At 69.1% G+C, this 166704-nt stretch carries 147 protein-coding genes and 2 riboswitches; of the genes, 51 read left to right on the forward strand and 96 right to left on the reverse strand.

Features of this window, described 5'->3' with window-relative positions:
* The 9 genes from AC07OH_RS23930 to AC07OH_RS23970 all read right to left on the reverse strand — a co-directional run.
* A partial coding sequence (locus AC07OH_RS23930) for a patatin-like phospholipase family protein (RefSeq protein ID WP_495302367.1) occupies positions 1-3672 on the reverse strand: 3672 nt, incomplete at its 3' end.
* Positions 3673-3705: 33 nt separating this feature from the next.
* On the reverse strand, positions 3706-4551 hold the full coding sequence (locus AC07OH_RS23935) for an N-acetylmuramoyl-L-alanine amidase (protein WP_495302368.1): 846 nt from the start codon (positions 4549-4551) through the stop codon (positions 3706-3708).
* 11 nt (positions 4552-4562) lie between these two features.
* Positions 4563-5096 (reverse strand): hypothetical protein, encoded by a 534-nt coding sequence (locus tag AC07OH_RS23940; RefSeq protein WP_495302369.1) that lies wholly within the window; start codon positions 5094-5096, stop codon positions 4563-4565.
* Positions 5097-5202: 106 nt separating this feature from the next.
* Complete coding sequence (locus AC07OH_RS23945) at positions 5203-5985, reverse strand: SDR family NAD(P)-dependent oxidoreductase (protein WP_062478161.1); 783 nt, start codon at positions 5983-5985, stop codon at positions 5203-5205.
* A 59-nt stretch (positions 5986-6044) separates the two neighbouring features.
* Entirely contained in the window at positions 6045-8195 is a 2151-nt protein-coding gene (gene fadB / locus AC07OH_RS23950; RefSeq protein ID WP_495302370.1) for a fatty acid oxidation complex subunit alpha FadB, read from the reverse strand.
* Between the two features lie 89 nt (positions 8196-8284).
* Positions 8285-8701, reverse strand: coding sequence for an EthD domain-containing protein (locus AC07OH_RS23955; protein ID WP_495302371.1), 417 nt, complete (start codon positions 8699-8701; stop codon positions 8285-8287).
* Positions 8698-9525, reverse strand: a complete 828-nt coding sequence (locus tag AC07OH_RS23960) for an acyl-CoA thioesterase (RefSeq protein ID WP_495302372.1) — start codon at positions 9523-9525, stop codon at positions 8698-8700. Before AC07OH_RS23960 ends, AC07OH_RS23955 begins: the two co-directional genes overlap by 4 nt.
* Entirely contained in the window at positions 9522-10934 is a 1413-nt protein-coding gene (locus tag AC07OH_RS23965) for an enoyl-CoA hydratase-related protein (protein WP_495302373.1), read from the reverse strand. The genes AC07OH_RS23960 and AC07OH_RS23965 overlap by 4 nt, the downstream gene beginning before the upstream one ends.
* A gap of 29 nt (positions 10935-10963) precedes the next feature.
* Complete coding sequence (locus tag AC07OH_RS23970; protein ID WP_495302374.1) at positions 10964-12172, reverse strand: acetyl-CoA C-acetyltransferase; 1209 nt, start codon at positions 12170-12172, stop codon at positions 10964-10966.
* A 138-nt stretch (positions 12173-12310) separates the two neighbouring features.
* On the opposite strand from AC07OH_RS23970, the gene AC07OH_RS23975 reads away from it, so the two are divergent.
* Positions 12311-15049, forward strand: coding sequence for a winged helix-turn-helix domain-containing protein (locus AC07OH_RS23975; RefSeq protein ID WP_062478179.1), 2739 nt, complete (start codon positions 12311-12313; stop codon positions 15047-15049).
* A 60-nt stretch (positions 15050-15109) separates the two neighbouring features.
* Here AC07OH_RS23975 and AC07OH_RS23980 read toward each other — a convergent pair whose 3' ends face one another.
* The 13 genes from AC07OH_RS23980 to AC07OH_RS24040 form a co-directional block, all read right to left on the reverse strand.
* Positions 15110-18943: an autotransporter domain-containing protein gene (locus AC07OH_RS23980; protein ID WP_495302375.1), complete on the reverse strand. Its 3834-nt coding sequence runs from the start codon at positions 18941-18943 to the stop codon at positions 15110-15112.
* Between the two features lie 203 nt (positions 18944-19146).
* Positions 19147-20040, reverse strand: coding sequence for an SDR family oxidoreductase (locus tag AC07OH_RS23985; protein WP_095746851.1), 894 nt, complete (start codon positions 20038-20040; stop codon positions 19147-19149).
* Positions 20041-20081: 41 nt separating this feature from the next.
* Positions 20082-20873, reverse strand: coding sequence for an enoyl-CoA hydratase/isomerase family protein (locus tag AC07OH_RS23990; RefSeq protein WP_495302452.1), 792 nt, complete (start codon positions 20871-20873; stop codon positions 20082-20084).
* 5 nt (positions 20874-20878) lie between these two features.
* Positions 20879-22030, reverse strand: coding sequence for an acyl-CoA dehydrogenase family protein (locus AC07OH_RS23995; protein WP_139704386.1), 1152 nt, complete (start codon positions 22028-22030; stop codon positions 20879-20881).
* Positions 22031-22203: 173 nt separating this feature from the next.
* Positions 22204-23763 carry a long-chain-fatty-acid--CoA ligase gene (locus tag AC07OH_RS24000; RefSeq protein ID WP_492698720.1) on the reverse strand — a complete coding sequence of 520 codons (1560 nt, stop codon included), beginning with the start codon at positions 23761-23763 and terminating at the stop codon, positions 22204-22206.
* 27 nt (positions 23764-23790) lie between these two features.
* A complete protein-coding gene (locus tag AC07OH_RS24005; protein ID WP_495302376.1) occupies positions 23791-25368 on the reverse strand; it encodes an acyl-CoA synthetase in 1578 nt (525 codons plus the stop codon).
* Between the two features lie 73 nt (positions 25369-25441).
* Positions 25442-26545 (reverse strand): CaiB/BaiF CoA transferase family protein, encoded by a 1104-nt coding sequence (locus tag AC07OH_RS24010; protein ID WP_495302377.1) that lies wholly within the window; start codon positions 26543-26545, stop codon positions 25442-25444.
* A 106-nt stretch (positions 26546-26651) separates the two neighbouring features.
* Positions 26652-27479 carry an enoyl-CoA hydratase/isomerase family protein gene (locus tag AC07OH_RS24015; protein WP_495302378.1) on the reverse strand — a complete coding sequence of 276 codons (828 nt, stop codon included), beginning with the start codon at positions 27477-27479 and terminating at the stop codon, positions 26652-26654.
* Positions 27480-27496: 17 nt separating this feature from the next.
* On the reverse strand, positions 27497-28276 hold the full coding sequence (locus tag AC07OH_RS24020) for an enoyl-CoA hydratase-related protein (RefSeq protein ID WP_495302379.1): 780 nt from the start codon (positions 28274-28276) through the stop codon (positions 27497-27499).
* A complete protein-coding gene (locus AC07OH_RS24025) occupies positions 28273-29787 on the reverse strand; it encodes an acetyl-CoA acetyltransferase (RefSeq protein WP_495302380.1) in 1515 nt (504 codons plus the stop codon). The genes AC07OH_RS24020 and AC07OH_RS24025 overlap by 4 nt, the downstream gene beginning before the upstream one ends.
* A 4-nt stretch (positions 29788-29791) precedes the next feature.
* Positions 29792-30943 carry an acyl-CoA dehydrogenase family protein gene (locus tag AC07OH_RS24030; RefSeq protein ID WP_495302381.1) on the reverse strand — a complete coding sequence of 384 codons (1152 nt, stop codon included), beginning with the start codon at positions 30941-30943 and terminating at the stop codon, positions 29792-29794.
* Between the two features lie 12 nt (positions 30944-30955).
* Entirely contained in the window at positions 30956-32158 is a 1203-nt protein-coding gene (locus AC07OH_RS24035; RefSeq protein ID WP_495302382.1) for an acyl-CoA dehydrogenase family protein, read from the reverse strand.
* A gap of 141 nt (positions 32159-32299) precedes the next feature.
* On the reverse strand, positions 32300-33169 hold the full coding sequence (locus AC07OH_RS24040) for a UDP-2,3-diacylglucosamine diphosphatase (protein ID WP_101490432.1): 870 nt from the start codon (positions 33167-33169) through the stop codon (positions 32300-32302).
* A gap of 94 nt (positions 33170-33263) precedes the next feature.
* On the opposite strand from AC07OH_RS24040, the gene AC07OH_RS24045 reads away from it, so the two are divergent.
* Complete coding sequence (locus AC07OH_RS24045; RefSeq protein ID WP_495302383.1) at positions 33264-35012, forward strand: lysoplasmalogenase family protein; 1749 nt, start codon at positions 33264-33266, stop codon at positions 35010-35012.
* Positions 35013-35040: 28 nt separating this feature from the next.
* Here AC07OH_RS24045 and AC07OH_RS24050 read toward each other — a convergent pair whose 3' ends face one another.
* Genes AC07OH_RS24050 through ruvB form a run of 3 tightly spaced genes read right to left on the reverse strand, consistent with a single transcriptional unit; the run spans position 35041 to position 37472 of the window.
* Positions 35041-35418, reverse strand: a complete 378-nt coding sequence (locus tag AC07OH_RS24050) for a nuclear transport factor 2 family protein (protein ID WP_495302384.1) — start codon at positions 35416-35418, stop codon at positions 35041-35043.
* A gap of 37 nt (positions 35419-35455) precedes the next feature.
* Positions 35456-36397 carry a CDF family Co(II)/Ni(II) efflux transporter DmeF gene (gene dmeF, locus AC07OH_RS24055; RefSeq protein WP_495302385.1) on the reverse strand — a complete coding sequence of 314 codons (942 nt, stop codon included), beginning with the start codon at positions 36395-36397 and terminating at the stop codon, positions 35456-35458.
* 10 nt (positions 36398-36407) lie between these two features.
* Complete coding sequence (gene ruvB, locus AC07OH_RS24060) at positions 36408-37472, reverse strand: Holliday junction branch migration DNA helicase RuvB (RefSeq protein ID WP_062482092.1); 1065 nt, start codon at positions 37470-37472, stop codon at positions 36408-36410.
* Positions 37473-37560: 88 nt separating this feature from the next.
* Between ruvB and AC07OH_RS24065 the strand changes: the two genes are divergently transcribed.
* The 7 genes from AC07OH_RS24065 to AC07OH_RS24095 all read left to right on the forward strand — a co-directional run bounded on the left by AC07OH_RS24065 (position 37561) and on the right by AC07OH_RS24095 (position 44063).
* The gene (locus AC07OH_RS24065; protein WP_492679944.1) at positions 37561-38175 is read left to right on the forward strand and encodes a CDP-alcohol phosphatidyltransferase family protein; all 615 of its coding nucleotides are present in this window, start codon (positions 37561-37563) and stop codon (positions 38173-38175) included.
* Between the two features lie 38 nt (positions 38176-38213).
* Positions 38214-39980, forward strand: coding sequence for a bifunctional alpha/beta hydrolase/class I SAM-dependent methyltransferase (locus tag AC07OH_RS24070; RefSeq protein WP_495302386.1), 1767 nt, complete (start codon positions 38214-38216; stop codon positions 39978-39980).
* Positions 39977-41323, forward strand: coding sequence for a phosphatase PAP2/dual specificity phosphatase family protein (locus AC07OH_RS24075; RefSeq protein ID WP_495302387.1), 1347 nt, complete (start codon positions 39977-39979; stop codon positions 41321-41323). The genes AC07OH_RS24070 and AC07OH_RS24075 overlap by 4 nt, the downstream gene beginning before the upstream one ends.
* On the forward strand, positions 41316-41756 hold the full coding sequence (locus AC07OH_RS24080) for a hypothetical protein (RefSeq protein WP_062482724.1): 441 nt from the start codon (positions 41316-41318) through the stop codon (positions 41754-41756). Before AC07OH_RS24075 ends, AC07OH_RS24080 begins: the two co-directional genes overlap by 8 nt.
* A 77-nt stretch (positions 41757-41833) precedes the next feature.
* Entirely contained in the window at positions 41834-42499 is a 666-nt protein-coding gene (locus tag AC07OH_RS24085; protein ID WP_495302453.1) for a lysophospholipid acyltransferase family protein, read from the forward strand.
* A 5-nt stretch (positions 42500-42504) separates the two neighbouring features.
* Positions 42505-43452 carry a phosphatidate cytidylyltransferase gene (locus AC07OH_RS24090; RefSeq protein ID WP_495302454.1) on the forward strand — a complete coding sequence of 316 codons (948 nt, stop codon included), beginning with the start codon at positions 42505-42507 and terminating at the stop codon, positions 43450-43452.
* Positions 43449-44063, forward strand: a complete 615-nt coding sequence (locus tag AC07OH_RS24095; protein ID WP_495302388.1) for a YdeI/OmpD-associated family protein — start codon at positions 43449-43451, stop codon at positions 44061-44063. Before AC07OH_RS24090 ends, AC07OH_RS24095 begins: the two co-directional genes overlap by 4 nt.
* 25 nt (positions 44064-44088) lie before the next feature.
* Here the strand turns inward: AC07OH_RS24095 and AC07OH_RS24100 are convergent, their stop codons facing one another.
* Positions 44089-44712, reverse strand: a complete 624-nt coding sequence (locus tag AC07OH_RS24100) for a Crp/Fnr family transcriptional regulator (RefSeq protein WP_223301435.1) — start codon at positions 44710-44712, stop codon at positions 44089-44091.
* A gap of 262 nt (positions 44713-44974) precedes the next feature.
* Here AC07OH_RS24100 and AC07OH_RS24105 point away from each other — a divergent pair, with 262 nt between their 5' ends.
* The 10 genes from AC07OH_RS24105 (at position 44975) to AC07OH_RS24150 (ending at position 58871) form a co-directional block, all read left to right on the forward strand.
* Positions 44975-46021 carry a porin gene (locus AC07OH_RS24105; RefSeq protein WP_495302389.1) on the forward strand — a complete coding sequence of 349 codons (1047 nt, stop codon included), beginning with the start codon at positions 44975-44977 and terminating at the stop codon, positions 46019-46021.
* 23 nt (positions 46022-46044) lie between these two features.
* Positions 46045-48156, forward strand: coding sequence for an acetate--CoA ligase family protein (locus AC07OH_RS24110; protein WP_495302455.1), 2112 nt, complete (start codon positions 46045-46047; stop codon positions 48154-48156).
* Between the two features lie 29 nt (positions 48157-48185).
* A complete protein-coding gene (locus AC07OH_RS24115; RefSeq protein ID WP_495302390.1) occupies positions 48186-49184 on the forward strand; it encodes a Bug family tripartite tricarboxylate transporter substrate binding protein in 999 nt (332 codons plus the stop codon).
* A 44-nt stretch (positions 49185-49228) separates the two neighbouring features.
* Positions 49229-50620 carry a DUF1254 domain-containing protein gene (locus AC07OH_RS24120; protein ID WP_495302391.1) on the forward strand — a complete coding sequence of 464 codons (1392 nt, stop codon included), beginning with the start codon at positions 49229-49231 and terminating at the stop codon, positions 50618-50620.
* 5 nt (positions 50621-50625) lie between these two features.
* The gene (locus AC07OH_RS24125) at positions 50626-51963 is read left to right on the forward strand and encodes a DUF1254 domain-containing protein (RefSeq protein ID WP_495302392.1); all 1338 of its coding nucleotides are present in this window, start codon (positions 50626-50628) and stop codon (positions 51961-51963) included.
* Positions 51960-53234: an alkyl sulfatase dimerization domain-containing protein gene (locus AC07OH_RS24130; protein WP_495267009.1), complete on the forward strand. Its 1275-nt coding sequence runs from the start codon at positions 51960-51962 to the stop codon at positions 53232-53234. The genes AC07OH_RS24125 and AC07OH_RS24130 overlap by 4 nt, the downstream gene beginning before the upstream one ends.
* Before the next feature lie 25 nt (positions 53235-53259).
* On the forward strand, positions 53260-54255 hold the full coding sequence (locus AC07OH_RS24135; protein WP_495302393.1) for a Bug family tripartite tricarboxylate transporter substrate binding protein: 996 nt from the start codon (positions 53260-53262) through the stop codon (positions 54253-54255).
* A gap of 126 nt (positions 54256-54381) precedes the next feature.
* Positions 54382-55344, forward strand: a complete 963-nt coding sequence (locus AC07OH_RS24140; RefSeq protein ID WP_489062549.1) for a helix-turn-helix domain-containing protein — start codon at positions 54382-54384, stop codon at positions 55342-55344.
* A gap of 69 nt (positions 55345-55413) precedes the next feature.
* On the forward strand, positions 55414-57720 hold the full coding sequence (gene tynA / locus AC07OH_RS24145) for a primary-amine oxidase (RefSeq protein WP_495302394.1): 2307 nt from the start codon (positions 55414-55416) through the stop codon (positions 57718-57720).
* Complete coding sequence (locus AC07OH_RS24150; protein WP_495302395.1) at positions 57717-58871, forward strand: serine hydrolase domain-containing protein; 1155 nt, start codon at positions 57717-57719, stop codon at positions 58869-58871. Before tynA ends, AC07OH_RS24150 begins: the two co-directional genes overlap by 4 nt.
* A 34-nt stretch (positions 58872-58905) precedes the next feature.
* Here the strand turns inward: AC07OH_RS24150 and AC07OH_RS24155 are convergent, their stop codons facing one another.
* The 4 genes from AC07OH_RS24155 to ruvA form a co-directional block, all read right to left on the reverse strand.
* The gene (locus AC07OH_RS24155) at positions 58906-60312 is read right to left on the reverse strand and encodes an aldehyde dehydrogenase family protein (RefSeq protein WP_495302396.1); all 1407 of its coding nucleotides are present in this window, start codon (positions 60310-60312) and stop codon (positions 58906-58908) included.
* Positions 60313-60436: 124 nt separating this feature from the next.
* On the reverse strand, positions 60437-61429 hold the full coding sequence (locus AC07OH_RS24160; RefSeq protein WP_095947951.1) for a helix-turn-helix domain-containing protein: 993 nt from the start codon (positions 61427-61429) through the stop codon (positions 60437-60439).
* Positions 61430-61464: 35 nt separating this feature from the next.
* Entirely contained in the window at positions 61465-62361 is an 897-nt protein-coding gene (locus tag AC07OH_RS24165) for a hypothetical protein (protein ID WP_495302397.1), read from the reverse strand.
* On the reverse strand, positions 62358-62930 hold the full coding sequence (gene ruvA, locus AC07OH_RS24170) for a Holliday junction branch migration protein RuvA (protein WP_056577514.1): 573 nt from the start codon (positions 62928-62930) through the stop codon (positions 62358-62360). The genes AC07OH_RS24165 and ruvA overlap by 4 nt, the downstream gene beginning before the upstream one ends.
* A gap of 168 nt (positions 62931-63098) precedes the next feature.
* Between ruvA and AC07OH_RS24175 the strand changes: the two genes are divergently transcribed.
* From AC07OH_RS24175 to AC07OH_RS24185, 3 genes are read left to right on the forward strand one after another with little or no spacing between them, the layout of a single operon-like run.
* A complete protein-coding gene (locus tag AC07OH_RS24175; RefSeq protein ID WP_062479248.1) occupies positions 63099-64040 on the forward strand; it encodes a PhoH family protein in 942 nt (313 codons plus the stop codon).
* Position 64041: 1 nt separating this feature from the next.
* A complete protein-coding gene (gene ybeY / locus AC07OH_RS24180) occupies positions 64042-64509 on the forward strand; it encodes an rRNA maturation RNase YbeY (protein ID WP_495302398.1) in 468 nt (155 codons plus the stop codon).
* Positions 64510-64521: 12 nt separating this feature from the next.
* On the forward strand, positions 64522-65148 hold the full coding sequence (locus AC07OH_RS24185) for a class I SAM-dependent methyltransferase (RefSeq protein WP_495302399.1): 627 nt from the start codon (positions 64522-64524) through the stop codon (positions 65146-65148).
* Here AC07OH_RS24185 and dtd read toward each other — a convergent pair.
* Together dtd and AC07OH_RS24195 are read right to left on the reverse strand one after the other, a co-directional pair.
* Positions 65120-65563 (reverse strand): D-aminoacyl-tRNA deacylase, encoded by a 444-nt coding sequence (gene dtd, locus AC07OH_RS24190; protein ID WP_495302400.1) that lies wholly within the window; start codon positions 65561-65563, stop codon positions 65120-65122. The two genes, AC07OH_RS24185 and dtd, sit on opposite strands and share 29 nt — an antisense overlap.
* Positions 65560-66474, reverse strand: coding sequence for a cation diffusion facilitator family transporter (locus tag AC07OH_RS24195; protein WP_489062541.1), 915 nt, complete (start codon positions 66472-66474; stop codon positions 65560-65562). Before AC07OH_RS24195 ends, dtd begins: the two co-directional genes overlap by 4 nt.
* Before the next feature lie 148 nt (positions 66475-66622).
* Between AC07OH_RS24195 and AC07OH_RS24200 the strand changes: the two genes are divergently transcribed.
* Together AC07OH_RS24200 and AC07OH_RS24205 are read left to right on the forward strand one after the other, a co-directional pair.
* On the forward strand, positions 66623-67108 hold the full coding sequence (locus tag AC07OH_RS24200) for a FecR family protein (protein ID WP_370870093.1): 486 nt from the start codon (positions 66623-66625) through the stop codon (positions 67106-67108).
* 4 nt (positions 67109-67112) lie between these two features.
* Positions 67113-67727, forward strand: coding sequence for an OmpA family protein (locus AC07OH_RS24205; protein ID WP_159279413.1), 615 nt, complete (start codon positions 67113-67115; stop codon positions 67725-67727).
* 55 nt (positions 67728-67782) lie between these two features.
* Here the strand turns inward: AC07OH_RS24205 and tyrS are convergent, their stop codons facing one another.
* Positions 67783-69015: a tyrosine--tRNA ligase gene (tyrS, locus tag AC07OH_RS24210; protein WP_495302401.1), complete on the reverse strand. Its 1233-nt coding sequence runs from the start codon at positions 69013-69015 to the stop codon at positions 67783-67785.
* Positions 69016-69176: 161 nt separating this feature from the next.
* Here tyrS and AC07OH_RS24215 point away from each other — a divergent pair, with 161 nt between their 5' ends.
* Both AC07OH_RS24215 and AC07OH_RS24220 read left to right on the forward strand, forming a co-directional pair.
* A complete protein-coding gene (locus tag AC07OH_RS24215) occupies positions 69177-70523 on the forward strand; it encodes a M23 family metallopeptidase (protein WP_495302402.1) in 1347 nt (448 codons plus the stop codon).
* A gap of 17 nt (positions 70524-70540) precedes the next feature.
* Positions 70541-71689 (forward strand): anhydro-N-acetylmuramic acid kinase, encoded by a 1149-nt coding sequence (locus AC07OH_RS24220; RefSeq protein WP_495302403.1) that lies wholly within the window; start codon positions 70541-70543, stop codon positions 71687-71689.
* Between the two features lie 6 nt (positions 71690-71695).
* Here AC07OH_RS24220 and mdtD read toward each other — a convergent pair whose 3' ends face one another.
* The 6 genes from mdtD to AC07OH_RS24250 form a co-directional block, all read right to left on the reverse strand.
* Positions 71696-73129: a multidrug transporter subunit MdtD gene (gene mdtD / locus AC07OH_RS24225; RefSeq protein WP_495302404.1), complete on the reverse strand. Its 1434-nt coding sequence runs from the start codon at positions 73127-73129 to the stop codon at positions 71696-71698.
* Positions 73130-73223: 94 nt separating this feature from the next.
* Positions 73224-73589 carry an iron-sulfur cluster insertion protein ErpA gene (gene erpA, locus AC07OH_RS24230; protein WP_056577477.1) on the reverse strand — a complete coding sequence of 122 codons (366 nt, stop codon included), beginning with the start codon at positions 73587-73589 and terminating at the stop codon, positions 73224-73226.
* A 197-nt stretch (positions 73590-73786) separates the two neighbouring features.
* Positions 73787-74179 (reverse strand): 30S ribosomal protein S9, encoded by a 393-nt coding sequence (rpsI, locus tag AC07OH_RS24235; RefSeq protein ID WP_062479216.1) that lies wholly within the window; start codon positions 74177-74179, stop codon positions 73787-73789.
* A gap of 12 nt (positions 74180-74191) precedes the next feature.
* Positions 74192-74623, reverse strand: coding sequence for a 50S ribosomal protein L13 (rplM, locus tag AC07OH_RS24240; protein ID WP_056577471.1), 432 nt, complete (start codon positions 74621-74623; stop codon positions 74192-74194).
* A gap of 206 nt (positions 74624-74829) precedes the next feature.
* Complete coding sequence (locus tag AC07OH_RS24245; RefSeq protein ID WP_495302405.1) at positions 74830-76107, reverse strand: S1C family serine protease; 1278 nt, start codon at positions 76105-76107, stop codon at positions 74830-74832.
* The gene (locus AC07OH_RS24250; RefSeq protein ID WP_495302406.1) at positions 76104-76739 is read right to left on the reverse strand and encodes a hypothetical protein; all 636 of its coding nucleotides are present in this window, start codon (positions 76737-76739) and stop codon (positions 76104-76106) included. The genes AC07OH_RS24245 and AC07OH_RS24250 overlap by 4 nt, the downstream gene beginning before the upstream one ends.
* A 135-nt stretch (positions 76740-76874) precedes the next feature.
* On the opposite strand from AC07OH_RS24250, the gene AC07OH_RS24255 reads away from it, so the two are divergent.
* On the forward strand, positions 76875-77834 hold the full coding sequence (locus AC07OH_RS24255; protein ID WP_447747322.1) for a 23S rRNA (adenine(2030)-N(6))-methyltransferase RlmJ: 960 nt from the start codon (positions 76875-76877) through the stop codon (positions 77832-77834).
* Positions 77835-77844: 10 nt separating this feature from the next.
* Here AC07OH_RS24255 and AC07OH_RS24260 read toward each other — a convergent pair whose 3' ends face one another.
* From AC07OH_RS24260 to ahcY, 4 genes are read right to left on the reverse strand one after another with little or no spacing between them, the layout of a single operon-like run.
* The gene (locus tag AC07OH_RS24260) at positions 77845-78483 is read right to left on the reverse strand and encodes a septal ring lytic transglycosylase RlpA family protein (protein ID WP_495302407.1); all 639 of its coding nucleotides are present in this window, start codon (positions 78481-78483) and stop codon (positions 77845-77847) included.
* Positions 78484-78536: 53 nt separating this feature from the next.
* Positions 78537-79361: a methylenetetrahydrofolate reductase [NAD(P)H] gene (gene metF, locus AC07OH_RS24265; protein ID WP_492698784.1), complete on the reverse strand. Its 825-nt coding sequence runs from the start codon at positions 79359-79361 to the stop codon at positions 78537-78539.
* A 10-nt stretch (positions 79362-79371) separates the two neighbouring features.
* On the reverse strand, positions 79372-80205 hold the full coding sequence (locus AC07OH_RS24270; RefSeq protein WP_495302408.1) for a TlyA family RNA methyltransferase: 834 nt from the start codon (positions 80203-80205) through the stop codon (positions 79372-79374).
* Between the two features lie 5 nt (positions 80206-80210).
* Entirely contained in the window at positions 80211-81650 is a 1440-nt protein-coding gene (gene ahcY, locus AC07OH_RS24275; protein WP_062482353.1) for an adenosylhomocysteinase, read from the reverse strand.
* Positions 81651-81715: 65 nt separating this feature from the next.
* Positions 81716-81784, reverse strand: a riboswitch (S-adenosyl-L-homocysteine riboswitch).
* A gap of 251 nt (positions 81785-82035) precedes the next feature.
* Between ahcY and phaP the strand changes: the two genes are divergently transcribed.
* The 8 genes from phaP (at position 82036) to AC07OH_RS24315 (ending at position 90118) form a co-directional block, all read left to right on the forward strand.
* Positions 82036-82533, forward strand: coding sequence for a TIGR01841 family phasin (gene phaP, locus AC07OH_RS24280; protein ID WP_062482351.1), 498 nt, complete (start codon positions 82036-82038; stop codon positions 82531-82533).
* A 22-nt stretch (positions 82534-82555) separates the two neighbouring features.
* Complete coding sequence (locus AC07OH_RS24285; protein ID WP_495302409.1) at positions 82556-83485, forward strand: alpha/beta fold hydrolase; 930 nt, start codon at positions 82556-82558, stop codon at positions 83483-83485.
* A gap of 45 nt (positions 83486-83530) precedes the next feature.
* Positions 83531-83974: a hypothetical protein gene (locus AC07OH_RS24290; protein WP_495302410.1), complete on the forward strand. Its 444-nt coding sequence runs from the start codon at positions 83531-83533 to the stop codon at positions 83972-83974.
* A complete protein-coding gene (locus tag AC07OH_RS24295) occupies positions 83971-85044 on the forward strand; it encodes an alpha/beta fold hydrolase (RefSeq protein ID WP_062482906.1) in 1074 nt (357 codons plus the stop codon). The genes AC07OH_RS24290 and AC07OH_RS24295 overlap by 4 nt, the downstream gene beginning before the upstream one ends.
* 25 nt (positions 85045-85069) lie before the next feature.
* Positions 85070-85663 (forward strand): GNAT family N-acetyltransferase, encoded by a 594-nt coding sequence (locus tag AC07OH_RS24300; protein WP_495302411.1) that lies wholly within the window; start codon positions 85070-85072, stop codon positions 85661-85663.
* Between the two features lie 124 nt (positions 85664-85787).
* Entirely contained in the window at positions 85788-86414 is a 627-nt protein-coding gene (locus AC07OH_RS24305; RefSeq protein ID WP_495302412.1) for a class I SAM-dependent methyltransferase, read from the forward strand.
* Between the two features lie 74 nt (positions 86415-86488).
* Entirely contained in the window at positions 86489-88384 is a 1896-nt protein-coding gene (locus tag AC07OH_RS24310) for a glycosyltransferase family A protein (protein WP_495302413.1), read from the forward strand.
* A gap of 105 nt (positions 88385-88489) precedes the next feature.
* Positions 88490-90118: a peptide chain release factor 3 gene (locus tag AC07OH_RS24315; RefSeq protein ID WP_095947934.1), complete on the forward strand. Its 1629-nt coding sequence runs from the start codon at positions 88490-88492 to the stop codon at positions 90116-90118.
* Here the strand turns inward: AC07OH_RS24315 and AC07OH_RS24320 are convergent, their stop codons facing one another.
* The 3 genes from AC07OH_RS24320 to AC07OH_RS24330 are packed head-to-tail and all read right to left on the reverse strand — an operon-like array spanning position 90119 to position 92776.
* Complete coding sequence (locus AC07OH_RS24320) at positions 90119-90922, reverse strand: ABC transporter permease (protein WP_489062521.1); 804 nt, start codon at positions 90920-90922, stop codon at positions 90119-90121. It abuts the gene before it with no gap.
* A 7-nt stretch (positions 90923-90929) separates the two neighbouring features.
* On the reverse strand, positions 90930-91772 hold the full coding sequence (locus AC07OH_RS24325; protein WP_495302414.1) for an ABC transporter permease: 843 nt from the start codon (positions 91770-91772) through the stop codon (positions 90930-90932).
* Positions 91773-91780: 8 nt separating this feature from the next.
* Complete coding sequence (locus AC07OH_RS24330; protein ID WP_495302415.1) at positions 91781-92776, reverse strand: ABC transporter ATP-binding protein; 996 nt, start codon at positions 92774-92776, stop codon at positions 91781-91783.
* Between the two features lie 96 nt (positions 92777-92872).
* Here AC07OH_RS24330 and AC07OH_RS24335 point away from each other — a divergent pair, with 96 nt between their 5' ends.
* Positions 92873-93697, forward strand: a complete 825-nt coding sequence (locus AC07OH_RS24335; RefSeq protein WP_495302416.1) for an HAD-IIB family hydrolase — start codon at positions 92873-92875, stop codon at positions 93695-93697.
* A gap of 130 nt (positions 93698-93827) precedes the next feature.
* On the opposite strand, the gene AC07OH_RS24340 is transcribed toward AC07OH_RS24335, so the two are convergent.
* From AC07OH_RS24340 to uvrA, 5 genes are all read right to left on the reverse strand, one after another.
* Positions 93828-95024, reverse strand: a complete 1197-nt coding sequence (locus tag AC07OH_RS24340) for a porin (RefSeq protein WP_495302417.1) — start codon at positions 95022-95024, stop codon at positions 93828-93830.
* Between the two features lie 226 nt (positions 95025-95250).
* Positions 95251-96219 carry a Bug family tripartite tricarboxylate transporter substrate binding protein gene (locus AC07OH_RS24345; protein WP_062477370.1) on the reverse strand — a complete coding sequence of 323 codons (969 nt, stop codon included), beginning with the start codon at positions 96217-96219 and terminating at the stop codon, positions 95251-95253.
* 106 nt (positions 96220-96325) lie between these two features.
* A complete protein-coding gene (locus tag AC07OH_RS24350) occupies positions 96326-97372 on the reverse strand; it encodes a histone deacetylase family protein (protein WP_495302418.1) in 1047 nt (348 codons plus the stop codon).
* Between the two features lie 34 nt (positions 97373-97406).
* On the reverse strand, positions 97407-98456 hold the full coding sequence (ocd, locus tag AC07OH_RS24355; protein ID WP_307638102.1) for an ornithine cyclodeaminase: 1050 nt from the start codon (positions 98454-98456) through the stop codon (positions 97407-97409).
* A gap of 116 nt (positions 98457-98572) precedes the next feature.
* Positions 98573-104323, reverse strand: coding sequence for an excinuclease ABC subunit UvrA (uvrA, locus tag AC07OH_RS24360; RefSeq protein ID WP_495302456.1), 5751 nt, complete (start codon positions 104321-104323; stop codon positions 98573-98575).
* A 185-nt stretch (positions 104324-104508) separates the two neighbouring features.
* On the opposite strand from uvrA, the gene AC07OH_RS24365 reads away from it, so the two are divergent.
* Positions 104509-105639: an ABC transporter substrate-binding protein gene (locus tag AC07OH_RS24365; protein ID WP_062477357.1), complete on the forward strand. Its 1131-nt coding sequence runs from the start codon at positions 104509-104511 to the stop codon at positions 105637-105639.
* 16 nt (positions 105640-105655) lie between these two features.
* Here AC07OH_RS24365 and AC07OH_RS24370 read toward each other — a convergent pair whose 3' ends face one another.
* The 14 genes from AC07OH_RS24370 to AC07OH_RS24435 all read right to left on the reverse strand — a co-directional run bounded on the left by AC07OH_RS24370 (position 105656) and on the right by AC07OH_RS24435 (position 117053).
* The gene (locus tag AC07OH_RS24370; RefSeq protein ID WP_495302419.1) at positions 105656-105844 is read right to left on the reverse strand and encodes a hypothetical protein; all 189 of its coding nucleotides are present in this window, start codon (positions 105842-105844) and stop codon (positions 105656-105658) included.
* A 138-nt stretch (positions 105845-105982) separates the two neighbouring features.
* Positions 105983-107677: an MFS transporter gene (locus AC07OH_RS24375; RefSeq protein WP_489062511.1), complete on the reverse strand. Its 1695-nt coding sequence runs from the start codon at positions 107675-107677 to the stop codon at positions 105983-105985.
* A 190-nt stretch (positions 107678-107867) separates the two neighbouring features.
* Positions 107868-108512 carry a 2-hydroxychromene-2-carboxylate isomerase gene (locus tag AC07OH_RS24380; RefSeq protein WP_495302420.1) on the reverse strand — a complete coding sequence of 215 codons (645 nt, stop codon included), beginning with the start codon at positions 108510-108512 and terminating at the stop codon, positions 107868-107870.
* Positions 108509-108778 carry a DUF1289 domain-containing protein gene (locus AC07OH_RS24385; RefSeq protein ID WP_495302421.1) on the reverse strand — a complete coding sequence of 90 codons (270 nt, stop codon included), beginning with the start codon at positions 108776-108778 and terminating at the stop codon, positions 108509-108511. The genes AC07OH_RS24380 and AC07OH_RS24385 overlap by 4 nt, the downstream gene beginning before the upstream one ends.
* Entirely contained in the window at positions 108775-109263 is a 489-nt protein-coding gene (locus AC07OH_RS24390; RefSeq protein WP_056577405.1) for a YbaK/EbsC family protein, read from the reverse strand. Before AC07OH_RS24390 ends, AC07OH_RS24385 begins: the two co-directional genes overlap by 4 nt.
* Before the next feature lie 36 nt (positions 109264-109299).
* Positions 109300-109938, reverse strand: a complete 639-nt coding sequence (gene rhtB / locus AC07OH_RS24395) for a homoserine/homoserine lactone efflux protein (protein ID WP_495302422.1) — start codon at positions 109936-109938, stop codon at positions 109300-109302.
* Positions 109939-109963: 25 nt separating this feature from the next.
* Complete coding sequence (locus AC07OH_RS24400) at positions 109964-110884, reverse strand: hydroxymethylglutaryl-CoA lyase (protein WP_495302423.1); 921 nt, start codon at positions 110882-110884, stop codon at positions 109964-109966.
* A gap of 161 nt (positions 110885-111045) precedes the next feature.
* Positions 111046-111342, reverse strand: a complete 297-nt coding sequence (locus AC07OH_RS24405; RefSeq protein ID WP_495302424.1) for an acylphosphatase — start codon at positions 111340-111342, stop codon at positions 111046-111048.
* 10 nt (positions 111343-111352) lie between these two features.
* On the reverse strand, positions 111353-112522 hold the full coding sequence (locus tag AC07OH_RS24410) for an acyl-CoA dehydrogenase family protein (protein ID WP_495302425.1): 1170 nt from the start codon (positions 112520-112522) through the stop codon (positions 111353-111355).
* A complete protein-coding gene (locus AC07OH_RS24415; protein ID WP_495302426.1) occupies positions 112519-113745 on the reverse strand; it encodes a CaiB/BaiF CoA transferase family protein in 1227 nt (408 codons plus the stop codon). The genes AC07OH_RS24410 and AC07OH_RS24415 overlap by 4 nt, the downstream gene beginning before the upstream one ends.
* 124 nt (positions 113746-113869) lie before the next feature.
* Positions 113870-114883, reverse strand: a complete 1014-nt coding sequence (locus AC07OH_RS24420) for a Bug family tripartite tricarboxylate transporter substrate binding protein (RefSeq protein WP_495302427.1) — start codon at positions 114881-114883, stop codon at positions 113870-113872.
* A gap of 23 nt (positions 114884-114906) precedes the next feature.
* A complete protein-coding gene (locus tag AC07OH_RS24425) occupies positions 114907-115296 on the reverse strand; it encodes a cupin domain-containing protein (protein WP_062477320.1) in 390 nt (129 codons plus the stop codon).
* The gene (locus tag AC07OH_RS24430) at positions 115293-116042 is read right to left on the reverse strand and encodes an IclR family transcriptional regulator (RefSeq protein WP_062477316.1); all 750 of its coding nucleotides are present in this window, start codon (positions 116040-116042) and stop codon (positions 115293-115295) included. The genes AC07OH_RS24425 and AC07OH_RS24430 overlap by 4 nt, the downstream gene beginning before the upstream one ends.
* A 90-nt stretch (positions 116043-116132) precedes the next feature.
* The gene (locus AC07OH_RS24435; protein ID WP_101491266.1) at positions 116133-117053 is read right to left on the reverse strand and encodes a 2-hydroxyacid dehydrogenase; all 921 of its coding nucleotides are present in this window, start codon (positions 117051-117053) and stop codon (positions 116133-116135) included.
* Between the two features lie 87 nt (positions 117054-117140).
* Here AC07OH_RS24435 and AC07OH_RS24440 point away from each other — a divergent pair, with 87 nt between their 5' ends.
* Complete coding sequence (locus AC07OH_RS24440) at positions 117141-117455, forward strand: EthD family reductase (RefSeq protein ID WP_062477314.1); 315 nt, start codon at positions 117141-117143, stop codon at positions 117453-117455.
* A gap of 25 nt (positions 117456-117480) precedes the next feature.
* Here the strand turns inward: AC07OH_RS24440 and AC07OH_RS24445 are convergent, their stop codons facing one another.
* From AC07OH_RS24445 to AC07OH_RS24475, 7 genes are all read right to left on the reverse strand, one after another.
* Positions 117481-118455, reverse strand: coding sequence for a DUF4349 domain-containing protein (locus tag AC07OH_RS24445; protein WP_495302428.1), 975 nt, complete (start codon positions 118453-118455; stop codon positions 117481-117483).
* Positions 118456-118514: 59 nt separating this feature from the next.
* Entirely contained in the window at positions 118515-120515 is a 2001-nt protein-coding gene (locus tag AC07OH_RS24450) for an acetyl/propionyl/methylcrotonyl-CoA carboxylase subunit alpha (RefSeq protein ID WP_495302429.1), read from the reverse strand.
* Positions 120508-121179: a DUF4126 domain-containing protein gene (locus tag AC07OH_RS24455; protein WP_095947914.1), complete on the reverse strand. Its 672-nt coding sequence runs from the start codon at positions 121177-121179 to the stop codon at positions 120508-120510. Before AC07OH_RS24455 ends, AC07OH_RS24450 begins: the two co-directional genes overlap by 8 nt.
* A gap of 19 nt (positions 121180-121198) precedes the next feature.
* Complete coding sequence (locus AC07OH_RS24460; protein ID WP_495302430.1) at positions 121199-121993, reverse strand: enoyl-CoA hydratase/isomerase family protein; 795 nt, start codon at positions 121991-121993, stop codon at positions 121199-121201.
* A 13-nt stretch (positions 121994-122006) separates the two neighbouring features.
* Positions 122007-123629, reverse strand: coding sequence for a carboxyl transferase domain-containing protein (locus AC07OH_RS24465; protein WP_495302431.1), 1623 nt, complete (start codon positions 123627-123629; stop codon positions 122007-122009).
* A complete protein-coding gene (locus AC07OH_RS24470; protein WP_495302432.1) occupies positions 123626-125293 on the reverse strand; it encodes an AMP-binding protein in 1668 nt (555 codons plus the stop codon). The genes AC07OH_RS24465 and AC07OH_RS24470 overlap by 4 nt, the downstream gene beginning before the upstream one ends.
* Positions 125294-125361: 68 nt before the next feature.
* On the reverse strand, positions 125362-126534 hold the full coding sequence (locus tag AC07OH_RS24475; protein ID WP_062478706.1) for an isovaleryl-CoA dehydrogenase: 1173 nt from the start codon (positions 126532-126534) through the stop codon (positions 125362-125364).
* Between the two features lie 127 nt (positions 126535-126661).
* Between AC07OH_RS24475 and AC07OH_RS24480 the strand changes: the two genes are divergently transcribed.
* Positions 126662-127702, forward strand: coding sequence for an AraC family transcriptional regulator (locus AC07OH_RS24480; RefSeq protein ID WP_095746925.1), 1041 nt, complete (start codon positions 126662-126664; stop codon positions 127700-127702).
* A gap of 37 nt (positions 127703-127739) precedes the next feature.
* Here AC07OH_RS24480 and AC07OH_RS24485 read toward each other — a convergent pair whose 3' ends face one another.
* From AC07OH_RS24485 to AC07OH_RS24545, 13 genes are all read right to left on the reverse strand, one after another.
* Entirely contained in the window at positions 127740-128066 is a 327-nt protein-coding gene (locus tag AC07OH_RS24485; RefSeq protein ID WP_095746926.1) for a thioredoxin family protein, read from the reverse strand.
* Positions 128067-128152: 86 nt separating this feature from the next.
* Complete coding sequence (locus AC07OH_RS24490) at positions 128153-128845, reverse strand: HAD family hydrolase (protein WP_062478714.1); 693 nt, start codon at positions 128843-128845, stop codon at positions 128153-128155.
* A 92-nt stretch (positions 128846-128937) separates the two neighbouring features.
* The gene (gene thiC / locus AC07OH_RS24495) at positions 128938-130821 is read right to left on the reverse strand and encodes a phosphomethylpyrimidine synthase ThiC (protein WP_099793213.1); all 1884 of its coding nucleotides are present in this window, start codon (positions 130819-130821) and stop codon (positions 128938-128940) included.
* A gap of 93 nt (positions 130822-130914) precedes the next feature.
* Positions 130915-131020: riboswitch (TPP riboswitch) on the reverse strand.
* Between the two features lie 27 nt (positions 131021-131047).
* Positions 131048-131479, reverse strand: coding sequence for a YchJ family protein (locus AC07OH_RS24500; RefSeq protein ID WP_095746929.1), 432 nt, complete (start codon positions 131477-131479; stop codon positions 131048-131050).
* 714 nt (positions 131480-132193) lie between these two features.
* On the reverse strand, positions 132194-132829 hold the full coding sequence (locus AC07OH_RS24505) for a GIY-YIG nuclease family protein (RefSeq protein ID WP_101490521.1): 636 nt from the start codon (positions 132827-132829) through the stop codon (positions 132194-132196).
* A 124-nt stretch (positions 132830-132953) separates the two neighbouring features.
* A complete protein-coding gene (locus tag AC07OH_RS24510) occupies positions 132954-133235 on the reverse strand; it encodes a hypothetical protein (protein WP_495302433.1) in 282 nt (93 codons plus the stop codon).
* 361 nt (positions 133236-133596) lie between these two features.
* Complete coding sequence (locus AC07OH_RS24515) at positions 133597-134433, reverse strand: metallophosphoesterase (RefSeq protein ID WP_495302434.1); 837 nt, start codon at positions 134431-134433, stop codon at positions 133597-133599.
* A gap of 8 nt (positions 134434-134441) precedes the next feature.
* Positions 134442-135572 (reverse strand): acyl-CoA dehydrogenase family protein, encoded by a 1131-nt coding sequence (locus AC07OH_RS24520; protein WP_495302435.1) that lies wholly within the window; start codon positions 135570-135572, stop codon positions 134442-134444.
* A 40-nt stretch (positions 135573-135612) separates the two neighbouring features.
* On the reverse strand, positions 135613-136860 hold the full coding sequence (locus AC07OH_RS24525) for a glutamate carboxypeptidase (RefSeq protein WP_095947901.1): 1248 nt from the start codon (positions 136858-136860) through the stop codon (positions 135613-135615).
* A gap of 91 nt (positions 136861-136951) precedes the next feature.
* Positions 136952-138136, reverse strand: coding sequence for an acetyl-CoA C-acyltransferase (locus AC07OH_RS24530; RefSeq protein ID WP_495302436.1), 1185 nt, complete (start codon positions 138134-138136; stop codon positions 136952-136954).
* Between the two features lie 69 nt (positions 138137-138205).
* Complete coding sequence (gene aceK, locus AC07OH_RS24535) at positions 138206-140026, reverse strand: bifunctional isocitrate dehydrogenase kinase/phosphatase (protein WP_495302437.1); 1821 nt, start codon at positions 140024-140026, stop codon at positions 138206-138208.
* A gap of 35 nt (positions 140027-140061) precedes the next feature.
* Positions 140062-140796 (reverse strand): carbonate dehydratase, encoded by a 735-nt coding sequence (gene can, locus AC07OH_RS24540; RefSeq protein ID WP_495302438.1) that lies wholly within the window; start codon positions 140794-140796, stop codon positions 140062-140064.
* A 6-nt stretch (positions 140797-140802) separates the two neighbouring features.
* Complete coding sequence (locus tag AC07OH_RS24545; RefSeq protein ID WP_489062936.1) at positions 140803-141243, reverse strand: MerR family transcriptional regulator; 441 nt, start codon at positions 141241-141243, stop codon at positions 140803-140805.
* A 94-nt stretch (positions 141244-141337) separates the two neighbouring features.
* Between AC07OH_RS24545 and AC07OH_RS24550 the strand changes: the two genes are divergently transcribed.
* The 4 genes from AC07OH_RS24550 to AC07OH_RS24565 all read left to right on the forward strand — a co-directional run bounded on the left by AC07OH_RS24550 (position 141338) and on the right by AC07OH_RS24565 (position 145609).
* On the forward strand, positions 141338-142396 hold the full coding sequence (locus tag AC07OH_RS24550; protein WP_062478751.1) for an MBL fold metallo-hydrolase: 1059 nt from the start codon (positions 141338-141340) through the stop codon (positions 142394-142396).
* Between the two features lie 111 nt (positions 142397-142507).
* A complete protein-coding gene (locus tag AC07OH_RS24555) occupies positions 142508-143824 on the forward strand; it encodes a leucine-rich repeat-containing protein kinase family protein (RefSeq protein WP_495302457.1) in 1317 nt (438 codons plus the stop codon).
* Positions 143821-144750, forward strand: a complete 930-nt coding sequence (locus AC07OH_RS24560; RefSeq protein ID WP_495302439.1) for a pseudouridine synthase — start codon at positions 143821-143823, stop codon at positions 144748-144750. The genes AC07OH_RS24555 and AC07OH_RS24560 overlap by 4 nt, the downstream gene beginning before the upstream one ends.
* A gap of 88 nt (positions 144751-144838) precedes the next feature.
* Positions 144839-145609, forward strand: coding sequence for an SDR family oxidoreductase (locus tag AC07OH_RS24565; protein ID WP_062478757.1), 771 nt, complete (start codon positions 144839-144841; stop codon positions 145607-145609).
* Positions 145610-146290: 681 nt separating this feature from the next.
* Here AC07OH_RS24565 and AC07OH_RS24570 read toward each other — a convergent pair.
* From AC07OH_RS24570 to glyQ, 5 genes are read right to left on the reverse strand one after another with little or no spacing between them, the layout of a single operon-like run.
* Positions 146291-147262, reverse strand: a complete 972-nt coding sequence (locus AC07OH_RS24570) for a M48 family metallopeptidase (RefSeq protein ID WP_492683824.1) — start codon at positions 147260-147262, stop codon at positions 146291-146293.
* Positions 147263-147288: 26 nt separating this feature from the next.
* Positions 147289-148068, reverse strand: coding sequence for a lysophospholipid acyltransferase family protein (locus tag AC07OH_RS24575; RefSeq protein ID WP_495302440.1), 780 nt, complete (start codon positions 148066-148068; stop codon positions 147289-147291).
* Positions 148068-148646: a D-glycero-beta-D-manno-heptose 1,7-bisphosphate 7-phosphatase gene (gmhB, locus tag AC07OH_RS24580; protein ID WP_070062939.1), complete on the reverse strand. Its 579-nt coding sequence runs from the start codon at positions 148644-148646 to the stop codon at positions 148068-148070. Before gmhB ends, AC07OH_RS24575 begins: the two co-directional genes overlap by 1 nt.
* Positions 148647-148683: 37 nt before the next feature.
* Positions 148684-150819, reverse strand: coding sequence for a glycine--tRNA ligase subunit beta (gene glyS, locus AC07OH_RS24585; RefSeq protein WP_489062945.1), 2136 nt, complete (start codon positions 150817-150819; stop codon positions 148684-148686).
* A gap of 15 nt (positions 150820-150834) precedes the next feature.
* Complete coding sequence (gene glyQ / locus AC07OH_RS24590; RefSeq protein ID WP_062481784.1) at positions 150835-151743, reverse strand: glycine--tRNA ligase subunit alpha; 909 nt, start codon at positions 151741-151743, stop codon at positions 150835-150837.
* A 227-nt stretch (positions 151744-151970) separates the two neighbouring features.
* Here glyQ and AC07OH_RS24595 point away from each other — a divergent pair, with 227 nt between their 5' ends.
* From AC07OH_RS24595 to AC07OH_RS24605, 3 genes are read left to right on the forward strand one after another with little or no spacing between them, the layout of a single operon-like run.
* Positions 151971-152939, forward strand: a complete 969-nt coding sequence (locus tag AC07OH_RS24595; RefSeq protein ID WP_495302441.1) for a diacylglycerol/lipid kinase family protein — start codon at positions 151971-151973, stop codon at positions 152937-152939.
* Positions 152936-153763, forward strand: a complete 828-nt coding sequence (locus tag AC07OH_RS24600; RefSeq protein WP_495302442.1) for a metallophosphoesterase family protein — start codon at positions 152936-152938, stop codon at positions 153761-153763. The genes AC07OH_RS24595 and AC07OH_RS24600 overlap by 4 nt, the downstream gene beginning before the upstream one ends.
* Before the next feature lie 53 nt (positions 153764-153816).
* A complete protein-coding gene (locus AC07OH_RS24605; RefSeq protein ID WP_495302443.1) occupies positions 153817-154611 on the forward strand; it encodes a phosphatase PAP2 family protein in 795 nt (264 codons plus the stop codon).
* A 7-nt stretch (positions 154612-154618) separates the two neighbouring features.
* Here the strand turns inward: AC07OH_RS24605 and AC07OH_RS24610 are convergent, their stop codons facing one another.
* The 6 genes from AC07OH_RS24610 to AC07OH_RS24635 all read right to left on the reverse strand — a co-directional run bounded on the left by AC07OH_RS24610 (position 154619) and on the right by AC07OH_RS24635 (position 160993).
* A complete protein-coding gene (locus tag AC07OH_RS24610) occupies positions 154619-155689 on the reverse strand; it encodes an asparaginase (RefSeq protein WP_495302444.1) in 1071 nt (356 codons plus the stop codon).
* Between the two features lie 111 nt (positions 155690-155800).
* Positions 155801-157048: a chromate efflux transporter gene (gene chrA, locus AC07OH_RS24615; RefSeq protein ID WP_495302445.1), complete on the reverse strand. Its 1248-nt coding sequence runs from the start codon at positions 157046-157048 to the stop codon at positions 155801-155803.
* Between the two features lie 36 nt (positions 157049-157084).
* A complete protein-coding gene (gene lnt / locus AC07OH_RS24620) occupies positions 157085-158713 on the reverse strand; it encodes an apolipoprotein N-acyltransferase (protein WP_495302446.1) in 1629 nt (542 codons plus the stop codon).
* Positions 158713-159591, reverse strand: a complete 879-nt coding sequence (locus AC07OH_RS24625) for a CorC family transporter (RefSeq protein ID WP_062482253.1) — start codon at positions 159589-159591, stop codon at positions 158713-158715. The genes lnt and AC07OH_RS24625 overlap by 1 nt, the downstream gene beginning before the upstream one ends.
* Positions 159592-159681: 90 nt before the next feature.
* Positions 159682-160410, reverse strand: a complete 729-nt coding sequence (locus AC07OH_RS24630; protein WP_489062908.1) for a GNAT family N-acetyltransferase — start codon at positions 160408-160410, stop codon at positions 159682-159684.
* 109 nt (positions 160411-160519) lie between these two features.
* Positions 160520-160993, reverse strand: a complete 474-nt coding sequence (locus AC07OH_RS24635) for an Lrp/AsnC family transcriptional regulator (protein WP_070062947.1) — start codon at positions 160991-160993, stop codon at positions 160520-160522.
* Between the two features lie 157 nt (positions 160994-161150).
* Between AC07OH_RS24635 and hppD the strand changes: the two genes are divergently transcribed.
* The 5 genes from hppD to AC07OH_RS24660 all read left to right on the forward strand — a co-directional run.
* Positions 161151-162278 (forward strand): 4-hydroxyphenylpyruvate dioxygenase, encoded by a 1128-nt coding sequence (gene hppD, locus AC07OH_RS24640; protein ID WP_070062948.1) that lies wholly within the window; start codon positions 161151-161153, stop codon positions 162276-162278.
* Between the two features lie 29 nt (positions 162279-162307).
* Positions 162308-163120 (forward strand): transporter substrate-binding domain-containing protein, encoded by an 813-nt coding sequence (locus AC07OH_RS24645; protein ID WP_070062949.1) that lies wholly within the window; start codon positions 162308-162310, stop codon positions 163118-163120.
* 20 nt (positions 163121-163140) lie between these two features.
* Positions 163141-164013, forward strand: a complete 873-nt coding sequence (gene phhA / locus AC07OH_RS24650) for a phenylalanine 4-monooxygenase (protein ID WP_495302447.1) — start codon at positions 163141-163143, stop codon at positions 164011-164013.
* Between the two features lie 129 nt (positions 164014-164142).
* Positions 164143-165834, forward strand: a complete 1692-nt coding sequence (locus AC07OH_RS24655) for an AMP-binding protein (RefSeq protein WP_495302448.1) — start codon at positions 164143-164145, stop codon at positions 165832-165834.
* On the forward strand, positions 165827-166704 hold an 878-nt coding region (locus AC07OH_RS24660; protein ID WP_495302449.1), incomplete at its 3' end, for an MBL fold metallo-hydrolase. The genes AC07OH_RS24655 and AC07OH_RS24660, both read left to right, overlap by 8 nt.

The following is a 166704-nucleotide window of genomic DNA, read 5'->3' on the forward strand; positions in this document are numbered from 1 at the left end:
CGCCGCAGGTGCTGGTGCCGCCGCAGGTGCTGGTGCCGCCGCAGGTGCTGGCACCGCCGCAGGTGCTGGCACCGCCGCTGGTGCTGGCACTGCCGCAGGTGCTGGTGCCGCCGCGGGTGCTGGCACTGCCGCAGGTGCTGGTGCTGGTGCAGGTGCTGGTGCTGGTGCTGGTGCTGGTGCTGGTGCTGGTGCTGGTGCTGGTGCTGGTGCTGGTGCGGGGGCCTTTGTAGGCACCGGTGCCGCAGTAGGCGCGGCTGCCTTTGCGGGTGCCGGTGCCGCTGTAAGCGCTGGTGCCTTTGCAGGTGCGGGTGGCACTTCTTTTGGCAAGTTCGCAGCGCGCTCCTCTACAAGCTTCTCTCGCGCATCTGGAGGGCATGCGCGTTGCGTGGCACGACCGTCCTTGCCCGCGTTGCCCTCGGGGAACAGCGCCTCCCGGTCGTAGGTTTCCTGGTACTTTCGGCGAGCGCTCAGGGAGTCCTTTCGAATGGAGCTGCAAGGATGCATGCCATCGATCGGTGCCACGGCCGAATAGTCGTAGCCCCAATAGCGCGGAAGTGGCTCTTTGCTGCGCGTCTCCTTCCGCGGGTTGAGGCAGGCCGCCAGCGGACTCTGTGCCTCCGGGTTGTATGACTCCACAAGCCCCTTGCAGCCGCGGCTGAACGCATACGGCAAGGCCTTGCTGCACGCGCTGACTGCATCCGAATGGATGCGCACGGCGAGCATGGAATGCCCGAACCAGCCAGCCTCGCCCGCCGGACACAACGTGTCCGCGGTTTTCAGGAGTTCGGCCGCCAGCGCATCGAGTTCAGGAGAGACCTTTTCCGACTGCTCGCCCCGGACGTCGGAGGGTGGCAGCTTGATCCAGAGGTCGGTCAACTCGTCCAATGCCTGGCGTTCCCGCTGCACGCGGCTGGCGCCAGCGACTTTCACGGTATCGATCGCCTGCCACGCCGAAACCCCCAGCGTCGCCGCCGCCCCCAACCCGATCGACGCCCCCACAGCGGTGGCCCCCACGCTGCCGATGAGGCGCCCGCGCGTCGCTTTTTCCTCGCCATTCAGCACAGCGCCCGACAGCGCCACCGCGCAGTCGTCGAGAACAAAATGCGCCGGCGCGTCCTTGACGCAATCCTGGCACAGGGCTTCGATGAACACCGGACTCAGGTCCTGCGCCAGGACCTGGCCGAGCCGGAAGTAGCTCTCCCACTGCGCCTCCGAGAAGAACTGGTCGGCGGTGGTCTCCTGCGGAAAGGTCGGTGCCGCGCGTTTGAAGTTCTGCAGATCGATCGGCAGACCCTTGCACATGTTCGGTTTGACGATCAGCAGGATGGCGCGCTCCCGCGCTCGCGGTGGTTCACCCTCCACGGCTTCTTCTCTGTCGGCATAGGTGACACGGGCCACCGCCAGGCAGGCGTTGCTCGCGTTGGAGGCCAGTTCCTGCAGCGAACCGAATGCGTGCAACGCGCCATAGAAGCCCTCGGGCTCCAATGCCAGTCCGCGCGGGATCTCGTCCGGCAGTGCGCGCCGGGGCCGCAGGAACTCGATCTCGGCCTGCAGGTCGATGCGCGCCTTGCGCACCAGGTTCTCGATATCGCCGAAGGTGTAGTCGGGGTCGGCCCCGCAGTCCGCCACGACGATGACCTCTGCACGCTCCGCGAGCAGTGCATAGGCGCCGGTGTTCTCGAAATGCCCGCCGTCCGTCATGAACCAGTCACGGCCTTGCCTGCCCTCGAAGATTGCCAGCGTCTCGCGCATCAGGCCCAGGGACTTGGTGAGGGAGACCGGCCAGCGCCTCTTCTTTCTATCCTTCTTGAACTTGCTTTTTTTCTCCTCCTCTTCTTCCTTCGGCGGTGGTGGCTGGCGCCACCAGTAACCCAGCCGCACGCCCGCAAACACGAGCAGCGCCGCCACGCCGCCGCGCGTGAGCTTGCCCAGGCCCGGTGCCACGGCGGCACCCGACACCGCCATCCAGCTGCCGAGCGTCATCGGCTCGTCGCTGCGGTCGAGCGCCTTCCAGTTCTCCTGCGCCACCCGCATGAAGCCGCCCGATGCGACGGTCACCAACAGGCCGCGGCGGTCCTGGTTGAAGAGTTGCCCCCTTGGGTCCTTGGTCTGGTTGAGGCACACATTGAGCAGGTGAACCGGCCCTCCGAGGGCCTGTGGCCGGTAGTTCGCAAGAGACACGTCGTCGTCGGGGACGATCGCGTCGACCGGCGCCGTGTTCAGCGTGCGCGACAGCACGGCCGGCACGGGGTCCAGCGCGCCCAGCGGGCCGTGCGCCACGGTTCCGTTGAAGCGTTGCGCGTTGGCCGCTCCCAGGTAGCTGCGGGTCAACCGTGCCCGATAGAAGGCATGCAGCGACGAGAGGTTCAGGAATTCCGGTGTCTTTCCCGTGACCCAGAGATAGCCCACCACTGGCACCAGCAACAGCGCCCAGATGAGCCAGGCATCGCAAAAGTCCAGGTCAGCGGTCGGCACGAAGAGCCCACCCAGCACGGCCTTGTAGACCAGCGACACCCACCAGGCAAACAGCAGGAAGGCCAGCACATAGCCCAGCAGATGCGCAATGGCCAGCAGGCTCTTCGATGTCGGCCGCCCCGGCACCAGGCTCGATGCAAGCGGCAACACCGTTCGCAGCACCGCCGCCGCCATTGCGAGATAAAGACCCGCGCTCGCCAGCCCCATCTGCTGGAACGCCACATGCCACGCCAGCCGGTCGGCCAACCCGACGATCAGCACGATCACCAGGACGCGGAAACTGCCGGCGAGCTTTTCCGTCAGCTGATTGCGCGCCTCGTCGGACTGCAACGAAGGCGACCCCGAGTCCTCGCACTCCTTCAGCACGCCATTCGCCACCCGCACGCCGAGGAACCAGACAGCGACCAAGACAGCGCAGCCGCCCCAGAGAAATTGGCGAAGGTCCTCGCCGGCTTCGCTACGGAGATTGCCGAAGCTCCAGGCCACCCCGAGCAGCAGTGCACTCACGACCAGCACGCCCAGGCAGTTCCTCCAGAATTTGCCGTCTTCGCATGTGGTTTTCACCCAAGGCACCGCCCAGTAGGCCGATGCATGGACCAGCACAAACACCCCGACCACCGGCAGCCCCAGCCAGACCACCGAGGCCCACGACGGCAGCCACTTGGCCAGCCACGGAAAGTAGCCTGCAATCCCGGGCAGGTACCCCACTTCCGCCATGCCCCACCAGACCAGCAGATTCGCCCCGGCCAACGCGAGTCCCGCCAGCACGGACACCAGCGCCAGTTCCACGTGCACGCCGATCAGGTTGCGCACGTACAGCGCCACGGCAAAGGTCCGGTCGAGTGGCCCGCGCGGAATCAGGTAGCGACCGTTCGCACGCAGCCACCAGATGAACCAGCTCGCCCCCGCCTTGCCCACTTCGTCCTGGATGCGGTCGAGGTCCGCACGCTTCTGCGCTCGGCTGAAGAGCCGCCCGAGCATCGAGGCGGCGTAGCCACCACCCGATACCGAGGACATCAGGTCGAAACGCAGCAGCGCGCCGCGCCGCGCGAGCGCGCTCAAAACACCGAGGCAGAAGGTGGCGCTGCGAATGCCGCCGCCGGACAGCGCCAGACCCCACTTGCGGCCTGAGCCGGTGAGCGCGGGATCGCCCAGGGCCGCGCGGCGCTGCTCCACCTGCTCGTCGATCTTGCTCATGGCTGTCTCCTCCTGCGCCCGATGCGGCGTCGGCTACATCGCGGCGGCCTGTGTGTACTCCGCCAGCACCCATCCTGCGCGCGCACCCGATGCGGACGCCACGTCCACGCGAATCCATCCGCCCTCGCGCGCCTGCACGACGAGCTTGGAATGCATCACCAGGGGTTCCCCTGCAAGCGCGTGGCCAACGCCGGGGCCCTGGCGCAGGTTGAGGCGCTTCACGCCCACGTACCGCACCTCGTCGCTGTCGTTCGCGACGTCTCGCCCCAGCGCCTTGCCGCGAATGCCGAGCGACGGAAAGGCGGGACCCGGGTCCTGTTTGCGATCGGGGGCGATGTCGTCGTGCCCCACCACGTCGCTCAGGCCGTAGCGCTGGGTCAGCAGCACCGCCAGCTGCTCGCAGGTCTCGACCTGGGCCGGGGTGTAGGCCTGCCAATACCGATAGGGCAGCCTGGCGTTCTTGTGTCGCGCTTCGACGACCTCGTCTGGATCGAAAGGCAGCGGCTTGCCGTTGCCGAGCCGGAACGCACCCGAGGCCATCTTGAGCAAATAGCCGAAGTTGACGACCTCGATGCCGATCGAATGGGTGTTGATGTCGTGCAGGTCGCCCCAACTGCTTTCGCCGGCGTGCCAGGCGCGCCGGTTGAAGGGCACGAACTGGGTCACGGCGCCGTCGGTGTCCACCAGCAGGTGCGCCGAGACCCGGTTGCTTCCGGTCGTCGACAGAAACGTGGCCTTGGCCGCCGCAAAGTTGCAGGCCGTGTAGTGAAACACCAGCAGTTTGGGCGCAATGGCGCCGCCGTGGTTGGGGCTGGGTGCGGCGCCGACGGCCTGGCCCTGGATCTCGCCACTCAACAGGTCGTTCGCGATGTTCAACATGGCGTCCCCCTTCAGCCGAGGGCCGGCTCGTCACTGGCGAGCGCTGTGCGCGTGCCGCTCCAGGGAGTCGAGCTTGCAGCCACGCCAGCTGCCAAGCCGGTGGCAGCGGCCGTCAGGGCGGCGCCGGCGGTGGCGACGGTGCCTGCCGCGCTGGTGAGTCGCTCGGTGGCCGCAGTGGATGTCGGCGGCGACGCGCCAGCCGGCTCCGAGGCACCCGGCATGAACTTGCCCGCCACCCCCTCGATGAAATCGGCGCCGGTGTAGCCCGCTGCGGCAATGCCCAGGATGGTGGAAATCTCCACGCCCTTGGTCGGGTCCACCGGGTACAGCGATCCCATCATGGCCAGGGCGGCGGCAGCGCCCGCCACACCACCGATCACGAGGCCCACCACCAACGTCGACACCTTGAAGGCCTCGACCTCGGCGGTCGCTCGCTCCCGGTTGCGTCGGGCGATGCCGGAGATCGATCGAACAAGCTGCCCGATGGCGCCGACGAGCGCGCCCAGCAAGACAGCGCCCGTCCACTGCGAAACCGAATAGGCCATGGCGAATCCCTCCATTGGGCTGTGAATTCAACCCAATGGCGCCCGCCCGCGCATCCCCCGTTTGGGTGAGGGCGCCGCCGAAGCCGCGCCGCTCACCCGTTCGCCATCAGCGCGGCGCCATCCGGATCGCGCCGTCCAGCCGCACACTCTCGCCGTTGAAGTAGCCGTTGGTGATCATCAGCTCGGCCAGCGTCGCGTACTCGGCCGGGTTGCCCAGGCGCTTGGGGAACGGCACCGAGGCGGCCAGCGCGGCCTTCACGTTGTCGGGCGCGCCCTGCAGCAGCGGCGTGTTGAAGATGCCCGGCAGGATGGTGTTCACGCGAATGCCCTCGCCCATGAGGTCGCGCGCGATGGGCAGCGTCATGCCGACCACGCCGGCCTTCGAGGCGGTGTAGGCGGCCTGGCCCATCTGGCCGTCCTGCGCCGCGACCGAGGCGGTGTTGACGATGGCGCCGCGCTCGCCGTCTTCCAGCGCATCGAGCGTGAGCATGCCGGCCGCCGACTTGGCGATGCAGCGGAAGGTGCCCACGAGGTTGATCTGGATGATGCGGTCGAAGTTGGCGAGCGGAAAGTGCTTGATCTCGCCCGAGGCCTTGTCGCGGCTCGCGGTCTTCACCGCGTTGCCGGTGCCGGCGCAGTTGACCAGCACGCGCTCTTGCCCATGTGCCGCGCGCGCCTTGGCAAAGGCCGCGTCGACCTGCTCTTCCGACGTGACATCGACCTTGCAGAACACGCCGCCCAGCTCCTTGGCCAGGGCCTCGCCCTGCTCCACGTTGAGGTCGAACAGCGCGACCTTCACGCCGTGGCTGGCCAGGCGGCGCGCGGTGGCGGCCCCGAGGCCCGAGGCGCCGCCCGTGACGACGGCGGCAATGCTGGAATCGAGTTGCATCTCTTGTTGTCCTTGGATAGAGAGAGAAAGGAAGAAAGAAAACCGAAAACGCCTGCCGTTCAGACCGGGTAGTAGCGCAACTTGCGCGCCGCCATCTCGCGCATGCGCGCCGTGGGCACATACGGCGCGCCGAGCGCCGCATGTTTGTCGCACAGCGCGACCACGCGGTCCAGCCCCAGCCAGTCGGCGTACTTGAGCCCGCCGCCCGCGTAGGCCGGGAAGCCCACGCCGAGCAGCAGCGCCATGTCGAGCTCGGCCGGCGTGGCGACCACGCCGTCTTCGAGCGCGTGCGCGGCCTCGACGACCATCGGCAGCATCATGCGTTCGACGATCTCCGCGTCCGCGAAGTCGCGCCGCCCTTGCGGCTGCAGCGTGGCGACCAATGCATGTGCCTCGGGCGCGGCCGACTTGCGCGGGCGGCCCGTGGGGTCGTTCTCGTAGCGGTAGAAGCCGGCGCCGTTCTTCTGGCCGTAGCGCTTGTTCGCCACCATCAGCTTCACGGCGTTGCGTTCGATGGCCGGCATGCGCTGCGGGTAGCCCGCGGCGATCACGTCGCCCACGTGCGCGCCCACGTCCATGCCCACCACGTCCTGCAGGTAGGCCGGGCCCATGGGCCAGCCGAAGGCTTCCATCGAGCGGTCGACCGCCTCGAAGTCGGCGCCATCGGCCACCAGCTGCACGAAGGCATTGATGTACGGCGTGAGGATGCGGTTGACCAGGAAGCCCGGGCAGTCCTTCACCACGATGGGCGTCTTGCCCATGGCCACGGCATAGCCCACGGCGGTGGACACGGCGGCGTCGCGCGTCTTCGCGCCCTGGATCACTTCCACCAGCTGCATCACCGGCACGGGGTTGAAGAAGTGCATGCCGACAAAATCTTCGGGCCGCGCGAGCGGCTGGGCGATGTCGTCGATGCGCAGGCTCGAGGTGTTCGAAGCGATCACGGTGCCGGGCTTCACACTGCCTTCCAGCGCGGCCAGCACCTTGCGCTTGACCTCGAGGTTCTCGACCACGGCCTCGACCACGCAGTCCACCGTATCGAAGCCGGCCTCGTCGAGCTGCGGCACGATCGACGCTTGAATGGCATCGGCCTTGGCCTGCGCGAGCCGGCCGTTCTTCACCTGCTTGGCGAGCTGCTTGCCGGCCTCGGCCATGCCCAGGTCGAGTTGCGGCTGCGCGATGTCCTTCATGCGCACCGGCGTGCCGCGCAGCGCGCTGGTGTAGGCGATGCCGCCGCCCATGATGCCGGCGCCGAGAACGGCCGCCTGCTTCACCGGACGGCCTTCGCGCGCGTGGCGCTTGTAGAGCTTCTTGAGCGCTTGGTCGTTGAGAAAGGCCTGCACCAGCGAGGCGGCGGCCTGCGTCTTCGCGACGCGGCCGAAGGCGGCCGACTCGAGGTCGAGCGCGCCCGCGCGGTCGCGGCCGGCGGCCTCGGCCATCATCTCGAGCGCGATGAGGGCTGCAGGCTGGTGCTTGCCGCTGCGCGCCGCCACCTGCGTGCGCGCGGCCTCGACCAGCGCGCCCGCCTCTTGCTTCGACAGCGCCAGCGGCGCGCGCTTGCGTTGCTGCGCCGCCTGCCAGTCGATCTCGCCGCGCACCGCACGCTGCAGCAGCGCGAGCGCGCGCTCGCGCAGGGCCTCGGGCGCGGCGACCTCGTCGGTCACGCCCGCGGCCAGCGCGGCCGGCGCCTTGGCTGGCTTGCCGCTCGCCACCCAGTCGATGGCCGTGGCCAGGCCCGCCAGGCGCGACAGCCGCACCGTGCCGCCGAAGCCGGGGAATAGCCCGAGCTTCACCTCGGGCACGCCGACCTGGGCCATGTCGGCCATCACGCGCAGCGGCGCGAGCATCGCCAGCTCCAGCCCGCCGCCGAGTGCGAAGCCGTTGATGGCGACCACGCTGGGCACGCTCAGGTCCTCGAAGGCGTTGAACAGCTCGTTGCTGGCGCGCACACCGCGCGCAATGTCGGCCTCGGCCTGCTGGAAGGTGGCACCGAACTCGGTGATGTCGGCACCGACGATGAACACGTCTTTCGCGCTCGTCACGAGCACGCCGCGCACGGCGGGCGAGGCCGCGATGCGCTCGGTGGCCTGGCGGAACTCGTCGACGGTGCGCGCGTCGAGCTTGTTGATGGCCTCGCCGCGCCGGTCGAAGCGCAGCTCCACCAGACCGTCCTGCAACGGCAGGACTTCGATACTTTCGCCTTGGAACAAAGGGGGTCTCCTCGCGGCCGGCGACGCGCCAGCCTGTGGGAAAAAGTTTAGGGACGCGCCCTGCGCGCAGGCATCGTCCGAAGCGACGATTACAGGCGGCCGCGTGCCTGCAGGTAGTCGCGCACCGCCTCGGCGGCGGGGTCGCCGACCACGGCGAACTCGTCGGTGAAGAAGATCGGCGAGGCGGCCAGGTCGATGAAGCGGCGCTCATCCGCCAGCAGCTCGGCGCTCGCACGGCGGGCTTCTTCGCGCCGCGCGCCGGTGCGCGCTTCGAGGCTGTCCCACCACAGCTCGGCCACGCCGTCGAAGGGCGCGGGGCTGCCGCGCGGCACGGCCAGCGGCTGCACGAGCGCATCGTCGAGCGTGTGCGACTGCACGTAGCGCCGCAGGCCCAGCACCACGGCGCGTTCGGCGACGAGCGGTGCATGCACGTCTCGCCAGTGGTGCTGGAACTGCGCGCGGTCCAGGTGCGGCAGCCGCCGCAGGCAGAAGACGAGCTTGATCATCGGCGCACCCGGATCAGCCCTTCCTGCGCGACCGAAGCCACGAGCCGGCCGGCGCGGTCGAACAGCGCGCCGCGGCAGAAGCCGCGCGCATGCTCGGCCGAGGGCGAGTCGGCGTCGTACAGCAGCCAGTCGTCGCAGCGGAAGTCGCGGTGGAACCACATCGCGTGGTCCAGGCTCACGCCCTGCACGCCCGGTTGCTGAAACGCCAGGCCGTGCGGCTGCATCGCCACGCCCATGAAGCTGTAATCGGAGGCATAGGCCAGCATGGCCTGGTGCAGCAGCGGGTCGTCGGGCAGCGCGTCGGCGGTGCGCAGCCAGAGCTGGCTCTTCGGCGGGCGCGGGCCGGCCGTGACCGGGTCGCGCGGATCGACGTAGCGGAACTCGATCGGTCCTTCGACGCGCACGCGCGGGCCGGCGCGCGGCGTGAGGTCTTCCGGTGGTGGCGCCTCGGGCATGGCGCACTGGTGCGACACGCCCGCCTCGCGCCGGTGGAACGAGGCCGACATATGGAAGATCGGCTCGCCATGCTGGATGGCGACCACGCGCCGCGTGGTGAAGCTCGCGCCGTCGCGGATGCGGTCGACGTCGTAGACGATGGGCGCGGCCTTGTCGCCCGCGCGCAGGAAGTAGCCGTGCAGCGAGTGCGCCGCATGCCCATCGACCGTGCGGGCCGCCGCCATCAGCGCCTGCCCGAGCACCTGGCCGCCGAAGACGGCGGGCGCGCCGATGTCGGTGCTGGTGCCGCGAAACAGGTTCTTCTCGAGCTGTTCGAGCTGCAGTTGGGCGACCAGCGACTGCAGCGCCTGCGCGCGGCCTGGGCTCACGCGGCGTGCTCCGTGGAATAGAACGGCGTGTTCGATTGCGCGCGTTGGCGCAACGCGGCCGTGGGCTTGAAGCGCTCGCCGTGGCGCTGTGCGAGTGCATCGCAGCGCGCGACGAAAGCCGCGAGGCCGACGGTCTCGATGTACGAGAGCGTGCCGCCGGTCCAGTCGGGGTAGCCCAGCGCGAGCACGGCGCCGAGGTCGGCCTCGACCGGCTGCTTCAGCACGCCTTCTTCGAGGCAGCGCACCGCTTCGATCGCGAGCAGCGACAGCAGGCGTTCGCCGACGGCGCGTGCGTCGGGCTGCGATGCAGTGGCTTGTGCCGCCGTTGCATCGGCAGCCAGCGGACTCTCGCCCAACCCCGCCTGCCGCGCGGCGTTCGCGATGAGCGCAGGCGACACGCCCTCGCTCAACAGCGCCGCACCTTCACTTCGGTACAGCTGCCGCAACCGCTCGACATACGCAACGTTGATCGCACTCAGGTCGCCCTTGCGCCGCAGCGCCGCGCCCCGGTTCACGAACAGCGTGCGCATCAGGTTGCGCGCCACCGGGCCGGCCAGCAAGGGGCCGAAGCACTGCGCCTCGACCGCCAAGCCCGCGTCCATCGGCAGCTGCGTGCCTTCGTACACGGCCGACAGGATGGCCAGCGGCGCGGGCAACTGGTCGTGCGTGTCGCGCCGCACCTGCGCCAGCGTGGCGCCGAAGCTCGCGCCCGCGTGCGGCGCCAGCGCGCCCGCGCCGCCCGGCACCTGGAAGCCCTTCACGTCCCACGGCTGCTGGCCGGCGTCGGGGTGGTCGAGCACCCAGCGACGGGCCACGGCCACGAGCTGGTCGACCGGCGCGAGCGCATCGACCATGCCCAGCGCCAGCGCCTCGGCCGGCGCCACATGCCGGCCCGACAGCAGCAGCGGCAGCGCACGCGCAATGCCGATCAGGCGCGGCAGCCGTTGCGTGCCGCCGCCCACGGGCAGCAGGCCGACCGTGACTTCGGGCAGCCCGACCACCGCGCGCGGCTCGTCGAGCAGCACGCGGTGATGGCAGGCCAGCGCGAGCTCGAAGCCGCCGCCCAGCGCCACGCCGTTGATGGCCACCGCCACGGGCTTGCCGCAGCGCTCCAGTTCGCGCAGCGCGCGCCCGCCGGGTGCGATCGCCTCGATGGCCTCGGCCGCGCCGCCGCCCGTGGCATGGAAGCCCACGAGGTCCTTCAGGTCGGCCCCGGCCATGAAGCCGCTGGCCTTGCCCGAGGTGATGACGGCGCCGCGCACGTCGGCGCGCTGCGCGATCTGCGCCACGGCTTCGCGCAGGTCGGCCGTGAAGCCGGGCGTGAACACGTTCATCGGCCGCTCGGGCACGTCGAGGGTGAGGAGCGCGACGCCGTCGGCATCGACCTCGAATCGGATGTGGGAAGGCATAGGAAAAAAGGAAAGAGAAGACGTGCTGCTCAGACGCGCTCGATCACCAGCGCGGTCGACTGCCCCGCCGCGGCGCACAGCGTGACCAGGCCCAGGCCTGCATCGCGCCGTTCCAGCTCGTCGAGCAGCGTGCCCGTGAGGATCGCGCCGGTCGCGCCCAGCGGGTGGCCCAGCGCGATGGCCCCGCCGTTCACGTTGATGCGCGCGGGGTCGATGTCGAAATGGCGCGCATAGCGCATCGGCACCACCGAGAAGGCCTCGTTCACTTCGAACAGGTCGATGTCGCCGATGCTCAGGCCGCAGCGCGCCAGCAGGCGCTCGGTGGCGGGCATCGGGCCGCCCAGGCTCAGCAGCGGCTCGTCGGCGCACGAGGCGCTGCCGACGATGCGCGCGCGCGGCACGAGGCCGTTGCGCGTGCCGTAGGCGCGGTTGCCCAGCAGCACCGCGCAGGCGCCGTCGACGATGCCGCTCGAATTGCCGCCCGTGTGGATCGGCGCGATGTGCGACAGCTGCGGATAGCGCTGCAGCAGGATGGCTTCGTAGCCCTGCGCGGCCACGCCCGCGAAGGCGGGCTTGAGCTTGGCCAGGTCGGCCATCGTGGTGCCGGGGCGGTTGGCCTCGTCTTTCGCGAGCACGGTGCGGCCGAGCCGGTCGCGCACGGGCACGAGCGAGCGGTCGAAGCGGCCCTCGGCCTGTGCCACGGCGGCGCGGCGCTGGCTTTCCACGGCGTAGGCATCGACCGCCTCGCGGTCCACGCCGTCGAGCATGGCCATGAGGTCGGCCGCCACGCCGTTGGGGATGTAGGGGTAGCGCTGGCCCACGGCGGGGTCGGTGTAGACCGCGCCGCCGTCGCTGCCGATGGTCACGCGCGACATCGACTCCACGCCGCCGCCGATCACCGCGTCGGCCTGGCCCGAGGCCACGAGGCCGAAGCCCATCCTGAGCGTGTCGAGCGCCGAGGTGCAGAAGCGGTTGAGCTGGAAGCCCACCACGCTGTCGCCGTAGCCGGCCGACAGCAGCGCGACGCGCGCGATGTCGGCGCCCTGCTCGCCCACCGGCATCACCACGCCCAGGCCCACGTCCTCGATCTGCGCGGGGTCGAGTGCATGGCGTTCGCGCAGCGCCTGCAGCACCTGCGTGGCCAGCTGCACCGGCGTGATGGGATGCAGCGCACCGTCGGCGCGGCCCTTGCCGCGCGGCGTGCGCACGTGGTCGTAGATGAAAACGTCGTCGGTCATGGGCAGGGCGCTGCCCGGGTGCGCAGGGCCACCGGATGCAGGGGAATTCAGTTTGTCTGCGGCCAGTTTAGGAAGCAGAATCGGTTGCCGGAATCGTCGGAAGCGACGGAATTTCCAGGCACTCACTCCCCCTTCGCGATGCCTGCTCCAGCCCCCGTTCCCCCTTCTTCGCTCCGGATTCTCGAGACCAAGCTGAACCCGCCGGCCTTCGTGGCCACGCAGGTGCCGCGCACCGCCATCAGCGAAGAGATCGCCGCCGCCACCGTCAAGCTCGTGCTGGTGCGCGCGCCCGCCGGCTTCGGCAAGACCACCGCCATGGCGCAGATCCGCGAGCGCATGGACGCGCAGGGCATCGCCACCGCCTGGCTCACGCTCGACCGCGCCGACAACGACGTGTCGCGCTTTCTCAACTGCCTGGCCGAGGCCGTGCAGCGCATCGGCGTGGACGAGCCCGCAAGCCACGCGCCCTTCGACGCCGTGGCCGCATTGGCTGCGCACGACTCGCCCTTCACGCTCTTTCTCGACGACTTCGAGGTGGTGCAGGAACCCGCCGTTCTCGGCCTCGTGCGCGAGCTGGTCGAGCACCTGCCGCGGCGCGGCCAGATCGTGATCGGCTCACGCAGCCTGCCCGACCTGGGCCTGGGCCGGCTGCGCGCGCGCGGCCAGCTCATCGAGATCGACACCGACCGCCTGCGCTTTTCGCTGGAAGAAACCAGCGCCTTCATCGGCCTGCGCCAGGCGCATGCGCCGCACGCCGCCGCGCAGCCGCCGCAGGCGCTGCCGGCCGACCTGCTCTCGCAGCTGCACCGCAAGACCGAAGGCTGGGTGGCGGCCATCTGGCTGGCGTCGATGGCGCTGGAGCGGCACGGCATCGAGACCGGCTTCATCGAGCGCTTCTCGGGCTCCGACCGCGCCGTGGCCGACTACCTGGCCGAAGACGTGCTCGCGCACCAGCCGCCCGAGATCCACGACTTTCTGCTGCGCACCAGCATCCTGCGCCAGCTCGACGCCTCGGTGTGCCAGGCGCTCAACCCGCGCGGCGACAGCGCCGTCATCCTCGAGCAGCTGGCCGCCGCCAACCTGTTCCTCACGCCCGTGAGCGGCGATGCCGGCGGCGAGGTGCGCGCGTGGCGCTACCACAGCCTCTTTGCCGATTTCCTGCGCGCGCAGCTGGCGCGCGAGCGGCCCGGCGAACTCGCGCGGCTGCACCTCGCGGCCTCGGGCTGGTACGAATCGCACGGCCGGCCCGTGCCCGCCATCGACCACGCCATCGAGGGCGGCGACCATCCGCACGCGCTCACGCTGCTCGACAGCTACGCCGAGCAGTTCCTCGAGCAGGGCCGCATGCGCATGCTGGCGCGCTGGTTCTCGGCGATTCCCGAACATCAACTGCGCGAACATCCGTTCCTGCAGCTCATCGCGCTGTGGGCCACCTGCTTCACGCACGGCCCGTGGGACGCCATGCGGCTGCTCGAACAGTCGGGCTGCCTCGACAGCCCCATTCCCGAGGTGCGTGCCAACGCCCACACGCTCATTCCGCTGCTGCTGGCGATGGAAGACCAGCACGACGCCGCGTACGAAGCCGGCCGCGAAAGCCTCGCGCGCCTGCCCACCGGCCTCGCCTTTGCCGAGGGCGTGCTGCTCAACGCGATGGCCCACATCCTCGCGGTGCGCGGCGACCAGCGCGAGGCGCAGCGCCTGCTCGAGGCCGCGCGGCGCGAGCAGGGCAACAGCACCTTCAACCGCATGTACACCGAGTCGCTCGCGGGCCTGTTCGACCTCACCGAAGGCCGGCTGCGCCAGGCCACCGCGCGGCTGCGCATGGCGGTCGATTCGACGCATGCCGTGTCGTACAACCACAGCCACGGCAACGCCTGGGCCGGCGTGCTGTATGCGGGCGCCGTGTACGAGACCAACCAGCTGGTGCAGGCCGAGCACCTGCTGAACGTGTACCTGCCGCTGGCGCGCGACGTGGGCCTGCCCGACCACATGATCCTGAGCCACGTCATGCGCTCGCGCATCGCGTTCCACGCGGGCGACATCGACGCCGCGTTCCAGGCGCTCACCGAACTCGAGTACCTGGGCCACCACCGCCAGCTGCCGCGCGTGGTCGCGGGCGCCAAGCTGGAGCGCGCCCACATGCTGCTGCTGCAGGGCAACGGCCCCGCCTCGCGCGACGAGCTGCAGCGCGCCGACGATCCCGAGCTGTGGGAGCGCGAGCGCCGCCAGCGCCTGCCCGCGCACGACCTCGACTACCTCGCGCTGGCGCGGGCGCGCTGGGACATCGCCTTCGGCGACGCGCGCGCGGCCCTCACCGTGCTCGACGCCGAGCTGCACGCCGCCGTCGCCGCCAACCGCAACCGCCGCGCCCTCAAGCTGCGCGTGCTGCGTGCGCTGGCGCTGCAGCGCGCGGGCGACCTCGCCACCGCCATCGAAGAGATCGGCGCCGTGCTGCAGGCCGCGAGCCAGGAAGGCTTCGTGCGGCTGATCCTCGACGAAGGCCCGGCCGTGGGCACGCTGGTGCACCGCTATGCCGCCGCCATGCAGCAGGAAGCGGGTGCCGTGGCGCCCGTGCTGCGCAGCGACCCGATCCTGGCCGACTACCTGCAGCGACTGCTGCAGGTGCTGGGCCCGCCGCCCTCGCCGATCGACGCCGAGGCGCCCTCGGGCGACGCCACCAAGGAGCCGCTCACGCGCAAGGAGATCCGCGTGCTGCAGCTCCTGGCCGAGGGCTACTCGAACAACGCGATGGGCGAGAAGCTGTTCGTGTCGGAGAGCACGGTGCGCACGCACCTGCGCAACATCCACATGAAGCTGGGCGCGAAGCGGCGCACGGAGGCAGTGGCGATTGCGCGCAAGCTGGGCGTGATCCGCTAGCCAAAAAAAAAGGGCCCGCCCGCCGACACATGGCAGACGGGCCCAAACCCTCGCCTTTCGTCAGAACGACACGTTCAGATTCGCCTTCACCGACTGGTCGCGCGCCTTGCCGCCGAACTGCCCGCCATACGACACGCCGAAGGTCGCGCGCGGCGAGAACGCGAAGTCCAGGCCGAGTTGCAGCACCGCTGCGTTCTTTGCGACCGCGACACCCGCGATGTCCGAGAAGCCCGTGGCGCCCGGCAATGCGACGCTGGTGAACGGCGTCAGGTCCCCGTAGGCGCGGCGCCAGCCGACCATGCCCTTGAGCGTGGCGTCGACGCTGCCCAGGCGCACCGCGGTCGATGCGCGCAGGCCCAGCGTCGACAGGCCGACGTTCGCGCTGCTGCTGCGCGCCTGCAATGCCGCCCACGTGCCGCGCTCCGAGAACGCGTCGGTGTGCAGCGTGACGTGCGCCAGGTTGGCGAAGGGCTCCAGCGCCACGTCGCCGGCGGCCAGGCTGTAGCCCACTTCGCCGAAGACCTGCGTGGTCGATGCGTCGTGGTTGCTCTTGAGCGAATCCGACAGGCCCGCCACGCGCGCCTGGCGCGTGGTGTCCACGTCGTGCCGCGCATAGGCCGCGCCGGCGCGCAGGGCCCACGGGCCGAGCGTGGTGCCGCCGTACAGGCCCAGGTGGTAGCTGGTGGCATCGCCCGAAGATGAGCGCGCGTCCACGTCGACCTTGCTGCGGCTGTAGCCGCCGGTCACACCCAGGCGCGCGTTGTCGCCCACGCGCACGTCGCCGCCCATCAGCAGGCCGTCGACCGAGCGATCGAGGCGCGCGGCGTTGCCGTCGCCGCGCGCACGGCCGGTCGAGTGCAGGGCCTGGCTCCAGAAGACGGTCTCGCCCGTGGTCGGGGCGGCCATGTGCGACTGGCCGGCGCCGTCGTTGATCTTGACCGGCGCCGTGGACGCGCCCGCCGTACCGGCCGAGGCGCGCAGGCGTTCCAGCGCCGCTTCGCGCACGAAGCGGCTGTCCTCGATGAGCGCCGTCTTCGCGGACGCATGCACTTCGCCCGACAGGCTGTCGAAGGCCGCGCGCGCGGCCGGCACGCTCTCCAGCTGCAACGCCGCGGCCAGCGCGGGGCTCCAGGCGGCCGCGCCATCGAGGTTCACGCCCATCGCACGCTGGTTGCCCGACTGCGCGACCGATGCGAACGACACGCTGTTGCGCATGGCTTCCGTGTAGACCTGCGTCGCGGTGTAGCCCAGCTTCGGCGAGAGAAAGAGGTAGTCCTTGGCCACGCTGAAGTCGGCGAAGGTGCCGCTCACGCCGCCTTCGGCGTTCAGCAGCGTGTAGCGCGCACCGAGAACGTAGCCGCCGAGCACGCGTACCGTGCCGCCGTCGAGCGTGGCGTGGCCGCTGACATCGAGCCGGTCGGCCTGCGCATCGGTGCCGCTCAGTTCGGCTTCGAAGGTCGCGCCCGGCGCGAAGCGTGCGTGGCCGGCCACGTGCAGCGTGCCGATGGAATTGCCCGGCGCCACGACACCGCCCGCCGCGATGGTGGTGCTGCCGACCGTGCCGGTGCCCTGCAAACGCCCGCCCGACAGCACGGCCATCGTGCCGCCCAGCGTGCCGTTGACCGACAGCATGCCCTGCGCCACCGAGGTCCTGCCCGTGAAGGCGCCCGAGTCGCCAATGAGCTCGAAGCGGCCCGCGCCCGCCTTCACGAGGCCGCCGCTGCCGCTGAAGCGGCCCGCGAACTGCGTCGAACGGTCGTTGCCGCCGGTGGTCAGCGTGCCGGTGCCCACGGCGACGTCGCCCACGCCGGCCAGCGAGCCGATGGTGGCGTCGAAGCCGTTGAGGTCGAGCTTCGCCTTGCCGGCCACCGTGAACGCGCTGGCGCCCGACAGGCCGGTGGCCGAGCCCGCACGCAGCGTGCCGCCCTGCACCCAGGTCGCGCCGGCGTAGCTGTTAACGCCGCTCAGCGTGATGACGCCTTCGCCGTTCGTGCCGCCCGTGGTGCGCAGGTCGCCCGCGCCGGTGATGTTGTAGGCGAAGTCGTAGGCATCGCTTCGGTCGATGGCGAAGCTGGCGCCCGCGTCGATGGCCACGTGGCTGGTGATGGAACCGGTGGTGCCGCCCTCGCCCAACGCGAGCTCGCCGGCCTGGATGCGCGTGTCGCCCGAGTAGGTGTTGGTGCCCGTGAGCACCAGCCGCCCGGCGCCGGCCTTCACGAGGCTGCCGCGGTAGTCTTCGTCGGTCTTGCTGCGCAGGTGGGTCAGGCGGTCCCAGTCGACGTTGGCCGTCCTCGCCTTGGTTTCGGCGTCGGCGGCGATATCGTCTTCGGGCACCATCAAGAGATTCGGGAGGTAAGGCCAATACTCGTGTCCCGGGCCGATGTCCCGACGTACCCTCTCGAATCGCTCGGCACTGCTCTTCGCCATCGGATTGGCCTTCGCGGCGGCCAGCGCGTCGGCGTAATCGACGCCGGACAGTATGGCCGTGCGCAGAGCCTGGAGCAGCGCGACGGCCTCCTGGCCCAAGGGCTTGAAGGCGTCCAGGGCCACCGGCCCTTTCACGAGCGCACCCAGGCGTGCGATCTCGGCGGCCTCTTCCTGCTTGCGCTGGACCAGCCCCGTTTCCGAGATGTCGTTGCGCCACGTGTCGGACGCACCGCCGGGCATGTCGATGACCGTGCGCTTGAGCAGCTGGCCCGGCCCCTTCATGGCGTTCTCGAGGTTGACGAGGCCCCAGCCGATCACCGCGTCGGGCGCCACCTGGCGCGTGCCGTCGAGCTTCGTGGCCGTGGTGAGCAGCACCTGCAGCGCCTGCTCGTTGGTCATGTACGGAAAGCGCTCCATGATGATGCCCAGGGCCCCCGTGGCATGCGGCGCCGCCATCGAGGTGCCGGTGTAGGTCCCGTAGGCCCCGTCGAACACCGTGCTCGTGATGTCGGCCCCCGGGGTGGCCACGCACCAGTACTTGGCGATGCCGCACTTGTTGAGGGAGCTGTGCTGCTCGTAGCCCGTCCACGTTTTTCTGACCCCCGTCACCGTCAGCCAATGCCCCTCCACGTCGGGCCTGAAATACGGCAGCGCCCCGCGCGCCGCCGGATTGGCCTGCCCCTGGTTGTCGGCGGCGAACACCTGGATGACCCCTTCCTTGCCATCGGCCTGGGGCTTCGTCGCGTCGATCGCGGCATCGACCCAGGACAGCCCGCGCAGGTACTGCAGGTAGTCGGCAGTGACCCTTTCCGTGGTGCTGAAATTCCGATTGCTCGGATTGCCCCAGCTGTTGTTGACGACCCGCACGCCCGCGTCGCGCATCCCCTGGTAGAGGTTGCGGAAGTTCTCGGTGGTGGCGTGGGTATAGCGGTCGGGACTCAGCCCCGCACTCGAACTCAGCGCGTCGGGCGCATTGGTGTTGCCCACGAACACGTTGGCATTGAACGCCACGCCGTGCATGTTGTTCTGGATGTCCTGCCCGTCCCGGCTGGCGCCCACGGTGCCGGACACGTGCGTGCCGTGGAAACCGTAGCCCGCGTCCTTGCTGTTCAGCACGGAACCATCCGCCGCGAACTCGCTGTACGCCCCGTTGGACGTCGCCGTCACCAGCGCCGTGAAGCGCGTGAGCGGCAGCTCGCGCGCGTGGCGCAGGTCGAACCCGGAGTCGATCACGCCCAGCTTCACGCCCTTGCCGGTGAAGCCCGCCGCGTAGGCGTACTCGGTCTTCATCGCCCCGAGCCCCCAGTCGGCCAGGAACTCCTTCGTGCGCCAGCTGGCCGGGTTGCCGATCATGCCGGGGTCGCCCGGATAGGCCTGCGCACCGGCCGCGGAGGCCAGCATCGAACCCAGCACGCACACGGCGGCGCGGGCCACGGCCCGGCGCTTGAACTTCGGTGATCTCGTCATGACGGAACGAACCCTCTTTTGTCTTGGAATGGAATGAAAAGACCGTCGCCCCGCCGGTGAAGCCATGTCGGGAAGACATCGCGCACGGGCCGGTTAACGGTCGTTAAATTCTGGAAAGAGGGGTCGTTCTTTGTGATCTCGTCGGGGCTTGTTCCGATACTTTGAAATCCTGACGCTGGAGTTTTTCCCTAGGTTGCGGCGCTTCAGGCCGCCAGCCGCTGCCGCTTGTCCTGCGCGTCGCGCCCCGCGATGTGCTCGCGCGCGCGTTTCCAGTCCTCGTCCTGCCACTGCGACATGCGCGAGAAATTCCCGCCCGTGGCCTGGAACTGCGCGCCGTCGATGGCGATGGTCTGGCCGTTGACGTACTCCGAGCCCGGGCCCAGCAGGTAGGCCGCGAGGTTGGCCAGCTCGGGCATGCGGCCGTTGCGCTCCATCGGGTTGCGCTCGGCCTTGTGCTCGCCGCCACCGGGGTTCAGCCGCGCGCTCATGCCCTCGGTGGGGAACAGGCCCGGCGCGATGGCGTTGAAGCGGATGCCGCGCCCCGCCCACTCGACCGCGAGCGACTGCGTCATGGCATGCAGCCCGGCCTTCGACATGGCCGAGGGCACGGTGAAGGGCGAGCCGTTCCACACCCAGGTGGTGAGGATCGACAGCACCGACGCGGCCTTGCCTTCGGCCAGCCAGCGCTTGCCGCATTCGAGCGTCATGCAGAAGCTGCCGCGAAAGACGATGCTCGAGATGGCGTCGAAGGCGCGCGGCGACAGGTCTTCGGTGCGGCTCACGAAGTTGCCCGCGGCGTTGTTGACCAGGCCGTCGAGCGCGCCGCCGTCGGCCCAGATTTCATCGAGCATCTCGGTGATCTGCGTGTCGTGGCGGATGTCGCAGGTCTTGGGCGTCACGCGCCCGCCGTGCAGGTGCATCAGCTCGGCCGCGGTTTCTTCGAGCACGGGCGCGCGGCGCCCGCAGATGTAGACGTGGGCGCCGAGCAGCAGCAGCGCCTCGCTCATCACGCGGCCCAGGCCGCTGCCGCCGCCGGTCACGAGGTAGCGGCGGCCGGCCAGCAGGCCGGGCTTGAACATCAGGTCGTCGAGGGTCATGGGAATCCTTGTGTGCGGTCCGTTGAAGTTCGGAATGAAGCTCAGCGCCCCGTGTAGACGGGCGCGCGCTTCTCGAGGAAGGCGGTCATGCCTTCGCGGAAATCGCGGGTCTGGGTGCACAGCACCTGGTTGCGGTCTTCCATGGCGACGACCGCTTCCATGCTGCCGGCGTCCACGGCGATGCCGAGCGCCTCCTTGGTCAGGCGCAGCGCCACGGGCGTCGCGTTGAGCATGTCGTCGGCCAGCGCCTGCGCCTCGGCCTGCAGCGCGGGCAGCGCATCGACGCGGCTCACGAGGCCCAGCGCGTACGCGCGCTGCGCGTCCATGAAGCGGCCGGTGAGCATGTACTCGGCCGCGACCGAGCTGCCAACCATGCGCGGCAGGAAGTAGCTCACACCCACGTCGCAGGCCGACAGGCCGATGCGGATGAAGGCGGCGTTCATGCGCGCGTCGGGCGTGGCCAGGCGCACGTCGGACGCCAGCGCGAGCGCAAAGCCGCCGCCGCTGGCCGCGCCCTGCACCACGCTGACGATGGGCTGTGGGCAGCGCCGCATGGCCAGCATGATGTCGCGGATGCCCTTCTGCTGTTCGAGCATGTCGGCCACGCCGAGGTCTTCGCCGCCCACCTGCTCCTTCAGGTCGAGCCCGGCGCAGAAGGCACGGCCCGCGCCCTGCAGCACGACCACACGCTCGGGGCTGCGTGCATTGAGCCCTTCGAAGTAGTCGCGCAGCGCGCGCACCAGTGCCGGGTCGAGCGCGTTCAGGCGCTCGGGGCGGTTCATCGTGAGCCAGGCGACCTCGCCGCGCCGCTCGACCTGCAGCACCTCGTTCATCGCCGTCACAGCGCGCGCGAGATCACTTCTTTCATGATCTCGTTGGTGCCGCCGTAGATGCGCTGCACGCGCCCGTCGGCGTACATGCGCGCGACCATGTACTCGGTCATGAAGCCGTAGCCGCCAAAGAGCTGCAGGCATTCGTCGACCACGCGGCCCTGCGTCTCGGAGCCCCAGAGCTTGGCCATGGAGGCGGTGGCGGTGTCGAGCTTGCCGGCCACGAGGTCTTCCACGCAGCGGTCGATGAAGGCGCGGCCGACCTTGATCTGCGTGGCGATCTCGGCCAGCTTGAACTTGGTGTTCTGGAAGTCGGCGATCGGCTTGCCGAAGGCCTTGCGGTCGCGCACGTAGTCGAGCGTGGCCTGGTAGGCGCCTTCCATGGTGGCCAGCGCGTTCACGCCGATGATGGTGCGCTCGTACGGCAGGTCGCTCATGAGCTGGAAGAAGCCCTGCCCTTCCTGGCCGCCGAGCAGCGCGTCGGCCGGCACGTGCACGTCGTCGAAGAAAAGCTCGGAGGTGTCCTGCGCCTTCATGCCGATCTTGTCGAGCACGCGGCCCACGCGGTAGCCCTCGCAGCCCTCGGTCTCGACGATGAGGATGGAGGTGCCCTTGGCGCCCTGCGTCGGGTCGGTCTTGGCCACGACCAGCACCACGCCCGCGAGAAAGCCGTTGGTGATGAAGGTCTTGGAGCCTCGGATGCGGTAGCTGCCGTCGGGCTGCTTCTCGGCGCGCGTGCGCACGCCCTGCAGGTCGGAGCCGGCGCCGGGCTCGGTCATGGCGATGGCGCCGACCAGCTCGCCGCGCGCCATGCGCGGCAGATAGCGTTGCTTCTGCTCCTCGGTGCCGTGGTTCAGGAAGTAGTGCGCCACGATGGTGTGCACCGAGCTGGCCATGCCGGTCAACGCGCGGCGCGCCTTCTCCTCGTAGAACACGGCCTCGTGGCGGAAGTCGCCGCCGGCGCCGCCGTAGGCCTCGGGGATGTCGGAACACAGCAGGCCGAGCGCGCCGGCCTTGCGCCACACCTCGTGGCCCACGTGGCCGCGCTTGCGCGCCTCTTCGTCGTGGGGCACGACTTCGGTCTCGACGAAACGCACGACGTTGTCGCGGTACAGCTCCAGTTCTTCGTCGCTCCACGAGCGGCGGAAATCGATGGGCATGGGAATCCTTCTTTCTTGGGGTCTGTCTGGTTGTTTCTTGAGGTGGCGCGGAGAAGGGGTGAAGAAACCGTAGCGAGCGCCCCGAGGTCGCGTCGAGGACCGGAGCCGTACACCCGTACGGTGAGGACCGCAGATGCGAGATCGGGGCGCGCAGTAGGTTTATTCGCCCCTTCTCAGCCGACGCGGCGTTCTTTGCCAGCCCAGAAGGGCTCGCGCAGCTGGAACTTCTGCAGCTTGCCGGCGGCCGACAGCGGCAGCGCATCGCGGAACTCCACGCTGCGCGGGCACTTGTAGTTGGCGATCTGGTCGCGGCAATGGGCGATGACGTCGTCGGCCGTGAGCGGCATGCCTTCGCGCAACACGATCACGGCATGCACGCGCTCGCCCCACTTGTCGTCGGGCACGCCGATGACGGCGGACATGAGCACCTGCGGCATCTGGGCGATGGCGTTCTCGACCTCGGCCGAGTACACGTTCTCGCCGCCGCTCACGATCATGTCCTTCATGCGGTCGACCACGAACAGCAGGCCGTGCTCGTCCATGTAGCCGCCGTCGCCGGTGTGCATCCAGCCGCCGCGCAGCGCGGCCTCGGTCTCGGCGGGCTTGTTCCAGTAGCCCTTCATGACCATCGGGCCGCGCGCGACGATCTCGCCGACCTGGCCGGGGGGCAGCTCGTTGTCCTCGCCGTCGACGATGCGGATCTCGGCCACGGGCACCGGCGTGCCGGCCGCGCGCAGCAGGCGGTTGCGGTCGGGCCCGGGCAGGTGGAAGTGCGGCATCAGCACGGCCACGGTGGGCGACAGCTCGGTCATGCCGTAGGCCTGCGAGAAACTCGTGGCGGGCAGCGCGGCCATGGCCTGCTCGAGCAGCGCCACGTCGATGGGCGCGGCGCCGTACAGCAGCATCTGCAGGCTCGACAGGTCGAACTCGGCAAAGCGCGGGTGCTCGATCACGCGCTTGATCATGGTGGGCACCAGGAACATCTCGGTGGCGCGCGCGGCCTGGATGGCCTGCAGGATCGCCACCTCGTCGAACATGGGCACCACGTGCTGCGGCACCAGCCGCAGGATGCTCTGCAGCGACAGCCCGCAGCCGGCCACGTGGAACATGGGCACGGCGATGACCACGGCGGCGTTGCGCGTCTCGCGCGGCACCGCGGCCACCGAGCTCAGCGCGTTGATGTAGAGGCTGCCATGCGTGAGCATCACGCCCTTGGGCCGGCCGGTGGTGCCGCCGGTGTACATGATGGCGGCCAGCTCGTCGGCGCTGTGCGGTGCGTCGTCGATGGGCTGCGCGTCGGCCAGCAGCGCCTCGTAGCCGACCATGCCCTCGGGCACGGGGCCGTCGCCGCAGTACACCACGGTGCGCAGCGAGGTCGAAAGCTTGCGCAGCTCGCCGGCCATGGGCGCGAACAGGTCGTCGACCAGCAGGATGCGCGTGTCGCAGTCGTCCAGTGAGTAGGCGACCTCCTTCGGGTTCCAGCGGATGTTCACCGGATTGATGACGCCGCCGCCCCACCAGGTGCCGAAGAAGAACTCGACGAAGCGGTGCGAGTTGAGGCTCATCATGCCGACGCGGTCGCCGCGCGCCATGCCGAGCTGCTGCAGCACGGCGCCCAGGCGCGCCACGCGGTCGGTGAGGGTCGCGAAGTCCAGGCGGTGGTTGCCGCAGACCACGGCGGTTTCGCGGGCCTTCTCGCGGCGGCCTTTGTGCAGGGGCTGGGTGAGGAACATGGTGTCGTCTCCTTGGTGGTTTTTTTGTCAGGCAACCCGGCGTGCGTGGCCGGCCCAGTGCGGCTCGCGCAGGCGGTACTTCATGACCTTGCCGGCGCCCGAGATCGGCAGCGCGTCGACGAACGCGACGCTGCGCGGGCACTTGTAGCCGGCGATCAAATCGCGGCAGTGGGCGATGAGCGCGTCGGCATCGGCATCGCTGCCAGGCTTGCGCACCACCACCGCATGCACGGCCTCGCCCCATCGCTCATCGGGCACGCCGATGACGGCGGCGGCGGCCACGGCGGGGTGGCGCGCGAGGGCGCCCTCGACCTCGGCGCAGTAGATGTTCTCGCCACCGCTCACGATCATGTCCTTGTAGCGGTCGACGATGAAGACGAAGCCGTCGTCGTCCATGCGGGCGGCGTCGCCGGTGTGCATCCAGCCATCGCACAGCGCGGCGGCCGTCTGCTCGGGCAGGTTCCAGTAGCCCTGCATCACGCACGGGCTGCGCACGGTGAGTTCGCCGACGGTGCCGCGCGGCACCTCGCGGCCGTCGCCGTCGCACACGCGCAGGTCGATGCCCGAGAGCGCCTGCCCGGCCGAGGCCAGCTTGCCGAGCTTGCGGCCTTCGGGCGAGTGGTAGTGGCGCGTGAGGTAGCTCACGCCGGCCGACAGCTCGGTCATGCCGTAGCCCTGCGCGAACTCGGCCTGGGGAAAGGTCGCGAAGGCGCGCTCCAGCAGCGCCTCGGTGATCGGCGAGGCGCCGTAGCCCACGAAGCGCACGCTCGACAGGTCGGCCTGCGCGGTGCGCGGGTCGTCCACCAGCATCTGCAGCATGGCGGGCACGGCCATGAGGTTGGTGGCGCGGTCGCGCTCGATGGCGGCGAGCATGCCGTCCACCGAGAAGCCCGGCAGGATGATCTGCGCGCAGCCCATGAGCACGCCGCGCAGCAGGAACGACAGCCCCGCCAGGTGAAAGAGCGGCGCCACCTGCAACAGCCGCGCGCTGTCGTCGAAGAAGGCGCCGAGCATCGACACCTGCGCATTGATCACCAGCGCCGCGTGGCTGAGCATCACGCCCTTGGGCCGGCCGGTGGTGCCGCCGGTGTAGAACACGCCGGCCAGGTCGTCGCCGCCACGCAGCGCGTCGGGCACGGGCTCGCTCTCGCGGACCAGCGCTTCGTAATCGGTCATGCCCGTGGGCGTCTGGCGCTCGCCCATGTAGACCCAGGTGGTGACGGCGCGCGCGGCGGCGCGCAGTTCGTCCGCCGTCGCCAGGAACTGGTCGTCCACGAACAGGATGTGCGTCGCGCAGTCGTCGAGCGAGTGCGCCATCTCGGCCACGCTCCAGCGCGTGTTGACCGGGTTGACCACGCCGCCGGCCCACCACACGGCCAGGTAGTACTCCAGCGTGCGATCGGCGTTGAGCGCGAGCACGCCCACGCGGTCGCCGGGCTGCACGCCCAGGCGGCGCAGCCCGCCTGCCAGGCGCGCGACGCGCTCGCCGAGCTCGCCGTACGTGCGCGTGCGGCCCTGGAACACGGTGGCGACGGCGCGCGGGCTGCACTGCATGGCGCGGTGCAGGGCCTGCGTGAGGTACAGCGGCGGTGGCGTGGTGGGCATGGACAAGGCTCCTGTCGGTGCGGTGCGGAAATGCCATGCATGCGCGAACGCGCATGCCCGGGACACAAGGACGTCAGCGTGCTTCGGCCACGGGCGCAGCCACGCCCCAGCGCTTGAGCAGCGCCGGCCCGTCGTCCGGCGACACGGCCGGCGGCACGACCGGCGCGGTGCGGCTGAAGCGCGGCGCGGGCGCGGGCTGCACCACGCCGCCCACGGTGGCGAAGGTGCCGCGCGCCACGTTGTGCGGGTGCTGCGGGGCCTCGTCCCAGTCGAGCACGGGGGCGAAGCAGGCGTCGCTGCCTTCGAGCAGCACGCACCACTCGTCGCGCGTGCGGGTGCGGAACACGTCGGCCAGGCGCAGCTTGAGCAGCGGCCAGCGGTCGGCGTCCATCTGGGCGTCGAAGGCGGGGTCGTCGACCAGGCCGCAGCGCTCGCGCAGCAGCGCGTAGAACTGCGGCTCGATGGAACCGATGGCCACGTACTTGCCGTCGGCGCAGGCGTAGGTGTCGTAGAAGTGGGCGCCGCCGTCGAGCAGGTTTTCGCCGCGCTGGTTGCTCCACTGGCCGGCCGACTTGAAGCCGTACATCATGGCCGACAGCAGGGCGGCGCCGTCGGTCATGGCGGCGTCGACCACCTGGCCCTGGCCCGAGGCCTTGACCTCGTGCAGCGCGGCCAGCAGGCCGAAGGCCAGCAGCATGGCGCCGCCGCCGAAGTCGCCCACGTAGTTCAGCGGCGGCACGGGCGCCTCGCCCGAGCGGCCGATGGCGTGCAGCGCGCCGCTGATGGCGATGTAGTTGATGTCGTGGCCGGCCGCGTGCGCCAGCGGGCCGTGCTGGCCCCAGCCGGTCATGCGGCCATAGACCAGGCGCGGGTTGCGCGCGAGGCATTCGGCCGGGCCCAGGCCCAGGCGCTCCATCACGCCGGGGCGGAAGCCCTCGATGAGGATGTCGGCGCGCGCGATGGCGTCGAGCACCGGCGCGGCGGCGTCGGGGGCGCGCAGGTCGACCTCCCAGGTGCTGCGCCCGCGCGCCAGGATGTCGTGGGGGTCGCGCCGCGTGCCGGGGCGCGCGATGCGCAGCACCTCCGCGCCCATGTCGGCGAACAGCATCGCGCAAAAGGGGCCGGGGCCGATGCCGGCCATCTCGACGACCCGAAGTCCTTTCAGGGGTCCTGCCATGTGTGTCTCCTCTGGCGCGCACCCGGCGGCCTGTTGTGTGAAGGCATCTTGGCGCGCGGGCGCCAGCGTCGCATCGTCGGAAGCGACGAAAGCGCGGAAAGACGGTTCAGCGCCCCGTGAAGACGGGCGCGCGCTTGGCCGCGAAGGCCGCGGCGGCCTCGCGGAAATCCTCTGTTTTCAGCGCCAGCACCTGGGCGCGGTTCTCCACCTCGAGCGCGGCGTCGAGGCTCGGGGCCTCGAGGTTGGTCCACATGAGCTGCTTGGTGTGGCGCGTGGCGTAGGGGCTGTTGCGCAGCACGTCGGCGGCCAGGGCGAGCGCGCGCGGCAGCAGGGCCTCGTCGTCCACCAGCGCGGCGACCAGGCCGATGCGCTCGGCTTCGTCGGCCGGCACGGGTCGGCCCGTGAGCATGAGCTCGAAGGCGCGCGAGGCGCCCACCAGCCGCGGCAGGTGGTAGCTGATGCCGCACTCGCCGGCCGTGAGGCCGATGCGCACCGCGCCCACATGGAACGACGCCGAGCGCGCGGCCACGCGGATGTCGGCGCCCAGCGTGAGCGCAAAGCCCGCGCCCACGGCCACGCCGTTGACGGCGGCGATCACCACCTTGTCGAGCGCGCGCAGCCGCCGCACCATGCCGGCGAACAGCTCCTGCCCCGCCATCAGGTCGGCCACCGAGGGCTCGCCGTCGAGCGGCTGGTCGTCGCGGCGCGTGAGCGGCGTCGTGAGGTCCCAGCCGGCGCAGAAGCCGCGCCCGGCGCCGGTGAGCACCAGCACGCGCACGTTGTCGTCCTGCGCCAGTGCGTCGAGCGCTGCACACAAGCGCCGCACCGTGGGCTGGCTCAGTGCGTTGAGGCGCGCCGGGCGGTTCAGCGTGAGCAGTGCGATGCCGGCGCGGCTGCGGTCGATGAGGATGTCGTCTGCTTCGCTGTCGGGCATGGCGGTCTCTTCCTTGTTCAGCGACCAGTCCAACGCGGTGCGCGCTTCTCGATGAAGGCGCGCGGACCTTCCTTGAAGTCTTCGCTCGCGGCCACGCGCTCGAAGGCGTCGCGCGTGAGGGCGCGCAGCGCGGCCTCGTCGAGCCCGCTGTTCGCCTCGCGCGCCACGCGCAGGCTCTGGCGCACCGCCACCGGGCCGTTGCGCGCGATCTCGGCGGCCAGCGCCGGCGCGGCTTCGCGCAGCCCCTCGACGTCGGGCACGAGGCGGTTGACCAGGCCGAAGCCGTGGGCGCGCTCGGCATCGAGCTGGCCCGCCGTGAGGATCAGTTCGAGCGCGATGTTCGGCGGAATGGCGCGCGGCAGCCGGTACAGCCCGCCCGCCGCGGCGATCAGCCCGCGCAGCACCTCGGGCAGGCCGAAGGCGGCCTGCCGCACGGCCACGACGAGGTCGCAGGCCAGCACGAGCTCGGTGCCGCCGGCCAGCGCCTTGCCGTTGACGGCGGCGATCCACGGCTTGCTGCGCTCGCGGTACACGAAGCCCGCGAAGCCGCCACGCTCGGTGCGCAGCGCGCTGCCGCGGCCGGCCGACACTTCCTTCAGGTCGGCGCCCGCGCAGAAGGCCTCGCGGCCGGCGCCCGTGAGCACCACGGCGCGGATGTCGTCGTCGGCCTCGGTGGCATCGACGGCGGCTTCGAGGCCCGAGGCCACATCGCCGTTGACGGCGTTGCGCGCCTCGGGGCGGTCGATGGTGACGAGGGCGACGTGGCCCGGCAGGCGTTCGACAGTGACTGCGCTCATGACACGCTCCAGTTCAAGAGTTCATCGGTACCCGCTGTCACCATGCCGCCGCAACCGACGGGGCTGCGGTCCAGGTCGGTCAGCACCTTCAGCGAGGCCGTGTCCGTGGCCTCGACGCGCGCCATGAGCCGTTCGCCGGCCGGCGTGCGCGCGATCACGATGCCCTGCGAAGGCTGGCCGTCGCGGCCGTAGACCACGGTGAAGGTCTCCAGCGTGGCGGCGCCCGTGTACTGCAGCACCAGCGGCGGCACCGGCCCGCGCCGCGCATCGGCGGCGGCCTGCACGTCGTAGTCGGGCTTCGGAAGCCCCTGCGGCGGCGGGCTGGAGCCCAGCACCAGCGCGTGGTGCTTGGTGACGTACTCGCCCTGCCCGTAGAGCAGCGCGGCCTTGCCCTTCGGCGCGGCGCGCAGCGCGCGCACCAGGCCGGCGGCGGCGTGCGTCATGTAGTCGTTGAGCGGCGCGCCGAAGAAGCTCAGGCCGCCGGTTGAGGTCATGCGCGCCTCGGGCGCCAGGCCCAGCGTGCGGCGCGCCATCTTGGGCACGATGGGGAAGCAGCTGTACAGCTCCAGCATCTCGAAGGCCGAGGCGTCGCCGCCGACCTGCGCGAGCACGGTTTCCATCACCAGGTCCTGCGCGTGCGAGCGGTGGTACTGGTCGCGCTGCAGGTAGTCGCGCGGCTCGCGCGCGGCGGCGCCGTCCCACACGTAGACCCAGCGGTCTTCGGGAATGCCCAGTTCGCGCGCGTGGCCCACGCTGGTGAGCAGCACGGCCGCGCCCATGTTGACCAGCGGGTTGGCCACCATGTGCTTGGTGTAGGGCCAGGCGATGAGGCGGTTGGCCGCGTCGACGCGCGCGATGTCTTCGGGCGTGAAGGGCTTGCGCAGCCAGGCATAGGGGTTGGCGGCGGCCACTTCGGAATAGCGCGCCCACAGGCGCGACGACTCGTCCTGCGCCTGGCGCGGCGTCTGGCCCCAGTGCGCGAGCGCGGCGTTCTCGTAGAACGGGTAGATGGTGGTCGGCATGGCCGCACCGAGCTGGATCGCCACCGGGTGACAGATGTCGGTGCCGCGCACCAGCTTCACGCTGTCGTCGCGCGGGGTCCAGTCGAGCGGAATGCCGAGCTTGGCGGCGGCGTCCACCGTGTAGCGCGCCTCGGCGCCGGTGATGGCCGCCACTTTGCTCTCGCCGCGCGCGATGCGCAGCGCGGCTTCGTGGATGTAGCGCACCGGCGCTTCGCCACCGGTGACGCCGTAGACGCTGCGCGCCGGGTTGCAGCCCAGGCGCGCGTTGAGCAGCGCGGGCGCGTCGGTGTAGGGCCACGAGTACTCGCAGACGACGTCGAGCGAATCGAGGCCGGCCAGCAGCGCGGCGGCGCCGCTGTCCTGTGCGGCCGCGCGCATGGCGCGCGCCATCAGCTCGATGGGTTCGAGGCCTTCGGCGGCCTCCTTGGTGCGGTGTGTGATCTCGCCGACGCCGACGATGACCGGCGTGCGGTCGTCCAGTGCTGTCATGGGGTTAGTGCTGTGAGAGGGTTTGTTGTTGCTGCAGCTGCGCCACGCGGCGCAGGTGCCACGCGGGCGGGCCGAACTGGCCTTCGATGAGGGTGGCGCGGCGCACGTAGTGGCCGACGGCGAGTTCTTCGGTCATGCCCATGCCGCCATGCAGCTGCACCGCGCCCTGCCCCACGGCGCGGCAGGCCTCGGCGACCGCGACCTTGGCGGACGAGACGGCGCGTGCGCGCTCGGATGCGGTCGTTCCCGTGCCGAGCGCCTCACCCACGCTGGCGGTGAGCGCGTCGGCCTGCTCGAGCGCCATGTGCATGTCGGCCAGCCGGTGCTGCAGCACCTGGAAGCTGGAGATCGGCACGCCGAACTGCTTGCGCTGGCGCACGTAGTCGAGCGTGTCGCGCATCAGCCGGCGCAGGATGCCGATGGATTCGGCGCAGACCGCGAGCGTGGCTTCGTCGAGCGCCTGCTCGATCTGCGGCAGCGCTGCGCCTTCCTCGCCGAGCAAGGCATCGGCGTTCAGGCGCACTGCGTCGAAGGCGATGTCGGCCGCGCGGCCGCCGTCGCGCGTGCGGTAGACACGCAGCTGCACGCCGGGCGCATCCTTGGGCACGACCAGCAACGACAGGCCCTTGTCGCTGCGCGCCGTGACGATGACATGGCTGGCCCAGGGCGCGGCCTGCACCACGGCCTTGCGGCCGTCGAGCCGCAGCCGGCCGTCGGCCTCGCGCACGAGCCTCGTGCGCACGTCGTCGCGCGCATGGCGGCTGTGCGGCTCGTCGTGCGCGAAGGCCAGCACGGCCTGCCCCGCGACGACGCGCGCGAGCAGCGCATCGGCCATCGCGCCGGGGTGGCTCTGCAACAGGCCGGCGCCGATCACCAGCGTGGAAATGTACGGCTCGGCCGCGAGCGCGCCACCCAGCGTGGGCAGCAGCGCGAGGTGCGCGGCCAGGCCGAGGCCCAGGCCGCCCTGCGCTTCGGGCAGGGCCGCGCCCAGCAGGCCGAGGTCACTTGCCAGGCCTTGCCAGAACGGCGGCGGTGCGTCGTCGGCGGCGGCCAGCGCATGAAGTCGCTGCTCGAAGCCGTGCTGGTCGTCGAGGTAGCGCGCGAGGCTGTCGCGCAGCATCGCGAGGGTGTCGTCTTGGTCGGTGAGGGTGGTCATGGCAAGCGGGCCTCAGCGGGATTGCAGGAGCTGCGCGGCGATGATGTTGCGCTGCACTTCGTTGGAGCCGGCATAGATCGACGCGGCGCGGTCGTTGAGGTAGGCCGACATCGAGAACACCGCCTCCTCGGGCACGGCCAGCGCGCCCTGCAGGCTGTCGTCCAGCGGCAGGTCGGCCGCCGCGTAGTGGGCGGCGATCTCCACGCCGAGTTCGGTCAGGCGCTGGCGCAACTCGGAGCCCATCACCTTGCCCATCGAAGGCCGGATGCCGTGCGGCTCGCCGCGCGCCTGGGCCCGCAGCGACTGCAGCTCGGTGGCCTCGACCGCATCGATGGCGCAGTCCATCTCGGCCAGGCGCAGCGCCATTTCGCGCGCCTCGTCGGCGGCGGTGTCGCTCGCGGCGGCAAAGGCGCTGTCTGCCGCGGCGCGCAGCCGGCGCAGACGCGCGCGCAGCATCGGCGCCCAGGCCCCGCCGCGCTCGTGCTGCAGCAGGTACTTGGCCACCGTCCAGCCCTGGTTCTCCTCGCCGATGAGGCCACTGGCGGGCACGCGCACGTCGTCGAAGAACACCTGGTTGAGCTCGTGGTCGCCCGAGATGCTGATGATCGGGCGGATGGTCAGGCCCGCCTGGGGAATGTCGAAGCACAGGAAGCTGATGCCCTGCTGCGCCTTGCCGCCCGAGGCGGTGCGCACGAGGCAGAACATGCGGTTGGCGTACTGCGCGTGGGTGGTCCAGATCTTGGTGCCGTTGATGACGTAGTCGTCGCCGTCGCGCACCGCCTTGCACTGCAGCGAAGCCAGGTCGGAGCCCGACTGCGGCTCGGAGTAGCCCTGGCACCAGTAGTCCTCACCCGAACGGATGCCCGGCAGCCAGGCCTGCTTCTGCGCCTCGGTGCCGAAGGCGATGATCACCGGCGCGACCATGCCGGGGCCCATGGGCGCGCGCGGCGGCGCGTCGGCCGCGGCCAGTTCGCTCGCGAAGAGGTAGTGCTGCATCGGCGTCCAGCCGGTGCCGCCGTGCTCCACCGGCCAGTGCGGCACGCTCCAGCCGCGCCGGGCCAGCACGCGGTGCCAGCGGTTGCCGTCCGCGTAGTCGGTGAAGATGCCGGAGCAGCGGCGCCCTGCGGCACGCAGCTCAGGCGTCAGCTCGCGCGCGAGAAAGTCGCGAACCTCGTCGCGAAACGCGGTCTCCGCCGCGCTGAGGGTCCAGGCCATGGTGTTGTCTCACAGGGTTCACACCCGGCAAGTGTGCGGCGCGCGCGCCGGCGCGGCATCGTCGGATCGGACGAACGTGGGCGCCCCGCCGCGGCGGTGAGCGCTTTTTTCTTCAGTTGAGACCGGTGCAGGGCCGAACGCTCAGGCCGCGACCGCTTCGCGCGCCGGCACCGCTTGCGTCCCGACGGGCATGTGCTGCGCCCAGTCGATGATCTCGAGCGTGCCGTCGGCATGCTCGGCCAGCGCGGTGAGGCTTTCCACCCAGTCGCCGTCGTTGCAGTACAGGATGCCGTCGATGTCGCGCATCTCGGCGTGGTGGATGTGGCCGCACACCACGCCCTGCGCGCCGCGGTTGCGGGCCTCTCGGGCCACGGCGTTCTCGAAGTCGCCCACGTAGCTCACGGCACGCTTGACCTTGCCCTTGAGGTACTTCGAGAGCGACCAGTACGGCAGCCCCATGCGCGCGCGCAGCGAGTTGAGGTGGCGATTCAGCTTGAGCGTGAACTCGTAGAGCGAGTCGCCCACGTAGGCCAGCCACTTGGCGCACTGGATCACGCCGTCGAACAGGTCGCCGTGGATGATCCACAGCTTGCGGCCGTCGGCCGTCTCGTGGATCCATTCGTCGGCCACGTCGATGCCGCCGAAGTTGTGGTTCAGGTACTTGCGGGCGAACTCGTCGTGGTTGCCCGGAATGAAGATCACGCGCGTGCCCTTGCGCGCCTTGCGCAGCAGCTTCTGGATCACGTCGTTGTGCGCCTGCGGCCAGTACCAGTGGCGCTTGAGCTGCCAGCCGTCGATGATGTCGCCGACCAGGAACAGGGTCTCGCACTCGGTGTACTTGAGAAAGTCGAGCAGTGCCCGCGCCTGGCAGCCGGGCGTGCCCAGGTGCAGGTCGGAGATCCAGAGGGTGCGATAGCGCAGCGCCGGACGCGCCGCATCGTCGTCCTCCGGCTCGGGAGGCTGGATCGCGGTGTCGCGCCAGGCGCGAAGGAAAGCGTCGTCGCGTTGCATGGTCCGGCAGGTTCGCATCCGCGCATGACCGCGCGATGGCGACTCCGTGACATCCCGGTGACGCGTGGCACCGGGGCAACGCCACAATCGGACGATGCGCTCTGGCCAGATCATCGTTCTCGTGTCCCCCGTGTTCTTTTTGCTGATCGCGATCGAGTTCGCGGTCGGCCGCGCACGCGCCCGGCGCGGCACCGGGCAGGACACCTACCGCCTGGCCGATGCCGTGAACAGCATCGGACTGGGCATGCTCAGCCAGATCAGCGCGGTGCTCACGGGGCTGTTGCGCGTCGGCATCTACACCGCCGTGTATTCGGCGGTGGCGCTCTTTCCGCAAGAGGCGGCGCGCGAGTTCTGGACCACCTGGTACGGCTGGCTGCTGGCGCTGGTGTTCTACGACTTCTGCTACTACTGGCTGCACCGCATGGGCCACGAGTCGGCCGTGCTGTGGGCCGCGCACGTGGTGCACCACCAGAGCCAGCACTACAACCTGTCGACCGCGCTGCGCCAGACCTCGAGCGGCGCGCTGCTGGGCTGGATCTTCTACCTGCCGATGGCCGCGGCCGGCGTGCCGCCGCTGGTGTTCGTCGTGGTGTCGCTCATCGACCTGCTCTACCAGTTCTGGGTGCACACCGAACAGGTCGGCAAGCTCGGCTGGTTCGACCGCTGGTTCTGCTCGCCCTCGAACCACCGCGTGCACCACGCGGTGAACGACACGTACCTGGACCGCAACTACGGCGGCGTGCTGATCGTGTGGGACCGCCTCTTCGGCACCTTCCGCGAGGAGGACGAGCGCTGCGTGTACGGCACGCGCGGCGAGCTGAAAAGCTGGGACCCGCTGTGGGCCAACGCCGAGGTCTACTGGGCGCTCGCGAAGGATTCATGGCATGCGCGCCGCTGGTCCGACAAGCTGCGCGTGTGGTTCAAGCCGCCCGGCTGGCGCCCGGACGACGTGGCGGCGCGCTACCCCAAGCCGGCCTTCGACATCGCGAAGGTCACGCGCTACGAGCCCGTGGTGAGCCGCGGCGTGCAATGGTTCGCGGGCCTGCAGTTCCTCGCGCTGCTGGCCGGCGTGACGGTGTTCCTCTGGTACTCCGACGCCGTGCCGCTGCCGCAGGCCGCCGTCTGGCTGGCCGCGCTGACGGCCGGGTTGTGGGCGGTCGGCGCGGTGCTGCAGGGGCGGCTCTCGGTCACCGAGGTGCTGCTGGTCGAGGCCGCCGCGCTGGCCACGGCGAGCGCGGCCTTGGGCATCGGCTGGCTGCACCTCGTCTTCAAGCCATTGGCGCTGGCCATCGCCATCGCCTTCGCGGCCCGCCGCGCGCAACGCCAGCCCGGCGGCATCGCGCGCTTCGATGCGCTGCTGTTGACTGGCCTGGTCTTCTCGCTCGCGGGCGACGTGCTGCTGATGGGGCCGGCGAACCTCTTCGTGCCCGGGCTCGTGTGCTTCCTGCTCGCGCACCTGGCGTACATCGCGCTGTTCCGCATCGGCGTCGGGCTGTTCCCGCGGCCACGCGCGCTGGCAGCCACCTTGCTGATCGGCGCGGGCATGTACGCCTTCCTGTGGCAGGGCGGCCTGCCGGTGGCGCTGCGCATTCCGGTCGGCTTCTACGTGGTGGTGATCGCCTGCATGGCGGCGCAGGCCATCGGGCGCGCAGCAGTGCTGCGTTCCAGCGACCCGGCCGCGCTGTGGGTGGCGGTGGGCGCCTGCTTCTTCATGCTGAGCGACGCGCTGCTGGCGATCAACCGGTTCGTGTCGCCGCTGCCGCTGGCGTCGCTGTGGGTACTCGCGACGTACTACACGGCGCAGATGCTGATCGTGCGGCACGTCCGGCGGCCGACGCCTTGACTGGCTGCCGAAGGCACAGCCCGGCCTGCTAGTCGGCCGGGCGCCCCATCGCCGGCGGGCCAATCTCGAACGATGCCGTCTGGATGAGGCCCTGGCGGACCACATAGACGCACACCATCTCCACGGTGCCGATCCCTTCCGGGAAGTTGCGCGTCACCACCTCGTGATCGACAACGACATGCCCCATGACCGAGCGCTGCAACAGGCGTGCATGAAGGTCAGGCTCGGCAAAGCGAATCGCGGTCCGGGCGCGCAACTCGGCATGACCGGCCGCCAGCAGCTTGCCTGCCAGTTCGAATTGCCTGGCGTCCTCGGCGTAGGTGGCCAGCCACGCCTCGAGATCCCTGGCGTTGTAGGCGGCCAGCTGGCGCTGCACCACGGCTTCGGGGGATACATCGAGGGTCATGGATTCCAGCCTTGGTTCGACAAAGCAACCCGGCGTCTCAGTCCGCGCAGCGCTGGATTTCGACCGTCGAGTGCCGGATCTCCTCATGCATCGAGAAGCACGCCCGCACCTGATCTGCGGTGAGCGTGGGCGAGTGCGTCACCACCGTGAGCGCGCAGGCGTACGCATCGCGGCCGACGCGCCAGACGTGCAGGTCGGCCACGCAGGTTTCGGAATCGGCCAGCATCGTCTCGACGCCTTCGCGGATTTCGGCGGTGACGGGGTGGTCCATCTCGCGGTCGAGCAGGACCTTGCCGGTTTCCTTCAGCAGGCCCTTGGCCCAGACGGCGACGAGCACGGCGCCGACGATGCCCATGGCCGGGTCGAGCCAGGACCAGCCGTAGAACCAGCCACCCAACAGCGCCGCGATGGCGAGCACCGAGGTGGCGGCGTCGGCCACCACGTGCAGGTAGGCGGAGCGCAGGTTGAGGTCGTGGCCGTGATCGTGATGGTCATGACCGTGGTGGTCGTGTCCATGGTGATCGTGCGAATGCCCCAAGAGCCGCGCGCAGACCAGGTTCACCACCAGGCCCAGCACCGCGATCGAGATGGCTTCGGGGTAGTGGATGGCCACGGGCGACCACAGCCGCTCCAGCGAGCCGATCACCATGAGCGCGGCGACGCCGAGCAGCAGCAGCGCGCTCGCGAAGCCGCCGAGCACCTCGATCTTCCAGGTGCCGAAGGCAAAGCGCGGGTCGCGGGCGTAGCGCCGCGCGGCGGCGTAGGCAAAGGCGCTCAGGCCGATGGCCAGCGCGTGCGAGCTCATGTGCCAGCCGTCGGCCAAAAGCGCCATGGAGTTGAACCACCAGCCGGCGCCGATCTCGATGACCATCATGGCGGCGGTGATCCACATCACGAGGCGGGTGCTGCGTTCGGCGGCGGCATTGCCGGCGCCGAAATGGTGGTCGTGCTGCCAGGCGCTCAGGTCGTGGGTGTGCATGGTTTTCTCTTCAGGCGCCGAACAGGTCCGGGCCGTCGGCGCGGCCCGAGGGCGGCACCACGCCCAGGTGGCGGTAGGCCGCGAGCGTGGCGATGCGCCCGCGCGGCGTGCGTTGCAGGTAGCCCTGCTGGATGAGGTAGGGCTCGATCACGTCCTCGATGGTGTCGCGCTCTTCGCCGATGCTGGCGGCCACGTTGTCCAGGCCGACCGGGCCGCCGTCGAAGCGGTGGATGACGGCCTCGAGCAGCTTGCGGTCCATGAGGTCGAAGCCCTGCGGGTCGACGTCGAGCATGGCCAGCGCCTTGTGCGCGATGTCCTCGGTGATGCGGCCGTTGCCCTTGACCTCGGCGTAGTCGCGCACGCGGCGCAGCAGGCGGTTGGCGATGCGGGGCGTGCCGCGCGAACGGCGCGCGATCTCGAAGCCGCCGGCGGCGTCGGTCTCGACCTTGAGCAGGCCGGCGCTGCGGCGCACGATGAGCGCCAGTTCTTCGGGCGTGTAGAACTCCAGCCGCGCCACGATGCCGAAGCGGTCGCGCAGCGGGTTGGTCAGCATGCCGGCGCGGGTGGTGGCGCCCACCAGCGTGAAGGGCTGCAGGTCGAGCTTGATGCTGCGCGCCGCGGGGCCCTCGCCGATCATGATGTCGATCTGGTAGTCCTCCAGCGCGGGGTACAGGATTTCCTCGACGACCGGGCTCAGGCGGTGGATCTCGTCGATGAAGAGCACGTCGTTGGGCTCGAGGTTGGTCAGCAGCGCCGCCAGGTCCTTGGGCTTTTCGAGCACGGGGCCCGAGGTCTGGCGCAGGTTGACGCCCAGCTCGGCCGCGATGATGTGCGACAGCGTGGTCTTGCCCAGGCCCGGCGGGCCGAACAGCAGCACGTGGTCGAGCGCCTCTTTGCGCTTGCGCGCCGCGCCGATGAAGATCTCGAGCTGCTCGCGCACCTTGGCCTGGCCGACGTACTCGTCGAGCAGCTTGGGCCGCAGCGCCCGCTCGATCGCCTCCTCGTTGGGCGAGGCGGGGGCGGCGGACACCACGCGTTGCGGGGCGGGGGCGAAATCGTCGGTCTGGATGGTCATTGGAGGTGGGTCTTCGGCGATGAGTTTAGTCCTTGGCCACGCTGGCAGAATGATCGGCTAATACAACAAAACGAGGGGAAGGTCAGGCGTGTCCATCTACGAACTGAAACCGCGTTTCCAGGCACTGCTGCGACCGCTCGTGGTCCGGCTGCATGCGATGGGCGTGACGGCCAACCAGGTGACGCTGGCGGCCTGCGCGGTGTCGGTCGGGCTCGGACTCTGGCTGTTCTTCGCCGCGCCCTCGCTGGCGGCCTTCGGCCTGATCCCCGCCTGGATGTTCCTGCGCATGGCCTTCAACGCCATCGACGGCATGCTGGCGCGCGAACACCACCAGCAAAGCAAGCTGGGCGCCTTCCTCAACGAACTCACCGACGTGGTCTCCGACGCCGCGCTCTACCTGCCCTTCGCGCTGGTGGCGCCGTTCGCGCCGTTCTGGGTCGGCACGGTCATCGTGCTGGCCGGGCTGAGCGAATTCGCCGGCGCGCTAGGCCCCACGGTGGGCGCCTCGCGCCGCTACGACGGGCCGATGGGCAAGAGCGACCGGGCCTTCGTGTTCGGCGCGCTCGGGTTGTATGTCGCCCTCGGCGGGCCGCTGCCGGGCTGGACCGCCCTGCTGATGCCGCTGGTGGCCGCGCTGGTGGCCTGGACGGTCGTCAATCGCATCCGCCGCGCCTTGGCCGAAGCTGAAGCGCCCGCCGCCTGAAACACCCCCATACAAATAAATAAAGAAGAACCTTCTTCATGACCCCTTCCACACCCCGCGTCGCCGCCGAACAGCACTTCCGCACGCACGACGGCGAATCGCTGTTCTACCGCCACTGGCCGGCCACCGGCGCCGCGCGGCGCGGTGCCGTGCTGCTGTTCCACCGCGGCCACGAGCACGGCGCGCGCATGGCGCACCTGGTCGACGAGCTGAACCTGCCCGACTTCGACTTCTTCGCCTGGGACGCGCGCGGCCACGGCCTGTCGCCGGGCCAGCGCGGCTACAGCCCCAGCTTCGGCACCTCGGTGCGCGACGTGCAGACCTTCGTGCAGCACATCGCCGCCGCCCACGGCGTGCCCGAACACGACATCCACGTGGTCGCGCAGAGCGTGGGCGCAGTGCTGATCGCCACCTGGGCGCACGACTACGCCCCCAAGGTGCGCGGCCTCACGCTGGCCTCGCCGGCCTTCAAGGTCAAGCTCTACGTGCCGTTCGCGCGGCCGGGGCTGGCGCTCATGCATAAGCTGCGCGGGCTGTTCTTCGTGAACAGCTACGTGAAGCCGAAGTTCCTCACCCACGACCCCGAACGCATCGAGAGCTACAAGAACGACCCGCTGATCTCGCGCCCGATCGCCGTCAACATCCTGCTGGGCCTGTACGAGGCGGCCGACCGCGTGGTGGCCGACGCCAACGCGATCACGCTGCCGGTGCAGCTGCTCATCTCGGGCGCCGACTGGGTGGTGCACCACAAGCCGCAGCACCAGTTCTTCGATCGGCTGGGCAGCGCCGTGAAGACGAAGACGGTGCTGCCGGGCTTCTTCCACGACACGCTGGGCGAGAAGGACCGGGCACCCGCGGTGGCGTCGATCCGCGAATTCATCCTGCAGCGCTTCGACGAGCCGGCCGTGCCGGTCGACCTGCGCGAGGCGCACCTGCGCGGCAACACCGCCGACGAGTCGCGCGCGCTGGCCGAACCGCTCTCGCCCCTGTCGCCGCGCGGCGCCTACTGGGCGATCACGCGCGGCGGGCTGCGCGTGGGCGGCGCGCTCTCCAGCGGCATCGCGCTGGGCCACGCCACGGGCTTCGACTCGGGCAGCACGCTCGACTACGTCTACCGCAACCAGCCGCAGGGCAAGGGCGCGCTGGGCCGCTCGGTCGACCGCACCTACCTGGACTCCATCGGCTGGCGCGGCATCCGCCAGCGCAAGATCCACGTCGAGGAGCTGCTGCGTATTGCGATGGAGCGGCTGGTCGAGATGCACCGCGAGGTGCGGCTCATGGACATCGCGGCCGGCCACGGCCGCTACGTGCTCGACGCGGTGCTGGCCAGCCCGGTGAAGGCCAGCTCGGTCCTGCTGCGCGACTACAGTGACATCAACGTGCGCGACGGCACGGCCCTCATCGCCGAGAAGGGCCTGGAAGACGTCGCGCAGTTCGTGCAGGCCGACGCCTTCGACCGCATCAGCCTGGCCAGCGTGACGCCGCGGCCCACGCTGGCCGTGGTGTCGGGCCTGTACGAGCTGTTCCCCGACAACGAGATGGTGCGCCGCTCGCTCGCGGGCGTGGGCGACGCGGTGGAAGACCGGGGCTACCTGGTCTACACCGGCCAGCCCTGGCACCCGCAGCTCGAAATGATCGCCCGCGCGCTCACCAGCCACCGCCAGGGCGAAGCCTGGGTGATGCGCCGGCGCACGCAGGCCGAGATGGACCAGCTGGTCGAGGAGGCGGGCTTCCGCAAGATCGACCAGCGGGTGGACGAGTGGGGCATCTTCACGGTGTCGCTGGCGGTGCGCGTCGCGCAATGACCGCCCGGCGCGCGCCCCGGCCGTGGAAACGCGCCGCCGCGTGGCTGGTGCTGCTGGGGCCGCTGTTCTACGCCACGTATGGCTTCGCCAACTGGTGGGCCACCACGCGCGCCAGCGTGCCCTCGATGGCCTTCGACTGGGAGCGGCAGGTGCCCTTCTGGGCCTGGACGATTTTTCCGTACTGGACCATCAACGTCTTCTACGCGCTGTCGCTGTTCCTGGCGCGCGACCGCCACACGCTCGACCGGCATGCGCTGCGGCTGGTGAGCGCCACGCTCATCGCCTGCACCTGCTTCATCCTCTGGCCGCTGCACTTCAGCTTCGGCCAGCCGCCGGTGGAGGGCGCGCCGGCCTTCCTGTTCAACGCGCTGCGCGGCTTCGACCAGCCCTACAACCAGGCGCCCTCGCTGCACATCGCGCTGGCCGTGATCCTGTGGGACTGGTACCGGCGCTTCATCCGGCCGCTGTGGGCGCGGCTCGTGCTGCATGTGTGGGCCTTCGCGATCTGCGCCTCGGTGCTCACGACCTGGCAGCACCACTTCATCGACATCCCGACCGGCGCGCTGCTGGGCATCTTCTGCGTCTGGCTGTGGCCGATGGCGCGCCGGGTGTCGATGCTGCGCGCGTGGCGCCTGGCGCGCGATCCGCAGCGGCTGAAGCTCGCGGGCTTCTACGCCGTGGGCGCGGCGCTGTGCCTGTTCGCGGCGCTGGCGACCGGCGGCGTGGCGCTGTGGCTGGCGTGGCCGGCGGCGGCGCTCGCGCTGGTGGCGCTCAATTACCTCGGTTTCGGCGCGCGCGGCTTCCAGATGGACGGCCACGGCCGCATGGGCTGGGCGGCGCGCTGGCTGTTCGCGCCCTACCGCCTGGCCGCGGCCTTCAATGTGTGGCTCTGGACGCGCAAGCTGCCGGCCTCGGTCGAGGTGGTGCCCGGCCTGCGCCTGGGCCGTCGCCCCACGCAGGCCGAATGGCTCGCCGCCGGCCAGCCCCGGCTCGTGAGCCTGTGCGCCGAGCTGCAACTGCCGGCCGGCGTGCCGCCCGCCCGTGCGCGCTGCGTGCCGCTGCTCGACCTCGTGGTGCCGCCACCCGTGCGCCTGCGCCGCGCCGCGGCCGTCATCGAAGGCCAGCGCCGCGCGGCGGTGGCCGACGGTTCGGCCGTGTGGGTCTGCTGCGCGCTGGGCTTCTCGCGCAGCGCCGCCGCCGTGATCGCCTGGCTGGGCCGTGACCACGGCCTGGCACAGGCCGAAGACGCCGTGCGCCGCGCCCGCCCGCAGATCGTGCTGCACGCCGCCTGGCGTGCAGCGCTCGCCCCCATGCCTGACTCAGCCCCTTCGCGCCATGACTGACAACGAACGCGCCACCTGCACCACCCTGGCCGGCCTGCTGCGCGCGGCGGCCATGCTCGCCCTGTGGGGCTTCGCGCTCACCTGCATCGCCGCCCTGGTGCTGGCGCTCACGCTGCGCGGGCTCTCGAACACCGCCATCCTGGCCTTTGCCGCGGTGATGGTGCTGGGCGTGCTCGAACGCTACTTCGCCTTCCGGCTGCGGCTGGACCAGGCGCTGTTCGAAGGCCTGGCCAACGGCCAGATCGCCTCGCTGGGCGCGATGGACAACGCCCTGTCGGTGCTCGGGCTGCGCGACCCGCCGCCGCAGCCCAACGCCCGCGCGCTCGCCGACCGCGTCCAGGGAACCCGCCAACTGATGCAGCGCCACGCCATCGTGATCGCCTGCCAGAACGCGCTCTTCCTGCTCGCCCTCATGACACAGGAACTCGCTTGAACAACGACAACGGCAACAACAAGAACGACAGCAGCAGCAGCAGCAGCGACGACAACGACAGCGCCCGCCCCGGCGCCATCGTGCGCCGCGGGCTCGCGGTGGTGGCGGGCCAGCTCATCATCGGCGCGGCCGGCCTTTTGACCGGCGTGCGCGCCATCTGGTCGGGCACCACGCCCAAGGCCGAGCAAACGCTGTACTTCGCCAACCACACGAGCCACGGCGACTTCGTGCTGCTGTGGGCCACGCTGCCCTCCGACCTGCGCGCGCTCACGCGGCCCGTGGCGGGCCAGGACTACTGGGAGGCCTCGAAGCTGCGCAACTTCATCGGCAAGGACGTGTTCAACGCGCTCATGATCCGCCGCGACGGCTCGGGCCAGGGCGGCAACCCGGTCGACCAGATGAAGGAGGCGCTGGAAGGCGGCGACTCGCTCATCATGTTCCCCGAGGGCACGCGCAACACGGGCGACGACATCCTGCTGCCGCTGAAAAGCGGCCTCTTCCACCTGGCGCGCGCCTGCCCCACCGTGCGGCTGGTGCCGGTGTGGATCGAGAACCTCAAGCGCGTGCTGCCCAAGGGCACGCTGGTGCCGATCCCGCTGGCCTGCACGGTGCGCTTCGGCGCGCCGATCCAGCTCGAGGAAGACGAAGACAAGGTCGCCTTCCTTGCCCGCGCCCGCACGGCCATGCTCGACCTGCGCCCCGAGTACGACCGCATCGAACAAAACGGAGGGACCGCCTCGTGATCGAAATGTCCCCCTTCGCCTGGACCACCTTCAAGCTCTTCGGCGGCGTCTTCGGCGTGCTCGTGCTGGCCTCGGCCATCGGCGCGCTGCTCAAGTGGCGCGTGGCGCACGGCCAGCCGCACTCGGTGATCGACAACCTCAACTCGCGCGTCAATGCGTGGTGGGTGATGGTGGCGGTGATCGGCCTGGCCTTTGCCTTCGGCAAGGGCGGCGTGATCGTGCTGTTCTACCTGATCTCGTTCTATGCGCTGCGCGAGTTCATCAGCCTGGCCTACACGCGGCGCGGCGACCACGGCGCCATTGCGCTGGCCTTCTTCGTGGCGCTGCCGGGCCAGTACTTCCTGATCTGGATCGACTGGTACGGGCTGTATTCGATCTACATCCCGGTCTACGCCTTCCTGCTGCTGCCCATCCTGGCGGCCGTGGGCGGCGACACGCAGCGCTTCCTGGAGCGCACCTCGAAGATCCAGTGGGGCCTGATGGTGTGCGTGTTCTGCATCAGCCACGTGCCGGCGCTGCTCACGCTGCAGATCCCGGGCTTCGAGGGCCGCAACCTGCTGCTCATCGCCTTCCTGGTCATCGTGGTGCAGGGCAGCGACGTGCTGCAGTACGTGTGGGGCAAGCTCTTCGGCAAGCGCAAGGTGGCGCCCGCGCTGTCGCCCTCCAAGACCTGGGAAGGCCTGATCGGCGGCGTGGCCAGCGCCACCGCGATGGGCGCGGCGCTGTACTGGGCCACGCCCTTCAACCCGTGGCAGGCAGCGCTCATGGCCTTCATGATCTGCCTCTTGGGCTTCTTCGGCGGATTGGTGATGTCGGCCATCAAGCGCGACCGCGGCGTGAAGGACTGGGGCTCCATGATCGAAGGCCACGGCGGCATGCTCGACCGGCTCGACTCGGTGATCTTCGCGGCGCCGATCTACTTCCACGCGCTGCGCTACTGGTGGGTGCCATGAGCCCGGCGGCGAAGAAGACCGCGGTCAAAATTGACCGCATCGTCGACGACACGCCGCTGGAATGCGCCGACGCCGCCGCGCTGCTGCGTTGGTACAAGAAACACCATGCGAGCCACGCCGGCGTCTGGCTGCGCATCGCGAAGAAGGCCAGCGGCATCGCCTCCGTCGACCACCCCGAGGCGCTGGAGATCGCGCTGTGCTTCGGCTGGATCGACGGCCAGCGCAAGAGCCAGGACGCGCAGTTCTTCCTGCAGCGCTTCACGCCGCGCACCGCGCGCAGCATCTGGTCGAAGATCAACCGCGACAAGGCCCTGAAGCTCATCGACGACGGCCGCATGCAGCCCGGCGGCCTGGCCGAGGTGGCGCGCGCCCGCGCCGACGGCCGCTGGGAGGCGGCCTACGACGCCCCGAGCGTGGCCACCGTGCCGCCCGACCTGCAGGCCGCGCTCGACGCGAACCGCAAGGCCAAGGCCTTCTTCGCCACGCTCGATGCGCGCAACCGCTTCGCCGTGCTGTTCCGCACCCAGGGCGCGAAGAAGCCCGAGACGCGCGCCCGGCGCATCGCGCAGTTCGTCGAGATGCTCGCCAAGGGCGAGAAGATCCACCCCTGAGCCTGCGCGCTGCGGTGCGCGCCGCTCACTGCGGCCCGGTGCCGGTCGCGATGACCGCGAGCTGGTCGGGGTCCACGATGCGGATGCGCTTGTAGCTCATGTCGATCACGCCTTCCGCGACCAGCCGTCCCAGCTCCTTGTTGATGGTCTGGCGCGACAGCCCCAGCATCGCCGCGAGGTCGTTCTGCGACAGCCGCACCGGCAGGCTCGCGGCCGCCTCCACCTGCATGCCGTAGAAGTGGATCACGCTCATCAGCGTGGCCGCCACGCGCCCGCGCACCGAGTTCAGCATCTGGTTCTGCAGCAGCACCACGCTCAGTCGCTGGCGCTTCAGGCCCAGCCGGGCCACGCCGCGCCACAGCGCGGGCTCGGCGTCGAGCACCGCGATCACGGCGTCGCTGGGCAGGTGGACGATCACCGAGTCTTCGTGCGCGTGGTAGTCGTAGGGCAGCGGCACGTCCTCGAGCAGGCGCACCAGCGGCGCCACCTGGCCGGGCCCGAGCAGCGCGTTGACGTACTTGCGCCCCTGCGGGCTCATGCTGCTGATCTCCAGGCAGCCTGACACCACCGCCAGCAGCTCGCGCTTGTGGCGGTCGCGTGCCAGCACCTGCGTGCGGCGGCGGTAGCGCACCAGCCGCGCCGACTTCATGAGCTCGGCACGGCGCGCGTCGGGCCATTGGGAAAACAGCTCGTTCCAGCGCAGCGCGCGGTCGAGCAGCTCGGCGCTGTCTTCGGCGTCGGGGGGGGTGGTTGCAGGTGGTCGGGTCAGCGGGTTCTCCCTGCCCTGGTGTTCACGAATCTGTCAAAGCGTTGACAGATTCGGGGGCCCTTCATTTCTATCGTAAGCCCCGGACATCGACAAGCACACAGGCGGCACCGCCTTGCGGCTCGCCACACCGGAGACAACCCAAATGAAGAAGACAGCCACCGCGGCCCTCGCGCTCGCGGCCTGCGCCCTTGCGTCCGCGCAAAGCACCGTGAGCGTCTACGGCACGCTCGACCTGTACGTGGCACACGCCAAGTCGGGCCCCGCCTCCTCCATGCGGCTGGAGGACGGCGGCCAGACCGCCTCGCGCATCGGCTTTCGCGGCACCGAAGACCTGGGCGGCGGCCTGGGCGCGCACTTCACGCTGGAGAGCGGCTTTGCGCCCGACACCGGCAACGGCACGCTGCCCGGCCCCGCGATGTCGTTCAGCCGGCAGTCCTTCGTCGGGTTCTCGGCGCCGTGGGGGCAGATCGACGCGGGCCGCATGTACACGCCGATGTTCTACGCGCTGTTCAAGGCCGACCCCTACGGCCTGAACTCGGTGTTCTCGCCCATCAACCTGGTGGCCGCCACCGACGCGCAACCGGGCCTCACGCCCTTCGCGGCCCGCGCCAGCAACATGGTGCGCTACCGCACGCCGGCCAGCATGGAGTTCTTCGCCGACCTGGCCTACGCGCCCGGCGAATCGAGCGCGCCGAGCCACCAGAGCGGCAACATCGGCTGGGCGCGCAAGCCCTACTACATCGCCTACGCCTTCCAGCGCGCGCGCTCGGGCTCGGCGGCGGCGCCCGTGGCCTCGCCCGCCACCACGACCTACCAGACGCTGACCGGCTCCTACGAGCTGCCCTCGATCGGCCTGCAGCTGTACGCCAGCTACGTGCGCAACGCCTCGAGCCTGCCCAACGTGCCGACCGCGAAGCTCGTGAACCTGGGCGCCACCTACAACGTGACGCCGGCCTCGAACCTGATCTTCGGCGCCACGCAGCGCAAGGTGGCCGAGAGCGAACGCTCGCAGCTGGCCTGGACGCTGGGCTACGACTACTACCTGAGCAAGCGCACCGTGGTCTATGCGCGCTGGCTGCGCCTGCTGAACCGGCACGGCGCCTCGGCCTCGCTCGCGACCATTCCGGTGATCGCCAACAGCGGCAACGACGTGCGCGTGCTCGCCACCGGCATCCGCCACAACTTCTGACTTCCGACACCTCCGCCATGCCCATGGACTTCTTCTCTTCGCAAACCGAATCCCTGTCGGCGCTGTTCGCGCCGCGCGCCATCGCGGTGGTCGGCGCCTCGTCCAACGCGCAGAAGATCGGCGGCATTCCCGTCGACTACCAGCGCCGCTTCGGCTTCGAGGGCACGCTCTACCCAGTCAACCCGAACGCCGACCGCATCCAGGACCTGCCCGCCTTCCCCAGCCTGCGCGCCATCGGCCAGCCGGTGGACCTGGCCATCCTCGCCGTGCCGTCGGCGCTGGTCGACGGCGCGCTCGACGACGCCATCGCGGCGGGCGTGAAGGGCGTGGTGCTGTTCTCCTCGGGCTTCGCCGAAGTGGGCGCCGAGGGCGCGGCGGCGCAGGCGCGGCTGGGCGACAAGGCGCGTGCCGCCGGCGTGCGGCTGGTCGGCCCCAACTGCCTGGGCTTCATGAACATCGCGCGCCACGTGTACGCCACCTTCTCGCCGGCGCCCGGCGTGGGCCGCGTGATGCCGGGGCGCATCGGACTGGTGAGCCAGTCGGGCGCGTTCGGCGCCTATGCGTATGCGATGGCGCGGGCGCGCGGCGTCGGCCTGTCGCTGTGGGCCACCACCGGCAACGAGGCCGACGTGCAGGTCGCCGACTGCCTGGCCTGGCTCGCGCAGGACCCCGACACCGACGTGATCATGGCCTACATGGAAGGCTGCCGCGACGGCCCCCGCCTGCGCGCCGCGCTGGCCCTGGCGCAGGCCAATGGCAAGCCGGTGGTGATGGTCAAGGTCGGGCGCACCGCACTCGGCGCCGAGGCCGCGGCCTCGCACACCGCCGCGCTGGCGGGCGACGACGCGGTGTACGACGCCGTGTTCCGCCAGTACGGCGTGCTGCGCGCGCGCAACCTCACGGAGTTCTTCGACCTGGCCCACAGTGCCGCCGTGGCGGGCCGCCCGCGCGACCGCTCGATCGGCCTGTTCACGCTCTCGGGCGGCGTCGGCGCGCTGATGGCCGACGAGGCCTCGGCGCAGGGCCTGGACGCCCGGCCGCTGAGCGAGGCCGCGCAGGACACGCTGCGCCGCTGGGTGCCCTTCGCGGCGCCGCGCAACCCGGTCGACATCACGGGCCAGGTCACCAACGACATGACGCTGATCGATCGCACGGCGCGCGTGATGCTGGACGACCAGGGCTTCGCGTCGTGGATGGGCTTCCTGGCCGCCGCGGGCGCGTCGGACGCGTTCTGGCCCGTGCTGCGCTCGTTGGTGAGCTCGCTGCGCGAGGCGTATCCCGACACGCTGCTGGCGGTGAGCACGCTGCTGTCGCCCGAACGTCGCGCCGAGCTCGAAGCGATGCGCTGCCTGGTGTTCGCCGACCCGTCGGACGGCATCCGCACGATCGCTGCGCTGGCGGGGCTGAAGCCTGCGGCGGCGGTGGCTGCGGCGCCCGCGTCGATCCAGGCGCCGTTGACGCTCGCGCCCGGCACGATGTCCGAGCCCGACGCGCTCGCGCTGCTGGCCGATGCCGGCGTGCCCGTGGTCGCGCACCGCGTGGTGCGCAGCGCCGACGAGGCTGCTTCCGCCGCCGAGGCGCTCGGCGAGGCGGTGGTGGTGAAGATCGTCAGCGCCGACATCCCGCACAAGTCGGACGTCGGCGGCGTGGCGCTCGGGCTGCGCGGCGCGGCGCAGGCGCGCGCGGCCTTCGAGCGCACGCGCGACCTCGCGCTCACCGCACGGCCCGAGGCGCGGCTCGACGGCGCGCTGGTGGCACGCATGCTGGGCGGCGGCGTCGAATGCATCGCGGGCGTGCACCGCGACCCGGTGTTCGGACCGGTGCTGATGTTCGGGCTGGGCGGCATCCACGTCGAGACGCTGCGCGACGTGTCGCTGCGCGCGCTGCCGATCACGCGCGACGACGCGCTGGCCATGGTGCGCGAACTGCGCGCCTTCGCGATCCTGAACGGCGCACGCGGCCGGCCGCCGGTCGACCTCGATTCGATCGCCGATGCGCTGTGCGCGCTGGCCGACTTCGCGCAGCGCGCGGGCGACTCGCTCGACAGCGCCGAGATCAACCCGCTGATCGCACGCCCGCAGGCCGAGGGCGGCTGCGTGGCGGTCGACGCGCTGGTCGTCGGCCGCGCGCCCTGAAGCACAACAACAACCACCGGAGACATCGCATGACGACGACATCGAAGAACGGACTCGGGCGCGCACTCGGCGCGGGCGCGGCACTGGTGCTCGCGGCAGGCGCGGCGACGGCCACGGAGGCGCCCTTCCCCTCCAAGCCCGTGCGCATCATCGTGCAGTACCAGGCGGGCGGCTCGACCGACATCCTCGCGCGGCTCGTGGCCGAGGGCCTGTCGAAACGGCTGGGCCAGCCGGTGGTGGTCGAGAACCGCAGCGGCGCGGGCGGCATCATCGGCACCGACTACGTCGCCAAGAGCCCGCCCGACGGCCACACGCTGCTGCTCACGGTGCCGGGCCCCGTCACGGCGAACCTGGTGCTCTACAGCAAGCTGCCCTACGACCCGCGCACCGACCTGCGCATGGTGTCGGACATCGCCACCACGCGCACCGTGCTGGCGGTGCACCCTTCGGTGCCGGCCACCGACTTCAAGAGCCTGATCGCCGCCGCCAAGGCCGCGCCCGGCAAGTACTCGATGGGCTCGTGGGGCCCGGGCACGCAGCCGCACCAGGTGCAGGTCTACATGGACAAGGCCTACGGCCTGCAGACGATGCACGTGCCCTACAAGGGCGAGAGCCCGATGGCGATCGACCTGATCGGCGGCGTGATCCAGATGACCGTGGGCTCGGTCACCACGCTGCAGCCGTACATCAAGGCCGGCAAGCTGCGCCCGCTGGCCGTGGCCGGCCCCCGGCGCGCCCGCGCGCTGCCCGACGTGCCCACCTTCGCCGAGCAGGGCTATGCCGACGAGGTCTACGCCATGACCGGCCCGACCTCGCTGATGGCGCCGGCCAGGACGCCCGACGCCATCGTCGAGCGCCTGGGCCGCGAGGTCAGCGCGGTGGTGCACCAGCCCGAGGTGAGCCGGCGCATCGAAGAGCTCGGCGCCGAGCCCGTGGGCAACCTACCGCCCGAGGCCGCCGCGGCCTACAAGGCCTTCCTGCCCGTGACGCTGAAGCTCACGCAGGCCACGGGCGTGAAGCTCGACTGAACCGCCTTCCCCCTCCCCTTTTTTCGAACCCCGAGGTCTTTCCCATGAACGCTCCCGCTCCCGTGCCCGACATCGCCGCCGCCCGCAAGGCGCTCGCCCGTTCCATCGGCCTGGCCGCCTTCGTCTACGGCTATCCGCTCACCGAGACCTACCGCACCTGCGCCCTGCAGACCGCGCCGCGCGCCGAACGCCGCAGCGGCGCCTCGGCCGGCTCCGACGTGCGCGCGCCGCTGAACACGCTGCACCACGCGCCGCGCCCGTCCACCCACGAAGACCGCGACGTGGTCACGCCCGCCAACGACCTGCTCTACACCATGGCCTGGCTGCACCTGGCGCACGGGCCGATGCTGCTCACGGTGCCCGCGTCGGCGCGGCATCCGGGGCGCTACTTCGTGCTGCCGCTGTACGACGCCTACACCGAGAACTTCGAGAACCTGGGCCCGCGCAACTGCAACCCCGAGGGCGAGACCGTGGTGCTCGTGGGCCCCGGCGGCACGGTGCCGGAATCGCTCGCCGCCGCCCACCGCGTGGTGCGCTGCCCGACCGACTTGGTCTGGCTCATCGGCCGCATCCTGGTGGGTGATGAAAGCGACTGGCCGGCCGCGCGCGCGCTGCAGTCGGAGATCCAACTGAAGCCCGCGCCCGGCACCGTGCTGCAGGGCCGCCCGGCCGCCATCGAACAGTGGGCCGGTCCGCACGAGGACGCCATGGCCGCCGCCTTCGAGCACGGCGAGCCGGCCGCGCAGGTGGCGCCGCGCTTCTTCACCAACGTGTGCCATGCGCTGGCCGAGGCGCCGGGCCGCGTGGAAGACCGCGGCCTCGTGGCGTGGTTCGGCCAGGGCGGGCTGCTGGCGAACGCCGCGTTCTCGTGGGACGCACTCGAAGCACCGCTGCGCGAAGGCCTGATCGAAGGCTTCGCCGAGGGCGTGCAGCTGGTGGGCGCGGTAGGCCGCAACCGCCGGCCCAAGCCCTGGTCGATGACGCCGGCCACCGGCCGCTACGGCAACGAGTTCCTCGGCCGCGCGCGCACCGCCTACCTGGGCCTGGGCGCGCTGGCCACCAGCGAGGCGGTGTATGCCGCCGCGCACCACGACGTCACGCAGGAACCGCTGGACGGCCAGCGCCGCTACACGATGCGCTTCGAGGCCGGCGACCTGCCGCCCGCCGACGCCTTCTGGTCGGTCACGCTGTACGACACCGACCGTTTTCTCTACCCCAACGACATCCGCCGCCACGCCATCGGCGACCGCACGCCCGGGCTGAAGCGCAACGCCGACGGCAGCCTCGAACTGGTGGTGAGCCACGCGCGCCCCGCCGACGCCGCCAACTGGCTGCCCGCGCCGGCCGGGCGCTTCTACCTGATCCTGCGCATGTACTACCCGCGCGAAGGCGTGCAGAGCTGGCGCATCCCGGCGCTGCAGGCACAACAGGGCTGAGCACGATGCAACCGCACACCGACGCCACCCTGCAAGCCCTGGCCGAAGAGGCCGTGGTCTACGCCTACCCGCTGTACGAGATGTGCCGCATGCGCGCGGCCACCTCGCCGCAGCGCACCGACGCCGCCGGCGAGGCGCCCAAGCCGCTGCGCTGGTGCAACGTGTTCACGCACGCGCGCCAGCTGCTGGGCGCGGGCAAGAGCCGCGTCGTCACGCCGAACAACGACACGCTCTACACCAACGCCTGGCTCGACCTGGGCGAGGGCCCGCTCGTGATCGACGTGCCCGACACGGCCGGGCGCTACTACGTGCTGGGCCTGCTCGACTTCTTCACCAACCCCTTCGCCCACCTGGGGCAGCGCCTCACGGGCACGGCGGCGCGCGCCTTCGTGGTCACGCCGCCGGGATGGCGCGGCACACTGCCCGCGGCCTTCGATGCACCGGGCGCGCGCATCGAGGCGCCCACGCGCTGGCTGTGGATCATCGGACGCCTGCTGGTCGACGGCCCGCAGGACGTGCCGGCCGTCAACGCACTGCAGGACGGCTTTCTCGTGCGCACGCTGGCCGACTGGGAGGCCGGCCGCCGCTCGGCGCCGCGCGCCTTCGATCCGGCCTGCGACCCGAAGGCGCCGCTCACGGCCGAACACTTCGCCGCACAGGTGAACGCGGCGCTGCGCGACAACGCACCGCCGGCTGGCGATGCGGCGCGGCTCGCGCGCTATGCGGCGCTCGGGATCAGCCCCGGCGCGGGCGCGCTCGACGACGGCCAGCGCGCCGCGCTGCAGGCCGCGCTCGACACCGTGCTGCCGCGGCTGCGCGAGGCGCAGTCGGGCCGCACCACGGCCTCGGGCTGGGTGCAGATGCCGCTCGTGGAAGGTTCCTTCGGCGACGACCACCTGGCGCGCGCGCTGATCGCGCTCAAGTACATCGGCATGCTCGAAAGCCGCGAGGCCACCTACCCCATGGCCTGGCACGACGCCGCAGGCGAGCCGCTCACCGGCCAGCGCCGCTACACGCTGCGCTTCGCGCCCGACGCGCTGCCGCCGGTCGATGCCTTCTGGTCGCTCACGATGTACGACACGCGCGACTACATGCTGGTCGACAACCCGATCGACCGCTACGCCGTCGGCGACCGCACGCCGGGGCTGCGGCGCGATGCGGACGGCGGGCTCACGCTGCACATCCAGCATGCGCGCCCCGACGGCGAGGCCGCGCTCGCGAACTGGCTGCCGGCGCCCGAAGGCAGCTTCTACCTGTGCCTGCGCGCCTACGTGCCGCGCGCCGAACTGCTCGACGGCCGCTACCAGCTGCCGCCCCTCACCGTCACCAAGGATTCCGCATGAGCGCCACCGCTGAAAAACCCCAGGCAACCGAAGAAGAAAAGCCCTTCCTCATCGTCGGCACCGGCACCGAGACCGTGGCGCCCGGCCTGCACATCCTGCGCGGGCAGGGCCAATCGTTCGTGGCCGAGACCAACGTGGGCCTGGTCGTGATCGACGCCGGCCCGGGCGGCTCGGTGACGCAGGGCATGATCGACGCGCTGCGCCAGCTCAGCGACGCGCCGGTGCATGCGCTGTGCTTCAGCCACGGCCACATCGGCTACAACGCCGGCGTGCCGATGTGGCTGGCCCATGCCGCCGCGCGCGGCGATGCGCCGCCGCGCATCATTGCGCACCGCAACGTGCCGCGCCGCCTGGCGCGCTACCGCGAGACGCTGGCCCTGCAGCACCGCATGGCCGAGATCCAGTTCAACCGCCCCGCCGGCTTCTTCGACCACCGGCTGGTGACGCACCCGCCCACCGAGACCTTCGACGACGTGCTGCAGATCGGCAGCGGCGAGCGTCGCATCGAGCTGCGCTGGGCGCCCTCGGAAACCGACGACGCGATCGCGCTGTGGAGCCCGGCGCAGCGCGTGCTGTACGGCGGCGCGGCGCTGATCGACTCCATTCCCAACATCGGCACGCCCTTTCGCACGATGCGCGACACGGTGCGCTGGGCCGACACGCTGGAGGCGCTGGCGGCGTTGAAGCCGCGCAAGGCGGTGCGCGAATTCGGCGCCACGCTCGAGGGCGAAGACCAGGTGCAGCACGTGCTCGTGCACACGGCCCGCGCGCTGCGCTGGGTGCGCGCCGAGGTGGTGCGGCTCATGAACGAGGGGCTCAACGAGCGCGACATCCTGGCGCGCATCCGCTTTCCCGACGAGCTGTTCGCGGTCGAGTGGATGAAGCCCACCTACGGCGACCCGGGTTACATCGTGCGCGACATCTACCGCTCGGAGAACGGCTGGTGGGACCGCAACCCGACCTCGCTGCATCCGGCCGCGCCCGAGGCCATCGGCCGCGCGGTGGCCGACGCCATCACCGACAAGCGCGGCGTGATCGACCAGGCACGCGCGCTGGCTGCTGGCAAGCAGTGGCAGCTCGCGCTGCACGTGATCGACCTGCTGGCCACCGCCGAGGGCGAAGCCACCGAGATCGCCGAGGCGCGCTCGCTCAAGGCCGAATGGCTGCGCGAGCGGGCACGCGAAGTGCCCAGTTACGTCTCGCGCAACCTGTATCGCGTGGGCGCGGACATGATCGAACAGGGCACGCAGGCGCGCTTCGGCATCCGCTGAGGCCTTTCCATCGGAGACACGGACCATGACAACGACAACACCATTCCGCTTCGGCCTGCGCATGCTCGCCGCCTGTTCCCTGGCCACGCTGGCCGTTGCCAGCCACGCGCAGGGCGACAGCAGCTACCCCGACAAGCCCGTGACGCTGGTGGTGCCCACCGCGGCGGCCGGCGGCACCGACACCATCGCGCGGATCATCGGCGACGGCCTCGGCAAGATCCTGAAGCAGCCCTTCGTGGTCGACAACCGCCCGGGCGCCAACGGCATCCTCGGCAGCGAGGTGGTGGCGCGTTCCACGCCCGACGGCTACCGGCTGCTGTTCACCTACGCCGCGACGATGGTGGTGAACCCCAGCCTCTACAAGAAGCTGCCCTACGACCCGCTGAAGGACTTCATGCCCATCGCCCAGGTCGGGCGCGGCGGCAACCTGCTGCTGGTGCGCAAGGACCTGCCGGTGAAGACGATCCAGGAGTTCGTCGCCTACGCCAAGGCGCGGCCCGACAAGCTCAGCTACTGCTCATGGGGCAACGGCTCGGGCGGCCACCTGGCGATGGAAAGCCTGAAGAAGCAGGCCGGCCTCGTCATGACGCACGTGCCCTACAAGGGCAGCGGCCCCTGCGTGCAGGACCTCGTGGGCGGCCAGGTCGATGCGGCCTTCGCCGACATCTCCTCGACCGTGGAGATCGTGCGCGCCGGCCGCATCCGCGCGCTGGCCAACAGCGGCCCCTCGCGCATCCCGATGCTGCCCGACGTGCCGACCATGACCGAGAGCGGCTACCCCTTCACCACCTACGCCTGGTACGGCCTGCTGGCGCCGGCCAAGACGCCGCCGGCGATCGTGAAGAAGCTCAACGAGGCCGTGAACCAGGTGCTGCGCGACCCCGCGGTGGTGCGCCGCATGTACGAGCTGAACTTCAACGACCTGCCGCAGAACACGCCCGAGCAGTTCACCGCCACCATCCGCAGCGACCTGCGCGACTGGGGCGCGCTGGTGAAGGACATCGGCCTGACGCTCGAATGAGCACCTGAGCGGACCCGACCAAGGGTAAGCAACATGGTCGGCCGGCGGCGCTTCCCACACACTGCGCCGTGACAGGCACGGTTTCTGCTCATCGGTGGGGCGATGGCAACTGCGCCAGCGCGCACCATGACCGAGCTTCTTCATTTCAGCCGACAACTCACCGCCGAAGCCCAGGCCCAAGCCTCGGGCGTGGGCACCTGGAAGCAGCACTACGAGCAGCTGTCGAACGGCCGCTTCGAGGGGCTGTCCGAAGACCTGCACCTGGACTTCGTGCAGGTGTTCCACGAACACGCCAACCAGACGGTGCTGCAGCACGGCCACGGCCGCCCGGGCGCCCTGTGCCTGGCCGTGATCGACGTGACGGCCCCCGGCAGCTGGTACTGCGGCCACGACCTCGACGGGCGGCGGCTCATCGCGCTGTCGCCGCAGCGCGAGTTCGAGCTGCTGGCCGGCGCCGGCATGGACCTGATGGCCGTGTGCGTCGACACCGAACCGCTGGCGAAGCTGGCCACCACCCTGTTCGGCCCCGACTTCGCGCTGCGCATGCCGGCGCCCGCGCCGGTGCAGCACCCCGGCTTCGACGAAACCGCCTTCACCCGCCTGCTGGGCGCCGCCCTGTCGCTGGCACGCGACAACCTCGCGCAGCTGGAGCAGCCGGCCGCGCGCCACATGCTGTCGCTGTCGCTGGCCGACGCGGTGCTGCAGTGCATGGGCTCCGAGGCCTTCGAGGCCCGGCTGCCCGCCAGTTCGGCGGCGCGGCGCCACATCGTGGCCAAGGCGCGCGAGTACATGCAGGCGCACGCCGACGAGCCCATCAGCGTGCCCGACCTGTGCGCGGCCACCGGCGTGTCGCGCCGCTCGCTGCAGTACGCCTTCGAGGACGTGCTGCACCTGAGCCCCGTCACCTACCTGCGCGTGATGCGCCTGAACCGCGTGCGCTGCGAGATGCAGGCCTGCCGCGACGACACCATCGGCGACATCGCCGCGCGCTGGGGCTTCTGGCACCTGTCGCGCTTTGCCATCGACTACGCGCGCCTGTTCGGCGAGCTGCCGTCCGCCACGCGCGCGCGGTGGTTTGCCAAATCTTGATAACGCCCGCGCCGGCGGCGCTCTTACCTTCGCGGTTGTCCACCACCACACGCGAAGAAGGATGCAGCCATGCGCAGCAGCTACCACCGAACGCCCGGCCGCGGCGCCGCACGGCGTCTCCTGGGCACCGCCCTGGCCTCTGCCCTGGCGCTCGCCCTCGGCCCCCTGAGCACTGAGCCGGCCCGGGCCCACGGCGGCGCGGCCCACATGGTGCCGCTGAAGAAGACGGTGGAAGACTTCGGCGGCACGCTGCGCTGGGACAGCTTTGCCAACGTGTTCACCGTGGCGCGCAACGGCACGCTGGTGCGCCTGAAGCCCGGCTCGAAGACGGCGCTGGTCAACGGCCAGCCGATGCAGCTCGACGTGCCCGTGACCATGCGCAAGGGCGCGGCCTACGTGCCGCACGATTTCGTGAACCAGGTGTTCCAGTCCAGCCTGGACAAGACCTTCGTGGTCGAGCGCGTGCCCAACCCGATGAACCCGCTCACCGAAGCCGAGATCCAGGCCACGCTCGAGGTGCTGAAGGCCTCGGGGCGCTACAAGACGGGCCTGCGCTTCACCGAGATCAGCGTGAAGCGCCCGCCCAAGGACGAGGTCTGGAACTTCGCGCTCACCGGCCAGCCCGTGCGCGCGCCGCGCCAGGCGGCCTTCGTGGCGCTGGACGGCAAGAAGGTCATCGAAGGCACGGTCGACCTCGCGGCGCGCACGCTCACCGCATGGAAGCCGATCGAAGGCGCGCACGGCATGGTGCTGCTGGACGACTTCGCCACCGTGCAGAGCGCCATCGAGGCCAGCCCCGACTACGCCAAGGCGCTCGCCACGCGCGGCATCGCCGACGTGAAGAAGGTGGTGGCCACGCCGCTCACCGTGGGCTACTTCGACGGCAAGGATTCGCTGCGCCAGGAAGACCGCCTGCTGAAGGTGGTGAGCTACCTGGACGTGGGCGACGGCAACTACTGGGCGCACCCCATCGAGGGCCTGGTGGCAGTGGTCGACCTGGAACAGAAGAAGGTCATCAAGATCGAGGACGGCGGCCTGGTGCCCGTGCCGCTCAAGCCCACGCCCTACGACGGGCGCGACCGCGCGGCCACGCCCGCGCCCAAGCCGCTGGAGATCACCGAGCCCGAGGGCAAGAACTACACGATCACCGGCCACACGATGCACTGGCGCAACTGGGACTTCCACGTGCGGCTCGACTCGCGCGTGGGCCTGGTGCTGTCCACCGTCACCTACAACGACAAGGGCACGAAGCGCAAGGTGATGTACGAAGGCTCGCTGGGCGGCATGATCGTGCCCTACGGCGACCCCGACACCGGCTGGTACTTCAAGGCCTACCTCGACTCGGGCGAGTACGGCATGGGCACGCTCACCTCGCCCATCGAGCCGAACAAGGACGCTCCGCAGAACGCCGTGCTGCTGGACGCCACGCTGGCCGACTACACCGGCGCCCCCACCAAGGTGCCGCGCGCCATCGCCGTCTTCGAGCGCTATGCCGACCCCGAGTTCAAGCACCAGGAGATGGGCAAGCCCAACATCAGCACCGAGCGGCGCGAGCTGGTGGTGCGCTGGATCAGCACGGTGGGCAACTACGACTACCTGTTCGACTGGGTGTTCGCCGAGAACGGCACCATCGGCATCCACGCCGGCGCCACCGGCATCGAAGCCGTGAAGGGCGTGAAGGCGCGCACCATGCAGGACCCCACGGCCGCCGAGGACACGCGCTACGGCACGCTGCTGGACCACCACATCGTCGGCACCACGCACCAGCACATCTACAACTTCCGCCTCGACCTCGATGTGGACGGCGAGCAGAACACGCTCACCGAGGTCGACCCCGTGGTGCTGCCCAACACGCGCGGCGGCCCGCGCACCAGCACCATGCAGTCGGTGCAGCGCACGGTGCGCACCGAGCAGCAGGCGGCGCAGAAGTTCGACCCCTCGACCATCCGCCTGCTGAGCAACCCGGCGAAGAACAACAAGGTCGGCAACCCGATCTCGTACCAGCTCATTCCGTACGCGGGCGGCACGCACCCGATTGCCAAGGGCGCCAACTTCGCGAAGGACGAGTGGATCAACCACCGCCTGAGCTTCATGGACCGCCAGCTCTGGGTGACGCGCTACGACCCCGAGGAGCTGTTCCCCGAAGGCAAGTACCCGAACCGCTCCAACAAGGACACGGGCCTGGGCCAGTTCACGGCCGACAACCAGGAGATCGTGAACACCGACAACGTGGTGTGGCTCACCACCGGCACCACGCACGTCGCGCGCGCCGAGGAGTGGCCGATCATGCCGACCGAGTGGGTGCATGCGCTGCTCAAGCCCTGGAACTTCTTCGACGAGACGCCGACGCTGGGGCTGAACCGGCCTGCGAAATGACCGCCGCAAGCAACGAGGCTATCGGCCGCTACGAAGACCTGATGACGCTGGCGCCCGCGCTGCAGGCGCCGACCTACCGCCAGATGGACCGGCTCTACGCGACGCGCGCGATCCGGCGCGGCACGCAGGTGCATCCGCTGCCCGAGGGCACGCCGGTCGATGCGCAGCGCTTCGGCATCGACGGCTTCATGGCGCGCAACCACACGGCCGGGCTGCTGGTGATCAAGGACGGCCATGTCGTGCTCGAGCGCTACGCCATGGGCAACGACGCGGCGACGAAGTGGCTGTCGTTCTCCGTCGCGAAATCGCTGACCTCCACGCTGGTTGGCGCGGCCGTGAAAGATGGCCACATCGCCAGCCTCGACGACCCGGTGGTGCGCTACCTGCCCGCGCTGCGCGGTTCGGCCTACGACGACGTGACGGTGAAGCAGGTGCTGCAGATGAGCTCGGGCGTGGCCTGGAACGAGGACTACCTCGACGCCGACTCCGACCGGCGCCAGCTGATGCGCGTGCAGCTCACGCGCGAAAAAGGCGCGGTGCTGGCGTTCATGGCGAAGCGCCCGCGCGTGGCACCGGCGGGCACGCGCTTCAACTACAGCACCGGCGAGACCTGCCTGGTCGGTGAGATCCTGGCCAGCGCGATCCGCCGGCCGATCAGCGACTACCTCTCGGAAAAAATCTGGGCGCCCTTCGGCATGGAGGCCGACGCTTACTGGCAGCTCGATGCGGTCGACGGCCAGGAGTTCACCGGCAGCGGCGTGAACGCCACGCTGCGCGACTTCGGGCGCTTCGGCCTGTTCGTGCTCGGCGGCGGCGTGGCCGGCGGCCAGCGGGTGCTGCCCGACGGCTGGGTGGCCGACGCCACGCGCGTCGATGCAACCAGCCACCTCGCGCCCGGCACGCTCGCGGGCTTCGAACCGATGGGGTACGGCTACCAGTGGTGGACCTTCCCGACCGGCGCGAAGGCGCTGCCCGAACTCGACGGCGGCCTGTTCGCCGCGCTCGGCATCTTCGGCCAGCAGGTCTACATCCACCCGAAGGAACGGCTCGTGGTCGCGATCCACAGCACCTGGCCGGCGCCGATCCATCCGCCGAGCCTGGTCGAGACCGATGCGCTGCTCGGCGCACTGACCGCCGCGCTGCGCAACTGACCAGAGCGTGGCGCGCGCCACGCTCTGCAACGCGTCAGGAGAAGATCACCTGCGCGTCGGTGTACTCCTTCAGCCCTTCTTCCGCGAACTCCACGCCGAGCCCCGAGGCCTTCACGCCGCCGAAGGGCGCGTTGGGCTGGATGGCGCCGTGCTTGTTGATCCACACCGAGCCGCACTCCAGGCGTGAGGCGATGCGCTTCGCGTGTTCGATGTCCTTCGACCACACGGAACCGCCCAGACCGTTCTCGCTGTCGTTGGCGGCGCGGATGGCCTCTTCGACATCGGTGTAGCGGATGACGGGCAACGCGGGCCCGAACTGTTCTTCGTCGACCAGCGCATCGCCGTTCTTCAGGCCCGCGACGATGGTCGCGGGGAAGAACAGGCCCTCGCCCGGTTCGCCGCCCGTGAGCACCTGGCCCTTCTTTTTCGCGTCGGCCACGAGCCGCGCAACCTTGTCGAACTGCATGCGGTTCTGCACCGGGCCGAGCACGTTCTTCTCGTCCATGCCGTCGCCCATCGGCACCTGCTTCGCGAAGGCCGCGAGGTGCTCGCACACCTCGTCGTGGATGCTGGCGTGCACGTACAGGCGCTTCATGGCCGCGCAGGTCTGGCCGTTGTTGAGGAACGCGCCCCAGAACAGGCCTTCGGCGATGGCCTTGGGGTCGGCGTCGGGCAGCACGATGCCGGCGTCGTTGCCGCCGAGTTCGAGCGTGAGGCGCTTCATGGTGCTGGCGGCCGACTGCATCACCTTCTTGCCGGTGGCGCAGGAGCCGGTGAACACGATCTTGCGGATGACCGGGTCGCTCGCCATGTCGGCGCCGAGGTTGGAGGTGCGGTCGTCGCAGCTCACGCTGTTGACCACGCCTTCGGGCAGCACCTCGTTGAGCAGCTCGACAAAGCGCAGCGTGGCCAGCGGCGTGTAGGGCGAGGGCTTGATGACGACCGTGTTGCCCGTGCGCAGCGCCGGCAGCACGTGCCACACGGCGATCAGCACGGGGAAGTTCCACGGCGTGATCGAGCCGACCACGCCCACGGGCTTGCGGAAGATCTCGACATGGCCCTGCGCGTTGTCCTGCAGCACGCGCGGCGGCAGCGACAGCGCCGCGGTGGCGCCGGCCCAGGCCGCGGCGCCGCCCAGCTCCCAGCGCGAGCCCAGGCCGTTGAGCGGCTTGCCCTGCTCCAGCGTGAGCAGGCGCGCCAGCTCTTCGGCGTGCGCGCCGATCTTCTCGGTCACGGCGCGGCAGGCGACGGCCAGTTCGTCGTCGGACTTGCGCGACCAGCTCGTGAAGGCGTTCTGCGCGGCGGCCACGGCGGCGGCGAGGTCGTCGCGCGAACCGTTCGGCGCGGTGCCGATCACCTGGCCGTTGGCGGGGTTGCGCACTTCGAAGGAGGCCGTGCCTGGCACCGCGCGACCGCCGATCGTCATTCTTGTCTCTTGCATTGCTTTGTCCTGGTTGGGTTGACGCTGGCGCGCGCCGCCGCAGGGCGGGCGCGCCGGGTCACTTTAGGAAAAGCAGGGGCCGGCGTCTTGGAGCCAGGCGTCAGCGAATGGACTCAGGCGTCAGTCAGTGCGTCAGGGGTCCAAGCGCCAGGCGCCCCGGCGGCACGCCGTAGCGCTTGCGGAACTCGCGGTAGAAGAACGACAGGTCGTTGAAGCCGCAGTCGTAGGCGACCACCGCGATGGCCGGCGCGGGGCCGCCCTGCCGGGCCGCCGCATCGAGCGCGGCACGCGCCGCCGCCAGCCGGGTGTCGAGGATGTGGCGGCTCGGCGAAACGCCCAAGGCCTCGAAGGCCCGCTGCAGCAGCCGTGGCGACACGCCCAGGTGCCGCGCCAGTTCGCCCGCATGGAAGGCCGGGTCGTGGAACTGCAGCGCCACGTGGTCCATCGCGCGGCGCAACACGCCCTCGCCGGCGTTGCGCGACAGCAGCGCCGGCGCCTGCCGCGCGCGCTCGACCAGCACCGAGCCGAACACGCCGAGAAAGGCCTCGACCAGGTGTGCGTCGTCGGACTGCCCGCTGTCGAGCAGCCGCGCGAGGATGGCGCGCATCGCGAAGCCCAGCGCGTCGCCGCGCCGCACGCACACGCCGCCCTGCAGCGTGGGGCCGAAGCGCGCGAGCATGTCGGCGCGCGGCAGATGCACCGACACCTGCTGCGAGCTGGCGCCGTCGTAGACGAACTCCGAGGGCCGCGCCGAATCGATCAGCACGATGTCGCCGGCCTGCACCGCGATCTGCTGCGCGCCCTGGCACATGAGCGCGCCGCCGTGGTCCTGGAACACGAGGAAGAAATGCTCGCGGTCGTCGCGCCGGATGGCCTGCGCATCGCGGTGCACGCGCTGCAGGTTCTGGCCGATGAGCGCCACGTCGACCCCGCCGGCGCGCCGCACCTCGATGCCGCCCGACACGGTCTGCTGGCGCGGCATGGGCACGGGCGTGAAGTTGCCGCACACGGCCTGCAGACGCGGGCCGACGAGCTCGAACGGCATCTCGGCGCGCATCCGCGGCGTCAGCGGGCCGCCGCTCAGGTGCGCGGGCGAATCGAAGAAAGAAGCGCTCACAGAGGGTGTCTCCTTGCAGGGCGCCGGGCCAGCGCTCAGTCCTCGTCCATGACCCGCGAGCGGCCGAACCAGAAGCCGAGCACCAGGCCGACCGTGCCGGCACCGATGCCGCCCCACAGGCTCAGGAAAGTGTAGACGTTGTAGCGCCCCGGATGCTGCGCGAGCGCACTCGCCAGTGCGGGTTCATTGAGGCCGCCGAGCCCGCGCGCGGCGGCGTAGTCGAAGCCGGCGGCGCCCAGGAAATGCGGTGCCACGAGGATCGGCAGCGCCGTGAAGAACGGAAACCAAGCGCCGCGCATCCGGCGCCAGCGCATGAAGATCGCCGCGACGAGCAGCACCGCGCCGACCGCGACGGTGCCGAGCGCGAAGGGCTGGCGCGCGAGCGGCAGCAACCAGGGCCAGATCCACGGCAGCGGGTACAGCGGCCATTCGGCGAGCGGCGCCAACCCACCCGGCCGCGCGACGACCGACCAGCCCAGCGTGTCGAGGCCGCTGAACACCAGCGCCGACACGCAGGCCACGGCCGCGACGAGCAGGCACACGCTGCGAAACGGCGAGGCGCTGCCCTGCAGGAAGCCGGGAGAGGGCTCGGGCGGCAACGCCGGCGACCGGGGCCAGCCCGACTGCCAGTGCCGCACGACGATCGACGGCGGCACCGGCGGCGGCGCCACGTCGCCGCGCACCAGCCAGTCGATGAACAGGATGCCGACCGCGAAAGCCATGACCGCCGTGAGCCATGCGCAGACGCCCGGCATGTCGACGAAGCCGGCCGGCGTCAGCATCGGCAACTGGCCGTAGGCCACGCCCGCAAAGCCGTAGAGCCAGATGATCGGCACCGACAAGGCCATGGCCGTGTGCATGAGCACGGCGTCGGTTTCGGCCGACTCGTGGCGCAGCGCCTGCGCGCGCGACCACGCCTCCCGCCAACTCACTTCGCCAGGGCTTTCAGTGCCATCTTGATGCCGTCGCTCACGCTCGCGTCCTTCGGCAGCGCCTTCAGCGCGAGCGCGGCTTCCTTGTCGCTGTAGCCCAGCGCCACCAGCGCCTGCAGGATGTCGGCCTGCGCGTCGGACGCGGCATGCGCCGGCAGGCCGATGTCGGCGCCCAGCTTGCCCTTGAGCTCCAGCAGCAGCCGCTCGGCGGTCTTCTTGCCGATGCCCGGGATCTTCACGAGCCGGCCCAGCTCCTGCGTGGTGATGGCCTGCGCCAGCTCGCCCACGCTCATGCCCGAGAGCAGGCCCAGCGCGGTGCGCGGGCCCACGCCGGTGATCTTGATGAGCTGGCGGAACGCCGCCCGCTCCTCGGCGGTGCCGAAGCCGTAGAGAATCTGCGCGTCCTCGCGCACGACGAAGTGCGTGAGCAGCGACACCTTCGCGCCGACGTTGGGCAGGTTGTAGAACGTGCTCATCGGCACGTCGACCTCGTAGCCGACGCCGTTGCAGTCCACCACCACCTGCGGGGGGTTGCGCTCTGCGAGCGTGCCGGTCAGTTTGCCTATCATTGGCTCCCCCCCGTTGCTTGCTCACTTCGTGTAGCCGCTTCCCCCCTCAAGGGGGCAACACCGGCGGCCCGGCAAAGCCGGTTCCGCGGTGTTACCCGCCTTGGATTGCGTTTTTTCGAGCGTGGCTGGTCTTGCATGGGCTGCCAATTAGATGGAAATGGATACCGCGTGATTCTGCGACACACCTTTACCCCCCTGAACAATTCGCGCCTCGGCCACCTGTGCGGCCCGCTGGATGCGCACCTGCGCCGCATCGAGGACGCCCTGGGCGTGAAGATCGCGCACCGCCACGAGCAGTTCAAGGTCGACGGCCCCAAGGCCCCGGCGCAGCGCGCCATGGAGGTGCTGCAGGCGCTGTACGAGATCGCCCAGCGCGCCATCGACCCGGCCGTGGTGCAGCTCACGCTGGCCGGCGACGGCTCGATGAGCGACGAGGACGCGGCCATGCTCGTCACCCGCCGCGCCGACCTGCGCGCGCGCACGCCCACGCAGGCGCTGTACCTGGACAACATCGCCAAGCACGACATCACCTTCGGCATCGGCCCGGCCGGCACCGGCAAGACCTACCTGGCGGTGGCCTGCGCGGTCGATGCGCTGGAGCGCGCGGCGGTGCAGCGCATCGTGCTCACACGCCCGGCCGTGGAAGCAGGCGAGCGCCTGGGCTTTTTGCCGGGCGACCTGACGCAGAAGGTCGACCCCTACCTGCGCCCGCTGTACGACGCGCTGTACGACCTCATGGGCTACGAGAAGGTGCAGAAAGCCTTCGAGCGCAACGTGCTCGAGATTGCGCCGCTGGCCTTCATGCGCGGGCGCACGCTGAACAACGCCTTCGTGATCCTCGACGAGGCGCAGAACACCTCGGTGGAGCAGATGAAGATGTTCCTCACACGCATCGGCTTCGGCGCCAAGGCGGTGGTGACGGGCGACGTGAGCCAGATCGACCTGCCCAAGCAGCAGCTCAGCGGCCTGATCGACGCCGAGCGCGTGCTCAAGCGCGTGGCCGGCATCGCGACCACGCACTTCACGAGCGCCGACGTGGTGCGCCACCCGCTGGTGGCGAAGATCGTCGACGCCTACGACGGGCAGCGCAAGCGCTCGGGAGGCCACTGACATGGCGGCCTCCTTGCTTCCGGCCCTGTCGCTGTCACTGCAGTTCGGGCGCTTCAAGGGCGTGGAGCGCCACCGCGCCGCGCTGCCGCGCCACAGCGTGAACCGCTGGATTCGTCATGCGCTGGACATCGACGGTGAGATCACCGTGCGCATCGTCGATGCCGACGAGGGCCAGCGCCTGAACCGCGAGTTCCGCGGCAAGGACTACGCCACCAACGTGCTCACCTTCGACTATGCGCAGGGCCCGGTCGTGATGGCCGACCTGGTGCTGTGCGCGCCCGTGGTGGCACGCGAGGCCAGGGAAAACCGCAAGACGCTCGCCGCACACTACGCGCACCTGCTGGTGCACGGCACGCTGCACGCGCAGGGCTGGGACCACGAGACCAGCGACGCCGACGCGGACGAGATGGAAGCGTACGAAATCGAGATCCTCGCGGGCCTGGGCATCCGCAGCCCGTACGGGCGCTGAGCAGAGGCCACGATGGCGTCGGACACCGATCCCTGGCTGCCGCGCTGGCTGCCGCTGCTGCGCGCATGTGCCGGCGACGGGCCGGTGCTCGAACTGGGCTGTGCGGCCGGTCGCGACACCGCCACGCTGGTCGACGCCGGCTTGCGGGTGGTGGCGGTCGAGCTGTCGTCCGACGCGCTGGCGCAGGCGCGGCAGCGCGTGCCCGCAGGGGCCGAGTTCCACTGCGGCGATTTCCGCGAGACGTGGCCGCTGGCGGAGGGCGCCACGGTCGGTGCCGTGCTCGCGAGCCTGTCGCTGCACTACTTCGCATGGGACGAAACGCTGGCGCTGGTGCGGCGCATCCACCGCGTGCTGCGGCCCAGTGGCGTGCTGCTGTGCCGCCTCAATTCGGTCAACGACCTGCACCACGGCGCACGCGGCCCGTCGGCCAGCGGGCGGGACGAGGATTTTTTCTACACGGTGGACGGCTTCCCCAAGCGCTTCTTCGACCGCGCCGCGGTCGAGCGGCTGTTTGCCGACGGCTGGCAGCTGCAGCACCTCGAGGAGGTGCGTGTGCTGCGCTACGACGAACCGAAGGTGGCGTGGGAAGCGGTGCTTCGCCCTGCGCCGTTCACGCCGTCATCTGCAGCGGGATCGTGACGGGCCCGTCGTTCAGCAGGTGCACCTGCATGTCGGCGCCGAACTCGCCCGTCGCCACCACCGGGTGCGCGCCGCGCGCCTGCGCCACGAAGTACTCGTAGAGCCGGCGGCCCTCGTCGGGCGGCGCCGCGAGCGTGAAGCTGGGGCGGTTGCCGCCGCTCACGTCGGCGGCCAGCGTGAACTGGCTCACGACCAGCAGGCCGCCGCCGATGTCCTGCACGCTGCGGTTCATCTTGCCGGCGTCGTCCGAGAAGATGCGCAGCTTGAGGATCTTGGCGAGCAGGCGATCGGCCACGCTGTCGCCGTCGCCGCGTTCGGCGCACAACAGCACCAGCAGGCCGGCCTCGATGGCGCCGACGGTCTGGCCGGCAATGTCGACGCGGGCGTGCGCCACGCGCTGGAGCATGGCTTTCATGAATGATGGTCCTCGAGTCGGGTGGCGCGCGCTTCCATGGTGAGCGGCAGCAGTTGAATGGTCACGCGCAGGCCGGGCACGGCGTCCATGAGCGACTGCTCCAGTTCGTCGCGCAGGTGGGCGGCTCGCTGCAGGGTCCAGTCGCCGGGCACGTGCATGTGCAGGTCGGCAAAGCGGCGCTGGCCGGCGCCGCGCGTCACCATGTCGTCGAAGCGCAGCCGGTCGCCCTCGGCATGGTTGGCGGCGAAGGCGTCGAGCGTGGCGCGCACGGTGGCGAGCGTCTCGGCATCGAGCGCCTCGTCCATCAGGCCCTGCGACGAGCGCCACACGAGCTTGAAGCCCTCGCGCACGATGTTGAGCGCCACGCCGATGGCGATCAGCGGGTCGAGCCAGAGCCAGCCGCTGAAATGCACGGCCACGATGCCGACCAGCACGCCGACCGAGGTCCAGACGTCGGTCATCAGGTGGCGCCCGTCGGCCTCCAGCGCAATGGAGCGGTGCGCGCGCGCCGCGCGGAACAGCACGAACGCCAGCGCCGCGTTGAAGCCCGAGCTGATCACCGACAGCGCCAGGCCCCAGCCCAGCTGCTCGAGCGGCTGCGGCGCCATCAACCGCAGCACCGACACCCACAGGATGGCGATGGCGGCGGCCACGATCAGCAGGCCCTCGAAGCCGGACGAGAAGTACTCGGCCTTGTGGTGGCCGTAGGGGTGGTCTTCGTCGGCCGGGCGCTCGGCGATGGTGACCATCGCCAGCGCAAACATGGCGCTCGCGAGGTTGACGCAGGACTCCATGGCGTCCGAAATCAGGCCCATCGAGTTCGTCAGGTAGCCGGCCCATCCCTTCAGGAGGATGGTGAGCAGGGCCACCGCGACGGAGACGCGAAGCAGCGTTTTAGGGGTCAACGTCATGCAGAAAGAACAAGATCAGGTAAAAAGGGCCTCTGCGCGCGGGCATTACGTCGCAGGAATCGACTGAATTATCAGCCGCGTGACCATATGTAACGCCTTCGGCTTAATATTTGCGCTCATTGCGAAGCAATCAGTCACAGAGAGGCAAATGATGAAGAAATTTTTGACCGCCGCCCTCGGGCTCGCCATCGTCGGCGCCGCCACCCTGGCCCAGGCCCAGGCACCCGCTGCGGCAGCCCCGGCAACACCCCCGCAGGCCGGGTTCGTGAAGTCGGTGCGCGGCAGCGTCCAGCTGCTCGACGCCGCCGGCGCCACGCGCAACGCGGCCCCCGGCGACGCGCTGGGCGCGGTCGATCGCATCGTGACCGGTCCGGATTCTTCCGCAGCCGTCGTGCTGCGCGACAACACCACGCTGATGGTCGGCCCGTCCTCGCGCATGGACCTCAAGGAATTCCACTTCGACGGCACCACCCGCGACGGCGGCATGCTGGTGTCGCTGCTGCGCGGCTCGATGCGCATGATCACCGGCCTCATCGGCAAGACCAACCCCGACGCCGTGCGCGTCGAAACCCAGACCGCCACCATCGGCATTCGGGGCACGGACTTCATCGTGCAGACCGACGGCCAACCCTGAAAAGATGCAGACACTGTTACGCCGCTCCTCCCTTCTTCTCGCGACCACGGTCGCCCTGCTCCTGGCCGCCTGCTCCTCGCCGGGCACGCGCGTGGTGCTGCTGCCCCAGGCTGACGGCACGCCCTCCGCTGTGGTGGTGCGCGCCAAGGACGGTGAAGAAGTGCTCTCCAAGCCCTACCAGCGCGCCACGGCCGCAGTAGGCGCGAGCGGCGCACCGGTGGTCGACCAGGCCGACGCGGCCAAGGTCCAGGCCGAGAACAAGCCCCTGTTCGACATGCGCCCGCCGCTTCCGCAGCGCTACACGGTGTTCTTCGAAGTGGGCACCACCACGCTGACGGCGGCGTCGCAGCAAATCATGACCGAGGCATTGACCGCCGCGCTGGCCCGCAGCGGCGGCGACATCGTGGTGACCGGCCACACCGACACCAAGGGTGCCGGCGAGCAGAACGACCAGCTGTCGCGCCGCCGCGCACAGGAAGTGGCCCAGCTCTTCGTGGAGCGCCAGTTCCCGGCCGCCCGCATCGAGGCCGTGGGCCGCGGCGAACGCGACCTGGCCGTGCCGACCGCCGACGAGGTGGACGAGCCCCGCAACCGGCGCGTGACCATCGAGGTCCGCTGATCCCTTACGCAGGCTCCCATTGAAAAAGGCCCCGAGGGGCCTTTTTTTCTTGCGATCAGCTCAGGGTCACCCGCGCAAACTTGCGCTTGCCGACCTGCACCACATAACTGCCCGCGGGCAGTTTCAGGCCCTTGTCGGACACCACGACCGAATCGATGCGCACGCCGCCGCCGTCGATCAGGCGGTTGCCCTCCCCGGACGACGACGCCAGGTTGGCCTGCTTGAGCAGCTGGCCGATGCCCAGCGGGGCGCCGCCGAGCGCCACCTCGGGAATCTCGTCGGGCACGCCGCCCTTGCTGCGGTTGATGAAGTCCTGCTCCGCCGCATCGGCCGCCGCCGCGCTGTGGAAGCGCGCGGTGATTTCCTTGGCCAGTGCCACCTTGGCGTCCTTCGGGTTGCGGCCACCGGCGATCTCGGCCTTCAGCGCCTCGATCTGCGCCACCGACTGGAAGCTCAGCAGCGTGTACCAGCGCCACATCAGCGTGTCGGAGATCGACAGCACCTTGGCGAACATGCTGTTGGCGTCTTCGCTGATGCCGATGTAGTTGCCCTTGCTCTTGGACATCTTCTCGACGCCATCGAGCCCTTCGAGCAGCGGCATAGTAAGTATGCACTGCGGCTCCTGGCCGTATTCCTGCTGGAGGTGACGACCGACGAGCAGGTTGAACTTCTGGTCCGTGCCGCCCAGTTCCAGGTCGCTTTCGAGCGCCACCGAGTCGTAGCCCTGCATCAGCGGGTACAGGAACTCGTGCACCGAGATCGACTGGCCGGCCTTGAAGCGCTTGTTGAAGTCGTCGCGCTCCATCATGCGCGCCACCGTGTACTTGGCCGCCAGCTGGATCATGCCGCGCGCGCCCAGCGGGTCGCTCCACTCCGAGTTGTAGCGGATCTCGGTCTTCGACTCGTCCAGCACCAGCTTGGCCTGGGCGAAGTAGGTCTCGGCGTTGGCCCGGATCTGCTCGGCCGTGAGCGGCGGGCGGGTGCTGTTGCGGCCCGAGGGGTCGCCGATCAGCGAGGTGAAGTCGCCGATCAGGAAGATCACGCGGTGCCCCAGGTCCTGGAGCTGGCGCATCTTGTTGAGCACCACCGTGTGTCCGATATGAATATCCGGTGCGGTCGGGTCCAGGCCCAGCTTGATGCGCAGCGGCTTGCCGCTGGTTTCCGCCTTCTGGAGCTTCTTGACCCACTCGTCCTGCGGCAGCAGCTCGTCAGCGCCGCGGAGGGAGATTTCGAGGGCTTGTCTTACACCATCGGAGAGGCTGGTGGATGTAACAGATTCGGCGTTCATGGGCTTTTTTGGCGGTTTTTCCGGTGGCCGAAGCTATACTCAGCCCGACTTTTCAAGCGCCGGATTCTAAGCGGCGCTTTTTTTCCGCACCGTCTCCTGCCGCCCTGAACGCACTGGGCCTTGCAGCACGGACCTGCAGAACCTGAGTTGGAATCCACAGTTTGATCAACGGCATTCTCGCCGCCGAGGAGCTTCTCGCTTCCCGCGTGGCCTACACATTCCGGACGTACCCCAAGCAGATCACCGCAGCGATCGCTGCGATGCTGCTCAGCGCCGGCACCCTCGCGGTCGCCTCGCTCGGTCCCGACGCGTCCGACCTCCCCATCCAGCAAGTGCTCGAAGCCACCGCGCCGGTGTCTTTCGCCGACCAGTCGGCGTCGCTCGAGAACTTCAGCTTCACGCTGTTCCGCACCGACGTCTCGCGCTCCAGCGACACGGCCGACACGCTGATGAAGCGCCTGGGCATTTCCGACCCCGCCGCCACCGCCTTCGTGCGCGGCAACGCCGAAGCGCGCATGGCGCTGTTCGCGCGCGTGGGCCGCACCGTGACGGCCGAAGCCACGCAGGAAAACCAGCTGCAAAAGCTCAGCGCCCGCTGGATTCCCGACGCCGACGGCGGCTTCAAGCGTTTCGTCGTCGAGCGCACGCCCACCGGCTTCGTGGCTCGCACCGAGCGCGACATGCTGACGCCGGGCACGCGCCTGGCCAGCGGCACCATCCGCAGCTCGCTGTTCGCCGCCACCGACGACTCGCGCATTCCGGACGCCGTGGCCAGCCAGCTGGCCGACATCTTCGCGGGCGACGTCGACGTGCGCTCGCTGCGCAAGGGCGACCGCTTCGCCGTGGTCTACGAGACCTTCGAAGCCGACGGCCAGGCGCTGCGCAGCGGCCGCGTGCTCTCGGCCGAGTTCGAGAACAACGGCAAGGTCCACCAGGCCGTCTGGTTCCAGCCCCCGGGCGCGGGCCAGAAGGGCAGCTACTACCGCCCGAACGGCGACAGCCTGCGCAAGGCCTACCTGGCCACGCCCGTCGAGTTCTCGCGCGTGTCCAGCGGTTTCGCGATGCGCATGCACCCGATCCTGAACAGCTGGCGCCAGCACAACGGCATCGACTACGCGGCGCCCACGGGCACCGCAGTGCGCACGGTCGGTGATGGCACGGTCGATTTCGCCGGCACGCAAAGCGGCTACGGCAACATCGTCATCATCAACCACCGCAACAACCAGCAGACGGCCTACGCCCACCTGAGCCGCATCAACGTGAAGGCCGGCGAGAGCGTGAGCCAGGGCCAGACCATCGGCGCCGTCGGCTCGACCGGCTGGGCCACGGGCCCGCACCTGCATTTCGAATACCGCGTCGCCGGGGCCTACCAGGACCCGACCACGATCGCGCAAGAAGGCGGCGCACCGATCACCGCCGCCCTGCGCCCGGCCTTCGAACGCATCGCCGTGGGCGCCCGCACCGAGCTGGCTGCCGCCTTCTCGGTGATCCAGGCCAGCGCCGACTGAGCCTCGCGCCCCAAGGCATGGCCGCCGCACCGCAGCCGCCGCAGCAACGCTTCATCGGCCTGATGTCGGGCACCTCGCTCGACGGGGTCGACGGCGTCATTGCCGATTTCTCCGACGACGGCCACCTCGCGGTGATCGGCCACGCCAGCGCCGACTTTCCCGCCCCGCTGCGCGCCGAGCTGATGGCGCTCAACACCCCCGGCGACAACGAACTGCACCGCGCAGCCCTGGCTGGCAACGGCCTGGCACGGGTGTATGCCGACGTGGTCGCACAGCTGCTGGCCAGCACCGGCACGGCCCCGGGCGCCGTCACCGCCATCGGCGCCCACGGCCAGACCGTGCGCCACCAGCCGCTCGCGTTCGACGGCACGGGCTACACGCTGCAGGTCAACAACCCCTCGCTGCTGGCCGAGCTGTGCGGCATCGACGTGGTCGCCGACTTCCGCAGCCGCGACCTCGCGGCCGGCGGTCAGGGCGCCCCGCTGGTGCCGGCCTTTCACCGGGCGCTGTTCGCCCGGCCCGACGCGCCCGTCGCCGTGCTGAACCTCGGCGGCATCTCCAACCTGAGCCTGCTGCCCGCCACGAACGCGCCGGCGGGCACTGCGCCCCTGCTGGGCTTCGATTGCGGCCCCGCCAACGCGCTGATGGACCACTGGTGCCAGCGCCACCTCGGCCAGCCCTTCGACCGGGGCGGCCAGTGGGCCGCCAGCGGGCGCGTGCTGCCCGAGCTGCTCTCGCGGCTGCAGGCCGAACCGTATTTCGCCAAGGCGCCGCCGAAGAGCACGGGGCGCGATTTATTCCATCCGGACTGGCTTACGGGCCATCTGGGCACGGCCACCTGGGCGCCCGCCGACGTGCAGGCCACGCTGGCCGAACTGACCGCCAGCACCTGCGCGGCAGCGCTGCGAAGCTATCAAAAAGAGAGCGCCTTGCTGATCGTCTGCGGCGGCGGCGCACTCAACGACCACCTCATGGGTCGCCTGCGCGCCCTGCTGCCCGGCGTGCAGGTGCAGGCCTCATCCGAACACGGCCTGCCGCCCCAGCAGGTCGAGGCCGCCGCCTTTGCGTGGCTGGCCCGACGCACCGTCCGGCGCGAACCCGGCAACCTCGCGAGCGTGACCGGCGCGCGCGGGGCGCGGGTGCTTGGCGCAATCTACCCCGCCTGAAACCTGTCAGCCCTGGCCGGAGACTTCCGGCTGTGCAGGCTGCGCCGCCCGAACTTCCGCGGGCAAATGCCAGAAGATCAGCGCAGAAGCCACCGTGATGAGCCCCATGGTCGCGAAGGTGGCCTGGAATGCATCGAGCGTCTGCACCGGCGTTGCCGTGCCGAACACGCCGTTGTAGCCCGCCAGCACCGCGCCGGCGGCGGCCACGCCCAGGCTCATCGCCAGCATCTGCACCATCGACAGCAGGCTGTTGCCGCTGCTGGCCATGCCGCCGTCGAGGTCCTTCAGGGTGATGGTGTTCATCGCCGTGAACTGCAGCGAGTTGACCGCGCCGAACACCAGCAGCTGCAGCAGGTGCAGCGCCACCGGCTGCCCCGGCGCCGTGAGGCCGAAGCTGGCCATGGTGCAGCCGACCAGCACCGTGTTGGCCACGAGCACGCGGCGGTAGCCGTGGCGCGTGATCAGCGGCGTGGCAAAGCGCTTCATGGCCATGCCGGCCAGCGCGACCGGCAGCATCATCAGCCCGGCGCGAACCGGCGAATAGCCCATCGACACCTGCAGCAGCAGCGGCACCAGGAAGGGCATGCAGCTGCTGCCCAGGCGCGAGAACAGGTTGCCCAGCAGGCCGATGCTCAGCGTCGGAATGCCGAACAGCGCGGGCGAGAACAGCGGCTCGGGCGTGCGCGCCGCGCGCAGCCAGTAGGCGACCACGGCGGCGAAGCCGAAGATCAGCACCGCCATCACCCCGCCCTGGCGCAGTCCGAGCCCCGACACGCCGTCGACCGCCAGCGAGATCGCCACCATGCCGAAGGCCAGCAGCCCATAGCCGACGCTGTCGAAGCGCTTCTGGATGGCACCGCGCAGGTCCGGCATGTAGCGCAGCGTGGCGATGCAGCCCGCCAGCCCCACCGGCACGTTGATCAGGAAGATCCAGTGCCAGGAGGCGTACTGCACCAGCCAGCCGCCCAGCGTGGGCCCCAGCAGCGGCCCGATGAGCCCCGGAATGGCCACGAAGCTCATCGCCTGCAGGAACTCGCCGCGCGGCACCGTGCGCAACAGCGCCAGACGCCCCACAGGCAGCAGCAGCGCCCCGCCCAGGCCCTGCACCACCCGCGCCGCCACGAGCTGCCCCAGCCCCTGCGAGAGCGCGCACAGCACCGAGCCGGCCGCGAACAGCACGATGGCGCAGAAGAAGATGCGCCGCGTGCCGAAGCGGTCGGCGATCCAGCCCGAGGCCGGGATCAGCATCGCCATCGTGAGCGCATAGGCCACCACCACCGACTGCATGCGCAGCGGGCTCTCGCCCAGGCTGGCGGCCATCGCGGGCAGCGCCGTGTTGATGATGGTGGCGTCCAGCGTCTGCATGAAGAAGCCCACGGCCACGAGCCACAACAGGCTCTTGCGGGAGGGATCGACGGGGACGGCGGTGTCGGAGCTCATCGGGAAAGCGCGGATTCAGAAGGAAAAACGACAGGCAGCAAAAAGCCGCCCGGAGGCGGCTTTTTCGAGGGGGCTGGTCAGCAGCATCCAGGCATCAGGCCGAGAAGCTGGAGCCGCAGCCGCAGGTGCTGGTGGCGTTCGGGTTCTTGATGACGAACTGGGCGCCCTGCAGGTCTTCCTTGTAGTCGATCTCGGCGCCGAGCAGGTACTGGTAGCTCATGGCGTCGATCAGCAGCGACACACCGTTCTTGGTCATGGTGGTGTCGTCTTCGTTGGTGATCTCGTCGAAGGTGAAACCGTACTGGAAACCCGAGCACCCGCCGCCCTGCACGAACACGCGCAGCTTCAGGTCGGGATTGCCCTCTTCGGCGATCAGGTCGGCGACCTTGGCGGCCGCGCTGTCGGTGAAGACGATCGGCTCGGGCATCTGGGTCTGGATGTTTTCGGCAACAGCGCTCATGGGGTGAAACTCCTTGGGGGGCCGCTTGGGCGGCCAATGGGACGGATGCTACTGCAATGCCGCAATCTCGGCAGGCCGACTGTGGCGAGCACCCATCGCAAGTGGGGTCGGGCGCCGCATCCGCCAAGAGCACCTGGGGGACGCGGCCACGAAAAAGCCGCCCGAGGGCGGCTTCTTGTCTCGCAACGAGCAGGGGATCAGCGCTTGCTGAACTGCTTGCGGCGACGGGCGGAGTGCAGACCGACCTTCTTACGTTCGACTTCACGTGCGTCACGCGTCACGAAGCCGGCTTGGCTCAGGACGGGCTTCAGCGAAGCGTCGTAGTCGATCAGGGCACGGGTGATGCCGTGGCGCGTGGCGCCGGCTTGACCCGATTCGCCGCCGCCGTTCACGTTGACCATCACGTCGAAAGCTTCGAGGTTGTTGGTCAGCGCCAGGGGCTGCTTGGCGATCATGATCGAGGTTTCACGGCCGAAGAACGCTTGGATGTCCTTGCCGTTGACCGTGATCTTGCCGGTGCCTTTTTTCAGAAACACACGGGCGACGCTGGATTTGCGACGGCCGGTGCCATTGTTCCATTCACCAATCATTCTCAAGGCTCCTTACAGTTCCAGCACTTTGGGCTGTTGGGCGGTATGCGGGTGCTCAGCACCACCGTACACCTTGAGTTTCTTGATCATCGCGTAACCAAGCGGGCCCTTGGGCAGCATGCCCTTGACAGCCTTTTCCAGGGCACGGCCCGGGAACTTGTTCTGCATGTCGCGGAAGTTCGTCGCCGTGATACCGCCCGGGTAGCCCGAGTGACGGTAGTACACCTTGTCGATCGACTTGGCGCCGGTGACGCGCAGTTGCGCGGCGTTGATGATGACGATGTAGTCACCGGTATCGACGTGAGGCGTGTAAATGGCCTTGTGTTTGCCGCGCAAACGGAGAGCAACTTCGCTGGCTACTCGTCCGAGGACCTTGTCGGTCGCGTCAATCACAAACCACTCGTGCGTCACGTCAGCGGGCTTGGCGCTGAACGTTTTGGTCATGAGTTTTTCTCTTGAAAGAGGGTTTGGCGAGCCCTTTTCCACGGTCGGCGTTCCTCTGCTGGGAATCTCTTAGGTGGGTTTTCACGCCTGCCTGCCCAGTGATGAGCAGGTGAACATGCCTTCGCCGCGGGGCTACAAAAACGCTGCGAAGCCCGCGATTATATGAAGAAATGGCCAAACGGCCAATTTCCGGGCTTCCGGGGGCCTCAGCGCTGGATGCGGACCAGCTCCAGGCTCTCGTTGGCCCCCGAGGAGACCCCGCGCTGGTATTCGCCCTCGAAACGGACGACCCGGCCCAGTTCGGGGCTGTACCAGGCGGCGCCCCGAAAGCGCGTGCTGGCGCCGGTCAGCGGCAAGCTGGTGGTGCTGGAGGCGAAGATCCAGCCCTCGTAGCCGATGCGCATCACGTTCAACTCCACCCCGTCCACACGCATCGTCTGCTCGCCGCCCACCGAGGCGGTAAGTTCATGCCGCAGCCGGTCGCCGGTGGTCGTCACGTAGTCGAGCTGCCAGCGCATGCCGGGCTGGATGTCGTCCTTGCGCAATGCCCAGCCGCCCGGCGGCGACGCGGTGTCGAACAGGCCGCCGGCCGGCGACGTGATGGAGACCACCTGCCCGTTGGTCTTCTCGATCCGGCTGCCGGCATTGAACGACACCTCGTCGCCGCTGACCCGGTCCACCCGGTAGATCACCGGCGCCCGGTTTCCCGTCAGCCGGTCCGTGCGCACGTACTCGAGCGCGTCGCCGGCGCGCAGCGGCTCGGTCAGCGGGATGCCCGCCCCACCGGCGTCGGCCACCCGGCGGGCGGCAGTGTCCGCAGGCTCCCGGGCCCGCGCCGCCAGCTGCGCCTGGGCGCGGGCCGGCAGTTCCGCCAGGAACTCGGCCGGCATGGCGAAATTCAGGTTGCCGCCGTCGCGAGCAGAGAAGGTGGTGATGCCCAGCAGGCGGCCTTCGCTGTCGAACAGCCCGCCGCCGCTCGATCCCGGGGCGATGGCGGCCGTGGTCTGCAGCAGCCGGGCCTCGCCGTCGCCGCCGCGCAGGCCCGACAGCAGGCCTTCGCTGAGCGTGTTTTCCAGCCCGCGCGGGTTGCCGATGGCGTACACGCGCTGCCCCACCCGCGCACCGCCGGCGGGCGCCAGGGTCACCGGGGTTGCCGTGAAGTTGGCGACCTTGATCTGGCACAGGTCACGCCCTGGGTCCGGGTATTCGAGCGTGGCGCCGTAGGTGACGTTGTCGCGCTTGACCACGAAATTGCTGGCCTTGGCGAGCACGTGGCAGTTGGTGACGAGGCGACCGGGCGCGATCACCACGGCGCTGCCGGCGCGCAGCGGACGCTCCTGCGCGTCGAAGGTGCGCACGGCCCAGACGCTGCCCGTCAGCTTGGCGAACAGGGCATCGGGCTCCAGCGCGGCGGCGTGGCCTGCGGCCAGCAGGGCGCCTGCGGCACACAGCCACGGCGCGGGGTTCGTCCAGACCGGCTTCACGGCTTGGCAGGCAGCAGGCCGCGCAGGTCGTCCATCGAGACCCGGGCGTCAGGCGCAGCGGGCGGCGCGGCTGGCGCGGGACGCGCTGGAGCGGCCGGTGCGACCGCCACGGGAGGAGAAGGAGGTGGAGGAGGCGCCACCACAGCCGGCGCAGGCGCGGGCACAGGGGCTGCGGCGGTCTTCGGCGCCGGCGCGGCTGCCATCTCGGTCGTGCCGATCTTCATGCCGACCGTCGCCTCGTCGCCGGTCTGCGCGCTGCGGTCGAAACTGCGCACCTCGCCGAAGATCAGCCGGATCCAGCTCGGGTAGTTGAAGCCCGCCCCGGTGCCGGTGTCGATCGCCACGCCGATCAGGCCGCCGATCATCACGTTGCCGACCAGGCCCACGTTGGCGCGCGAAATCGCCTGGCCGCGGGCCGGCGGCTGGCCGGCCTGGGTGCATTCGATGCTCAGGTTCTCGCCCGAGCGCCGCACCGGCAGGGTCAGGCCGGAGCGCACCACCGCGTCATTGCGGTCGTTGGAGACCCGGCAGCGGGCGCCGTCGACCACCTTGCCCTCGGGCGAAAGGGTCTCGATCTTCACGTTCTGCGTGGTGCCGTGGGTGACCGAGGCGCAGCCCGTCAAAATAGACAAAACGCCCGCGCCGACGCACAGGCCCCAAAATCGCCATCCGGCTCCTCGCATTGCTGCCCCTCGTTGTGTTTTGTAAATCAATGTAGCGCCGCGCGAGTCTAGCGCTCCCCTTTTCACTTTTTCAGGCCTCATTCCATGTTCAGTTACCGCCACGCGTTCCATGCCGGCAACCACGCCGACGTGCTCAAGCACACGGTCCTGATTGCCACCCTCGACCACCTGCTTGAAAAAGACGCCGCGCTTACCGTCGTCGACACGCACGCCGGCGCCGGCCTGTACCGGCTCGACGGCGACTATGCCGGCACCAGCGGCGAAGCGGCCGACGGCGTGCTGCGCTTCTTCCCCGCGCCGACAAAAGCGGCCGAAACGCCCGCGCCAGCCACGAAAACGGCTGGCAAGAAAGCGGCAGCCCCCGCCGAGGAAAAGCCGGTTGCCGAAGCCATCGCCCGCTACCTCAGCGTGATCCACGACTTCAACCCCAAGGGCGGCGCCCGCGTCTACCCCGGCTCGCCGTTCATCGTGCAGCACCTGCTGCGCGACCACGACAAGCTCAAGCTGTTCGAGCTGCACCCGACCGATTCGCGCACGCTCGGCGCCAACATCGCGCAGCTCGAAGCCGGCCGGCAGATCGCCGTGTTGACCGAAGACGGCTTCGGCAGCGCCACCAAGTTCCTGCCGCCGCCCTCGCGCCGCGCGCTGGTGCTGATGGACCCGAGCTACGAAATGAAGACCGACTACGGCCGCGTGCTCGACTTCGCGGCCGAGGCGCTCAAGCGCTTCGCCACCGGCACCTACGCCGTCTGGTACCCGATCATTCCGCGCCCCGAGGCGCACGACCTGCCGCGCCGCCTGAAGACGATGGCGACCAAGGCCGGCAAGTCGTGGCTGCACGCCACGCTGACCGTCAAGTCGAGCAAGATCACGAAGGACGCCGCCTCGGGCGAAACGCAGCGCCCGGGCCTGCCGGCCAGCGGGATGTTCCTGATCAACCCGCCCTACACGCTGAAGGCGCAACTGGCCGAGGCACTGCCCCAGCTGGCCGAGCGCCTGGCGCAAGACCGCAACGCGGCCTACTCTCTCGAGAGCGGCGGCTGAGGCAAGCCGCTCAGCGGCGCTTGCGCGGCGGCACGATCACCCGCTTGCGCGCAGGTGCCGGCGCGCGAACGCGCGAGGTCGGCGCCTCGGGCAACAGCGCGGGCTGCAGATCTTCCGCCGCCACGGCCTGGCCGCCGCAGCGCATGCCCTCGCGGTCGATGACCGACAGCGCCACCTGCTTGATGCCCATGCTCGTGAGACCGATGCGGTCGGCCGCGGCGCGGCTCAGGTCGATGATGCGGCCCGGCGTGAAGGGCCCGCGGTCGTTGACGCGCACCAGCACCTCGCTGCCGTTGACCAGGCTGCGCACGCACACGCGCGTGTTGAAGGGCAGCGTCTTGTGGGCCGCCGTCATGGCGCCCATGTCGAAGCGCTCGCCGTTGGCGGTCTTGCGCTGATGGAACTGGATGCCGTACCACGAGGCCCCGCCGCGCTCGAAGATCTCGCGCGGTTCATCGCCGGGCACGCCGTCGTCCAGCGACTCGCCGGTGCCCGACACCGCGAGGTCGTAGCGCACCGACGGCACGGCCGAGCGCGGCGCCGCGCCGGGCGGCACGGCCAGGCCGCGTCCCAGCGGCTGCAGCCGCTTGCCGGCCGCTGCCGGCGTGGCGGCGGTGTCCGCGTCTTTCTCCTGCGTGGCAGGCGGCATGGTGCATCCTGCGAGCACGCAGGAGACCGCGACGGCGACCGCGCGCAGCCCTCTCAATCCAGGCGCTCCAGGATCGCCAGCGTGGCCGCCGACTGGTTCATCGTGTAGAAGTGGATCGCGGGTGCGCCGCCCTTTTGCAGGCGCTCGCACAGGTCGGTCACCACGTCCAGGCCGAAGGCCTTGATCGAGGCTGTGTCGTCGCCGAAGCCTTGAAGGCGCAGGCGAATCCAGCGCGGAATCTCGGCGCCGCAGGCGTCCGAGAAGCGCATGAGCTGCGTCGAGCTGGTGATGGGCATGATGCCCGGCACGATCGGCGTGTCGAGCCCCAGCTTGCGCGCGTCGTCGACGAAGCGGAAGTAGGCCTCGGGGCTGAAGAAATACTGCGTGATGGCCGAGTCGGCCCCGGCCTTCACCTTGGTCGCGAAGGCCTGCAGGTCGGCTTCGGGCGAGCGCGCCTGCGGGTGAATTTCGGGGTAGCAGGCCACCTCGATGTGGAAGTCGCGGCCGGTCTCTTCGCGGATGAAGGCAACGAGGTCGCTCGCGTACTGGAACTCGCCGCCGATGCCGTAGCCGCTGGGCAGGTCGCCGCGCAGCGCGACCAGGCGCTTGACGCCCATGGCCTTCAGCTCGGCCAGCTGCTCGCGCACGGTGGCGCGCGTGGCGCCGATGCACGAGAAGTGGCTGGCGGCGTCCACGCCCTCGGCCAGGATCTCCTGCACCGCACCGAAAGTACCCTGGTGCGTGGAGCCGCCCGCGCCGTAGGTGACCGAGCAGAACTGCGGCTTGCGCACATACAGCTGCTGGCGCACGGCGCGCAGCTTGACCGCGCCTTCGGGCGTCTTGGTCGGGAAGAATTCGAAACTCAGCGGAAGGCGCACCTGCGTCTCCTTAGGAACCGTCGCCCGCCTTGGCAGCAGCACGAACGGCGTGAATGAAAAACTCGCGGTTGCCGTCGCCCCCGGCGATCGGGCTGTCGAACCAGCGCAGCACCTTCAGCTCGAGCGCCGCGCAGGCGTCGTGCAGGCGCTTCTCGACCACAGGGTACATCGCCTCGTCGCGCACGATGCCACCCTTGCCGACCTGGCCGGGCTGCAACTCGAACTGCGGCTTGACCAGCATCAGCAACTGGCCGTCGTCGGCCAGGAACTGCACCACGGCCGGCAGCACCAGCGTGAGCGAGATGAACGACAGGTCGCCGACGATGAGGTCGAAGCGCGGCTCGGCCGGGGCTTCGACGACTTCGAGCGCCTCGCCAGCTTCTGCGTCTTCTTCATCGTCCACCTGCAGATCGGCCGGCGACAGCGCCCGCGCATTGACGCCTTCGATGGCGACCACGCGTGCGTCCTCGCGCATGCGCGGATGCAGCTGCCCATGGCCCACGTCGACGCCCACCACCTTGGCGGCGCCATGCTGCAACAGGCAGTCGGTGAAGCCGCCGGTCGACTGGCCGACGTCCAGGCAGAGCTTGCCCGTCGGGTCCACGCCGCTGGTCTTCAGCGCGCCTTCGAGCTTGAGGCCGCCGCGCGACACGTAGCGTGCCTCGGCGGCATCGGCGAGCTCGAGCTCGGCCGACTCGGGCACTTCGTCCTTGTTCTTGGCGACGTTGCGCCACGCATCGCCCGTGCCCGCGTCACGCCAGCGCATGCCGCCGGCGATGAGCCGCACGGCTTGCGAACGCGACGCGGCCAGGCCGCGCTCTACCAACAGTTGATCGGCGCGCACGCGGATCAATAGCGGTAGGTGTCCGGCTTGTAAGGGCCGTTCTTGTCCACGCCGATGTAGGCGGCTTGCGAGTCGGTCAGCTCGGTGAGCATGGCGCCGACCTTCTTCAGGTGCAGGCGCGCGACCTTCTCGTCCAGGTGCTTGGGCAGCACGTAGACCTTGCCGGCCTGGTAGGCGTCGGGCTTGGTGAACAGCTCGATCTGGGCGATGGTCTGGTTGGCGAACGACGACGACATCACGAAGCTCGGGTGGCCCGTGCCGCAGCCCAGGTTCACGAGGCGGCCCTTGGCCAGCAGGATGATCTTCTTGCCGTCCGGGAAGGTGATGTGGTCCACCTGCGGCTTGATCTCTTCCCACTCGTACTTCTCGATCGACGCGACGTCGATCTCGTTGTCGAAGTGGCCGATGTTGCAGACGATGGCCTGGTCCTTCATCTTGACCATGGTGTCGTGCGTGATGACGTCCTTGTTGCCGGTGGTGGTCACGAAGATGTCGGCCTTGTCGGCGGCGTACTCCATGGTCACGACCTTATAGCCTTCCATGGCAGCCTGCAGGGCGTTGATGGGGTCGATTTCGGTGACCCACACCTGCGCCGACAGTGCACGCAGGGCCTGGGCCGAGCCCTTGCCCACGTCGCCGTAGCCGGCCACGCAGGCCACCTTGCCGGCGATCATCACGTCGGTCGCGCGCTTGATGCCGTCCACCAGCGATTCGCGGCAGCCGTACAGGTTGTCGAACTTGCTCTTGGTGACCGAGTCGTTCACGTTGATGGCGCGGAACAGCAGCGTGCCCTTGGCGCTCATCTCGTTGAGGCGGTGCACGCCGGTGGTCGTCTCTTCGGTCACGCCGATGATCTCGGCCGACTTGCGGGTGTACCAGGTGTCGTCCACGGCCAGCTTGGCCTTGATGGCGGCGTAAAGAATGCGCTCTTCTTCGCTGGTCGGGTTGGCGAGCACGCCCAGGTCTTTTTCGGCGCGCTGGCCCAGATGCATGAGCAGCGTGGCGTCGCCGCCGTCGTCCAGGATCATGTTCGGGCCTTCGCCCTTCGAGCCCTTGGGACCGAAGTCGAAGATGGCGTGGGTGTAGTCCCAGTAGTCCTTCAGCGACTCGCCCTTGATGGCGAACACCGGCGTGCCGGCGGCGGCGATGGCGGCAGCGGCGTGGTCCTGCGTCGAGAAGATGTTGCACGAGGCCCAGCGCACTTCGGCGCCCAGGGCTTGCAGCGTCTCGATCAGCACGGCCGTCTGGATGGTCATGTGCAGCGAGCCCGTGATGCGCGCGCCCTTCAGGGCCTGGCCCTTCGAGAACTCTTCACGGATGGCCATGAGGCCGGGCATCTCGGTTTCGGCGATCTTGATTTCCTTGCGGCCCCAGGCGGCAAGGGACAGGTCGGCAATCGCCTGGTCGGCGGTCGAGACGGGGGTGGGCTTGAGTACAGCGCTCATGAGAACTCCAAAACTGGTTTGAAAGATGCCACTGCGTACGGGGAAGAAAAACTCACCGCGAGAACAGCGGGTGAGCGTGGTTGCGATGTGGTCCGAGCCTCACGCCTGACGGCGCTGCAACGCTCCTCGGAGCGGCGGATTGTAGTCGCGGCCGCCCGGCCCGCCAATCGACCGGGGCATCCCACATCACGGAAAGCGCCGGCGACCGCCAGGCCGGGCCGGGCGGCGCGGGCCACCCCGGGAAACTCCGCAGGCAAATCCGCGCTTGGAGCGCCCTGAGCCGCGTCGGCCCGGCGTATCGTGGCGGCGGGCCCCGGCCGCCCGGCCGCTGCCTGCATCCACCCGTTCGATTGTTTTCATCACCCGACACAGGAGATTCCGCACCATGGCCACTGCCAAGAAAGCCGCCGCGAAAAAAACCACCGCCAGCAGCGCCGGCGCGAAGCAGGCGGCGCCGTCCGCCGCGGACATGCTCGATCCGATGAAGAACCTCAAGGGCATGGCCGAGCGCCTGCAGAACCTGAACCTCACCGGCGGCGCCGGCAAGCTGCTCGACAGCGGCCGCAAGGACCTGCAGGCGCTGATGCAGGCCAACGAGAAGTCCTACCAGGGCCTGCAGACCGTGGTACAGCGACAGACCGAGATGATCAAGACGGCCATCGCCGAATGGCAGACCGCCGCCAAGGCGATGCCGGGCAAGGACCCGAAGGAAAACCTGGCCAAGCTCGACGAGCTGGGCCGCCAATCGTTCCAGCGCGCCGTCGACGACATCAAGGAGCTGGCTACTCTGGCCGCCAAGTCGCAGGCCGACGCCTTCGACGTGGTGCGCCAGCGCATCCAGGCCAACGTGGACGAGGTCACGAAGCTGCTGCAGCGCAAGTAACAAGAAGAAAAGAAAGGCCCGCATGACCGCCGTCGCGCCCCGCACCGAACGGCGCACCCGCGCCAACGGCATCGAACTGGCCTGGGACAGCTTCGGCGACCCCGAGGCGCCGCCGCTGTTGCTGGTCATGGGCCTCGGCGCCCAGATGGTCGCGTGGGACGACGCGTTCTGCGCCGCCCTGGCGCAGGCCGGCGGCCACCACGTGATCCGCTTCGACAACCGCGACATCGGCCACTCCACCCACCTGCCGCACGCCGGCGTGCCCGACATCCAGGCGCTGATGCTGCAGGCCATGGCGGGGCGGCCGCTGCAGGTGCCCTACACGCTGCGCGACATGGCCGGCGACTGCGCCGGCCTGCTCGACGCGCTGGGCATCGCGCGCGCCCACGTCGTGGGCGCGTCGATGGGCGGCGCCATCGGGCAAGAGATGGCCATCCACCACCCGGGGCGGATGCGCTCGCTCACCAGCATCATGTCGAGCACCGGCGACCCGGCCCTGCCGCCGCCCACGCCCGAGGCGCTGGCGGTGCTGTTCGCGCCCGCGCCGACCAGCTTCGAGGCCTACCTGCCGCACCACGCCAAGCTGTGGCGCGTGCTGCGCGGCCCCGACGCCTTTCCGCTCGACGAGGCGCGCGACGCCGAACGCGCGCAACTGGCCTTCCTGCGCGGCCTCAACCCGGGCGGCGTGGCGCGGCAGCTGGCGGCCGTGTTCGCGTCGGGCAACCGCAAGCCGGCGCTGCGCGCGGTGCAGGTGCCCACGCTGGTGATCCACGGCGATGTCGATCCGCTGGTGCCCGTGGCCTGCGGCATCGACGTGGCCGAGGCCATTCCCGGCGCGACGCTGCTGCGCATTCCGCGCATGGGCCATGCGCTGCCGATCGCGATGTGGCCGCAGATCATCGGGGCCATCGCCGCGCACACCGCACGGGCGGCGCGGCGCGACGATCACTGAAGAAAAAAACAGACACAACAACGAACCCAGACGGAGGTGTTTTTCATGAGCCAGTTTCCGTCCCTCGATCCCATGGCCCTGTGGCGCGAGCTCACGGCCCAGTGGGAAAAAAGCACCAACGAATTCGCCAACGAAGCCATGGCCTCGGACCCGTTCCGCCAGGGCATGCACGGCGGCATGAACGCCTCGCTCACCGCGCAGAAGGCAGTGGGCGACCTGATGGCGCGCTACCTCACGCTGCTGAACCTGCCCACACGCGGCGACCTGCAGGCGCTGGGCGAGCAGTTGCACCGCATCGACGACCACCTGGCGGGCATCCGCCGCGCGCTGGAAGGCGGAGCCGGGCCTGCCGCGCGAACCGCCGATGCAGCTGCTGCCCCGCCCCGGCCGCGCCGCACCAAGCAGCCGCCCACGGCGGCGGCAGCGCCTGCACCGGCAGCCAAGACCGCCGCCCCCAAGAAACGCCCCGCCGGAAAGCGCCGCCCATGAGCGCGCCGCCCGACACCTTCCAGCTGCCCGACATCCGAGGCGAGATCGAGCGCACGATCCAGCGCAACATCAAGGGGCTGGACTTCCTGACGTCGACCGCGCCCGCCGTCGGCCTCACGCCCAAGGACGAGATCCACCGGCGCGGCACGCTGAGCCTGTACCACTACCGCCCGATGGTCGACGAGATCTACCGCGTGCCGGTGCTCATGGTGATGGCCACCACCAACCGCGCCTACATCTTCGACCTCGCGCCGGGCCAGAGCATGGTCGAGTACCTGCTGCTCAAGGGCTACGACGTCTACGTGATGGACTGGAACGCGCCGCGCCCCGACGAGAAGCGCCTGCGCATCGAGGACTACGTGCTCGACTTCATTCCTGATTCGATCCGCCGCGTGCAGGAAGACTCGGGCGAGGACGACGTGACCATCGCCGGCTACTGCATGGGCGGCGTGCTCTCCACGCTGTACGCGGCGCTGCACCCCGGCGGGCCGATGAAGAACCTGGCGCTCTTCACCACGCCGATCGACTTCAGCCGCATGAAGCTCTTTCATGCGTGGTCCGACCGGCGCTACTTCGACGTCGACCGCCTCATCGACACCGTGGGCAACGTGCCGCCCGAGATGCTGTTCGCCTCCTTCGACATGCTGCGCCCCGCCGGGCGCGGTGCCGGTCTGGTGCAGCTGTGGGACAACATGGCCAACGACGAGTTCGTCAAGTCGTACCGCATGTTCGACCGCTGGGGCGCCGAGATGCTGCCGCTGGCCGGCGAGTACTTCCGCCAGACGGTGAAGGAGCTCATGTGGGACAACAAGCTCCACAAGGGCGAGCTGGTGCTCGGCGGGCGCCCCGTGCTGCTGAAGAACATCACGGTGCCGGTGCTGCACGCGCTGGCGCAGCACGACCACATCGTGCCCTACGAAGCGGGGCAGCCGCTGATTGCCGGCATCGGCTCCACCGACAAGGAAGAGGTGGTGCTCAAGGGCGGCCACGTGAGCCTGGCGGCCGGCACCAACGCCGTGCGGCGGCTGTGGCCCAAGCTCGACGAGTGGCTGGGCGTGCGCTCCACCTGACGAACACAACCATCCCCCTACGCTCATGACCGCATCTTCTTCCCGCACCTACCCGCGCACCGTTTCCCACGCGGACGGCGACATCGCCCTGCGCCTGATGACCGGCGCCGACGCCCCCGCCGTGCTGGCCTTCGCGCAGGCGCTGCCGGCGCACGACCTGCTCTTCCTGCCGCGCGACATCACCGAGCCCAAGGTGATGGCCGCCTGGGTCCGCGCCATCGAGCGCGGCGACATCGACAGCGTGCTCGCCGTGCGCAATGGCGCCGTGCTGGGCTGCGCCGCCGTCATCCGCGACCCGCATTCGTGGTCGGGCCACGTGGCCGAGCTGCGCGTGCTGGTGTCGCCCACGCTGCGCGGCGGCGGCCTGGGCCAGCAGCTGGCGCAGGAGGGCTGCGCGCTGGCCTTCGCCCACGGGCAGGAAAAGATCGTCGCCCAGATGACCGTCGACCAGCGCGGCGCCATCGCCGTCTTCCAGGCCCTGGGCTTCCGGCCCGAGGCCCTGCTCACGCGCCACGTGAAGGACCGCGAGGGCAAGGCGCACGACCTCGTGGTGCTGAGCCAGGATGCGGCGCAGGTCGAGGCGCAGATGCGGGCGTACGGGGTGACGGAGGCGTTTTAGCCAGCGCTCGGGACGGCGCGGATTCGTGCGTGCAGCGGTGCCGCCGCCCAGTGGCGGGCTGGCTATGATCGCGTCCGCATACATTTGTTCACACCTTCGTCCACCCGCACTCACCGGAAACCTCATGTCGCATCCGCAGCAGTTGTTCTTTGTCGGCGCCGTCAAACAGTTTCTGGGAGGCTACTTTCAAGGGACGAAAGTCCTCGAGATCGGCAGCCTGAACATCAACGGGTCGGTGCGCCAGTTCTTCGAGGGCGGCGAGTACCTCGGGCTCGACATCGGTGAAGGCAAGGACGTCGACCTAGTGTGCCATGGCGAAGACTACGGCGGCAAGTGCAACGACTTCGATGTCGTCATTTCCTGCGAAGCCATGGAGCACAACCCCGCGTGGCGCAAGACCTGGCTCAACATGCTGCGACTGGTCAAGGAATCGGGCCTCGTCGTCATGACCTGCGCAACCACCGGCCGACGCCAGCACGGGACCGTCGAGTACGCCCCCAACGATTCGCCGCTGACGATCCAGAACCATCAGAACTACTACAAGAACCTGACCGAGGAAGACTTCAAGGCGCTGATTCCCTGCGACAGCTGGTTCTCGGTCTGGACCTTCGCCTATGACCACACCAGCCACGACCTCTATTTCTTCGGTGTGGGGCTGGATGCGCCCGAGGAAACGAAGCAGAAAGCCATCGAGCTGCGGGCGGCGGTCGCCGACCACTACTACAGGAACAACATCCTGGGGATTCAGTAAGCAGCGTCCGCCAGGACAAGACCCTGTCTCGAACCGGACCGTCAGCACCGCCCCCTCCAGCCGTCGTCGCAGCCGTGCGCCCCCATCTGCACTTCACCTCCGCCGCGGCACGCGGCATCTGCGACGACGTCGTCGAGAGCTATCGGCTGGCCGCGCAGAGGCTGGGATACCCGACCAGCTACGCGCATGCCACCATCCGCCCAGGCGTGATCAATGTGCTGATGTTCGTCTGGGGCTCCGCCTGGGACGCCATCGCGCCGCTGCACCCCGACTGCATCGTCGTCAACTTCGAGCCGATGGTTCCCGGTGCCACTGCCTGGAATGCCGACTACCTGGGGCTGCTCAAGCGGTGCTACCTGTGGGAGTACAGCAAGAGCAACTTCCATCGCCACGCCCGGGGCGAGGTGAACGTCGTCGACTACGTCCCGCTGGCGTACGAACCGGAGGCGGACCACGACACGCCGCTGGCGGACATCCTGCCCGACGCCGCGCAAGACATCGACGTGGTGTTCTTCGGCGCACTGAGCCAGCGGCGGCGCGACGTCCTGAACGCCCTGCGCGCCCTGGGGCTGCGCGTCGTCCACAACGACGACGGCCAGGTCTGGCCCGTGCAGGAACGCGACGACTACCTGCGCCGGGCCAAGCTCGTGCTCAACCTGCACACCTGGGACAACTCGCGCGTGGTGGAAATCCCGCGGCTGGCCATCCTGTTCCGGCGTCGCAAGGCGATCGTGTGCGAGCTCTACCCGGACAGCGAAATTGCGCCCGCCCTGCGCGACGCGGTCGCGGGCGCGCCCTATGACCGGCTCGTCGAGACCGTGCAGGCCCTGCTGGCCGACCCCGCGAAACGCGCAGCACTCGAGCGCACGGGGCTGGACACCTTCAGCCGCCAGAGCCAGGCGACCCTGCTCGAACCCGCGCTGGAACGCTTCATCGCCTGGCGCGCCTGCCAGGTCGAACACCGCCACGACGCACCGGACGCAAACGATCCATTGCCCCGCGTGACCGTTTGCATGGCGATCACCGGCGCCCAGGTGTCTTCGCTGGCCGACAGCCTTCGGGCCTGGACGGCCCAGCACGGCGTGGCGCTGGACATCGTGCTTGCCGTGCGCGACAGCCTGTCGGAGGTCCGCGCAGCACTCCCCGCGGACATCGATGCGGCCTCGCTGCAGGTCATTGCACTGCCGGTCGCCTGCAACCGTGCGACGGCGCTCAATTTCGCGTTCGCGCAAGCCCAGGGGGCCTGCGTCGTGTTCTGCGAAGCCGGCGATCTCCCGGCGCCCGAGCGGCTGCGGCGTCAGTCGACGTTGCTGGCCGCACAGCCCGATCTCGATGTCGTGGGATGCAGGGTCCAGGGAGCGAACGGCCTTGTCCCGACGGCGCAACGCCATCACGACATCCTGGCCGAGCTGTTCGGACCGACGCCGTTGCCGCTGAGCGCTTGCCTGGTGCGCAAGTCATTTCTTCAGGCGCACCACCTCCTGCATGACCCCGCGTTCGATGCACACGACGACCTGCACTTTCTTTGCAGGGCCGCCGCCTCGGGCGCACGGCTGGCCGCCATCACGGAAGTGCTGCACCAGACCGCGCCTGCGCTGCCGGTGGCCGACCCGGTCGCCGTCGCGGCATGGCGCGCACAGGCGCGACTGCCGGTGCTGGGACAGTGCCTGCCCCACGCCACCCATGCCCAGACGCAACAGATCGCCCGACTCTACGACCACCTGTGGCCGCCGGAGCCGGCCTTTGCCGCCAGCCTCCTACAGACATTGGGACGTTCGTGCGCGCACGCCGCGCTGGAAGGCGATGCCGGGCACGAAGCACTGGTGCGCGCGCTGCGCCATGAAGCCATCCGCCTGCTGCGGATCTTCTCGGATGCCCGCCTGATCGATTCGCACTGGCTTCAGGCGCAGTTCACCGACACCGCGGTCGCGGCCTTTCTGGCACCGGCGCGGGACCAGCTGCCGGTGTAGCCCGCCCGGGCCGCGTGCGGAGTTTCCAGGGGGCATCCGGGTCCCGAAAGCCCTCGGCCGGGGCGGCCTCCTAAAATCGGGGGATTCCCCTGCAGATTGCCCACCTTGTCTTTTCTCGCCGAAACCCGCCGCCGTCGCACCTTCGCGATCATTTCCCACCCTGACGCCGGCAAGACCACGCTGACCGAAAAACTGCTGCTGTTCTCGGGCGCGATCCAGATCGCCGGCTCGGTGAAGGCCCGCAAGGCCTCGCGCCACGCCACCTCCGACTGGATGGAAATCGAGAAGCAGCGCGGCATCTCGGTGGCCTCGTCGGTGATGCAGATGGTGTACCGCGAGCACGTGATCAACCTGCTCGACACGCCCGGCCACAAGGACTTCTCGGAAGACACCTACCGCGTGCTCACCGCCGTCGACTCGGCGCTGATGGTGATCGACGCGGCCAACGGCGTGGAAGCGCAGACGCGTCGGCTGATCGAGGTCTGCCGCCAGCGCGACACGCCCATCATCACCTTCGTCAACAAGATGGACCGCGAAGTGCGCGAGCCGCTGGACATCCTGGACGAGGTGGAGCGCGAACTCGGCATGCCCTGCGTGCCCATGACCTGGCCCGTGGGCCAGGGCAAGAGCTTCCGCGGCATCATGAACCTGCGCACGCAGGCGATGACGGTGTTCGAGTCGGGCAGCGAGCGGCTGCCGCACGACTTCGAGACCATTCCGCTGAGCGAACGCGACACGCTCGTCAAGCGCTTCGGCGCCGACTTCGAGCACGCCATGGAAAGCATGGAACTGGCCACCGGCGCCTCGCCCACCTGGGACCGCGAGGCCTTCCTGGCCGGCAAGCAGACGCCGGTGTTCTTCGGCTCGGGCGTGAACAACTTCGGCGTGATGGAAGTGCTCGACGCGCTGGTCGACTTGGCGCCCTCGCCGCAGTCGCGCACCAGCACCACGCTGGTCAATCGCCAGCCGGTGGTGAAGGAGATCCAGCCCGAGGACAAGGACTTCGCGGGCGTGGTCTTCAAGGTGCAGGCCAACATGGACGCCAACCACCGCGACCGCATCGCCTTCGTGCGCATGGCTTCGGGCAAGTACACACCGGGCATGAAGCTGAAGGTGCAGCGCACGTCGAAAGAGCTGCGCCCCACCAGCGTCGTGACCTTCATGAGCCAGCGCCGCGAGGCGGTGGAAGAGGCCTACGCCGGCGACATCGTGGGCTTCACCACGCACGGCGGCGTGCAGCTGGGCGACACCATCACCGACGGCGCGAACCTGCAGTTCACCGGGCTGCCCTTCTTCGCGCCCGAGCTGTTCATGACCGTGATCCTGAAGAACCCGCTGCGCACCAAGCAGCTGCAGCAGGGCCTGGCCCAGCTGGGCGAGGAAGGCGCGATCCAGGTGTTCCGCCCCGAGGTCGGCGGCCCGATGCTCTTGGGCGCGGTCGGCCAGCTGCAGTTCGAAGTGGTGCAGCACCGCCTGAAGGCCGAGTACGACGCCGACGTGCGCCTCGAAGGCTGCCAGTACACGGGCGCGCGCTGGATCACGGCCGACACCCCGGCCGAGCTGCGCGAGTTCGTCCACGCCTACCCGGTGCGCATGGCCAAGGACGCGGCCGACACGCTGGCTTTCCTGTGCACCTCGCCGTACGACGTGCGGCTGGCGCAAGAGCGTTTTCCGAAGATCCACTTCCATCCGCTGCGCGAGCACGCGGGCTTGGCGCTGCAGAGCGCCGGCTGATCAGCTGCCCGACGAGGTGTAGTGGCGCAGCCCGAGGCGCCACGCACCGAACGCCGCCGCGAGGAACACGAAGCCCGCGAGCGGCGACACCCACCCCACCCAGGCCGGCGCGCCCAGCGGATCGGGCTTGCCCAGGATCGCCAGCACGGGGTAGTACGCCACGCAGGCCAGCGGCACGATGAAGGTCAGCACGCGGCGGAACCACTGCGCATAGAGCGCCAGCGGGTACTGCGCCGCCTGCACGCCGCCGTAGGTGAGCACGTTGGCGATCTCCAGGCTTTCGACGGTCCAGAACGACAGCGTGCCCTGCAGCACGAGGATGCCGAGGAACAGCGCGATACCGCCGGCCAGGGCGAACATGGCGATTGCCACGGCGCTGGGGGTCCATGCGATGTCGGCCTGCACGGTCGCGAAGGCCAGCACGAGCAGGCCCTGCAGCAGACGGCCCAGGCGGCTGATGCGCACGTCGTGGCCCATGAGCTGCAACGCGAGCGGGCGCGGGCGCAGCAGCAGCCGGTCGAAGGTGCCGGTGCGCAGGAATTCGGTGCCCAGCACGTCGAAGCCGCGGCCCAGTGCGTCGGCGAGGGCGAACATGCAGTTCACCAGGCCGTAGAACAGCGCGACCTCGCCGATGCCCCAGCCCTGCACTTCGCCGAAGCGATGGAACAGCGCCCAGACGGCGACGACCTCGATGCCTGTGCCGAGGAACTGGCCGAGGGTCAGCAGCAGCGCGGACGCGGGGTACCTGGCCTGGCCGCTCACCGAAGCAGCCATGAGGCGGAAAAAAAGAGAGAGCGACCCCATGCGCACCCTAGCCCCCCTGCACCTGCAGGCTGCGCATCGTGCGCCCCATCGTCACCCGCCCGAACGCGACCAGCGCGACGATCCAGAAGCACTGCAGCCCCAGCGCGCCCAGCGCATGCCAGCCGCCCAACTGCCCGAAGTACAGCCGCGCCGGAATATCGAAAAGCCCCGCCAGCGGCTGCACCAGCAGCGCGGTCTGCCAGGCGTCGGGCAGCAGCGCCAGCGGCAGCAGGTTGCCCGAGAACACGATGACCACGGGCGTCGCCACCGCTTGGATGCCGCGCTCGTTGAGCGCCGCCGTGGTCGCCACGTTGAGCAGCATCACCATCGCGGTCGAGAGCAACAGGCCGAGCCCCACCGACAGCAGGAACGCCGTGCCGGCCACCGCGTTCGCGGGCAACTGCCAGGCCCAGTCGCCCAGCCCCACCAGAGGCAGCGCGACCGCCGCGAAGGCCGCCATCAGCGCCACGCGCGGCAGCAGGCGCGCAGCGATCCAGCCGGCCGTGCGCGCGAACCACAGCGCGTAGGCGTCCACCGGGCGCAGCCGGTCGTAGGCGACGGCGCCGGTGCGCGCGGCCTGCGCCACTTCCGGGTCGCCGAGCCAGGGCATCAGCACCAACAAACCTTGCGCGAGCCAGGTGTAGGTGATGGCCTGGGCCAGCGACATCGACGAGGCCGCGCCCGCGATGGCGCTGCCGCTGTAGAACGCAGCGAACACCATCACCTTGATGCCGCCCCACCAGCACTGCGTGGCAAAGCCCGCGAGCGCCGCGGTGCGGTACTGCAGCATCTGCAGGAAGCGCGAGACGAACGCCGCGACATACGGCCGGGCGAGGTCGCGCGGGCCCATGGCCGGCCTCACGCCTCGGCCGCTCCGTGCATGGCGTAGAAGCGCGCGATCACGGCTTCGATCGCGAGGCCTTCGAGGCGGATGTCTTCCACGGCGTGCGCGCCGGCGATGCGGGCGATGAGCGCGGGCGCGGGCGTCTGCTTGGGGTCGAAGTCGAGCACCAGCGTCTGGCCGTCGCGCGAATGCACGGTGGCGCCGTCGACCTGCGCGGGCAGCGTGGCATCTTGTGCAAAGTCGACCACCAGCCGGCGCTCGGCCATCACCTGCGCGCGCAGCGCCTCGACCGGGCTGTCGGCCAGCACGCGGCCGTGGCCGATGACGATCACGCGCTGGGCCAGGGCCTCGATGTCGTGCATGTCGTGCGTGGTCAGCAGCACGGTGGTGCCGCGCTCGCGGTTGGCGCGGCGCACGAAGTCGCGCACGGCGAGCTTCGAAGGCGCATCGAGGCCGATGGTCGGCTCGTCGAGGAACAGGATGTCGGGCTCGTGCAGCAGCGCCGCCGCAATCTCGGCGCGCATGCGCTGGCCCAGCGAGAGCTGGCGCACCGGCTGGTCGAGCACGCGCTCCAGGTGCAGCAGCGCGACCAGCTCGTCGCGCGTGCGGCGGTAGCGCTGCGGGTCGACGCGGTAGATGTCGCGCAGCAGGTCGAAGCCGTCGCCCACGGGCAGGTCCCACCACAGCTGCGTGCGCTGGCCGAAGACCACGCCGATGCGCGCCACATGCCGCTCGCGGTCGGCAAAGGGATCGCGGCCGTCGACTTCCACGCGCCCGCCGTCAGGCCGCAGGATGCCCGAGAGGATCTTGATGGTGGTCGACTTGCCCGCGCCGTTGGGCCCGATGAAGCCCAGCAGCTCGCCGCGCTCCAGCGCGAACGACACGCCCGACAGCGCCTCCACCGTGCGGTGGCGGCGCTGCAGCAGGCCGCGCAGCGCACCGCGCAGGCCTGGGTCGCGCTCGGACACCTTGTAGGTCTTGCGGAGGTTGTCGACGAGGATGTGAGACATGGTGAGAAGCGCCGCGCCGGCCTGAAAGCGCGGCGGGGGCGGGATGCTACACGAAAGCAGCCGGTACGATCACGGGCCCTTTCGAGAATCCCGTCCATGTCCTCGCCTCCCCTGCCCGCCTCGCCCCACCACCTGTTGCCGCTCACGCGCTGGCCCGCCGACGCGCGCGCCGCGCTGGTCGGCGTGTTCACCGACATCGACGACACGCTCACCACCGACGGCGCGATCACGCCCGACGCGCTGAAGGCGCTGGCCGACCTGAGGGCCGCGGGCCTCGCCGTGGTCGCCATCACCGGCCGGCCCGTGGGCTGGAGCCTGCCCTTCGTGAACAGCTGGCCGGTCGATGCCATCGTGGCCGAGAACGGCGCGGTGGCGCTGCGGCCGGCGGCCGACGGCGCTGTCGAGAAGCGCTACCAACAGGACGCCGCCACGCGCGCCGCCAACTTCGCGCGCATGCAGGCCGTGCTGGCGCGCATCGAGCACGAGATTCCGGGCGCCGGCCGCGCCACCGACTCGCCCGGGCGCGAGACCGACATCGCCATCGACCACAGCGAGTTCGTGACGCTCGACGACGACACCATCGCACGCGTCGTCGCGCTGATGCGCGGCGAAGGCATGCACGCCACCGTGAGCAGCATCCACATCAACGGCTGGTACGGCGACAACGACAAGCTCGAAGGCGCGCGCTGGATCGTGCGCGAGCTCTGGGGCCGCACGCTCGACAACGAGATGGACCGCTGGGCCTACGTGGGCGACTCCACCAACGACCAGCTGATGTTCCGCAGCTTCGCGCACAGCATCGGCGTGGCGAACGTCGCGCGCTTCGTGCCGCAGCTGGAGCACCTGCCACGCTACGTGACGCAGGGCGAGCGCGGCGCGGGCTTTGCGCAGGCCGCGCACGCGGTGCTGTCGGCGCGCTGACCCAAACACGCCGCGCGGGCGCCGCGCACGAAAAAAAGGCCCGCGCAGGGCGGGCCGAATGGACCGGTTGAACGACCCTTGGAGAAACTTGCAGGGGTGAGGGTCGCGCAATGCGCGACCCTTCAGGACATCAGAACGTGTGGCGGATGCCGAACTCGTAGCCCATCGAGCTCTTGGCCTGCAGCGCCGTGCGGTTGAACGTGGTGGCGTACGACGGGCCTGCCCCCACCGTGAGCCCTGCGCCGTTCTTGTTGCTGACGCGCGCGACCGTGCCGTACAGCGCGGTGCGCTTGGACAGGTTGTGCACGTAGCCCAGCGCGAGCTTGTTGGCCTTCGGATCGGCGTTGTTCACGCCGAACACGGGCACGCGGTTGAAGTCGTACTTGACCTGCGAATACGACGCGCGGATCACGCCCGGGCCGATCGGCACGGTCACGCCCAGCAGGTAGCCGGTGAGGTCCACGTCCTGGCCGGGCGTGAAGATGTTCAGCGCGTTGCGCTCGTCCTTCGAACGCGAGATCTCGCCGAACAGCTTGGCCACGCCGAAGTCGTAGGTCGCGCCGAGGTTGAAGGTCTTGACCTTGCCCGGGCGTGCCACGGCGGCGGCGCCGCTGCCGGTCGTGAAGCTGGTGTCGTTCTGCGCGTAGCTGGCGGCGATGTCGAACGGACCCGTCGTGTAGCCCAGGCGACCGCCGATGTGGCGGCCGGTGTTGGTGCTGGCGGCGGTGTCGGGCGACAGGCGCGTCTGCTCGGCCAGGCCGTAGGCCACGTTGCCGTAGAAGCCACCCAGGCGCGGCAGGAAGTACTGCACCATGTTGCTGGCGCGCTTGTAGGTGCCGTTGCTGCCGTAGCCGCTGCCCGGCACGCTGGCTTCGTTGGCGTCGATGATCAGCGAGCCGCCGATGCCGGTGTCGCCGAACGGATCGAACTGTTCTTCGTTCATCACCGTGGCGGTCTTGTCGCGGCCCAGGCGCAGTTCGCCGAAGCTGCCTGCCAGGCTCACGGTCGAGCGGCGGGTGAAGTTCGACACGCCGGTGGCGCCGTCGTCATTCGTGATCGGGGCTTCGAGCCAGAAGCTGGCCGACAGGCCGCCGCCCAGGTCTTCCACGCCGCGGAAACCGAGGCGGCTCGAGCTCAGGCCCGAATTCGCCAGCTCGCTGCGGCTGGCCTTCACGCTGTAGGCGGGGCCGAAGGGGGTGGTCGAAACGCTCTTGTTCGCTACGTTGCGGTAGGCGGCATCGACCACGCCGAACAGGGTCACGGTCGATTGCGCCGACGCGGCGCCGCAGGCTGCGATGGCAGCCAGAACAAGCAGGGATTTTTTCATTGGTGTCACTCCAGGAGGGGGATGCCGCTGCGCCGAGACCGGGCGCGACTTTGGGACGTCCGGGCCTTGTTGCCGCGAGACTGGGTCCGAGTTTTCCTTCACTGGAAGACAAAGGGATTACATAGGGTTAACGCCTAGATTACGGAGGGATATAGGGGGTGAGTTCAGGACAACGGTCGTGGATCGGGGTAGGCGCAGCGCACGCCTCCCCTTTTCCGGCGGCCGCTTACTTCTCTTTCGCCAACCCCAGCTTGTCGATGATCACCTTCTCGCGCACCACCGTGTCCTGCGCGAACTTGGTGTACGTGGCCGAGCTCATGTAGTTGGGCAGCATGTCGTAGCGGCCGAGCGAGGCCACGTAGCTCGGTTCTTCCATCGCCTGCTTGAAGGCGTCGTGCAGCTTCTTCACGACCTCGGGCGGGGTGCCCTTGGGCGCGCCGATGCCGAAGGGCGAGTTCTGCACCACGTCGTAGCCCAGCTCCTTCAGCGTGGGCGCGTCGGGGAACTTGGCCAGGCGCTTCTCGCCCCAGGTGTTGAGCACGCGCAGCTTGCCGGCCTCGACCTGCGGCGCGAAGCCGGTGCTGTCGGCCGCCGCCATGAGCTGGCCGCTGACCACGGCCAGCATCAGGTCGGCGCTGCCCTTGTAGGGTACGTGCTGCAGCTGGATGCCGGCCTTCTGCGCCACGATCTCGGTCGTGAGGTGCGGGCTGGTCAGGTTGCCGGTCGAGCCGTAGGTGAGCTTGCCGGGGTTGGCCTTGGCGTAGGCGACGAAGTCGGCCCAGGTCTTGAAGGGGCTGTCGGCCGGCACGACGATGCCGAAGGCATAGCCGGTGACGTTCAGCACGTAGCTGATGTCCTTGAGCGGGTCCCAGTTGATCTTGGTGGTGTAGCCCAGGCGGAACACACCGAGCGGAATCTGCGCGACGGTGTAACCGTCGGGCTGCGCGGTCTGCAGCGCCTGCGCGGGCAGCGTGCCGCCGGCGCCGGGCTTGTTGTCGATGATCACGGGCTGGCCCAGGATCTTGCTGGCGTTGTCGGCCAGCTGGCGCATGGTGATGTCGGTCGGGCCGCCGGCGGGAAAGGCGATCACGAGCTTGATGGGCTTCGCGGGAAAGGCCTGTGCAAGCACCGCCAGCGGCGCGGCGAGGCCGCAGGCGGCCAGCGTGGCGGCACGGAGAAGGGAACGGCGAAACATGACGGAAGGCTCCTGAAGCGTGGATCGAGCCGCGCATTGGGCCCTGCCCCGTCCGGTGCAGCAATCGGGGCTCACCCGACTGCTGTCGCCGGGGCTACTCGCCCGCTCAGCCCGCGGCTTGCGCGAAGCCTTCGAGAACGTTGACCGCGTTCACACCCACCTCGGCCACCGCATAGCCGCCCTCGAACACGAACACGGTCGGCAGGCCCGCGCGCGCGAGGTCTTCGCCCATGCGCAGGTAGTCGTCGCTCTTCAGCTTGAAGCCCGAGATCGGATCGCCCTCGAAGGTGTCGACGCCCAGCGAGACCACGAGCGCGCCGGCCTTGACCTTCGCGATGCCGTCGAGCGCCGTCTTGAGGGCCGCGCGCCAGGCCGTGAAGTCGGTGCCGCGCGGCAGCGGCAGGTTGTGGTTGAAGCCCTCGCCTTTGCCCGCGCCGCGTTCGTCGGCGTGGCCCAGGTAGTACGGGTAGTCGGTGAGCGGGTCGCCGTGCAGGCTGGCGAAGTGCACGTCGCTGCGTTCGTAGAAGATGGCCTGCGTGCCGTTGCCGTGGTGGTAGTCGACATCGAGCACGGCCACGCGTTCGACGCCCGCATCGCGCAGCGCCTGCGCGGCGACGGCGGCGTTGTTGACGAAGCAGTAGCCGCCGAAGAAGTCGGCGCCCGCATGGTGGCCCGGTGGGCGCGTGAGCGCGAAGGCCGAGCGCTCGCCGCCAAGGACGCGCTGCGCCGCCGTCCACGCGCAGGCGGAGCCATGGCGCGCGGCGGCCCAGCTGCCGGCCATCAGCGGCGTGCCGGCGTCGAACGCAAAGAGGCCCAGGCGCGCGGGAAAGCTCTTCGGCAGCACATCGGTGCGCATGCCGCGCGTGGGCCAGTACGAGGGCAGCGCGTCGCGCGTGGCGTTGGCGGCGTCGAGCGCCACCCACTCGTCCCAGGCATGGGCGATGAAGTCGAGGTAGCGCGGTGCGTGCACCTTCGCCAGCAGCGCGTCGTCGAACGCGTCGGGCGCCTGCAGCGGACCGAGGCCGCGCCGCTCCAGTTCGTGCCTCACATGGTCGACGCGGGCGGGCACCTCGAAGCAGGGCACCAGCTCGCCCCGGAACATTTCGACTTGGCCTTGGTGCAGGGCGTGCTGGTCGTTGTAGATGGTGAGCATGAAGCGGCGAAGGGCGTGACAACAGGGCCTGCCATCATGCCGCACGCCGCAGCACCGCCCGGCGCCGCCCCGAGGCGGTGAGGCCGAACAGGTCCTTCGGGTCGTCGAGCTCGGGCACCAGCGCGATCTGCCGGCCCACGCCGCGCTCCAGCGCCAGCTGCTGGATGCAGCGCAGCGCCGTGTAGTCCTCCAGCGCGAAGCCGACCGAGTCGAACACCGTCACCTGCTCCGGCCGCTCGCGGCCGGGCACTTCGCCCAGCAGCACGCGCCACAGCTCGTGCACCGGGAAGTCGGGCGCCAGCTGCTGGATCTCTCCCTCGATGCGCGTCTGCGGCTCGTACTCGACGAACACGCGCGCGCCGCGCAGCACGTCGGGGTGCAGCTCGGTCTTGCCGGGCGAATCGCCGCCCACGGCGTTGATGTGCATGCCGGGCTCGATCATCTCGGGCGTGAGCACGGTCGCGTGGCCCTGGTAGGCGGTGATGGTGGTCACGATGTCGGCGCCGCGCACCGCCTCGGCGGTGGAGTCGGCGCGCACGATCTCCATCGGCGTGCAGGCCGCGAGGTGGCGCACCAGCTTGTCGGTGGCGCGCGGGTCGATGTCGAACACGCGCACCTGCTCGATGCCCAGCAGCGCATGGAAGGCCAGCGCCTGGAACTCGCTCTGCGAGCCGTTGCCGATGAGCGCCAGGCTGCGCGCATCGGGCCGCGCCAGCGCCTTGGCGGCCATGGCCGAAGTGGCGGCCGTGCGCAACGCGGTGGTGAGCGTGAGTTCGGACAGCAGCACGGGGTAGCCCGTGTCGACCTCGGCCAGCACGCCGAAGGCCATGACCGTGGGCAGGCCGACCTGCGTGTTGTGCGGGTGGCCGTTGACGTACTTGAAGGCATAGGCGCCGTCGTCGGCCACGGGCATGAGTTCGATCACACCCAGGTGCGAATGGCTGGCCACGCGCGCCTTCTTGTCGAACTCGCGCCATCGCAGGAAGTCGTCGCGCAGCGCGTCGGCCAGCGTGACGAGGAATTCCGGGACGCCGGTCTCATCCACCAGGCGAACCAGGCTGTGCACATCGATGAAGCGGGTCATGGCGCGGCTCCTTGCGTAGCCCTGACACGGCGCTTCATCCGTTCACACGGTCTCCACCATGGCTGATTCAGGATGCGCCTGCGCCAAGGGTTCAAGCCATTGTGCGCCTGTGCGCGTCAACGTGCCAACACGGCCTTTAGAGCTACGCCAGTGTGCGTACCCAATCGCACCACCTCCTCCGGCGGCGCCGCCGCCACGATGCGCCCGCCGGCGTTGCCGCCCTCGGGCCCGAGGTCGAGAATCCAGTCGGCTTCGGCGATCAGGTCGAGGTCGTGCTCGATCACCACCACGCTGTGGCCGCCGTTCACCAGCCGGTGCAGCACGTGGATCAGCTTCTCGACGTCGGCCATGTGCAGGCCCACGGTCGGCTCGTCGAGCACGTACAGCGTGTGCGGCGCCTTCTGGCCGCGGCGGGTGATGTCGTCGCGCACCTTGCTGAGTTCGGTCACCAGCTTGATGCGCTGCGCCTCGCCGCCCGACAGCGTGGGCGACGGCTGTCCCAGCGTGAGGTAGCCCAGGCCCACGTCCTTCAGCAGCTGCAGCGGGTGCGCGATGTTGGGCATGCTGGCGAAGAACTCGACCGCCTCGTCGACCTCCATCTTCAGCACGTCGCCGATGCTCTTGCCGCGCCAGCTCACGGCCAGCGTCTCGGGGTTGAAGCGCGCGCCGTGGCAGACCTCGCAGGGCACCTTCACGTCCGGCAGGAAGCTCATCTCGATGGTGCGCACGCCCGCGCCGTCGCAGCCCGGGCAGCGGCCTTCGCCGGTGTTGAAGCTGAAGCGCGCCGGGCCGTAGCCGCGCGCCTTGGCCTCGAGGGTGTCGGCGAAGAGCTTGCGGATGGTGTCCCAGAAACCGATGTAGGTGGCGGGGCAGCTGCGCGGCGTCTTGCCGATGGGCGTCTGGTCGACCTCGAGCACGCGGTCGATGACCTCGTAGCCGTCGACGCCGCGGCAACCGGTCCAGGCCGGGCGCTTGCCCGCGGCATCGGCGTCGCGGCCGGCCTTGGTCATGCGCTGCACCACGATGCCCTGCACGCTGGCCAGCAGCACGTCGCGCGCGAGCGTCGACTTGCCCGAGCCGCTGACGCCCGTGACCACCACGAGGCGGTGCAGCGGCAGCGTGGCGGTCACGTCCTGCAGGTTGTGCAGGTCGGCACCGTGCACAGTGAGCCAGTTGCCGCTGTCCTCCGCCTTCGGATCGGGCGAGGGAATGAGGCGGCGCGCCTGCAGCGGGTGCTTGATGGCGTCGCGCAGGTAGCGGCCGGTCTGCGAATCGCCGGCCTTCTGGATGTCGGCCACCGTGCCCTCGGCCACGAGGCGGCCGCCGCGCTTGCCGGCGCTGGGGCCGATGTCGATGATGTGGTCGGCGCGGCGGATGGTGTCTTCGTCGTGCTCCACCACCACCAGCGTGTTGCCCTTTTCGCCGAGCTTGTGCAGCGCGTTCAGCAAAATCTGGTTGTCGCGCGCGTGCAGGCCGATGGTCGGCTCGTCGAGCACGTAGCACACGCCCTGCAGGTTGCTGCCCAGCTGCGCCGCCAGGCGGATGCGCTGCGCCTCGCCGCCCGAGAGCGTGGGTGCGCCACGGTCGAGCGTGAGGTAGCCCAGGCCCACCTCTTCGAGGAATTCGAGGCGGCTCTTGATCTCGGGCACGAGGTCGCGGGCGATCTCGGCTTCGCGGCCGTTGAGCACCAGCCCTTCGAACCACTGGCGCACCTCGGTCACGCTCATGCGCGCGAGCTGCGTGATGCCGATGCCGCCCGAGCCGTCGGCCGCGGTGCCGAAGCCCACGGCGCGTGCGGTGGCGTTCAGGCGCGTGCCTTCGCAGGTCGGGCAGGCCACGTCGGCCAAGTCTTCCACCTCGGGCTCGGCGAAGGTCTGTTCGCGGCCCTTGCTGTCGTCGTCGCGGATCGAATCGTCGAAGACCTTGCGCTGGTCCTTGCTGAGCTTCACGCCCGTGCCCACGCAGTCGGGGCACCAGCCGTGCTTGCTGTTGTAGCTGAACAGGCGCGGGTCGAGCTCGGCATAACTGGTGCTGCACACCGGGCAGGCGCGCAGCGTGGAGAACACCTGCACGCGGCCGATGCCCACGGCGGACACGCCGGCCATCATGGCGGCGCGCAGGCCGTCGAGTTCGCTCAGCACATGGACCACGCCCTTGCCGTGCTCGAGCGCCTTGGTGAGCGCCGCGCGCAGTTCGCTCTCCTGCGAGGGCAGCACGTCGAGGCTGGCCACGGGCAGCTCGATGCTGTGTTCCTTGAAGCGGTCGATGCGCGGAAAGCCCGTGGTCGGCAGGAAGTCGCCGTCCACGCGCAGGTGCGTGAAGCCGCGCGGGCGCGCCCAGTCGGCCAGCTCGGTGTACACGCCCTTGCGGTTGCTCACCAGCGGCGCGAGCAGGCCGATGTGCTGGCCCTTGAAGTTGCGCATCAGCTGCGCGGCGATGCTGTCGGGCGTCTGCGGCTGCACGGCCGCGCCGTCGTGGATGCAATGCTGGATGCCCAGCTTCACGTACAACAGGCGCAGGAAGTGCCACACCTCGGTGGTGGTGCCCACCGTGCTCTTGCGGCCGCCGCGCGACAGGCGCTGCTCGATGGCCACCGTGGGCGGAATGCCGTACACCGCGTCCACCTCGGGCCGGCCCGCGGGCTGCACGATGCTGCGCGCATAGGCGTTGAGCGATTCGAGATACCGGCGCTGCCCTTCGTTGAACAGGATGTCGAAGGCCAGCGTCGACTTGCCCGAGCCGCTCACGCCCGTCACCACGCTGAACTTGCCGCGCGGAATGTCCACGCTGAGGTTCTTCAGGTTGTGCTCGCGCGCATTGACGATCTCGATGGCGTTGCTGCCGGGCGCCGTCTTCGCGTTCGCGATGTAGCGCCGCGCGGCGCGCTCGGCCACCTTGTAGGCACCGGGGCCGATGGCGAGCTCGTAGTCGGCCAGCGCCGCGCCGGTGAGCGACGCGCGGTTCTCGCGCAGTTGCTCGGGCGTGCCTTCGGCCACCACCTGGCCGCCGCCCTCGCCGCCTTCGGGGCCGAGGTCGATCAGCCAGTCGCTGGCGCGGATCACGTCGAGGTTGTGCTCGATGATGATCAGCGAATGGCCGGCGTCGAGCAGCTTGCGCAGCGCGCGCATGAGCCGCGCAATGTCGTCGAAGTGCAGGCCGGTGGTCGGCTCGTCGAACAGGAACAGCGTGCCCTTGCGCGCCACCATCTGGCGGCTCGCGGTCGCGCTCTTGGCGGCTTCGGCCAGGAAGCCCGCGAGCTTCAGGCGCTGCGCCTCGCCGCCCGACAGCGTGGGCACGGGCTGGCCGAGCTTCACGTAGTCCAGGCCCACGTCGACGATGGGCTGCAGCACGCGCAGCACGTCGCGGTCGGTGTCGAACAGCGCCGCGGCCTCGGCCACGGTGAGCTCCAGGATGTCGGCCACGTTGTAGCCGCGGCCCTTGCGCTCGATCTTCACTTCGAGGATCTCGGGCCGGTAGCGCTTGCCGTCGCAGTCGGGGCAGCGCAGGTACACGTCCGACAGGAACTGCATCTCGACGTGCTCGAAGCCCGAGCCGCCGCAGGTGGGGCAGCGCCCGTCGCCGGAGTTGAAGCTGAACTTGCTCGCGGTGTAGCCGCGCTGGCGCGACAGCGCCGCGGTGGCGAAGATCTCGCGGATGGCGTCCCACGCGCCCACGTAGCTCGCGGGGTTGGAGCGCGCGGTCTTGCCGATGGGCGACTGGTCGACGAAGACCACGTCGCCCAGGTGATCGGCGCCGAGCATGCGGTCGTGCGCGCCCGGCGTCTCGGTGGCCTTGCCGAAGTGGCGCATGAGCGCGGGTGCCAGCACGTCCTGGATGAGCGTGGACTTGCCCGAGCCGCTCACGCCGGTCACGCACACGAGGCGCGCGAGCGGAAAGTCGACCGTGATGTTCTTCAGGTTGTGCTCGCGCACGCCTTCGAGGATGAGCCGGTGCGTGTTCTCGCTCACGAGCCGCTTGAAGCCCATGCCGATCTTCTTGCGCCCGCCCAGGTACTGGCCGGTGAGCGTGTCGGCGTCGCGCAGCTGGTCGGTGCCGCCGTCGAACACGATCTGCCCGCCGCGCGCGCCGGGGCCGGGGCCCATGTCGATCACGCGGTCGGCCGCGAGCATCACGGCGGGGTCGTGCTCGACCACCACCAGCGTGTTGCCGGCATCGCGCAAGCGCAGCATGGCCTCGGTGATGCGGTTCATGTCGCGCGGGTGCAGGCCGATGCTGGGCTCGTCGAGCACGAACAGCGTGTTCACCAGCGAGGTGCCCAGCGCCGTCGTGAGGTTGATGCGCTGCACCTCGCCGCCGCTGAGCGTGCGGCTCTGGCGGTCGAGGGTGAGGTAGCCGATGCCCACGTCGTGCAGGTAGCGCAGGCGCGTGGTGATTTCCTCGAACAGCAGCTTCAGCGCCTGTGCCTCGCCTTCGCTGGCGGGGCTGCCGTTGCCGTGGTGCTCCACGCGGTCGAAGAACTTGCGCAGCCGCTCGATGGGCAACAGCATCAGGTCGTGCAGGCACAGGCCGGGCAGCGCCTCGAGCTGCGCGCGGCTCCACTTCGCGCCGGTGGGCAGGAAGCGCTTTTCAGGCGGCAGCACCGCGTCGGCGTCGTCCTTGCTGCCGATGCGCCACAGCAGCGGATCGAGCTTCAGGCGCGCGCCGCTGCACACGGGGCACGGCGTGTAGCTGCGGTACTTCGACAAGAGCACGCGGATGTGCATCTTGTAGGCCTTGCTCTCCAGGTAGCCGAAGAAGCGGCGCACGCCGTACCACTGCTTGTTCCAGTTGCCGTCCTTGTAGTTGGGCGTGCCTTCGATCACCCAGTGCTTCTGCTCCTCGGTGAGCTTGTTCCACGGCGTGTCGCGCGGAATGCCGGCGGCCTCGGCATGGCGCATGAGGTCGTCCTGCGCCTCTTTCCACGCGGGCGTCTGGATGGTCTTGATGGCGCCGGCGCGCAGCGTGAGCTTGTCGTTCGGGATCACGAGCCCCAGGTCGACGCCGATCACGCGGCCGAAGCCGCGGCAGGTGTCGCAGGCGCCCACCGCCGAGTTGAACGAGAACATCGACGGGATGGGGTCGGTGTAGCGGATGTCGCTTTCGGGGCAATGCAGGCCGGTCGAGAACTTCCACACATCGGTCGGTGCGTTTTCCTCGGCACCGGTCGCATGCACGGTCACGCGCCCGCTGCCGCGCTTGAGCGCCACCTCGATCGCCTCGACCACGCGCGCGCGCTCCGCGCTCGAGATGCGGAAGCGGTCGGCCACCACGTCGAGCACCTTGCGCGGGCCGGTGGGCGTGGCCACCTCGCGCTCGGCCTGCACGCGCGTGAAGCCGCTGGCCGACAGCCACTGCGTCACTTCGTCCGCCGTGGTGCCGGCCGGCAGCTCGACCGGGAAGGTGATGACGATGCGCGGGTCGCCCGCGGCCGCCGCGCGCTCGGCGATCTGCGCATAGATGCTGTCGGGCGAGTCGTGGCGCACCGGCAGCGCGGTCTCGCGGTCGAACAGCTGGGCTGCGCGCGCGTAGAGCAGCTTCAGGTGGTCGTTCAGCTCGGTCATCGTGCCGACTGTGGAGCGCGAGGAGCGCACCGGGTTGGTCTGGTCGATGGCGATGGCGGGCGGCACGCCCTCCACCTTGTCGACGGCGGGCTTGTCCATGCGGTCCAGGAACTGGCGCGCGTAGGCGGAAAAGGTCTCCACGTAGCGGCGCTGGCCTTCGGCGTAGAGGGTGTCGAACACCAGGCTCGACTTGCCCGAGCCGCTGGGCCCGGTGACCACGGTCATCTCGCCGGTGCGGATGTCGAGGTCGAGGTTCTGGAGGTTGTGCTGGCGCGCGCCGCGAATCCGGATGGAGCCCTGTGTCATGAGTGCCTTGGGGGGTGGGGCAAACATTCTAGGGAGTGCTTCGTGACGCTTCGGCCCACGCCGGCACATGGGCGGCGCCCGCGCAGGGGTTTGTCTGGATGCGTCCAAAGACACTTTATGAAACAAATGCGACATTTGTTTTCACAATTGTTCAGCGAGTCTCCCGAAGGCTCCGAAAGGCTTTCATGACGAAGAAGAAAGTGGCAGGTTCACGGCACGCGCTCGGCGTGGCCGCCCTGCTGGCGCTGTGCGCGATGGGCGCCTCCGCCCAGATCGTGATCGGCCAGACCGCCGGCATGACCGGCTCGGTGGCCGCCAGCGTGAACGAGACCATCGGCGGCGCGCAGCTGGTGATCGACGCGGCCAACGCCCAGGGCGGCATCCACGGCGAGAAGATCGAGGTCATCCGCATGGACGACGCCTTCGACGTCAAGCGCGCCGGCGATAACGCGCGCGTGCTGATCGAGGACAAGAAGGTGCTGGCGCTCTTCATGAGCCGCGGCACGCCGCACTCGCAGGCCATCATCCCGTACCTGGACAAGAACGAGGTGGCGCTCATCGGCCCCTCGACCGGCGCGATGGTGCTGCACAAGCCGCTGCAAAAGCACGTGTTCAACGTGCGCGCCACCTACCAGCGCGAGGCCGAGAAGGCGGTGCAGCACCTGCTGACCATCGGCCTGACGCGCATCGCCGTGGTCCACGTGACCGACTCGTTCGGCGCCGACGCGCTGCAGGGTGCGATGAACGGCTTCACCAAGGGCAAGGCCCAGCCGATCGCGACCGTGCCGGCCGACCGCGAGAAGCCCGACTACAAGACCATCGTGCCCGCCATCATGAAGGCCGACGCGCAGGCGGTGGTGTGGATCGGCTCGGGCGTGGCGGTGGTCGACGGCATCAAGGCGCTGCGCGCCGCGGGCTCGGCGGCGCAGGTGGTCACGCTGTCGAACAACGCCTCGTCGGGCTTCATCAAGCAGCTGGGCGACGCCAGCCGCGGCGTGATCGTGACGCAGGTGTTCCCCAGCGAACGCTCGATGGGCCAGCCGATGGTGAAGGAGGCGCTGACGCTGGCCCGCGCCAAGGGCCAGGGCGAGCTGTCACCGGCCGCGCTCGAAGGCTTCGCCTCGGCCAAGGTGCTGGTGGAGGCCTTGCGCCGCGCGGGCCCCAAGCCCACGCGCGCCAAGGTGCTCGCGGCGCTCGAAAGCCTCAAGGGCTACGACCTGGGCGGCGGGCTCGAGGTGAGCTACTCGCCGCAGGACCACAGCGGCATCGACTTCGCGGACCTCGCGATCATCAGCGAAGGCCGCTTCAAGCGCTGACGCGCGCCCCGTCGGGTTACTTCGCGGCGGAGGCCGCGGCGGCCGGTGCAGAGGCCCCTGCAGCCGTCGGGGTGGCCGGCGTGGTCGCGTGCGTCGCGTCACCGCCGTGCTTCTCGCCGGACATGTCGACCTTGTCGCCGCCCTTCGAGATCACGTACAGGGCAATGGCGGCGAAGATGACGAAGCCGACTACGATTTTCCACATGGGTGCTGTCTCCTGAGAAGGTGAGAAAAAGGGGGATGAAGAGGGTTCAAGAAAAAGGCCTCATGCCGCGGGCATGAAGCCTCTTTGTTGAACGGAGGGTGGCCGCCGCGCGGCGCCCCCTCCCGATGCCGCCGACGATCAGTCGTTGGCGTAGATGTCCACGTCCTTGGTCTCGCGGATGAACAGCGTGCCGATCACCAGCGTGATGCCCGCGATGATGATCGGGTACCACAGGCCGTTGTACATGTTGCCGGTCGAGGCCACGATGGCGAAGGCGGTGGTCGGCAGCAGGCCGCCGAACCAGCCGTTGCCGATGTGGTACGGCAGGCTCATCGAGGTGTAGCGGATGCGCGTGGGGAACAGCTCGACCAGCATCGCCGCGATCGGGCCGTAGACCATGGTCACCAGCAGCACCAGCCAGAACAGCAGCACGATGGTCAGCACCTTGTTGATCTTGGCGGGGTCGGCCTTGGCCGGGTAGCCGGCGATCTTCAGGTCTTCGGCCACGCCCTTCTTGAAGGCGGCGATGGCCTTGACGGTGGTCTCGTCGAACTTGGAGTTCACGACCACGCCGCTGGGCGCCTCGACGGTCTTGTCGCCGATTTTCACGATGGCCGCGCTGCCGGGCGCGCCGGCCACGTTCTCGTAGCTCACCGAGTTCTGCACCAGGTAGCGCTTGGCGATGTCGCACGAGCTCTTGAAGTCGATCTCGCGGGCTACCGGGTTGCCCTGGAACGAGCAGGTCTTGGGGTCGGCCGTCACGGTGACGCCGGCCGTGGCTTGCGCGCGGGCCAGGTCGGGGTTGGCGGCTTCGGTCAGCATCTTGAAGACCGGGAAGTAGGTGACCACGGCCAGGAGGCAGCCGGCCATGATGATCGGCTTGCGGCCGATCTTGTCGGACAGCGTTCCGAAGATCACGAAGAAGGGCGTGCCCAGCAGCAGCGCGGCGGCGATCATCAGGTTGGCCGTGGTCGCATCGACCTTCAGCTGGGCCGTCAGGAAGAACAGCGCATAGAACTGGCCCGAGTACCAGACCACGGCCTGGCCGGCCGTCAGGCCCACCAGCGCCAGGATCACGATCTTCAGGTTCTTCCACTGGCCGAACGATTCGGCGAGCGGGGCCTTCGAGGTCTTGCCCTCGGCCTTCATCTTCTGGAAGGCGGGCGACTCCGACAGCGTCAGGCGGATCCACACCGAGATGGCCAGCAGCAGGATGGAGACCAGGAACGGAATGCGCCAGCCCCAGTCGTTGAACACCGCTTCGCCCAGTCCTTCACGCACGCCCAGGATGACGATCAGGCTCAGGAACAGGCCGAGCGTGGCCGTGGTCTGGATCCACGAGGTGTAGGCACCGCGCTTGCCGTGCGGCGAGTGCTCGGCCACGTAGGTGGCGGCACCGCCGTACTCGCCGCCGAGCGCCAGGCCCTGCAGCATGCGCAGCGCGATCAGGATCACCGGCGCCGCGACGCCGATGGTCGCGTAGCTGGGCAAGAGGCCGACGATGAAGGTCGACAGGCCCATGATCAGGATGGTCACCAAGAAGGTGTACTTGCGCCCGATCATGTCGCCCAGGCGGCCGAACACGATGGCGCCGAACGGACGCACCAGGAAGCCGGCGGCGAACGCCAGCAGCGCGAAGATGAAGGCCGCGCCCGCGTCCAGGCCGCTGAAGAACTGCTTGGCGATGATCGCGGCCAGCGAGCCGTAGAGGTAGAAGTCGTACCACTCGAACACGGTGCCGAGCGAGGAGGCGAAGATGACCTTCTTCTCCTCCGAGGACATGGGCCGGGGGGCCGGATGCGGCACTCCCCGCGAATCTAGTGTGGCTGCCATCGTCGTCTCCTGTGTATATGCATTCGTCGGTTCCCGGCATTCGGGACCGTGAGGCATTCTTGGAGTCGCGACTGACCCGAGCCTTGCGCGAAACTGAACCGGCGCTTACGGTTTAGGGTGAAACCCGCGCCGCTCGTTTCAGCTTGTAAGAAACAAAGACCCTGCGCGGGTTTGTCCTCATCCCCGCATTTCAGCCCTTGCTGCTGCGCAGCAAAGAGGGCCGCTGGTCGGCGCCGGTCCACTGCGGACCGTCGAACCAGGCATCGCCCTGCAGGTAGGCGCGCAGCATCGCCAGGCCGTCGAAGCCCCAGAACAGGCGCCCGTCGACCACGTAGCACGGCACGCCGAACACGCCCTGCGCCACGGCCTCATCGGTGTTGCGCTTGAGCAGGGCCTTGTTCTCGTCGCCGTTCACGTCGCGCTTCGGTGGCAGCTGCGCCGTGAGCGCGGCCAGCCGCGTGGCGTCGCCCGCCTCTTCACCGCCGCGCCACACGTGGCGAAAGAGGGTCTCGGCCGCCAGGCGGCTGATGCTGCCGTCGTCGCCCGTGGCCACGGCCAGGCGCAGGTGCGGCAGCGGGTTGTAGGGGTGCGAGGCCGGCATCTCGATGGGGATGCCGTGCGCCTGGCCCAGCCACAGCACGTGGCGGTAGGTCCAGCTGCGCTTCGAAGGAATCTCGGCCGGCCCGAGCTGGCCGTGGTGCTTGAGCAGCGCGCCCAGCAGCACGGGCTTGTAGGCCACGCTCACGCTCAGGCCTTCGAGCGCCTCGGGCAGGTGCTCGAACGCGAGGTGCGCGTAGGGCGAAATGAAGTCGAGATAAAAGTCGATGTGCTTCATGCGTCGTGGTCTCCGGTGGTGGGTTCGGGCACGCGCCAGATGCCGGCCTGGGCGCGCAGTTCGATCGCGCGCCACACCTGGCGGCGGCTGTCGTCTTCCATCTTGCTCCAGCCCGCGATCTCGGGGATGGTGCGCAGGCAGCCTTCGCAGAAGCCGCTCAGGCGGTCCATGCGGCACACCGACGAGCACGGCGAGGGCACCTCGCCGTCCATGCGCTGCACGGTGCCTGCGCGCTCGGCGAGCGCCTGCGCTTCGTCGAAGTTCACACCACGTCGGCCACCGGCGCGCCGGTGAGCTTCTCGAGATCGTTCGGGTGCAGCTGGAACACGGCGTGCGGATGGCCCGCGGCGGCCCAGATCTCCTCGAAGCGGAACAGCTCGCGGTCGATGAGCACCACGGGCTTCGTCACATGGCCCACCGGCGACACGCCGCCGATGGTGAAGCCGGTGCGGGCCTTCACGAAGTCGGCGTCGGCGCGGCCGGTCTTGCCGACGATGGCATCGACCTTTTTCTCGTCGACGCGCTTGTCACCCGAGGTGATGACCAGCACCGCCGCCTCGTCGCTCTTGCGCCGGAAGATGATGCTCTTGGCGATCTGCCCGACCGAGATGCCGAGCGCGTCGGCGGCCTGCTGCGCGGTGCGGCAGGCGTCGTCGAGCATGCGGGGCGCATGGGGATGGCCGGCGTCCTGCAGCACGCGGGAGACGCGCTGGACACCTTCAGGGAGGGAATGGAGTTCGGAACCGCACATGCGTTCGAATCTATCAGGCCGCGGGCCGCGGGCCCGTCAGGCGTTGCGCTTGAACATGAACAGGAACGCGCCCATCGCCATCAGCACGCCGCCGAAGACGCGGTTCTGCGCGCGCCGGGCGCGCACGCTGCGCAGCACGCCCTGCAGCCGCGCGGCCAGCCAGGCGTAGCCGTGCATCACGGTCACGTCGACCGCCACCGTCGTGGCCAGCAGCACCAGCAGCTGCAGCCACAGCGGGCGCGTCGGCTGGATGAACTGCGGCAGCACCGCGGCCATGAAGACGATGCCCTTGGGATTGGTCACGTTGGTGAGGAAGCCACGCAGCACGCGCTGCCGCGCCGTGAGGTCGGGTTCGCCGGCGGCTTCCGGTGTGTCGCCATCGACCCTGGCGACCGGCGCGCGCCACTGGCGCCAGCCCAGCCACAGCAGGTAGCACGCGCCCACCACCTTGATCACCGTGAACGCGGTGGCCGAGGCGGTGAGCACCGCGCCCACGCCGAGCCCCGCCACCAGCAGGATCACGGCCAGCCCCAGCTGCAGGCCGACGATGGTCGCCGTGGTGCGCCGCACGCCGTAGCTGAGCCCGTGGCTCATGCTGAGCACCGCGCCCGAACCGGGCGACACCGCGATGACGCAACTGGCCACCAGAAACGCGAGCCAGAGATGCAGGTCCATGAAAACGCCTGTGCGGTTGTGTGTTTCAGCCGGCCCGCTTGGTGCGGATGGCCTTCGAGGCGCGCGAGTTCGGTTCGCGGCCCAGTGCTTCGCTGATGTACACGCCTGCGTCGATCAGCTTGTCCAGGTCGATGCCGGTGGCGATGCCCATGCCGTGCAGCATGTAGACCACGTCTTCGGTCGCGACGTTGCCCGTCGCGCCCTTGGCGTAGGGGCAGCCACCCAGGCCGGCCGAGGACGACTGGAAGTTCCACACGCCGAGTTCGAGCGCCGCCAGCGTGTTGACCAGCGCCTGCCCGTAGGTGTCGTGGAAGTGGCCGGAGATGGCGTCGACACCGAAGTGCGCCAGCGTGGCCTCCATGGCCGCCTGCACCTTGCGCGGCGTGCCCACGCCGATGGTGTCGGCCACGTCCACGCGCTGCACGCCGATGCCCTTCATCAGTTGCGCGAGGTAGCCGACCTTGGCCGGCGCGATCTCGCCTTCGTAGGGGCAGCCCACGGTGCACGACATGGCGCCGCGCACGGCGATGCCCTTGGCGCGCGCCGCTTCGACCACGGGTGCGAAGCGCTCGATGCTCTCGGCGATCGAGCAGTTGATGTTCTTCTGGCTGAAGGCCTCGCTCGCGGCGCCGAACACCACGATCTCGTCGGGCCACTCTTCGCGCGGCGCGGCAATGGCGGCCTCGAAGCCCTTCATGTTGGGCGTGAGCACCGAGTAGAGGACGCCCGGCTTGCGCGTGATGCCATGCATCACTTCGGCGTTGTCGGCCATCTGCGGCACCCACTTGGGCGAGACGAAGCTGGTGACCTCGATCTCTTTCAGGCCGGCGTCCTGCAGGCGGTGCACGAGACCGATCTTGACCTCGGCGGAGACGGGTTGCTTTTCGTTCTGGAGGCCGTCGCGCGGACCGACGTCGACGAGCTTGACCTGGGCGGGGAGTTTCATGGGGTGTCTCTTGTGTCGCTGTCGCGGAAGGATGAAAAACCGGCTTCGATTGTCCGACACATGGCAATGCCCTGCTGGGTACACAAGTCGCGGAAGGTAGCAATGCGCGCCTGTGGGGTTGCAAATGGTGCCAACCGGTCGGCCCTGCAGGAAAACAGCCGCTAGACGGTCTCGCGCTGCGCGAAGCCGTCGGACAGATCGCTCGTGGCTTCGGCCTCGTTCACATCGACCGCCGCCACGCGCGCACCGGCCGGCCCCTGGCGCGCCCAGTGCACCAGCGCCTCGACCGCATCGGCCTCGCCGGCCACGAGCGCTTCGACCTTGCCGTCGCGCCGGTTGCGCACCCAGCCGCGCACGCCAAGCCGCTGCGCGGCCTGCACCATCGACCAGCGGTAGCCCACGCCCTGCACGAGGCCGTGGACGACGAGATGGCGGGTGATGGTGACGTGGGCGTTCATGGAAAGTGGGTCAGTACGACTTCGGCAGCCCCAGTGCCTTTTCGGCGATGAAGTTCAGGATCATCTGCGGGCTGACCGGCGCGATGCGCGGGATGTAGCTCTCGCGCAGCAGGCGCTCGACATGGTATTCCTTCGCGTAGCCCATGCCACCCAGTGTGAGCACGGCGTTCTGGCAGGCGTCGTGCGCCGCCTCGGCCGCGAGGTACTTGGCGGCGTTGGCCTCGATGCCGCAGGGCTCGCCCGCGTCGTACAGCGTGGCGGCCTTGAGCATCATGAGGTCGGCCGCCTCCAGGTTGGCCCAGGCGCGCGCGAGCGGATGCGCCACGCCCTGGTTCTGGCCGATGGGGCGGCCGAAGACGACACGCTCCTGCGCGTACTGCGAGGCGATGCGCAGCGCCGCGCGGCCGATGCCGATGGCTTCCGCCGCGATCAATATGCGCTCGGGGTTCAGGCCGTGCAGGATGTATTCGAAGCCCCGGCCCTCCTCGCCGATGCGGTCTTCTTCGGGCACTTCGAGCCCGTCGATGAAGAGCATGTTGGAGTCGACCGCCGCGCGGCCCAGCTTGTGGATGTCGCGCACCTCGACCTTGCTGCGGTCCAGCGCCGTGTAGAACAGCGTGAGGCCCTGCGTGGGCTTCTTCACCTGGTCCAGCGGCGTGGTGCGCGTGAGGATCAGCATGCGGTCGGCCACCTGCGCGGTCGAGATCCAGATCTTGCGGCCGTGCAGCAGGTAGCTGCCATTCGGCTGGCGCACCGCCTGCGTCTTGAGGCTCGTGGTGTCGAGCCCCGCGTCGGGCTCGGTCACGGCGAAGCAGGCTTTCTCGGTGCCCGCGATCAGCGGCGGCAAGAAACGCTGGCGCTGCGCCTCGGTGCCGAACACCACCACCGGGTTGAGGCCGAAGATATTCATGTGCACCGACGACGCGCCCGACATGCCCGCGCCCGACGCGCTGATGGCGCGCATCATCAGCGCCGCCTCGGTGATGCCCAGCCCCGCGCCGCCCTGCGCCTCGGGCATGGCGATGCCGAGCCAGCCGCTGTCGGCGACGGCGCGGTGGAATTCGCGCGGAAACACGGCGCGGTCGTCGTGGTCGCGCCAGTAGTCGATGGGAAAGTCTTCGCACAGGCGCTCGATGGCCGCGACGAGCGAGCGCTGGTCTTCGTTCAGGGAGAAATTCATTCGCTGTTGTCTTTCAGGGGTTCCGGCTGCAGCGTGACGCCGCGCGCGAGCATGCGGTCGATGGCTTCGTCGTCGTAGCCCGCTTCGCGCAGCAACTCCACGCTCTGCTCGCCGATGCGCGGCGCGGGCCGGCGGATGGCCGCGGGCGTGGCGCTGTAGCGGCCGACGGGCGCGAGCGTGCGGATGCGGCCTTCGCTCGGGTGGTCGAACTCGGGGAAGAAATCGACGGCGCGCAGGTGCGGGTCGTCGAGCAGGCTTTCGGTGGTGTGCAGGCGCGCGACGGGGATGTCGGCGGCTTCGAGCAGCGCCATCCATTCGTCGCTGCCGCGCGTGGCCATCACCTCGGCGACGAACGCATAGACCGCGCCGATGTTCGCGGCGCGCGCCGTGTGCGTGCCGAACATCGGCGAGCTGCGCAGCTCCGGCCGGCCGATCACGTCGAAGAAGGCCTGCCAGTGCTTGTCGTTGTAGATGAGCACGCCGAGGTAACCGTCGGCCGTGGCGTAGGGCTTGCGGTGCTCCGCGAGCAGGCGCGCGTAGCCGGTGGGGCCGAGCGGCGGCTCGAAGCTGTGGCCGCCGAGGTGGTCGCCCATCACGAACTGAGAGAGCGCCTCGAACATCGGCACTTCCACCGCCTGGCCCTGGCCGGTGCGCTGCGCGCTGAGCACGGCCGCGAGCAGCGCGATGGCGGCCTGCAGGCCCACGGCGCGATCGGCCAGCGTGACGGGCGCGTAGCGCGGCGCACCGCCGCTTTGCTGCGCGAAGAGCGAGGCGACGCCGGCCGCGCCCTGGATCAGGTCGTCGTACGCAGGCTTGCCGGCATACGGGCCTTCTTCGCCGTAGCCGAAGGCGCCGAGGTAGACGATCTTCGGATTGACCGCGGCCACGGCCTCGTAGCCGAGCCCCAGCCGCGCCATGGCCTGCGGGCGCGTGTTGTAGATGAGCGCATCGCAGCCCGCCGCGAGCCGCAGGCAGGCCTCGCGGCCTTCGGGCTGCTTGAGGTCGAGCACGATGGAGCGCTTGTTCCGGTTCAGGTGCATCGCCATCGCGCCCATGCCCGCATGGCGCATCGGGCCGACGGCGCGCAGGTTGTCGCCCGACGGCGGCTCGACCTTGATGACGTCGGCGCCGAGGTCGCCGAGCGTCTGCGTGGCGTAGGGGCCCATCACCACGGCCGTGAGGTCGAGGATGCGGAGGCCGTGAAGTGGTCCCGTGGTGTTCATGTCTTGGCTCCTTCCCCTTCCGGGGGAAGGTTGGGATGGGGGCAGGCAGAGCGCCCGATGGATACGCCGCGTGCCCCCACCCCGGCCCCCCCCCGGAAGGGGAGGGAGAAAGTCGGTTCAGCGCTCATTCCGGTTGAATGCCCGCAGCCTGGATCAGCTTCTTCCACTTCGCCAGCTCCGACACGGTGAAGGCCCCGAGTTCTTCCGGCGTGCTGCCGAACGCATCGAAGCCCAGCCTGCTCACGCGCTCGCGAAAGACCGTGCCGTTCGCCATCTCCGACAACGCCTTGTTGAGCTTGAACACGACATCGCGCGGCGTGCCGGCCGGCGCGAACACGCCGTTCCACGAGGTGATGTCGAAGCCCTTGAGCTCGGGCGTGTCGGCCAGCGGCGGCAGTTCGGGAAAGAGCTTGGTGCGCTCCTGCGTGGTGACCGCAATGGCGCGCATCTTGCCGGCCTTGACCGTGGCGAGCCCCGCGGCGAGGTCGACCACCATCATCGACACCTGTCCGCCGATGAGGTCGGCGATGGCCGGCGGCGTGCTCTTGTAGGGCACGTGCAGCATCGGGATGCCGCTCATGCGCGACAGCGTGGCGCCGCTCACGATGCCGGTGCTGTTGCCGCTGGCGTAGGTCAGCTTGCCGGGATGCGCGCGGCCCCAGGCCAGCAGCTCGGCCACGCTCTTCACGGGCAGGTCGTTGTTCACCACCAGCATGAACGGCAGGTTGCCCATGCGGCTGACGGGCGCGAAGTCTTTCACCGGGTCGTAGGGCAGCGACTTCATCAGGCTCGGGTTGGCCGAGTGCGTGGTGTTGGTCGTCATGAAGAGCGTGTAGCCGTCGGGCGGCGCCTTGGCCACCAGCTCGGCCGCGATCACGCCGCTGGCGCCGGCCCGGTTGTCGACGATCACCGAGCCCTTGAGCGCCTCGCCCAGCATCTGCGCGGTGATGCGCGCCACCGCGTCGGTGCCGCTGCCGGCCGCGAAGGGCACGATGAGCTTGATCGGTTGCTTCGGGTAGCCGCCGTCCTGCGCGAAGGCCCAGGGCGCGGCGCCCACGAGGCCCGCGGCAGCGCCGATGGAAATGAAACGGCGGCGGCTTTCCACCGCGACTGTTTCTGTCGCGTTCTTCGTCTGCATGGTTGTGTCTCCGGGGTTGTCGTTCAGGGCCGGATCACGCGCTCCGGCGATTCCTCGTACGGCGGGCTGTAGATCACCAGCACGCGCACCGGCTCGTCGCTCACCACCGTGAAGGTGTGCATCGCGTCGGCCGGAAAAAAGCAGCTGTCGCCGGGGTGCAGCTCCTGCCGCTGGCCACCCACCTCGGCGACCGCGCGGCCTTCGAGCATGTAGCAGACCTGTTCGATGCCCGGGTGCGCATGCGGCAGCGCGCCCTTGCCCTTCTGGATATGGCCCACCAGCACCTCGAGCTGCTTCGCACCCACCGTCTCGGGACCGATCAGGCGCTTGTTCAGCGTGCCGGTGTGGTTGGCGGGGTGGTAGCCGGTGATCTCGTCCTCGCGGACGAAGTAGCGCGCAGCGGTTTCAGTCATCGGGGGTTCTCTGTCTTGGGTTCGATCGCCAGGCACGCCGAGCGCAGCATCGCGGCGATGTCGTCGATGCGCGCTTCCATGCGGTAGCGCGGGCCGGCCACTGAGATCGCGTAGGCCTCGCCGCCGATGCGCAGCGGCCAGGCCAGGCCGATCAGGTCGGGAATGCTTTCGCCGAGGTTGCCGTACCAGCCGCGCGCGGCGCCGCGCTGCAGCTCGGCCTCGATGGCGTCGGCGGTGGTGAGCGTGGCATCGGTCAGCGGCGCGAGCGTCATGCCCTCGAGCAGCTTGCGGCGCGCCTCGGGCGCGAGCGTGGACAGCAGCGCGCGGCCCAGCGAGTTGGCGTACGCGGGGCGTGTTTCGCCCGATTCGGCCGTGTAGCGGATGCGCTGCGGCGCGCTCAGCACATCGAGGTAGACGACGTGCTCAGCATCGCGGAACTTGCCGAACACCACCGTTTCGCAGGCGGCATCGCGCAGTTCCTCGAGCGTGGCCTTCACCCGGTCGAGCACCGGATCGTGCGCGGCGATGACCTGCGCCATGGCCAGCAGCCGCCCCGTGGGGTAGTAGCCCTGGCGGCGGCCGGTCTCGTACATGTAGCCCTGCTCTTCGAGCGTGCGGATCAGGCCCAGGCAGCTGGACACCGGCATGTCGAGCAGCCGCGCCATCTCGGACAGGGCCAGCGGCTGCTTCTCCCGGGCAAAGAGCTCGACGATCTCGATCACGCGAAACGCTGTTTTCACAACCATGAAGAAATTTTCTCGTATGTGAAAAACAAAAGCGTCGGGGTTTTCCCCCGCCGGCCGCGTGTCAGCCGGACCGTCGTCGGCGCCGGACCGTCAGTAGCCGCGGACGGGATCGACGATGCCGGCGATCGGCAGGCCCTGCTCCATCGCGCGGATCTTCCCGGCGATCTGGGCGATGGACTCCTCGCGCAGCGTGCGCGCCGAGCCGTGCGGCGTCACGGTGATCTTCGGATGCCGCCAGAAGGCATGGTCGGCCGGCAGCGGCTCGACCTGGAACACGTCGAGCGTGGCGCCCGCGAGCTGGCCGGCGTCGAGCATCGGGATCAGGTCGTCTTCGACCAGGTGGCCGCCGCGCGCGATGCTGATGAGGTAGCCCTCGGGCTTGAGCTTGCCCAGCGTGGTGCGGTTCAGGATGCCGCGCGTGGACTCGGTCAGCGGCAGCAGGTTGACCAGCACGCGCGTGGACGCCAGGAACTCGTCGAACTGCGCTTCGCCGCTGAACACCTGCACGCCGTCGAGCGCCTTGGGCGAACGGCTCCAGCCGAGCACCGGGAATTCGAACTGCGCCACGGCCTTGGCCACGCGCTCGCCGAGCACGCCCAGGCCCATGATTCCGACCGGGAAGTCGCGCCGCAGCTTCGGCTTGCGGTAGCTCCACTTGCCCTCGCGCGCATCGGCCTCGTACACGTCGAACTCGCGGAAGTGGCGGATGAGCGTGTGGCACACATACTCGGCCATCTGCACCGACATGCCCGCGTCGTCCAGGCGCACGATGCGCGTGTGCGCCGGCACCTTGAGCTTGAGCAGCGCATCGACGCCCGCGCCGATGTTGAACAGGCCGCGCAGGTCGGGCTGCTCGTCGAGGAACTGCTGGGGCGGTGCCCACACCACGCCGTGGTCGGCCTGCGGCGCGCCGGGCGTCCAGGCTTCGATGGTGGCTTCGGGGAGTTCGGCCTTCAGGCCATCGATCCAGGGATCGGGACGGTTATCGGTGAGGTAGACGGAGATTCGCATGGGCGCCATCTTAGAAGGCACCGGCTTGTTGCGTCGCGCGCCATCTCCTATGCTCGACCGCATTCAGCCACCCAGGAGACACCTTCCATGATCAAAGTCAGCGTGATGTACCCCCACACCCCCGGCGCGCGGTTCGACCACGACTACTACCGCGACCAGCACATGCCGATGCTCAAGGCCCGCATGGGCGACGCCTGCCTCTCGTACACCATCGACAAGGGCCTGGGCGGCGGCGCCCCGGGTTCGCCGCCCACGTATGTCGGCATGTGCCACGTGTTCGCCGAATCGGTCGAGTCCTTCCAGAAGGCCTTCGGCCCGCACGTGAAGGAGATCATGGGCGACGTGAAGAACTACACCGACATCGCGCCGGTGATGCAGATCAGTGAAGTGGTGGTGGGCTGACGCACCACTTCGCTTCTGACCGGACTCAGGCCTTGCCGGTCCGGCGACGACGCCACAGCACCCGCACCAGCCACCCCACGGGCAGCACCACCAGCAGCAGCCACGGCAGCGCCGCGGCCACGAAGGTGATGAGCGCGCCCACGCTTTCGGCCAGCACGTCGCCGGCGTTACGCAGCGCGTGCGCCATCGGGCTGTAGCCGTCGCTGCCGCTGACCAGCGCGCGCTTGGGCGTGAACTGGATCTGGATGTGCTGCTTGCTGGTCTGCTGCGCCAGCACCTTGCGCTGGGTGGCGATGGCGTCGAGCTCGGCCTGCGTGTCCGACAGCGTGCGCTGGATCGCCAGCAGGTCGGCCATGGTGCGCTTGGTGACGGTGTCGCGCAGCATGACGCGCAGGCTGTCGCGGAACTCGGCGCGGTTCTTGATGCGGGCCTCGACGTCGATCACCTCGGAGGTCTTGTCCTCGCTGGTGGTGGTGTGCGAGACCACGTTCGCCACGCCGGCCAGGCCGCCGAGCAGCTTGTCGACGTCGGCGGGTTCCACGCGCATCTCGAGCAGGGCATTGCCCGGCTGCTGCGGCGTCTCGCGCAGCAGCGAAGACGACAGCAGCTCGCACTTCAGCGTGCCGCACAGGTCGCGCACCTTGCCCCAGGCGTCGGCGAGCTGTTCGGCCGGGACTTCGACGTTCAGGTCCTGGCGCACGGCCAGGAAGCGCTGCAGCGCGGTTTCGCCACTGCCGCCCCGCGCCTCGTCGGACTGCGACGCGGCGATCTCGGCCTGCGGCGCGCGCGCCCTCTGCTCCTTCATGGCCATGCCGCCGCCGTAGCCCATCGGCGGCGCCTGCATGGGCGCAGGCGCGGAGGCCGGCGCGACCGACTCGGCGCCGCGCTCGCGGCCACAGCCGGCCAGCGACAGGGCAGCCGCCAGGGCCAGCAGGACAGCGCCCGCGCGATGGCGCACGGCGGCGCGGGGTGTCGACAGGAAAAGGGTGCGGCGGATCATCAGGACTCCTTGAAAAGAATGACTACCACCGCTGATACGGGCGAGCGCCCGGATCGGGGTTAAGCGGCTGCCGCCATTCGCAACAATTCGTCGCCTTCCGCCACCTGCTCGCCCGGCGAGAACATCAGTTCTTCCACCGTGCCGTCGGCCGGCGCGGCGATGGTGTGCTCCATCTTCATGGCTTCCATCACGGCCAGCGGCTGGCCGCGGCTGACCTTGTCGCCGGCCTTGACCGCGAAGGACACGACCTTGCCGGGCATCGGCGCCGTGAGGCGGCCGCCTTCGGCGTGGGTGTCGCCCGCGTGGGCGAGGCGGTCGATGGCCGTGAGGCGCGTGGCGCCCTTCGCCGCGAACACGTGGGCGGTGGCGCCGTCCACGTGCACGTCGAGGGTCTGGCGCGTGCCGGCGAACTCGAGCTCGAACTCGCCCGTGGGAAAGCGCCCGATGGTGAGCGGGCCTTCGACACCGCCCACGGCGAGGTTCAGGCCGCCGTCGCGGCGGTAGGTCAAGAGTGCGCTGTGCTCGGCGCCGCGGAACTCGAAGTCGAAGCGGCGCTTGTACTCGCCATGCGCGCGCCAACCATCGCGGCGCTCGAAGGGGTCGGGCACGCCGACCGGTGCTTCGGTGACCAGCGTGCGCGTGATGGCGGCGGCCGCGGCCAGCGGCAGGCCCAGCGGCTCGCGGTCGAACAGCACGGCGCGCTCGCGCTCGATGAGCGCGGTGTCGAGGTTGGCCTTCGAGAACGACTCGGTCGCCAGGATGCCGCGCAGGAACTGCACGTTGGTCGACACGCCCACGATCTGCACCTGGGCCAGCGCGGCATCGAGCCGGGCCAGCGCTTCGGCGCGCGTGCTGCCGTGCACGATGAGCTTGGCGATCATCGAGTCGTAGAAGGGAGAGATCTCGCCGCCCTCGCGCACGCCGTCGTCGATGCGCACGCGGCTGCGCTGGAAGGCCGTGGCTTGCGGCTTGCGGTACACGCGCAAGGTGCCGGTGGCGGGCAGGAAGTTGTTGTCGGGGTTCTCGGCGCAGATGCGCGCCTCGATGGCGTGGCCGTGAATCTGCAGTTCCGATTGCTTGGCGGGCAGCGGCTCACCCGAGGCCACGCGCAGTTGCCACTCCACCAGGTCGAGGCCCGTGATCGCTTCCGTCACCGGGTGTTCGACTTGCAGGCGCGTGTTCATCTCCATGAAGAAGAAGTTCATCTCGCCGCCTTCGCGCTGCTCGACGATGAACTCGACAGTGCCTGCACCGACGTAGTTCACAGCACGAGCGGCAGCCACGGCCGCATCGCCCATCTGCTTGCGCATCGCTTCGGTCATGCCGGGCGCGGGCGCTTCCTCGAGCACCTTCTGGTGGCGCCGCTGCACCGAGCAGTCGCGCTCGAACAGGTAGACGTAGTTGCCCTGCGTGTCGCCGAACACCTGGATCTCGATGTGGCGCGGGCGCTGCACGTACTTCTCGATCAGCACCGCGTCGTCGCCGAAGCTGTTGATGGCTTCGCGCTTGCACGAGGCCAGCGCGGCCTCGAAGTCGGCGGCCTTGTCGACCGCGCGCATGCCCTTGCCGCCGCCGCCGGCGCTGGCCTTGATGAGCACCGGGTAGCCGATGCGGTCGGCTTCGCGCTGCAGCAGCGCCGGGTCCTGGTCGCTGCCGTGGTAGCCGGGCACCAGCGGCACGCCGGCCTTTTCCATCAGCTGCTTCGACTCGGCCTTCAGGCCCATGGCCTTGATCGCCGAGGGCGGCGGGCCGATGAAGGCCAGGCCGGCGTCGGCGCAGGCCTGCGCGAACTCTTCGTTCTCGCTGAGGAAGCCGTAGCCCGGGTGCACGGCTTCGGCGCCCGTGGCCTTGGCGGCCTCGAGGATCTTTTCCCAGCGCAGGTAGCTGTCCTTCGGGGCGCTGCCGCCGAGGTACACCGACTCGTCGCAGGCGCGCACATGGTTGGCGTGCGCATCGGCATCGGAGTACACGGCGACGGTGCGAACCGCCATGCGGCGTGCGGTTGCAGCCACTCGGCAGGCGATCTCGCCACGGTTGGCGATGAGGATCTTCTTAAACATTCGGAGTGTCTCCCGGAGGATTCTTTTTCAGTTGAAAGGCGGACGTGACGCCCGGATCGGGCCGGCCACTGAAGATGCGTGCCACGCGGCTGAACAGCGCGCGCAGAAAACGCCAGCTCTTGCGGATGAGCCACACGCTGAGCACGAGCACGAAGACGAACAGCACGAGAAAGACCAGCGGATGCGCCACCGCGAGCCACAGCCCGGCCGGCACCATCGAGTCTTCGACCAGCGACGCACCGACGTTCGAGAACGGCTCGGGCGAGGTGTTGATGGCCGCGCGCGTGGTGGCCTTGGCCGCATGCGCCGTGGCCGCGAAGCCGCCGCCCAGCAGCGCCGCGACGACGGCCATGGCGCCATGGTCGGCACCGAACACGCTGGCCGCGAGCGCCGCGCCGGCCGGAATGCGGATGGCGGTGTGCACCACGTCCCACAGCGAGTCCAGGCCCGGGATCTTGTCGGCGAAGAACTCGACGAACACCATGAAGCCGCTGACCGCGAGCACGATCGGATGCGCGAGCATCTGCAGCCCCGCAGGCAGTGGCACCCAGCCGAAGTAGCCGACCAGGCCGGTCAGCAGCACGACGAGGTACAGGCGCACGCCGCTGGCCCAGCCGATGGCGGCGGCCAGTGCGAGCAGTTGCGGCATGTCGAGTGCGTTCATGGCGGTCCCTGGTTGGCTGTCAGCCGGCGAGCCAGGACGGCTTGCGCTTCTGCAGGAAAGCCTGCACGCCCTCGCGGCCTTCGTCGCTGGCGCGGATGTCGGCGATGCCTTCGACCGTCTTGGCGATGAGCGCGCTGTCGATCTCGCGGCCGGCCACGTCGGCGATCAGCTGCTTGCAGGCGCGCACGGCGGCGGGGCTGGCGCCGGTGAGGGCCTTCAGCAGCTCGTCGACCTTGGCGTCGAGCGCGTCGACGGCCACCACTTCATGCACGAAGCCGATGCGGTGCGCCTCGGCGGCGGTGAAGCGCTCGGCCGTGAGGAAGTAGCGCTGCGAGGCGCGCGGGCCCATCGCACGCAGCACGTACGGGCTGATGGTCGCGGGCACGAGGCCGATCTTCACTTCGCTCAGGCAATACCACGCGGTGTCGACGCTCACGGCCATGTCGCACGCGGCCACGAGCCCCATGCCGCCCGCGTACACGTCGCCTTGCACGCGCGCGATGGTGGGCTTGGGGCACTCGGCGATGGTGCGCAGCATGTCGGCCAGCTTGCCCGCGTCGGCGAGGTTCTCGTCGCGCGTGTAATCGGCCATGCGGCGCATCCAGTTCAGGTTCGCGCCCGCGCAGAAGGCCGGGCCGTTCGCGCCGAGCACGACGGCCTTGACCTGCGGTGCGGCGCCGGCCTCGAGAAAAGCCTGCGTCAGCTCGGCGATCACGACGTCGTCGAAGGCGTTGCGCGCGTCGGGCTGGTCGAGCCAGATGCGTGCGACCGCGCCGTCGATGGCGAGGTTCAGCTTGGTGAAGGTGCTGCTCATGCGGTGCCCCTGGTCACATGCGGAAGATGCCGAACTTGGGCTCGGGGATCGGCGCGTTGCGCGACGCAGCCAGGCCCAGTGCGAGCACGCGGCGCGTGTCGGCCGGGTCGATGATGCCGTCGTCCCACAGGCGCGCGGTGGCGTAGTAGGGGTGGCCCTGGTCTTCGTACTGCTGGCGGATCGGGGCCTTGAAGGCTTCTTCTTCGTCGGCGCTCCAGCTGCCGCCCTTCAGTTCGATGCCGTCGCGCTTCACGGTGGCCAGCACGCTCGCGGCCTGCTCGCCGCCCATCACGCTGATGCGCGCGTTGGGCCACATCCAGAGGAAGCGCGGGCTGTACGCGCGGCCGCACATGCCGTAGTTGCCGGCGCCGAAGCTGCCGCCGATGATGATCGTGAACTTCGGCACGTTGGCGGTGGCCACGGCCGTCACCATCTTGGCGCCGTGGCGCGCGATGCCTTCGTTCTCGTACTTGCGGCCCACCATGAAGCCGGTGATGTTCTGCAGGAACACCAGCGGGATCTTGCGCTGGCAGCACAGCTCGATGAAGTGCGCGCCCTTCTGCGCCGACTCGCTGAACAGGATGCCGTTGTTCGCGATGATGCCGACCGGCATGCCCTCGATCTCGGCAAAGCCGCAGACCAGCGTGGCGCCGAAGCGCGCCTTGAACTCGTGGAACTCGCTGCCGTCGACGATGCGCGCAATGATCTCGCGCACGTCGAAGGGCTTGCGCGTGTCGGTGGGGATCACGCCGTACAGCTCTTCGCGCGGGAACTCGGGCGCGCGCACCGCGGCGCCGTCCGGCTTCTCGGCCGACTTCGCATTCAGGTTGGCCACTGCCGAGCGCGCCAGCGCCAGCGCGTGCAGGTCGTTCTGCGCCAGGTGGTCGACCACGCCCGACAGGCGCGTGTGCACGTCGCCGCCGCCCAGGTCTTCGGCCGACACGACCTCGCCGGTGGCTGCCTTCACGAGCGGCGGGCCGCCCAGGAAGATGGTGCCCTGGTTCTTCACGATGATCGATTCGTCGCTCATCGCCGGCACGTACGCGCCGCCGGCCGTGCACGAGCCCATGACCACCGCGATCTGCGGAATGCCCTGGGCGCTCATGTTGGCCTGGTTGTAGAAGATGCGGCCGAAGTGGTCGCGGTCGGGGAACACCTCGTCCTGGTTCGGCAGGTTGGCGCCGCCCGAGTCCACGAGGTAGATGCAGGGCAGGCGGTTCTGCTCGGCGATCTCTTGCGCGCGCAGGTGCTTCTTGACGGTCAGCGGGTAGTAGGTGCCGCCCTTCACGGTCGCGTCGTTGCACACGATCATGCAGTCGACACCGTTCACGCGGCCGATGCCGGTGATGATGCCGGCGCCCGGTGCCGACTCGGCCCCCTTGCCGTCGAGGTACATCGCATGCGCGGCCAGCGGCGCGATCTCGAGGAAGGGCGTGCCCGGGTCGAGCAGCTCGGCCACGCGGTCGCGCGGCAGCAGCTTGCCGCGCGCCGTGTGCTTGGCGCGCGCGGCCTCGCCGCCACCCTGCTCCACTTTCGCGAACTGCTGCTGCAGGTCGTCGACCAGCGCGCGCATGGCGGCTGCATTGGCCTGGAAGTCGGCCGACCGTGCGTTGAGTTTGGTTTCGAGTTTGCTCATGCTGTCTTTTCTTGGCTGAGACCGAGCTGCTCGGTCATGGCGTCGCGGATCTTGAATTTCTGGATCTTGCCGGTCACCGTCATCGGGAACTCGGAGACGAACTGGATGTACTTGGGCACCTTGTAGTGCGCGATCTGGCCCTTGCAGAAATCGCGGATCTCGGCGTCGGTGGCCGTCTGGCCGGGCTTGACGATGATCCAGGCGCACAGCTCTTCGCCGTACTTCTTGTCGGGCAGGCCGACCACCTGCACGTCCTGCACCTTCGGGTGGCGGTACAGGAATTCTTCGATCTCGCGCGGGTAGATGTTCTCGCCGCCGCGGATCACCAGGTCCTTGATGCGCCCGACGATGTTCACGTAGCCCTCGGCGTCCATGGTGGCGAGGTCGCCGGTGTGCATCCAGCGCTCGGCGTCGATGGCCTCGCGCGTCTTGGGCTCGTCTTCCCAGTAGCCGTGCATCACCGAGTAGCCGCGCGTGCACAGCTCGCCCGACTGGCCCGGCGGCATGATCGCGCCGGTCTCGGGGTCGATGATCTTCACTTCGAGGTGCGGCTGCACCGTGCCCACGGTCGACACGCGGCGGTCGAGCGGCGTGTCGGTGCTGCTCTGGCAGCTCACGGGGCTGGTCTCGGTCATGCCGTAGGCGATGGTGATCTCGCCCAGGTGCATCTCGTTGACCACGCGCTTCATCACTTCGATGGGGCACGGCGAGCCGGCCATGATGCCGGTGCGCAGCGTCGACAGGTCGAACTCCTTGAAGCGCGGATGGTCCAGCTCGGCGATGAACATCGTGGGCACGCCGTGCAGGCCCGTGCACTTCTCGGCCTGCACGGTCTCGAGCACCGTGAGCGGGTCGAAGCCGTCGTTCGGGTACACGATGGCCGAGCCGTGCGTGAGGCAGGCCAGGTTGCCCAGCACCATGCCGAAGCAGTGGTACAGCGGCACCGGAATGCACAGGCGGTCGGCCGGCGTGAGCTTCATGCACTCGCCGATGAAGAAGCCGTTGTTCAGGATGTTGCGGTGCGTGAGCGTCGCGCCCTTGGGGAAGCCCGTGGTGCCGCTGGTGAACTGGATGTTGATCGGGTCGGTGGCCTTCAGCGTCTTCTGCGTGGCGGCCACGCGCGCGTCGGCCGCATCGCCGCCGGCCAGCAGTTCGCTGAAGCGGCGCATGCCGGGCTGCTCGTCGCCCTGGCCGGGCTTGTCGATCCAGAAGGTGTGCTGCAGCAGCGGCAGCTTGGCCGGGCCCAGCTCGCGCAGCATGCCCAGGTAGTCGCTGGTCTTGAACTGCGCCATCGTCACCAGCGCCTTGCAGCCGACCTTGTTGAGCGCGTACTCGAGCTCGGAGGTGCGGTAGGCGGGGTTGATGTTCACGAGGATCAGGCCGACCTTGGCGGTCGCGATCTGCATCAGCACCCAGGGCACGTTGTTGTGCGACCAGATGCCCACGCGGTCGCCGGGCACGAGCCCCAGGTCCAGCAGCGCGCTGGCGAGGCGGTTCGAGGCGGCCTGCAGCTCGCGGTAGGTGAAGCGCTGGCCTTCGTGGCGGCTGACGAGGGCTTCGCGGTCGGGCTGCTTCTCGACCATGTCGTCGAAGAAGTCGCCGATGGCTTGCTCGATGAGGGGGACGTCCGTGGCGCCTTGGGCCAGGCTCTGCGTCAGTGGCATCGTCTTGTCTCCTTGTCTGGCGCCCTCTCCCTGCGGGGAGAGGGTGGGGTGAGGGTGTGCAGCGCGGCTTATGCCGTTTCTGAGAACAGCTCGCGACCGATCAGCATGCGGCGCACTTCACTCGTGCCCGCGCCGATCTCGTACAGCTTGGCGTCGCGCCACAGCCGCTCGACCGGGAAGTCCTTGGTGTAGCCCACGCCGCCCAGCGTCTGGATCGCCTCGCCGGCCATCCAGGTCGCCTTCTCGGCCGAGTACAGGATGGCGCCGGCCGCGTCCTTGCGGAAGGTGCGCGCATGGTCGTTGCGGTCGCAGGCCTTGCCCACGGCGTACACATAGGCGCGGGTGGCCTGCCAGGTCGAGTACATGTCGGCGATCTTGCCCTGCATCAGCTGGAACTCGCCGATGCTCTGGCCGAACTGCTGGCGCTCGTGGATGTAGGGGATCACGGCGTCCATGCAGGCGGCCATGATGCCCAGCGGGCCGCCCGAGAGCACGGCGCGCTCGTAGTCCAGGCCGCTCATCAGCACCTTGGCGCCCATGCCTTCGCCGCCGAGCACGTTCTCTTCGGGCACTTCGCAGTTGTCGAAGAACAGGGGGAAGGTGTTGGAGCCGCGCATGCCGAGCTTGTCGAGCTTGGTGCCTGCCGAGAAGCCCTTGAAGTTCTTCTCGACGATGAAGGCCGTCATGCCGCGCGCGCCCATCTCGGGCTCGGTCTTGGCGTAGATGACCAGCGTGTCGGCGTCGCCGCCGTTGGTGATCCACATCTTGCCGCCGTTGAGCACGTAGTAGCCGTCCTTCTTGTCGGCCTTGAGCTTCATGCTCACCACGTCGGAGCCGGCGTTGGGCTCGCTCATGGCCAGCGCGCCCACGTGCTCGCCACTCACCAGCTTGGGCAGGTATTTCTTCTTCTGCGCTTCGCTGCCGTTGCGGTGGATCTGGTTCACGCACAGGTTGGAGTGCGCGCCGTACGACAGGCCCACCGACGCCGAGGCGCGCGAGACTTCTTCCATGGCCACGATGTGGGCCAGGTAGCCCAGCTCGGTGCCGCCGAATTCTTCCTTCACCGTCATGCCGTGCAGGCCCAGCTCGCCGAGCTTTTGCCACAGGTCGTGCGGGAACAGGTTGTCGCGGTCGATCTCGGCGGCGCGGGGCGCGATTTCGTTGGCGGCGAAGTCCTGGATCGCGCTGCGCAGCGCGTCGATGTCGTCGCCCAGGTCGAAGTTGAGGCCGAAATCGTGCATGAGTCTTGTCTCCTCTGAAGGGGTCGGCGCGCAGGGCTGCCCGCGCGGATGGCGCTTGAAAAAACGCAGCTTACGCCTCGTGGCGCCGCAATTGGCGCCACAATGGTTGCAAATTGCGCCACGACCGATGCCCTCCACCACGTCGTCCCCCGCCTTCCTGCGACCCGCCCGTGCCGTCACGCCGATGGCCTTCGTGCGAGCCATCGTGCAAGGGTATGCCCGCTACGGCAAGGACCCCGCGCAGGCCCTGCAGGCGGCACAGATCGCGCCGCGCGAACTGGCCCGCCCGGGCGCGCGGGTGACGGCTGCGCAGTTCGAGGCGCTGTCGGGCCATGCGATGCAGGAGCTGGACGACGAGGCGCTGGGCTGGTTCTCGCGCCGCCTGCCCTGGGGCAGCTACGGCATGCTGTGCCGCGCCTCGCTCACCTCGCCCGACCTGGGCGTGGCCATGAAACGCTGGTGCCGCCACCACCGCCTGCTGACCGAGGACATCACGCTCGCGCTGGAAGTGACCGGCGGCGTGGCCACGCTGCGCATCACCGAGAACCGCCCGCTCGACCCCGCGTTCCGCGAGTTCTGCCTGGTGACGAGCCTGCGCTTCATGCACGGGTACGTGTGCTGGGCCATCGACTCGCGCATCTCGCTGCGCCAGGCCACCTTTCCGTTCGCGGCGCCGCCGCACCGCGACGCCTACCCGCTGATGTTCACGCCCGACGTGCACTTCGATGCACCACAGGCCAGCATCAGCTTCGACGAGCGTTATCTCGCGCTGCCGCTGCTGCGCGACGAGCGCGCGCTGCGCACCATGCTCAAGCGCGCCCTGCCGCTCACGGTGCTGCAGTACCGCCGCGACCGCCTGCTGGGCCAGCGCGTGCGCGAACTGCTGCGCGCGCGCGCCGGCGAGGCCACCACGGCCGAGGCGCTGGCGGGGCTGCTGAATGTGTCGGGGCGCACGCTGCACCGGCAGCTGCATGAGGAAGGCACCTCGCTGCAGGTGCTGAAGAACGAGGTGCGGCACGAACTCGCGGTGGAGCAGCTGCGCCGGACCACGCGGCCGATCAAGCAGGTGGCGCTGGCAGTGGGCTTTCGCAACGAGAAGAGCTTTTCGCGCGCGTTCCTGCAGTGGACGGGGCACGCGCCTCGGGACTTTCGGCAGCTGGGGTTGTAGCAACCCCGTTCAGGGCGCGCGCCCTGAACGCCGGAACTCAGGCTGGCGAATCGATCAACGCCAGCGCATCGGCGATCGACTGGCTGTCTTCCGGCCGCACCAGCTTCGCGACCTGTTGCCCGTCGCGCATGAACACCAGCGTGGGCCACAGCCGCACGTTGAACGAGCGGCCCAGCGGACGGCCGCTGCCGTCTTCCACCTTGATGCGGCGCACGTTCGGGTACTTGGCAAAGGCCTCTGCAATGTTCGGCTGCGCGGCCTTGCAGATGCCGCACCAGTTGGTGCCGAACTCCACCACGGCCGGGCCCTGGAGCGCGTCGATCTCGCTGCGGTCGGGTTGCTCGGTCTGGTACTCGGAGGTCATGGGCTGGGTCCTTGCGAATTCGTGGGAAGGAGCGCGTGAAGGCGACGGGCGCGCCACGCGCTGACGGGCGTCATTGCACCAGAAACTCAGGCCGCCTGCAGGCCGTACCCGGCCAGCAACGCGGGCAGCCCGGTCATGTCGCTGAACACGGCCACGGCGCCCGCGGCGCGCAGCGCGCCCGGACCGCTGTGGCCCGACTCGCCCGTGCTGTAGCCGAACACCGTGGCGCCCGCGGCCACGCCGGCCATTGCGCCGGTGACCGTGTCTTCGACCACCGCGCAGCGCTTCGGATCGACACCGAGCGCTTCCGCCGCGGCCAGGTACACGTCGGGATGCGGCTTGGAGCGCGGCATCTCGTGGCCGCTGAAGATGCGGCCCTCGAAGCAGTCGAGCAGGCCGACCTTGGCCAGCTGCAGCTCGACCTTGTGGCGGTCGGCACCCGAGGCACAGGCGATGCGGCCCTTGAGCCGCGCATGGATCTCACGGATGGCGGCGGGCGCATGGGGAATGGCGACGAGGTCGCGGTCGAGCGCCTCGTTGCGGCGGGCGCGGAAGCCGCGCAGCCAGTCGTCGGTGATCTTGAAGCCGGTCTTGGCCTCGATGAGCGCCGTTTCGTCCTTCACGGCCTTGCCGGTGAAGATGTTCATCGATTCCTCGGCCGTGAGCTGCCAGCCGAGCTCGCCGAGCATGTCGGCAAGCACGCGGTTGGTGATGGGCTCGGAATCGACGAGCACGCCGTCGCAATCGAAGAGAACGGCGGAAAAGGGGAAAGGGGTCATTGCGAGGCTGGAGTTCAGGGGTCTGGCCCCATGGTAGCAACGCACCCTTTCCGCACGGGGAGACTCAGGCTATCGGGTCATCTCAGGCCATTTCAGACGACTGGGCGGATCGGGATGTAGATCTCGCCACCGCCGGCCATGAATTCTTTCGACTTCTCTTCCATGCCCTCGGCCATGGCAGCCGCCTCGGCCACGCCCTTCTTGGCCGCGTACTCGCGCACCTCCTGCGTGATCTTCATCGAGCAGAACTTGGGGCCGCACATCGAGCAGAAATGCGCCACCTTGCTCGAGTCCTTCGGCAGCGTCTCGTCGTGGAATTCGCGCGCCGTGTCGGGGTCCAGGCCCAGGTTGAACTGGTCTTGCCAGCGGAACTCGAAGCGCGCCTTGCTCAGCGCGTCGTCGCGCGAACGCGCACCCGGGTGGCCCTTGGCCACGTCGGCCGCGTGCGCGGCGATCTTGTAGGCAATGATCCCCTGCTTCACGTCGTCGCGGTCGGGCAGGCCCAGGTGCTCCTTGGGCGTCACGTAGCAGAGCATCGCCGTGCCGGCCCAGCCGATCATCGCGGCGCCGATGGCGCTGGAGATGTGGTCGTAGCCCGGCGCGATGTCGATGGTCAGCGGGCCGAGCGTGTAGAACGGCGCTTCGTGGCAGTGCTTGATCTGCTCGTCCATGTTGGCCTGGATCATGTGCATCGGCACGTGGCCCGGGCCTTCGATCATGGTCTGCACGTCGTGCTTCCAGGCGATCTGCGTGAGCTCGCCCAGCGTGCGCAGCTCGGCGAACTGCGCCTCGTCGTTCGCATCGGCACCCGAGCCGGGGCGCAGGCCGTCGCCGAGCGAGAAGCTCACGTCGTAGGCCTTCATGATGTCGCAGATGTCCTCGAAGTGCGTGTAGAGGAAGCTCTCCTTGTGGTGCGCGATGCACCACTTGGCCATGATCGAACCGCCGCGCGACACGATGCCCGTCATGCGGTCGGCCGTGAGGTGGATGAACGGCAGGCGCAGGCCGGCGTGGATGGTGAAGTAGTCGACGCCCTGCTCCGCCTGCTCGATGAGCGTGTCGCGATAGATCTCCCAGGTGAGGTCTTCGGCCACGCCGCCTACCTTTTCGAGCGCCTGGTAGATCGGCACCGTGCCGATGGGCACCGGCGAGTTGCGCACGATCCAGTCGCGCGTGGTGTGGATGTTCTTGCCGGTCGACAGGTCCATGACGTTGTCGGCGCCCCAGCGGATGGCCCACACCAGCTTCTCGACCTCTTCCTCGATGCTCGAGGTGACGGCCGAGTTGCCGATGTTGGCGTTGATCTTCACCTTGAAGTTGCGCCCGATGGCCATCGGCTCGACCTCGGGGTGGTTGATGTTCGCGGGAATGATCGCGCGGCCACGGGCCACTTCGTCGCGCACGAACTCGGGCGTGATGATGCGCGGAATGCTCGCGCCCATCGGGTTGCCCGCCACGCGCTTGGCGCGCTCCTCGTTGGCCAGGTACTCGGCCATCCACTCGCGCTTGCCGTTCTCGCGCAGCGCCACGTACTCCATCTCGGGCGTGACGATGCCGCGGCGCGCGTAGTGCATCTGCGTGACGTTGGCGCCCGACTTGGCGCGGCGCGGCGTGCGCTGCAGTGCCGAGGCACCGGCGCGCAGCTCGGCCAGGCGCTGCGCGTCGCGGTCTTCGTTCTTGGCGCCGTCGTCCAGCGCGTGGTGCGTGCGGCCTTCGTAGCTTTCGGTGTCGCCGCGCTCGATGACCCAGGCGCTGCGCACGTCGGGCAGGCCGCGGCGCACGTCGATCTCGACCTTCGGGTCGGTGTAGGGGCCCGAGGTGTCGTACAGGGAAACGGTTTCGCCGTTGGTCAGCGCCACGTCGCGCACGGGCACGAACAGGTCGGGCCGGCTGCCCGGAATGACGCACTTGTGCGAGGCGGGAAAGGGTTCGCGCGTCAGCGACAGCAGCGAGGTGAACTTGTCGGGGGCATTCATCGGGAGGCACTCCTTGTTGAGGGAAAGGGTGCTCCGCAATCGCTCGATGGACCTCGGGAGGCCCGCCACCGAAAAAGGGAGTGACGGACCGAAGTCAGGGAGTGCAGCTCTTCTTACGCCGGTATGACCCGGATCAAGTTCGCGGGTCGGCAGCTTTGCCATCTCAGCACGCCACATGCGTGCACCCCGGAGCGGGGCCGATTGTGCGGGCCGAAGCCTGCCGCCGTCAACCCGGGGGCTGGTGCAGGTCTCCGTCGACGTAGAACCAGCGCTCGTCCTCGCGCACGAAGCGGCTGCGCTCGTGCAGGCGGAACGCCACGCCCGTCGCACCGCGCTGGCGGGCGACGAACTCGACCTCGGCGTGGTCGGCGTCGAGCACCGAGCGCGAGCGGATGTCCAGCCCCAGCCATTTGACGCCCGGCTCGAACTCGACCGACGCCGGCCGCTTCGACGCATGCCAGGTGGCGAGCAGGTAATCGGCACGCGCCAGGACGAAGGCCGAGTAGCGCGAACGCATCAGCGATTCGGCGTCGGGCGCCGGCGTGTTCTCGAAATCGTCGAGGTAGCGCCCACAGCACAGGGCGTAGCCGATGGGCTTGTCGCGACGGTCGGTGCGGCCGCAGGGGCAGGGGCCGGGAGTGGGGTCGGTGGCGCTCATGAAGGGCTCTATTGGAACACTTGGCGCGGCGGGGGCTGAAGAGGGCCGTAGAGAGCCTCTGGGCATGTCCACTTCGCGTGGGGCATGGGCTGGCGTGGCCCTGCCTGGACGGGGCTCGTATCCATGCGTTGGTGCTTCGCGTGAGTCTGGGGTGGAGGATGCGCTCAAGCGTTTTGCATCGGTAGACCGTGCGACTACAGTCGACCGGGAGTCGCCCATCCTCTTCCTCTGCGTCTCAGCACATGCTCATATGAACTCAATCCCATTGACTCTTGGAAAGCCATACTTCACAGGCCCGATGGCGTCGACGGACTTGGGTACGGGTGGCGTCTTCTTCTGTGCGGTCTATCGCGAATGCCTGCAATTCGAGACAGATGGGCGTGTCCACTGGTGGCGCGAGGTGTTGGATAGTTCCAGACCTTATTTCAACGACCTGAATGAATTCCGAAAGCTCCGCCTGGATGGTTCGTATGGGCTCAACGACCGGGACTACTTGGTTTGCAAGTTTCCTCAGATGGAGTTGACTGGCCTGCCATGCAAAGACGCCCCTGCCTTGATGGCGTTTCATGCTTGGTACCCCTCAAGCCAAGCGGAGGGAAGTCGCGTCTTTCACGCACCGGAATCAGTGCCCAGCGAGCCGGCGAGTGACGCATCCGGCCTCTGACCAAGGACGGCAGAGTGCGGCAAAGGGGTCCTTCGAGAATCCTCCGAACGTCACTCATGCCGGCGCGCGATCTCTTCGCACGCATCAAGGGTGAAAAGATCCGTGCAATGAATCATCGAGTATTCGTCGAGTTGATGGACAAATAGCCGAGCGTTATCTTCGGGGCTACGTTCAGCGGGAAACATGCTGGAATCGCCGTTGATGACAAACGCAAGATCAGTCCGGTCAACCACTTCGTCTCGCGACCCAACATGACGATAGCGAACAGACTCCAGATAGACGACACCGTCGCGGTGCATGATCTTTACTGAATGAAAGTGTGGCTTCAAGTAGCTCGGGTACTTTTTCTTTAGGTCAGGAAGAATTTCAACGCCACTGTTAGCGCCTATGCGAGGGACGATAAATCCCGCCGACTCCTCCATTAGCCCGCGTATTGCTTCGCGTATGGGAATCCGAAAGAACTCCCGGTTGGGTTGGCATCGGTAGTCATCGAATCGCTGGTGCAGGCGCGTTTCGACGAATTTGCAATCCGTCACCAACTCGTCATAGACCACGATGAAATCGTCGGGGACTCCGGTTCCTCGCAACTCACCCGCCCGTGCCTTCGACGTGCGTTCGGTCAATCCAATCTTCACCAATCCTCGCATCGCGGGATTGATCATGATGTATACAAATCCAGAGTTCATAAGTGCAAGTAGTTACCATTCGACCTGAGAGAAGCCTAGTGGTTTTGATCGCCGACGATCTGCTGAAGAATGCCACAACCGCATTGCTTCCAAGATCGAAAGAGCTAGTCGCGAACCAATAGCGCTACTCGGCAAATGCATCGCACTGCGCTTCAATCCGCGCATGCAGAAGCCCCAGCGATACCGCAAGAAACCGCTGCAGCGAACTGCGCTGGCATGCATCGAAAAGCGGCGCAGGGTCCACATCAGAAGAAGCGGCATTGCGCCGATCCTCATCCCATTCGAGCAACTGAACCAACGTCTGCGCGCCCTGCACCACATCACGCGCCTCGTTGAGAAAGGCCGCATGGCTTTGCAGTGAAGGTGGGAGCCGTTCGCCTTGCACCCATTCGAAGGGCTTGAACAAGACAGTGAAGCGTTGAGACGCGCAAGGGCAACCGGCGTCGGTACCCGCATTTGGAACAGTGGCCATAAGCCTCCAAGGATGTCGATTTGCAACAACCGACGCACCCGCTGCTAAACGAGGGCGGCGGCTCGAACGGGTTAGCAGACCGGGACATCCTTGCGGAAACCGGCAGGGCGCGAGCCCTCCCATTCGAGCCGCCTAAAAAGGAGCACGAACGAAAAAGCCGCAGACCCTGTGCGGTAACTGCGGCTTTCGTCGCAGGATGTCAGCGGGCTGCTAAACCCGGCCCCGCTCATCACGAGGCGAAGGCAATGTAAGCGGTCTCGAAGAGACCCGTCAAGCTCCAGCGATTGGCACCACCCTACCGAAACATCACCCACTCAGGCCGCATGTTGAACCGCACCGGCAAGATGCTCACCCCGATCCCGCTGGTCACGTACATTCGCTTGTTGTCCTTGCGCGCGATCCAGCCATAAGCCCATTCACGCGGCGCACGCCCGGGCACCACCAACGCGCCATAGCCCGGCACGCTGATCTGCCCGCCGTGCGTGTGCCCCGCCACCACGAGCCCCCGCGTGCGCGGCATGCCGGCGAAGCTGAAGGGGTCGTGCATCATGACCAGCGTGGCGGCGCCGGGTGGCACGCCGGCCAGGGCCTTGTCGGGCTGCGAATGGCCGGTGGAGTCGTCGCCAATGCCGACCACCCAGAGCGCGTGCCCGGGCAGGCGCGCCGAGGCGTTCTCCAGCACGCGGATGCCCTGCGCGGACAGGGCCTTGGCGGTGCGTTCGCCGTCGTGCCACCAGTCGTGGTTGCCGAGCACCGCGTACACGCCCTTCGGCGCCTTCAGGCGGCCGAGCATGGCGGCCATGGTTTCGATGGAAAAGTCTTCGTCGTCGCCGGAGCCCGCAAGAAAGTCGCCGGGCAACAGGATCACGTCGGGCTGCGCCGCGTTGATCTGGTCGACGATGGTCACGGCACGGTTGGCGCTGGTCACGCGCCACAGCGAGCGCGTGCTGAGGTGCCAGTCGCTGGCCACGGCGACCTTCAGGCCGGCCGGCGGCTGCCACTGCGCCGAGCCCAGGGGCTCGACACGCGCGGCCACCCAGCGCGGCTCGATGACGACGCTCCAGGCGGCCAGCGCCGCGAGCACGAGTGCCGCGGCGATCGAGCCCCAGGGTCGGCCGCGGTGCCGGCTCACGTGATCGATCAGGCGAGCGCGCGTTGAATCAAGAGCTTCTGGATGTCCGACGTGCCTTCATAAATCTGGCACACGCGCACGTCGCGGTAGATGCGTTCCAGCGGAAAGTCGTTCACGTAGCCGTAACCGCCCAGAGTCTGGATGGCGGCGCTGCACACGCGCTCCGCCATCTCGCTGGCGAAGAGCTTGGCCATGGCGGCTTCTTTCAGGCAGGGCCGGCCGGCGTCGCGCAGGCTGGCGGCGTGCCAGATGAGCTGGCGTGCGGCTTCGATCTGCGTGGCGCAGTCGGCCAGGCGAAAGCCCACGGCCTGCTGGTCGAAGATGGCGCCGCCGAAGGCCTGGCGTTCCTTGGCGTAGGCCACGGCCACGTCGAAGGCGCTGCGGGCCATGCCCACGCTCTGCGCGGCGATGCCGATGCGGCCACCCTCGAGTGCGCCGAGTGCGATCTTGTAGCCCTCGCCTTCGGCGCCGATGAGGTTTTCGGCCGGGATGCGGCAGCTGTCGAAGTTGATCTGCGCGGTGTCGCTGCTGTGCTGGCCGAGCTTGTCTTCCAAGCGTGCAACGTTGTAGCCGGGCGCGTCGGTCGGCACGATGAACGCGCTCATGCCGCGCTTGCCGGCGCCCTTGTCGGTCACGGCGATGACGATAGCGACCTGGCCGTTCTTGCCGCTGGTGATGAACTGCTTCACGCCGTCGATCACGTAGCCGTCGCCGTCCTTGCGCGCGGTGGTGCGCAGGCTCGATGCATCGCTGCCGGCCTGCGGCTCGGTGAGGCAGAAGGCGCCGAGCATCTGGCCCTGGGCGAGCGGCTCGAGCCACTTCTTCTTCTGCTGCGCGTTGCCGTAGCGCATGAGGATGGCGTTGACAGGGCAGTTGGTCACGCTGATGGCGGTGCTGGTGCCGCCGTCGCCGGCCGCGATTTCCTCGAGCACGAGTGCGAGCGTGAGGTAGTCGAGGCCCGCACCGCCATGCTCCTCGGGCACGCAGATGCCGTAGGCGCCCAGTGCGGCGAGGCCCTGGTGCACTTCTTTCGGAAAGCTGTGCTCACGGTCCCACTTGGGGGCGTTGGGCCAGAGCTCGGCTTGCGAAAAATCGCGCACCGCGTCGCGGATGGCTTCCTGGTCTGCGCTGAGCAGCATGGCGTTGTCTCCAGTTCTTTCTTGTCGGTGGGTGCGAGGCTTACTTGCCGGCGCCCAGGTCCATGATGAGACGCGCGGCCATGTACAGGCGGCGCGGAATGGCGCTGATGTCGACGTACTCGGCCTTGTCGCTGTGGTAGCCGAAGCCGGGCAGGCCCAGGCTTTCGATCACGGGCTTGCCCGAGAGCGCTGCGTAGGCTGCGTCGGTGCCGCCGCCGGTGCGCTCTTCGACACCCACGGTGCCGCCGGCTTCCTTGTAGAAGACCACGGCCTTGTCGACGAGCTTCTTGCCGCCCTCGCCCGCGTTGAAGGCCGGACGGCCGCGCGTGACGAGCACCTTGACGTCGGCCTCAGGCAGCTTCTTCTGCTGCGCCTTCTCTTCGAGCGTCTTCATGGCGGCGTCGAAGTCTTCGTTGCGTGCGTAGCGCACGTCGGCGTTCAGCGTGGCGCTGGCCGGGATGATGTTCGACACGTTGCCGGCCTTGGCGATGGTCCAGTTGAAACGCAGGTTCTTCGACTTGTCGTCGATGCTCATGGTGCGCAGCACGAGGTCGGAGGCCTCGACCAATGCATTCACGCCCAGCTCGGGCGCGGCGCCCGCGTGCGAGGCCTTGCCGGTGATGTTGACCTGCACGTAGGCGATGCCCGAGGTGCCGAGCGACATCTTTTCGTCGCCGGCGCTGGTGGGCTCGAACGAGAGCACGTAGTCGGCCAGCTTGGCTTCTTCCTGGATCAGGTCGCGCGAGCCGAAGGAGCCTTTTTCTTCGTCGGTGTTGAACAGCACGGTGATGGTGCCGTAGTCGCGCACGCCGTAGTCTTTGAGCAGCTTGAGCGTGTGCAGGATGACGGCGTTGCCGCCCTTGTCGTCGGCGATGCCGGGGCCGTAGGCCTTGTCGCCTTCGATGCGGAACGGCGCCTTGGCGAGCGTGCCCTTGGTGTACACGGTGTCCATGTGCGACATGAGCAGCAGGTTCTTGCCGCCGCGGCCCTTGAGCTTGCCCACGATGTTGTCACCGACCACGAGGCCGGCCGACTTGCTGCGCGTGACGGTGAAGCCGAGGTTCTTCAGTTCGCCTTCGAGGTACGCGCCGGCGGCGGCCATGCCTTCGGCGTCACCGGTGCCGGTCTCGATGTTGACGAGCTTCTCGAGCGTCTTGATCACCGCCGGCTGCTCGTCGGTGGCGGCCTGGAACAGCACGTTGTCGCGCTTCTGGGCCCAGGCGCCACCTGCCACGAAGGCGGTAGCGAGCACGGCGGCAACGGCGGTACGGTGAATGGATGGGCGCATGAAATCTCCTGCTCTACGCATGGTTTTGTTTGAACTGTCCGGGGTGGAAAACCGGCCGGCGCCCTCTCCCGGGCGCCGGCGGCTCCTGGCGTTATAGCAATTCGAGCGCGACCGCGGTGCCTTCGCCGCCGCCGATGCACAGCGTGGCGACGCCGCGCTTCTTGCCGCGCGCCTTCAGCGCGTGCAGCAGCGTGACCATGATGCGCGCGCCGCTGGCGCCGATGGGGTGGCCCAGCGCGCAGGCGCCGCCGTTCACGTTGACGATGTCGTGCGACACGTCGAGTTCGTGCATGAGGGCCATGGGCACGACGGCGAAGGCCTCGTTCACTTCCCACAGGTCGACGTCCTTCACGCTCCAGCCGGTCTTGGCGAAGAGCTTCTGCACGGCGCCGACCGGCGCGGTGGAGAACCACTCGGGCTGCTGCGCGTGCGTGGCGTGGCCGACGATGCGCGCCAGCGGCTTGGCGCCGATCTTCTTGGCGTGCGACTCGGTCATCATGACCAGCGCGGCGGCGCCGTCGTTGATCGACGAGCTCGAGGCGGCGGTGATGGTGCCGTTTTCTTTCTTGAACGCGGGCTTGAGCGTGGGGATCTTGTCGAGCTTGACCTTGCCCGGGCCTTCGTCGATGGAGATGACGGTGTCGCCGCCGCGGCCCTTCACGGTGACGGGCGTGATCTCGTCCTTGAAGGCGCCCGATTCGGTGGCGGCCTTGGCGCGCTGCACGCTGGCGATGGCGAAGGCGTCTTGCTGTTCGCGCGTGAAGTTGTACTTGGCGGCGCAGTCTTCGCCGAAGGTGCCCATGGACCGGCCCGGCTGGTAGGCGTCTTCGAGGCCGTCGAGCATCATGTGGTCATAGATCTTGTCGTGGCCCATGCGGTAGCCGCCGCGGCCCTTGAGCATGAGGTAGGGCGCGTTGGTCATGCTTTCCATGCCGCCCGCCACGATGACGTCGTGCGTGCCGGCCAGCAGCAGGTCGTGCGCGAGCATCGCGGCCTTCATGGCCGAGCCGCACATCTTGCTGAGCGTGACGGCGCCCGCGCTGTCAGGCAGGCCGCCCTTGTAGGCCGCCTGGCGCGCCGGGGCCTGGCCCTGGCCGGCCATGAGGCAGTTGCCGAACAGCACTTCACCCACGCTCTCGGGCGCGATGCCGGCGCGCTCGACGGCCGCCTTGATGGCCGCGCCGCCCAGGTCGTGCGCGGAGAGGGACGAGAAGTCGCCCTGGAAGCCACCCATGGGGGTGCGGGCGGCGCCGACGATGACGATGGATTCAGGCATGGAGGTCTCCTTCAGGAATGTGAAAGTGAAGTCAGGAACAAAGCGAAAACAGGAATCGGGAACGGGCGGTCAGAAATGCGTCGCGTGGCCTTCGTGCTGGAAGCGTTGCGACTCTTCGTACGGGAACACATCGAGCATCTGGCCGGCCTGGATGCGTTCCTTGTGGTGCTGCCAGAAGGCGGCGTCGAGCAGGTCGGCGTGGTGCGCCATGAAGGCGGCGCGCACGTCCTTGTTGCCCAGCAGAAAGGGCTCGAAGGTCTCGGGGAACACGTCCTTCGGGCCGACCGAGTACCAGACCTCGCCACTCATCTCGTCTTCTTCGTTTCGCGGCGTGGGCACCTTGCGGAACTTGCAATCGGTGACGTATTCGATTTCGTCGTAGTCGTAGAACACGACCTTGCCGCCGCGCGTGACGCCGAAGTTCTTCCACAGCATGTCGCCGGGAAAGATGTTGGCGGCCACCATGTCCTTGATGGCGTTGCCGTACTCGATGACCGCATGCTCCAGCTGGTCCTTGGCGCGCCGGGCCTGGGCCGGGCTCTCTGGGTGGGCCAGCGTGTCGAAGGCTTCCTGCAGGTAAATGTTCAGCGGGATCATGCGGCGCTCGATGTAGACGTGCTTGAGCACGACCTCCATCTCCCCGTTGCCGTCGCGGTCGCCGATCTCGAGCTGGCTGGGCGCGAACTTGCGGATCTCCTCGATGAGCTCGGGCTCGAAGCGATCGAGCGGAAAGCCCACGTTGCTGTACTCGAGCGTGTCGGCCATGCGGCCCACGCGGTCGTGCTGCTTCACGAGCATGTACTTGCCCTTGATCTGCTCGCGCGTGGTGTCCTTCTGCGGCGGATAAAAGTCTTTGATGACCTTGAACACGAAGGGAAACGAGGGCAGGTCGAACACCAGCATGACCATGCCCTTGATGCCGGGCGCGATGCGAAAGCGGTCGCTCGAGTAGTTCAGGTGCGACAGGAAGTCGCGGTAAAACAGCGTCTTGCCCTGCTTGGCCAGGCCGAGCGCGTTGTAGATTTCGGCGCGCGGCTTGCGCGGCATGAGCGAGCGCAGGAACTGCACCCAGGCAGAGGGCACTTCCATGTCGACCATGAAGTAGGCGCGTGCAAAGCTGAACAGCATCTGCAGGTCGTCTTCGCCGAACAGCGCCGCGTCGATGTAGAACTTGCCGTGGGTGTCGTGCAGGAGGGGCAGCGAGAACGGGATCTCGGTGAAGCCGTTCATGATCTTGCCGACCACGTAGGCGCCCTTGTTCCGATAGAACAGGCCCGACAGCACCTGCAGCTGGAAGTTGGCGCGCAGCTTGACCTGGTGAAAGCGGTTCAGGATGACGTGCGCCACGCGCTCGGCGTCTCGCCGCTTGTTGGCGTAGCTGCCCTGCAGCGCGAAGTCGTCGAGCATCTGCTCGATGATGTCGGGCAGCGTGGCCTGCGACGGGTAGTACGGCCGGTAGGTGGGGGCGCCACGCGGCTCGATGTACTCGGTGCTGATGGCCGGACGCACGAAGATGAAGTCGTTCTGGAAGTAGGCCCGGTGCAGGATCTTCGTGGTGACCGAGTTGAAGAAGCTCTCGGCCAGCTCGGGCTGGTGGTGGTTCACCAGCAGGCCGATGAAGTGCAGCTTGACCTGGTGCCAGACCTCCATGGGCTGGTCGCCGGCCTTGAACTCTTTTTCGAGCCGGGCCACGGCCTCGTTCACACGCAGGTCGTAGAACTCGATGCGCTCGCGCTGCGCCCGCTGCTGGCCGTGCCAGTCGGCGGTCTCGAAGCGGTGCTTGGCGCGCGCCGATTCGGCCCGGAACAGCCGGTAGTGCCGGTTGAACCCGTCGATCATCGCCTTCGCGATGTCGTAGGCCAGCGGGGAATCGAGGCGCTGCGGGAACATGGCGACGGTACCGGCGATGGCAGCGACGGGTTCGCTCAGGCGGCTGGCGGGGTCTCGGTGCCTTCGGTGCCGTCGGCACCTGCCTGCGCCGACGGCGAAACGCCGGCCGGCTTGCTCCACTTGTAGCGGATGCGCTGCACGGCGGCCTTGTAGATGGCGTCCAGCGGCTTGTCGCCGTCGGCGCTCAGGCCGAGGTCTTGCAGCAGGCCGTCGTGCACGCCGAAGGTCCAGCCGTGGATGCGCACCTTCTGGCCGCGCGCCCAGGCGTCGACCATGACGGTGCTGACGGCCACGTTGACCACCTGCTCGGCCACGTTGAGCTCGCACAGCGCATCGACGCGCACGTCTTCGGGCAGGCTGTCGAGCATCACGCTGTGGCGGTCGCGCACGTCCTGGATGTGGCGGATCCAGTTGTCGGCCAGGCCGATGCGCTTGCCGCTGAGCGCAGCCTTCACGCCGGCGCAGCCGTAGTGGCCGACCACCATGATGTGCTCGACCTTCAGGTGCTCGACCGCGAACTGGATCGCCGAGAGCGCGTTGAGGTCGGAGTGCACCACGATGTTGGCGACGTTGCGGTGCACGAACACTTCACCCGGCTCCAGGCCGGTGATCTGGTTGGCGGGCACGCGGCTGTCGGAACAGCCGATCCACATGTAGCGCGGCGTCTGCTGCTTGACAAGGCCGGTGAAGAAGCCGGGCCGGTCACGCTCCATCTGGGCGGACCAGGCACGGTTGTGGGCAAAGAGGTCGTCGAGGTTGTCTGAGGACATGGTGATCTATTGTCGGTGAGTGGTTGCGGGCTCGGTACCCAGGGCGCTCGGCCCTCCCTTGGCGGCCTTCTGCGCCCTGACCAGGGTGGCGCGGCCTTTCTTCTCGTGTTCTCGCACTTCGGCCAGGTTGGCCTGCAGCTCGGCCAGCTGCGCCTCGAGCTGCGCCCGGTGGGTGCCGAGCACGCCCAGGAACTTTTCCAGCTGCGGCACGGTGTCGCGCGGGCTGTCGTACATGTCGAGGATGTCTTTCGCCTCGACGAGCGTCAGGCCCAGGCGCTTGGCGCGCAACGTGAGCGTGAGCCGCGCCCGGTCGCGCGCGCTGTACACGCGCTGCAGGCCGGCCCGCTCCGGCGACAGCAGGCCCATGTCTTCATAGAAGCGGATGGCGCGCGTCGTGAGATCGAACTCCTTGGCGAGCTGGCTGATGGTGAAGGTCTGCGCGGGCATGGGCGGCAAGGGTTGCGGGGGCGACAGCAGGTTGGCGGCGCATTCTCTACAATGATGCCTCAACCCATGACGTTTACGTAAACGTCAATCATACATGAACCTCCTCGAACGCGAACTCCACTACCCCCTGGGCGACACCCTGCCCGCCGCCGGCGAAGCACTGGAAGTCGCGCCCGGCGTGCGCTGGATCCGCATGCGGCTGCCCTTTGCGCTGGACCACATCAACCTCTGGCTGCTGCGCGACACGATCGACGGCGTCGAGGGCTGGACGGTGGTCGACTGCTGCATCGCGCACGACGAGGCCCGCGCGCAGTGGGAGCAGATTTTCGAGACCCAGCTGCAGGGCCTGCCGATCCTGCGCGTGATCGTGACCCACATGCACCCCGACCACATCGGCCTGGCCGACTGGCTGTGCCAGCGCTGGAACGCGCCGCTGTGGATCAGCGCCACCGACTACCACGTGGCGCGCGTGCTGTGCAGCGCCGGCGACACGCTCGCGGGCGGCGACGCGGCAGCCGACTTCTTCGCCTCGCACGGCCTGACCAACCCCGAGTCGATCGCCAAGATCCGCGCGCGCACCAGCTACTACACCAACATGGTGCCCAGCGTGCCCGCCCGCTACGTGCGCATGATGGACGGCGACATCGTCCGCATCGGGGGGCGCGACTGGCGCTGCATCAGCGGCTACGGCCATGCGCCCGAACACATCGCGCTGTACTGCGCCGAGCCGAAGCTGCTGCTGGGCGGCGACATGATGCTGCCGCGCATCTCGACCAACGTGAGCGTGCACGCGGGCGAGCCCGAGGCCAATTCGCTGCGCCTGTTCCTGGACAGCATCGACAAGTTCAAGGCCCTGCCGGCCGACACGCTGGGCCTGCCCTCGCACGGCAAGCCCTTCACCGGCATCCACCGCCGCGTCGACCAGCTGCAGGAGCACCACCGCGACCGCCTGGCCGAGCTGCTCGAAGCCTGCCTCGCGCGCCCGATCACGGCGTCGGAGGGCCTGCCGATCCTGTTCAAGCGCGAGCTCGACCTGCACCAGATCACCTTCGCCATGGGCGAGACCGTGGCCCACCTGCACCTGCTGTGGTTCTCGGGGCAGGTGAAGCGCACGCTCGATGCCGACGGCATCTACCGCTTCGGCGCAGCCTGAGGCCCCCCGGCTTTTCACTTCGCTCCGCTGCGTGTAACTCCACCCCCGAGGGGGGGGCGCGGCTCGCCTTGGGGCGGCCCGGCGGCGGCCGCATAGACTCTGGGAATGACAATGTCGAACACGCTGGCTGAGCTGCGCGCCGGCCGGCTGGCTGGCGCACGACGACTGGACCTCTCGTGCGGACTCACCGAGTTCCCGCGCGAGATTTTTGCGCTCGCCGACACCCTCGAAACGCTGAACCTCACGGGCAATGCGCTCAGCGCGCTGCCCGACGACCTCGGCCGGCTGCACAAGCTGCGCGTGCTGTTCGGCTCCGACAACCGCTTCACCGAACTGCCGGCGGCCATCGGCCAGTGCCGCCAGCTCGACATCGTGGGCTTCAAGGCCAACCGCATCGCCCACGTGCCCGCCGAGGCGCTGCCGCCCTCGCTGCGCTGGCTGATCCTGACCGACAACGCGATCGAAGAATTGCCCGACACGCTCGGCGACTGCACCCGCATGCAGAAGCTGATGCTGGCTGGCAACCGCCTGCGCGCCCTGCCGCCGTCGGTGGCCCGCTGCCGGCAGCTCGAGCTGCTGCGCCTGTCGGCCAACCGCTTCGAGGTGCTGCCCGACTGGCTGCCCACCCTGCCGCGCCTGGCCTGGCTGGCCTGCGCGGGCAACCCGTTCGACACCCAGGCCGAAGACGCCGCCATCGATGCGCCCACCGTGCCGCACGTCGACTGGCGCGACCTGACGCTCGGCCCGAAGCTCGGTGAAGGCGCCTCGGGCGTGATCCACCGCGCCACGCTGGCCACGCCGGACGACGCCGCGCTGCCCGTGGCGGTGAAGCTGTTCAAGGGCGCCGTCACCAGCGACGGCTGGCCGCACAGCGAGATGGCCGCCTGCATCGCGGCCGGCGCGCACCCGACGCTGATCGCCGCGCAAGGCCGCATCGACGGCCACCCCGACGGCACCGAAGGCCTGGTGATGGCGCTGGTGCCGCCCTCGTTCCGCACCCTGGCCGGCCCACCGAGCCTGGCCTCGTGCACCCGCGACGTCTACGCCGACGACGCGCGCTGGACGACCGGCACCGCGCTGCGCATCGCGCGCGACATCGCCGCGGCCATGGCGCACCTGCATGCGCGCGGCCTGCTGCATGGCGACCTGTATGCCCACAACATCCTGTGGCACGCACAGGACGGCGGGCGGCTCGGCGATTTCGGCGCGGGCTGGATGACCGGCGCGCTCGACCCGGCACTGGCGAAGGCCCTGCAAGGCGTGGAGATGCGCGCCTTCGGTTGCCTGCTCGAAGAGCTGGCGGAGCGCTGCGACGATGCGGCTTCTTCGCCCTTGACCACGCTCGCGGCGCGCTGCCAGCAACCCGAAGTGGCGGCGCGGCCATCGTTCGCCGAGGTGCTGTCGGTGCTGGATGCCGCCGCGCCATGACGCGCCCCCGCTTCCCCGTCCCGATGCCTACGCGTGACGGCGTGAGCCCGAGTTGTGTCTCGCTGCCTTACGGCCCCTGGTCCACCATCGCCGAGTTTCTGGTCGAGCGTTTTCCCGCCATCTCGCGCGAAGCCTGGCTCTCGCGCATCGAAGCAAACGACGTGTGCGACGAGCACGGCGTGCCCATCACCGCCACGCGGCGCTACGAGTCGCCGCTGCGCGTGTACTACTACCGCGCGCTCGATGCCGAGACGCCCATCCCTTTCGAAGAGTTGGTGCTGCACCAGGACGACGACCTCGTGGTGGTCGACAAGCCGCCCTTCGTGCCCGTCACGCCCACCGGCAAGTACGTGCAGCAGAGCCTGCTGGTGCGCCTGAAACGCAAGCTCGGCCTGGACGACCTCGTGCCGCTGCACCGCATCGACCGCAACACCTCGGGGCTGGTGCTGTTCTCGGTGCGCCCCGAGACGCGCGGCATCTACCAGGCGATGTTCCCCGAGCGGCGCATCGACAAGCACTACGAAGCCGTCGTGCCGTGGCACGAGGGTGTGTCGTCGGTGCCCGCCGTGTACCGCAGCCGGCTGGTGGACGACGACCACTTCATGCGCATGCGCGAAGCGCCCGGCGAGCCGAATTCCGAGACCCGCATCGTGCTGAGGGAGGCGCGCGACGGCCATGCGCTGCTGGAACTCTCGCCCGTCACCGGTCGCAAGCACCAGCTGCGCGTGCACTGCCAGGCGCTGGGCTTGCCGATCGTGAACGACCCGTTCTATCCCACGCTGCAGCCTGCGGGGAATGACGACTTCGACAGGCCGCTGCAGCTGCTGGCGCGGTCGCTGGCTTTTGTCGACCCGCTGAGTAGCGCCTTGCGCACCTTCGAGAGTCCGCGCCGGCTGGCGCTGCCTTCTGCTCCTGCTGCCGCCTAGGTGACGCGGCGCGGGCGCGTCGCGGACTAAGCTTTCTCCTGACGGGAATTGAACTTCCTCTCTTCCACCACTCAGGAGACAAACGCACATGGACACCACCCAACTCTTCTCGCTGAAGGGCCGCAGCGCCTTGATCACCGGCGGCTCGCGCGGCATCGGCCGCATGATTGCCGAGGGCTTTCTGGCGCAGGGCGCGCGCGTGTACATCTCGGCGCGCAAGGCGGCGGCTTGCGATCAGACGGCGAAGGAGCTGTCGGCTTTTGGGCATTGCGTGTCGCTGCCGGCTGATGTTTCTACTGTGGAAGGGGCTCAGGCGCTGGTCGATGCTTATGCGAAGCACGAAGGGTCGCTCGATATCCTGGTCAACAACGCTGGGGCTGCCTGGGGGGCGCCTTATGAAGAGTTTCCGGAGAGTGGCTGGGACAAGGTCGTCGACCTGAACTTGAAGACGCCGTTCTTCCTGACGAAGGCACTGACGCCGATGCTCAAGAAGGCGGCTACGGATCATCTGTCGAAGGTGATCAACATTGCTTCTATTGACGGGATTTCTGTGAATCCGCAGGAGACTTATTCGTATGCGGCGAGCAAGGCGGGGTTGATTCAGTTGACGCGGCGGATGGCGCTGCGGTTGGCGCAGGATCGGATCGTGGTCAGTGCGATTGCTCCGGGGGCGTTTGCTTCGGATATGAACAAGGATGCGCGGGATCACGGGGATGAGGTGAAGGGGCGCATTCCTGCTGGGCGCATTGGTACGCCTGAAGATATGGCTGGTGCTGCTATCTACCTGGCCTCTCGGGCTGGGGACTATGTGATGGGGTCTACGCTTGTGGTGGACGGGGGCGTTACGCACGCGCGCTAATCTTCTTGAGTTCCGAGGCCGGGTCTCGCCCCGGCAGGCGACCTACTTTTCTTTGCTTCGCCAAAGAAACGTAGGCAAAAGAAAGGCGACCCTACTGTCTGCGTCCCTCCGCTTCGCTGCGGGCAACCTGCGGTGCTCACGTTCCGCGGGGTCTCGCCCAAACTCGCTTCGCTCAAACAAGGGCGAGCCCTGATCCGCGAAACGCTGCGCTCCTCGGCACATACAGAAGGGATTTGGATACCAGCGGGCCATCGCTTCGCTCGGCCGGTGGGCCGCAGCAGGCGCTTCGCGCCTGCTGCGGCTGGGACTGGTCGCGACGTTGGTTGGAACTTGAACGGAGGCGCGCGCGCGAGTGCAGGCGTGCCTACGTGCACGAGCACCAACGCGAGCACGGGATTTGGCTGTTGGAAACTCCCGGGCCGAGCGAAGCGATGGCCCGAAGCTCCCCTCCCCTCTGGCTGCGCCGAGGAGCGCAGCGTTTCGCGGATCAGGGCTCGCAGCTGTTTGAGCGAAGCGAGTTCTGCGAGACCCCGCGAAACGTGAGCACCGCAGGTTGCCCGTAGCGAAGCGAAGGGTCGCAGACAGTGGGGTCGCCTTTTCTTTGCTTACTTTCTTTTGGCGAAGCAAAAGAAAGTGAGTCGCCCGCCGGGGCGAGACCCGGCCTCGGGAAGCAAAAGCCCCCTAGCCCCACCGAGGCACAGCCTCATCCTTCAACTGCTGCCTAAGCACCCCATAGTCAGGCACCACGCTTTCAACGGTCTCCCAAAACCGATGCGAGTGATCCATCACCCGCAGATGCGCCAACTCATGCGCCACAACGTAGTCGATCACCGGCAGGCGAAAGTGAATCAACCGCCAGTTCAACCGAATCGACCCATCCGCACTCGCACTCCCCCACCGCGTAGCAGCGTTAGAGAGCGACAACTTCTGCCATGACACCCCCAGCAGCGGCGCAAAGTGATCCAGCCGCTCGATGAACAGCTTGCGCGCTTGCCGCATCAACCAGGCCTGCGCCGCATCCCGAATCTGCGAGGGCGCCGCGTTCTGCGCCACAGCCAACCGCAGCGTCCGCGGGCCACCGCCTTCGACAGCGGGGTCGAGCGTGCCGCCCACGCTCGCGAAACCGTGCTTCGGATCGAGCCGGATCACCACCAGCTCGCCAAGAAAAGGAAACTCTGCCCCGTCTTCCCAGGCAATCCGCGTCGCCTCGACACGCGCATTGCGTTGCTGCGTCTCCGCCAGCTTGCGCAGAATCCAGTCGGCCTTCTCCCGCACCGCCGCATCGACATCCCGCAGCGTGACCCACCGCGGCGCACGCACCGACAAACCCTCGGCACCCACAAGAAAACCAATGGTCTTGCGCTGCCCCCGCTTGAACTCGTAGGCCACACGCGCCGACCCCAGTACCACTTCACGCGTGGCCTGCGGATGTGTGAAGTTCGCCAGAGTCAGCGTGTCAGCCAACGGCACCGCAGGACGCGGATCAACGGGCCCGATAGATGAAGGAGTGGCATCCACCACCGGCACAGGAGCAGCAGGTGGCACAGGCGCTGGCGCCTTCTTCCGCGGCCGCCGCGGCGGCGCAGCAGCAGGCGCCGGCGTGCTCCCCAGCCCCTCGAAGAGGTCCATCGTGAACTGCAGCATTCCCCGCATATCGGGCTCGGTCTGAGGCAGATGCGTCAGCCCGCTTCGCGCGGCAACGTCTGCTGCGGCTGCGCCGGGGTGTCGCTGTAAGCCTCAGGGTCGAGGCGGCGCATCTCGGCCTCGATCCAGGCTTCGACTTCGCGCATCAGCTCATCGGGCTTGCGGCCCACGCTCGAGATCGCCGGGCCGATCGACACGTCGACCACACCAGGACGCTTGATGAAAGCCTTGCGCGGCCAGACCTTGGCCGAGGTGACTGCAATCGGGATCACGGGCACGCCGGTCTCGCAGGCCAGGCGCGTGCCGCCGCTCTTGTAGGTGCCCTTCTGGCCGCGCGGAATGCGCGTGCCTTCGGGGAACATGATGATCCAGATGCCCTGCGCGAGCAGCTTGCGGCCCTGGCTCACGACCTTGTTGAAGGCCTGCGCGCGCTGGCTGCGGTCGATGTGGATCATGTCCAGCCGCGCCATCGCCCAGCCGAAGAAGGGCACGTAGATCAGTTCCTTCTTGAACACGTAGGCCAGCGGATGCGGCATCAGCGTGGGCATGAGGAAGGTCTCGAACGTGGACTGGTGCTTCACCAGCAGCACGGCGCCCGCGAGCTTGTCGGTCGGCAGGTTTTCCATGCCGGTCACGCGCGTGCGGATGCCCATGATCACGCGCGCGCCGTCGACGGCCCAGCCGAGCCAGCGCGCGGCCATCCAGTACAGCGGAATGCCGCGCTTCCAGAGCGAGCTGACGCACATGATGATGCCCCAGGGCACCACGGTGATAAGCATCCACAGGGCGTGGAGAACGGAACGGAGAAACGCCATCAGACAGCCACCTGCAGTGCAGCCCGCGCTTCGCGCGCGAGCAAAAAGTCGACAAAGGCGGCGAGGTCTTCATGCACCCTCGTGTCCGCCGGATATTCGGGAGGCAGCGGGTGAACCCCGCGGCACGCCGCACCCATGCCCGTGAGCAGCAAGTGCGGTTCGCAGCCGGCCGCGGCGCCGGCCTGCAGGTCGCGCAGGCTGTCGCCCGCGGTGGGCACGCCCTTCAGGTCGATGCCGAAGCGGTCGCCTATCTGAAGGAACAGCCCTTCCTTGGGCTTGCGGCAGTCGCAGCCTTCGTCGGGGCTGTGCGGGCAATAGAACACCGCGTCCACCTTGCCGCCCACGGCCGCGAGCATCTTGTGCATCTTGGCGTGCATGGCGTTGAGCGAGGCCATGTCGAACAGCCCGCGGCCCAGGCCCGACTGGTTGGACGCGACCACCACATGCCAGCCCGCATGGTTCAGGCGCGCCACGGCCTCGAGCGCACCGGGCAGCGGCGTCCACTCGATGTCGCTCTTGACGAAATCTTCGCGGTGCACGTTGATCGTGCCGTTGCGGTCGAGGATGACGAGCTTCATGGCGGAACCGCTCCTGGTGGAGGGATGGGGCACGGGATCAGACAGCCAGCCGCTCGAGCTGCGCCACGCGGTTCATCGCGCTGTGCAGCGACATCAGCAGGCCCAGGCGGTTCAGCCGCAGGTCGGCCTGCTCGGCATTGACCATCACGTCCGTGAAGAACGCATCGACCGGTTCGCGCAGCGCGGCCAGCGTCTGCAGCGAGCCGGTGTAGTCGCCCGCGTCGAACTGGGCGTTGGCGGCGGGCACGACCTGCGCCATGGCGGCGTGCAGCGCCTTCTCGGCGGGCTCCTGCAGCAGCAGTTCGCTGACGTGCGCGTCGGCCTCGGGTGCCTTCTTCAGGATGTTGCCGATGCGCTTGTTGGCGGCGGCCAGCGCGGCGGCGGCGGGCAGTGCGGCAAAGGCGCGCACGGCCGCCAGCAGCTTGGGCACTTCGCCCAGGCGCTGCGGCAGCGGGGCCAGCACGGCGTCGACTTCCTGGGCGCTGGCGCCCTGCTCGCGCAGGCTGCCAGCAAGGCGGTCGAGGATGAAGTCGCGCAGCTCGACCGTGGCCTTGCTGCTGTCGAAACCGTCGATGGCGCTGAACTGCGCGGCGGCGTCCTGCAGCAGCGCATCGAGCCCCAGCGCGAGGTCTTTCTCGATCAGCATGCGGATCACGCCCAGCGCGTGGCGGCGCAGCGCGAACGGGTCGCGGTCGCCGGTGGGCAGGTTGCCGATGCCGAACATGCCGACCAGCGTCTCGAGCTTGTCGGCCAGCGCGACCACGAGGCCCACGCTGTTGCGCGGCAGCTCGTCACCGGCAAAGCGCGGCTTGTAGTGGTCTTCGATGGCGTCGGCCACGGCGGCATCCAGGCCGTCATGCAGCGCGTAATAGCGGCCCATGGTGCCCTGCAGCTCGGGGAACTCGCCGACCATGTCGGTCACGAGGTCGGCCTTGGCCAGTTGCGCGGCCTGGGTGGCCTGCGCGGCGAGCGTCGCGTCGCCGAGCTTCTCGGCAATGCCGCGCGCGATGTGCATCACGCGCTGCACGCGTTCGCCCTGCGTGCCGAGCTTGTTGTGATAGACCACCTTGCCCAGCGATTCGACGCGCGAGGCCAGCGATTTCTTGCGGTCCTGGTCGAAGAAGAACTTGGCGTCGGCCAGGCGCGGGCGCACCACGCGCTCGTTGCCGCCGGTCACGGCGCTCGCGTCGTCGGGGCTGATGTTGCTGACGACGAGGAACTTGTTCGTGAGCTTGGCTTGCGCGTCGAGCAACGGGAAGTACTTCTGGTTGGCCTTCATCGTGAGGATGAGGCACTCCTGTGGCACTTCGAGGAACTCGCGCTCAAAGCTGCAGACCAGCACGTTGGGGCGCTCGACCAGCGCCGTGACTTCGTCGAGCAGCGCATCGTCGTGGATCGGCACCGAGCCGCCGCCGACCTTGACCGCAGCCGCCGCGAGCTGGCGTGCGATTTCGGCGCGGCGCGCTTCAAAGCTCGCGATGACGGCGCCGTCGTCCTGCAGCTGCAGGGCGTAGCTGTTGGCATCGCGCAGAACGACCGGGTCAACCGCTGCTTCAAAGCGGTGGCCATGCGTTTCGCGGCCGGCCTTCAGGCCCAGCGCCTCGATGGGCACCACGGTGTCGGCATGCAGCGCCACGAGGCCGTGCGCGGGGCGCACGAAGCTCACGCTGCTCCAGCCCGGCAGCTCGCAGCCGCTTTCGAGCTGGTAGCTCATGACCTTCGGGATCGGCAGCTTGGCGATGGCTTCGGCCAGGGCCTTCTGCAGGCCTTCGGCCAGCGTGGCGCCCTTGGCGGTGCTTTCGTAGAACAGGGCTTCGGCCTTGCCGTCCATGGCGCGCTTGAGGCCCGGCACGGCCGAGGCGTCGGCGCCGAGCGCGGCCAGGCGCTTGAGCAGCGCGGGCGTGGGCTGGCCCGAGGCGTCGAGCCCCACGGCCACGGGCATGAGCTTCTGCGACACGGCCTTGTCGGCGGCGCGCTCGGCCACGTGCGTGAGGTGCGCGGCCAGGCGGCGCGGCGACGCGTAGGGCGTGAGCACCGAGCCGGCTTCGGCCAGGCCTTGGGCCACGAGCTGGTCGCGCAGCACGCCCGCGAAAGCCTCGCCGAGCTTCTTCAGCGCCTTGGGCGGCAGCTCTTCGACAAACAGTTCAACCAGCAGGGAGTTCTTGTTGTTCATGGGGGTCGTCATCGCTCAGGCGGCTTTCTTCGGGGGCATCTGCGCCACCCACTCGCGCGGGGCCATCGGGAAGCCCAGGCGTTCGCGGCTGTCGTAGTAGCTCTGCGCCACGCTGCGCGCGAGGTTGCGGATGCGGCCGATGTAGGCCGCGCGCTCGGTCACGCTGATCGCGCCGCGCGCGTCCAGCAGGTTGAAACTGTGCGCGGCCTTGAGCACCTGCTCGTAGGCCGGCAGCGCGAGCTGCTCGGTCATGAGGTGCTTGGCCTGCTTTTCGTGCGCGGCGAAGGCGGTGAAGAGGAACTCGGCGTCGCTGTGCTCGAAGTTGTAGGTCGACTGCTCGACCTCGTTCTGCTTGTAGACGTCGCCGTAGCTCAGGCCGTCGGTCCACGTGAGGTTGTAGACGTTGTCCACGCCCTGCAGGTACATGGCCAGGCGCTCCAGGCCGTAGGTGATCTCGCCGGTGATGGGCTTGCAGTCGATGCCGCCGACCTGCTGGAAGTAGGTGAACTGCGTCACTTCCATGCCGTTGAGCCAGACCTCCCAGCCCAGGCCCCAGGCGCCGAGCGTGGGGTTCTCCCAGTCGTCTTCGACGAAGCGGATGTCGTTCTTCTTCAGGTCGAAGCCCAGGGCCTCGAGGCTGCCGAGGTAGAGCTCGAGGATGTTGCTGGGCGCGGGCTTGAGCACGACCTGGTACTGGTAGTAGTGCTGCAGGCGGTTGGGGTTCTCGCCGTAGCGGCCGTCCTTGGGGCGGCGGCTGGGCTGCACATAGGCGGCCTTCCAGGGCTCGGGGCCGAGCGCGCGCAGGAAGGTGGCGGTGTGCGAGGTGCCCGCGCCCACTTCCATGTCGTACGGTTGCAGGAGCGCACAGCCCTTGTCGGCCCAGTACGACTGCAGTTTGAGAATGATTTGCTGGAAGGTCAACATGAAGCTGGCCGGCGTCGGGGGCCGGACATTGGACGGGACGGTGGCGCGGCACAGGCCGCGAAAGCGGACGATTTTACGTTCGCGGGAGGGCATCTCTCCCACAGCCGCTCGGGATGCCGGCTGCCGCGACAGCCCGTGCGGCTGTGGGACAAAGCCCGGCCCCGCACGCTTTTTTGCGTTTCCCGCCGCTTTCGGCACTTTCCTGCGCTTTCCCCCTCTCTCACTGCATGGCACCGCCCCACATCGGCCCCGACACTCCTTTCTTCATCGTGCTCAACGCCGGCTCCGGCAGCGAGAGCACTGCGCAGGCCCGCCAGGTCATCGACGACGCCTTTGCCGCAGACGGCCGCCGGCACCGCGTGTTCCTCGTGGACGGCCCCGGCCGCGTGCAGGCGCTGGCGCGCGAAGCGGTCGAACGGGCCCGGGCCGTGGGCGGCGTGGTGGTGGCCGCGGGCGGCGACGGCACCATCAACGCCGTGGCCCAGGCCACGCTGGGCAGCGGCTGCCCCTTCGGCGTGCTGCCGCAGGGCACCTTCAACTACTTCAGCCGCACCCACGGCATCCCGCGCGACACGGCGCAGGCGCTGCAGGTGCTGCTCACGCAGCAGCCCCGGGCGGTGCAGGTGGGGCTGGTGAACGACCGCGTGTTCCTGGTGAATGCCAGCATGGGCCTGTATGCCGACCTGCTGGAGGAACGCGAAAGCCACAAGGCACGCTTCGGCCGCCACCGCTGGATCGCCTTCTACTCGGGCCTGCTCACGGTGCTGCGCGGGCGCCATCGCCACTGGCAGCTGCGCATCGCCTCGCACGGCCACGAGCGCGACATCCGCACGCCCACGCTGTTCGTGGGCAACAACCCGTTGCAGCTGATGCAGGCGGGCGTCGACCACGCCGAGGCGCCCGAGCAGGGCCGGCTGACCGCCGTGGCGCTCAAGCCGGTCGGCCTGCTGTCGATGCCGGGGCTGCTGGTGCGCGGCGCGCTCGGGCGGCTGGGCGACGCCGACGAGGTGTTGAGCTTTCCCTTCGAGTCGATGACGGTGAAGGCCGGCCGGCTGCGCACGCCGCGCCGCGTGAAGATCGCGACCGACGGCGAGATCGACTGGGTCGACATGCCCCTGCTGTTCCGCGTGGCGCCCGACCCGCTATGGCTGGTGCGGCCCGACAGCGCGCCCGAACTGGAGGCGGCACGGCCATGAGCTGCCTGCTGCAAGTGTCCGACCCGCACTTCGGCACCGAGCAGCCCGAGGTGCTGCGGGCGCTCGAGCGCCTGGCGCACGCGCTGGCGCCGCAGGCGGTGCTGCTGTCGGGCGACATCACGCAGCGCGCCACGCGCCGCCAGTTCGCGGCGGCGCGCGCCTTTGCCGAGCGGCTCGCGGCGCCGGTGGTCGCGATTCCGGGCAACCACGACATCCCGCTGTTGCAGCTGGCGGCGCGCGTCTTTGCGCCGTACGGCCGCTACACCGAGGCCTTCGGCCCCGACCTGGAGCCGGTGTTCGCCTGCGACGACTGGCTGGTGGTCACGGTCAACACGACGCGCTGGTACCGGCACGAGGACGGCGAGGTGTCGCCGGCGCAGGTCGAGCGCGTCGCGGCCAGGCTGGCGAACGCCACGGCCCGGCAGGTGCGCGTGGTCGTGACGCACCAGCCGGTGCTGGTGACGCGGCCCGAAGACCGGCAGAACCGCCTGCACGGGCGCGAGGCGGCGGTGGCGCGCTGGACGGCGGCGGGCGCCGACCTGATCGTCGGCGGCCACATCCACCTGCCTTTCGTGCGCCCGCTGGACGAGCGCTTTCCGGGCTGCCCGCCCACGGCCTGGGCGGTGCAGGCCGGCACAGCGGTGTCGACGCGCGTGCGCTGGGACGCGCCGAATTCGGTGAACGTGCTGCGCACGGAAGCGTCCGGCGACGGCGCGCAGCGTGTCTGCATGGTCGAACGCTGGGACCACTCGGCGGCCGACAAGGCCTTCATGCCCGTTGACCTGTTACGGCTTCCGCTTGCCAGCCGCGCGGCGGCCCCTTAGGGTTGCGCCGCATGCCTCCTGCGGACACCCTTCTTCTTTCTTCTTCAGCCCCCTTGGTTCTTCTCGCACAACAGCTGGGCGAACACGCCCTGGCTTGGTTCGCGCTCGCGCTGACCGTCTCGGTGCTTGGCGCCGGCCTCGCCTGCCGGATGCTGCAGCGGCGCCATCCGCTGCCCGACACCGGCGAGCCTGACGAATCGCGCCTGGCGCTCGGCCTGGGCCTGGGCTTCGTGCTGATCCTTGCGGCGGCGGTGCTGGTCGCGTGGATCGCCTCGCACCTGGGCGACGGCCGCACCATGGGCCGCGCCGACCAAGCGCTGGCCGACGCCATCGCCGCCCATGTGCCGTGGGGCGCGCTCGTGAGCTTCAGCTGGCTCACACACCTGGGCGACGCGCAACTGCTCGCGCCCGTGTGCCTTGTGGTCGCGCTGCTGCTGTGGCGCCACGCGCACCGCGGGCTGGCGCTGGGCTGGGTGACCGCTCTCGGCGGCATCGTGGTGCTGAACCCTGCGCTCAAGCACATCTTTGCGCGGGCCCGGCCGGTGCATGACCACGGGCTGGCACTGGAGACGAGCTTCAGCTTTCCCAGCGGCCACAGCGCGGGCGCGATCGTGAGTTACGGGATGCTGCTGTACTTGGCGCTGCGGCTGCTGCCGGCGCGCTGGCATGTGCCGGCCGCCATGGCCGCGGTGGCGGCCATCGTCACCATCGCCTGCAGCCGGATCTTCCTGCAGGTGCACTTCGCGAGCGATGTCGCGGCCGGCCTGCTGACCGGCCTGGGCTGGCTGCTCGTGTGCGTGAGCAGCCTGGAGTACGCGCGGCACCGCAAGCGCCGCACCGCGCGCTGATCGTCGATCAGTATTCCCAGAAGATGCGCTGAAGTTCTTTCGTGTTGTTGGTCTTGGTCAAGGCCACCATCGCCAGGATGCGCGCCTTCTGCGGGCGCAGATCGTGCGCCACCACCCAGTCGTACTTGTCGTCAGGCTGCTCGGCGTTGCGGATCACGAAGCCGTCGGGCACGCGCGAGCTGCGGATGACGATCACGCCGTCGCTGCGTGCCTTCTGCAGGTTCGGCACGATGCGGTCGGCCACCGAGCCGTTGCCCGTGCCGCCGTGGATGAGCGCCTTGGCGCCGCTCTTGGCGATCGCGTCGATGGCCACCGACGACACGCCTTCGTAGCCCATCGCGATCTCGACCGGCGGCAGCGCGGTGATGCTGTCGATGTCGAACTCGGAGCTCATCGTGTGGCGCTTGACCGGCGCGCGGAACCAGTAGTTCTTGCCCTCGACGATCATGCCCAGCGGACCCCACTGGCTGGAGAACGCGCTGGTCTTGATGTTGACGTTCTTGCTCACGTCGCGGCCGGTGTCGATGTTGTCGCCCATCGTCACGAGCACGCCCTTGCCCATCGCGTCCTTGCTGCCCGCCACGTTCACCGCGTCGTACAGGTTGAGCGCGCCGTCGGCCGACAGGGCCGTGCCCGGGCGCATCGAGCCGACCACCACGATCGGCTTGTTGGTGTGCACGGTCAGCGTCAGGAAGTAGGCGGTTTCTTCCAGCGTGTCGGTGCCGTGGGTGATGACGATGCCGTCCACGTCCGACTGCTTGGACAGCGCCGAGACGCGCTTGGCGAGCGTCATCAGGTTGTCGTTGGTGAGGCTTTCCGATGCGACCTGGAACACCTGCTCGCCACGCACGTTGGCGACCTTGGCCAGCTCGGGCAGGCCAGCGATGAGCTTCTCGACGCCGACCTTGGCGGCTGCGTAGGTGGCGCTGTTGACGGCCGACGCGCCGGCGCCGGCGATGGTGCCGCCGGTCGCCAGGATCACCACGTTGGGCAGCGCCTGCTGGGCCTGCACGAGCGCGCTGGCCGCGAGCAGTGCGGCACCGGCCGCAAAGGCACGGAAATGGGTAGAAAAGTACATACGGGCTCCTTGGTTTGAGGATGATTTCTCGAGGCGGCGAGGAAGATACATGAACCATGCCCGCATGCCATGCCGCTGCATGCCGGCATGGCATGCGGTCATGCGCCGGCCTTAGAGGGCCAGCAGCCAGCCAGTCACCGCCGCGAGCCCGACGACCCACACCGGCGACAGGCGCGCGTAGACCAGCAGCCCGAACGCCGCCAGCGCCAGCCCGAAGTCGGCCTTCGAGTGGATGGCGCTCGTCCACACCGGGTCGTAGAGCGCGGCGAGCAGCACGCCGACGACCGCCGCGTTCACGCCCGCCATCGCGCGCTGGACGCCGTCGCGCTGGCGCAGCGTCTCCCAGAACGGCAGCGCACCCGCCACGAGCAGGAAGGCCGGCAGGAAGATGGCCAGCAGCAGCGCCACGCCGCCCACCCATCCGCCGAACGGCCCCGGCATGGCGGCGCCGAGGAAGGCCGCGAAGGTGAACAGGGGCCCCGGCACGGCCTGCGCTGCGCCGTAACCCGCCAGGAACACGTCGTTCGAGACCAGGCCCGTCGGCACCACGCCCGCCTGCAGCAAGGGCAGCACGACGTGGCCCCCGCCAAACACCAGCGCGCCCGACCGGTAGAAGGACGCGATGACGGACAGTGGCGGCCACTGCGTCGCCGCAGCCAGCATCGGCAGTGCGACGAGCAGCGCTGCGAACAGGCCCAGCAGCGCGGCACCGGTCGCCTTGCTCACGCCGTGGTCGCGGTGCTGCGCGGCGGGCAGGTGGCCGGGCGGCAGCGCCCATCGGCCGACGACGCCCCCGGCGACGATGGCGGCGATCTGCCCCATGGCCGAAGGCACCGCGAGCACCAACAGCGCCGCGGCGATGGCGACGCCTGCGCGCAACCGGTCGGGGCACAGCGACTTCGCCATGCCCCACACCGCCTGCGCCACGACGGCCACCGCGACGACCTTCAACCCGTGCACCGCGCCCGATTGCGCCAAGCCTGCCCAGTGCGTGACCCCGGCCGCAAAGAGAATGAGCGCCACGGCGGACGGCAGCGTGAACCCGAGCCACGCCGCCAGCGCCCCGCCCCAGCCCGCGCGGCCGAGCCCCAGCGCGATGCCGACCTGGCTGCTCGCGGGACCGGGCAGGAACTGGCACAGCGCCACGAGGTCGGAATAGCGCTTGTCGTCGAGCCACTTGCGGCGCTCCACGAACTCCGTGCGGAAGTAGCCCAGGTGCGCCACCGGTCCGCCGAAGGAGGTCAGGCCGAGCTTCAGGAAAGCGAGAAAGACTTCGAGCACCGAGCCCCTGGCAAGCAAGGCGCCTGCGCCGTCAACGGCCGGTGGTGGGGCGACATGCTTGGGGCGGTGGTGCTTCACGGGCGACGACTCCGAATGCGCATCCGCCGGTGCGCCTCAGCCCCGGGTGCGCCCGGGCCGGAAGAAGACCGCGCCCAGCGCGACGATGGCCAGCGCCGCGATCCACAGCGGCCACAGGCCGAAGGGCGCGACCCAGCGCGCAAAGGGCGTGAGCCCGCGCCGGCCCTCGACCTGCGCTTCGAGCACGCCGCGCGTGAGACGCGGCAGCTGGTGCGTGACGCGGCCCGCGGCGTCGATCACCACGGTGGCGCCGGTGTTGGTGGAACGCACCATCGGCCGCGCGAACTCGAGCGCACGCATGCGCGAGATGGCCAGGTGCTGGTCGATGGCGACCGAGTCGCCGAACCAGGCGATGTTGCTGACGTTGAGCAGGACCGTCGGCGCCGTGGCCTCGTCGCGGAAGTTGGCGCCGATCTCGTCGCCGAACAAATCTTCGTAGCAGATGTTGGGCGCGATGCGCTGGCCCTGCCAGACGAAGGGCGCCTGCGCGAGGCCGCCGCGCTCGAAGTCGCCCAGCGGGATGCTCATCATGCGGATGAACCAGCGAAAGCCCGGCGGAATGAATTCGCCGAAGGGCACGAGGTGGTGCTTGCTGTAGGCGTAGGGCTGCGCCGCGCCACCGGGCATGAAGCCGAGCACGGCGTTGCGGTAGGTGCCCGGCCCGTCGCCGAGCGGCAGGCCGACGATGGCCGCCTGCTGCGCGCCCGGCTGGCCGTAGCGCTCCTGGATCGCGTCGAGGTAACCGGCGGGCAGCTGGCGCGGCAGCAGCGGCAGCGCGGTTTCGGGCGTGACCACGAGTTGGGCCTTGGCATCGCGCAGCTGTTCGGCGTACCAGCGCAGCGCGGTTTCGATGCCGCCGCCGGGAATGAATTTCTCGTCCTGCGGGATGTTGCCCTGCAGCAGCGCGACCTGCAGCGTGCCGGTGGCGCCCTGCGCGCCGCGCGCATCGGCGGGCAGCGGCGAGACAAGGTTGGGCAGCACGAAGACCGCGGCGAGCAGCGCTGCAGCCAGCGCCGTCGGAACCACGCCGCGCAGCGGCAGGCGCCGCGCGACCAGCGCCACGGCCAGTGCCGCCGCGGCGCCGATGCCGTACACGCCGACCCACGGCGCCAGCGCGGCCAGCGGGCCGTCGACATGGGCGTAGCCGCCCGCGCCCCAGGGAAAGCCGGTGAACCAGCTGCCGCGCACGAGCTCGGCCAGCGTCCACAGCGCGGCGAACACGAAGGCCCCCGCGACGCGCCCCGCCGGCCCGCGCACCACGAACCAGGCGCAGGCCACGGCGTAGTAGAGCCCGAGCGCCGCGGCCAGCGCGAGCACGGCGATCACCGCCAGCGGCGCCGGCAGCCCGCCGTAGGTGTGCATCGAAATGAAGAGCCACCAGAAGCTGCCGGTGAGCCAGGCGGTCGCGAACACCCAGCCGTGCAGGCCGGCGCGGCGCCAGCCCGCGCCCTGCGCGCGCAGGCCGTCGAGCAGCCAGACCAGCCCGGCCAGCGACAGCAGCTGCAGCCACCACAGCGGGCGGCCGTCGCCGGGCCATGCGATGGACAGGGCTTGCGCCACGCCCGCCAGGCCGAAGCCGAGCAGACGCAGGAAGCCGCTGGCGGCGGAGGAAGGGGGAGAGGTGGGCGAGACGCGGGCCGGGGCCGCTGCTGCGGGCGCCGGCATCAGTCGGCCGCGTCGCCGCCGCGCGCCGGCGACACCCGGAACCAGCGCACCGCGCCGCCCTTGGTGTGCAGCACGACGAAGTCGAAGCCGCCGATGGCGTGGTGCTCGCCGCGCTTGGGCACGTGGCCCATCTCGTGCGCAATGAGTCCGCCGATGGTGTCGAAGTCTTCGCTCAGCTGTTCTTCATTGAAGACGATGCCGAAAGCCTCGGCCACGCGTTCGATGGGCGTGTCGCCCGAGACGCGGTAGGTGTGGTCGGCCAGGCCGAAGATGTCGCCTTCGTCTTCGGCGATGTCGAACTCGTCCTCGATCTCGCCGACGATCTGCTCGAGCACGTCCTCGATGGTGATGAGGCCGGCCACGCGGCCGAACTCGTCGATGACGATGGCCAGGTGGTTGCGGTTGCCGCGGAATTCGCGCAGCAGGTCGTTCAGGCCCTTGCTCTCGGGCACGAAGGTGGCCGGGCGCAGCAAGGCGCGGATGTTCAGGCCCGGCGCGCGCTGCAGCTTGAGCAGGTCCTTCGCGAGCAGGATGCCGATGATGTTTTCTTTTTCGCCCTCGTAGACCGGAAAGCGCGAGTGCGCGGTCTGGATCACGGCGTGCAGCAGCGCGTCGAAGGGCGCGTCGATGTTCACGAGGTCCATGCGCGGCGCCGCGACCATCACGTCACCGGCCGTCATGTCGGCCATGCGCAGCACGCCTTCGAGCATCACGCGCGATTCGGCGCCGATCACCTCGTTGTCCTCGGCATCGGCAAGGGTTTCGATCAGCTCGTCGCGTGAATCGGGGCCGGGGTGGATGAATTCGGCGAGCTTCTGGAGAAAGCCACGCTTGTCTTCCCGTTCAACGGGAGCGCGTTCAGGGTGAGGGTCGGCCACTGCGGGAGGGCGGAGTTGAAGAGAGACAAGGATAACGGATTGCGCATGACAGGCTCTACCGTCCGGCCGGCATAGGCCGCCCTCGCCCGCTCAGGGGGCCGACTTGCTGCGGGCGTCGCGCATGCCGCTGCGCACTTCCTGCAGGCTCGCCAGGAAGGCCCAGAACTGCTTGGCGCGGCTCTTGAGTGCGAAATCGACCGCGGCGTAGTGCTCCAGCGCGATCTCGCTCATGCGACTGTCGAAGGTGGCGGTGGGCAGCTGCAGGTGAGCTTCCGACTCGGAGCCGCTGCGCACCACGGTGGCGCCGGCGTTGCGGGCGATCTTGAGCATGGCCGCGTTTTCGCTCAGCGCATGGATGAAGAGCATGCCCACGCCTTCGTTGCGCGCGGCAACCACGGCGCGCTCGAACAGGCGCGCGCCATAGCCGCGGCCGCGGGCGTGCGACGACACGGACACGCCGAACTCGGCGCAGTCGCTGTGCTGGTCGCTGGGCGCGTAGGCCACGTGCGCCATCGCGATCAGGTCGAGACGGCGGTTGTAGATGCCGAAGAGTTCGTCACGGTCGAAGTCCAGGCCTTCGACATAACGCAAAACCTGCTCGTCGGCCGCGGCATAGCCGAAGCGCAGGTAGCGGTCGTGCGGTGTCAGATCCAGCAGGTGGCGCGCGATGCGTTCGCGTTCGCGCGGGCCGATCGAGCGGATCGGCACCATGACGGGTGGGGGCGCGCTGACGGCGCGCGGTTGCGCCTCAACCATCGGCGCCTTCAGGAAAGAGCCGAGGCCGAGAGACGCTTTGAGGAGGGTCTTGGCGGTAAGCATGGCTCCAATGTAAGGGTTTTCCCTTAATCACCAAGCCCGCAAGGACACTTTCAGGACGCATTCGTGACTCGATACCAGAGTCCGTGGTGTTTACGCAACCAATTTGTGGTTAAACGGGCACAGATGTTGTGGCTTTGACACGATCGAGCACGAAGCTGGTCTTGCAGTCTTCGACGCTGGGGTGCTTGAGCAGGGTGTCCATGATGAAGCGGCTGTAGTGCGCCATGTCGGCCACCACCACGCGCAGCAGGTAGTCCATGTCGCCGGTGAGGGCCGCGCACTCGACCACCTCGGGCCAGGTCTGCACGCTGGCGCGGAACAGGTCCATGGGGTTGCGCTTGTGGCTTTCGGTGTGCTTTTCGAGCCGCACGTTCAGGTAGGCCGTGAGGCCCAGGCCGACCGCCTCGGGCTGGACCAGCGCCACGTAGCGGTCGATGACCTTGTGCTCTTCCAGCCGCTTGACCCGCCGCAGCACGGCGCTGGGCGACAGGCTGACCTGCTCCGCGATCTGGTCGTAGGTGGCGCGGCCGTCTGCTTGCAGCATGCGCAGAATGAGCCGATCTATCTTGTCGAGTGCTTCCATTTCCTCATTTTTGCAGTTTTACTGCGCCATGACCATCCAGGGCGCCCAGAAACGCAGAAAACCTGAAAGCCTTCCGACCTACAGTGCAGCACGGCCCGGATCCGGGCCTTTGTTTTCCTTTCTGCACAACTTTCCCCACTTTTCGGAGACAGCATCCATGAGCCACGCCGACGCCCCCGCCTTCACGCCCTGGGAGAACCCGATGGGCACCGACGGCTTCGAATTCATCGAATACGCGGCACCCGATCCGGTTGCGATGGGCAAGGTGTTCGAGCGCATGGGCTTCGTGGCCATCGCCAAGCACCGCCACAAGAACGTGCTGCTGTACCGCCAGGGCACGATCAACTTCATCCTGAATGCCGAGCCCGATTCGTTCGCCCAGCGTTTTGCGCGCGAGCACGGCCCGAGCGTGTGCGCCATCGCCTTCCGCGTGCAGGACGCCAAGCAGGCCTACGAACGCGCCACCGCGCTGGGCGCCTGGGGCTTCGCCGACAAGGCCGGCCCGGGCGAGCTGAACATTCCCGCCATCAAGGGCATCGGCGACAGCCTGATCTACCTGGTGGACCGCTGGCCCGGCAAGAACGGCGCGCAGCCGGGCGACATCGGCAACATCGGCTTCTACGACGTGGACTTCGAGGCGCTGCCGGGCGTGTCGTCGCAGGACGCGCTGGCGCGCAAGGGCAACGGCCTGACCTACATCGACCACCTGACGCACAACGTGTACCGCGGCCGCATGGACGTGTGGGCCAACTTCTACGAGAAGCTCTTCAACTTCCGTGAAGTGAAGTACTTCGACATCGAAGGCCAGGTGACGGGCGTGAAGAGCAAGGCCATGACCAGCCCCTGCGGCAAGATCCGCATCCCGATCAACGAAGAAGGCAAGGAGCAGGCCGGCCAGATCCAGGAGTACCTGGACATGTACAAGGGCGAGGGCATCCAGCACATCGCCATGGGCTCGGACGACCTGTACGAGAGCGTCGACGCGCTGCGCGCCAACGGCGTGACGCTGCTGGACACCATCGACACCTACTACGAGCTGATCGACAAGCGCATCCCCGAGCACGGCGAAAGCGTGGCCGAGCTGAAGAAGCGCAAGATCCTGATCGACGGCAAGAAGGACGCGCTGCTGCTGCAGATCTTCAGCGAGAACCAGCTGGGCCCGATCTTCTTCGAGTTCATCCAGCGCAAGGGCGACGACGGCTTCGGCAACGGCAACTTCAAGGCGCTGTTCGAGAGCATCGAGCTCGACCAGATGCGCCGCGGCGTGCTGAGCGCCGCAAAATAAGGCGCTTCACCACTGCCCTGGAGCCCGGCATGCGCCACGCGTCTTCTTCGACTGTCGTCACTTCCTTCGTCGCGGCAGCCGCCGCTGCGGTCGTGCTCTCGGGCTGCGCTTCGGCGCCGCCCGCGGCCGGCCCGGGTGCCTCGCACTTGGACACGGTGCAGAAGGCGGCGGTGCTGCGCATCTGCACGCCGGGCGACTACCGGCCCTTCAGCTTCCAGAAAGCCGACGCCTCGTTCGAAGGCATCGACGTCGACCTGATGACCGGCTTCAGCGCCAGCCTCGGCGCCAAGCCCGAATGGGTCAAGACGACGTGGGCCAACCTGCTGCCCGACCTGGCCGCCGGCAAGTGCGACATCGCCGTGGGCGGCGTGTCGGTGACCACCGACCGCCAGAAGCGCGCCTTCTTCAGCGCGCCCTACATGGTCAACGGCAAGACGCCCATCGCGCGCTGCGCCGACGTGGCCAAGTACCAGAGCGTGGCGGCCATCGACCAGCCGTCGACCCGTGTGATCTTCAACCCGGGCGGCAGCAACGAACGCTTCGCCCGCACCAACTTCAAGCAGGCCAGGCTCACGCTGCACGGCGAGAACGTCACGATCTTCGACGAGATCCTGGCCAATCGCGCCGACGTGTTCGTCACCGAATCGGCCGAGGCCATCACGCAGCAGAAGCTCAAGCCCGGGCTGTGCGCCGTGAACCCCGACAAGCCGCTGCAGTACGGCGAGATGGCCTGGATGCTGCCGCGCGACGACGTGGCTTTCAAATCGTATGTCGACCAATGGCTGCACCTGCAGCAAGCCGGCGGCGACTTCCAGCGCGTGATGGACCGCTGGCTCAAGTAACCCGAGAAACCGAACGCCCCATGGATTCCCCCGCCGCCGTTGTCACCCCCGCCGTCTATGGCGCCTCCGATCGCCCGCCGCGCGGCGACTACTCGCGCGGCGGTTCGGTGCAAGCCGACTACACCTGCCCGCAAGACTGGGCCAGCTACACGGCGGCCGACCACGACACCTACAAGCGGCTGTACGAACGCCAGGCCGCGCAGCTGACGGGCCTGGCCTGCGACGCCTTCATCAAGTCGCTGCCGCTGCTCGGCGTGAAGGACCGCATCCCGCGCTTCGAGGAACTCAACGAGCGCCTGCACCGCGCCACCGGCTGGGAGATCGTCGCGGTGCCGGGGCTGATTCCCGAGCTGCCCTTCTTCACGCTGCTGGCGAACCGCAAGTTCCCGGTGACCGACTGGATCCGCAAGCCCGAAGAGTTCGACTACATCGTCGAGCCCGACGTGTTCCACGACCTGTTCGGCCACGTGCCGATGCTGTTTGACCCGACCTTCGCCGACTACGTCCAGCGTTACGGCCAGGGCGGCATCAAGGCGCACGAGCTGGGCGCGGGCGAGAAGCTGGCGCGGCTGTACTGGTACACGGTGGAGTTCGGCCTGATCCGCCAGCCCGAGGGCCTGCGCGCCTACGGCGCCGGCATCCTGAGCTCGGTCGGCGAACTGCAGCACGCGGTGCGCAGCCCCGAGCCGCACCGCCTTCCGCTCGACCTGCTGCGCACCATGCGTACCCAATACAAGATCGACACCTACCAGGCCAACTACTTCGTGATCGAGAACTTCGCGCAGCTCTTCGATCTCACGGCACCCGACTTCACGCCGCTGTACCGCGCGCTCGAGGTCGAGGCCGACATCCCGGCCGGCGTGCTGCTGCCGGGCGAATCCGGCAACGCCTGATCGGCATCTGTGTGACCCCGGCGCGCCGCGGCGGCTATCGCCTGCGCGACACCGGGTATGCGCCCCTAGGACAAGCCCGCTGGCGGGTGGGAGGCATTGGCTCCCACAATCCGCGCCAAAGGAGCTTGCATGCAGACATCCGCGCGACAGAACTACCCGGCCGGCGTGCCGCACGAGATTCATCCGGAGCAGTACCGCTCCCTGCCTCACATGTTCGACGAGGCTTTCGGCCGCTACAAGGACCGGCCCTTCTCGGTCTGCATGGAGCGCTGGATGTCGTACGGCGAGCTCGACACGCTCTCGAAGGCGATGGGTGCCTGGCTGCAATCGCAGGGCCTCGCGCCCGGTGCGCGGGTGGCGATCATGCTGCCCAACGTGCCGCAGTTCGCGGTCACGATGTGCGCCGTGCTGCGCGCGGGCTACACCTGCGTCAACGTCAATCCGCTGTACACGGCGCGCGAGCTGGAGCACCAGCTCAAGGACTCCGGCGCCACCGCCATCGTCATCCTCGAGAACTTTGCCGCCACGCTCGAACAGGTGATCGAGCGCACGCCGGTCAAGCACGTTGTGATGACCGCGATGGGCGACCTGCTCGGCGGGCTGTACGGCGCGTGGATCACGGTGGCCGTGCGCCACTTGGCCAAGATGGTGCCGCCCTACAAGCTGCCGCTGAGCGACGGCCGCACGGTCACGCCGTTCAAGCAGGCGATTGCCGAAGGCCGCGGGCGCACGCTCGCGCCCGACCAGAGCACGCTCGATTCGATCGCCTTCCTGCAGTACACGGGTGGCACCACCGGCCTGTCGAAGGGTGCGGTGCTGACCCACCGCAACATCGTGGCCGCCACGCTGCAGGCCGAGGCCTGGTTCACGCCCGCGCTGGCCCGGGCCGGCGACCTGGCGAAGGTCAACAGCATTGCCGCGCTGCCGCTGTATCACATCTTCGCGCTGACGCTGTGCCTGCTGGTGATCCGCCAGGGCTCGCACATGACGCTGATTCCGAACCCGCGCGACTTCAACAAGTTCGTCGCGGTGCTAAAGAAACGGCCCTTCCACATGCTGCCGGCCGTGAACACCTTGTTCAACGCGCTGCTGATGCACCCGGAATTCAAGACGGTCGACTTCTCCACGCTGTTTGTCTCGCAGGCCGGCGGCATGGCCGCCTCCGAAGGCACGGCGCGCAAGTGGTTCGAGGCCACCGGCTGCCCGATGATCGAAGGCTGGGGCATGAGCGAGACCTGCGCGATCGGCACCAACAACCCGGTGTCGAACACGAAGTTCACGGGCACCATCGGATTGCCGTTGCCGAGCATTGAGATCGCGATCAAGGACGATGAAGGCCAATCGCTGCCGATCGGCCAAGCGGGCGAGCTGTGCATCAAGGGGCCGAACGTGATGACCGGCTACTACAACCAGCCCGCCGAAACAGCGGCGGCCTTCACGGCCGACGGCTTCATGCGCACCGGCGACATCGCCGTGATGCAGGAAGACGGCTACAGCCGGATCGTCGACCGAAAGAAGGACATGATCCTCGTGAGCGGTTTCAACGTGTTCCCCAACGAGCTGGAGAACGTGATTTCGCTGTGCCCGGGGGTTGTCGAATGCGCAGCCGTCGGCGTGCCGGACGAGAAGCAAGGCGAAGCCATCAAGGTCTTCGTGGTCCGCAAGGACCCGACGCTGACGGAAGACGCCGTGCTCCAGTACTGCAACGGACAGCTCACCGGCTACAAGCGGCCAAAGCACATCGAGTTCCGCGAGTCGCTGCCCAAGACCAACGTGGGGAAGATCCTGCGGCGCGAGCTGCGCACCAGCGCCGGTGCCTGAGCGCGTGGGGCACCGCGGGGAAGCCAGCGCCAGGCTGCCGGCGAATGTCGTCGTGTTCGAGCGGGGCTGGCTGTCTTCGAACAACATCCTCTTCGTCGGAGCCGAGGAAACGGCGCTGGTCGACACCGGCTATGCCACGCATGCCGATCAGACGCTGGCCCTGGTGGAGTCGGTGTTGGGCAAACGTCCACTCGATCGGGTGCTGAACACGCACCTGCACAGCGATCACTGCGGGGGGAACGCGGCGTTGCAGCAGCGCTACCCGTCGTTGCGGACGGACATTCCGCCTGGAGAAGCGGCGCTGGTCGAGCGATGGGATGCCGAAGGCCTGAGTTTTCTTGCGACGGGGCAGAGTTGCCCGCGTTTTGCTTTCACCGGACTGCTCGAGCCTGGCACTGAATGCCTGTTGGGGGATAGCGCGTGGCAAGTGCACGGCGCTCCGGGCCACGATCAGCACTCGGTGATCCTGTTCGATCCGGTCTCTCGAACCCTGATTTCCGCGGATGCGCTCTGGGAAAGCGGGTTTGGCATCGCCTTTCCCGAGCTGATGGGCGAGCCTTCATTCGGAGATATCGAGGCGACGCTCGATTTGATCGGGAGATTAGCGCCACGACAGGTGATTCCAGGACATGGAAGAGTCTTTGGCGATGTCGACCGAGCCTTGCAGACGGCGCGCCGGCGGCTGTCTGGCTTAGAGCGCGATCCTGTGAAGCACGCACGTCATGCGATGAAGGTGCTGATGAAGTTCAAACTTCTGGAGCTGCACGCGGTGTCGCATGCAGAGTGGAATGCGTGGCTTGCTGGGACGCCGTATTTCGAGCTGATTCGAGCTCGATTCTTTGCAGAAGAGACGCTGGAAGCTCTGACGTC

It is taken from the genome of Variovorax sp. GW821-FHT10C12 (assembly GCF_059415405.1).

What these genes read in the sequence shown, in the direction of transcription:
- AC07OH_RS23935 (WP_495302368.1), bottom strand. Translation starts at nt 4,551, where the DNA reads ATGTTGAACATCGCGAACGACCTGTTGAGTGGCGAGATCCAGGGCCAG.
- AC07OH_RS23940 (WP_495302369.1), bottom strand. Translation starts at nt 5,096, where the DNA reads ATGGCCTATTCGGTTTCGCAGTGGACGGGCGCTGTCTTGCTGGGCGCG.
- AC07OH_RS23945 (WP_062478161.1), bottom strand. Translation starts at nt 5,985, where the DNA reads ATGCAACTCGATTCCAGCATTGCCGCCGTCGTCACGGGCGGCGCCTCG.
- AC07OH_RS23955 (WP_495302371.1), bottom strand. Translation starts at nt 8,701, where the DNA reads ATGATCAAGCTCGTCTTCTGCCTGCGGCGGCTGCCGCACCTGGACCGC.
- AC07OH_RS23965 (WP_495302373.1), bottom strand. Translation starts at nt 10,934, where the DNA reads ATGCCTTCCCACATCCGATTCGAGGTCGATGCCGACGGCGTCGCGCTC.
- AC07OH_RS23970 (WP_495302374.1), bottom strand. Translation starts at nt 12,172, where the DNA reads ATGACCGACGACGTTTTCATCTACGACCACGTGCGCACGCCGCGCGGC.
- AC07OH_RS23975 (WP_062478179.1), top strand. Translation starts at nt 12,311, where the DNA reads ATGCCTGCTCCAGCCCCCGTTCCCCCTTCTTCGCTCCGGATTCTCGAG.
- AC07OH_RS23980 (WP_495302375.1), bottom strand. Translation starts at nt 18,943, where the DNA reads ATGACGAGATCACCGAAGTTCAAGCGCCGGGCCGTGGCCCGCGCCGCC.
- AC07OH_RS23985 (WP_095746851.1), bottom strand. Translation starts at nt 20,040, where the DNA reads ATGACCCTCGACGACCTGATGTTCAAGCCCGGCCTGCTGGCCGGCCGC.
- AC07OH_RS23990 (WP_495302452.1), bottom strand. Translation starts at nt 20,873, where the DNA reads ATGAACGAGGTGCTGCAGGTCGAGCGGCGCGGCGAGGTCGCCTGGCTC.
- AC07OH_RS23995 (WP_139704386.1), bottom strand. Translation starts at nt 22,030, where the DNA reads ATGCCCATCGATTTCCGCCGCTCGTGGAGCGACGAAGAACTGGAGCTG.
- AC07OH_RS24000 (WP_492698720.1), bottom strand. Translation starts at nt 23,763, where the DNA reads ATGTTCCTCACCCAGCCCCTGCACAAAGGCCGCCGCGAGAAGGCCCGC.
- AC07OH_RS24005 (WP_495302376.1), bottom strand. Translation starts at nt 25,368, where the DNA reads ATGCCCACCACGCCACCGCCGCTGTACCTCACGCAGGCCCTGCACCGC.
- AC07OH_RS24010 (WP_495302377.1), bottom strand. Translation starts at nt 26,545, where the DNA reads ATGGCAGGACCCCTGAAAGGACTTCGGGTCGTCGAGATGGCCGGCATC.
- AC07OH_RS24015 (WP_495302378.1), bottom strand. Translation starts at nt 27,479, where the DNA reads ATGCCCGACAGCGAAGCAGACGACATCCTCATCGACCGCAGCCGCGCC.
- AC07OH_RS24020 (WP_495302379.1), bottom strand. Translation starts at nt 28,276, where the DNA reads ATGAGCGCAGTCACTGTCGAACGCCTGCCGGGCCACGTCGCCCTCGTC.
- AC07OH_RS24025 (WP_495302380.1), bottom strand. Translation starts at nt 29,787, where the DNA reads ATGACAGCACTGGACGACCGCACGCCGGTCATCGTCGGCGTCGGCGAG.
- AC07OH_RS24030 (WP_495302381.1), bottom strand. Translation starts at nt 30,943, where the DNA reads ATGACCACCCTCACCGACCAAGACGACACCCTCGCGATGCTGCGCGAC.
- AC07OH_RS24035 (WP_495302382.1), bottom strand. Translation starts at nt 32,158, where the DNA reads ATGGCCTGGACCCTCAGCGCGGCGGAGACCGCGTTTCGCGACGAGGTT.
- AC07OH_RS24040 (WP_101490432.1), bottom strand. Translation starts at nt 33,169, where the DNA reads ATGCAACGCGACGACGCTTTCCTTCGCGCCTGGCGCGACACCGCGATC.
- AC07OH_RS24045 (WP_495302383.1), top strand. Translation starts at nt 33,264, where the DNA reads ATGCGCTCTGGCCAGATCATCGTTCTCGTGTCCCCCGTGTTCTTTTTG.
- AC07OH_RS24050 (WP_495302384.1), bottom strand. Translation starts at nt 35,418, where the DNA reads ATGACCCTCGATGTATCCCCCGAAGCCGTGGTGCAGCGCCAGCTGGCC.
- dmeF (WP_495302385.1), bottom strand. Translation starts at nt 36,397, where the DNA reads ATGCACACCCACGACCTGAGCGCCTGGCAGCACGACCACCATTTCGGC.
- ruvB (WP_062482092.1), bottom strand. Translation starts at nt 37,472, where the DNA reads ATGACCATCCAGACCGACGATTTCGCCCCCGCCCCGCAACGCGTGGTG.
- AC07OH_RS24070 (WP_495302386.1), top strand. Translation starts at nt 38,214, where the DNA reads ATGACCCCTTCCACACCCCGCGTCGCCGCCGAACAGCACTTCCGCACG.
- AC07OH_RS24075 (WP_495302387.1), top strand. Translation starts at nt 39,977, where the DNA reads ATGACCGCCCGGCGCGCGCCCCGGCCGTGGAAACGCGCCGCCGCGTGG.
- AC07OH_RS24080 (WP_062482724.1), top strand. Translation starts at nt 41,316, where the DNA reads ATGACTGACAACGAACGCGCCACCTGCACCACCCTGGCCGGCCTGCTG.
- AC07OH_RS24090 (WP_495302454.1), top strand. Translation starts at nt 42,505, where the DNA reads ATGTCCCCCTTCGCCTGGACCACCTTCAAGCTCTTCGGCGGCGTCTTC.
- AC07OH_RS24095 (WP_495302388.1), top strand. Translation starts at nt 43,449, where the DNA reads ATGAGCCCGGCGGCGAAGAAGACCGCGGTCAAAATTGACCGCATCGTC.
- AC07OH_RS24100 (WP_223301435.1), bottom strand. Translation starts at nt 44,712, where the DNA reads ATGAAGTCGGCGCGGCTGGTGCGCTACCGCCGCCGCACGCAGGTGCTG.
- AC07OH_RS24105 (WP_495302389.1), top strand. Translation starts at nt 44,975, where the DNA reads ATGAAGAAGACAGCCACCGCGGCCCTCGCGCTCGCGGCCTGCGCCCTT.
- AC07OH_RS24110 (WP_495302455.1), top strand. Translation starts at nt 46,045, where the DNA reads ATGGACTTCTTCTCTTCGCAAACCGAATCCCTGTCGGCGCTGTTCGCG.
- AC07OH_RS24115 (WP_495302390.1), top strand. Translation starts at nt 48,186, where the DNA reads ATGACGACGACATCGAAGAACGGACTCGGGCGCGCACTCGGCGCGGGC.
- AC07OH_RS24120 (WP_495302391.1), top strand. Translation starts at nt 49,229, where the DNA reads ATGAACGCTCCCGCTCCCGTGCCCGACATCGCCGCCGCCCGCAAGGCG.
- AC07OH_RS24125 (WP_495302392.1), top strand. Translation starts at nt 50,626, where the DNA reads ATGCAACCGCACACCGACGCCACCCTGCAAGCCCTGGCCGAAGAGGCC.
- AC07OH_RS24130 (WP_495267009.1), top strand. Translation starts at nt 51,960, where the DNA reads ATGAGCGCCACCGCTGAAAAACCCCAGGCAACCGAAGAAGAAAAGCCC.
- AC07OH_RS24135 (WP_495302393.1), top strand. Translation starts at nt 53,260, where the DNA reads ATGACAACGACAACACCATTCCGCTTCGGCCTGCGCATGCTCGCCGCC.
- AC07OH_RS24140 (WP_489062549.1), top strand. Translation starts at nt 54,382, where the DNA reads ATGACCGAGCTTCTTCATTTCAGCCGACAACTCACCGCCGAAGCCCAG.
- tynA (WP_495302394.1), top strand. Translation starts at nt 55,414, where the DNA reads ATGCGCAGCAGCTACCACCGAACGCCCGGCCGCGGCGCCGCACGGCGT.
- AC07OH_RS24150 (WP_495302395.1), top strand. Translation starts at nt 57,717, where the DNA reads ATGACCGCCGCAAGCAACGAGGCTATCGGCCGCTACGAAGACCTGATG.
- AC07OH_RS24155 (WP_495302396.1), bottom strand. Translation starts at nt 60,312, where the DNA reads ATGCAAGAGACAAGAATGACGATCGGCGGTCGCGCGGTGCCAGGCACG.
- ruvA (WP_056577514.1), bottom strand. Translation starts at nt 62,930, where the DNA reads ATGATAGGCAAACTGACCGGCACGCTCGCAGAGCGCAACCCCCCGCAG.
- ybeY (WP_495302398.1), top strand. Translation starts at nt 64,042, where the DNA reads ATGGCGGCCTCCTTGCTTCCGGCCCTGTCGCTGTCACTGCAGTTCGGG.
- AC07OH_RS24185 (WP_495302399.1), top strand. Translation starts at nt 64,522, where the DNA reads ATGGCGTCGGACACCGATCCCTGGCTGCCGCGCTGGCTGCCGCTGCTG.
- dtd (WP_495302400.1), bottom strand. Translation starts at nt 65,563, where the DNA reads ATGAAAGCCATGCTCCAGCGCGTGGCGCACGCCCGCGTCGACATTGCC.
- AC07OH_RS24195 (WP_489062541.1), bottom strand. Translation starts at nt 66,474, where the DNA reads ATGACGTTGACCCCTAAAACGCTGCTTCGCGTCTCCGTCGCGGTGGCC.
- AC07OH_RS24200 (WP_370870093.1), top strand. Translation starts at nt 66,623, where the DNA reads ATGATGAAGAAATTTTTGACCGCCGCCCTCGGGCTCGCCATCGTCGGC.
- AC07OH_RS24205 (WP_159279413.1), top strand. Translation starts at nt 67,113, where the DNA reads ATGCAGACACTGTTACGCCGCTCCTCCCTTCTTCTCGCGACCACGGTC.
- tyrS (WP_495302401.1), bottom strand. Translation starts at nt 69,015, where the DNA reads ATGAACGCCGAATCTGTTACATCCACCAGCCTCTCCGATGGTGTAAGA.
- AC07OH_RS24220 (WP_495302403.1), top strand. Translation starts at nt 70,541, where the DNA reads ATGGCCGCCGCACCGCAGCCGCCGCAGCAACGCTTCATCGGCCTGATG.
- mdtD (WP_495302404.1), bottom strand. Translation starts at nt 73,129, where the DNA reads ATGAGCTCCGACACCGCCGTCCCCGTCGATCCCTCCCGCAAGAGCCTG.
- erpA (WP_056577477.1), bottom strand. Translation starts at nt 73,589, where the DNA reads ATGAGCGCTGTTGCCGAAAACATCCAGACCCAGATGCCCGAGCCGATC.
- rpsI (WP_062479216.1), bottom strand. Translation starts at nt 74,179, where the DNA reads ATGATTGGTGAATGGAACAATGGCACCGGCCGTCGCAAATCCAGCGTC.
- rplM (WP_056577471.1), bottom strand. Translation starts at nt 74,623, where the DNA reads ATGACCAAAACGTTCAGCGCCAAGCCCGCTGACGTGACGCACGAGTGG.
- AC07OH_RS24255 (WP_447747322.1), top strand. Translation starts at nt 76,875, where the DNA reads ATGTTCAGTTACCGCCACGCGTTCCATGCCGGCAACCACGCCGACGTG.
- AC07OH_RS24260 (WP_495302407.1), bottom strand. Translation starts at nt 78,483, where the DNA reads ATGCCGCCTGCCACGCAGGAGAAAGACGCGGACACCGCCGCCACGCCG.
- ahcY (WP_062482353.1), bottom strand. Translation starts at nt 81,650, where the DNA reads ATGAGCGCTGTACTCAAGCCCACCCCCGTCTCGACCGCCGACCAGGCG.
- phaP (WP_062482351.1), top strand. Translation starts at nt 82,036, where the DNA reads ATGGCCACTGCCAAGAAAGCCGCCGCGAAAAAAACCACCGCCAGCAGC.
- AC07OH_RS24285 (WP_495302409.1), top strand. Translation starts at nt 82,556, where the DNA reads ATGACCGCCGTCGCGCCCCGCACCGAACGGCGCACCCGCGCCAACGGC.
- AC07OH_RS24290 (WP_495302410.1), top strand. Translation starts at nt 83,531, where the DNA reads ATGAGCCAGTTTCCGTCCCTCGATCCCATGGCCCTGTGGCGCGAGCTC.
- AC07OH_RS24295 (WP_062482906.1), top strand. Translation starts at nt 83,971, where the DNA reads ATGAGCGCGCCGCCCGACACCTTCCAGCTGCCCGACATCCGAGGCGAG.
- AC07OH_RS24300 (WP_495302411.1), top strand. Translation starts at nt 85,070, where the DNA reads ATGACCGCATCTTCTTCCCGCACCTACCCGCGCACCGTTTCCCACGCG.
- AC07OH_RS24305 (WP_495302412.1), top strand. Translation starts at nt 85,788, where the DNA reads ATGTCGCATCCGCAGCAGTTGTTCTTTGTCGGCGCCGTCAAACAGTTT.
- AC07OH_RS24320 (WP_489062521.1), bottom strand. Translation starts at nt 90,922, where the DNA reads ATGGGGTCGCTCTCTCTTTTTTTCCGCCTCATGGCTGCTTCGGTGAGC.
- AC07OH_RS24325 (WP_495302414.1), bottom strand. Translation starts at nt 91,772, where the DNA reads ATGGGCCCGCGCGACCTCGCCCGGCCGTATGTCGCGGCGTTCGTCTCG.
- AC07OH_RS24330 (WP_495302415.1), bottom strand. Translation starts at nt 92,776, where the DNA reads ATGTCTCACATCCTCGTCGACAACCTCCGCAAGACCTACAAGGTGTCC.
- AC07OH_RS24335 (WP_495302416.1), top strand. Translation starts at nt 92,873, where the DNA reads ATGTCCTCGCCTCCCCTGCCCGCCTCGCCCCACCACCTGTTGCCGCTC.
- AC07OH_RS24340 (WP_495302417.1), bottom strand. Translation starts at nt 95,024, where the DNA reads ATGAAAAAATCCCTGCTTGTTCTGGCTGCCATCGCAGCCTGCGGCGCC.
- AC07OH_RS24345 (WP_062477370.1), bottom strand. Translation starts at nt 96,219, where the DNA reads ATGTTTCGCCGTTCCCTTCTCCGTGCCGCCACGCTGGCCGCCTGCGGC.
- AC07OH_RS24350 (WP_495302418.1), bottom strand. Translation starts at nt 97,372, where the DNA reads ATGCTCACCATCTACAACGACCAGCACGCCCTGCACCAAGGCCAAGTC.
- ocd (WP_307638102.1), bottom strand. Translation starts at nt 98,456, where the DNA reads ATGACCCGCTTCATCGATGTGCACAGCCTGGTTCGCCTGGTGGATGAG.
- uvrA (WP_495302456.1), bottom strand. Translation starts at nt 104,323, where the DNA reads ATGACACAGGGCTCCATCCGGATTCGCGGCGCGCGCCAGCACAACCTC.
- AC07OH_RS24365 (WP_062477357.1), top strand. Translation starts at nt 104,509, where the DNA reads ATGACGAAGAAGAAAGTGGCAGGTTCACGGCACGCGCTCGGCGTGGCC.
- AC07OH_RS24370 (WP_495302419.1), bottom strand. Translation starts at nt 105,844, where the DNA reads ATGTGGAAAATCGTAGTCGGCTTCGTCATCTTCGCCGCCATTGCCCTG.
- AC07OH_RS24375 (WP_489062511.1), bottom strand. Translation starts at nt 107,677, where the DNA reads ATGGCAGCCACACTAGATTCGCGGGGAGTGCCGCATCCGGCCCCCCGG.
- AC07OH_RS24380 (WP_495302420.1), bottom strand. Translation starts at nt 108,512, where the DNA reads ATGAAGCACATCGACTTTTATCTCGACTTCATTTCGCCCTACGCGCAC.
- AC07OH_RS24390 (WP_056577405.1), bottom strand. Translation starts at nt 109,263, where the DNA reads ATGTGCGGTTCCGAACTCCATTCCCTCCCTGAAGGTGTCCAGCGCGTC.
- rhtB (WP_495302422.1), bottom strand. Translation starts at nt 109,938, where the DNA reads ATGGACCTGCATCTCTGGCTCGCGTTTCTGGTGGCCAGTTGCGTCATC.
- AC07OH_RS24400 (WP_495302423.1), bottom strand. Translation starts at nt 110,884, where the DNA reads ATGAAACTCCCCGCCCAGGTCAAGCTCGTCGACGTCGGTCCGCGCGAC.
- AC07OH_RS24405 (WP_495302424.1), bottom strand. Translation starts at nt 111,342, where the DNA reads ATGAACGCCCACGTCACCATCACCCGCCATCTCGTCGTCCACGGCCTC.
- AC07OH_RS24410 (WP_495302425.1), bottom strand. Translation starts at nt 112,522, where the DNA reads ATGAATTTCTCCCTGAACGAAGACCAGCGCTCGCTCGTCGCGGCCATC.
- AC07OH_RS24415 (WP_495302426.1), bottom strand. Translation starts at nt 113,745, where the DNA reads ATGAACACCACGGGACCACTTCACGGCCTCCGCATCCTCGACCTCACG.
- AC07OH_RS24420 (WP_495302427.1), bottom strand. Translation starts at nt 114,883, where the DNA reads ATGCAGACGAAGAACGCGACAGAAACAGTCGCGGTGGAAAGCCGCCGC.
- AC07OH_RS24425 (WP_062477320.1), bottom strand. Translation starts at nt 115,296, where the DNA reads ATGACTGAAACCGCTGCGCGCTACTTCGTCCGCGAGGACGAGATCACC.
- AC07OH_RS24430 (WP_062477316.1), bottom strand. Translation starts at nt 116,042, where the DNA reads ATGGTTGTGAAAACAGCGTTTCGCGTGATCGAGATCGTCGAGCTCTTT.
- AC07OH_RS24435 (WP_101491266.1), bottom strand. Translation starts at nt 117,053, where the DNA reads ATGCGAATCTCCGTCTACCTCACCGATAACCGTCCCGATCCCTGGATC.
- AC07OH_RS24440 (WP_062477314.1), top strand. Translation starts at nt 117,141, where the DNA reads ATGATCAAAGTCAGCGTGATGTACCCCCACACCCCCGGCGCGCGGTTC.
- AC07OH_RS24445 (WP_495302428.1), bottom strand. Translation starts at nt 118,455, where the DNA reads ATGATCCGCCGCACCCTTTTCCTGTCGACACCCCGCGCCGCCGTGCGC.
- AC07OH_RS24450 (WP_495302429.1), bottom strand. Translation starts at nt 120,515, where the DNA reads ATGTTTAAGAAGATCCTCATCGCCAACCGTGGCGAGATCGCCTGCCGA.
- AC07OH_RS24455 (WP_095947914.1), bottom strand. Translation starts at nt 121,179, where the DNA reads ATGAACGCACTCGACATGCCGCAACTGCTCGCACTGGCCGCCGCCATC.
- AC07OH_RS24460 (WP_495302430.1), bottom strand. Translation starts at nt 121,993, where the DNA reads ATGAGCAGCACCTTCACCAAGCTGAACCTCGCCATCGACGGCGCGGTC.
- AC07OH_RS24465 (WP_495302431.1), bottom strand. Translation starts at nt 123,629, where the DNA reads ATGAGCAAACTCGAAACCAAACTCAACGCACGGTCGGCCGACTTCCAG.
- AC07OH_RS24470 (WP_495302432.1), bottom strand. Translation starts at nt 125,293, where the DNA reads ATGCCACTGACGCAGAGCCTGGCCCAAGGCGCCACGGACGTCCCCCTC.
- AC07OH_RS24475 (WP_062478706.1), bottom strand. Translation starts at nt 126,534, where the DNA reads ATGCACGATTTCGGCCTCAACTTCGACCTGGGCGACGACATCGACGCG.
- AC07OH_RS24480 (WP_095746925.1), top strand. Translation starts at nt 126,662, where the DNA reads ATGCCCTCCACCACGTCGTCCCCCGCCTTCCTGCGACCCGCCCGTGCC.
- AC07OH_RS24485 (WP_095746926.1), bottom strand. Translation starts at nt 128,066, where the DNA reads ATGACCTCCGAGTACCAGACCGAGCAACCCGACCGCAGCGAGATCGAC.
- AC07OH_RS24490 (WP_062478714.1), bottom strand. Translation starts at nt 128,845, where the DNA reads ATGACCCCTTTCCCCTTTTCCGCCGTTCTCTTCGATTGCGACGGCGTG.
- thiC (WP_099793213.1), bottom strand. Translation starts at nt 130,821, where the DNA reads ATGAATGCCCCCGACAAGTTCACCTCGCTGCTGTCGCTGACGCGCGAA.
- AC07OH_RS24500 (WP_095746929.1), bottom strand. Translation starts at nt 131,479, where the DNA reads ATGAGCGCCACCGACCCCACTCCCGGCCCCTGCCCCTGCGGCCGCACC.
- AC07OH_RS24505 (WP_101490521.1), bottom strand. Translation starts at nt 132,829, where the DNA reads ATGAACTCTGGATTTGTATACATCATGATCAATCCCGCGATGCGAGGA.
- AC07OH_RS24520 (WP_495302435.1), bottom strand. Translation starts at nt 135,572, where the DNA reads ATGCTGCTCAGCGCAGACCAGGAAGCCATCCGCGACGCGGTGCGCGAT.
- AC07OH_RS24525 (WP_095947901.1), bottom strand. Translation starts at nt 136,860, where the DNA reads ATGCGCCCATCCATTCACCGTACCGCCGTTGCCGCCGTGCTCGCTACC.
- AC07OH_RS24530 (WP_495302436.1), bottom strand. Translation starts at nt 138,136, where the DNA reads ATGCCTGAATCCATCGTCATCGTCGGCGCCGCCCGCACCCCCATGGGT.
- aceK (WP_495302437.1), bottom strand. Translation starts at nt 140,026, where the DNA reads ATGTTCCCGCAGCGCCTCGATTCCCCGCTGGCCTACGACATCGCGAAG.
- can (WP_495302438.1), bottom strand. Translation starts at nt 140,796, where the DNA reads ATGTCCTCAGACAACCTCGACGACCTCTTTGCCCACAACCGTGCCTGG.
- AC07OH_RS24545 (WP_489062936.1), bottom strand. Translation starts at nt 141,243, where the DNA reads ATGCCCGCGCAGACCTTCACCATCAGCCAGCTCGCCAAGGAGTTCGAT.
- AC07OH_RS24550 (WP_062478751.1), top strand. Translation starts at nt 141,338, where the DNA reads ATGAACCTCCTCGAACGCGAACTCCACTACCCCCTGGGCGACACCCTG.
- AC07OH_RS24555 (WP_495302457.1), top strand. Translation starts at nt 142,508, where the DNA reads ATGTCGAACACGCTGGCTGAGCTGCGCGCCGGCCGGCTGGCTGGCGCA.
- AC07OH_RS24560 (WP_495302439.1), top strand. Translation starts at nt 143,821, where the DNA reads ATGACGCGCCCCCGCTTCCCCGTCCCGATGCCTACGCGTGACGGCGTG.
- AC07OH_RS24565 (WP_062478757.1), top strand. Translation starts at nt 144,839, where the DNA reads ATGGACACCACCCAACTCTTCTCGCTGAAGGGCCGCAGCGCCTTGATC.
- AC07OH_RS24570 (WP_492683824.1), bottom strand. Translation starts at nt 147,262, where the DNA reads ATGCGGGGAATGCTGCAGTTCACGATGGACCTCTTCGAGGGGCTGGGG.
- AC07OH_RS24575 (WP_495302440.1), bottom strand. Translation starts at nt 148,068, where the DNA reads ATGGCGTTTCTCCGTTCCGTTCTCCACGCCCTGTGGATGCTTATCACC.
- gmhB (WP_070062939.1), bottom strand. Translation starts at nt 148,646, where the DNA reads ATGAAGCTCGTCATCCTCGACCGCAACGGCACGATCAACGTGCACCGC.
- glyS (WP_489062945.1), bottom strand. Translation starts at nt 150,819, where the DNA reads ATGAACAACAAGAACTCCCTGCTGGTTGAACTGTTTGTCGAAGAGCTG.
- glyQ (WP_062481784.1), bottom strand. Translation starts at nt 151,743, where the DNA reads ATGTTGACCTTCCAGCAAATCATTCTCAAACTGCAGTCGTACTGGGCC.
- AC07OH_RS24595 (WP_495302441.1), top strand. Translation starts at nt 151,971, where the DNA reads ATGGCACCGCCCCACATCGGCCCCGACACTCCTTTCTTCATCGTGCTC.
- AC07OH_RS24600 (WP_495302442.1), top strand. Translation starts at nt 152,936, where the DNA reads ATGAGCTGCCTGCTGCAAGTGTCCGACCCGCACTTCGGCACCGAGCAG.
- AC07OH_RS24610 (WP_495302444.1), bottom strand. Translation starts at nt 155,689, where the DNA reads ATGTACTTTTCTACCCATTTCCGTGCCTTTGCGGCCGGTGCCGCACTG.
- lnt (WP_495302446.1), bottom strand. Translation starts at nt 158,713, where the DNA reads ATGCCGGCGCCCGCAGCAGCGGCCCCGGCCCGCGTCTCGCCCACCTCT.
- AC07OH_RS24630 (WP_489062908.1), bottom strand. Translation starts at nt 160,410, where the DNA reads ATGCTTACCGCCAAGACCCTCCTCAAAGCGTCTCTCGGCCTCGGCTCT.
- AC07OH_RS24635 (WP_070062947.1), bottom strand. Translation starts at nt 160,993, where the DNA reads ATGGAAGCACTCGACAAGATAGATCGGCTCATTCTGCGCATGCTGCAA.
- hppD (WP_070062948.1), top strand. Translation starts at nt 161,151, where the DNA reads ATGAGCCACGCCGACGCCCCCGCCTTCACGCCCTGGGAGAACCCGATG.
- AC07OH_RS24645 (WP_070062949.1), top strand. Translation starts at nt 162,308, where the DNA reads ATGCGCCACGCGTCTTCTTCGACTGTCGTCACTTCCTTCGTCGCGGCA.
- phhA (WP_495302447.1), top strand. Translation starts at nt 163,141, where the DNA reads ATGGATTCCCCCGCCGCCGTTGTCACCCCCGCCGTCTATGGCGCCTCC.
- AC07OH_RS24655 (WP_495302448.1), top strand. Translation starts at nt 164,143, where the DNA reads ATGCAGACATCCGCGCGACAGAACTACCCGGCCGGCGTGCCGCACGAG.